General features: G+C 39.2%; 221 protein-coding genes, 2 rRNA genes and 1 other RNA gene (2 of these 224 running past the window's edge). 110 read left to right on the top strand and 114 right to left on the bottom strand.

The window, feature by feature from the left end; genetic code table 11:
- The 4 genes from ACO05G_RS03290 to ACO05G_RS03275 form a co-directional block, all read left to right on the top strand.
- Window positions 1–271: the final stretch of a serine hydrolase domain-containing protein gene (locus ACO05G_RS03290; protein WP_421764672.1), read on the top strand. The gene continues 809 nt to the left of window position 1, outside the view; the window shows 271 of its 1,080 coding nt (coding positions 810–1,080); its start codon lies beyond the left edge, outside the window; the stop codon is at window positions 269–271.
- Between the two features lie 84 nt (window positions 272–355).
- On the top strand, window positions 356–1,408 hold the full coding sequence (locus tag ACO05G_RS03285; protein ID WP_421764671.1) for a DUF4407 domain-containing protein: 1,053 nt from the start codon (window positions 356–358) through the stop codon (window positions 1,406–1,408).
- Window positions 1,409–1,475: 67 nt separating this feature from the next.
- Window positions 1,476–2,360, top strand: coding sequence for a dienelactone hydrolase family protein (locus ACO05G_RS03280; protein ID WP_421764670.1), 885 nt, complete (start codon window positions 1,476–1,478; stop codon window positions 2,358–2,360).
- 93 nt (window positions 2,361–2,453) lie between these two features.
- The gene (locus ACO05G_RS03275) at window positions 2,454–3,119 is read left to right on the top strand and encodes a flavodoxin reductase (RefSeq protein ID WP_421764669.1); all 666 of its coding nucleotides are present in this window, start codon (window positions 2,454–2,456) and stop codon (window positions 3,117–3,119) included.
- A 4-nt stretch (window positions 3,120–3,123) separates the two neighbouring features.
- On the opposite strand, the gene ACO05G_RS03270 is transcribed toward ACO05G_RS03275, so the two are convergent.
- On the bottom strand, window positions 3,124–3,642 hold the full coding sequence (locus ACO05G_RS03270; protein ID WP_421764668.1) for a hypothetical protein: 519 nt from the start codon (window positions 3,640–3,642) through the stop codon (window positions 3,124–3,126).
- A 170-nt stretch (window positions 3,643–3,812) separates the two neighbouring features.
- Between ACO05G_RS03270 and ACO05G_RS03265 the strand changes: the two genes are divergently transcribed.
- Together ACO05G_RS03265 and ACO05G_RS03260 are read left to right on the top strand one after the other, a co-directional pair.
- Window positions 3,813–4,151, top strand: coding sequence for a PadR family transcriptional regulator (locus ACO05G_RS03265; protein ID WP_421764667.1), 339 nt, complete (start codon window positions 3,813–3,815; stop codon window positions 4,149–4,151).
- Window positions 4,152–4,174: 23 nt separating this feature from the next.
- Window positions 4,175–6,787: an ABC transporter permease gene (locus ACO05G_RS03260; RefSeq protein ID WP_421764666.1), complete on the top strand. Its 2,613-nt coding sequence runs from the start codon at window positions 4,175–4,177 to the stop codon at window positions 6,785–6,787.
- Between the two features lie 27 nt (window positions 6,788–6,814).
- Here ACO05G_RS03260 and ACO05G_RS03255 read toward each other — a convergent pair whose 3' ends face one another.
- Window positions 6,815–7,531 carry a hypothetical protein gene (locus ACO05G_RS03255; RefSeq protein WP_421764665.1) on the bottom strand — a complete coding sequence of 239 codons (717 nt, stop codon included), beginning with the start codon at window positions 7,529–7,531 and terminating at the stop codon, window positions 6,815–6,817.
- A gap of 161 nt (window positions 7,532–7,692) precedes the next feature.
- On the opposite strand from ACO05G_RS03255, the gene ACO05G_RS03250 reads away from it, so the two are divergent.
- On the top strand, window positions 7,693–8,304 hold the full coding sequence (locus tag ACO05G_RS03250) for a hypothetical protein (RefSeq protein ID WP_421764664.1): 612 nt from the start codon (window positions 7,693–7,695) through the stop codon (window positions 8,302–8,304).
- Here the strand turns inward: ACO05G_RS03250 and ACO05G_RS03245 are convergent.
- From ACO05G_RS03245 to ACO05G_RS03220, 6 genes are all read right to left on the bottom strand, one after another.
- Window positions 8,279–9,619 carry a sensor histidine kinase gene (locus ACO05G_RS03245; protein ID WP_421764663.1) on the bottom strand — a complete coding sequence of 447 codons (1,341 nt, stop codon included), beginning with the start codon at window positions 9,617–9,619 and terminating at the stop codon, window positions 8,279–8,281. The genes ACO05G_RS03250 and ACO05G_RS03245 overlap by 26 nt on opposite strands.
- Before the next feature lie 26 nt (window positions 9,620–9,645).
- Window positions 9,646–10,323, bottom strand: a complete 678-nt coding sequence (locus ACO05G_RS03240) for a DUF6989 domain-containing protein (RefSeq protein WP_421764662.1) — start codon at window positions 10,321–10,323, stop codon at window positions 9,646–9,648.
- An 11-nt stretch (window positions 10,324–10,334) separates the two neighbouring features.
- Window positions 10,335–11,621, bottom strand: a complete 1,287-nt coding sequence (locus tag ACO05G_RS03235) for an oxygenase MpaB family protein (protein WP_421764661.1) — start codon at window positions 11,619–11,621, stop codon at window positions 10,335–10,337.
- A gap of 105 nt (window positions 11,622–11,726) precedes the next feature.
- Window positions 11,727–12,095, bottom strand: coding sequence for a response regulator (locus ACO05G_RS03230; protein ID WP_348284775.1), 369 nt, complete (start codon window positions 12,093–12,095; stop codon window positions 11,727–11,729).
- 68 nt (window positions 12,096–12,163) lie between these two features.
- Entirely contained in the window at window positions 12,164–12,538 is a 375-nt protein-coding gene (locus ACO05G_RS03225) for a response regulator (RefSeq protein ID WP_421764660.1), read from the bottom strand.
- Window positions 12,531–14,459, bottom strand: coding sequence for a YfiR/HmsC family protein (locus tag ACO05G_RS03220; RefSeq protein WP_421764659.1), 1,929 nt, complete (start codon window positions 14,457–14,459; stop codon window positions 12,531–12,533). Before ACO05G_RS03220 ends, ACO05G_RS03225 begins: the two co-directional genes overlap by 8 nt.
- Before the next feature lie 138 nt (window positions 14,460–14,597).
- Here ACO05G_RS03220 and dinB point away from each other — a divergent pair, with 138 nt between their 5' ends.
- From dinB to ACO05G_RS03200, 4 genes are all read left to right on the top strand, one after another.
- On the top strand, window positions 14,598–15,803 hold the full coding sequence (gene dinB / locus ACO05G_RS03215; protein WP_348284778.1) for a DNA polymerase IV: 1,206 nt from the start codon (window positions 14,598–14,600) through the stop codon (window positions 15,801–15,803).
- On the top strand, window positions 15,745–18,792 hold the full coding sequence (locus ACO05G_RS03210; protein ID WP_421764658.1) for a DNA polymerase III subunit alpha: 3,048 nt from the start codon (window positions 15,745–15,747) through the stop codon (window positions 18,790–18,792). The genes dinB and ACO05G_RS03210 overlap by 59 nt, the downstream gene beginning before the upstream one ends.
- A gap of 207 nt (window positions 18,793–18,999) precedes the next feature.
- Window positions 19,000–19,212 carry a hypothetical protein gene (locus tag ACO05G_RS03205; RefSeq protein ID WP_421764657.1) on the top strand — a complete coding sequence of 71 codons (213 nt, stop codon included), beginning with the start codon at window positions 19,000–19,002 and terminating at the stop codon, window positions 19,210–19,212.
- 41 nt (window positions 19,213–19,253) lie between these two features.
- A complete protein-coding gene (locus tag ACO05G_RS03200; protein ID WP_421764656.1) occupies window positions 19,254–19,403 on the top strand; it encodes a hypothetical protein in 150 nt (49 codons plus the stop codon).
- A gap of 87 nt (window positions 19,404–19,490) precedes the next feature.
- On the opposite strand, the gene ACO05G_RS03195 is transcribed toward ACO05G_RS03200, so the two are convergent.
- From ACO05G_RS03195 to ACO05G_RS03160, 8 genes are all read right to left on the bottom strand, one after another.
- Window positions 19,491–19,700, bottom strand: a complete 210-nt coding sequence (locus ACO05G_RS03195) for a SiaC family regulatory phosphoprotein (protein ID WP_421765703.1) — start codon at window positions 19,698–19,700, stop codon at window positions 19,491–19,493.
- A gap of 13 nt (window positions 19,701–19,713) precedes the next feature.
- Complete coding sequence (locus ACO05G_RS03190; protein ID WP_421764655.1) at window positions 19,714–19,905, bottom strand: hypothetical protein; 192 nt, start codon at window positions 19,903–19,905, stop codon at window positions 19,714–19,716.
- Window positions 19,906–20,297: 392 nt separating this feature from the next.
- Complete coding sequence (locus ACO05G_RS03185) at window positions 20,298–21,512, bottom strand: response regulator (protein ID WP_421764654.1); 1,215 nt, start codon at window positions 21,510–21,512, stop codon at window positions 20,298–20,300.
- Window positions 21,513–21,820: 308 nt separating this feature from the next.
- Window positions 21,821–24,415, bottom strand: a complete 2,595-nt coding sequence (locus ACO05G_RS03180) for a sigma 54-interacting transcriptional regulator (protein ID WP_421764653.1) — start codon at window positions 24,413–24,415, stop codon at window positions 21,821–21,823.
- 60 nt (window positions 24,416–24,475) lie between these two features.
- Window positions 24,476–25,114: a response regulator transcription factor gene (locus ACO05G_RS03175; RefSeq protein WP_348284786.1), complete on the bottom strand. Its 639-nt coding sequence runs from the start codon at window positions 25,112–25,114 to the stop codon at window positions 24,476–24,478.
- 14 nt (window positions 25,115–25,128) lie between these two features.
- Entirely contained in the window at window positions 25,129–26,898 is a 1,770-nt protein-coding gene (locus ACO05G_RS03170) for a PAS domain-containing protein (protein ID WP_421764652.1), read from the bottom strand.
- Between the two features lie 38 nt (window positions 26,899–26,936).
- On the bottom strand, window positions 26,937–27,380 hold the full coding sequence (locus ACO05G_RS03165) for a response regulator (protein ID WP_348284788.1): 444 nt from the start codon (window positions 27,378–27,380) through the stop codon (window positions 26,937–26,939).
- Between the two features lies 1 nt (window position 27,381).
- The gene (locus ACO05G_RS03160) at window positions 27,382–29,427 is read right to left on the bottom strand and encodes an ATP-binding protein (RefSeq protein WP_421764651.1); all 2,046 of its coding nucleotides are present in this window, start codon (window positions 29,425–29,427) and stop codon (window positions 27,382–27,384) included.
- Between the two features lie 195 nt (window positions 29,428–29,622).
- On the opposite strand from ACO05G_RS03160, the gene ACO05G_RS03155 reads away from it, so the two are divergent.
- A complete protein-coding gene (locus ACO05G_RS03155) occupies window positions 29,623–29,823 on the top strand; it encodes a hypothetical protein (RefSeq protein WP_421764650.1) in 201 nt (66 codons plus the stop codon).
- Between the two features lie 12 nt (window positions 29,824–29,835).
- Here the strand turns inward: ACO05G_RS03155 and ACO05G_RS03150 are convergent, their stop codons facing one another.
- The gene (locus tag ACO05G_RS03150; RefSeq protein WP_348284791.1) at window positions 29,836–30,261 is read right to left on the bottom strand and encodes a peptidylprolyl isomerase; all 426 of its coding nucleotides are present in this window, start codon (window positions 30,259–30,261) and stop codon (window positions 29,836–29,838) included.
- Window positions 30,262–30,388: 127 nt separating this feature from the next.
- Here ACO05G_RS03150 and ACO05G_RS03145 point away from each other — a divergent pair, with 127 nt between their 5' ends.
- Complete coding sequence (locus tag ACO05G_RS03145) at window positions 30,389–31,096, top strand: pirin family protein (RefSeq protein ID WP_421764649.1); 708 nt, start codon at window positions 30,389–30,391, stop codon at window positions 31,094–31,096.
- Window positions 31,097–31,098: 2 nt separating this feature from the next.
- On the top strand, window positions 31,099–31,587 hold the full coding sequence (locus ACO05G_RS03140) for a VOC family protein (RefSeq protein WP_421764648.1): 489 nt from the start codon (window positions 31,099–31,101) through the stop codon (window positions 31,585–31,587).
- 46 nt (window positions 31,588–31,633) lie between these two features.
- Here ACO05G_RS03140 and ACO05G_RS03135 read toward each other — a convergent pair whose 3' ends face one another.
- The 5 genes from ACO05G_RS03135 to ACO05G_RS03115 all read right to left on the bottom strand — a co-directional run bounded on the left by ACO05G_RS03135 (window position 31,634) and on the right by ACO05G_RS03115 (window position 38,322).
- The gene (locus ACO05G_RS03135) at window positions 31,634–32,962 is read right to left on the bottom strand and encodes a RagB/SusD family nutrient uptake outer membrane protein (protein WP_421764647.1); all 1,329 of its coding nucleotides are present in this window, start codon (window positions 32,960–32,962) and stop codon (window positions 31,634–31,636) included.
- Between the two features lie 11 nt (window positions 32,963–32,973).
- The gene (locus ACO05G_RS03130) at window positions 32,974–35,856 is read right to left on the bottom strand and encodes a SusC/RagA family TonB-linked outer membrane protein (RefSeq protein ID WP_421764646.1); all 2,883 of its coding nucleotides are present in this window, start codon (window positions 35,854–35,856) and stop codon (window positions 32,974–32,976) included.
- Window positions 35,857–36,005: 149 nt separating this feature from the next.
- Window positions 36,006–36,989, bottom strand: a complete 984-nt coding sequence (locus ACO05G_RS03125; protein WP_421764645.1) for an NADPH:quinone oxidoreductase family protein — start codon at window positions 36,987–36,989, stop codon at window positions 36,006–36,008.
- Complete coding sequence (gene arsC / locus ACO05G_RS03120) at window positions 36,986–37,333, bottom strand: arsenate reductase (glutaredoxin) (RefSeq protein WP_421765702.1); 348 nt, start codon at window positions 37,331–37,333, stop codon at window positions 36,986–36,988. Before arsC ends, ACO05G_RS03125 begins: the two co-directional genes overlap by 4 nt.
- On the bottom strand, window positions 37,324–38,322 hold the full coding sequence (locus ACO05G_RS03115; RefSeq protein WP_421764644.1) for an acetamidase/formamidase family protein: 999 nt from the start codon (window positions 38,320–38,322) through the stop codon (window positions 37,324–37,326). Before ACO05G_RS03115 ends, arsC begins: the two co-directional genes overlap by 10 nt.
- 67 nt (window positions 38,323–38,389) lie before the next feature.
- Between ACO05G_RS03115 and ACO05G_RS03110 the strand changes: the two genes are divergently transcribed.
- Complete coding sequence (locus ACO05G_RS03110) at window positions 38,390–41,284, top strand: WD40/YVTN/BNR-like repeat-containing protein (protein ID WP_421764643.1); 2,895 nt, start codon at window positions 38,390–38,392, stop codon at window positions 41,282–41,284.
- Window positions 41,285–41,386: 102 nt separating this feature from the next.
- Here ACO05G_RS03110 and ACO05G_RS03105 read toward each other — a convergent pair whose 3' ends face one another.
- Both ACO05G_RS03105 and aroQ read right to left on the bottom strand, forming a co-directional pair.
- Window positions 41,387–41,929: an EF-hand domain-containing protein gene (locus ACO05G_RS03105; RefSeq protein WP_421764642.1), complete on the bottom strand. Its 543-nt coding sequence runs from the start codon at window positions 41,927–41,929 to the stop codon at window positions 41,387–41,389.
- A gap of 83 nt (window positions 41,930–42,012) precedes the next feature.
- On the bottom strand, window positions 42,013–42,441 hold the full coding sequence (gene aroQ, locus ACO05G_RS03100) for a type II 3-dehydroquinate dehydratase (protein WP_421764641.1): 429 nt from the start codon (window positions 42,439–42,441) through the stop codon (window positions 42,013–42,015).
- A 120-nt stretch (window positions 42,442–42,561) separates the two neighbouring features.
- Between aroQ and xerD the strand changes: the two genes are divergently transcribed.
- From xerD to ACO05G_RS03035, 13 genes are all read left to right on the top strand, one after another.
- Window positions 42,562–43,461: a site-specific tyrosine recombinase XerD gene (xerD, locus tag ACO05G_RS03095; protein ID WP_421764640.1), complete on the top strand. Its 900-nt coding sequence runs from the start codon at window positions 42,562–42,564 to the stop codon at window positions 43,459–43,461.
- The gene (locus ACO05G_RS03090) at window positions 43,461–44,489 is read left to right on the top strand and encodes a quinone-dependent dihydroorotate dehydrogenase (RefSeq protein ID WP_421764639.1); all 1,029 of its coding nucleotides are present in this window, start codon (window positions 43,461–43,463) and stop codon (window positions 44,487–44,489) included. The genes xerD and ACO05G_RS03090 overlap by 1 nt, the downstream gene beginning before the upstream one ends.
- A 39-nt stretch (window positions 44,490–44,528) precedes the next feature.
- On the top strand, window positions 44,529–47,063 hold the full coding sequence (locus ACO05G_RS03085) for a DNA translocase FtsK 4TM domain-containing protein (protein WP_421764638.1): 2,535 nt from the start codon (window positions 44,529–44,531) through the stop codon (window positions 47,061–47,063).
- A 15-nt stretch (window positions 47,064–47,078) separates the two neighbouring features.
- Window positions 47,079–47,705, top strand: coding sequence for an outer membrane lipoprotein carrier protein LolA (locus ACO05G_RS03080; RefSeq protein WP_348284804.1), 627 nt, complete (start codon window positions 47,079–47,081; stop codon window positions 47,703–47,705).
- A 78-nt stretch (window positions 47,706–47,783) separates the two neighbouring features.
- Window positions 47,784–48,029 (top strand): RNA-binding protein, encoded by a 246-nt coding sequence (locus ACO05G_RS03075; RefSeq protein ID WP_348279054.1) that lies wholly within the window; start codon window positions 47,784–47,786, stop codon window positions 48,027–48,029.
- Window positions 48,030–48,137: 108 nt separating this feature from the next.
- Complete coding sequence (locus ACO05G_RS03070) at window positions 48,138–48,353, top strand: hypothetical protein (RefSeq protein WP_348284805.1); 216 nt, start codon at window positions 48,138–48,140, stop codon at window positions 48,351–48,353.
- A gap of 108 nt (window positions 48,354–48,461) precedes the next feature.
- Window positions 48,462–49,277 (top strand): orotidine-5'-phosphate decarboxylase, encoded by an 816-nt coding sequence (pyrF, locus tag ACO05G_RS03065; protein WP_421764637.1) that lies wholly within the window; start codon window positions 48,462–48,464, stop codon window positions 49,275–49,277.
- A 30-nt stretch (window positions 49,278–49,307) separates the two neighbouring features.
- Complete coding sequence (locus ACO05G_RS03060; RefSeq protein WP_421764636.1) at window positions 49,308–50,576, top strand: DUF2851 family protein; 1,269 nt, start codon at window positions 49,308–49,310, stop codon at window positions 50,574–50,576.
- Between the two features lie 122 nt (window positions 50,577–50,698).
- Complete coding sequence (locus tag ACO05G_RS03055) at window positions 50,699–51,742, top strand: hypothetical protein (protein ID WP_421764635.1); 1,044 nt, start codon at window positions 50,699–50,701, stop codon at window positions 51,740–51,742.
- A gap of 32 nt (window positions 51,743–51,774) precedes the next feature.
- On the top strand, window positions 51,775–52,410 hold the full coding sequence (locus tag ACO05G_RS03050; RefSeq protein ID WP_421764634.1) for an acetyltransferase: 636 nt from the start codon (window positions 51,775–51,777) through the stop codon (window positions 52,408–52,410).
- 16 nt (window positions 52,411–52,426) lie between these two features.
- On the top strand, window positions 52,427–53,044 hold the full coding sequence (locus ACO05G_RS03045) for a hypothetical protein (protein ID WP_421764633.1): 618 nt from the start codon (window positions 52,427–52,429) through the stop codon (window positions 53,042–53,044).
- Between the two features lie 73 nt (window positions 53,045–53,117).
- Window positions 53,118–54,080 carry a rhodanese-related sulfurtransferase gene (locus tag ACO05G_RS03040; protein ID WP_421764632.1) on the top strand — a complete coding sequence of 321 codons (963 nt, stop codon included), beginning with the start codon at window positions 53,118–53,120 and terminating at the stop codon, window positions 54,078–54,080.
- A 79-nt stretch (window positions 54,081–54,159) separates the two neighbouring features.
- The gene (locus ACO05G_RS03035) at window positions 54,160–55,020 is read left to right on the top strand and encodes a nucleoside phosphorylase (RefSeq protein ID WP_348284812.1); all 861 of its coding nucleotides are present in this window, start codon (window positions 54,160–54,162) and stop codon (window positions 55,018–55,020) included.
- Here ACO05G_RS03035 and ACO05G_RS03030 read toward each other — a convergent pair.
- The 7 genes from ACO05G_RS03030 to ACO05G_RS03000 form a co-directional block, all read right to left on the bottom strand.
- Complete coding sequence (locus ACO05G_RS03030; protein WP_348284813.1) at window positions 55,017–55,286, bottom strand: hypothetical protein; 270 nt, start codon at window positions 55,284–55,286, stop codon at window positions 55,017–55,019. The genes ACO05G_RS03035 and ACO05G_RS03030 overlap by 4 nt on opposite strands.
- A gap of 24 nt (window positions 55,287–55,310) precedes the next feature.
- Complete coding sequence (locus tag ACO05G_RS03025) at window positions 55,311–56,321, bottom strand: glycoside hydrolase family 113 (protein WP_348284814.1); 1,011 nt, start codon at window positions 56,319–56,321, stop codon at window positions 55,311–55,313.
- A 48-nt stretch (window positions 56,322–56,369) separates the two neighbouring features.
- On the bottom strand, window positions 56,370–60,404 hold the full coding sequence (locus ACO05G_RS03020) for a hypothetical protein (protein WP_421764631.1): 4,035 nt from the start codon (window positions 60,402–60,404) through the stop codon (window positions 56,370–56,372).
- Window positions 60,405–60,511: 107 nt separating this feature from the next.
- Complete coding sequence (locus ACO05G_RS03015) at window positions 60,512–61,294, bottom strand: queuosine precursor transporter (protein ID WP_421764630.1); 783 nt, start codon at window positions 61,292–61,294, stop codon at window positions 60,512–60,514.
- The gene (locus ACO05G_RS03010; RefSeq protein WP_421764629.1) at window positions 61,284–62,207 is read right to left on the bottom strand and encodes a ribonuclease Z; all 924 of its coding nucleotides are present in this window, start codon (window positions 62,205–62,207) and stop codon (window positions 61,284–61,286) included. Before ACO05G_RS03010 ends, ACO05G_RS03015 begins: the two co-directional genes overlap by 11 nt.
- Before the next feature lie 3 nt (window positions 62,208–62,210).
- Window positions 62,211–62,582 (bottom strand): STAS domain-containing protein, encoded by a 372-nt coding sequence (locus tag ACO05G_RS03005; RefSeq protein WP_348284822.1) that lies wholly within the window; start codon window positions 62,580–62,582, stop codon window positions 62,211–62,213.
- Window positions 62,583–62,588: 6 nt separating this feature from the next.
- On the bottom strand, window positions 62,589–63,527 hold the full coding sequence (locus ACO05G_RS03000; protein WP_421764628.1) for a phosphoribosylaminoimidazolesuccinocarboxamide synthase: 939 nt from the start codon (window positions 63,525–63,527) through the stop codon (window positions 62,589–62,591).
- Between the two features lie 48 nt (window positions 63,528–63,575).
- On the opposite strand from ACO05G_RS03000, the gene ACO05G_RS02995 reads away from it, so the two are divergent.
- Complete coding sequence (locus ACO05G_RS02995) at window positions 63,576–64,394, top strand: alpha/beta fold hydrolase (RefSeq protein ID WP_421764627.1); 819 nt, start codon at window positions 63,576–63,578, stop codon at window positions 64,392–64,394.
- A gap of 354 nt (window positions 64,395–64,748) precedes the next feature.
- Here the strand turns inward: ACO05G_RS02995 and ACO05G_RS02990 are convergent, their stop codons facing one another.
- From ACO05G_RS02990 to ACO05G_RS02980, 3 genes are all read right to left on the bottom strand, one after another.
- On the bottom strand, window positions 64,749–64,907 hold the full coding sequence (locus ACO05G_RS02990) for a hypothetical protein (RefSeq protein ID WP_421764626.1): 159 nt from the start codon (window positions 64,905–64,907) through the stop codon (window positions 64,749–64,751).
- 181 nt (window positions 64,908–65,088) lie between these two features.
- A complete protein-coding gene (locus tag ACO05G_RS02985; RefSeq protein WP_421764625.1) occupies window positions 65,089–66,096 on the bottom strand; it encodes a 3-oxoacyl-ACP synthase III family protein in 1,008 nt (335 codons plus the stop codon).
- 99 nt (window positions 66,097–66,195) lie between these two features.
- A complete protein-coding gene (locus tag ACO05G_RS02980; protein ID WP_421764624.1) occupies window positions 66,196–67,758 on the bottom strand; it encodes a hypothetical protein in 1,563 nt (520 codons plus the stop codon).
- Between the two features lie 267 nt (window positions 67,759–68,025).
- Between ACO05G_RS02980 and ACO05G_RS02975 the strand changes: the two genes are divergently transcribed.
- From ACO05G_RS02975 to ACO05G_RS02965, 3 genes are read left to right on the top strand one after another with little or no spacing between them, the layout of a single operon-like run.
- Window positions 68,026–68,580 carry an RNA polymerase sigma factor gene (locus tag ACO05G_RS02975; protein ID WP_421764623.1) on the top strand — a complete coding sequence of 185 codons (555 nt, stop codon included), beginning with the start codon at window positions 68,026–68,028 and terminating at the stop codon, window positions 68,578–68,580.
- Window positions 68,573–69,088, top strand: a complete 516-nt coding sequence (locus ACO05G_RS02970) for a hypothetical protein (protein WP_421764622.1) — start codon at window positions 68,573–68,575, stop codon at window positions 69,086–69,088. The genes ACO05G_RS02975 and ACO05G_RS02970 overlap by 8 nt, the downstream gene beginning before the upstream one ends.
- The gene (locus tag ACO05G_RS02965) at window positions 69,060–70,121 is read left to right on the top strand and encodes a hypothetical protein (RefSeq protein ID WP_421764621.1); all 1,062 of its coding nucleotides are present in this window, start codon (window positions 69,060–69,062) and stop codon (window positions 70,119–70,121) included. The genes ACO05G_RS02970 and ACO05G_RS02965 overlap by 29 nt, the downstream gene beginning before the upstream one ends.
- Before the next feature lie 46 nt (window positions 70,122–70,167).
- Here the strand turns inward: ACO05G_RS02965 and ACO05G_RS02960 are convergent, their stop codons facing one another.
- Together ACO05G_RS02960 and ACO05G_RS02955 are read right to left on the bottom strand one after the other, a co-directional pair.
- Window positions 70,168–71,232, bottom strand: a complete 1,065-nt coding sequence (locus ACO05G_RS02960) for an NAD(P)H-dependent glycerol-3-phosphate dehydrogenase (RefSeq protein ID WP_421764620.1) — start codon at window positions 71,230–71,232, stop codon at window positions 70,168–70,170.
- Window positions 71,210–72,883, bottom strand: coding sequence for a 1-acyl-sn-glycerol-3-phosphate acyltransferase (locus tag ACO05G_RS02955; protein ID WP_421764619.1), 1,674 nt, complete (start codon window positions 72,881–72,883; stop codon window positions 71,210–71,212). Before ACO05G_RS02955 ends, ACO05G_RS02960 begins: the two co-directional genes overlap by 23 nt.
- A 160-nt stretch (window positions 72,884–73,043) precedes the next feature.
- Here ACO05G_RS02955 and ACO05G_RS02950 point away from each other — a divergent pair, with 160 nt between their 5' ends.
- Window positions 73,044–74,018, top strand: coding sequence for a polyprenyl synthetase family protein (locus tag ACO05G_RS02950; RefSeq protein ID WP_421764618.1), 975 nt, complete (start codon window positions 73,044–73,046; stop codon window positions 74,016–74,018).
- Between the two features lie 2 nt (window positions 74,019–74,020).
- Here the strand turns inward: ACO05G_RS02950 and ACO05G_RS02945 are convergent, their stop codons facing one another.
- Window positions 74,021–74,761 (bottom strand): TspO/MBR family protein, encoded by a 741-nt coding sequence (locus ACO05G_RS02945; protein WP_421764617.1) that lies wholly within the window; start codon window positions 74,759–74,761, stop codon window positions 74,021–74,023.
- Between the two features lie 94 nt (window positions 74,762–74,855).
- On the opposite strand from ACO05G_RS02945, the gene ACO05G_RS02940 reads away from it, so the two are divergent.
- Window positions 74,856–76,043 (top strand): phosphoglycerate kinase, encoded by a 1,188-nt coding sequence (locus tag ACO05G_RS02940; RefSeq protein WP_421764616.1) that lies wholly within the window; start codon window positions 74,856–74,858, stop codon window positions 76,041–76,043.
- Between the two features lie 33 nt (window positions 76,044–76,076).
- On the opposite strand, the gene ACO05G_RS02935 is transcribed toward ACO05G_RS02940, so the two are convergent.
- Together ACO05G_RS02935 and ACO05G_RS02930 are read right to left on the bottom strand one after the other, a co-directional pair.
- Window positions 76,077–77,963, bottom strand: a complete 1,887-nt coding sequence (locus ACO05G_RS02935) for a RecQ family ATP-dependent DNA helicase (RefSeq protein ID WP_421764615.1) — start codon at window positions 77,961–77,963, stop codon at window positions 76,077–76,079.
- Between the two features lie 37 nt (window positions 77,964–78,000).
- Window positions 78,001–79,242, bottom strand: coding sequence for an MFS transporter (locus ACO05G_RS02930; protein ID WP_421764614.1), 1,242 nt, complete (start codon window positions 79,240–79,242; stop codon window positions 78,001–78,003).
- Between the two features lie 124 nt (window positions 79,243–79,366).
- Here ACO05G_RS02930 and ACO05G_RS02925 point away from each other — a divergent pair, with 124 nt between their 5' ends.
- From ACO05G_RS02925 to ACO05G_RS02905, 5 genes are all read left to right on the top strand, one after another.
- The gene (locus ACO05G_RS02925) at window positions 79,367–82,636 is read left to right on the top strand and encodes a S41 family peptidase (protein ID WP_421764613.1); all 3,270 of its coding nucleotides are present in this window, start codon (window positions 79,367–79,369) and stop codon (window positions 82,634–82,636) included.
- Between the two features lie 331 nt (window positions 82,637–82,967).
- Window positions 82,968–83,549 carry a DUF2975 domain-containing protein gene (locus tag ACO05G_RS02920; protein WP_421764612.1) on the top strand — a complete coding sequence of 194 codons (582 nt, stop codon included), beginning with the start codon at window positions 82,968–82,970 and terminating at the stop codon, window positions 83,547–83,549.
- Between the two features lie 3 nt (window positions 83,550–83,552).
- Entirely contained in the window at window positions 83,553–83,759 is a 207-nt protein-coding gene (locus tag ACO05G_RS02915) for a helix-turn-helix domain-containing protein (RefSeq protein WP_421764611.1), read from the top strand.
- Between the two features lie 23 nt (window positions 83,760–83,782).
- Entirely contained in the window at window positions 83,783–84,478 is a 696-nt protein-coding gene (locus ACO05G_RS02910) for a CPBP family intramembrane glutamic endopeptidase (RefSeq protein ID WP_421764610.1), read from the top strand.
- Between the two features lie 87 nt (window positions 84,479–84,565).
- Complete coding sequence (locus tag ACO05G_RS02905; RefSeq protein ID WP_421764609.1) at window positions 84,566–86,053, top strand: OmpA family protein; 1,488 nt, start codon at window positions 84,566–84,568, stop codon at window positions 86,051–86,053.
- 24 nt (window positions 86,054–86,077) lie between these two features.
- Here ACO05G_RS02905 and ACO05G_RS02900 read toward each other — a convergent pair whose 3' ends face one another.
- A complete protein-coding gene (locus tag ACO05G_RS02900) occupies window positions 86,078–89,521 on the bottom strand; it encodes a pyruvate carboxylase (RefSeq protein ID WP_421764608.1) in 3,444 nt (1,147 codons plus the stop codon).
- Between the two features lie 124 nt (window positions 89,522–89,645).
- Here ACO05G_RS02900 and ACO05G_RS02895 point away from each other — a divergent pair, with 124 nt between their 5' ends.
- From ACO05G_RS02895 to ACO05G_RS02860, 8 genes are all read left to right on the top strand, one after another.
- Complete coding sequence (locus ACO05G_RS02895) at window positions 89,646–90,026, top strand: hypothetical protein (protein WP_421764607.1); 381 nt, start codon at window positions 89,646–89,648, stop codon at window positions 90,024–90,026.
- A 65-nt stretch (window positions 90,027–90,091) separates the two neighbouring features.
- The gene (locus tag ACO05G_RS02890; RefSeq protein ID WP_421764606.1) at window positions 90,092–90,577 is read left to right on the top strand and encodes a MarR family winged helix-turn-helix transcriptional regulator; all 486 of its coding nucleotides are present in this window, start codon (window positions 90,092–90,094) and stop codon (window positions 90,575–90,577) included.
- Complete coding sequence (locus ACO05G_RS02885; protein ID WP_421764605.1) at window positions 90,570–92,012, top strand: pyridoxal phosphate-dependent decarboxylase family protein; 1,443 nt, start codon at window positions 90,570–90,572, stop codon at window positions 92,010–92,012. The genes ACO05G_RS02890 and ACO05G_RS02885 overlap by 8 nt, the downstream gene beginning before the upstream one ends.
- Before the next feature lie 9 nt (window positions 92,013–92,021).
- Window positions 92,022–92,540 carry a GNAT family N-acetyltransferase gene (locus tag ACO05G_RS02880; protein ID WP_421764604.1) on the top strand — a complete coding sequence of 173 codons (519 nt, stop codon included), beginning with the start codon at window positions 92,022–92,024 and terminating at the stop codon, window positions 92,538–92,540.
- Window positions 92,540–93,028: a GNAT family N-acetyltransferase gene (locus tag ACO05G_RS02875; RefSeq protein WP_421764603.1), complete on the top strand. Its 489-nt coding sequence runs from the start codon at window positions 92,540–92,542 to the stop codon at window positions 93,026–93,028. Before ACO05G_RS02880 ends, ACO05G_RS02875 begins: the two co-directional genes overlap by 1 nt.
- Window positions 93,029–93,119: 91 nt before the next feature.
- Window positions 93,120–93,593 carry a nuclear transport factor 2 family protein gene (locus ACO05G_RS02870; RefSeq protein WP_421764602.1) on the top strand — a complete coding sequence of 158 codons (474 nt, stop codon included), beginning with the start codon at window positions 93,120–93,122 and terminating at the stop codon, window positions 93,591–93,593.
- Window positions 93,594–94,162: 569 nt separating this feature from the next.
- Window positions 94,163–94,789 carry a DinB family protein gene (locus ACO05G_RS02865; RefSeq protein WP_421764601.1) on the top strand — a complete coding sequence of 209 codons (627 nt, stop codon included), beginning with the start codon at window positions 94,163–94,165 and terminating at the stop codon, window positions 94,787–94,789.
- 92 nt (window positions 94,790–94,881) lie between these two features.
- Complete coding sequence (locus tag ACO05G_RS02860; protein ID WP_421764600.1) at window positions 94,882–95,319, top strand: DUF6326 family protein; 438 nt, start codon at window positions 94,882–94,884, stop codon at window positions 95,317–95,319.
- 461 nt (window positions 95,320–95,780) lie between these two features.
- Here ACO05G_RS02860 and ACO05G_RS02855 read toward each other — a convergent pair whose 3' ends face one another.
- Window positions 95,781–96,371, bottom strand: a complete 591-nt coding sequence (locus ACO05G_RS02855) for a LysE family translocator (protein WP_421764599.1) — start codon at window positions 96,369–96,371, stop codon at window positions 95,781–95,783.
- 247 nt (window positions 96,372–96,618) lie between these two features.
- Here ACO05G_RS02855 and ACO05G_RS02850 point away from each other — a divergent pair, with 247 nt between their 5' ends.
- Window positions 96,619–96,948, top strand: coding sequence for a PadR family transcriptional regulator (locus ACO05G_RS02850; RefSeq protein WP_421764598.1), 330 nt, complete (start codon window positions 96,619–96,621; stop codon window positions 96,946–96,948).
- Window positions 96,945–99,575 carry an ABC transporter permease gene (locus ACO05G_RS02845; RefSeq protein WP_421764597.1) on the top strand — a complete coding sequence of 877 codons (2,631 nt, stop codon included), beginning with the start codon at window positions 96,945–96,947 and terminating at the stop codon, window positions 99,573–99,575. The genes ACO05G_RS02850 and ACO05G_RS02845 overlap by 4 nt, the downstream gene beginning before the upstream one ends.
- 377 nt (window positions 99,576–99,952) lie before the next feature.
- Here the strand turns inward: ACO05G_RS02845 and ACO05G_RS02840 are convergent, their stop codons facing one another.
- On the bottom strand, window positions 99,953–100,330 hold the full coding sequence (locus ACO05G_RS02840) for a DUF2784 domain-containing protein (protein ID WP_421764596.1): 378 nt from the start codon (window positions 100,328–100,330) through the stop codon (window positions 99,953–99,955).
- A 245-nt stretch (window positions 100,331–100,575) separates the two neighbouring features.
- On the opposite strand from ACO05G_RS02840, the gene ACO05G_RS02835 reads away from it, so the two are divergent.
- Window positions 100,576–100,977: a DUF6326 family protein gene (locus tag ACO05G_RS02835; RefSeq protein WP_421764595.1), complete on the top strand. Its 402-nt coding sequence runs from the start codon at window positions 100,576–100,578 to the stop codon at window positions 100,975–100,977.
- Between the two features lie 155 nt (window positions 100,978–101,132).
- On the opposite strand, the gene ACO05G_RS02830 is transcribed toward ACO05G_RS02835, so the two are convergent.
- The 3 genes from ACO05G_RS02830 to ACO05G_RS02820 form a co-directional block, all read right to left on the bottom strand.
- Window positions 101,133–101,711 carry a hypothetical protein gene (locus ACO05G_RS02830; RefSeq protein WP_421764594.1) on the bottom strand — a complete coding sequence of 193 codons (579 nt, stop codon included), beginning with the start codon at window positions 101,709–101,711 and terminating at the stop codon, window positions 101,133–101,135.
- A 75-nt stretch (window positions 101,712–101,786) separates the two neighbouring features.
- Window positions 101,787–102,326 (bottom strand): ATP-dependent protease subunit HslV, encoded by a 540-nt coding sequence (gene hslV / locus ACO05G_RS02825; RefSeq protein WP_421764593.1) that lies wholly within the window; start codon window positions 102,324–102,326, stop codon window positions 101,787–101,789.
- 75 nt (window positions 102,327–102,401) lie between these two features.
- The gene (locus ACO05G_RS02820) at window positions 102,402–104,036 is read right to left on the bottom strand and encodes a pyruvate dehydrogenase complex dihydrolipoamide acetyltransferase (RefSeq protein ID WP_421764592.1); all 1,635 of its coding nucleotides are present in this window, start codon (window positions 104,034–104,036) and stop codon (window positions 102,402–102,404) included.
- Between the two features lie 112 nt (window positions 104,037–104,148).
- Here ACO05G_RS02820 and ACO05G_RS02815 point away from each other — a divergent pair, with 112 nt between their 5' ends.
- The 5 genes from ACO05G_RS02815 (at window position 104,149) to ACO05G_RS02795 (ending at window position 109,967) form a co-directional block, all read left to right on the top strand.
- Window positions 104,149–104,832: an SOS response-associated peptidase gene (locus ACO05G_RS02815; protein ID WP_421764591.1), complete on the top strand. Its 684-nt coding sequence runs from the start codon at window positions 104,149–104,151 to the stop codon at window positions 104,830–104,832.
- Window positions 104,833–104,981: 149 nt separating this feature from the next.
- A complete protein-coding gene (locus ACO05G_RS02810; RefSeq protein WP_348284857.1) occupies window positions 104,982–105,551 on the top strand; it encodes an RNA polymerase sigma-70 factor in 570 nt (189 codons plus the stop codon).
- Window positions 105,552–105,606: 55 nt separating this feature from the next.
- Window positions 105,607–106,491 carry a FecR family protein gene (locus ACO05G_RS02805; protein ID WP_421764590.1) on the top strand — a complete coding sequence of 295 codons (885 nt, stop codon included), beginning with the start codon at window positions 105,607–105,609 and terminating at the stop codon, window positions 106,489–106,491.
- A gap of 27 nt (window positions 106,492–106,518) precedes the next feature.
- The gene (locus ACO05G_RS02800) at window positions 106,519–109,140 is read left to right on the top strand and encodes a TonB-dependent receptor (protein ID WP_421764589.1); all 2,622 of its coding nucleotides are present in this window, start codon (window positions 106,519–106,521) and stop codon (window positions 109,138–109,140) included.
- Window positions 109,137–109,967, top strand: a complete 831-nt coding sequence (locus tag ACO05G_RS02795) for a DUF4249 domain-containing protein (protein ID WP_421764588.1) — start codon at window positions 109,137–109,139, stop codon at window positions 109,965–109,967. Before ACO05G_RS02800 ends, ACO05G_RS02795 begins: the two co-directional genes overlap by 4 nt.
- Window positions 109,968–110,372: 405 nt before the next feature.
- Here the strand turns inward: ACO05G_RS02795 and ACO05G_RS02790 are convergent, their stop codons facing one another.
- From ACO05G_RS02790 to ACO05G_RS02780, 3 genes are read right to left on the bottom strand one after another with little or no spacing between them, the layout of a single operon-like run.
- The gene (locus ACO05G_RS02790; protein ID WP_421764587.1) at window positions 110,373–110,813 is read right to left on the bottom strand and encodes a DinB family protein; all 441 of its coding nucleotides are present in this window, start codon (window positions 110,811–110,813) and stop codon (window positions 110,373–110,375) included.
- Entirely contained in the window at window positions 110,803–111,411 is a 609-nt protein-coding gene (locus ACO05G_RS02785; RefSeq protein WP_421764586.1) for an IMPACT family protein, read from the bottom strand. The genes ACO05G_RS02790 and ACO05G_RS02785 overlap by 11 nt, the downstream gene beginning before the upstream one ends.
- The gene (locus tag ACO05G_RS02780) at window positions 111,408–112,523 is read right to left on the bottom strand and encodes a hypothetical protein (RefSeq protein ID WP_421764585.1); all 1,116 of its coding nucleotides are present in this window, start codon (window positions 112,521–112,523) and stop codon (window positions 111,408–111,410) included. Before ACO05G_RS02780 ends, ACO05G_RS02785 begins: the two co-directional genes overlap by 4 nt.
- Before the next feature lie 97 nt (window positions 112,524–112,620).
- On the opposite strand from ACO05G_RS02780, the gene ACO05G_RS02775 reads away from it, so the two are divergent.
- Window positions 112,621–113,511, top strand: a complete 891-nt coding sequence (locus tag ACO05G_RS02775; RefSeq protein ID WP_421764584.1) for a GNAT family N-acetyltransferase — start codon at window positions 112,621–112,623, stop codon at window positions 113,509–113,511.
- Here ACO05G_RS02775 and ACO05G_RS02770 read toward each other — a convergent pair.
- Window positions 113,495–114,673: a glycosyltransferase gene (locus ACO05G_RS02770; RefSeq protein ID WP_421764583.1), complete on the bottom strand. Its 1,179-nt coding sequence runs from the start codon at window positions 114,671–114,673 to the stop codon at window positions 113,495–113,497. The genes ACO05G_RS02775 and ACO05G_RS02770 overlap by 17 nt on opposite strands.
- Before the next feature lie 9 nt (window positions 114,674–114,682).
- Window positions 114,683–115,753, bottom strand: a complete 1,071-nt coding sequence (locus tag ACO05G_RS02765) for a sulfotransferase domain-containing protein (protein WP_421764582.1) — start codon at window positions 115,751–115,753, stop codon at window positions 114,683–114,685.
- A gap of 39 nt (window positions 115,754–115,792) precedes the next feature.
- On the opposite strand from ACO05G_RS02765, the gene ACO05G_RS02760 reads away from it, so the two are divergent.
- The gene (locus tag ACO05G_RS02760) at window positions 115,793–116,557 is read left to right on the top strand and encodes a glycosyltransferase (protein ID WP_421764581.1); all 765 of its coding nucleotides are present in this window, start codon (window positions 115,793–115,795) and stop codon (window positions 116,555–116,557) included.
- On the opposite strand, the gene ACO05G_RS02755 is transcribed toward ACO05G_RS02760, so the two are convergent.
- From ACO05G_RS02755 to ACO05G_RS02720, 8 genes are all read right to left on the bottom strand, one after another.
- Complete coding sequence (locus ACO05G_RS02755; protein ID WP_421764580.1) at window positions 116,558–119,188, bottom strand: ABC transporter permease; 2,631 nt, start codon at window positions 119,186–119,188, stop codon at window positions 116,558–116,560.
- On the bottom strand, window positions 119,188–121,851 hold the full coding sequence (locus ACO05G_RS02750) for an ABC transporter permease (protein WP_421764579.1): 2,664 nt from the start codon (window positions 121,849–121,851) through the stop codon (window positions 119,188–119,190). Before ACO05G_RS02750 ends, ACO05G_RS02755 begins: the two co-directional genes overlap by 1 nt.
- A gap of 1 nt (window position 121,852) precedes the next feature.
- Window positions 121,853–122,263 (bottom strand): hypothetical protein, encoded by a 411-nt coding sequence (locus ACO05G_RS02745; RefSeq protein ID WP_421764578.1) that lies wholly within the window; start codon window positions 122,261–122,263, stop codon window positions 121,853–121,855.
- 21 nt (window positions 122,264–122,284) lie between these two features.
- A complete protein-coding gene (locus tag ACO05G_RS02740; protein WP_348284871.1) occupies window positions 122,285–122,626 on the bottom strand; it encodes a PadR family transcriptional regulator in 342 nt (113 codons plus the stop codon).
- Between the two features lie 123 nt (window positions 122,627–122,749).
- On the bottom strand, window positions 122,750–123,559 hold the full coding sequence (locus tag ACO05G_RS02735; protein WP_421764577.1) for a DUF4197 domain-containing protein: 810 nt from the start codon (window positions 123,557–123,559) through the stop codon (window positions 122,750–122,752).
- A gap of 168 nt (window positions 123,560–123,727) precedes the next feature.
- Window positions 123,728–124,642, bottom strand: a complete 915-nt coding sequence (gene rsgA, locus ACO05G_RS02730) for a ribosome small subunit-dependent GTPase A (protein WP_421764576.1) — start codon at window positions 124,640–124,642, stop codon at window positions 123,728–123,730.
- Between the two features lie 104 nt (window positions 124,643–124,746).
- Window positions 124,747–125,376, bottom strand: a complete 630-nt coding sequence (locus tag ACO05G_RS02725) for a peroxiredoxin (protein WP_348284874.1) — start codon at window positions 125,374–125,376, stop codon at window positions 124,747–124,749.
- A gap of 30 nt (window positions 125,377–125,406) precedes the next feature.
- On the bottom strand, window positions 125,407–125,850 hold the full coding sequence (locus ACO05G_RS02720; protein ID WP_421764575.1) for a Fur family transcriptional regulator: 444 nt from the start codon (window positions 125,848–125,850) through the stop codon (window positions 125,407–125,409).
- A gap of 166 nt (window positions 125,851–126,016) precedes the next feature.
- Here ACO05G_RS02720 and ACO05G_RS02715 point away from each other — a divergent pair, with 166 nt between their 5' ends.
- The 3 genes from ACO05G_RS02715 to ACO05G_RS02705 all read left to right on the top strand — a co-directional run bounded on the left by ACO05G_RS02715 (window position 126,017) and on the right by ACO05G_RS02705 (window position 128,535).
- Window positions 126,017–127,069 (top strand): DUF6588 family protein, encoded by a 1,053-nt coding sequence (locus ACO05G_RS02715; RefSeq protein WP_421764574.1) that lies wholly within the window; start codon window positions 126,017–126,019, stop codon window positions 127,067–127,069.
- Window positions 127,070–127,207: 138 nt separating this feature from the next.
- Complete coding sequence (locus ACO05G_RS02710) at window positions 127,208–127,678, top strand: low molecular weight protein-tyrosine-phosphatase (protein WP_421764573.1); 471 nt, start codon at window positions 127,208–127,210, stop codon at window positions 127,676–127,678.
- Complete coding sequence (locus tag ACO05G_RS02705; protein WP_421764572.1) at window positions 127,675–128,535, top strand: fructosamine kinase family protein; 861 nt, start codon at window positions 127,675–127,677, stop codon at window positions 128,533–128,535. The genes ACO05G_RS02710 and ACO05G_RS02705 overlap by 4 nt, the downstream gene beginning before the upstream one ends.
- Here the strand turns inward: ACO05G_RS02705 and ACO05G_RS02700 are convergent.
- Window positions 128,532–129,770 carry an aspartate kinase gene (locus ACO05G_RS02700; RefSeq protein WP_421764571.1) on the bottom strand — a complete coding sequence of 413 codons (1,239 nt, stop codon included), beginning with the start codon at window positions 129,768–129,770 and terminating at the stop codon, window positions 128,532–128,534. The two genes, ACO05G_RS02705 and ACO05G_RS02700, sit on opposite strands and share 4 nt — an antisense overlap.
- A 78-nt stretch (window positions 129,771–129,848) precedes the next feature.
- Between ACO05G_RS02700 and fbp the strand changes: the two genes are divergently transcribed.
- A complete protein-coding gene (gene fbp, locus ACO05G_RS02695) occupies window positions 129,849–130,856 on the top strand; it encodes a class 1 fructose-bisphosphatase (RefSeq protein WP_421764570.1) in 1,008 nt (335 codons plus the stop codon).
- Here fbp and ACO05G_RS02690 read toward each other — a convergent pair.
- Window positions 130,831–131,148: a hypothetical protein gene (locus ACO05G_RS02690; protein ID WP_421764569.1), complete on the bottom strand. Its 318-nt coding sequence runs from the start codon at window positions 131,146–131,148 to the stop codon at window positions 130,831–130,833. The genes fbp and ACO05G_RS02690 overlap by 26 nt on opposite strands.
- A 57-nt stretch (window positions 131,149–131,205) precedes the next feature.
- Here ACO05G_RS02690 and ACO05G_RS02685 point away from each other — a divergent pair, with 57 nt between their 5' ends.
- Window positions 131,206–131,679 carry a nuclear transport factor 2 family protein gene (locus tag ACO05G_RS02685; RefSeq protein ID WP_421764568.1) on the top strand — a complete coding sequence of 158 codons (474 nt, stop codon included), beginning with the start codon at window positions 131,206–131,208 and terminating at the stop codon, window positions 131,677–131,679.
- Here ACO05G_RS02685 and ACO05G_RS02680 read toward each other — a convergent pair.
- Genes ACO05G_RS02680 through yihA form a run of 3 tightly spaced genes read right to left on the bottom strand, consistent with a single transcriptional unit; the run spans window position 131,669 to window position 133,209 of the window.
- On the bottom strand, window positions 131,669–132,121 hold the full coding sequence (locus ACO05G_RS02680) for an acyl-CoA thioesterase (protein ID WP_421764567.1): 453 nt from the start codon (window positions 132,119–132,121) through the stop codon (window positions 131,669–131,671). The genes ACO05G_RS02685 and ACO05G_RS02680 overlap by 11 nt on opposite strands.
- Entirely contained in the window at window positions 132,114–132,578 is a 465-nt protein-coding gene (locus ACO05G_RS02675) for a DUF5606 domain-containing protein (RefSeq protein WP_421764566.1), read from the bottom strand. The genes ACO05G_RS02680 and ACO05G_RS02675 overlap by 8 nt, the downstream gene beginning before the upstream one ends.
- A 28-nt stretch (window positions 132,579–132,606) precedes the next feature.
- Window positions 132,607–133,209, bottom strand: coding sequence for a ribosome biogenesis GTP-binding protein YihA/YsxC (gene yihA, locus ACO05G_RS02670; RefSeq protein WP_421764565.1), 603 nt, complete (start codon window positions 133,207–133,209; stop codon window positions 132,607–132,609).
- Window positions 133,210–133,271: 62 nt separating this feature from the next.
- On the opposite strand from yihA, the gene ubiE reads away from it, so the two are divergent.
- The 4 genes from ubiE to ACO05G_RS02650 are packed head-to-tail and all read left to right on the top strand — an operon-like array spanning window position 133,272 to window position 136,920.
- Window positions 133,272–133,994: a bifunctional demethylmenaquinone methyltransferase/2-methoxy-6-polyprenyl-1,4-benzoquinol methylase UbiE gene (gene ubiE / locus ACO05G_RS02665; protein ID WP_421764564.1), complete on the top strand. Its 723-nt coding sequence runs from the start codon at window positions 133,272–133,274 to the stop codon at window positions 133,992–133,994.
- A complete protein-coding gene (locus ACO05G_RS02660) occupies window positions 133,943–134,779 on the top strand; it encodes a porin family protein (protein WP_421764563.1) in 837 nt (278 codons plus the stop codon). Before ubiE ends, ACO05G_RS02660 begins: the two co-directional genes overlap by 52 nt.
- A gap of 3 nt (window positions 134,780–134,782) precedes the next feature.
- A complete protein-coding gene (locus tag ACO05G_RS02655) occupies window positions 134,783–135,535 on the top strand; it encodes an SDR family NAD(P)-dependent oxidoreductase (protein ID WP_421764562.1) in 753 nt (250 codons plus the stop codon).
- Window positions 135,536–135,573: 38 nt separating this feature from the next.
- A complete protein-coding gene (locus ACO05G_RS02650) occupies window positions 135,574–136,920 on the top strand; it encodes a saccharopine dehydrogenase family protein (RefSeq protein WP_421764561.1) in 1,347 nt (448 codons plus the stop codon).
- Here ACO05G_RS02650 and ACO05G_RS02645 read toward each other — a convergent pair whose 3' ends face one another.
- From ACO05G_RS02645 to ACO05G_RS02635, 3 genes are read right to left on the bottom strand one after another with little or no spacing between them, the layout of a single operon-like run.
- Window positions 136,921–137,550, bottom strand: a complete 630-nt coding sequence (locus tag ACO05G_RS02645) for a hypothetical protein (protein ID WP_348284892.1) — start codon at window positions 137,548–137,550, stop codon at window positions 136,921–136,923.
- A gap of 40 nt (window positions 137,551–137,590) precedes the next feature.
- Window positions 137,591–138,046 carry a ribonuclease HI gene (gene rnhA / locus ACO05G_RS02640; RefSeq protein WP_348284893.1) on the bottom strand — a complete coding sequence of 152 codons (456 nt, stop codon included), beginning with the start codon at window positions 138,044–138,046 and terminating at the stop codon, window positions 137,591–137,593.
- Window positions 138,043–138,612, bottom strand: a complete 570-nt coding sequence (locus ACO05G_RS02635; protein WP_348284894.1) for a MarC family protein — start codon at window positions 138,610–138,612, stop codon at window positions 138,043–138,045. Before ACO05G_RS02635 ends, rnhA begins: the two co-directional genes overlap by 4 nt.
- A gap of 177 nt (window positions 138,613–138,789) precedes the next feature.
- Here ACO05G_RS02635 and ACO05G_RS02630 point away from each other — a divergent pair, with 177 nt between their 5' ends.
- Window positions 138,790–140,097 carry a hypothetical protein gene (locus ACO05G_RS02630; RefSeq protein WP_421764560.1) on the top strand — a complete coding sequence of 436 codons (1,308 nt, stop codon included), beginning with the start codon at window positions 138,790–138,792 and terminating at the stop codon, window positions 140,095–140,097.
- 38 nt (window positions 140,098–140,135) lie between these two features.
- Here the strand turns inward: ACO05G_RS02630 and ACO05G_RS02625 are convergent, their stop codons facing one another.
- Entirely contained in the window at window positions 140,136–141,011 is an 876-nt protein-coding gene (locus tag ACO05G_RS02625; protein WP_421764559.1) for a thioredoxin family protein, read from the bottom strand.
- A gap of 97 nt (window positions 141,012–141,108) precedes the next feature.
- Between ACO05G_RS02625 and ACO05G_RS02620 the strand changes: the two genes are divergently transcribed.
- Both ACO05G_RS02620 and ACO05G_RS02615 read left to right on the top strand, forming a co-directional pair.
- Entirely contained in the window at window positions 141,109–142,020 is a 912-nt protein-coding gene (locus ACO05G_RS02620; RefSeq protein ID WP_421764558.1) for an MBL fold metallo-hydrolase, read from the top strand.
- Window positions 142,021–142,063: 43 nt separating this feature from the next.
- Window positions 142,064–142,750: a hypothetical protein gene (locus ACO05G_RS02615; RefSeq protein ID WP_421764557.1), complete on the top strand. Its 687-nt coding sequence runs from the start codon at window positions 142,064–142,066 to the stop codon at window positions 142,748–142,750.
- Here ACO05G_RS02615 and murA read toward each other — a convergent pair.
- The 6 genes from murA to ACO05G_RS02585 form a co-directional block, all read right to left on the bottom strand.
- Entirely contained in the window at window positions 142,747–144,054 is a 1,308-nt protein-coding gene (gene murA, locus ACO05G_RS02610) for a UDP-N-acetylglucosamine 1-carboxyvinyltransferase (RefSeq protein WP_421764556.1), read from the bottom strand. The two genes, ACO05G_RS02615 and murA, sit on opposite strands and share 4 nt — an antisense overlap.
- Window positions 144,055–144,154: 100 nt before the next feature.
- Window positions 144,155–144,841 (bottom strand): DUF4290 domain-containing protein, encoded by a 687-nt coding sequence (locus ACO05G_RS02605; protein ID WP_421764555.1) that lies wholly within the window; start codon window positions 144,839–144,841, stop codon window positions 144,155–144,157.
- A 40-nt stretch (window positions 144,842–144,881) separates the two neighbouring features.
- Window positions 144,882–145,301, bottom strand: coding sequence for a DUF5362 family protein (locus ACO05G_RS02600; protein WP_421764554.1), 420 nt, complete (start codon window positions 145,299–145,301; stop codon window positions 144,882–144,884).
- A 4-nt stretch (window positions 145,302–145,305) separates the two neighbouring features.
- Complete coding sequence (locus ACO05G_RS02595) at window positions 145,306–145,725, bottom strand: RidA family protein (protein WP_421764553.1); 420 nt, start codon at window positions 145,723–145,725, stop codon at window positions 145,306–145,308.
- A gap of 46 nt (window positions 145,726–145,771) precedes the next feature.
- Window positions 145,772–146,140 carry an endonuclease domain-containing protein gene (locus ACO05G_RS02590; protein ID WP_421764552.1) on the bottom strand — a complete coding sequence of 123 codons (369 nt, stop codon included), beginning with the start codon at window positions 146,138–146,140 and terminating at the stop codon, window positions 145,772–145,774.
- Window positions 146,141–146,199: 59 nt separating this feature from the next.
- Entirely contained in the window at window positions 146,200–147,489 is a 1,290-nt protein-coding gene (locus ACO05G_RS02585; protein ID WP_421764551.1) for an aminopeptidase P family protein, read from the bottom strand.
- Between the two features lie 37 nt (window positions 147,490–147,526).
- On the opposite strand from ACO05G_RS02585, the gene ACO05G_RS02580 reads away from it, so the two are divergent.
- The 7 genes from ACO05G_RS02580 (at window position 147,527) to ACO05G_RS02550 (ending at window position 154,928) form a co-directional block, all read left to right on the top strand.
- Window positions 147,527–148,717: a S8 family serine peptidase gene (locus ACO05G_RS02580; protein WP_421764550.1), complete on the top strand. Its 1,191-nt coding sequence runs from the start codon at window positions 147,527–147,529 to the stop codon at window positions 148,715–148,717.
- An 86-nt stretch (window positions 148,718–148,803) separates the two neighbouring features.
- A complete protein-coding gene (locus ACO05G_RS02575; protein ID WP_421764549.1) occupies window positions 148,804–149,139 on the top strand; it encodes a YciI family protein in 336 nt (111 codons plus the stop codon).
- Between the two features lie 99 nt (window positions 149,140–149,238).
- On the top strand, window positions 149,239–150,471 hold the full coding sequence (locus ACO05G_RS02570; RefSeq protein ID WP_421764548.1) for an RNA polymerase sigma factor: 1,233 nt from the start codon (window positions 149,239–149,241) through the stop codon (window positions 150,469–150,471).
- Window positions 150,472–150,645: 174 nt separating this feature from the next.
- Window positions 150,646–151,179, top strand: a complete 534-nt coding sequence (locus ACO05G_RS02565; protein ID WP_421764547.1) for a DUF4136 domain-containing protein — start codon at window positions 150,646–150,648, stop codon at window positions 151,177–151,179.
- Between the two features lie 56 nt (window positions 151,180–151,235).
- The gene (locus ACO05G_RS02560; RefSeq protein WP_348284910.1) at window positions 151,236–152,474 is read left to right on the top strand and encodes a pitrilysin family protein; all 1,239 of its coding nucleotides are present in this window, start codon (window positions 151,236–151,238) and stop codon (window positions 152,472–152,474) included.
- Window positions 152,475–152,490: 16 nt separating this feature from the next.
- Window positions 152,491–153,129 carry an O-methyltransferase gene (locus ACO05G_RS02555; protein WP_421764546.1) on the top strand — a complete coding sequence of 213 codons (639 nt, stop codon included), beginning with the start codon at window positions 152,491–152,493 and terminating at the stop codon, window positions 153,127–153,129.
- A complete protein-coding gene (locus ACO05G_RS02550) occupies window positions 153,126–154,928 on the top strand; it encodes a LysM peptidoglycan-binding domain-containing protein (protein WP_421764545.1) in 1,803 nt (600 codons plus the stop codon). Before ACO05G_RS02555 ends, ACO05G_RS02550 begins: the two co-directional genes overlap by 4 nt.
- Before the next feature lie 10 nt (window positions 154,929–154,938).
- On the opposite strand, the gene ACO05G_RS02545 is transcribed toward ACO05G_RS02550, so the two are convergent.
- The 3 genes from ACO05G_RS02545 to dnaX all read right to left on the bottom strand — a co-directional run bounded on the left by ACO05G_RS02545 (window position 154,939) and on the right by dnaX (window position 157,192).
- Entirely contained in the window at window positions 154,939–155,388 is a 450-nt protein-coding gene (locus ACO05G_RS02545) for a hypothetical protein (RefSeq protein WP_421764544.1), read from the bottom strand.
- 17 nt (window positions 155,389–155,405) lie between these two features.
- Window positions 155,406–155,978: a hypothetical protein gene (locus ACO05G_RS02540; RefSeq protein ID WP_421764543.1), complete on the bottom strand. Its 573-nt coding sequence runs from the start codon at window positions 155,976–155,978 to the stop codon at window positions 155,406–155,408.
- 98 nt (window positions 155,979–156,076) lie between these two features.
- The gene (gene dnaX / locus ACO05G_RS02535) at window positions 156,077–157,192 is read right to left on the bottom strand and encodes a DNA polymerase III subunit gamma/tau (RefSeq protein ID WP_421764542.1); all 1,116 of its coding nucleotides are present in this window, start codon (window positions 157,190–157,192) and stop codon (window positions 156,077–156,079) included.
- Between the two features lie 89 nt (window positions 157,193–157,281).
- On the opposite strand from dnaX, the gene ACO05G_RS02530 reads away from it, so the two are divergent.
- Window positions 157,282–157,794, top strand: a complete 513-nt coding sequence (locus tag ACO05G_RS02530; protein WP_421764541.1) for a hypothetical protein — start codon at window positions 157,282–157,284, stop codon at window positions 157,792–157,794.
- Window positions 157,795–157,869: 75 nt separating this feature from the next.
- Window positions 157,870–158,269: a transfer-messenger RNA gene (gene ssrA, locus ACO05G_RS02525) on the top strand.
- A gap of 236 nt (window positions 158,270–158,505) precedes the next feature.
- On the opposite strand, the gene ACO05G_RS02520 is transcribed toward ssrA, so the two are convergent.
- Window positions 158,506–159,087 carry a hypothetical protein gene (locus ACO05G_RS02520; RefSeq protein ID WP_421764540.1) on the bottom strand — a complete coding sequence of 194 codons (582 nt, stop codon included), beginning with the start codon at window positions 159,085–159,087 and terminating at the stop codon, window positions 158,506–158,508.
- Between the two features lie 160 nt (window positions 159,088–159,247).
- On the opposite strand from ACO05G_RS02520, the gene ACO05G_RS02515 reads away from it, so the two are divergent.
- From ACO05G_RS02515 to ACO05G_RS02505, 3 genes are all read left to right on the top strand, one after another.
- Window positions 159,248–160,957 (top strand): ATP-binding protein, encoded by a 1,710-nt coding sequence (locus ACO05G_RS02515; RefSeq protein WP_421764539.1) that lies wholly within the window; start codon window positions 159,248–159,250, stop codon window positions 160,955–160,957.
- Window positions 160,954–161,583 carry a response regulator gene (locus tag ACO05G_RS02510; protein WP_421764538.1) on the top strand — a complete coding sequence of 210 codons (630 nt, stop codon included), beginning with the start codon at window positions 160,954–160,956 and terminating at the stop codon, window positions 161,581–161,583. Before ACO05G_RS02515 ends, ACO05G_RS02510 begins: the two co-directional genes overlap by 4 nt.
- Window positions 161,584–161,688: 105 nt before the next feature.
- Complete coding sequence (locus ACO05G_RS02505) at window positions 161,689–162,966, top strand: cation:proton antiporter (RefSeq protein WP_421764537.1); 1,278 nt, start codon at window positions 161,689–161,691, stop codon at window positions 162,964–162,966.
- A gap of 132 nt (window positions 162,967–163,098) precedes the next feature.
- On the opposite strand, the gene ACO05G_RS02500 is transcribed toward ACO05G_RS02505, so the two are convergent.
- From ACO05G_RS02500 to ACO05G_RS02475, 6 genes are all read right to left on the bottom strand, one after another.
- On the bottom strand, window positions 163,099–165,339 hold the full coding sequence (locus tag ACO05G_RS02500; RefSeq protein ID WP_421764536.1) for a glycoside hydrolase family 2 protein: 2,241 nt from the start codon (window positions 165,337–165,339) through the stop codon (window positions 163,099–163,101).
- Window positions 165,326–166,069: a copper homeostasis protein CutC gene (locus ACO05G_RS02495; protein ID WP_421764535.1), complete on the bottom strand. Its 744-nt coding sequence runs from the start codon at window positions 166,067–166,069 to the stop codon at window positions 165,326–165,328. The genes ACO05G_RS02500 and ACO05G_RS02495 overlap by 14 nt, the downstream gene beginning before the upstream one ends.
- Window positions 166,066–168,417 (bottom strand): family 20 glycosylhydrolase, encoded by a 2,352-nt coding sequence (locus ACO05G_RS02490; RefSeq protein WP_421764534.1) that lies wholly within the window; start codon window positions 168,415–168,417, stop codon window positions 166,066–166,068. Before ACO05G_RS02490 ends, ACO05G_RS02495 begins: the two co-directional genes overlap by 4 nt.
- Entirely contained in the window at window positions 168,351–169,109 is a 759-nt protein-coding gene (locus ACO05G_RS02485; protein ID WP_421764533.1) for an SDR family NAD(P)-dependent oxidoreductase, read from the bottom strand. Before ACO05G_RS02485 ends, ACO05G_RS02490 begins: the two co-directional genes overlap by 67 nt.
- Window positions 169,110–169,178: 69 nt before the next feature.
- Window positions 169,179–169,895 (bottom strand): hypothetical protein, encoded by a 717-nt coding sequence (locus ACO05G_RS02480; RefSeq protein WP_421764532.1) that lies wholly within the window; start codon window positions 169,893–169,895, stop codon window positions 169,179–169,181.
- Window positions 169,896–169,952: 57 nt separating this feature from the next.
- Window positions 169,953–172,121, bottom strand: coding sequence for a T9SS type A sorting domain-containing protein (locus ACO05G_RS02475; protein ID WP_421764531.1), 2,169 nt, complete (start codon window positions 172,119–172,121; stop codon window positions 169,953–169,955).
- Window positions 172,122–172,233: 112 nt separating this feature from the next.
- Here ACO05G_RS02475 and ACO05G_RS02470 point away from each other — a divergent pair, with 112 nt between their 5' ends.
- From ACO05G_RS02470 to ACO05G_RS02460, 3 genes are all read left to right on the top strand, one after another.
- Complete coding sequence (locus ACO05G_RS02470) at window positions 172,234–174,585, top strand: FG-GAP-like repeat-containing protein (protein ID WP_421764530.1); 2,352 nt, start codon at window positions 172,234–172,236, stop codon at window positions 174,583–174,585.
- Between the two features lie 77 nt (window positions 174,586–174,662).
- Window positions 174,663–175,436 carry an AMP nucleosidase gene (locus tag ACO05G_RS02465; protein ID WP_348281296.1) on the top strand — a complete coding sequence of 258 codons (774 nt, stop codon included), beginning with the start codon at window positions 174,663–174,665 and terminating at the stop codon, window positions 175,434–175,436.
- A 63-nt stretch (window positions 175,437–175,499) separates the two neighbouring features.
- Window positions 175,500–175,886 carry a hypothetical protein gene (locus ACO05G_RS02460; protein WP_421764529.1) on the top strand — a complete coding sequence of 129 codons (387 nt, stop codon included), beginning with the start codon at window positions 175,500–175,502 and terminating at the stop codon, window positions 175,884–175,886.
- Between the two features lie 49 nt (window positions 175,887–175,935).
- Here ACO05G_RS02460 and ACO05G_RS02455 read toward each other — a convergent pair whose 3' ends face one another.
- Together ACO05G_RS02455 and ACO05G_RS02450 are read right to left on the bottom strand one after the other, a co-directional pair.
- A complete protein-coding gene (locus ACO05G_RS02455) occupies window positions 175,936–176,817 on the bottom strand; it encodes a DUF72 domain-containing protein (RefSeq protein ID WP_421764528.1) in 882 nt (293 codons plus the stop codon).
- Between the two features lie 26 nt (window positions 176,818–176,843).
- The gene (locus ACO05G_RS02450; RefSeq protein WP_421764527.1) at window positions 176,844–177,707 is read right to left on the bottom strand and encodes an SDR family oxidoreductase; all 864 of its coding nucleotides are present in this window, start codon (window positions 177,705–177,707) and stop codon (window positions 176,844–176,846) included.
- Window positions 177,708–177,724: 17 nt separating this feature from the next.
- Between ACO05G_RS02450 and ACO05G_RS02445 the strand changes: the two genes are divergently transcribed.
- Window positions 177,725–178,288 carry a nitroreductase family protein gene (locus ACO05G_RS02445; RefSeq protein WP_421764526.1) on the top strand — a complete coding sequence of 188 codons (564 nt, stop codon included), beginning with the start codon at window positions 177,725–177,727 and terminating at the stop codon, window positions 178,286–178,288.
- Window positions 178,285–179,613 (top strand): pyridoxal phosphate-dependent decarboxylase family protein, encoded by a 1,329-nt coding sequence (locus ACO05G_RS02440; RefSeq protein WP_421764525.1) that lies wholly within the window; start codon window positions 178,285–178,287, stop codon window positions 179,611–179,613. Before ACO05G_RS02445 ends, ACO05G_RS02440 begins: the two co-directional genes overlap by 4 nt.
- A 69-nt stretch (window positions 179,614–179,682) precedes the next feature.
- Here the strand turns inward: ACO05G_RS02440 and ACO05G_RS02435 are convergent, their stop codons facing one another.
- From ACO05G_RS02435 to ACO05G_RS02420, 4 genes are read right to left on the bottom strand one after another with little or no spacing between them, the layout of a single operon-like run.
- A complete protein-coding gene (locus ACO05G_RS02435; RefSeq protein ID WP_421764524.1) occupies window positions 179,683–180,228 on the bottom strand; it encodes a DUF2911 domain-containing protein in 546 nt (181 codons plus the stop codon).
- An 11-nt stretch (window positions 180,229–180,239) separates the two neighbouring features.
- The gene (locus ACO05G_RS02430; protein ID WP_421764523.1) at window positions 180,240–180,779 is read right to left on the bottom strand and encodes an HD domain-containing protein; all 540 of its coding nucleotides are present in this window, start codon (window positions 180,777–180,779) and stop codon (window positions 180,240–180,242) included.
- A 16-nt stretch (window positions 180,780–180,795) separates the two neighbouring features.
- The gene (locus tag ACO05G_RS02425; RefSeq protein WP_421764522.1) at window positions 180,796–181,716 is read right to left on the bottom strand and encodes a Brp/Blh family beta-carotene 15,15'-dioxygenase; all 921 of its coding nucleotides are present in this window, start codon (window positions 181,714–181,716) and stop codon (window positions 180,796–180,798) included.
- A gap of 35 nt (window positions 181,717–181,751) precedes the next feature.
- Window positions 181,752–182,480 (bottom strand): bacteriorhodopsin-like, encoded by a 729-nt coding sequence (locus ACO05G_RS02420; protein WP_421764521.1) that lies wholly within the window; start codon window positions 182,478–182,480, stop codon window positions 181,752–181,754.
- 154 nt (window positions 182,481–182,634) lie between these two features.
- On the opposite strand from ACO05G_RS02420, the gene ACO05G_RS02415 reads away from it, so the two are divergent.
- The gene (locus ACO05G_RS02415) at window positions 182,635–183,498 is read left to right on the top strand and encodes a formate/nitrite transporter family protein (RefSeq protein WP_421764520.1); all 864 of its coding nucleotides are present in this window, start codon (window positions 182,635–182,637) and stop codon (window positions 183,496–183,498) included.
- Between the two features lies 1 nt (window position 183,499).
- Here ACO05G_RS02415 and ACO05G_RS02410 read toward each other — a convergent pair whose 3' ends face one another.
- The gene (locus tag ACO05G_RS02410; protein ID WP_421764519.1) at window positions 183,500–186,103 is read right to left on the bottom strand and encodes an ABC transporter permease; all 2,604 of its coding nucleotides are present in this window, start codon (window positions 186,101–186,103) and stop codon (window positions 183,500–183,502) included.
- Window positions 186,104–186,129: 26 nt separating this feature from the next.
- The gene (locus ACO05G_RS02405; protein WP_348281284.1) at window positions 186,130–186,465 is read right to left on the bottom strand and encodes a PadR family transcriptional regulator; all 336 of its coding nucleotides are present in this window, start codon (window positions 186,463–186,465) and stop codon (window positions 186,130–186,132) included.
- 146 nt (window positions 186,466–186,611) lie between these two features.
- Between ACO05G_RS02405 and ACO05G_RS02400 the strand changes: the two genes are divergently transcribed.
- The 7 genes from ACO05G_RS02400 to ACO05G_RS02370 all read left to right on the top strand — a co-directional run bounded on the left by ACO05G_RS02400 (window position 186,612) and on the right by ACO05G_RS02370 (window position 192,780).
- A complete protein-coding gene (locus tag ACO05G_RS02400; RefSeq protein ID WP_421764518.1) occupies window positions 186,612–187,301 on the top strand; it encodes a hypothetical protein in 690 nt (229 codons plus the stop codon).
- Window positions 187,302–187,360: 59 nt separating this feature from the next.
- Window positions 187,361–188,446: a helix-turn-helix domain-containing protein gene (locus ACO05G_RS02395; protein WP_421764517.1), complete on the top strand. Its 1,086-nt coding sequence runs from the start codon at window positions 187,361–187,363 to the stop codon at window positions 188,444–188,446.
- 65 nt (window positions 188,447–188,511) lie between these two features.
- Window positions 188,512–189,027, top strand: coding sequence for a hypothetical protein (locus tag ACO05G_RS02390; RefSeq protein ID WP_421764516.1), 516 nt, complete (start codon window positions 188,512–188,514; stop codon window positions 189,025–189,027).
- The gene (locus ACO05G_RS02385) at window positions 189,027–190,463 is read left to right on the top strand and encodes a S41 family peptidase (protein ID WP_421764515.1); all 1,437 of its coding nucleotides are present in this window, start codon (window positions 189,027–189,029) and stop codon (window positions 190,461–190,463) included. Before ACO05G_RS02390 ends, ACO05G_RS02385 begins: the two co-directional genes overlap by 1 nt.
- A gap of 128 nt (window positions 190,464–190,591) precedes the next feature.
- Window positions 190,592–191,005 carry a hypothetical protein gene (locus tag ACO05G_RS02380; RefSeq protein ID WP_421764514.1) on the top strand — a complete coding sequence of 138 codons (414 nt, stop codon included), beginning with the start codon at window positions 190,592–190,594 and terminating at the stop codon, window positions 191,003–191,005.
- A 9-nt stretch (window positions 191,006–191,014) separates the two neighbouring features.
- Window positions 191,015–192,037 (top strand): sensor histidine kinase, encoded by a 1,023-nt coding sequence (locus ACO05G_RS02375; RefSeq protein ID WP_421764513.1) that lies wholly within the window; start codon window positions 191,015–191,017, stop codon window positions 192,035–192,037.
- A complete protein-coding gene (locus ACO05G_RS02370; protein ID WP_421764512.1) occupies window positions 192,034–192,780 on the top strand; it encodes a LytR/AlgR family response regulator transcription factor in 747 nt (248 codons plus the stop codon). Before ACO05G_RS02375 ends, ACO05G_RS02370 begins: the two co-directional genes overlap by 4 nt.
- 23 nt (window positions 192,781–192,803) lie before the next feature.
- On the opposite strand, the gene ACO05G_RS02365 is transcribed toward ACO05G_RS02370, so the two are convergent.
- From ACO05G_RS02365 to ACO05G_RS02350, 4 genes are all read right to left on the bottom strand, one after another.
- Complete coding sequence (locus tag ACO05G_RS02365) at window positions 192,804–193,202, bottom strand: DUF4174 domain-containing protein (RefSeq protein WP_421764511.1); 399 nt, start codon at window positions 193,200–193,202, stop codon at window positions 192,804–192,806.
- A gap of 110 nt (window positions 193,203–193,312) precedes the next feature.
- On the bottom strand, window positions 193,313–194,047 hold the full coding sequence (locus ACO05G_RS02360; protein ID WP_421764510.1) for a DUF3667 domain-containing protein: 735 nt from the start codon (window positions 194,045–194,047) through the stop codon (window positions 193,313–193,315).
- A 26-nt stretch (window positions 194,048–194,073) separates the two neighbouring features.
- Window positions 194,074–194,835, bottom strand: a complete 762-nt coding sequence (locus ACO05G_RS02355) for a LytR/AlgR family response regulator transcription factor (RefSeq protein WP_421764509.1) — start codon at window positions 194,833–194,835, stop codon at window positions 194,074–194,076.
- 1 nt (window position 194,836) lies between these two features.
- Window positions 194,837–195,874 carry a sensor histidine kinase gene (locus ACO05G_RS02350; RefSeq protein ID WP_421764508.1) on the bottom strand — a complete coding sequence of 346 codons (1,038 nt, stop codon included), beginning with the start codon at window positions 195,872–195,874 and terminating at the stop codon, window positions 194,837–194,839.
- Between the two features lie 246 nt (window positions 195,875–196,120).
- Between ACO05G_RS02350 and ACO05G_RS02345 the strand changes: the two genes are divergently transcribed.
- From ACO05G_RS02345 to ACO05G_RS02335, 3 genes are all read left to right on the top strand, one after another.
- Window positions 196,121–198,520 (top strand): TonB-dependent receptor, encoded by a 2,400-nt coding sequence (locus ACO05G_RS02345; protein ID WP_421764507.1) that lies wholly within the window; start codon window positions 196,121–196,123, stop codon window positions 198,518–198,520.
- Between the two features lie 5 nt (window positions 198,521–198,525).
- Entirely contained in the window at window positions 198,526–198,771 is a 246-nt protein-coding gene (locus tag ACO05G_RS02340; RefSeq protein WP_421764506.1) for a hypothetical protein, read from the top strand.
- 72 nt (window positions 198,772–198,843) lie between these two features.
- Window positions 198,844–199,983 carry a lycopene cyclase family protein gene (locus tag ACO05G_RS02335; protein WP_421764505.1) on the top strand — a complete coding sequence of 380 codons (1,140 nt, stop codon included), beginning with the start codon at window positions 198,844–198,846 and terminating at the stop codon, window positions 199,981–199,983.
- Here the strand turns inward: ACO05G_RS02335 and ACO05G_RS02330 are convergent.
- Window positions 199,980–200,864, bottom strand: a complete 885-nt coding sequence (locus ACO05G_RS02330) for a DUF6268 family outer membrane beta-barrel protein (RefSeq protein WP_421764504.1) — start codon at window positions 200,862–200,864, stop codon at window positions 199,980–199,982. The two genes, ACO05G_RS02335 and ACO05G_RS02330, sit on opposite strands and share 4 nt — an antisense overlap.
- A 122-nt stretch (window positions 200,865–200,986) precedes the next feature.
- Here ACO05G_RS02330 and ACO05G_RS02325 point away from each other — a divergent pair, with 122 nt between their 5' ends.
- Together ACO05G_RS02325 and ACO05G_RS02320 are read left to right on the top strand one after the other, a co-directional pair.
- A complete protein-coding gene (locus ACO05G_RS02325; RefSeq protein ID WP_421764503.1) occupies window positions 200,987–201,355 on the top strand; it encodes a SnoaL-like domain-containing protein in 369 nt (122 codons plus the stop codon).
- Between the two features lie 91 nt (window positions 201,356–201,446).
- Window positions 201,447–201,878, top strand: a complete 432-nt coding sequence (locus ACO05G_RS02320; RefSeq protein ID WP_421764502.1) for a DUF1801 domain-containing protein — start codon at window positions 201,447–201,449, stop codon at window positions 201,876–201,878.
- 22 nt (window positions 201,879–201,900) lie between these two features.
- On the opposite strand, the gene lysS is transcribed toward ACO05G_RS02320, so the two are convergent.
- A complete protein-coding gene (gene lysS, locus ACO05G_RS02315; protein WP_421764501.1) occupies window positions 201,901–203,619 on the bottom strand; it encodes a lysine--tRNA ligase in 1,719 nt (572 codons plus the stop codon).
- 36 nt (window positions 203,620–203,655) lie between these two features.
- Window positions 203,656–204,834, bottom strand: coding sequence for a proline dehydrogenase family protein (locus ACO05G_RS02310; RefSeq protein ID WP_421764500.1), 1,179 nt, complete (start codon window positions 204,832–204,834; stop codon window positions 203,656–203,658).
- 61 nt (window positions 204,835–204,895) lie between these two features.
- Here ACO05G_RS02310 and aroB point away from each other — a divergent pair, with 61 nt between their 5' ends.
- A complete protein-coding gene (gene aroB / locus ACO05G_RS02305) occupies window positions 204,896–205,921 on the top strand; it encodes a 3-dehydroquinate synthase (protein WP_421764499.1) in 1,026 nt (341 codons plus the stop codon).
- Here the strand turns inward: aroB and ACO05G_RS02300 are convergent.
- Window positions 205,910–206,065 carry a hypothetical protein gene (locus ACO05G_RS02300; RefSeq protein ID WP_348281263.1) on the bottom strand — a complete coding sequence of 52 codons (156 nt, stop codon included), beginning with the start codon at window positions 206,063–206,065 and terminating at the stop codon, window positions 205,910–205,912. The genes aroB and ACO05G_RS02300 overlap by 12 nt on opposite strands.
- Window positions 206,066–206,133: 68 nt before the next feature.
- Here ACO05G_RS02300 and aroA point away from each other — a divergent pair, with 68 nt between their 5' ends.
- The gene (gene aroA / locus ACO05G_RS02295; protein WP_421764498.1) at window positions 206,134–207,357 is read left to right on the top strand and encodes a 3-phosphoshikimate 1-carboxyvinyltransferase; all 1,224 of its coding nucleotides are present in this window, start codon (window positions 206,134–206,136) and stop codon (window positions 207,355–207,357) included.
- Here aroA and ACO05G_RS02290 read toward each other — a convergent pair.
- Entirely contained in the window at window positions 207,354–208,010 is a 657-nt protein-coding gene (locus ACO05G_RS02290) for a hypothetical protein (RefSeq protein WP_421764497.1), read from the bottom strand. The two genes, aroA and ACO05G_RS02290, sit on opposite strands and share 4 nt — an antisense overlap.
- Window positions 208,007–209,623: an amidase gene (locus tag ACO05G_RS02285; RefSeq protein WP_421764496.1), complete on the bottom strand. Its 1,617-nt coding sequence runs from the start codon at window positions 209,621–209,623 to the stop codon at window positions 208,007–208,009. The genes ACO05G_RS02290 and ACO05G_RS02285 overlap by 4 nt, the downstream gene beginning before the upstream one ends.
- 94 nt (window positions 209,624–209,717) lie before the next feature.
- Here ACO05G_RS02285 and ACO05G_RS02280 point away from each other — a divergent pair, with 94 nt between their 5' ends.
- From ACO05G_RS02280 to ACO05G_RS02270, 3 genes are all read left to right on the top strand, one after another.
- Complete coding sequence (locus ACO05G_RS02280; RefSeq protein WP_421764495.1) at window positions 209,718–210,566, top strand: TolB family protein; 849 nt, start codon at window positions 209,718–209,720, stop codon at window positions 210,564–210,566.
- Window positions 210,567–210,629: 63 nt separating this feature from the next.
- Entirely contained in the window at window positions 210,630–211,262 is a 633-nt protein-coding gene (trhA, locus tag ACO05G_RS02275; protein ID WP_421764494.1) for a PAQR family membrane homeostasis protein TrhA, read from the top strand.
- 96 nt (window positions 211,263–211,358) lie between these two features.
- Window positions 211,359–214,499, top strand: coding sequence for a two-component regulator propeller domain-containing protein (locus ACO05G_RS02270; protein ID WP_421764493.1), 3,141 nt, complete (start codon window positions 211,359–211,361; stop codon window positions 214,497–214,499).
- Between the two features lies 1 nt (window position 214,500).
- Here the strand turns inward: ACO05G_RS02270 and ACO05G_RS02265 are convergent, their stop codons facing one another.
- The 3 genes from ACO05G_RS02265 to ACO05G_RS02255 form a co-directional block, all read right to left on the bottom strand.
- Window positions 214,501–215,355 (bottom strand): hypothetical protein, encoded by an 855-nt coding sequence (locus ACO05G_RS02265; protein WP_421764492.1) that lies wholly within the window; start codon window positions 215,353–215,355, stop codon window positions 214,501–214,503.
- A 139-nt stretch (window positions 215,356–215,494) separates the two neighbouring features.
- Window positions 215,495–216,286: a M56 family metallopeptidase gene (locus ACO05G_RS02260; RefSeq protein WP_421764491.1), complete on the bottom strand. Its 792-nt coding sequence runs from the start codon at window positions 216,284–216,286 to the stop codon at window positions 215,495–215,497.
- Entirely contained in the window at window positions 216,283–216,639 is a 357-nt protein-coding gene (locus ACO05G_RS02255; RefSeq protein WP_421764490.1) for a BlaI/MecI/CopY family transcriptional regulator, read from the bottom strand. Before ACO05G_RS02255 ends, ACO05G_RS02260 begins: the two co-directional genes overlap by 4 nt.
- An 85-nt stretch (window positions 216,640–216,724) precedes the next feature.
- On the opposite strand from ACO05G_RS02255, the gene ACO05G_RS02250 reads away from it, so the two are divergent.
- The 5 genes from ACO05G_RS02250 (at window position 216,725) to ACO05G_RS02230 (ending at window position 220,317) form a co-directional block, all read left to right on the top strand.
- The gene (locus ACO05G_RS02250) at window positions 216,725–217,240 is read left to right on the top strand and encodes a YdeI/OmpD-associated family protein (RefSeq protein ID WP_421764489.1); all 516 of its coding nucleotides are present in this window, start codon (window positions 216,725–216,727) and stop codon (window positions 217,238–217,240) included.
- A 120-nt stretch (window positions 217,241–217,360) separates the two neighbouring features.
- Complete coding sequence (locus ACO05G_RS02245) at window positions 217,361–218,080, top strand: hypothetical protein (RefSeq protein WP_421764488.1); 720 nt, start codon at window positions 217,361–217,363, stop codon at window positions 218,078–218,080.
- Window positions 218,081–218,099: 19 nt separating this feature from the next.
- A complete protein-coding gene (locus tag ACO05G_RS02240; RefSeq protein WP_421764487.1) occupies window positions 218,100–218,504 on the top strand; it encodes an OsmC family protein in 405 nt (134 codons plus the stop codon).
- A gap of 14 nt (window positions 218,505–218,518) precedes the next feature.
- Complete coding sequence (locus ACO05G_RS02235; RefSeq protein WP_421764486.1) at window positions 218,519–219,460, top strand: carbon-nitrogen hydrolase family protein; 942 nt, start codon at window positions 218,519–218,521, stop codon at window positions 219,458–219,460.
- Entirely contained in the window at window positions 219,457–220,317 is an 861-nt protein-coding gene (locus ACO05G_RS02230; RefSeq protein WP_421764485.1) for a hypothetical protein, read from the top strand. The genes ACO05G_RS02235 and ACO05G_RS02230 overlap by 4 nt, the downstream gene beginning before the upstream one ends.
- On the opposite strand, the gene ACO05G_RS02225 is transcribed toward ACO05G_RS02230, so the two are convergent.
- Window positions 220,318–221,067: a LytR/AlgR family response regulator transcription factor gene (locus ACO05G_RS02225; protein WP_421764484.1), complete on the bottom strand. Its 750-nt coding sequence runs from the start codon at window positions 221,065–221,067 to the stop codon at window positions 220,318–220,320.
- 133 nt (window positions 221,068–221,200) lie between these two features.
- On the opposite strand from ACO05G_RS02225, the gene ACO05G_RS02220 reads away from it, so the two are divergent.
- On the top strand, window positions 221,201–221,533 hold the full coding sequence (locus tag ACO05G_RS02220) for a MotA/TolQ/ExbB proton channel family protein (protein ID WP_421764483.1): 333 nt from the start codon (window positions 221,201–221,203) through the stop codon (window positions 221,531–221,533).
- A 28-nt stretch (window positions 221,534–221,561) separates the two neighbouring features.
- On the opposite strand, the gene ACO05G_RS02215 is transcribed toward ACO05G_RS02220, so the two are convergent.
- The 9 genes from ACO05G_RS02215 to ACO05G_RS02175 all read right to left on the bottom strand — a co-directional run.
- Window positions 221,562–221,969 carry a DUF2721 domain-containing protein gene (locus tag ACO05G_RS02215; protein ID WP_348281247.1) on the bottom strand — a complete coding sequence of 136 codons (408 nt, stop codon included), beginning with the start codon at window positions 221,967–221,969 and terminating at the stop codon, window positions 221,562–221,564.
- A gap of 9 nt (window positions 221,970–221,978) precedes the next feature.
- The gene (locus tag ACO05G_RS02210) at window positions 221,979–222,944 is read right to left on the bottom strand and encodes a glycosyltransferase (protein ID WP_421764482.1); all 966 of its coding nucleotides are present in this window, start codon (window positions 222,942–222,944) and stop codon (window positions 221,979–221,981) included.
- Window positions 222,945–222,958: 14 nt separating this feature from the next.
- Window positions 222,959–223,918: a glycosyltransferase family 2 protein gene (locus ACO05G_RS02205; protein ID WP_421764481.1), complete on the bottom strand. Its 960-nt coding sequence runs from the start codon at window positions 223,916–223,918 to the stop codon at window positions 222,959–222,961.
- Window positions 223,911–224,432: a DUF4199 domain-containing protein gene (locus tag ACO05G_RS02200; protein WP_421764480.1), complete on the bottom strand. Its 522-nt coding sequence runs from the start codon at window positions 224,430–224,432 to the stop codon at window positions 223,911–223,913. Before ACO05G_RS02200 ends, ACO05G_RS02205 begins: the two co-directional genes overlap by 8 nt.
- 3 nt (window positions 224,433–224,435) lie before the next feature.
- On the bottom strand, window positions 224,436–224,945 hold the full coding sequence (locus ACO05G_RS02195; protein ID WP_348281243.1) for a DUF4199 domain-containing protein: 510 nt from the start codon (window positions 224,943–224,945) through the stop codon (window positions 224,436–224,438).
- A 2-nt stretch (window positions 224,946–224,947) separates the two neighbouring features.
- Window positions 224,948–226,198, bottom strand: coding sequence for a dihydroorotase (locus ACO05G_RS02190; RefSeq protein ID WP_421764479.1), 1,251 nt, complete (start codon window positions 226,196–226,198; stop codon window positions 224,948–224,950).
- On the bottom strand, window positions 226,195–228,054 hold the full coding sequence (locus ACO05G_RS02185; RefSeq protein ID WP_421764478.1) for a BatA domain-containing protein: 1,860 nt from the start codon (window positions 228,052–228,054) through the stop codon (window positions 226,195–226,197). The genes ACO05G_RS02190 and ACO05G_RS02185 overlap by 4 nt, the downstream gene beginning before the upstream one ends.
- A gap of 218 nt (window positions 228,055–228,272) precedes the next feature.
- Window positions 228,273–228,384: ribosomal RNA gene (gene rrf, locus ACO05G_RS02180) — 5S ribosomal RNA — on the bottom strand.
- A 93-nt stretch (window positions 228,385–228,477) separates the two neighbouring features.
- Window positions 228,478–230,686: ribosomal RNA gene (locus tag ACO05G_RS02175) — 23S ribosomal RNA — on the bottom strand; it runs 655 nt beyond the window's last position.

Raw genomic sequence — 230,686 nt, 5'->3', positions numbered from 1 at the left:
TGAGTGGATTGATGAAAGCCTAAGTCTGAAAACCACAACAGGTGAGGCCTGGTATTATGACTATGGATATCTATGGTGGATAGATTCAAAAAACAATCAATTTATGGCTAGAGGAAAAAGCGGTCAATACATTGCTCTTATTCCGGATGAAAATATGGTAATTGTATTTCGGGCAGATCCAGGAAGCATTATCAAAAAATGGATGGGTAGCCGAGTTAAGCCTCAACAAAGTTTCATGCTTATTGATGAGGTATTGAGAGCCAAGCAATAATCAATTTTTTATAAAAAATATTTCAGAGTTGGTTTGATTTTAGCTGCTATATAACATTCCTATAGCCTCAGCGTTGAAATTTTTATGAATCGCTTAAAAGAATTTTTCTGGCTATGTGCCGGAGTAAATAAATCTATCCTTCAAAATTGCCCCTCTGAATCCAGTAAATACGTAGGCATTGGTGCAACTATTTTCTTCACAGGAATATTTGCTGCGCTCGCGGGTGGATATGCCTTGTTCACCATCTTCGATAGCTATCTAGCGGCTGCCTTTTTTGGAATTATTTGGGGACTGATGATCTTCAACCTGGACCGTTTTATCGTTTCAAGTATGCGGAAAAATGATGAACCAAGACAGGAATGGCTGAGTGCCCTTCCCCGGATTGTCCTGGCTATCATTATTTCCATAGTCATAGCAAAACCACTTGAGCTAAAAATCTTTGAAAAGGAAGTAGAAGCAGAGATTTCATTGATGATACAAGAAGATTTAGCAGCGCAAGAACAAACAGTAAAGCAAAGATTCAGCGATACAAGAACAAGGCTCAATAAAGAACTACTGGCCCTCAAAGACGAAATAGATAATAAAGCCAAAAAAAGAGATGAACTCCGTAAAATAGCCCAGGAAGAAGCAGATGGAACCGGAGGGTCTAAACAGCGAAATGCAGGTCCCATTTATCAAATAAAAAAGGCCGATGCTGACCGTGTAGAGCAAGAACTTGAAGCAATCGTTGCAACCAATGGAGCACAAATCGCTGCAAAAGAAAATACGCTCGCTCAAATTGAAGCACAGGAAAAGTCAACATTATCAGAACTAAAAGAAAGTCAACTTACCGGTCTGGCCTCACGCATAGAAGCCCTTGATCGATTGACCACTAAAAGTAGTGCCATATGGGCGGCCCATTGGTTCATTATGCTTTTATTTTTGGCAGTAGAAACCGCACCTGTCTTTGTAAAACTTATCTCACAAAGAGGTCCTTATGACTTTGTCTTGAAGAAGGAAGAATACGGATTTGAAGCGGCATATTATGAAGATTTAGCCAAAGTGAATTCAATCATAAAGAAACGCTCTGCGCGTCTGACACAAGATGAAATTGACTATGTCCGAAATCGCCTACAGCTAAGTTTGGAGAAAACTTAGACTCACCAAAAATGGTGGTCTTGCTATGATCGTTTATCTTTAAGAAAGACAAACTAGGCCTCCCAATATGAAAAAGATCGACAACAAGGACATAAATCCGCAGGTATTCAAATTGTATGATGACTATGCCCATAACCGAATGGAGCGTCGTGAATTCATTGAAAAACTTTCACTCTATGCAGTAGGTGGCTTGACGCTTACCTCTCTTATGAGTTCCATTATGCCGGATTATGATGCTATCCAAATAGCTCAGGATAACCCGGAACTCAATACCGAGACTGTTGAATACACTTCTCCAAAAGGTGGTGGTACCATCAAAGCTCAGCTTTCACGTCCAAAAGATGCCAAGGGCAAATTACCTGGAATCGTGATTGTACACGAAAACAGGGGGCTGAACCCACACATAGCCGATGTTGGGAGAAGAGCAGCCATGGCAGGCTTCATTTCAATCTCACCGGATGCCCTATCACCGTTAGGAGGCTATCCAGGAAACGATGATGACGGAAGAACCATGCAACGCAAACGAGATCGGAATGAAATGCTGGAAGATTTTATTGCAGCATTTGATTTCCTGAAAAATCATCCTGAATGTACCGGTAATGTCGGCGTTGTGGGCTTCTGCTTTGGTGGGTGGATTTCTAACATGATGGCGGTGAAAGTACCTGATCTAAAAGCAGCTGTTCCGTTCTATGGTGGACAACCAGATGATGAAATGGTTGCTAATATTCAGGCTCCCCTCCTCCTTCATTTTGGCGAGCTGGACACACGGGTAAATGCCGGATGGCCGGATTATGAGAAAGCCTTAAAAGCAAACGATAAGGCATACACTGCCTATGTATATCCGAATGCCAATCATGGATTTCACAATGATACAACTGGAAGGTTTGACAAGGAAGCGGCTGAGTTGGCCTGGAAAAGGACAATTGATTTTTTTAAGGAACAATTAAAGTAGCATTTATAAAGGTTTGAATAGGTAAAAGGTCGAATACCTCTCAAAACAATTTGGGTCAAAAACGCTTAATTAGGCATATAATCGCTCAAGCCAATGGAATACAAAGTTGAAATTACAGATATATTCTCCCTAACACATGATGTAAAGCGAATCACAACTAAGAAACCTGAAGGGTATTCATTCGAGCCAGGCCAAGCGACTGAGGTTGCGATCAACCTTCCTGGATATACGGACAAAAAACGTCCATTCACCTTCACATCACTTCCAGACGATAATCATCTGGAGTTTATTATAAAGTCCTATAGGGATCATAATGGTGTTACCAATGAGATAGGCTCTTTAGTAACCGGTAATTCTCTGATCATTGGAGATAGCTGGGGAGCAATCTCTTATAAAGGCAAAGGCACTTTTATTGCGGGAGGAGCAGGAGTTACACCTTTCATTTCGATATTTAGAGAGCTTGCGAGTAAAAATGAATTGACAGGAAATAAATTACTTTTTGCTAATAAGACTGGAAAAGACGTGATCCTTGAGTCAGCTTTCCAAGATATGCTTAGAGATAATTTTATCTCTGTATTGTCAAGAGAAAATATAGAAGGTCATGAGTACGGACACATAGACATGGAATTTTTAAAAATACATTTAGAAGGTTATTCGCAACAATTCTATATATGTGGTCCTGACAAAATGGTAAAAAATATCAGCGAGCTTTTACAGAAAATGGGGGCTAATACAGATGCCCTAGTATTCGAGAAATAGATAATCAATCAAAGTTCAGGTGATGAATATGCTCATCAATGATATCTATTCGGTAGGTGATACTATTAATATACTTAACTAATTCTCTTTCAAATTTTTTAATATCCTTCTCATATTTTTTGACGGTTTCTTTATCAAAAGAATCCTGAATAATTTTCAAGGCACCACACTCCGTTGTAATGAATTGTTTGAAATTTTCTGTCGAATATTCTGTTTCTAACTTTTCAATATCTTCCAACGTAGCAGCAGCCTCTTTATCTTGACTGGTGTCAAATTTTTCCTGAACAATAAAATAGAGTGTAGTATCCCAATGATGGATGGCATCTAATAAGTCAATGGTTTTTAGCCTGTAGTTCTCAGTTAAGCAAAACTCCTGAATCCCCTGATAATTTTTCAGCTTTATAGCTGTCTCGTCCCATCTCACCGTCAGGTTATCAATGACTTGAACGATGTTGAATTTTTTCTGGCTAAAGGAGTTCAACATTGACAACATCAAAAATACAAGTAGTAATTTTTTCATCATAAAACTAAGATATAGATTTTTTGCTCGTTGACTTTAGTAACAATTCATTGAATGCTTTACCCACCTGAAAAGAAATTAAAGTAAATAGACAAAGGTGAAAGAAATTCTCTCATTCATGTAACTTTATTTATTATTTTCAGTTTATAGACAAAGGTGAAACTAATATTATTATGAAAGGGACCTACCTGGGAGAATTTGAAGAACTTGTTTTATTGACCGTTGGTATACTAAATGATGATGCACACGCATTGGCCATTCAAAGAGAGCTGAAGAATCAAAGCGGGCGTCAACCGATGATTAGCTCTGTTCACAAAGTCTTGGTTCGATTAGAAGATAAAAGCTACCTCACATCAAAAATGGGTGGAGCAACTGCTGAGCGTGGAGGTCGAAGAAAACGACTGTATGAAATGACTGCTGCCGGTAAAAAAGTGTTAGCCACATCTCGTGAATTACGAAACAAAATGTGGGACAATGTTCCACAGGTCGTTTGGGAAGGAGGTAAACCGTGAGCCAGCCCTATCCCCCAAAGTGGATGATGAAAGTCTTTCATTGGTTCTGCAGGGAAGACCTCTGTGAAGCAATTGAAGGGGATCTACTTGTATCGTACGCTGAAAGAAGAACTCGAATGTCAACGGTACAGGCCAATTTCCTTTATTTCCTGAGTGTACTTACCTTTTTTCAGCCTTTCGCTGTGCGAAAAAATCGACTTAATCCATTTGCAAACTCTACCAATATGTTTATAAATCATTTCAAAATTGGCTTTCGTGTAATGCGAAGGCATCTTACCTACTCTTCAATCAATATCATCGGACTAGCCATCGGGCTGTCAGCGGTTATCCTTATCGCGCTCTTCATTAAAGACGAGTTGTCCTACGATCGCTTTCACACAAAAGGCGAAAACATTGTCAGGGTGTCCTATCAATTAGAAACACCAAATACAACGCGAAGAGCTGCAAAACTGCCATTTCCCATCAAGGATGTTTTACTATCAGAATATCCGGAAGTGATCAATGTTGCTAGATTTTACAACTGGGGTGGAGATACTCCATTGCTCGAATATGGTAGTCATAAATACACGGAAGAGGGAATTTATTTTGCTGAAACCGATGTATTTAAAGTCTTCGATTTTGAATTCGTTTCCGGAAACCCTACTACCGCTCTTAAGGATCCTAGAAGTATTATTCTAACAGAAAAAATAGTTAAAAAGTACTTCGGAACTGAAGATCCAATGGGAAAAGTGATGCGCTATAAAAATGAAGATGACTTGATTGTCACGGCTGTTATGAAGGATATTCCCGACAACTCACATATCGTATTTGACGTGCTTTTACCGATTGAGCTTCAGCGTCAACGCTGGATGGGTTGGGGTAAGGACAGCTATGACCTGGAAAAAGACTGGAACTGGGCTGCTGCCTGGGTGTATGCATACCTTTCGTCGGAAACGAATATTCCCACTTTCGAAAAGAAAATACAAGCAATTGCAGACACATATATAAACACGGAAGATCAACAAGGATTTACACTAGAGGTTCAGCCTTTGTATGACATTCATCTCAAATCAGACAAGTCCTCTGAGGCCAGAGCTAATGGCAACATGGCTCAGATTTATGGATTTGGTGCAGTGGCACTACTCATTCTCTTCATTGCTTGCATCAACTTTATCAATCTCACATCAGCCCAGGCTAACGAACGATTGAAAGAGTTGGGGTTGCGCAAAATCATGGGTGCAGAAAAACATCAACTAATTGCCCAATTCCTAACTGAATCATTTATTCTAATAAGCATTGCTGCTTTAGTTGCCATCATAATTTCCTGGTCAACACTTCCCTTCTTCAATGAGTTTATGAATAAAAAATTAGTGATCAACTTTAGTGACGTGCCATTCATTGCCACATCCATAGGATTGGTTTTGCTAATCGCCATGTTATCTATACTCAAACCTTCTTTGTCAGTCATTCGAATTAATACGGTGCAGAAATTTGATCTGAATAAGTCTAAACAGCGTTTTAACAGAATGATGATTATTGGGCAATTTGTAGTGTGCAATCTTTTGTTCATTGGCATTTTGGTAGTAAGCGATCAGTTGGACTATCTCCGCAACAAAGACCTAGGTTTCGACAAGGAGGAAATGCTTATTTTGAGACATGGTCGTAACCTTTCAAAAGATCAGTTCGAGATTTTTGAAAATAAGTTGGCTGCCATCCCGACAGTGAAAGATATGCACCGTGGCTATATAGCCGGCACATCTGCGTATACCAATACTTTTAAGGTTGTAGGTAGTGAAGATGAAGATACATATTCGCTTGGTATTAAATGGGTTGGAGATGGCTTCACCGATATGTTTAATCTAGAAGTCATTGAAGGAAGAAATCTCGATCGAAACATTTCATCAGACGTAAAATCAAGCGTTTTAATTAACTCATCTGCTGCAAAGGCCCTTGGGTGGACACACAAAGAAAGCATCGGCAAAACGTTGAGTTTTCTACCAGGTGGAGCCGATGAGCCAGAAAAGATTAAGGTAGTGGGTATCCTGGCTGATGCAAACTTTGAAAGCCTTTATGATCCTATATTGCCAAGTGTTTTTCGCATGTCTGAAAACAGCGTTGGCAGTGAGGTGTGTATCAAATTGGCAGGAACAGATAATCTACTGAAAACACTTGGTCAAATTGAATCTGCATGGGATCTTGTCATTCCCGACTGGCCTTTTGAATTCACGTTTCTTGATGATAAAATTCAGGAGCAGTACGTCAAGGAAGAGCGACTGGCAAGTGCCACAAGGTATTTCACCTTGCTCGCAATATTCATTGCATGCTCAGGATTGTTTGGTTTAGCATCATTTGCAGTACAACAACGAACTAAGGAAATCGGTGTTCGGAAAGTGCTTGGTGCATCCATTCAATCAATTTTTCTTTTAATCAGTAAGCGCTTCCTGCTGTTGATCGGCATATCATTCACACTATCCATTCCGGCAGGTTACTTTCTGGCTAACCAATGGCTCCAGGATTTCGCCTATCGAATCAATATCAGCCCAATCATATTCGTAGTGTCCGGCATGGTTTCGCTTGCTATGGTACTGATTGCAGTAGGTAGTCAATCACTAAAAGCTGCAAATTCTGATCCGGTCAGTACATTAAGGTATGAGTAGGATAAGGTAGTTTTTATACTGAATTTTTTAAAATCGTCTTTGCCAGAATTTTAAATAATGGTCTTCATATCTATAGGGATTATTCTCCTTTACTAGTGCATTATATTCCTGCGCTATTCGGATGATATCATCCTCTTCATTTCGATAACCAATTATTTTATCCTTAATTTTTTTAGCAAGCCTTGGATAGTCTTCCACAAGCTTTGAGGCCTTCTTTTCAAATTTTCCCAGATAGAAAGTATCATCCAGCTGACTTTCCTTGTAGATCGCAAATGCGGAGGAAATATTATCTCTGGTAATGGGCGATGTATAGTATTCTCGATAGATACTAATCGGCCCTTCCTCATAAACAAGCATAAAATCACCCTCTACTGCATTTTCCACTTCCGGATTTTTAAATAAATACCCATCAAAAACAATGTAAGCCACATTTGCTTTTTCATATAATTCGAAATCCATATCCTTAAGTGATTCCTTCTTGTTGATTAAACTGGCTAGCCCCGAATATGACCATTGAATTTCTCTTGTACCTCCATCATTGTAAATAAATAATACCGGATAGGCAGTGTAGTACGTATACTTTTCATCCACATCCCAGAAAGTTTCATCATTAATTTCCAGGGCCTTTTCGAGATAGGGTCGCTCAGTAAAAAACTTGATCCACTTTTCTGTTTCCAGTACATCCTGTGAGTAAACATGGATCATTGAAAAGCAACCTGCCAAATAAAAGAAAATGCGTTTCATAAATATTACGCTATGACAAATTTTCAAAATAGACATTGAATAAAAAACGTGAATAAAATAATAAACCCTACCTAGATATCTAAATTACTTCCTCAAATCAGCTGGTTACAACAGTTATCTTAAATGTATTAATCTGTATCAGATAATATTTATATTGTAAGATGATTAATCGACTTCTCACCGCCGCGATAATCCTGACATCCCTCTCATGTTCCTCTGATTTTGATGAAGAATGGAAACGACATCCGTATGAAAAAACACATTTCAACAAGCTTGTGGTTATGGGATTATCACATGATTTATCCACCCGAAAATCCTATGAGGATGAGGCAGTAACCGAGCTTGAAAAAGCTGGATTCCATGCAGTCAAAGGGTTAAATATTTTCCCCCAAGAAGTAACTGAATTAGATCATAATCAAGACAGTATCACCACCCTTATTATTGAGAACAAGGTAGATGCCATATTGGTAATCAAAATATTGCACGAGAACGATGATGATTACATGATGCCTGATGATTATAACAAATTTAAAAAGATGTATTTCAGAAGAAGGTCATTCCATACATACAATTCCAAGTATTACGAGCGACCTGATAAGTATTTCATGATCGCAACTCTCTATGATTTGAAAGAAAAACACGAGGAGAACGAAGAGACCGTCATTTGGCGTGCTTCAAGCACGATTTTGAATCCTTCTCAAAATGTAGTGGTAAAAAAAGAGTTCATCGATGCAGTAGTGGAACACATTACTGATCAACACTATGTTTACTAGAAGGTAATTCTAATACAAATGTTGCCCCTTTTGAAGCATCTCTATCATACCATACTTTTCCTCCGATTTCCTCTGAATATCGTTTAACTAGCGAAAGACCTAACCCTGAAGAGCTCTCTTGCCCCGTGGGGCGCGCACTTAGCTTAGAAAATTTTTCAAAAAGTTGATCTTCCTCTTCGGGTTTTATTCCCGGTCCTTCATCCATCACTTTAATTTGAACCTTATGATCATCGGCAGCAATGCTGATTTCTACCTTGGTAGATTGAGGCGAAAACTTCAGCGCATTAGATATCAGGTTTTCAAGAATTAATAATAAATAGGTCCGATCCGTATTTACCATTGCCACAGGTCCAGTTACGGTGATTTTTATATCCTTTTGCTTTGCCTGTTCAGACATTGTCTCTACAGCTCCTTGAACGACTTTTTTTACATCTAAAACCTCTGGTATTAATCGTATCGCACCCTGATCCATGGTAGCCATGTCCAATACATTATTGACTAAGCCCTGCGCCTGAGCAGAGACTTTTTCAATCATAGCAATAAACTTTCGTTGTTGATCCAATTCTCTTTCCTCTTTTAGGATATTTGAGATTGTCGTAATGTTTGCCAGTGGATTCTTTAAATCATGGGCAAGAATGCGAATAATGTGATCCTTATCGTCTATTAGCTTTTCCAGTTTCTTTGATTGATCAGCAATTGTTTCTTTTTGTTCCTCAAGCTGCTGATTCTTTATGTTTAAATCGTTCAACGCTTTAGTCTGCACAGACTCAAAAACAACAGAAATAACCAGAATAATCAGTAGAAGACCCGGGAGTACAGAAACAAACCACTCGGTCTTCATTTCGGTATTATACTGGGTCGGAAGTTCCACACCCTTAATAGCCAACCAGCCAAACCAAAGCATTACTATGAATGATAAAATCCCCCAAATGATGCCATACATTCGATTCACAACAAGAAGTGCTAAAACCGGTATGGATATGATCCACGGGTACAGCGCTGACCATACTCCACCGGAATAATATGCAAGCAGTATAACAGCTGTTGCCCCCACCAGTACATAAAGATTAGCAATCAATAGAATGGGGATTCTTGTTTTGACCAAAAGCGCCAGGCAGATAAACCCTAGAACATTAAAGATCATGAGATATACTGCAAGCTCAAACTCAAAAAGGACGCTAAACCAAATGTATGAGTTTGAGAAAAGACTGGTCAGTAAAGCTGACCTAACAAATAGTCGTGCCTTTCTCAATTCAAGTGTATCCTTGTGATACGAGGGGTGGATAAAAAAATCTACAAGTTTTGAGAAATTCATAGGGCTATGTTAGTTAAAACTAAGCTTTAATGAGCAATCGTGAAAGCAATATAGGCACTTGCCAAAATCCACACTCCTTCAAGGATTCCTAAGTAGACCGTACGCTGCAGTTTGTGATGTTCTGCATACGAAACGAAAAGAGGTAATGAAAGAGAGATTAAAGCTTCACAAACGATAATATAGACTGGTGCATTAAAAATCATCGTTACGTTTTGATGGTACCACCACCATCCGGCATCTTTTGCCAAATGTTCATACAATGGTATGTACATCCCACCTGCGATACAAAGAATAATGGAAGCAACAAGGAGGCCTTTTTTCTTTGTTAGGAGCACGCCAACAAAACTTAATTGAAGCAAAACATTTGACCATGCAAAAGGCATATACATGGGGCTACTCCAAACCATTAACTCATTTCCCGAATAAACAAGACTATCAATAGTATCGACGAGGTAATGATCAGTCGCTAATTCAAGAATTCCGGCAATCGTGCCAAAAACAAGTAGTCTTTGAATTAGCGGATTTTTGAATTTTAAAGCATAGAACCAATAAAATGCGTATAGTCCATAGGTTATAATGCTCGCTGATATCGGTCCACTTTTCAGTAATGACGAAACTAGTGACCATCCTATCAATACTCCTGAGGAGGCAAGAATTACAATGGTAGTCCGTCGATCTAGGCCGGGAATATCTATATTTTTCATTTTAGGTTAGGTTAGTCATCTGTCTTTTTTTGGATTGCGAGTCTCCTTTTCAGAATCTCCGGAGAAACAAGGGAGTTCTCCCAATTATCCATCAAATTCCAGTCTTTTTGTAGAGATGGCGGTATATAGAATTGCACCCCTTTTCCATGATTAAAATGATGGATAATTCCTTTTAATAGTATCCTATTGAAATAGGATGACACTTTTTGAACAAACTTGTGATCTTCCAGATGGCTGATTTTTCCAATTATAAACCTGGAAATGCTAAGGATAATGCGATCCTTTCGATCACTTCTCTCCGAAATTCCAATGCATTTTGAAAGATCAACACCAGAGGATTCACTAAAGTCTTCCAGGAAAAAATCTATGAAATAGGCCGGTACTTCATTCAATGAGTTTCCAGGGGCTAAATAATTCATGAATTGGATGCATGAATTCGTTAAGGCAATTCCCGCTTCTGATTCAGCAGATTGATGTTTCAATATTTTAGTGGCTAAATCAAAACCCTCAGCATATGTGTTGGGCAACAGTCGATCTTCTATCCCCATTAAATACCCCACCACCTTCCAACAATGCATGTAATGATCAATCTGGTCATCCGTAAGGGATACATTCAACTTCTTCAGACCTGAGATAATGACTGGTCCAAAAGACATTAATGTTCCCGCAAGATCTTCCTGATTAATAGGTTCTCCGAACTTATCCGTATCCCATTCTTTGTTATTGTATTGCTTATGCTTTAAATAGTACCTGATAGAGGCATGAATCAATCGAACTTTCTGAATGGTTACCACCCCTCGCCCACCAGCCGAAAGCCCCCCCTCTGCTAACACATTAACGACCATTTGGGCAGTCTCCATTAGCCTCCTCGCTAGCGGATCAATATCTCCATTATGTGAAAGAAGTCTTCCCGTATCAAATAGCACTTTAGCACCTTTTGCACAGGTATAGCACAAAGGCAAAGAGCTAACATTTAACAACATAAATATCTCTGGTCCATAGAGAGAAAATAATTTTTCTCCTTCTTTGATTTTAGCTGAATCTGCCCATTCTGGCAATTTTGCTGTTTCTTCGATATAGCTGTCGAGGGTCGTGGAAAGGCCTGCTCCAAGAGATGAGAACATTCCTTTTTCGAAGCTCTGATTCTGGAACATGAGCCTCATGACTTGATTTACTTGCTCCTTCTCCCCAGCATTTATGATATTTTGTATTGTACCGTCTGCAACAGGATCTGTTACTTTTCTAAACTGATTCAATAGGTCAGGTGTAATAGTCGCGCTATCAAAAGACGTACTCATTCGTTTGGTAAGGTTGGTTAGATTTTCATGTAATCTAACATCTTTACCGAATTGATAAAAGCGGTATTCATAACACAGTAAGTCATGAATTCGGAAAAAGAAAATTTAGATAGCGCCGATAACTTCTTTTAATCCCTGGTAGGTCCAGGGTTTATCCACAAACCGGTCAATGAGGTTAGTCTGGATCGCTTCACTTACCTCTCCTTCTGCCGCATAACCTGAAATCATTACTTTTTTGGGAGCAGTGGTGATTTCCATGGAGGCCATTTCCTTTAGAAACTCAACCCCCGACATAATCGGCATACGTTGATCCGTAAAAACATACTTGACATTATTATTTTTTACGAATTCGAGTGCTTCTTCCGGGTAGGTGGTGGTAAACACGTCAAAGTCTTTTTTAAACATCTCCTTAAATAAAAGGAGGTTTATTTCTTCATCATCTAAATATATAACTGCTGGCTTGGGGTCGCTCATTTTATTCAACATGATTGAATCACAAATTTAATTTAGTTTGGACAACAATTAAATCCATTTTCGACGAATTACACTTCAGTGCTGAGCAAAAGATTTTTTAAATTCTGATATGACCATGGTTTGCTTACAAAATGATCGATTAATCGAGTAGAAAGTGCTTCATCCACTTCTCCTTCCTGAGTAAACCCTGAAATAATCACCTTCGTGGAATTATTTGAAACGCCCAGTTGCTTAAGCTCTTTCAAGTACTCTACACCTGTCATCGTAGGCATCAATTGATCTGTTAGGATAAAGTCCAAATCATGATTTTTCACATGGGCAATAGCATCATGTGGTGATGTAGTGGTAACTATATCAAAATCTCTTTTAAACATTTCCTTAAAGAGAATAAGGTTAATCTCTTCATCGTCTAAGTAAATTAATGACGGTTTACTTTCATTCATTTTCTGTGCCTAATGGTAATTTAATTGTAAATTCTGCTCCTTCATTTACTTCAGAATTTACAGTGATGGTGCCCCCGTGTCTTTCTACAATCCCATAAGTAATAGCTAGCCCCAGCCCAGTGCCTGCTCCCACTTTTTTGGTTGTATAAAATGGATCAAATATTTTTTGTTGCTCAGCTTCGGACATACCCACACCATTATCTTTAATTTTCACTTCTACGCTTTCTCTATTCATGGAAGTAATGATGTTGATTTCTCCATCACCCCCCTTTTGAGTAACTGAGTCCAGTGAGTTATTAATAATGTTTAAGAAGGCCTGACTAAGCTGTCCTTTAAACCCATCGATTTCAAGATTGGTTTCCGTGAAATGCTTATTTATTTTCACTGCGTCCTTGTGTCTACTATTTAATAGTAATAAAGCCACATCTATGTCGCCATGAATATCAATTTTTGTTTTCTTTTCAGTTTCTGAGCGAGAAAAAATGCGCAAGCCCTTTACGATCTCAGTCGTACGCTCTGCTCCTACCTTAATACTTGATATCATCTGATCAATAACGCCTTGTGCTTCGTCATAACCTATTTCTTCTCGCTCTTTTACGATATTCTGAATTGAACCTTTCAGGTTTTCATCCTCCTCTTTGAGCTCTGTTACATGTGATATGACAGGTCTTATTTCAGTAAATTTATCACTCAGTACATGTATACCCTGGTAAACAAAGTTGATCGCGTTATTGATTTCATGAGCAATGCCAGCGGTAAGCACACCCAGTGAGGCCATCTTCTCAGACTGCACCAGTTGGGATTGTGTTTCCTGAAGCTCCTCGAGGAGACGTCCAAGATCCTCTTTTTGTTCTGCCAATTTTTTTGCTGCTTTTTTTCTAGCTCGATATGCCGTCAAAATTAAAAATGAGAACCCTCCCAGTGCTACCAGAAATAGAATTAAAAACACTAAGGCACTTTGCTGAGAATCAACAACTGTCGACATTTCGTCCAGACGTTCCTCCCGCAGCGCGATTTCTTCATTTTGTTTTGCAATCCTGTCTTGATTTTCTGCCAAAATTTTATTCCCAGCCGCCACATTATCCTTTTGAACTGAAATCTCCTCCGTCAAAACGGCAAGGTCGTTCTCTCTGGAAGTCAAGATGGTGGTCAAATCAATTAACCTCTTTTCTGACGCTGCAAATTCATCTCGAAGACTATCTAATAGACTGTTTTGGTTATCTATTTCTACAATTTTTTGTGCTATCTCACGCTCTCTTGCATCAATGAGTGCCTCTTGCTGTCTGTAAATTCCAAAAGCCGTTGCAAGATTTAAATTCATTGAATCAAACCTCACCTTCAAAGCTTCCGATCTCAACTCCATCGCCCGAACAGAATCTCTGACCTGCTTAAATATTTTAGCTAAGTCCACTTCAGATCCACCGAGTTCATTCATACCAGGCTTTATCTTCAGGCCTTGATTACTCACATTGGCACGGTTAATTTCAAAGGTGAGTTTTGCCACATTTTCATTAAAAAAGTTGATCATCACGTCACGCTGCTTATCATACCTGTCGGTTATTAGTAACACTGGCTGACCACCTATACGATCTAGAACTGTAGGGATCGTTGCGTTATAAGTATTTGTTACAAAAATGACATCTGCTCCCTGCGGGATAATAACATAGCCTGTGAAACTCACCTCCACATTTCTTCCTGCCAGCTTAAGCTCTTGACTTGTGGATCTGAACTCATTCTTTAGTCCGTTATCTGTGGTGATAATATGAATTTTGAATGGAGCGTTCTTGGGTGGCCATTCAATATTCCGAATGAAGGAATACGTATTTGTTACCAGTCGCCTTTGACGATCTGTTTGAGCATCTGCCAAATGGCACACAAAAAGCGTTACAAGTAAAACTATTATTCTTTTTCTAACCTTCATTACAGACTGGTGACAGCTTGAAAGATAGTTATTTTCAGTGGGTTCATACAAGCAATTAGATAAGTCCTGTGCATGATTAGATAAATAACGAATTAACATAGAAATACATTTTACTAAAAATATTAGTAATTTTGATTTATGGAAAATTCTTTCATCCTACACATGGATTTAGATACATTTTTTGTGTCTGTAGAACGCTTACGCGATAGTCGATTGGACAAAAAGCCTATTTTGATTGGCGGATCAAGTGATAGAGGAGTGGTAGCAGCGTGTAGTTATGAAGCCCGCAAGTTTGGAATACACTCAGCCATGCCTATGAAACTGGCAACTCAGCTTTGTCCGGAGGCCATAGTGATAAAGGGAAGTCATGCTGATTACACCAAGTTTTCAATGGATGTGTGTGAAATCATCCAGGAAGAAGTGCCTGTGTTTGAAAAGACATCAATTGATGAATTTTATGCTGATCTGACGGGAATGGATCGTTTTTTTGGATGTTTCAAGCTCGCATCTGAGCTGAGAGAAAGAGTAATAAAGAATACCGGCCTGCCTATTTCATTTGGACTTTCCATTAATAAAACAGTTTCTAAAGTAGCCACAGGAGAGGCCAAACCCAATAATAAGATCTGGATAGAGTCTGGAAAAGAGAAGCCTTTTCTCGCCCCCCTATCCGTGCAAAAAATCCCTATGATAGGTGAAAAAACCTATCAAACACTTCGTGGGCTTGGTGTACGAAAGGTGTACACACTTCAGGAAATGCCAAAAGATATGCTAGTCCAGATTTTTGGAAAAAATGGTGCTGCAATGTGGGAAAAAGCTAATGGGATTGATCATTCACCAGTCATCCCCTATTCCGACAGAAAATCCATCTCTACTGAGCAAACATTTGATAAGGATACGACAGATGTTATAAGACTTAAAACCATCATCCTTGCCATGACTGAACACCTCGCTTACCAGCTCAGGGATGAAAGCAAGCTTACCGCTTGCATAGCAGTCAAGATTAGGTATTCAGATTTCAATACTTACACGCAGCAAATTAGGATTCCATACACTTCAGCAGATCACATTCTGATTCCAAGGGTACTGGAGCTTTTTGAAAAATTGTATGACAGAAGGTTATTAGTACGTCTGGTTGGGGTCCGGTTTAGTAGTCTGGTGCATGGGAATTATCAAATTAACCTATTTGAAGATACCGGGGAAATTATCAATCTCTATCAGGAGATGGATTGGCTGAGAAAAAAGCATGGCGACCGATCTGTGCTCAGAGCCAAATCGCTTGGCGTAAATGCCATACGAACGTTTAATCCTTTCAAAGGAGATTCCAGAGTTTCAAAGGTGGCATGAAATGTACCTCAACACCCACACCTACTATAGTTTTAAATACGGGACACTCTCCGAAAAAGAGCTGTTAGCTACTGCGCAGCAGTCTGGCGTGGGGCAATTAGCATTGACTGATATCAATTCCACTTCCGGGTGTCTGAACTTCGTGAGATTAGCTTCCGAGTATGACATCAAACCTGTTTTAGGAATCGACTTTCGAAATGGTGCAAAACAACAATTTATCGGAATAGCTAAAAACAATCGGGGATTTCAGGAACTCAATGAATATTTATCTCATCACCTTCATGAGAAAAAAGATATCCCGGATAGAGCTCCCCTTTTTAAGGAAGTATTTACCATTTATCCATTCCATTCGTCGTTGAAGTTTAACCTTGAGGAAAATGAATTTCTAGGCATTCGACCTCAGGACATCATCAAACTGCCACGAACCAAGTGGATCAAATACCTGAACAAGCTTGTCATTTTACAAACGGTTTCCTTCCATCGAGGAGAAGATAATAACAAGATTCAGTTCAATATGCATCGACTCTTAAGGGCTATTGATAAGAATACGCTCCTGAGCAAGCTACCCAAAAGTGAAGAAGGAGATCCGGGTGATGTGATGTATCCACTCGGTGAGCTGTTCGAGTTTTATAAAGACTACCCACAGATCATCGTCAACACCAAGAACCTGCTGGAACAATGCTCCATCGATTTTACATTCAATGATCCTATCAATCATCAGAACCTGAAAATGTATGGAAAATCAGCAGAAGAAGACATTGAAAAAATTACTCAGCTCTGCAATGAAGGTTTGCCTTACCGCTACGGGGATAATCCCAAAAAAGAAATTTTAGACAGACTATCAATGGAGCTGGAGCTAATCAAATCTAAAGGCTTTGTTTCTTATTTTCTGGTCAACTGGGACATCCTCCAATATGCTCGAAAGATGGGCTACTACTACGTGGGAAGAGGAAGCGGCGCAAATAGTGTGGTGGCATATCTGCTCCGGATTACCGATGTGGATCCGGTTGACCTTGACCTGTATTTTGAGCGCTTCATCAACCTGTTTCGCCAAAATCCCCCTGATTTCGATATTGACTTTTCCTGGAAAGACCGGGATGATATCACTCGTTACATTTTTGAACGATTCGGAAAACAAGGGCAGGTGGCTCTGCTCGCTACTTACAGCACTTTCCAGCAACGAGCCATCGTTCGGGAGTTAGGTAAAGTGTTTGGATTGCCTCCTCATGAAATTGAAAAAGTATCTCGCAGTGAAGAGAAGGAACTCGACCATATTGGTCAACTCATCCATCGCTACAGTCGACGACTGATAGACTTCCCAAGCCACCTGAGCATACACGCCGGAGGTGTACTCATTGCAGACAAACCCATTAACTACTTTACGGCCACCTCTCTACCTCCAAAAGGCTATCCGGTCACACATTTTGATATGATTATCGCTGAAGATGTTGGCCTGTTCAAATTTGACATCTTGAGTCAGCGTGGATTAGGTAAAATCAGGGATTCACTGGAAGTGATCCGAAAAAACTGTCCAGACGATCCTGAAGTAGACATCCACAATTTCAAATCTTTTAAGGATGATGCAAAACTCAATTACCGACTGCAAAATGCAGACGCAATTGGCTGCTTCTATATTGAGTCACCTGCCATGCGAATGCTCATGAAAAAGCTCCAGGTCAATGAATACCTTGGACTTGTCGCCGCTAGTTCCATTATCCGTCCGGGGGTAGCAAAGTCAGGCATGATGAGAGAATATATTTTACGTTATCGGCACCCGGAACGAAGGAACGACGCACATCCTGTCTTGAGAGACATCATGCCGGATACATACGGGGTGATGGTTTATCAGGAAGATGTAATCAAAGTAGCTCATTTATTTGCCAAGCTTGATTTAGGTGAGGCGGATATGCTGAGACGAGGGATGTCCGGAAAATACCGATCACGTGATGAATTTTTGAAGGTGAAAGACAAATTCTTTCAGAACTGTAAAGACCTGGGACACACTTATGAACTGTCCGCAGATATCTGGCGTCAGATCGAAAGCTTTGCTGGCTATGCATTTGCTAAAGGTCACTCCGCATCCTATGCAGTAGAAAGCTATCAGGCACTTTACCTTAAAACGTACTACCCACTTGAATACATGGTTGCCGTTTTAAATAATGGAGGAGGATTTTACCGAACAGAATTTTATGTGCATGAGGCGCGCATGAGTGGAGCACAGATAGAAGCTCCGTGTGTAAACCATAGCGAGGGTCTTACGGTAATTTATGGAAAGACAATTTACCTCGGATTTGGCATGGTGAAGGAGTTGAATCACACAACTTTTGATGCCATCATCATGGAGCGGGAAAAGAACGGAGAATTTCTGGATCTGGATGATTTCATTAATCGGGTAGGAATATCACTGGAACAGATTAAGTTATTGGTTCGTGTAGGTGCATTACGGTGTTTTGGCTCCAAAAAAGACATCCTTTGGCAGGTTCATTTTACCTTGGGTGCAGGAGTAAGTAAAGTGAAGAATGGGCTTTTTAAAATGCCCATAAAGCAATGGGCGCTTCCTCCTCTACATCACGATAAAAGAGAAGACGCTTTTGATGAAATGGACTTACTCGGCTTTCCACTTTGTAACCCCTTCGACCTAATTGAATTAGATCAAACAGGGATATTAGCAAAAGATCTGGCACGATATGAAAATCAACAAGTAGAGATGTATGGCTACCTGGTCACTATTAAAAATACCGGCACATCAAGTGGGAAACGGATGAATTTCGGAACTTTTATTGATAAAGAAGGACAATTTATTGACACGGTACATTTTCCTCAATCGGCCTCTAAGTATCCGTTTCGTGGTAAAGGTATTTATCGCTTGATTGGCAAGGTGGTGGAAGAGTTTGATTTCTATAGCATGGAAGTCAGTCGAATGGAAAAGGTGAATTTTATCAATCTGGAAGATGAATCGAAGACAATGATTCGGGCAGTATCAAGGTAATTGTTTTGAAAGGTATTCAATACTGAATTACAATCTCAATTACGCATTCAACTCTTTGTAATGAGATTTTTTTTGAAGAGAGAAAAGCAGATATAAACATGATATTTTTTTTGTTCATCGAATAAATATTATCAATTGATAATATTTATTCGATATAAACGAACTTTATTACTTGTATTAAACAAAAATCATTTAATCTTTATTCAAGTGATAAAATCAGAAAGTACTAAATCTATCCTAAGGGAAGAGACCATTGAAATTAAGAACTTTCAAGAAAACAATAAAGACTATTTACATTTCGGATTTCAAAACAAGTTCACTGATTTAGATTCAGTAACAGCCACCGATGTGTGGTCTAAATACTGTGATGAAAATCCTGATAAAAAAAATTTATTCATATTTGGGATTGTCAAGGAATGACCGGATTTGATAATTCGGCAAAAAAAAGGTGGATGGATTGCATGGACAGATATAGTGCGCAAACAGAAAAAATAATCTTAATTTCTGACAACATACTCATTAGAGGAGCAGCGAGATTAATGTCTAAAGTAACTAAACATAAACTCAATGTGTATAAAGCAGTATCTGAGATGATCATTGCTGAGATATAGTAAACATAATCACTATATGAATTCGACTTCTACCGCTTGGAAGTAAGCCATGGAAAAGGTGAATTTTAGTTTTGGTAGTGTCTCTGCTCAGCAAGCATATATTTTGAATGGGAAATCACATAAGCCTGACAGTTCTAAACCTGCATCCATCGTCTCAGCTTCATTCTCCACTTGTGAACTCCAGTAGATCTTCACCTTCTTTCCGTTTGCATACGCTTTATTCAGCCTGTTGATAATTTTTAAAATGTTCTGGCTGAAGACGTGTTGAAAAGTTCCAGTTTGGAATAGACTGTCAATTCATCACTGTGAATCATTTGAGATTCAATGTCAGCCAGTAACTGGTAATATTTAATCCAAGCATCATCTGTAATACTCCATCCAGTTGCTGTGTCAGATTCAAGGTTCGTAAGTATTGTACATTAAAATATTTGAGATCACTTTTTACCAGTTGCAACGGAGACGTTTCGTAGGAGTCGTATGAAGTAGTCATTTGCGCATTCATTCTCTTGTGTGTTTGTTTGATAATTCAAAAGTCAGAAAATGAGGAAGCCTGTGTGAGAGTGATTTTCGGGTTTGAAAAGATTCCGAAAAACGCTTAAACAAGTAAGAGAGGTGCGTATCTTAAATGCACGTATAGCTTTACGCAAATCACGCATAGGAAAAATACGGAGGAGAGATTGCGACCATCCAAATATCAATGAGGTTATTAGGTGGCTGGCACCTAATATGAATACGTATAATAGAAAAAGCCCACTACAGGATGTAGTAGGCTAGCTATCGCTCTTCGCTTAAAGAGCACTTAATTTTCCATATGCTTATTTCTTTGTCTCTTAGTTAACACGCATCTTCACATACTAACAAGTGCCATTTCCTTTCATTTAGCTTTCCAGATTATTATGAAGCTTGTGCGATTTCAATTTTTGATTCTTCCTGATGCGCTATTCTAGAAAGGCTTGCATTTGATTCCTCCGTCACATTCATGATGGTACCATAGAAGGTGCTTCGGGATACATCTTTGTAGTCAGGCCTAAATAGTATTTCAAAAATTCCCTGATACTTTTGATTGAACATATATCGATGCTCCTTTCTATATTCTTTTCTACGCTCTATACTTTCATTCAATCTATCTAAGAGTCTAGATGGATCCTCGAGTTTAATCAGCTTGACTAATCTTCCTAATGAAATTTGACTGGAATGTAACCCAAGCATTCTAACAAGATTTTTAGAACAAATAACCAAATCGAGATCTGCATCATATTCAAAACTTCCTGATAGTGTAAGCTCTTCTGCTTGCTGAAGAATGCTTTGAGATTTTTCCATAATTGAGATGGCGTTCCTTCTCGCAGAAATATTCTTCGCCTGTCCAAGTATACCTGCGATCTCTCCATTTATAAATAAGGGGTTTTTGCTAACCTCCAGCCACACTCGTCTTCCATGCTCATCCACATAATCAAACTCATAATTGGCAGACATCCCTTTTTCCAGAATGTGTTTATCGCCTTGGAATGATTGATCGCTTTGATGTATCCATTCGATTTCATCATCAGACTTACCGATTATCTCTGCCTCATTCTTATCGTACAACTCACAAAAAGCTGCATTGACCCTTAAATATTTTAAATCAGAATTTTTAAGAAATACAGGATTATCAAGTCCTTCAAACAAGGTGTCAAACATTTGTGAGGATTCGTTGACCTTTCGCATACATTCCTCAGAATGGCTCTTTAATTCATATTTATGAATCACATTTTTAAGGACATAGGGAAGTTTCTTGAGAAATGTTTTTTTTATAAAGTCTTCTGCTCCTGCTTCTAGCAGTTCTAATCCTAATTCCTCACTGATTGATCCTGAAATGCAAATTATAGGTATATCTGATCGTGTTCGTATATATCTAATCGCTTTTAAGCCATCAAGACCTGAGATATTATAATCACAAAGCACAATATCAAATTCATCAAATTTTTGGAGTTTTAATTCCTGCTCCTTATCAATCACCTTAAGTGAAAAATCAAAGTTAGATTTCGTGAGTTCGCGTTTGATTAACTGCTCATCATCTGAACTGTCTTCCAACATTAAAATTCTGAGATCTCTATTCGTCACATTTTCCATCCGTTCCAATTGTTAAGCTGATTGTTAATTATTTATACGGCAAGATTCCAAATTCCTTCTCCACTAAACTTGTGCAGTTTATATCCAACCGCGAAATAGATAGTCTAAGGGGCAGTATAAAATTTGGAGTTCAGCACTATTCTTTTATTACCAATGGTTATGCCAGAAATGATAACAAAAATTTAACCCAGTTAACTATCTGTAATTCAGATCATTAATTTCATTTAAGTATTATGCTTAACTAAATTATCCCACGGTTATTCGTGAGTGTAGACCGTTATTAGGTAGATGGCACGGCTATCCGTGGGCTAAGTGTTCGGGCGTTTTATGCCAAACTTTTTCATTTTATCCCGAAGTGTACTTGGTTTAATTTTTAAAGCATTAGAAGCTCCGTTCTTTCCTTCTATCCTCCATCCGCATTTTATCAAGATTTTCCTGATGTGATTCTCCTGAATCACGTTCAGCGAATCATCATGTGACCATTCTTGGATTTGGGAGGGATTATCGTTCAAAATTTCAGGTATGCTCAGGTGTTCAGAGTTGGACAAAATTATTGCCCTTTCAATTGTGTTTTCCAGTTCACGAACATTCCCTGGCCATGCGTAATTTCTCAGGTAATCCATCACGGATTTAGGCACCATATTGACAGGTTTATCATGTTTGGATGAATATTTATTCACAAAATGTTCAACCAAAGCGGGAATATCATTAGGTCTTGATCTTAAAGGTGGAATTTCAATTGGGAAGACCTTCAGTCTAAAAAGTAAGTCTTCTCTAAAAGCTCCTTTCTCAATCAAGGCGTTTAAATCTTTATTCGTAGCGGATATTACTCTTACATCGATTTTTCGGGATTGGGTACTTCCCAACCTTTCCACTTCACCCTCCTGAAGTATACGCAAAATTTTCACCTGTAGCTCTAATGGCATATCCCCTATCTCATCCAGGAATATGGAACCTCCATCTGCCAGTTCAAACTTTCCGGGTTTCTCCTCAATTGCTCCTGTAAATGCTCCTTTCTCATATCCAAACAACTCACTCTCTATTAATTCACGAGGAATTGCGGCTGTGTTCACTTTAATCATTGGCTTTTCAGATCGAGTGCTGACATTATGGATGGCCCGCGCAATTAACTCTTTACCGGTTCCTGTTTCACCTGTGATCAATACCGTGGCATCCGTTTTTGCTACCTGCTCCACTTGTTTGAGTACATGGTTAAACTCCGAGCTCCTAAAGACCATATTTTCAAAATCATTGGCTTGTTTGATTTCTTCTTTGAGATATACATTTTCTTGTTCTATCTGCTCTTTTAGGGTCTTAACCTCTCCTAAAGCCTGTTCCAATCGAAATTTCGACTGTGTGATTTCGGTTATGTCATGAGTCACCGTTAAAATGAATTTAACCTCGTTAGACTCGATGATAGGGGTAGCCGTGGTGTCTGTGGCTAAAAAAGTTCCGTTATACTCAGCCTCCGTAGTATATCTGATTGATTGCTTAGATTTCTTTACTCTATTATAAACTTCAAAATGCTCTTTAATTTGACTCGGAGTATATCGCAGAATATCTTCAAAATATGTCAACATATTCAATCCCGCTAAAGACGCTTCATTAATGTCTATTCCCACATTTTTCATGCCTTCAATCGCTGCTTTATTTACTGATTCAATAAAAAAACCGGCTTTCTCAACACGCATGAGGAGCATAAAATCAGTAACACTATTATAAATTAATGAAAGCTGTTTTTGATTTACTTCGATGGATTGACGTGCTTCTTTCTCACTGGTAATATCAATGGCTTGAACCAAAATATTTATTGCTTTGCCATTTACGTCATTTATTGCTTGGTAGGAAGAATTGGTATATCTAATGTCTTTGTTAACACTAAAAAATCTATCCTCAGTTAAGATTGGGCCTTCAGAAGTTTTAGCCATCAAAACCTGTTGTTTTATTTTCTGCTGCCACTCTCGATTGCCCTCCCACCATGGACCTTTCCAGAGATATTTTCCGATTAAATCTTCTCTTCTTTGATTGTCCATCTTTAGTAGCAAATCATTAATCTGTACAATTTTACCATCCAGATTCAGGACAGTTGAGTATTGGAATTGTTGGTTAAAAACGTTCCTTAAACGTTCTTCACTTTTTTTAAACTTTTCCTCCGACTCTCTTAATGGAGTTATATCCTGAGAAGTACCTAAAAGACGAATTGCCTGACCTTTATCATTTCTAATCACCTTGCTAAATGACTGAATGAATTTGGTCTTCCCATTTACTAAAACCCGATACTCTACTTGACTAGAGTCCGGACCATGATCTTGAAGTGTCGTTTCAAATTCTTGTCCTACACGCTCAATATCATGCGGATGAACGATACTGAATAAATGGGCATTTAAATCAACATCTGTAGACGGGGCTAATTCAAATATCTTATATATTCGTTCATCCCAAAAGACTTTATTTTCCTGAGGATACCAGTCAAATGTACCAATATCAGTTGCCTCAAGCGCTAGTCTTAATCGTTCCTCACTTTCCCTTAATATTGCTTCTTTTGGTTCTTTCTGAGTCATGTCCAAGATAGTTCCTCGAACCAGGTTTTTGGAAAATGGAGGAAAGCGTATGAGGCGTACCTCACATGGTATTTCGTGACCATCTTTATCTATGTGAACCCAGTCAAAAACGGGGTTCCCTCCAGCCAAGGCTTCTTGTATAACTCTTCGAGCATATGCTTGAGCATTATGACCATAAACATTTGCAGGACTAAGATCAGATGGGTTCTTAGATAAAAGCTTTTTCTTACTTAGCTTAAAGAAGCTGGTTGCCTTTTCATTGCAATCAACAAAATTTCCCTGATCTACATCAAGGATTACCACAGGTTCATTAAAACTCTCTATTAAAAGCTGATTGTCCATTTTCAATGCAGCCCATTTAAGCGGGCAACATTTATAAGTTAGAGAAAATAGCAGGTTAAATCAAACTAAATTACGTTCGACCGCATACATCACCAACCCGGCTACATTCTTGCATCCAGTCTTTTCTAGTAGGTTTCGTTTGTGGGTCTCAACAGTCCGAATACTGATGAAAAGTTTGTCAGCAATCTCCTGATTTGAGTATTCATTCGTAATAAGGACGAGAACTTCCTTTTCTCGATCTGACAATTCTGCTTCAAGTGTGAGCCTTTCTTTTGGTTTTCTACCAGCAATATTTCCAATAATCGTTTTGTAAACTTCGTCGGAATAGTGGTCTTGCCCATCAAGCACCTTTTTTATGGCCTCTACCAACTCTGCCTTGTTAGATTTCTTGAGTACATAACCATTCGCTCCCAAGGCAATCATTTTATTTATGTACCCTGCTTCATTATGCATGGATAATACAAGTACCTTTTGGTCTGGATAGCTTTCTCTTAAACTCTTAATGAATTCAATGCCATCCATTTTAGGCATATTGATATCTGTGAGAATGATATCATATTCGTTTTCTCTTAACAAATCAAGAGCAACTAGCCCGTTTTCAGCTTCATCCTTTATTTCAAACTCTATATCCCCTTCGAAATAAAACCTGATACCGTCTCTAATGATTTGATGATCATCTACTAATAACAGTGTACGCATGTGACTTTCGATTTTTAACTAATTGGCATTTTCACTTCTAAGCGTGTTCCTTGACCCTTTTTTGAATCAATGTTTATCAGTCCATTGCTCCTTCGAACTCTATGAGTAATATTTTGCAAGCCATTACCATTGAGTACCTCTTCAACAACAAAACCCTTTCCATTATCTTTAATTAATAAGCTGAGTATACCCCCCTCTTGCTTTAAATGCATACTAACCTCAGTGGCTTCACTATACTTAATCGCGTTATTTAAGGCCTCTTGAATAACACGATATACCTGAGCTTTTACAAAAGGTGATAGGTCTTCCTCATTATATTCATACTTCTTATCCATCGTAAAAGATGCTGGCACATAAGTTAGTAGTTTATCAATAGCGTAATCCAGACTATGCTCTTCTATTTGCTTTACAGAAATATTATTTATAAGATAACCTAAATCATCGATGGTCTCATGAGATAAGTTTTTGACTTTTTCCAAGTCCTTATTTTCAGGCATATCATCGTAAATTTTGCTGATATACATTGAGATTGCATTCATTTTTTGGCCAAGATTATCGTGTAGTTCTCGCGCTAGTTCTTCACGCTCTTGCTCCTGTTTATTCATCAAATAGATCTGATTCTCGTGCTCAGCAGTAACGTCCACCAGTGTACCATAAAACCGAACTCCTTTTTCATCTTTATAATCGGGTCTCAATACCAGTTTAATATATTTGATTTCCAATTTATCTTTTGATTTTATTAGAAACCTATGTTCATTATGATATTCCTCATAATTATCAATGGATTTATTAATACCCTCATCAAATATGTGTCGATCTTCCTCCTTTATCATTTGAGCAAATTTTCTAAAGGAGATCGTATCGCCTTCAATCCTTAATTTCAAGATCTGCTTGAAATTAGAGCTGCAATTAATCAGGTCAAGATCTGCATCATATTCGAAGCTGCCTGATAGTGTAAGTTTTTCGGCCTGACTTAAAATCGATTTAGCCTTAATGGTTTCCTCCAATAGTATTTTCTTTGACGTCACATCCCGGCACGTACCGACAATTCCAGTAACCTTTCCCTCCTCTAATAAGGGGGTTTTTGATATTTCCATCACTAACCGACGGCCTTCATGATTTAATTCTAAATCATACAAAACTGGCTTTCCGGACAGCTTTACAAACTCATCATTTTTAATCGCCTCACTCGCAATTTCATCTGGGAAAAGCTCATATTCCGTCCCACCAATTATTTCCCCCTCATGTAGTTTTAGAAATTCACTAAACGCCCTATTGACTTTTACGTATCTTCCATCTACATCTTTGAGGAAAATCATATCCATGAAACTATCGAAAAGAGTATCGAGAATTAGATTTTTCTCAACCACCTCTCGTTGGAAGCGTTGCTTTTCCCACTTGACAGATGCCTCATGCATTGTTCGCTCAATTGCAATGGCTATTTTCTTCAAGTTTGATTTCAATACAAAATCACTTGCCCCTGCCTTCAGCAAATCAGCAGCCAGTTCTTCCCCGACAGTACCAGAAAGTAAAATGACCGGTTTAATTGGATCGTGTGACCTCACATATTTTATAGCGGTAAGTCCATCGTAATCTTTAAGATTGTAATCACAGATAATAAGATCATACTTGGACAATTCTTCACTCAGGAATTCCTTCTTTGTTAACGCAATTTTTAGCGAGTGCTTCAATTTAGATTTTCCTAAGACGATCTTTAATAGATCAACATCGTCGGGGTTATCTTCTAAATGAAGAATGTTTATATTTTCTTTCCAGGTGGTCATTTTAAGTTGTTTCAAGCAATCATAAGACTTCATTTTAGTTACTCCGGAATTTGATTGATTAGCAACCAATATAAGCTGATCTCTTTTGTCACTTCTACGAATTTGGAAAAGTTAATGGGCTTCACCACATAGCTATTTACTCCTAATTCATAACATTTTTTAAGATCACTGTTCTCCTTTGATGAGGTCATGACAACCACCGGAATTTTATTTAGGTCATCATCCTCCTTTATCTTTTCTAAAACCTGAATGCCACTGAGCTTGGGCAACTTTAAATCTAAAAGAATAAGCCTGGGCTTGATTGAGGTGTCTCGATCTTGATAGCCCTCCTTTCCCTGCAAATAATTAATCGCTTCCTCCCCATCTTTCAGCCAAATAATCTCATTTACAAAATTTGGGCCCTTAAGTGATCTCATCGTGAGCTCAGCATCATCTGCACTATCTTCTACTAAAACGATTTGATTATCCTTTGCTAACCCCATTCTATATTTTCTTAAATCTTAAAAAAAACGTAGCTCCTTTTCCTTGTTCGCTCTCTGCCCAGATTTCTCCATCGTGTGATTTCATGATTTTGGAACAAAGTGCCAGGCCTACACCAGTACCTTCAAATTCAGATTCTGTATGCAGTCGCTGAAATACCTGAAATAATTTGTCGTAATAATCCATATTAAATCCAGCACCATTGTCTTTGACGCTAATCACGACTGAGTCTTTCTCTTCAATGGACGACAAAACAACCTGTGGATTTTCTTCTTTCGAGCTGTACTTAATAGCATTGGAAATGAGATTGGTAAATACTTGTGTGAGCATCATTTGATCTCCTGAAATAGTCGGCAAATCACCGACTTCTAAAATACTTTTTGACTCTGGAAAAATATCATCAACCACTTGATTAATCATCGCCACAAGGTTGAGCTCTTGATGATTTACTTTTTTTCTATTCATTCTGCTAAATTCTAGCAGGTCATCAATCAGCCCTCCCATTTTGGAAGCATTTGCAGCAATTCTATTCAGATATTTGGAAGCTTCATCAGGTATCTCTTTCGAATAATCCTCTATCAATGCCTCAGAAAAACCGTTAATTGCTCGAAGAGGTGCACGTAAATCATGAGACACTGAATATGAAAAGGACTCCAGTTCCTCGTTAGCGGTCTTCAAGTCAATTGTGCGTTGACTAACGATTTCCTCCAATTCCTTTTTGGATTCCTTGACATCTAACTCATATCTTTTTTTAATATCAATGTCCTGAAAAAGCCCTTGGAGCTTTTTGGCTTCTCCATTTTCATAAATAGCACGACCTATGGCTCTCACCCATTTTTCTGTGTCTTTCGCAGTGATGATTTTCAATTCGAGATCCCAAGATTTTTTCGTCGAAATTGCCTCTTCGATTGCATTAGTGATGAGATCCCTATGATCCGGATGATAGTAATTAATTCCATCTTCAAGTCGAATCAATTTTCCGATTTCTTCTTCATGTATTTTATATATTGTCTCACTCCAATAGCACCTAGACTGCTCCAAGTCGACCTCCCATGTCCCAATGTTTGCCATGTTAGATATTTCAGAGAATCGCTCATTCATTTCCTTCAGTTTCTTTTGAATTAACACTTCTTCTGTAATCAACTCCGTGAAAATGATAACGCCTCCAATTTGATCATTCGCATCATACCAGGGTCTCAATTGCCATCGCAAATATTCAGTACCATTTTTGCCTTCATAGGTGTCAAAATCTGCCTTGATCGATTCCCCTTCCAGTACTTTTCTAATATTTTTAACCCACTCCAAATCCTTGGTGCTATCCGGAAAAACATCAAAATAATTTTTATCAAGAATAGACGATTCTTCAAGTGTATAATCCTCTATCCATCCTTCATTCACAATGATGAAATTCAAATCATTGTCCAACATGGCCACAGCACCGGGACTATATTTAACGAATAGCTCAAATTGGTTTTGAATTTTCTTTCTTTCATCAATCTCAGCTTGAAGCACCTCTGGACTCTTATATTCTAATGCCTTAGGTATTACGAAACCAAGAACCGTAGCGGTTGTCAGAGAAACCACTCCGGTCAGGAGTTTGGTGAATCCACTAAACCGATACATGGGCTCCCAAAAAAGAACTACATCAATTAGGTGTGTGAAACCACATAGCAGTATGAATGTGCCAAACAAAGAAATAAGCCACTTTACTTTACCTAATTCAATCTTTCTAATAAACCATAAAAGCATTATCGAAATGGAGAGGTAAGCAAGGAATATGGAAATATCTGAAGAAATGTATAACCAGCCCTCTGTTTGGGACCAATCTCCACACGTCCATCTTGCCGGCCAGTTTTCTGTACTGAAAAGTCCTTTAAAGTAGGATGTGAGTGTAGGATTTGCGATTTGTGCCGACGGAGTTTTACACAGCGTTACCTCATCGATCTCAATAAAATTAGATTTAATACTTAATTTTTCCGAATCATTGCTCGCAACTGATATACCAACAACAAGACATACTACAGCGGAAAGCATGGCTTTTCTTTTCATGGGTGGTAATTTAAAAATGAGGTGAGCAGACCAAACATACTACTATTTCAATTAATACGTTTTACGCTAATCGAATAAATCGACTTGTTAAACAAATAAATTGTTTAAAACGGAGATAGGTTTGCAAAAATACCCAAACATGAATTTCGTAAACCTTGATACCACCTTCCTATTGAATATCTTAACCAAGTGGTCATGAAAAAAGTGAAATTTCTATTTTTTTTTAAACCCAGCTCTGGCATACCGATCACTTCAAAAGTTACCGATGCAAGAATTACTTTACCCTGGAAATCATCTACAGATGTAAGCATCTCTTACACTGAATTTAAGGAAGGGTTTAATGGAAATTTGAAACAAAAAAAGGGAAGCCAGATTAAGCTTCCCTTTAAGTATTGATTCCCTTAAGATTTAGCCAATTTCTACTAATTTAATATCGAATACCAAATCTTTACCCGCTAATTCGTGATTAGCATCTACGGTAATTGCTTCATCAGAAACTGAAGTCACTGATACATATGTTTGGTGTCCCAGATCGTTAGTAGCCACTAGTTTCTGACCAACTTCAGGTTGCATATCGTCCGGTAATTGATCTTTTGGAACTTCCTGAATCAATTCATCTCTTCGCTCTCCGTATGCTTCTGCTGATGGAATTTCTACCGTTTTCTTCTCATCGATCGCCATACCATTCACAGCTTCGTCAAACCCTTTGATCATTTGTCCTCCTCCAACAGTAAATTCTAACGGCTCGCGCCCCTCAGAAGAGTCGAAAACTTCTCCGGAAGTAAGTTTTCCTGTATAATGCACTTTTACCTTGTCGTTCGCTTTAGCTTTCATTTGCTATTCTTTTCTTGTGAAATAATTGTGCAAAGGTATAAAAAAATAAGAGGCTAAATCATTTTATATGTAACTACATTAAATGTAATTACGTATATTTATTGCAATTAAAAAGAAAGGATATTTAATGAAAACCTTAGTTCATCGAGCCAATTCACGTGGGAACGCAGATTTTGGGTGGCTTAAAAGCAAGCACAGTTTCAGTTTTGGTCAATACTATAATCCGGAACGAATACATTTTGGGATGTTGCGTGTGCTTAATGATGATATTGTAGCTGGTGGTGCTGGATTTCCAACGCATCCACATGATAATATGGAAATAGTGTCTATTCCCTTGAAGGGTGCTTTGGCGCATAGGGATAGTACGGGAACAGAAAAAATCATTCAGACAGGCGAAGTACAGATAATGAGTGCCGGAAGCGGACTTACCCATTCAGAGTATAATGCAAGCAAGGATGAAGAAGTAAATTTTCTACAAGTCTGGGTATTTCCGAAAGAAAAAGATATTACTCCTCGGTATGATCAAAAACAATTTGATTCTCAGAATAGACAGAATGCGTTTCAAACGGTAGTTGCGTCAGATGATCCGCATGCCGTTTGGATTAATCAGGATGCCTGGTTTTCTTTAGCAAATTTAGCAAGCGGTAATACCATTGAATACACCATTAAGCAGCATGGAAATGGAGTGTATATTTTCGTTATAAATGGACAAATTGAGGTGGCAGACAATTGGCTGAGTATGCGAGATGCAATAGGAATTTCAAACGCTGAATTGGTTTCAATTGCTGCCTCGGAGGATACTGAATTGTTAGTGATAGAAGTCCCAATGAACTAAATATGGATAGCTTTAAAATTCCGGCAGAAACCCGCATTGGTCATGTACATTTTAAAGTGTCCGACATTCGGCAATCATTGGATTTCTACTGTGGACTTTTGGGGTTTGAACTGATAACTACCTATGGTGATGATGCTGCTTTTATTTCTGCAGGTGGTTATCATCATCACATAGGGCTGAACACATGGATGAGTAAAAATGGAAGCCCTCCGCCCCGCAATACTACAGGTCTTTTTCATACAGCCATTTTACTTCCCACCAGAAAAGATCTGGCGATTTTATTGCACCGACTGAGAGATGTAAATTATCCGCTAACCGGTGCAGCTGATCATGGTGTTTCAGAAGCGATTTACTTAAATGATCCTGATCAAAACGGGGTAGAACTTTATTGGGACAAGCCCAAAGCGGAGTGGCCGACAAAGGCAGACGGTTCTCTGGATATGTACACCAGACCTTTGGATTTTAATGATCTTCAAAATGAATTAGCATAAAAAAACCCACTCAAATGAGTGGGTTTTTTTATTTGATTTGATTTGTCTAATTACCAACTTCATCCAATGGAACAGGAAACTGATTGAATATTTCCTGTGTTGCAGGAATTACGTTTCCATCTTCATCAGTTGTGGTGACTGGATCTAGTGTAATATAAGTTTCAGTAAGATTTCCAGTTCTTCTCAGGTCAACCATTCGGTGTGCTTCTCCCCAAAGAGAATACCTGCGCTCTACTAAAACATCCTGAACCGTTACCGTTCCTACTAAATCTGGAAGTCCTGCTGCACTTCGAACCGCGTTAATCCCTGCAAGTGCCTCAGTATTATTAGTTCCGATGTTTGCCTCAGCATATATTAACATCAATTCCTCATTGCGTATAATATCTATCGGGCTTGTGGAAGTCGTATACAGGTTAGTCTCATAATTAACCATTATACCTGATTTGGTAAATGGTGCAGCGCGCTGAGTAACCTTATTTTGAACCCTCAAATCACCTGCTTGAGCTTCACTAACCCAAGTATCAGAGGCAAAAATTTGATTTCCGTTTTGTCCAGGAGTTTTAAATAGATCGTTCAATAAATCACCCCCAGTTGTACTAAAAATCATTTTAGGACCGATGCTTAAATCGCCAGATATGTCAAAAAATGAGTCATTGAGATGTGTCAAAGCCGAAGCATTATCACCAGCATACAAAGCTGCGCGAGCAGCTAATGCTCTATTAAACTGAGCAAACGTTGATGGAGTATCAAAACCTGCAAACCCACTGGTAAAAACCATTGAGAATTCAGCTCCATTCAATTCTGTATTTGCTTCGTCCAAAAGATCTCGAACAAATTGAAGCACTTGACCTTCATTGGTAACAAGAGGACCAAAATTATCAGGATCCTCTACATCAAGGCGAATTCCACTATCGAAATAAGCTCCCCAAAGAATCAAGAATTGATGCGCTATCATCGTTTTTGCAAATCCACTATATCCATTCTTTTCTGCTGCTGATACTGATTCAGCTGCAGCCGGTAAAGACTCCAAAAGAATATTACAATTCTTAATCGTCCTATACCTGTTAATCCAGTTAGCGGTTGTATAGAATGAATCATTATCCAAAGAACCTTCTGTACCAATTAAATCGGTAGTATTTCTTGGATCCGCATCAAACAAATAAAGCTCTCTTGTAATAGTGCCTGTTGCCGTGGCATAAATTGAATAGCTATTTCGCATTCGAGCCAGAACACCTGTAACCAGGTTATTCAAATCTGTTTCTGTTGCGCCTTCTGCTATATTCTCAACTGCCGGAGCATTTGGATTGATTTGTTCATCAATTTCACAACCAAATGTTAATACTCCGCATAATATTATATATGATAATTTTTTCATTGTGCTAATCATTAAAAGTTAACCTTGAGATGAAAGAAAATCTGTCGATTATTCGGGTATGGTCCTACATCCAATCCACTTCCTAAAGCATTCGTTCCATTTGTTGAAACTTCGGGATCATAACCTAAGTAATCTGTTTTGGTCCATAGGTTTCTTCCTGATGAACCTATTTTAATGCTCTGAATTGCACCGTTAAATACACCTAAAGCTGACTTTGGTATCGTATAATACAAAGCCACTTCTCTTAACCTCCAATATCCTGCAGGTTGAATCCAGGTACTCGCATATTGCGACCCCCTTTCATCAATAATAGGGTTAGTTCCACCATCATCAAAAAGCAAATCTGATAAATTCAAATTCTGACTTCCCTTTTTCCAGTGAAGTAGGAATGAGAAATCAAAATTGCTTAAGAAATTAACCGTATTATAAAATGACATCTGAAAATCTGGTTGTGTATTACCCACTTCTGTTGGTGAACCATCTACATTCTGATAAATACCAGTAACTGACCCACCTTCTTGGATGTAGAAGGTTCCTAAACCTAGGCCAAAACCATTTCCTGGCGCGGTGAATGGAGGTACTCCTAATCTCGTGTAATTGGCTTCATTTTTCCACCAATTGATGGTTGAATTCCAAGTAACATTCTCATTGCTAACTGGACGTGCATTTAAGGCTATCTCTATACCCTTATTCTCCAGATCTGCATCATTAAGCACCTGAGTACTGAATCCGATTGAAGGAGGAAGGCTTCTATCAAATAGAAGATTCTTAACTTTCCTGTTGTACGCTGTAAACTCTAATCCAACGATTCCATCAAATAAACCTAAATCAAATCCAAATTCAATCTCTTGTGATGTCTCCGGCTCGAGTCCTGGTGTACCTCTCTGAGTATCAATAACGCTACCACCCTGGCCTCCAATATTTGTCGGGTCGAATGTGGTAAATAATGAACCATATGTTGCACTGGATCCTGTTTCACCGTAAGCTACTCGTACTTTAAATTGATTAATTTGATCTACGCTCCAAAAATCAAAATTATGAATATTAGCAGCTAATGATGCTTTCATAAAACTGTAATATTTATTAGGATCACCATTCAAACTGGATTTATCCATACGAATACCAACCGTACCGATTAGTTGATCATTGTAGTTTGCTTGCTCTTGGAATATAAATCCAAATTCCTCTTCATTCTGGAGATCTTGTATGATATCCTTTGCTCCACTTTGAGTGAGGTTTGTTTGGCCAGGAATCAATTGCGTTGCTTCATTGTACAAAAATTCTCTTTTGAAATTTAGGTATGAAATACCTGCACTCGTAGTTAGTGCTAAGTCACCTAAGAAAATATCATGCACCAAGAAAGCCGTGTAATTGAGATTGGTAAATACATTTTTACCAGCACCGATATATCCATTTTGATTTCCTACCTGTGCCTGATGAAATTCAGGTACATAAACAAAAGTCTCATCTACAAAGAAATCTAGACCCCCTTGCCATTTGAATGTTAATTGTTGATCATCTTTTTGAATTAGATCAGCTTCAAAAGCCAAAGATTGTAAAGTTCTATTAACCTTATCTTCATTTCTTGCTTTATCTCTTACTAAAAGCATATTACCTGATGAAGCTGGATTATCAGGGTAATTACCCTCAGCATCCGGGAATAAATTATACCAAGGTCGAGTATATGCTAAATTATAAATTACAGCAAGACCACCTTCGTTTTCATTCCCTGTGAATCCTCTTGAGGTTTCCGAGCGAATAAAGGAAGATGAAGAGCTAATTTTTACACGATCACTTATCTTGTGATCGATATTTGCTCGAATATTGTATCTTTTAAATCCAGTATTCTTCATAATTCCTTCCTCATCTCTAACAGATCCCCCAAGGAAAAAAGTAGTCTTATCACTTCCCCCTCTTGCTGAAAAATTTGTGTTAGTAATCAATCCAGTTTCGCCGAATAATTCTTTTTCATAATCAACAACATTTCCTGCATTAAATGCTGCCACTTCTCCATCACCAAAAGTTGACGCCACATTTGTTGCGTTCCAATCCCTAAGGCCTTTCAGTCGTACTGCCTTACTAAAGCCAACATCTTGCGATAGACTGAATTGCGTTCTTCCTTGACCACCTCTTTTAGTTGTTATTAAAATCACACCAGCATTTGCTCGTGTTCCATAAATAGCAGCTGCAGAAGCTCCTTTAAGTACCTCAATATTTTGAATATCATTAGGATCAAGATCAGCTAGTCTATTAGCTGCTTGTTCCTCATTTGGACGGTTTGCTCCAGAAGCAAATCTTAATCCTGAGGGTACTTCAGCATTACTCATATAGATTCCATCTATTATGACAAGAGGCTGATTATTTCCTTTAATGGAAGAAATGCCTCTCAATCTCATAGCAATTCCTCCCCCTGGAGCACCTGAAATTGAAGTTAGGTTTACACCAGTGAGCTTTCCATAAAGAGCCCCATCTACAGTTCCTTGATTTGTCATTCCTGTAAGTTGCTCTGAGGAAACTGTACTTACAGAGTTTGCCAGGTTCGATCTCTTTACAGAGGTAGCAAGTCCTGTTACGACAACCTCATCTAGGTTTGTCACATCTGTTCGCATGGCTACATCACCAGCGTCAGATGCGGCTATTTCCTGACTGGAATATCCAATTGATGAGAATACCAACGTTGACCCTGAAGGCACTGAAAGTTCGTATTCTCCATTAATCCCTGTAATAGTTCCGTTTGTAGTCCCCTTAACTAATACAGTAACACCGGGTAACGGTTCACCATTCGAGGCATCCGTGACCGTTCCGCTGACTCCTACATTTTGAGCCATCAAAAAACTAATGGGTAGCAAAAAGGCTACAATCATTAGTTTTCTTTTTAAGTAGTTTTTCATCATAGTAGAGTTTTTAACTTAAAAATTGATTTAACATACCGATAAAACTCACCAAATAATCGACAAATACCAAGAAAACAACGGTTAAAAAGATTGTTAGAACAACAAAAGATCGTGATGTTTTAGCTTTTAAATATGCTATTTGCTAAATCCTAATTATCCCTACAATTGATAATTATCTTTCCTAGAACAGCGCGATTTTGAATTTTTATTAGTGCTTTAGCAGCATCTTTTAAACTGAACTCCTGATCTATTTGAGGTTTGATTTGCCCGGATGCAACCAGCCTTAAAAGCTCTTGAATATTGGCTTTATTTTCTTGTGGGAAATTTCGAAAGAAGTTTCCCCAAAAGACACCTGTCAACGACGCGCTTTTTAATAATGGCAGGTTCAAAGGTATTGATGGGACATGACCAGAAGCAAAGCCCACTGCCAAATATCGACCCATGGGGGCAATAGCTCTAAATGCCTGCTCCGTATAATCCCCTCCTACGGCATCAAAAATTACATCTGCTCCTTTGCCTCCGGTCAAATCTTTTAAAGCGGACTTGATATTGTCAGATGTGTATTTGTGTAGAACATCAGCTCCTAGCTTTCTACAAAAATCCAGCTTGCTATCAGTAGAAGCGCATGCGATAATTCGCGCTCCCATAATTTTCCCGAGTTGTATTGCTGCGGTTCCAACTCCTCCTGAAGCGCCTAGTACCGCTAATGTCTCATTAGGCTTGAGCTTTGCCCGATCTTTAAGCGCGTGGATCACTGTCCCATGCGTCATCAAAACTGCAGCTGCATCTTTGAATGATACCTCATCCGGGAGATGATGTGTATTAAATGCAAAACCCTGGACCTCTTCTGCAAATCCTCCCCAAGAAGTGCCTGAAACCACACGATCACCGGGTTTAAAATCGGTTACATCAGGACCTACTTCTTTGATAGTTCCGGCGACTTCACCTCCTGGTGAAAAAGGTAGCTCAGGCTGGAACTGGTATTTTCCCTGAATAATTAAGGTGTCCGGAAAATTTACACCTGCATAGTGAACATCTATTATAACCCTACCGGGTCTGGGAGGACCTAGTTGATGATCTGCATATATAAGTTTCTCTGGCCCGCCAAGTTCCCTTACCAGTATGGCCTTCATAAAAGTTGAAGTACATTTTCAGGTGGGCGGCCCAAAACTGCTTTATCTCCATCTAGAACAATCGGACGTTCTATCAGTTTAGGATAAGCAATCATAGCATCAATCCATTCATCATCAGAGAGATTTTTGCCCTTAAAGTTCTCTTTGAAATCCGACTCTCCTTTCCGCAACAATTGTTCCGGCTTAATTCCAAGCAATTCAATTACACCCTTTAGTTCTTCTTTGGTTGGAGGGGTCTTCAAATACTCTTTCACAACAAAATCGTGACCTCTTTCCTCGATCAAACCTAGCGTTTGTCTGCTTTTGCTACACCTGGGGTTATGATAAATGGTAATCATTTGGATAATACTTCTTTATTTATGGACATTGTCACCAGCATATGTGGTACATCTACTACTTCAGCGATTTTAAGATCTCCGGCCAGCGAGCACAGCATGTATGCATCGTTTCTGCTAAGCTGATAATTTTCCACTAAATAGTCAATCATATATCTGGTTGCCTTCTTAGCTGCTTCATCAATGGTTGTTGCAAAAGCGGTAACTGCGTAAACCTCATCATTTTCATACTGAGGTTCTTGAATGGAGGAGCCCTTTAGAAGCTTAATCTCGACCAAAAACTTCATTGGCGCTTCTATTGCAGTGCCGCAAACTTCTCCAAGTCCCTGAGCAGCATGTGCATCCCCTATGGAGAACAATGCACCCTCAACAAATACAGGAAGATAAATAGTGGTCCCCTCCACCATATTTGGATCGTCCATATTCCCCCCGTTGGCTCTGGGTGGAATTGTCGAAAGCAATGAGTCCGTATTTGGAGCTACACCTAAAACACCAGGGAAAGGTTTTAGAGGAATATTTATTCCGTCAGCGAATCTGACATTATTCTTGCCGGCCAATTCAAAAGTCTTTAGGTGTGGCTCAGTAAACTCATCAGCCAAAAATCCAAAACCTGGCAATATTGCGGTCCATCCCCATTCACCTATTTCGATACTGTGAAGTGTGACTGCAATCACATCTCCCGGCTGAGCATCATTGATATAAATAGGACCTGTCAGCGGGTGAATGGGATCAAAACTTAGGTTCATTAAGTCCGATGTATCCGAATCGATGGTAAGTTGACCATCAGTTGCCTCTTCTGTACTAATCTCCACGACCTCTCCTGAATTGATAGTCAAAATCGGTGAGATAGACCTGCTCCATTTATTATGTGTTTGAGTTGAATTTAGTGTGTAATTCGCTTCAGGTAGTTTTCTTTCATCGACAGGCTCATTATCTACTTTCACCGCAGTTGTACATCCAATCGTTATTACCATTAAAATCCAGATATGCTTGTTCATATAGCTAAGGTTGGTTTCACAGAATTAAAAGTTTTATACTTACTAACTTATTAAAAAATCTAACCTCATGAGAACCATTTACCTACTTCTCTTTTTGAGCGTCTCAATTATTTTGCCCGCTCAGCGAAAGAAAAAAACCAATGATGTACCTCCTGCTACCCCCGCTAGCGAACGCTGGCAAGGATATCAACAACGCCTTAAGCTTGAAGAAAACTCTCTCGTAAAGAATGTTGAATTTAGGAATGTAGGCCCTACTGTAATGAGTGGAAGGGTGGTAGACCTTGCCGTCGATCCCGATGACCCGTCTCACTTTTATGTAGCATATGCATCCGGTTCCTTATGGGAAACAAAAAATAGTGGAACCTCTTTTGAGCCAATTTTTGACAATCAAATTGTCATGACGATTGGAGATGTGGAAGTCGATTGGGTAAATGGTATCATCTATGTGGGTTCTGGAGAGAATAATTCCAGTCGGTCTTCTTATTCCGGATATGGCATGTTCAAATCGATGGATAATGGAGAGAATTGGGAAAATATTGGGTTGGTTGAAACGCACCACATAAGTAGAATCCTCATCCATCCATCAGATCCCAATACTATTTGGGTAGCGGCATTGGGTCATCTTTACTCAGAAAATTCAGAAAGAGGTGTTTATAAATCCACAGACGGAGGTTCAACGTGGAGTAAAACGCTGTTTATTAATAACCGGACTGGAATTGTGGATCTAATCGTTCACCCAGACAATCCAGGCACACTTGTGGCTGCTGCATGGGAAAAAGATCGAAAAGCCTGGAATTTTGAGGAAGCAGGTCCTGGTACTGCCCTATACCGATCTGAAGATGGTGGCGACACATGGACAGAGATTCCGGATGATTCGGGTTTTCCAGACACGGATGGTACGGGAAGAATCGGTCTTTCGTTTGCTCCCTCTAATCCAGAAATCATCTATGCTATTCTGGATAACCAGGATCGCAGAGAAAAAGAGGGGGATACCTCTGAAGGGATCACCAAAGATCAACTCCGAAATATGAGTAATCAGCAGTTTCTCGCATTGGAAAATGGAGATATCAATGACTTTCTTGACAATAATGGATTCCCAAGAGAGTACAATGCGGTTGACATTAAAAAAGATGTTGAGGCTGGTAATGTAAAGCCACTTGACTTGGTGATTTACACAGAGGATGCAAACTCACTTCTTTTTGATACCCCGGTTAAAGGAGGCGAAATGTATCGCTCCAATGATGCTGGAAAAACCTGGACGAAAACACATGAAGATTACATCGAAAGTATGATTTATTCGTACGGTTACTACTTTGGTCAAGTACGTGTCGATGCTCAAGATCCCAACGTGATTTACACAATGGGAGTGCCTATTGTTCGATCAGAAGACGGTGGAAAGACGTTCAAGAGCATTAACGAACGCAATGTCCATGTAGATCATCATGCCTTATGGATAAACCCGAAAGATCCCAGACATCTCATTCTCGGAAATGACGGAGGTGTTTATGTCAGCTATGACACAGGCGCCACCTGGATCAACTGCAATTCTCCTTCAGTCGGACAATTTTATTCCATCGCTGTGGATATGGCTAAACCTTACAATGTTTATGGCGGACTTCAAGACAATGGCGTATGGAAAGGTCCAAGCACGTATGAATATTCGAGAGGATGGTACCAGAGTGGCAGATATCCATATGAGCGGTTGATGGGAGGTGATGGAATGCAAGTTGCTGTAGACACCAGAGACAATTCTACTGTATACACAGGCTATCAATTCGGAAACTATTTCAGAATCAATACGGAAACAGGGGATCGTAAATACATCACACCTCGTCATAAGCTAGGCGATACACCTTATAGATGGAACTGGGAGGCACCAATTACACTTTCCTCTCATAATCAGGATATTGTTTATTTCGGTAGCAACCGCTTTCACCGATCGATGGATAAGGGGGAGAATTTTGAAACACTTAGTGGAGACCTAACCAATGGAGGTAAAAAAGGAGATGTTAGTTATGGCACCCTTACCACCATTTCCGAATCTCCAATAAGATTTGGATTGATCTATGTTGGAAGTGACGATGGTCTAATTCACAGATCGCAGGATGTAGGTGATACATGGCAAAACATTTCAGCAGGACTACCCGCTAATTTTTGGGTGAGTACTGTCGTGGCTTCAAAACATAAGGAGGGTAGAGTTTATGCTTCGCTGAATGGGTATCGATGGGACAATTTTATGCCTATGGTTTATGTAAGTGAAAACTACGGAAATACCTGGAAGAACATCTCTGGGAATTTACCACAAGAGCCTGTAAACGTTGTTAAAGAAGACCCTGAAAATGAAAATATCATTTATGTAGGCACAGATCATGGAGTTTATGTCTCTATCGATAGAGGAAATAGCTACAAAGCATTTGCTAAAGGTCTTCCAAATACTCCTGTACATGATTTGGTCGTACATCCAAGGGAGAAAGACCTTGTGCTTGGAACACATGGTAGAGGTATTTACATCGGTGATATCTCCCTGGTACAGCAACTTACAAGTGAGATCATTGCTAAAACCTTGCACGCATTTCCAACGAATGAAATAACCTTCAGTACTCGTTGGGGAAGTAAGTTTGGGACTTGGGGAGAGGTGTATGAACCCCAAACTACGGTTTCATTTTATTCCAATGGTTCTGGTAGTGGAAAAATAGAAATCATTTACAATGAGCAGGTAGTTTCTTCCACGGATATAAATGCAGAAGAAGGTTTAAATATCATCGAGCTAAGCCTGGAAACAGACGAATCATTTAAAGACCTTTTATCGGATAGTCAAAAAGAAGATTATGAAGCTGCGGAAAATGGGGATTTCCATTTGGCAGTAGGGGAATATACGGTCCGCATAACTGTCGGCGATACAAACGTTGAAACTCCTATGACGATTAAAGCACCAAGAGAAAGGCCCGGAAGAAAGGAATAAGAATACGTTAACGCTAACATCAAAGCTGCCGCATGGCAGCTTTTTTTATTCCTGGAAATTTAGGTTAAAAGAATCCCTCGTTATGAAAGGGTTTAATTAAAATTAGCTATTTCTCCAGTCTCCAAAAATCCAATTACCAGGGGCTTTTTCATCTGCCGATAAGAAGAAGTCTTCAAAGGCCTTCACAAGTTCTCCCCCACTGATTCGGCCATCTCCATTAATATCAAGTAAATCAAATGCTTTCTTAGCCACGGACATGTAAAGACCGTATGCTTTAAACATATCCAGGTATTCTCTTTCATCTATGTGACCGTCCATATCCTGATCAAATAAAGAGAAAAGATAAGTTGCAGATTGATTGATGTAATCATTAGGCTTGGCTAATACAATCTCATCAAAAAACTGTATCCACTCATCTAGCGTCAGTTCAGCTTCATTCTTTTCAACATCTTTCAAGATTTGAACAAAAAGTCGATGAGCTCTAATTTTCAGCTCCAGTCTTACGACAGAGTTTTCCTTTAATCCTATAATGTCGCTCATGGTTTCGCCCACTAACTCAAAGTCATCCTGTTCAAGGATTCCATTTCCGTTGTTATCTAGCACGTTAAAAAAATGAGTGATTTTTTGTTTTTGGACGTCCGTCATGCCACTATATTTCGGGGAAAGTTAGCATTTGCTTTCAATATCCCAGCTTGGTTTCGATCAATCGATGACTTTATCAAATGAAATCACTTGGCTGATAGCTTGGTCAATTCCTCAAGCGCCACTGCGTATCCTTCTAAGCCCATTCCATTAATAGACCCTATACATACATCCTTGACGTAACTAACCTGTCTAAAATCTTCTCTAGTAGCAAGGTTTGAAATATGAACTTCAAAAACGGAGGTGTTTATCCCGGAAATAGCATCTCTTAGCGCAATACTGGTGTGAGTATATGCACCTGGATTAAATACTATCCCATCATAACTAAAACCTACCTCATGCAATTTATCGATCAATGCTCCCTCGTGATTGGATTGAAAATAAACCAGCTGATGTTCTGAAAAACGTTTTTGTAATTCCTCAAAGAAATCTTCAAAAGACCTATTCCCATAAATTTCTGGTTCTCGTCTTCCCAGCAGGTTGAGATTTGGTCCGTTTAATATGAGTATTTTCAATTTTGAAATGAATTTTGAATGTAATTTTGAAAATTAGGTTGTTTTACTGAATCTGCCATGTTGTATCTAATGAAACGTGTGTAGACATTACTCAATCTATCATCTATATAAATCTATCATTTGTCCTGGCATACCTACACAAAGCAATATAAAACCTACCTCAAGCTAGAGCGATCTCTAGCTGAAAATTCTGTGGAAGCCTATCTAGCCGATGTAACAAAATTTCAACAATTTCTAGCCATCAAAGAGCGAAACATCACTCCAATTCAGGTCTCTCAGCAGGATTTAATTGATTTCCTCGAGTTTATCAATGAGCTTGGAATGTCCGCATTTACTCAAGCCAGGATGATTTCCGGTCTCAAGTCCTTTTTCAGATTCCTGGTTTATGAGGAAGTACTTACCAAGGACCCTTCAGAATTATTGGAGGCACCAAAGCTTGGTCGGAAACTACCTGACACGCTTGACCTCCCGGAAATTGAACAACTGTTTGATTCCATAGATATGTCTACTCCCGAGGGTCAAAGAAATCGTGCCATGCTTGAAACACTGTATAGCTCCGGACTCAGGGTATCGGAGCTTATAAATCTTAAAATCAGTAATATTCATTATGACATTGGCTTTTTAAGGGTGATCGGAAAAGGCAGTAAGGAGCGCTTAGTTCCTATTGGTCGCTCAGCACTTAAGCATATCAAAATTTTCAGGGATCAGGTACGGATACATATAGACGTAAAACTGGGTTTTGAAGATCATTTATTTATAACCAAAAGGGGAAAAGCAATTAGCCGGGTAATGGTGTTCATGATCATTAAGGATTTAGCTGAAAAAATTGGATTGAAGAAAAACATTAGCCCTCACACTTTTCGTCATAGTTTTGCAACACACCTGATTGAAGGGGGTGCAGACTTGAGAGCTGTGCAGGAGATGCTTGGTCATGAGTCCATCACCACCACAGAAATTTATACGCACCTGGATCGGGATTATTTAAAGCAGATTATAACTCAATTTCATCCAAGAAGCTGATGTACAAACTTTTGAAGCCTCTTCTTTTTTTGTTTTCACCTGAAAAAGCTCACAAAATCACGACTGGCTTACTTCATTTTGTTTTAAAAATGCCTTTTGGTAAATCCATTATCAATGGAATGTTCAATTTCGAGGATCAACGACTTGAGAGAGAAGTATTTGGAATCAAATTCAAAAACCCCGTTGGGCTGGCAGCAGGTTTTGACAAAAACGCAGAGCTTATTGACGACTTTTCTAATTTGGGGTTCGGATTCATTGAAGTAGGAACGCTGACACCCAAAGGCCAACCAGGAAATCCTCAACCCCGATTATTTCGATTACCAAAAGATCAGGCACTAATCAACCGGATGGGATTTAATAATGATGGTGTCGATGATGCGGTAGAACGGTTAAAATCCAGAAAATCCAACATCATCATAGGTGGAAATATTGGCAAGAACAAAGTGACCCCTAACGAGAAAGCATTGGACGACTATCTTGTTTGTTTCCAACACTTATTCGCTTATGTAGATTACTTCGTGGTAAACGTTAGCTCTCCAAATACCCCCGGTTTGCGAGAGTTACAAGAAAAAGAGCCACTGATGAAGCTGTTGAAAGCACTGCAGGAAGAAAACAATCAAAAGGAAACTCCCAAACCGCTTTTACTGAAAATTGCTCCCGATTTGTCTGAGGCACAACTTGACGACATCATCAGCATTACTAAAGAACTCAACCTCGATGGACTGATTATATCCAACACCACGATTGATCGTTCAGGATTAGATACAGCAAAGAAAACTGTGGAAACTATCGGAGCAGGAGGCCTCAGCGGTAAACCGGTTTTTAATAAATCAAATGAGGTATTGCAATATATCAGAAGGCATCTGCCGCTCGTTCATATTATTGCGGTTGGAGGCATTCATTCAGCACAAGATGCGATTGAAAAAATTAATGCTGGAGCAAATCTGGTACAGATTTATACCGGCCTTGTTTATGAAGGTCCAGGATTAATTAAAAGAATCAATAAGGAACTACTAAAGGTTGTTTGATCACCGCTGAAAACTCCATTATTTTTGGACGCATAACCTATGGCACAAAATACCTACAAGAAGAAGAGTGAGAAGAAGGAAAAAAAGAGCCTGAAATTCAACTTTATTAGTGATCGGAAATTCCATCTGTTTGTTGGGTTTTCCCTTTTACTCATATCTATTTTCCTGATCGTTTCCTTCATATCCTATTTTAGCGCTGGTCAGGCAGATCAGAGTGTAGTTGAGGCGTACACTAACACGGATATAAAAGAATCCGGGACGGAAGTTCAGAATGCATTTGGATTGATTGGGGCAATCGCCGCACACTACTTCATATTCTTATGGTTTGGAGTAGCTGCTATTCTTATTCCTCCTTTTCTGTTCATAGTAGCTTACAAAATTATCTGGAATAGGACTTTGCTACCGGTAACACAATCTTTCAATTTTGTCGTTTTTTATCTGATATGGGTATCGATGGTCATGGGCTATTTCCTACTTTCACAAGAAGAGGTGACGGCACTTGGCTACTTAAGTGGGGGTATCGGTTACGAATTGGCCATGATTGCCCAGAGTCTAATGGGCTGGGGAGCAATACTTTTCATGCTATTTCTATTTGTAGTATTTAACATGTTCTTTTTTGATATTACAAGACTCCCAGCTTTAAGAGGTATCTCGATTTCGTTTGAAAATTTATTCAAACAGCTAAAGACTTTGATACCGGAGAAAAAGCCAAAAGTCAAAGAAGCTGATATTTCTTCTGTTTTGGATCAAATCAAAAAAGAGGTAGAAAATGAGGATGCAAATAAAGATGAAAGTGAAACGTGGGTAGTTAAAAAAATCCCTTCTAAGCCTACCGCGAAAAATGAAAAGCCGGATCTGGAATTTACGGTTGATCTTCCTGAATTCAAAAGTGAGGAAGAGCCTCTTCCAAAGGATGTAGAGGAAAAAGTATTTGCTCCGAAAGTAGATCCAGGGCCTCAAGATGAAAAAGAAGAAGAGAATGTTAAGAACGAGGATTTGGAGGACCTTACCTTTGAAGTGGAACAAAAAGAATTTCAGGAAGAAGTAAAGGAAGAATCTGTTAACTATGATCCAACCCTCGATCTTCCCAGGTATAAATTCCCTACCCCTTCTTTACTAAATGTGTATCCGGACAAAGAATTAACGGTTACGAAAGATGAGCTTGAGGCCAATAAGGATCGAATCATTGAGACGCTCGTTAACTTTAAGATTGGTATTTCAAGTATTAAGGCAACCATTGGTCCTACAGTTACACTTTATGAAATAGTACCGGAGGCGGGCGTTAAGATTTCCAAGATCAAAAACCTGGAAGATGACATTGCCCTTAGTCTTGCCGCCCTGGGAATAAGGATCATTGCACCTATTCCTGGAAAAGGAACGATCGGAATTGAGGTACCAAACAAGAATCGGGAAATGGTAGACGCCCGTTCTGTCATCACAACAAGTAAATTCATGGACAGCAAAATGGATTTGCCTGTCGTCCTGGGTAAAACCATTTCCAATGAAGTATTTGTAACAGATCTTGCTAAAATGCCTCACTTGCTCATGGCCGGTGCTACTGGTCAGGGTAAATCAGTAGGATTGAACATTATTCTAACTTCCTTACTTTATAAAAAGCATCCTTCTCAGCTCAAATTGGTTCTGGTAGATCCAAAAAAAGTAGAACTAACACTTTTCAACAAAGTTGAAAAACACTTTTTAGCAAAACTTCCTGATAGTGATGAGCCCATTATAACAGACACATCCAAAGTGGTGAATACACTTAACTCCTTGTGTATAGAAATGGATAATCGATACGATCTGCTTAAAAGTGCAGCCTGCAGAAATCTGAAAGAATACAATAAGAAATTCACTGAGCGAAAGCTGAATCCTAACAAAGGACATAGATTCTTACCATATATCGTGCTCGTGATTGATGAGTTGGCTGATTTAATGATGACCGCTGGCAAGGAAGTAGAAACACCGATTGCAAGATTAGCCCAGCTGGCTCGTGCCATCGGTATCCATTTGATTGTGGCAACACAACGTCCATCTGTTAATGTGATTACTGGTATCATAAAAGCAAACTTCCCAGCCAGGCTTTCCTTCAGGGTTACCTCAAAAATTGATTCCCGAACAATCCTTGATGCAGGGGGTGCAGACCAACTTATTGGTATGGGAGATATGCTTTTATCTATGGGATCTGATATGACTCGATTGCAATGTGCTTTTGTAGACACTCCTGAAGTTGAAAAGATTTGTGAATACATTGGTGAACAAAGAGGCTATGATGATGCCTATTTATTACCAGAATATGTTGGAGAGGCAGAAGCCGGAATTGGTGAAGTAGATTTATCTGATCGCGATGCACTCTTTGCAGATGCGGCACGTTTAATTGTTATGCACCAACAAGGATCTACCTCGTTGATTCAACGAAAAATGAAACTCGGATATAATAGAGCCGGTAGATTAATTGACCAACTCGAGGCTGCAGGAATCGTGGGTCCTTTTGAGGGTAGCAAGGCTCGAGAAGTACTTATTCCAGATGAACATAGTTTGGAACAGTTATTGTCTGAAATAGAAATTAAATATTAAGAACAAGAAATTAAGATGAAAAAGATATTTATCGCATCACTGACACTATTAGTTCTCTTTCAAGCTCAATCTCAATACGATCCTGAAGCATTGGCTGTATTGGATGCTATGAGCAATAAATACAAGGGAATAGATGCTTTTAAGGCTTCATTCTCTCAAAAGCTTACCAATGAAAGTGCAGGACTGGATGAGACCATATCCGGAGATATTTCGGTAAAAGGAGATATGTACGTTTTGGAAGTAGCAGGTCAGAAAATCTTCAATGATGGAACCGACATATACACATTCAATGAAGAGATCAATGAAGTGACTATCAGCTCGTACGACCCTGAAGAATCAGAAATTACCTTGAGCAATGTCTACGATTTATACAAGGACGGATTTAAATACGTTTTAGCTGAAACAAAACCCGATGGAGACCGATTAATTGAGTTGGATCCTGAAAGTAGGGAAAAAAGTTATTTCAAGATCAGAATGACAATTAATGCGAAAGATGAGTTAAAATCATTTACGGTATTTGAACGAACAGGCAATAAATATGTGTACTCAATTAATTCTTTTAAAGCAGCGGATTTGAAAGACAATTTCTTCAAGTTTGATACTTCAAAATACCCTAATGTTGAGGTCATAGATTTTCGATAATACAGAATCCCAATAAAAAGCATACCTTTGTGGCGTTCAGAACAAGTCTGGACACTTTTTAATTATTTATTTTTTTTAATGAACATTTTCGTAGCTAAGCTTAACTATGCAACTTCAGAAGACGCATTGAGACAAGCATTTGAAGAATTCGGAACAGTAGATTCCGCTAAAGTTATCATGGACAGAGACACTCAGAGATCAAAAGGTTTCGGTTTTGTTGAAATGCCAAATGATGACGAAGGTAACCAAGCTATTTCTAGCTTGAATGAAACAGAATTAGATGGTAGAACCATCGTTGTAAAAAAAGCGAATCCAAGAGGATAAGCACTAGAAACAGATTCTAAGTTTTTGATTTTATATAATTGCTCGTGCGGAAACTTTTCTGCACGAGCATTGTTTTATATGATTACGTACACATAAAATTTTATTGATTTGGCTAGACCTGCAACTACTCCGGTAAAACTTAAAGACGGATATTACATAGAACTCCGACACAAGGGTGAAAGAAAAGGAATAAAACTGAGAAGTGAAACGATTCCAGAATTGCACCAGTCCATCAAAAAGTACGAAAAGCTTTACGAAATTCACTTCTATGGTGAAGTGAAGAAAGGTAAAGTCATAAACGATAAGCTTCCAGAGCTTAAATAAATCATAACACCTTTTAGGTAAATCCTTTACTCCAATTTATGGAGGTGGAAGAGGTATGTCTCGTTGTTATTTATCCTTAAATTAGCCCTGAATTTCAGTAACTCACCAATGACACGTCAACAGCTTTTTGAACAAATAAAAGAAAAAGAGTCTTTCTTGTGTGTTGGATTGGATACTGACCTAAAAAAGATTCCCACTCATCTTCGGGCTGAAGAAGATCCGGTCTTTGAATTCAACAAGCAAATTATTGATGCCACTCATAAATATGCGGTAGCCTACAAGCCAAATACAGCCTTTTATGAAGCCAACGGATCAAAAGGCTGGGAATCGCTTCAAAAAACCCTCGAATACATCCCAAAAGATATTTTCACGATTGCTGATGCGAAACGAGCAGATATTGGAAATACCTCTGCCATGTATGCCCGCGCTTTTTTTGAAAACATGGATTTTGACTCTGTTACTGTAGCTCCATATATGGGTTCAGACTCAGTTATGCCTTTTCTTGGGTTCAACAGAAAATGGGTCATCTTATTGGCCGCTACCAGTAATCCCGGTGGTCTGGATTTTCAGGACGTTATTGTGGGTGATGACGGTGAGAAATTGTACGAAAGAGTTATTCGTAAAAGTACCGAATGGGGAAACGCTAATAATATCATGTATGTGGTGGGTGCAACCCGACCAGATGCTTTGATGGGGATTAGGAGAATGGTCCCAGATCATTTTTTACTTATCCCGGGAGTTGGAGCACAAGGAGGAGACTTAAAGTCTGTATGCAAATATGGAATGAATAAGCAATGTGGGTTGCTCATAAATAGCTCCAGAGGTATAATATACTCGGATTCTTCTGAGCAATTTGCCGAAGCTGCGGGCAAGTCTGCGCGTAAAATTCAAATGGAAATGGCTGAAATACTTCAGCGATTATAGCACAAACCGTATATTCGGAAACCAATCGCCATGGACGAGCAGTTTCTACACTATATCTGGAAATACCAAAAATTTGATTACCAATCACTTACCCTAACAAGTGGCCAATCCCTTCGTGTGTTTTATCAGGGCAATTACAATGAGGATTCTGGGCCGGATTTTGAAGAGGGTCGAATTAAAATCGATACTATTGAATGGGCAGGACAAATAGAAATCCACATTAATTCGTCGGATTGGGCCAATCATAATCATCAAAATGATCCTGCCTATCAAAATGTGATTCTCCATGTCGTATGGAATCACGATAAGGAAGTGCTACTGGATGATGTGCCCATCCCAACACTGGAGCTTAAAAATATTGTAGCCCCTACCTTACTTGAGAAGTATAGAAAATACATTAATGCTCCTTCAGACATCCCATGTACGGGTTTGCTGAAAAACATTTCGCCTTTTACGATGACGACTATGTTGAACCGAACCCTGGTAGAGAGGTTAGAAAATAAGGGTCATCGAATTCTTCAAAGTTTACAGCGTAACAATAATGATTGGGAGGAAACCACTTATCAGGCAATAGCTTCCAATTTTGGGTTTGCTACAAATAAAGAATCGTTCATCAGACTGACGGAAATTCTACCTTTTTCCAAGCTTAAAAAAGTGTTGCATGATTCGAAACAAACTGAGGCATTACTCTTTGGACTAGCTGGATTTCTTGAGCCCAATGAAGAAGAATATCAGCAATTACTTGGTGCTGAATTTAAGTATTTAAGAAAGAAGTTTGAGCTTAATGATCCAATGGTAACTGCACAATGGAAATTTGGGAAATTGAGGCCGGGTAATTTTCCCACTGTTCGATTATCGCAGCTATCTAGCCTATTACATCATCACCCAAAGTTATTTACACTTTTGATTGAAACAGAAGACATTAAGCAGTTAAAGAAAGAATTGTTAACGTCAGTTTCTGCATATTGGAGAAGACATTATGATTTCGGGAAAGTGAAAAAAAAAGCCGGCAACTCAATCGGCATCAATTCTTTTGAAAATCTATTAATCAATACAGTAGCGCCTTTAATGGCTGCATATGCTAAACATTCAGCTCAGCAAAAATATATGGATAGAGCTATAGAATTGCTCGAGTCTCTACCTCCAGAAAGTAATAGAATCATTGCGAAGTGGAACCATTTGAATTTGAACTTCAAAAATACATTTGACTCGCAAGCAGCCATTGAGTTGTATAAATCATATTGTCAAAAAAGAAGATGCCTGCACTGCAATGTTGGTGTAGAGCTACTGAATAAATGATAACATATTTCGCTCATATCGCAATATTAGTTTCGTTATCCTATTTGGCTTTTAGATTAATAAAGTCTGACCTACAACCCATTATTTTCTGGTCAGCCCTAATTTTAAAACTAGTCGCGGGAATGGTTCTAGGCTACATATTCTACGAGTATTACGGATTAGGTGACTCTATCACATTCTTTGAAAGTGCCAGACTCTCAAAATCTGTTGAAAATCAACCACGAACTCAGTTTTTCATCAAAATTCTCACTCCTCTTGTTGCACTTACCAAAGGATCCTATTGGCTCACCTCATTATGGCTTTCTTTCATCAGTTTTTTAGGTTCATGGTTTGCGACAGTTACTTTTATCCGGTTATTCCCAAAGCAGAAATCTATCGTTATAGCTAGCTTCCTATTTATCCCCTCAATTATTTTTTGGTCGTCTGGAATTATGAAAGATACGCTTGCCTATGGAGCTTTAATGATTCTGATTTCATTAATTGTGAAGCTATATGAGCAATATAAATTAAGACCGCTGGAGGTTATTTTAGTTTTAATTATGTCATTTACTCTTATTCAAATCAAGCATTATTTATTTATCATGACATTACTCTTCGGAGGAATTCTTGTTTCTATCCTTATTTTCAAAAAACTATCTGGGGGATTCAGATGGGTCTCCGCGATAGTTATCTTTATTGCATCCCTCCTTGCCACACAGTTCATTCACCCCTACCTTGTATTAGATCGACTACCTCAGACACTTTATGAAAATAATCAGGCAATACTGGAAAAATCAGAACCAAATAAACAATTGGATATTGTAATCGAAGATGACTCATGGCTTGCTGTAATAAAAGAAGTGCCAAAAGCACTGCACGCAGGATTGCTAAGACCGAACATAATCGATGAAACGCCAATATGGGGCTGGATTCACCGAGTAGAAAATTTAGTGGTCAGTCTCCTGATGATTATGTCCATTTTATTATGCTTTAAACTAAAACCATCAGTGGACAAGCCACTACTAATAGCTGCTCTTATTTGTATTTTGATATTGGCCGTTATGCTTCCGCTTGCCACACCTAACTTTGGCACCTTAGTTCGTTACAAAAATCCATATATGCCGTATCTCTTTTTAATAAGCAGTATACTGCCCTTTCAATACTTCACTTCAAGAACGAGTGATTAATCGCTACTTTTGCGCCTCGAAACAAAAAGGACATGGAAAAACCGGTAATCATATTCGGCTCAACAGGGCTCGCCAAAGCTGCATTAGAAATTTTCAACTCAAACAACATAGTTGTGTATGGATTTCTTGATGACGATGAAAAAACACATAATACGGAAATCAATACCGTTTCTGTCTTAGGTGCTACAGATGATCATGGTTTTACTAAACTGATCGGACAAAAGTGCGAGGCATTTGTGGCTACTGATGACAATTCACTTCGAAAAGACTATGTTGATTACTTAATTGAGACAAGAAAGGTGATGCCGATGAATGCCGTTCATCAGTCAGCATCAATTTCAGAATCGTTTAGCATTGGTCATGGAAACTTTGTCAATGCGGGTTCCGTGCTGTCAAATGACTCTAAGATGGGCAACCACAACGTGATTAATTCAAAGGCGATTATAGAACAGGACGTTGAAATTGGTGATTTTGTTCAAATTGGAGCAGGATCTATTATCAATACAAAGGTGAAAATCGAAGATGAAGTCTTTATAGGTTCAGGTGTAACCGTAGTTGCAGGAGTAAAAATAGAAAAAGGAGCTAGAATCGGTGCTGGTTCTGTCGTAGTGGGAGATGTGAAAAAAGGACAAACGCTTTTTGGTAATCCGGCAGTGGAAGTGAAGTAATGCCTATCTTCCAGCAATGAAGTCCAACCTCTGGCTGCTGCTTTTCATTTTCTTGCTTAATAGTTGTGTTCTGGAAGGCTTAATGCGTACGTGGAGTACCACGGAAGAATACAATAAAAAATTCAACAGCATCCTTGTGATGGGTCTCATAAATAATGTAAATCTCAGGAATGAGGTAGAGAATGATGTGGTATATACTGGAGGAAAAGCTGGCCTCAGGTGTGTAAATGGGATGTCGATGTTTCCACCAGAACTTGGCAAACCTTTTGAAGATGTGGAGCGTGCAAAGGAACGGATGAGAAACAATGGATTTGATGGTATTATCACAGTAGCCCTGGTGGATGTGAATGCAGAAAGGTACGTTCCCGCTCAGGTAGGTTATGAACCACTGGTTTATTATAACCGCTTCGGCAATTACTTCTTTCGTACGTACGATCTGGTCTATCGTCCCGGTTATTTCGCTCAGAATACACGTTATTTTATAGAAACTAACTTCTACGAATTGAAAGTTGGTAAACTGGTCTGGTCTGGAAGATCAACTACTTTTTCACCCACTGAATTAAACTCCTACTTACCACAATACTCGAAAGGCCTTTTCAAAGAGCTTAAGATTCAAGGTATTATTCAAAATTGAGTTAAATATTTCTTCTTAAAACTTTAATTTTGCTACAGATTTTAACACCCTGCTGAAACAGGGCCTGGTTATTATGGAAAAACACTACGTATTACTTTACTACTGCTACAGCAAAATTGAGAACCCTGAAGAATTTAGGGAACAACATCACAAACTTTGTCTAGACCTTGATCTTAGAGGTCGAATTATCGTAGCTTCAGAAGGGTTGAACGGGACCGTTTCGGGAACACAAGAATCCTGTGAAAAATACATGGATGCAGTAACCGGCGACCCGCGCTTTGCTCACACTGAGTTCAAAGTAGATACCAACGATCAACCGGCATTTGAAAAGCTTCATGTCAGGGTAAAACCGGAGATTGTACATAGCTCACTTAAACATGTAGATCCTACAAAAAAGACCGGTGATTACGTAGAGCCGGAAGAGTTCAGAAAGATTCTGAAAGAGGAACCCGAAGACACGATCATATTGGATGTCCGCTCCAACTATGAACATATGATTGGAAAATTCAAAAATGCCATCACGTTAGATATTGACAATTTCAGGGATTTTCCAGAGCAAATCGAAGAGCTAAAAAAATACAAAGACAAAAAGATTGTTACGTATTGCACCGGTGGCATTAAATGTGAAAAAGCCAGTGCATACTTGCTTGAGCAAGGATTCGAAAATGTTCATCAACTTCATGGTGGCATCATTAAATATGGGCTGGAAGCGGATGGAGAAGATTTTGAAGGTAAATGCTATGTGTTTGACAACCGTATTGTAAAAGAAGTTAATCAGGTAAACCCTACAGTAGTCTCAAGATGCTATGTAACTGATGAACCTTGTGACAGAATGGTTAATTGTGCCAATCCACATTGTAACATCCATATACCTATGAGTGAGAAGGGGGCTGAAATATATAAAGGATGCTGCTCTGAAGCATGCATGAACAATCCGGATACTCGACCTTACGATGGGACCGGATTCTACCAAAAAAGAATGAACGGATACAATCCATATAAAGGATTGAAACGATCTCCAGCGAGCCAGAATTAAGATTATCTTTTAGTAAATTGAGTGGCGCAAAGAAGTTTCCTGATTAGTTTTAGGAAGCCTTAGAAATTATGACCAAGCTATGTCCCACACATTTTCGGAGACTGACTTAATTCTCAACCCCGACGGGAGTGTATACCACCTAAGCCTAAGACCGAAAGACGTCTCAGATAAAATCATTGTGGTTGGTGATCCTGGAAGAGTGCACCGTGTTTCGCGTCATTTCGATTCTGTTGATTTTGAGATGAACAAGCGAGAGTTTATCACGCACACAGGAAAATACAAAGGCAAAAGATTGACGGTGATAAGCTCAGGTATGGGAACCGACAATGTTGAGATCCTGATGCAGGAATTAGATGCACTTTTCAATATAGACCTGGTGCACCGTGAGCCAAAACAGCGAAGAAGAAAGCTTCAAATTATCCGAATAGGGACTTCTGGTACAATACGAGATGAAATAAAGGTTGGTAGCCATTTGGCTACTGAATATGCAATCGGAATGGACCCGTTGATTCATTTTTACGACTTTAAACACAAGGGCAAAGAACGAAGAATTGTTGAAAAATTTCAGGAAGAAATTGGCATCCCCTATTTGCCTTATTGTTTTAAAGGATCAACTACTCTTTTTGAAAAATTTAAAGATTGTACCATCCCAGGTAACACGGTAACCTGTCCAGGGTTTTATGCACCGCAAGGACGGCAATTACGAATCCCAATTCGATTTAAAGAGATCATCGAAAAGATGCAGTATTTCCATGAAGAAGATGTATGGCTGACAAATCTTGAAATGGAAACTGCCGGATACTATGCTTTCGGCAAATTATTGGGACACGAAATGTTGAGCCTTAACGCGATTATGGCAAACCGGGTGAAAACAGAATTCGCCAAAGACCCTAACAAAGTAATTGACGGACTAATTAAAAAGGTCTTAGATCGAATCTAAGACTTAAAGAAAACACCAAGTGCTTTGTTTATTGCAGCTGCAGCATCATTCATGTGCTCTTTTGCCTCCGTCCATTTTTCGCCAGACTTTGCTGATCTATCATTGATCTGATCTTCCAATTTTTTCTTTTGGGTTTTGAGCTTAGCTATTTGCTCCTCCATATCATCAGAAACCTTACTGCCAGCCTGCTTGGTTTCTGCCACTAAATGATCAATCTTCTTTCCTAACTCAGCAAGAATATCTTCGACTTTTCGCTTATCACTCATAATCTTTCAGTTGAGAAAGGAAATTTAATTGATTTTACCATACCAATGAGCAATCACTCGCTCTGCTGGCTTATTTTGTGGTGTCCATTCGGTCCCTCGCCAATTACCATATCTCGCATTGAAGTGCCATTTCCAAAGAAAGCCACCGGCAAACCACTGCTCTTCCATTAATGCCCGATAGGTCGCTTCGTAAGCATCTGCTTGCAACTGAGGGTTTGCATTCTCCTCAGATTTATCCAGCTCCCAATGTCTCCCTGCTGCACCATTGGCGCTCTGAAAACCGTATTCTGTAAATAAGATGGGTTTATTCCATTTTTGAGAGAGCACCTGCATCTTATTTTTTATTGGGCTCCAGCCCCTTTCTATCTCTTCAATAGCGGGATGGTCTCCTTCAGCTAATGGGAAATAAGCATCTATACCGATGTAGTCCACTGCATCCCACCAATCTATGTTTTCATAATTATCCCAATTTGCGGCATAAGTAATCTTACCATTATATACACTTCTAACTTCTTTAATTAATCCCTTCCAAAAAGCAGGGCGTTCACGAGCCGGAATTCGGTACTCCGTTCCAATGCATAAGATCTCTACGTCAAGAGAGTCAGCCACCCGTGCATGGTTCATTATATAAGTCGAGAATTCATTCTCCCATTTTTTCCAATCCTGCTCAGATGATAATTTATAGTCTCCGGTCCACCCTTCCCCACTAACCCACACATGGGGTTTAAGCATAACTTTTAATTGATGAGATTTAGCATACTGAATCAATACCGAGGTTCCGTTGGTATGCTCTCCCCACCATTGTCGCGAGTGATCGAAAGAAACCTCCGGTGAGCCCGACTTTGAAAACCCATAAGGGATAACAGCCACCCAATCTGCATTTATCCGCTTCACCTCTCCCATTTTATCAGGGCCTATTTCTCTTGGAGGATTTACTAAGCTCACTCCGTTGATCATAGGTTCCCTTTCGATTGGCAGAAAGACCATCGTAATGAGTCCTAAAATCACAAAAAGTATGAGAACGTACAGACGCATTGTAGAAAGATACGTGAAGTAATATTATTGGGATAAAGGAGAAATTATTTAATCGATCTTACGCTCAAATTTCTTTTCAGCCTTATCGGATTTATGAACTCCAATACTACTAACGGCCCCACTTAAAAGTGATTTACCCCAATAGTTGAAAATTGCTCTAGAGGTATCCCGTTTTTCAAAGATTGTCCCTTTGCGAAGGAATAGCAAGTAGCTTGGGTTTTTGTTTTTGACTACAAAAGTGTTTGCGAAAAAAGTTTTAATGCCCTGACCAAAGCCCTGCGTGTCATGCGTTTTTACATTTAAAATCTGAATTTTTAAATCGTTATATCTAAAGCGCATATCACCACGTGAAAGCGTGTCATTCGCACTAAAGTTGAAATATAAATCCTTTGCATACCCACTTTTAATATTCACATTAGCGACGGGTCCTAACATTCGATTCATTGAGTCCAGTGGAAATTCTTTCACCCTCCCATTTAATGAAAATGGCTCATCTTTAGCTTTCATATTGAATGCACCTTTTACCTCAAACCCTCCAGCACCCATCAGTTTTCCGCGTGCTTCCAAAAGCATCAATTCACTTTTGACAATACTTCTATTCCCAACATTAACTAGTTGAGCTTGCATGTCATCGAATGAAATTTCACCATAAGTGGAATAATTCTCAGGTTTTTCCCTGTAGCGAACGGATCCATTTAGACTTATAGTATCTATTTGAAATTTGGTTGAAATATTTCGTATGGTCCGCTGAGGTAAGTGTCTTACCTGATCTTCGGGAAATGTTACCCCTTTATCTCTATATATCAACGCGTCTACTCCTTGTAGAACTACATTTTCGATTGCATATTCGCTGGTTGACAACAAAGCACCCATGTCTATTTGCTCAAAAGAAATATCTTTCACTTTCACATCAAACCAATCGTTTTGCTCTTCCAACCTTTCCGAATACTCCTCAGCAGAAAAATCAGAAATCAATTGTACATTTTTCAAATTCAGGTCGCTTGTTGGAAAGTCAAATCGATATTTCTCAACAGAAAGTGTGTAGCTATCGGGAAGAGGTACTTTAAATGGTCCCGCATCAAAGGATAGATTACTCATCCGATTCAAAATATTTTTAGCTGTCAAAGTATCTGTTGAGTGAAAATTCTCTACCAACAGGTTACCATTATTTAAATGCAAATCTTCATTGGTTGAATCCTTATACACCCAGGATATATTATCCAGAGATAGGTAATCTATTGATAGTGGAGTCGTAAATGGTTTTTTACCAGTATCACTCTCTACCAGCCTGTTAGTGCCTGACGGATTACTTATGATCAATGAATCTACTTTGAACGCTCCTTTTTCGTAAAAGGATTGTACATCCAAATTCCTAACATTCAGAGAGGGAATGTCTACCTTGAGACTGTTGTCGATTGTAACAAAATGAATGGAATCAATAAGCAAGTCTTCCTCGGTACTCGAATAATCAATATTCCTGAAATTCAATGTATCCCCAGAACTCATATAAGGAGTTAATTCTTCAGCGAAAAAATTTAAGGAACTGGAATAAAAAGTGCCATTCTCAAAAACATTATCACTTGGAAAATCTATATCGAATATGGATGTGTTTATCCCCGCTATCGAAAGAGAGTCCAGGTTAGTATTACCCAATAGGTGAACAATAATCCTCCCTGTATCAAGCCTTAGCTCCTGGATGGCCATTGTAAATGCGCGGTTTTTTTTGGTGCTTGAATCTCTTCTGATTTTGGGGATTTTTAATTTAAGTTGGGGGTTGGCGATGTGTACCAAACTGGCAAATAAATGCTTCTCATCAAAGAATTTTGCCTGCTCAAAAGCTGTTAGTCTTAAGAATGGAATAAAACCTTCCAATTGAAGAATTCCAGTATCCAACCTATCAATTGGTGTAATATGAACACTATCAAAAGCCATTTCATTTTCCAAAGTATCATATTCCCATCGCGCTATTTCCACTTTATGATTGAGTTCTTTTGAGCGTATATTTATTTGCTCAATAGCCACGCGTCTAAAGGCTGTTGAATCACCTGCAAAAACATCAGCATCCAGCCCATTCATACTTACTTCCAGCGAATCAATTGTTCCACGAAGTTTACCGTTTGAAATTACCAATTCCTTTTCAATACCGACATTAAGCTCACCACCACTACCTTTTGATTTGATATTGAATTCAATATCAGGATTTATCAGGATTGCACGCGTAAGCTGAGTATAATTCCCTCCTATCAAGCTATCTAAAACAACTCCGGTGAGTCGCAACGTATCAAATTGTCCCTTTACTTGTAGATCATTTTGATCTATTTCAATCTGCCATTCCAACAGTTGTAGAGTGGTCATTTGATCATCAACTAAAAGTTTATTGCCAGCAATTAATATGCTGTCTTGATCGAATGAGAGACCAAATACCTCAAGTTTTGAATCATCGAATAATTTTTGAAAACTTTTTGACGCGGCGTTTAAATGAACTCCTCTCATTGATAAATTGATCTCTTCAAGTCCTATTCCATTCGGCAAGATGAGTTCCATATCTGAAAGCTGAAGTTGGTCTACAGATATCTCCCTAAAAATTGGCGAAAGTGACTTGTAAAGGGCACTAACAGAGGCCTTCTTCTTTTCCATTTTACTTCCAGAATTTTTTACTCCCAGGAATCCGTACGGTATTTCAAATGTGCCGACATTCAATACCTTGTCTGCAATCGCGCGCTGAAAATCAACGTTTTTCAGACGAAATACTGGCACATCCATGTCTATTAATACCTTCGATTCATTGCCAGCTCGTTCATGGCTAATAACCATGTTTTCAAAAAGCACCTCTGAATCAAAAGAATTGACCTTTAAAAGCTTAAAATAAGCTGTATGAACACTGTCTGGGAGCAGGTATGTATAGTTGTGAATATCCAACTCTATGTCTTCAAAATATTTGAATCGATGATCAAACCTATAGTTACTGGTGTCCAGATGTATGTTATGAAAGACAATATTGGACTTCTCTACTTTGAAACGCTGGTACTTTTCATCCCCATCAATCTTTAGATCTACATGGGCATTTTGGATATTAAGCTTTCTCACATCTAGCGATCCAAATACTTTAAATATTAATGTGAGCAATGAGTTGTCAATGTCCTTTTTGGTACTGGCAGCATGAGATTCATCATCCACAAAAACGATGGGTTCTTCCAGAATAAGTTCCTCTATTATCAAGTGATTTTCTTGATATGCGGCTACATAATCTACTCCCTTCAAACTCAGCTTAGGAACATGAATATCATATACATTGATATCGTTTTGTCCCTTGAAAGTGATGCCGGAGGTAGCTGTAGGCTTAATCCGTAAGTTTTCGAATGACAATATCGAATCCGATGTAGACAACACAAACTTGTCGAAGGTGATTTCATGAATGCTATCTGGTAGATGGAAGAGTTGATTTCGAATTTCCAACGATATTTCTTCCGAATAAAAGACCTGATTTTCTCGAGAGATAGAATCCATGACCAGGTTCTTCACTAGAAAATCAATGCTTCCGAGTGTAAATTCATTACCATCATATTGCAGTTCCCCATCCTGAATTCGGAAATAGTCAATTTTCAAGACCCGGAGGTAATCAGAAATGGCTTGATACATATTGCCTGCTTCTAAGCTGAATTTGGTCTTTTTAGCAGATTCTAAGCTTACCATGTCAATATTTGGATCTACCACCCGTACACTTTTGATGATGAGCTCCTTTTCAAAATAGAGGGCATATACAGATTCCAGGTCGATGATCAGTTCATCTAATTGAATCTCGTAGATGTTTTTGAGACCCAGCCTACTAAAATCTGCACTGGAGTCTGCATTCAAAGTCAACCTATTCACTTTAATCCGGCTCTCCAACAAATCCAATTCAATTGATTCAAAATCTAACCGGTAAAATCCATTTGTTTCTCGCTTGATTACTTCATTAAGAATAAGGCCAGCTGAGTTTTTTCCAATAAAGAATATAGCAGAACCTATCCCTAATAGAAGAATTAGGATGCCAGCACTCCAAAGGACAAATCGTCTGGAAAATAGTTTAGCAGATTTAGCCATATTTCAATACCGTCGTGACGGCAATCTAAAATACGCAAAGTATGGGAGAACACAGGTTTTACTTATTAGACTGAGAAAACTCTAGAAGCCACTTGCTCAGTCTACACTTAAAAGCTACTGGCACTTGCTTCTTCCTTCATTTTGTCCGCATCTTCTTTTCCCAGGTACCGATCGATGAGAAAGTGCCCGAGGTAAATTAAAGGTGTGAGGGCAATCGCAATGATAAACTTATAAATATAATTCAGAGAGCCTACCGACAGTACTTGAGAAAAGTCCCACCTACTCTCAGAAGGAGCGAGAATGTAAAAAGCGATTGCCAGGACTACAAAACTGTCTATCAACTGTGAAATAAGTGTTGATCCTGTAGCTCTTAGCCAAATCATTTTTTCACCTGTGATTTTTCTTAACCGTTGAAACACGATGACATCTAAAATCTGACCAATCAAGAAGGCAATGATGGAGCCCACAATAATCCCTAGTCCCTGTGTATAGATTTTATTGAAAGCAAAGTTCATATTGAAGTAATTGCCTTCTGTATCAGTATCATTCACTTCCAACCAAAACTCAGCCGGGCTTAGCTTGGTTACCAGCCAGATCATTAAAAAGGCATAAGAAATACAGCCTACTGCGATAAAGCTGATCTTTCTAACTCCGGCCTTACCAAAATATTCGTTGATGATATCAGTGGTAATAAAAACCACAGGCCAAATCATCACCCCTGCAGTTAAGTTAAAGTCGAGTGTGTACCCAAGGATATCCAGACTTGCTGGCTCCCAGCCCAGGGTTTGTTCCAGCGAAAAGATTTTTACTCCTATAAGCTCTGCCAGGATTGCATTGGTAAGAAAAATCGCTCCCAGAATAATGAAGAGGTTTTGTCTTTTATTTCCCATCCACCACAAATTTGGTTCCTTCAATTGCCAAATAGGAATTTTCAAATACTGCTTTTGCTTCCTTTAGGATCGGATCCAGTTCTTTATATCGAGCAGAAAAATGACCCAATATTAACTTTCCAACTTCCGCTTCTTTTGCGTATTTAGCGGCCTGTTCCGCAGTAGTATGATAGGTTTGGACGGCTCTTTCGGCCATGTCGTTAGCAAACGTCGCTTCATGATAAAGTAGGTCAACCCCTTTAATTATGTCTTGTAACTGTGGTCGTAACTTAGTATCGGAGAAAAATGCATAACTGAAACTTGGATTGGGATCCAGTGTCAATAACTTATTTTCATATTTCACTGATCCATCAGCATTTAAAACATCCTCTCCTTCTTTTAGTCGCATGATGTCCAGATTGGATAGTTGTACATCCTGAAGCTTGTTTCTGTTGATTCGACGTTTCTTCGGTTTTTCTTTAAAGAGATATCCAGAGCAAGGGACCCGATGGTCCATAGGAAGTGAGGTAACTGTAAATTTTGGATGATCCATCACCATCTCAGATTCCCCCGGGGTAAATTCTACAAAACGGATGTGAAAGTTAAGTGAGGTCTCTGAATGCCTGAGTTGCAATTGCAAAATTTCCTTGAGACCTGGAGGGCCTACCAGCAACAATTCTTTTTTTCTCCCAAACAGATGCATGGTGGACAATAGTCCAATCAAACCGAAGTAATGATCTCCATGCAGATGGGAGATGAATATGTGATCTATGCGTGAAAGCTTTACTTTATTCCGCTTCATGAGCAGCTGAGTACCTTCCCCACAATCAATTAAGAAATGCTGTTCCTGAAGCTTGAATACTTGTGCAGTATGGTGCCGACGATGTGCAAACGCCGCAGAGTTAGATCCTAATATCAGTAATTCAAGGCTCAAGGTTTACTCCGCTGCGCCCTGTCCTTTGTTGATTTCTGTCATCAATACCACATCAGCGGCCTCTTCTTGTCCAGATACGATATTCATCACTTTATCCAGCTGGCTAATTGAAATTAACTTCATCACGTGATCAGTTACATTGTAAAGTACAAATGCCCCAGACTCGCCAAATGATCGATTACCAACCAAAAGCGCACTCAAACCACTGGAATCTACATATTTCACGTTGGACATATCCACAATCAAGCTTTTTACGCCATCCTGGGCAAGGTCCATAAATTCTGTCTTAAGTTCTGGCGCCACTGTCGAATCAACCTTTTCCTGGCTGATTTTCGCCATTGAATAATTTTCGTATTTGTCTACTGTAAATTCCATAATTCTTTATTCTACTATTTGAGCAATTTCCTCTTTAATTTGAGCTAATTTATTGGAGTATTCGTCCTTAACAAACTTTTCACCAGAGATGTTCTCATAAAGTTCAATGTATCTATCCGAGATCATCTTAATTCGATCTTCCGGCATTTCCGGTATCTGCTGACCTTCTTTCCCCTGAAACCCTTCTGAAATTAGCCATTGTCTTACAAATTCTTTTGACAGCTGTTTCTGAGGTTCATTTTTTTCTAATAAAGGCAGGTAAGGCTCAGCATAAAAATACCTGGATGAATCCGGTGTATGTACTTCATCTATGAGGTAGATTTCTCCTTGATATTTTCCAAATTCATACTTGGTATCTACCAGAATTAATCCTCTTTCTTCAGCTATTTCTGTACCTCTTTGAAAAAGCTTTCGAGTATAATCCTCTAGTTGGAGATAATCTGCTTCTTCCACTATCCCTTGCTTCAAAATTTCTTCGCGGGAAATATCTTCATCGTGCCCTTCATCAGCTTTGGTAGTAGGTGTAATGATTGGTCGAGAGAATTTTTCATTCTCCCTCATTCCATCCGGCATAGGCATACCACAAAGTGATCGCTTTCCATCTCTATACTCACGCCAGGCATGGCCCGTAAGGTATCCTCTGATGACCATTTCTACCTTGAAAGGTTCACATCGTTTACCAAAAGTAACGTTCGGGTGAGGGGTACACTCCACCCAGTTTGGCACAATATCTTTAGTTGCTGCCAAAAAATTAGCTGCCAGCTGGTTCAAAACCTGACCTTTAAAAGGAATGGGCTTAGGAAGTACTACATCAAAAGCGGAGATTCGGTCCGTTGCTATCATGGCTAGTTTGTCGCCAAATTCGTATACTTCACGAACCTTTCCGGTGTATTTGCCGGTTTGTCCTTTAAATTGAAAATCGGTAGAAATGATGCCTTGTGACATAGACGGCAAATATAGCTTTATGCGTACGATTGCATGGGCACTATTTTGATGAAAAAAATACTCGCAATACTATTGATTTTGTCCGCATGCGAATTTCGCATGGACGATAAGAAAGCAAGAGAGACACTAGAATCTGATGTAAACATTCAATTTGGTGACTTAATGGTCATAGGTCGTAATATGCATTACGCCTATGTGGATCAGAAGCAGGGGTTAATGCTTGTATTTGTCCATGGTTCGCCAGGCTCTTGGAATGCTTTCATTGATTTCTTCAAAGTCGATTCTTTACTTTCAAAATATGATATGCTGGCAGTAGATCGTCCTGGATTTGGGAGTTCAGGTTTTGGGGTTGCTGAACCTTCATTGAAAGTACAGGCATATCAAATCAATGAAGTTTTAAAACAATTTCCAGATAAGAAGAAAATACTGATTGGACATTCATTGGGAGGTCCCATCATCGCACGAATGGCGATGGACAATCCCAAAAGATATGAAGGACTTATTATGGTGGCACCATCAATAGATCCCGAAATGGAAGAAGATGAGTGGTACCGAAGTATAATAAATACTGAGGTTGGCGCATATATTACACCCAAAGAGTTTGAGGTGAGCAATGATGAAATTTTACCCTTAAAAGACGAATTAGCATATATGCTTCCTTTATGGTCAAAAATTGCCACCCCAACTATTGTGATTCAAGGCACTGATGATTCGTTGGTTCCAAAGGAAAATGCCGATTTTGCAAAGAAAATGCTCGCTGATTCAATTTTGGAGGTAGTTATGCTGGAGGGAGTCAATCACTTTATTCCCTGGTCACACCCCGAAGAGATAGCAAAGGCGATCCGCCTGTTGGCGGATCGTCAATGATCTATCTTCCATAGCTAGACGCTTAACGTCTGTTTCATAAAAGTTTCACACTTTTCCCTGCTGCCAATATATAGGATGCTGAAACCACGCTTCACCATCCAGTCACCTGTTTGGGATTTTGTTAATCGGATTTTATTGTCGTCTTTTTTTGCGAATAACCTAAAAAGATTCATGGTGAGATATTTTAAGTCAAAAATTGTATCATTCAAATATTAAACATAAATATAATAATTTTTTTTTTATTAAAATACAATTTTTTATATGAATCATTATATTTTATCGATTGATAGGAATAAAAAAGGGCCATACATAACTAAATGCATCGCCCCATTGGTGAGATATTCAGTAATTGAATTACATCGCGTGACTCATATACGTCTCGCACTTATCTTTTGAACCGATATATAAAACGGTTGCTCCCTTTCGCACGACCCATTCTCCACCTGACTCTTTTTTTAGTTTAAGCTGATTTTCGTTTGTAGACTTTCCGAGTAGTGTTTTTACAAATTTCATTGCGCTTTTATGATTTCGGTTGATTTATACTTTGTTGAGAACAAATTTAACTATTCTAAGTGAATAATTAAAATAATTAAATAACTTCTTTATAAAATGCAATTGTAAGATGTGCGATACTAATTTTATCGATGAAAACGTACGTTTTGTCCAATTCGGAATTAGTGGATAGTGTGCAGACCTACCATTTTATAAGAGCAGAAGCCCAGGTAAATCCACTACCAAAGGCAGCCAAACAAACAAGGTTTCCCGGTTTAATTTTTCCTTCCTGAAACGCTTCACTCATAGCGATGGGGATGGAGGCAGCAGTGGTATTTCCATATCTCATGATGTTGTTATAAACCTGATCATCAGAAAGGCCCATTTTCTTTTGCACAAACTGACTAATACGAAGGTTCGCTTGATGAGGAACCAATAAGTCAATATCCTCCGGCCTGCAACTATTGGTCGCTAAAGCTTCACCTATTACCTCCATGAAGCGAGTAACCGCATGCTTAAAGACAAAGTTTCCATTCATATATGGATAGTAAGTTGAATCTTCCGGGTCATTGTCTTTGATGATTTCAGGAACCCACCTTCCTGTACTTGGACCAATCAAGGCAAGCTCCTCTGCATGTTTTCCTTCTGAATGTAAATGTGTGGAAAGTATTCCTCGTGTTGTATCTTCTGAACGCTGAACAACTGCTGCACCTGCACCGTCTCCAAAAATGACTGTGACTCCTCTACCTCTGGTGGACCTCTCCAGACCTCCTGAGTGATTTTCTGAACCTATGACCAACACATTTTTATACATACCTGTTTTGACAAACTGGTCCGCAATAGATAAGCTATAAACAAAGCCACTGCATTGATTTCTTACATCTAAAGCGCCTATTTCTTTTATTCCAAGTTGCTCCTGTACCATGACTCCTGGTCCTGGGAAGTAGTAATCGGGGCTTAGTGTAGCGAAAATGATAAAATCAATGTCATCGGGAGTTAGCCCTGCATTTTTAATTGCTATTCGGGCGGCCTTTGTTCCCATTGTTGAAGGACTATCACCGGTCTTTGGGTCTATCCACCTGCGCTCCTTAATGCCTGTTCGTTCAACAATCCATTCGTCGTTCGTGTCCATTATTTTGGACAAATCTTCATTGGTCACAACATTATCGGGTACATAATGTCCAAGACCTGCAATAATAGAGGTATACATGCTGTTTTTATTTCAATATAAAAAAAAGGTCACTATAAGACCTCTTGATTTGAAAGAACTTGCACAAACGGAAAACAAGAAAACTATCCAGTATTTAACCTACTGATCTAATTCTTGCTCTTCTTTTCGTGTAACAGTGAAGTCTTTGATATAGGTCGTGTTAACACCTCCGGTAGCATGAATCTCGAAATCTTCCAAATGGAGTAATTCATTTGAACCATCTATTTTAATCTCTACTTCATAAACATCATCTGCATTAATCACCATTTCATAACTCCCGTCACTGCTAATGGCAGAGAAAAAATACATGTCTGTATATTCAACCGGGCGGAAGAAAATTCTTGCATTGGTAATTGGCTTTTCAGTTTCATCAAATATCCGACCCTTGATTTTGACGGTATGTATTTCCCAAAAAAAGAAAATATCATAATCACCTAACGTATGAAGTCTGTTGGATGTAAAATATCCCGACATCTGATCGTGATTAAGTTTGAAATGAATTTCATCATCCGGTGTATTTACCGGGAATCCAAGGTTTTCAGGTTCGGACCATGAAAATGTTGCTGAATCATACTCTGATTTAAAAATGTCATACCCGCCCATTGTTTCATGACCATCTGAAGCGAAATAGATTGTTTTTTCATCTGGACTTAAATAAGGACTATCCTCATTGTATTCGCTATTAATGGTGGTGGCAAACAATCCTGGTTTACTCCATTCTCCAGTAGATGGATCTTTGAATGACTCAAATAAATCTAGATTCGGATCCTTTTTTGTGCCAACATTCTTTGCGAAAATTATTCTATCCTCATGTTCATTGATAAAGAAATGAGAACTTAAATGAGTTGATGAAATTTTACTGTCAAATTCTCTCGGCACTGACCATCCGGTTTTGCTCTCTGTTGGTTCACTGTAAAATAAATCACCTCCCTTATCGGTTCTGAATTGAAATAGTCGTCCATCATCATCAACAACTTCAATATTTGCGTTATCTCTATTAAACACACCTACGTTATAAATAACCGTAGGATCGGTCCATGTTCTATCACCCTTGTGCTTCGAGTGATAAATCTGAAATTGGTCGGGTCTTGATTCATCTCTATTAGAAAGGAATAACAATTCTTCGTTTTCTGAGAAATACACAGGACTAAGCTCCGCGTACTTTGAATTAATCCCTTTTTCAAGCAGATGTATTTCATAGTATTTTGGGTTATCCATAAACCTTTTTGCATTAATACCCCAGTTTATCCATCTACGTGCTTCTTCTAAAATGATGTCACTTTTTTTAGCTGGGAGTTCTATAAACTTCCGAAGTGATTCTACAGCCTCCTCAAACTCATACTCCTTCATTTGAATTCTACCTTTCCAATAAAAATAGAATTTATCTCTATTTGCCATTACCTCTTCATAGTCATTGAAAGGCTCCATATTTTCATATTGAGTAATGGAAAGAAGCTTACAGATTTCAATTTTATACTTAATATCTTCATAAGCAGAATCGATTTCCTCAATCGCCTGATATTGGATAAGTGCCTCCGCGAAATCCTCCTCATAAAATGTTTCTTCAGCTTCTGCATACATCTTAAATATTTGTTGAGCCTGAAGATCGGAAAAAACAAATAACGTAAGAGAGATACAAAAAACGCGAAAAGCTCTTGTCATATTTCCAAATTATAATTCTTGTACAAGTTTAATTAAATAAGCCTAAATCACTATGAATAAATGAGTTAAACAATTTCAAAATTCTTAAATTAAGTACTCATTGAATAAATAACAACTAATGGGTAAGAAGGATTTTTTTATACACTAAATACGAAAATGCTAAATTCTGTAACCACTCTGCTTTTTCACAGCAATATTGATAAATTTTATAGCTGATATGCAACTCCTGAAATATTGTCAAGTCTTTACTATGAACTAACCTGAAAATTGGAAGCTAACACGATAAATATCCATGCCGACCTGATTACCAGGTGCAGAAATGAAGATCGCTCTGCTCAGTTTGAGATATATAAACTGTACAACAAAGCAATGTTTAATACTGCCTTGCGAATCATGGGGGATAAAGATGATGCCGAGGATGTTTTGCAGGAAGCATTTGTAAGTGCATTTCAAAAACTGGATAGTTATCGGGAGGATGCCTCATTTGGCGCCTGGTTAAAACGTATTGTAATTAATAAAGCGCTGAATCAGGTACAGCGAATAAAAAAAGACCTAATGCTGGCTGAGGATATAAAAGAAGATGTCAGCGAATATGAACCGGATAATGCTGAACCAAACTATACGGTGGATCAGATTAAAAGTGCAATAAATGAATTGCCAACCGGATTCAGAACGGTACTATCCCTTTATTTATTTGAAGGGTATGACCACAAGGAGATAAGTGAAATATTGGGAATTACTGAATCAACTTCAAAATCTCAGTATAAGCGAGCAAAAGACAAATTAAAAATGATTGTAAGACAGGAGGTAAACTATGGGTGATCAATTTGAAAAATTCATAATAGATAACAGAGAAGCATTTGATGATGCTACTCCTTCAGAAAACGCTTGGAATGCCATTGATCAAAAGCTAGGAAAAAAACGATCAATTTGGCCAAATATGTGGAAGGTAGCTGCGGTTCTTTTCATGGTTTCGACTGTATATCTGATGGTTGAAAAAGCAACCACTAATGATGAAGAACCTCTTTTAAGTGAAGAATTCACACAGGCTGAAGACTACTATGTTGGCCTGATTAGTCTTCGCCGAAAAGAAATAAAAGCTCAGCTCACACCAGAAGAACATGAACAATTTCTAGTAGAAATCGACCAATTGGATTCCATGTATGAGGAGTTAAAGAGAACCTACCAAACGAATGCTTCTAATGACCGGGTAATGGATGCAATGATTAGCAACCTGCAGCTAAGACTTGAAATCCTAAATAAACAACTGGACATTTTACAAAACATCAAAAACCAAAACAATGAAAACGACATATCCATTGAAATATAAATTAGTAACACTTTCTCTATTGCTGGTTTTCACTGCATTCGCAGGTGGTCAGGAAGAAAAGAAAAAATACGTAGAGAAAAACTACAAGGTAAGCGCTACTACCAAATTGAAAATAGAAAACAAATTTGGTAAGGTTGAATTCAATTCCTGGACCAAGAGTGAATTTGATATTAAAGTAGAAATTATCGGTAAAGGGCGCAATGATGATCGTGCTCAAAAAATTCTGGATGCTATTGAAATCGATATAACGGAAGGGAGCGCAGAAATCGTTTTTGAAACAGAAATTGATAATGTTAATAATAAGAAAGAAGAAGGCTTTGAGGTTAACTATACCGTCTATATGCCAGATAGTAATCCACTTGAAGTAAAAAATAGTTTTGGAGACGTAACCATGGGTAACAGAGGGAATGATCTGACTATTAACGTGTCCTATGGTTCAATGAGGGTTGGGGATGTTGCAGGGGAAACGGAGCTAAAACTCTCCTTTGGAAGCGGTAGCATTGGGCGAATAAAGGATGGTGAAGCAACGATCAAATATTCAGATTTTGAATTTGACGGTGCGGACCTTTTAGACCTTACTCAGGGATTCTCTGATGTTGAAATAGGAGAAGTAACTGATCTTGAGTTGGAAAGTAAATATGGAAGTATTGAAATTGAGAAAGCCGGCAAAATTGATGCTGATGCTCATTTCTCCGGATTTGATATTGAAGAGCTGACAGGAAGTTTAGAATTAAAATGCAGCTATCTGGGCGACTTTAAGATTGATAAACTCGCTAAGACTTTTACCTTGGTTGATATAGACGGGAAATTCGGTTCGTATGATATCAGCTTGGAAAGAGGTATGAATGCAAACATTGATGCCGAGTTCTCTTTTTCTGATTTAAAGTACGCTTCTGATGTAGATGCAACCTTTAATTATCGAGTGAAGGAATCCAATAACAGCACATATAGAGGAAAAATTGGTGCGGGTGATCCAAATAAAATTATCCGAATAGATTCCAGTTATGGAAATCTTAGATTAAAAATGGACTAACAAGCATGATTCCGTTAGAGCTGTGAATTTTAATTCACAGCTTTTTTTATCCCTCAATAAAATCTATTTCAGCTCGGAAAGGGAAACTCATTAAATAAACATGAGCCTCCTGAATGGTCATTTTATCATGAATGATCTTGTATAGGGTTTCCGTAATAGGACATCTCACCCGATATGATTCGGCTAACTGATTCACAATATTGATTGTTTTCACGCCCTCAGCAACCTCATCCATGGATTCAATGATCTCATCGAGTGTTTCTCCTTTAGCTAACCGGTACCCCACGGTATAGTTTCTACTAAGATTGGAGGTGCACGTCGCAATCAGATCTCCAACACCAGCTAGTCCAAGAAAAGCCTGAGCATTGCCTCCGAGTGCTTTTCCTATGTATACCATTTCAACCAGTCCCCTACTGATAAATAAAGACTTGGCGTTTTCTCCCAGGTCCATTCCTGCAATAGTTCCGGCTCCTACTGCTATAATGTTTTTTAGAACCCCGCACAGTTCAATGCCAATCAAATCTCTACTACCGTAGATCATAAATCGATCATTTTTCAAAAGTCGCTGACCAATTTTCACTACTTCGTCAAAGTGTGATGCCACCACTGATGCAGCAGGTTTTCGTTGATCCAACTCCCTGGCTAGATTTGGTCCAGCCAGGCATCCCACACGTAGCACTGAGGTTTCCTCTTTGATAACCTCAGAAATCGTTCTGACATGTTCTCGTGTTAATGGGTTATTACGATTGATTTTTTGTTTTTCAGGCACATAGAGATCAAACCCTTTAGTCCCGTGAATGAGCACATGATAAGGCCTCAGATGAGGAGCCAATTTGATGATCATATCCCTAAAATTGGCTGATGGGACCATCGGAAAAATGACCTCACATTGTTCTGGTACCTCTTCCAGCGTATTAGTTACCTCAATATTCTCATGCAGTATTTGTCCGGAGCTAACACGCTCCTTTGCAATCTTCTTGGTTTTCTCAGGATCGCGAATGTACAAAATAACTTTCGCCTCATTCTCTGCCAGGATGTTGGCAACAGCAGTACCAAAACTACCGGCTCCTATTACCCCAACAACTTCCTTAGATGTACTTTTCGAGTCCATATCCATTCATTCTGTTGTGATAGTAATAGAGCGTATTTGTATCCTGCACGATGATCTTATCTCCCCTTTTGATCAGTGGTCGTTGGTCATGATATAAGCCTACATTTTGTAATCCGTGTTCAATTGCTTCGGTGGCTGATTTTTTCATGTGATCGGCCATGTCAACCTGGCCTTTTTCATGAATGTTGTTGAGACGCGTTCGAAGCTTTTTAAAATTTTTCTTAAACTCCTCATAATCCAGCACCAAATCTTCGTCAGGTAAACGAAGCACATGATAGATATCTAGCTTTGGATTCTTTCTTTCAAGCATTTTGAATGCAGTAAATGCTACCAGGTGACTGGCAAATACCCGATTATATTTATGGAATTCTTCCACAATTCGTTTTGCAAGGACCCTCACGTACTCTTTCTCACGCTGTGCATCAAACGTAATTTTCTTCTCTCTCAGGAAATAATCTCTTACATTGATAGGGTTTCCATTCTTATCAAAACTATTCCCATCGTTATCTACATAGTTTCCCAGAATATCCATTCCTCTTCCAACATTCACCGATATATCGGATCCCTTGGTGAAAAATTTAAACATGAACGTACCCAGCTTATAGGAGGTAGAAAACTCATCCGCTTCTACGTAATACCTCTCTCTTCCAGTTCTTTTCAGATGATCACGAATAAGTGAGGGTGCTTCCAGCGTAAAGTGGTAGTTAATAACCACTGGAATAATGAATACTTTCTTAACCTCATCACCTTCTTTGGCATTTAAATAAAGTTCACGCTGAGCCTCAATTGAAGTCCCCAACAGACCCATTCTAAGGTTTGTCTCAATCTCACCCGATCTTGACCTGGTACCTCCTGGAAAAAATAAAGAATGGCAACCCCTCTTAATCGCATTTCTTGAATACGTTTTGAGTGTTTCGAGGTAAATCGGATTTTTCTTTCTTCGGTCTACTTTGTACGCTCCGAGGCTATTCATGAAGTACGCGAGGATTTTGATATTAAAGAGGTTTAATCCTGCTCCATAAATGAATGGCGGTAACCCCAAATATTGAATAGCCCATCCAATCAAAATCGAATCCAGGTTACTAAAATGAGTAGGGACCATCACAACCGTTCCTTTCTTTGCCAACGAGCGAATGTGCTCAGTTTCTCCAATCACGTGTATTTTATCATCGAGATCAAGTCGACGGCTGAATAGGGACAATAGACCTTTTACACGAGCTGCGTTTAATAGTCTTGCGAAACCAAAAGTCACAAAACTTTGGGCAAATTGATAAGCTGAATTTTTAAAGTTTCCTGCGATTTCCTGTGTGTATCGCTTGATAATTTCACTTAACAGCTCCTTCTCTAGTTCTTTGGCCTTGTCTTTCTCGTCTGGATTAATGTCAAGCAACCTGGCTTGAATGTTTTTCCAATACACCTTTTCATCAGGCGGGTCAACCCTCCAAGGGTTGGCTTTCATTCGTAATTTCTCCCGATGAATTGTCATTTCTATCTCCTCCCTCAACGATCCGTTCTTAGTGCCTACCAATTGATCGTAGGTTTCAGCTGTTACTTCATCAATGAACTCCTTGCGCTCCCTGGATAATTTTATAATCGGCCATTCGCTTTTATTTGGAATAATTTCTGAATACCTGACTTTCTTTCTCCGCATTTGCTTTTTTAGAAATTGGCGGAAAGATAGTTCTAACCCCAATAATTTAAATATTGAATGTCGAAAAGGTTAAAATTCAAACATTAAAGCACCTAATTGATTAAAAGGCAATGCATTTATAAGTGAGCTAATCTCTATCCTCTGTATTATTGCAATCGAAATGTCACTAAGCTTAAAAGACATACAAAAGCCTGTCACAAATGAGATGAACGAATTTGAAAAAAAATTCCGTTCATCCATGAAAAGCAAGGTGATGCTCCTTGATAAAATCACCGGGTACATCGTAAGGAGAAAAGGCAAGCAAATGCGTCCCTTATTTGTCTTTCTAAGTGCCGGTGCAACCGGAAATATTTCAGAAGCTACCTACCGAGGAGCATCTTTAATAGAGTTGCTACACACCGCCTCCCTGGTTCATGACGATGTAGTGGATGACTCCAACATGCGTCGAGGGTTTTTCTCCATCAACGCGCTCTGGAAAAATAAGATTGCCGTCCTAGTTGGTGACTTTTTATTAGCCAAAGGCATGCTCCTATCGATGGAAAATGATGACATTGATCTTCTTCGAATAACCACTGAACCAGTAAAGGAGATGAGTGAGGGTGAGTTACTTCAGATGGCAAAATCCAAGACACTAGATATCACCGAAGACGTATATTATCAGGTTATTCGCCAAAAGACCGCCAGTTTAATTAAATCATGCTGTAAGGTTGGAGCTTCCTCCGCAGGAGCTGATGACGAAACAATTGAAAAAATGGGTGAATTTGGCCTTGCGGTGGGCATGGCCTTTCAAATCAAGGATGACTTGTTTGATTATGGGACTTTTGAAATTGGGAAACCACGGGGAATAGATATCAAGGAGAAGAAAATAACACTTCCTTTAATCCATGCGCTGAGTAATGCCTCTAAACTAGAGCGCAGACGCATAAAAAAATTAATAAAAAGGGCTGATAAAAAGCCAAAACTGGTTCATGATGTAATAGACTTTGTGCAAGCATCAGGCGGAATTGAATATGCGATTTCCGTAATGGAAGATTATCATCAAAAGGCGAAAGACCTATTGAATACGCTTCCCGAGTCTAATTACAGATCATCACTTGAGGATTTAGTCCAATTCACTATAGAGCGAACTAAGTAGCTTTATCTGTAAATCACACTTCGTATTCCCTCTATAATCAGTATAACTAAAACGAGTATCATAACCGCAGCTGCAGCACCGGCCACTTCTGGATAGGAAGTTTGTTTCTCTGTTATACCGTAAGCGGCCCATGCGACGACAGCTCCAAATATTGGATCCCTGTAGCGAATGATCATCACTGTTGCAATAGCTCCTGCCAGAGCTAGTTCTACAAAGACCCAAACGGTATTCGTAAGCAACCAGTCATCCATGCCTATTACCACCTGCTCAATACTGATATTAGCAAGAGTGGCCACCGTAATCCAGCCTAAATACAAACTGAACGGAGTTTTTATAAATAACCGATCCCGAAATCCCTGAACCTTACCCGGTAAAATATGCCTGTAAATTCCGATAAGCGAACTCAAAATCACAATCATTAAAACCAAAGCCAGTGTGATCAATTCGTAATGCCAGGCAAATATCCAAAGCGTGTTAGCGGCACAGTTGACCACAAAATGTCGATTGATCCGATCGAAGATTTTTCGATCGGCATTTCTTGAAAGAAACTGATAGACCACATAAGCAATTAGGAACAAGTATATAACTCCCCATATCGAAAAGGTGAAGCCTGCTGGAGTAAATAAAGTCGGATACGCATCCGATACATCTCCTGTCGTTCGTCCTCCAATTGGTAAGTAGTTTGCCAGGAAATTAACTAGTAGAACTACACCTAAAGAGAAAATCGGAATTACTCGTGACATAAAATCTTTTCGTTTCAACCGTAAGCTAATGAGATTGTTCAATCCATAAATTGCCTAACCCTTCTTATGTTTGCGGTCTCTAACGAATAACCGCATGAAGACCATCCACGATTACGATTTTAAAGGAAAGAAAGCTTTGATCAGAGTAGACTTTAATGTGCCTCTCAATGAGCACATGGAAGTGACTGATGAGACACGAATTAATGCCGCAATCCCCACGCTAAAAAAAATTCTTTCGGACGGAGGTTCATGCATCATTATGTCTCACCTGGGACGTCCAAAAAATGGTCCGGAGGATAAATTCTCACTCCGTCATATTGTGAAAAATCTGAGTGACAAACTTGGTGTGGATGTCAAGTTTGGCGATGACTGCATTGGTGAATCTGCCAGGGAGCTCTCCGACAAGCTTAAGGAGGGCGAAGTACTCTTGCTTGACAATGTTCGCTTCTATAAAGAGGAAACTGCCGGTGATGAAGCCTTTGCAAAAGCACTGGCTTCTCATGGAGATATTTACGTAAACGATGCTTTTGGAACAGCTCATAGAGCACACGCTTCTACAACTGTAGTTGCTAAGTTTTTTGATGAGAAATGCTGCGGTAATGTGATGCATGCTGAACTTGAAAACGCGCAAAAAGTTCTTGAAAAAGCAGAACGTCCATTTACAGCTATAATGGGTGGTGCCAAGATCTCAGACAAAATAATGATTATAGAGCAGCTACTGGATAAAGTAGATCACTTGATTATTGGCGGAGGTATGAGCTACACCTTTTTCAAAGCAATGGGAGGTCAAATAGGGAATTCGCTTGTTGAGGAAGATAAACTATCACTCGCCAAAGAACTCATCTCAAAAGCAAAAGAAAAGGGGGTAGACCTTCAATTACCGAAAGATTCAATCATCGCTGATGATTTCAACAACAATGCGAACAAGCAAACCGCAGACAACTATGCTATCCCTGATGGATGGATGGGGCTTGATGTAGGACCAGAATCTCGAAAAGTATTCTCAGACATCATTGAAAAATCAAAAACCGTTTTATGGAACGGGCCAATGGGGGTGTTCGAAATGAGCAACTTTGCTGAAGGAACCAACACGATTGCTCAGGCAGTAGTTAAAGCAACTGAGCACGGAGGATTTTCTCTTATCGGAGGTGGTGATTCTGCCGCGGCAGTCAATAACCTTGGCTATGGTGACAAGGTATCATACGTCTCAACTGGTGGTGGGGCATTGCTGGAGTACATGGAAGGAAAGGTATTGCCTGGAGTAGCGGCGCTGGAAGATTGAGATTCAGCAAAGTAAATGAGTGTCCTAGAAGGGCTAGAGCAAACTAAACTTCCCCTCGCTCTCAATGACTTTCTTATCCTCAATTAGGATTCTTAAGGCTTCCATTATCTGATCTTGGGTGAAACCGGACATTAATGCCCGTAGTTCGGTTATGTTTCGTGGGGCATCCAGAGTCTCTTCGACTTTCTCAACTGGTATTTCACTTGCTTTTAAGCGTTTCTTAGTCTCCAGATCATTGTCACAAATTCCGCAGGTAAGAGATGTTTCTTCATCAAAATACCGTTGGAAAATCTGCGTACGACATTCGGTGGAGTTCATGTAGTCAATAACTGCCTGGGCTTTCTCACGGGCAAGTGTTCTTCGCCATTCAATTTGCTTGCTATCAATCGGAAGCTTTTCAGGATCTAGTCGTGGAGTCAAAAATGTGATAGTTGCTGAATCCATAGCCGATTGATAATCTATCACTTCACTATCATTCAGAAATTTTAGCCATTTACGTACTTGTACCTTATCTGACTTTAACAAGGACCCAATATCCTTTTCTTTGATCTTTGCATATCCGGCAAACACCTCCCCCCCATACAGTCTTAGCAAAGTCTTTATAACTGGGTCCAGCTTAGGGTTCGCAATTTGAAACTTATACGTCTCCCCCTTATCTAAGAGAAACGTAATCTTTGACTGCTCATAAAAGCCATCGGTCATTTGAATGAGGCCTTCATCTCCTAATTTCTTTAAAGCAGCATAAGTTTCAACTACAGGAAGATTGTAGGTATTAATAAACTGCTCGTAATTAAATGGAAAGCTGGTATATGCATGACTTCCAATTGCCATTTTATAGAAATTGGCCAGTGCCTGATAGGTGCGTTTTATTTCCGCTAAGGAAACGATCGTTCGATCCGTTCGATCTTTTAGCTCATCAATGTCCTGAACATGGAATAGGGCAACTGCATACGCCTTTTTGCCATCACGCCCTGCTCTGCCAGCCTCCTGATAGTACGCTTCAAGTGAATCAGGTAGATCCATATGGATGACCGTCCGAACATCTGATTTATCAATTCCCATTCCGAAGGCATTAGTAGCAACAATCACCCTAACCTGATTATTTATCCATGCGCTCTGCTTCTCCGAGCGTTGTTGTCCAAGGAGTCCGGCATGGTAATAATCTGCTGAAATCTGCTGCCTATTTAGCATGTCGGCAATCTCCTTAGTTCGCTTTCTGCTTCTTACATACACCACAGATGTCCCGGGTACATTTGTAAGGATTTCCAGCATCTTTCCTTCCTTATTCTCCAGCTTGAAAGCTGAATACGAAAGATTAGCCCGAGCGAAGCTTTTTTGAAAGACTTTAGCGTCTTTCATCTCCAGCTTTTCAATGATATCGGCCTTTACTTCTTTGGTAGCTGTGGCGGTCAGGGCAATGAGTCTGCCTATTCCGAGCTCATTTTTAAAGGCTGCTATCTCCAGGTATGGAGGTCTGAAATCGTACCCCCATTGAGAAATACAATGCGCTTCATCGATCGCAAGCAAACATATGTTCATTTGCCGCGCACGCTCAATGAATATTTCTGTCTTCAGTCTTTCCGGGGAGACATATAAAAACTTAAAATTTCCATAGATGCAATTGTCCAGCGTGATGTCTATCTCCCTCCTACTCATTCCTGAATAGATAGCAGCAGCTTTTATGCCTTTATTTTGGAGTTGCTCTACCTGATCTTTCATCAACGAAATAAGAGGTGAAACAACAATGCAAATACCCTCCATAGCCAGCGTAGGAACCTGAAAACAAACTGATTTACCTCCTCCTGTAGGTAGCAAGGCCAGTGTATCATTGTCATCTAAAATAGATTGAATGATCTCCTCTTGCTTTGAGCGAAATGTGGTGTAACCCCAGTATTTTAAAAGGATCTCCGATGGATTCATTGGACGAAGTTATCGGGCTTTTTGATAGCTTCAAACATTATCGGCAACTGATGCGATGATACCTCCAGGCAGCCCAGCAACCAACTACAGAAAAGGCTGCCAACACTAAAAAAACGTATTGATGTCCTGACTGTCCAGGATAAGCGTCAAGGATGGTGCCAACCATTACTCCGGCAAATACATCCGGTGTAAAGCCGATGAATGAAGCTAGACCTACTGCAGTGCCGGTAAGGTGTAATGGAATCTTACCTTTTTCCAGCACAGCAAAATAAAGTGCTCGCGCAGCGTACACTCCACCTGCCAGAGTGAAAATTGAAACCAGGAAAAGAGGGAGAAAAGCATGCCCCAATCCACTTGCAAACCACAACGAACCCATAACTGTAATGACAAAACTGATAATCAACCATCGGGTGATGTTATATCGATCAGCAATAAAACCAACTGCTACGCCGGCGATGGGTCTTATAAACAAAAGAAAGGTTCCAATTTGTGCGGATGCGATTTCTTCATAACTCAAAACATCTCTGGCGTATAAAGAAATAATATCTGTCGTTTTGTAACCTACATAGGCTGTCAAGATGATCACCATCAAAAGCCATACAACTGGCAGTTTCGCAACCTCCTTCACCAGCTTGAAAGAAATCTGATCAACTTTTTGATCATCCTCACTCGCAGTTTTTAGATAGAACCAAACCAGAACACCAATGATGATAATAAGCAAGCAAGATCCATATATAGCCATTTTAAATGCTGCTCTGGTTTCTTCCAGCAACGCATCTACATTGCCCGCTAAAGAGTTTGCGAAAAGAGCTACAGTAAATACTCCAAATAGCGCTCCAACAAGTCCTCTTCCTCCGTCTAAAATCCCAAAAGTCTTCCCTTGATCTTTTGCTCCTCCCCATATACGAGCAGCTTTAATCATCGGAGACCAGAAGAGAAAAATGGTGCTAAATCCCCAAAAACCATACAATACCTGTAGGACATAAAACCCTGGGAAACTGGCATAAACTATACCTCCTAAAGCTGTAAACCATAAAGAACATGCAATTAGTTTGCGCGGCTCAAAGCGATCCGCTATCGGACCCCCGAAGAGATAAGAAACCATGGCCACTAATCCATATGCAGTAAAACAAAGTCCAAGTTCGGTGTTGTTGATTTGAAAAACATCAAGGACAGTAGCACGGAATACTCGCTGGAGTACAAATGGAAGAATAAAAACTGCCTCCCCGGCCAGAATGAGAAGCATGATGTAAATCCAATTGGTTTTTGACTTTTGCACAATGAAATTTATCGAAATTCTTTAAAGGTGACCGCTCATCACTTGTGATTTCCTAAAGAGTGTTAAAAATTAAAATGTAATCCTAAAGAGAATTAGTTTTAATAGTACAACAATACCTAAAACTATGTTTTCCAAATCGTTACGTTTTATTGGAGCACTATTTTGCGTGCTTTTGCTTTCATTGACAACTGTCAAGAGTCAGGGCTTTGAGGGTTATTACCAAAATCCGGATGTCCATAATAATCAAATAATATTTTGTGCTGAAGGAGATCTTTGGTCTGTCCCCCTTTCAGGAGGCCTGGCACAACGGCTGACAACTCACCCCGAAGAAGAACTATTACCAATCATCTCTCCAGATGGAAGCACCATCCTTTTTTCGGCGAGTTATGAGGGCCCTACTGAAATTTATACCATGCCAATCAATGGTGGAATAACTACGCGCTGGACGTATGAAAGCGAGCCGTCTACAGCCACGGCCTGGACGCCAGATGGTAAGATCGTTTATGCCACCTGGGCCTACAATAAAAAACCGGATGATCGATTGGTCACAATTAATACAGAAACAAAAGTGAAAACGGTCATTCCTCTTGATCAGGCAAGTGAAGCTTCGTTTAGTTCTGACGGACAAACGGTGTACTTCGTAAGACCTGCTGATCATAACAATGTGACTAAACGATATAAAGGGGGCACTGCTCGTCAAATCTGGAAATTCACCTTTGGCTCAGATGAAGCCATCAAACTCACCCCTGACTATGATGGAGAAAGTCACCACCCAATGTGGCATAATGGTAGAATTTATTTTCTATCTGACAGAGATGGAATTATGAATGTTTGGTCCATGGATGAAAATGGAGCTGATAAAAAGCAACATACTACTCATGCTGATTTTGATGTTCGCTCTGCGAATGTTTCCAATGGTGTTATTGTGTATCAATTAGGCGCTGATCTTTGGAAGTATACCATCGCATCAAGCGCCTCAGAAAAAATAACAATAACACTTGCTTCTGACCTGGATCAGCTGAGAGAAAAATGGGAAGACAACCCCTCACAATACATCACTTCGGTGAATCCCAATAAGGATGGATCCAAAATTGCGATTACGGCAAGAGGTCGTGTTTTCGTTGTACCTACAAAAGCAGGAAGAACCGTCTCCTTTACTGAAAAAGATGGAGTTAGGTATCGCGATGCAACGTTCTCATCGGATGGTAATTCCGTAATCGCTCTATCCGACGAAACCGGAGAGTTTGAATTTGTAAAAATGCCTGCTGATGGGTTAGGAAAAGAAACTGCCATCACCAATGACGGTAACTTACTGAGATATGGTGGAGCCCCATCACCAGATGATAAATGGATTGCTTATGATGATTTGGAAAGCAACATGTACGTACTCAATGCATCTACTGGAGTAAGTGCTAAAATCTCAACGAATCAGGAAGGTATCTGGGATTTCTCCTGGTCACCTGACAGCCAATGGCTGGCTTATGTGCAGGCTGCAAAAAACAGTATGGCACAAATTTGGGTATACAATGTAAATACCAAGCAGCAATTTGCCCTTACTACAGATCGGGCCAATAGCTTTAACCCCAGATGGAGCCCGGATGGCAAGTTTATTTATTTCATCTCTGATCGAAATTTTACCACACTTGTAGGTAGTCCGTGGGGAACAAGACAACCTGAACCTTATTTTGATGTAAGCGAAAAAATCTATCACATTCCACTTCAGAAAGGTAATCGATCACCATTTAGGCCGGCAGATGAGCTTTATTCAGGTGATGATGAGAAGAAAGACGATGGGGAGAAAAAGAAAAAAGGTGAGGAAGAAGATACAGGTGTCAATGTTGCAATCGATCAGGATGGTATCCAGGAACGCCTTCTGGAAGTACCAGTCAAGCCAGGCAACTATTTTGGATTAGAAGTAAATGATAAGGCCCTGTATGTGACATCACAAGAAACAGGTGTTGGAGCAAAAAGTCATCTCGCGGTAGTCAAAATCACCAACGAAGATCCTGAAGTGAAAACCATGGTCAGTGACGTTAATCAATTTGACATGACTGCAGACGGTAAGAAGTTAATGGTTTCAAAACAGCGAAATTTCTATGTTGTAGATGCAGGAACTGGGCCAGTCAGTGACTTGAGTGATGGAAAAGTGGATTTGAGTGGCTGGAAATTTCCAATTGACCCACGAAAAGAATGGAAGCAGTTGTTTACGGATGCCTGGAGAATGGAAAGAGACTACTTCTATGATAAAAACATGCACGGTGTTGATTGGGATGCGATGCATGCCAAATATTTACCATTGGTTGATCGGGTAACCACTCGAAATGAGCTTTCGGATCTGATCGGACGATTTGTTGGTGAATTGGCAGCTCTTCACACAAGCGTGCGAGGTGGTGATACGAGAAGTGATGAAAAGAACATACCTGTTGCCAATCTGGGTGGGGTATTTACCCGGGATGAAGCTGCTGGAGGATTCCGCATCGATTACATCTACAAGGTAGATCCCGATTATCCGGACGAGAAATCACCATTAGATGATCCGTATCTTGATGTAAAAGAAGGCGATATCATTACAAGTGTTAATGGTAAAGCCTCGCTCTCCTCGAATGATATAGGTGATCTGATTCGAAATCAGGTGGGTAAGCAGGTCAGATTGGCGATCAAACGTGGTTCAAGTGTTCGGGACATCATCGTAAAACCAATTGGTAGTGCCTTTAACCTCAGGTATCGTGATTGGGAATACAGCAATCGTAAATACGTAGATCAGCAATCTGATGAGACCATTGGATACCTACACCTCCGAGCGATGGGTAGCCGAGATATCAATCAGTTTTATCGAGAATTCTATCCGGTATTTAATCGTCAGGGATTGATCGTTGACGTGCGATACAACTGGGGTGGAAACATTGATAGTTTCATTTTAGAAAAGCTATTGCGAAAAGCCTGGATGTACTGGCAGGCACGCTCAGGGGAACCATACTGGAATATGCCGTACGCTTTCAGAGGACATATTGCTGTGTTGGTAAATGAAAACACCTATTCTGATGGTGAGGCCTTCGCTGATGGCTTTACCGAATTAGGGCTGGGTACCACTATAGGAACGAGAACCTGGGGTGGTGAAATATGGCTGCATAGCGGCAATCGACTCAGTGATGGTGGTCTTGCACGTGCTCCTATGTTTGGTGTGTATGCGGACGGTGAGTGGCGCATTGAAGGAAGAGGATTTGAACCTGATATCGAGATTGACAACCTGCCTCATGCCACTTTTAATGGAAAGGATGCCCAGTTGGATAAAGCAATCGAACACTTGAAACAAAAGATTCAAGAAGATCCACGACCAGTTCCACCGCCTCCTCCATACCCGGACAAGTCGTTTAAAAACAACAAGAAAAATTAATATGAAGAAGCTGTCTCAAAAGTGTGCCGTCATTGCGAACAAAGTGAAGCAATCTCTTTAAAAGCATCGTAAATGATGCTAAGATCGCCGACAGGCGGCCCTGTTCGTTTCCTCGCGATGACGAGCTTTGATGCTTTTGAGACACCCTCTTCTCTGATCAAGCTATTCGGGATTTGAAATCCTGAACTAATGGTTTCCGAATTTCAAATTCGGAAGAGCAAACGATAAATATGAAGCCTCACAACGATGTGAGGCTTTTTTATTGTTAATAATTATTAAATTATTGTTTTTCAATAATTATTTATATAATTGCAAAAATTAATTAGCAATTATGAATAATAATATCTTAAAAGTCGCAGCGCTCGCCGCACGGTTTATCCTAGGATTGGATATCCTTTTAGGTGCATTGCTCGTGTTTTTCATGATCGCCTGGCCGTTGGAACTTTCGTTTCTTGAGAAAATTCATATCGTGCAAGACTCATCCATTTTTAAATTTGAGACTAGCCCCTCATTTGAGACAATCCCCGGGGGAGGCGTTCCGCTAAGCCCGCCATTAAGTGAATTTGGAACATTCTACTTTTACTTCACTTGCGTTAGAAGCTTGACTATGGTCGCGATTCTTTTTAAGATTATCCAATTGTCAATACGCATCATCAAATCCATTTCGAGTTTAGAGACATTTCGATTTGAAAATGTCTTTTCATTCCGAAAAATGGGACAACTATTTCTTATATGGTTTGCTGTAGCAATTCCCTCAATAAAACCTTTAACTGAATTCGGTGAAACCTTCGGTGTAACCATGACTACTGCGCTAAACTTTAAGTATGCACTATTCGCCCTGGTATGTTTTGTCTTAGCGGAAATCTTTAAAGAGGGCAACAAATTGATGGAAGAGAATAAATTAACCATCTGAGCCATGCCTATTATTGTAAATCTTGATGTCGTAATGGCACAGCGGAAGATCCGATCAAAAGATCTGGCCCACCAGCTTGGAATAACTGAAGCTAATTTGTCTATCTTGAAAACCGGTAAAGCAAAAGCGATGCGTTTTACCACGCTTGAAGCTCTTTGTGAGGCCCTTGATTGTCAGCCAGGCGATTTGTTGGCATACACCAAGTCCTAATCAAACCTAAATTTTAAAACGAGTTGAATAACCAAAAAAAGAATACCTTGGTTAATCCTGCAAGCCAGGGGAAACCAATTCATGCCTTAATAGACCTTTCCATATTTCTCTCCGTGATGTTTCTCATCAGAGAAGTCCACATCGAACAAATTGGATTTTGGGGGAATGGTTTGCTAAGATCCATATCTACTGTGGGAGTAGCAACCTTCCTGCTTTATTATCGAAAGCAATCCTGGAGAGATATAGGTCTCATTAAACCAGACAATATCTGGAGGATGCTGGGTATTGCTGGTATTACATTTATTTCAACAATAGTATGTATCATCCTTTACGAAATCATTTCTTCGGGACCTGAAGAGACTAGTGGTGTAGTAGAAGAGATAACTAGAGTCGTTGAGAAAAGTCTTGCCTTCCAAATCTTTATCGTGATTATTATATGGACGGAATCCCTCCTTGAAGAATTGCAGGATCGTGGCTTTTCACTAAATCGATTCGAATCCTTATTTGGAAATAAACTCATTTCCACGATTTTGGCCGTATTTATTCAAGCAGTCATTTTTGGATTTAGACACAGTTATGATCTGTCTGATCGCTCCATTACAACCGGTATGATTGGCTTGGTATTTGGGATCGTTTATGTAGTATCCGGAAGAAACTTATGGCCACTCATCATTGCGCATGTCATTTTGAATAGTATGTCCATTCAGAATCATCTTTAAGGAAGGCCTTATTTAGTACTATTTCTGTAAGAATAGCATTGGACTGCTGAGTTACTTGAGCTTTTGTTTGCGATCGTTTTATTTTACATGATGAAGCTAGCTATTGGAATTATTTGCCTTCTGTTTGCATATTTATTAGAAGGTCAATCGATTGAACAGGTAAAATTTACAGGAAGAGCTGAGCTCATGCTAGAGCTGACTCACCGCTATAAATCAAATTATTTAACGATCAGCCATCATCAATTTAGAATGGCATTTACAGAATTACATCCCTATCAAAGTGATTTGGATGAAATTGTCACTGAAAAACACAGTTTCCATGGACACACATGGATGATTGATATCTTACCTGATTATGGAGACGACCAGGGATTAGTGACTCCTATTGGTTTTGACTACTATGGCGGGCTCTATTACAGCAAAGTACTTTCTAACGACCAAGGAGGGCACACATCGATGATCAATTACTTGAGTGCTGAAAATGAGCTATATGCAGACATCATTCCCGGACTTGTAAATCACTCAGGTCTGCAAAGCGGCGCACTCTCCAAAAACGAACGATACATGATACTGAGTACTCAGGGAGCATATACACATGGTAAAGAAGACCTCTATGTCATCGAGTATTTAGGAAGCAGTTGGGGACATATGACCAACCTTGGTTCCATTGTTAACACAAAAGACCAGGAAATTACCCCCTACCTGGCCACTGATAACAAAACCCTCTTCTTTTCCTCAGACCGTACTGGTGGTAAAGGCGGATATGATATTTATATGACGGAGCGGCTGGATGATACATGGCAAAATTGGACGAGACCGATCAATGTTTCTGAAGTTAATTCAATTCAGTCGGAGACTTCATTTTGTTTTGTTGAAACAGATCCATTCGCCTATTTTATTAGGTCGGACAAACTCGATGTGTATGGAGATATCATGGAAATACCTATTGAACAAAGCATCGTAGAAGATTCCTCTTTTACAGAAATAGTAGACGTAATTGAAAAGGCTTATTTCAAAGTAGTAGATGGAGTTACAGAACGAGCAATTGCTTCAGAACTTGTTATTGTGGAAGATTATGACCAGCGGCAAAATGAATCTGGAATTTTCGAAGCTGAAGAGCTGGTTGGTAAGACACTTATTTTTAAATCATCAGGATATTTCTCATCAAAACTGAAGGTTGGTGAAAGTGTACCCAAAGGCGAGAATATTATTTTTCTTCAACCTCTAACAACCGGATCAAGTATTACACTTGAAAACGTCTTGTTTAAGCGTGCTACCGCCAATATATTGACCAGTTCTTATGAACAACTAGATCTTTTGGTAGAGGTCATGAATGAAAACCCTGATCTTAACATTCGACTAAAAGGGCATACCGACAATAAAGGAAATCCGGTGAGTAATCTTGAACTCTCTCAAAACAGAGTGGATGCAGTCGCTGACTATTTAAGAAATAAAGGAATTAACAGAAGAAGAATATCAGGTATAGGCTATGGTGGTAAATATCCCATAGCCAGTAATGAAACTGAGGAGACACGGCAACTTAATCGGCGGGTGGAGTTTGAGATAATGGAATAAATCCGTTTTATATAGAACACGGGACTACTTCATCTCCACCACTAAATCATCTTGCTCTACCAGCTCCCCTGATTGTAAATGGATTTTCTTGACTGTTCCTGAAACTGAAGAAGAAACAGTTGTTTCCATCTTCATAGCCTCAATCACAAACAACACATCATCCTTCTTCACCTTAACTCCTTCTTTCACTTTCACTTCGGCAATCTTGCCCTGAAGAGGTGAGCCAATTTCATTATCAGTTTCTGCTTTTCTGTTAGATACTTTTTGAACAGCCACCTTTTTATCCCTGATATCAATTTTTCTGGTTTGACCATTCAGCTTGAATGAAACCGTACGCATCCCCTCATCATCCGGCTCAGTTATGTATCCCATCTCGATGATGATGTTCTTACCTTTGGCAATCTCCACAATCACCTCTTCCCCACGCTTCATACCATAGAAGAAAACAGGAGTTGGGAGATTCGTTACCTCGTCATAATCCTGAACATGCTGATAGTATTCTTTGAAAACTTTTGGATAGAGCTTGTATGAAAGGAAATCATCGAAATCCGTCAATGGAAACTCTTTCTGAAACGCTGCAAATTCCTTTTCAAAATTCACAGGTTCCATATTGTCATTCGCTCGTCCATTCAATGGTTTCTGATTTTTCAAAATCAGCTTGCTGATCTCCGTAGGGAATCCGCCCGGCGGCTGACCCAAATCACCCTTAAAGAACCCGATCACCGATTCTGGAAATGATAAAGAGGCTCCTTTCTCAAAAATATCATCTGCCGACAGGTCATTGGCAGTCATAAACATAGCCATGTCCCCCACTACCTTGGATGAAGGAGTTACCTTCACAATATCACCAAAGAGATCGTTGACGATTTCATAGTTTTTCTTAATAGTCTCAAACTTGTGCTCTAATCCAAGCGCTATGGCCTGAGGTCGTAGGTTTGAATACTGACCACCAGGAATTTCGTGATCATATACCTCAGCAGTTCCCGCTTTTAAGCCAGACTCAAATGGGTAATAGAACTCCCTCACATCTTCAAAATACGTAGAATGCTCGTTCAGTGATTTGAGATTCATCTCTCTTCCACGTTCATGATATTCAAGTGTGGCGACTAGTGAGTTGAAGTTAGGCTGAGAGGTCAATCCTGACATGGATGCCAGCGATACATCAATGATATCTACACCCGCCTCGATTGCTTTCAGATACATTGCCGCCTGCATGGATGAGGTATCATGTGTATGCAGATGAATCGGTAAATCAACCGCCTTTTTCAACTCAGACACTAATAACTGCGCACTGTATGGCTTCAATAGTCCGGCCATGTCTTTGATGGCCAACAGGTGAGCTCCTTCATCCTCGAGCTGACGCGCCATGTCCAGGTAATACTGAAGGGTGTATTTCTTTTGATCATCATCCTGCAATTCTCCGGTGTAGCAAATGCAAGCTTCGGCCAAAGATTCCGTTCGTTCACGGACTGCTTTTATGCTCACCTTCATATTTTCGATCCAGTTGAGCGAATCGAAAATTCTAAAGATGTCCATCCCATTTTCGGCCGTTCGCTCGATGAATCGTTCGATCAGGTTATCAGGGTAGGCCGTATATCCCACTCCATTCGAGCCACGAAGCAACATCTGAAATAAGATGTTTGGTGCTGCCTCGCGCATGAGTTGCAACCGCTTCCATGGACTCTCTTTGAGAAATCGCATAGACACATCGAAGGTGGCTCCTCCCCACATTTCCATGGAGAACACTTCCGGGTTTTGCTGGGCATAACTTCTGGTCACCTTCAGCATATCCTCTGTTCGGAAGCGTGTAGCCAGCAGTGATTGGTGTGCATCTCGCCAGGTAGTGTCGGTGAAATGTACTTTCGGGTCATCCTTTATCGACTGGACAAATTTTTCTCTACCTAGTTTTTTCAGCAAATCTCGAGAACCTTGTGGAACAGCTGCTCCTCTTTGATGACTTGGAGTCTTAGGTGTTCTGAACACTTTATTTGGATCGAATGATTTTACATTCGGGTTTCCATTGACCGAAATTTCTCCAACGTAATTGAGTGTTTTGGTACCTCTGTCGAAACTCTTCTTGATTTTGAACAAGTCTGGATGACTGTCAATGAATCCAACGGTGGCCTTTCCATTGAAAAAATCCTCGGTATAGATCACATTCTCTAGAAAACCAATGTTGGTCTTCACACCTCGAACCCTAAATTCCCGTAACGCACGGTGCAATCGTTGTGCAGCTCCTTTGAGTGTTCTTCCCTTTGCAGTTACTTTAACCAATAGCGAATCAAAAAATGGTGAAATTTTCACTCCGTTGTACACATTTCCTGCATCCAGTCGAATACCAAACCCACCGGCACTTCGGTAAGCGATGATGGTGCCATAGTCTGGTTTGAAGCCATTTTCCGGGTCTTCTGTTGTGACACGACACTGAACAGCAAAGCCCCGAACCTGAATATCATCCTGTGACTGAATGAAAATCTGCGGATGCGAGAGCTTACACCCTGCTGCGATCAATATCTGCGTTCGAACAATGTCTATACCTGTCACCTCCTCGGTTATGGTGTGCTCCACCTGCACCCTTGGGTTTACTTCAATGAAATAGATGTTCTCATCCGGGTCTACCAGAAATTCTACTGTTCCAGCGTTGTTGTAGTTTACCTGTTTGGCAATTCGCAAAGCATATTCATAAAGCTTTTCGCGAGTTTCATCTTTTAACCCAACACTTGGAGCTACCTCCACTACCTTTTGGAATCGTCGCTGGACTGAACAATCCCGTTCATACAAATGCACAATGTTACCTGCCCCATCCGCCAGGATCTGCACTTCAATATGTTTAGGGTTCTCAACATATTTTTCCAGGAAAATCGTGTCATCTCCAAATGCCTTTCCGGCTTCCGATTTCGCTTCATTGAATGATTTGATGAGGGTCTGCTCATCCCTTACCACGCGCATCCCTCTTCCACCTCCTCCGGCAGAAGCTTTTAAGATCACAGGATAGCCAATACGCTTTGCTTCGCTTTTGGCTATTGCATCATTTTCTAAAGTCTTTTGGTTGTCCTCTATGACCGGAACCTTTGCAGCTCTCGCTACTTTCTTAGCCATCACCTTGTCTCCCAATTGAGACATCACATCGGGTTCAGGTCCAATGAATGCGATTCCTTCTTCCTTGCACCGTGTAGCGAATGTTACGTTCTCGGATAGGAACCCATAGCCCGGATGGATCGCATCCACTTCGTTTTGTTTGGCAACTGAAATAATTTCCTCAATGTCCAGATAGGGTTTTAACGGCTCATCATCAGGGCCAATTTGATATCCCTCATCAGCTTTATAGCGGTGCAGCGAATAGCGATCCTCAAAAGTGTAAACCGCTACTGATCGAATGTGCAATTCAGATATCGCACGTAAAACACGAATGGCTATCTCCCCCCGATTGGCGACCATGATCTTTTTGAAGAACTTCTGATTTTCCATACTCGATGGAAATTAATAAATAGTTGAAAATAGTTGACTATTTCCAGTAAAAACCCCTGCTAAATTTTCTTGCTTTTAGCTGTCTTTTCTGATAGATTATCATCAGAAATGTTATAATCAAGTCGTGAATATTAGGCTTTTAATCCTTCTGGTAATACTATCCTCACTATTCGGATATCTGGAATGGGGTGGAGGTAATCATTCATTTCTTTTTGAAATCGAATATCAAATTATTGTAAGCCTATTGAGTCAACCAAAATCCGTCGCTCATCCTTTTGTAATAATTCCCCTGTTAGGGCAACTGATACTTTTAGTTGCTTTATTTCAAAAAAAACCAAGCAGAATATTGATCTATTTAGGTATTTTAAGCCTGACGCTATTACTCGGGATCATGTTTGCAATAGGGATCATGAGCGAAAATTTTAAAATTCTTATTTCTACTATCCCCTTCATAATTACCTCCATCCTCTCTTTACGAACCATTAGAAAGCGTAAGAAAAGCTAGAGTATCCAAATTTATGTAGATCACTACATATATTTAATTATATTTACGTAGTTGACTACATGAATATGAAATACGATTTTGTAAATGAACTGGGGTATCTGGGGCTTGCTGTCAGATTGAAACGGCTAAGTGACGCTATGGTCCATAGCGGCAGGCAGATGTACAAGGAGTTGGGGTTGGATATTGAGCCCAATTGGTTCCTGATATTCAGGCTTTTAAAAAAGTATAATCAGCTTTCAGTAACAGAAATGGCATCCAAACTTCATTTCTCTCACCCTTCCATCATCACCATGGTTGGAAAAATGGAGAAGGCTGGTTACCTCAATTCCACTATAGATAAATCCGACTCTCGAAAAAAGCATTTTTTCTTATCTGCGAAAGCTGAAGAAAACCTACCGCGTTTTGAAGAAATATGGGATGCAGGAACCGAAGGAGTGAAAAAGCTCTTTTCGGAGGATAGCAATTTCCTGAACCTGCTGGAAGCCCTGGAGGTGCAGTACAGCCAAAAAGATTTTAAAGACAGAACCCTAACCGAATTAGGCAATGAATAACACATTAGACTTTTCTCCCGAGCAATTTGAACAGCTCCTCAATAAAACCTCTGATTTAGTTATAAATCAACTTTCTGACCTTGAAGAAAAGAAAGCCTACCATTACCATCCTCAAAAAGAGGTCGAAAGCTGGTTTGATGAGCCCCTGCCTAAAGAAGGAATGAATCCTGAAGAAGTGATTGACTTGTTCAAAGAACTGGTCATGGATACGGCCACCAACAATGTGGGACCATACATGTATGCCTATGTGATGGCTGGTGGTTCGCAGATGTCACTGCTTGCTGAAAAACTGACAGCTACCATCAATCAGAACGTTGGGAAATGGCACTTGGGGCCGGCGGCCAGTGAAATTGAAAAGCGTGTCGTGCAGTGGGCAGGTGAGCTAACCACCTTTGGAAAAGACTGTGGGGGTGTGATGGTCAGTGGTGGTTCTGCTGCCAACCTGGCCGGCCTGACAGTAGCCCGAAACATCTTCTTTGAGAAAGAAAACATCCGGGAAAAGGGCCTTTTCGGCATGAAGCCTTTTACCGTTTATGCCTCAACCGAAGTGCATGGATGCGTGGACAAAAGTCTGATGGAGCTGGGTATTGGTACCAATCAGCTTCGAAAGATTGTTGTCAATGAGGATTTTACGATCAATATAGACGCACTTAATGCAGCGATAGAGGAGGATAAAGCAGCCGACTTCACTCCTTTTTGTGTGGTTGGTACAGCCGGAACAGTGAATACCGGAGCAATCGATGACCTGACTGCTTTGGCTTCCATCGCGAAAGAACATGACATGTGGTTCCACATTGATGGAGCTTATGGAGGATTGCCTGCGTGTTTAAAAAGTATCCAGAAAGAATACAAAGGCATAGAGCTTGCCGATTCGCTGGCATTGGACTTTCACAAGTGGATGTACCAGACGTTTGAGGCTGGTTGTTTGCTGGTAAATGACTTCAGTATTCTGCAACGAACGTACTTCAAACAAGCTTCCTACCTGGACACCACACTGGAAGAGCAGGGACGCACCAATTTCAACGAACATTATTTTCAGTTGACGCGAAATGCGAAAGCCATCAAGGTGTGGATGAGTCTGAAAACCTACGGCATGAAAAAGCTGAAGGCGATGATTCAGAAAGACATAGATCTGGCTCACTACCTCGGAGAACAGATTGAAAAGACGGATGACTTTGAATTGAAAAGCACTTCTCATCTGGCGGTTACCAGCTTCCGATATACGAACGGACTGACTGATGAAAAAACCATTGACGAACTGAACAGAAAGCTAATCCCTGCCTTGGAAAAAGATGGACGTGTGTTTATCACGGGCACTACCCTGCACAATCAATTTGTGATTCGTGCCTGTCTGATCAATCATCGGATGCATGAGGGAACTGTTGATTACCTGCTGAAGGTTATTAGAGAGGTTGCAACGAACCTAAACTCATAATCCATTCATATGGGGGTAACTGTAGAAATTGTCAGCAAAGATCAACTTGCACCTCTGCAAGCATTATGCATAGAGACGTTTACAGAGACCTATGGATCTCAGAATACCAAAAGTGATCTCGAAAATTACCTGGAGACAAACTTCAATTCAGCTCAATTAAAGAAAGAGCTTGAAAACCCTCAGTCCGAGTACTACTTTGTGAAAGTCGATGGAGCCATAGCGGGTTATCTGAAAGTGAACGTGGGAAACGCACAAACAGAGATTAAGGAACAAAACGGTCTTGAGATTGAGCGTATTTATGTTGCCCAAGCCTATCAGGGAAAGAAACTGGGACAGGCGTTGTTTGAAAAGGCAATGGAACGAGCAAGGTTTCATAAAACAGCATTTCTGTGGCTAGGAGTGTGGGATCAGAATACCAATGCCATTGATTTTTATGAGCGAAATGGATTCAAAACCTTCGACACGCATGTGTTTCAGCTGGGGGATGACATGCAAATGGATTTGATGATGAAACTGGATCTCGCATAATGGAAATCAGAAAAGCCACTGAGAAAGACTATGATGGCGTTTGGGAGATTTTCTCCGAGGTTGTCAAGAAAGGAGACACCTATGTCTTTCCGGATGATACTCCAAGGGCTGATTTGGCCAAGTATTGGTTTGCATCCGAGATGGAGACTTATGTCGCTGAAAGTGAAAATGGAGAAACTGTAGGCACCTACTTTCTAAAACCCAATTATCCCGGTCGAGGCAATCACATTGCGAATGCCGGATATATGGTAAAGCCGTCTCGCCAGGGAAAAGGCATTGGTAAGCAACTTTGTGAGCACTCGATACAAATTGCTAAAGAAGCCGGCTATCAAGCCATGCAATTCAACATTGTCGTCTCAACGAATACGACAGCCGTCCGGCTTTGGCAACAGTTCGGTTTTCAGATTATCGGCACTACGCCCAAAGGATTTCAGCACAAGGAATTGGGATTGGTGGATACATATGTGATGTGGAGGGGGTTGAAATAGGTCGAATATTTAGTATTCCGCTATATTTGAAAGGAAATAAACGCGATCTACCGTTAATAACGCTGTGGCATTTTACAAAAAGAATAATACTATGGCATTCAAACAATTTTGCTTTTTCATCTACTTATCTCTTATTGCATGTGAACAACCTGAGATGGATTCAGAAAACGACATCAAGAAGGAAATTCAAGAAATGTATTTGCATCATGTCTCTGATTTGAAAAACCTAGATCATGAGAATTTGATGAGGCACTATGCTGATATAAATGATCATATTCTCTTTGGAGATGGAGAATATTGGGGAGATTATAAGACAGTAAACAATATATGGAAATCTTTTATAGATAATACTCAGCAAATCTTAAAATGGGAACTATCCAATGAGAAAATTCATATTCTTTCCAATGAATCTGCATCTTACCTGATGGAATATTACAATGAAAGAATAAATAGTAAAGGAGATACATCCAAAGTCAAAGGCAGTGCAGTCTACGCTCTAAAAAAGATTAACAACGATTGGAAAATTGTAACAACAAATGTTACTCATCAGATATTAGAGGATTAAGTGTACCAATGCCCCCTAATTAGCGCAAGCGTATCGCTTGTGCTTACCTGAAGATGCCGGATCAAGTCCGGCATGACACTAGTCTTCCTTAGAAAATCCCCTGCCTCGGTTCGTGTCCTCACGAACTGAAAGCTAAGGTTTGTGAAGACACAAACCATGGCGATAGATTCGTATATCCTACACAAAACACTCGTGTGTGTCCCCCTGAGCCCGTCGAAGGGTATGGGTGAAGGGCGGGTTGATTAATTGGGATTGTCTCCTTCGATAAACTCAGGATGACAATGGTTAACTTATCTTTCCTCGAAATGTGTCTTCATGAAAAAAGAAAGAATCATATACTATTCAAAGGCGAACCAAACATATTAATCAGGTCGATAGGTAACCAAGTTAAAAGAGATCCAAAATCTCCGCCTCGGTTCGTGTCCTCACGAACTGAAAATCCCTCCTCTCCTTCATGCTCCTTCATCAAATGGGGAATTCATCATTCAATTAGTTAATTCGAGTTAAAAGGGCCTCCTAACTATCAACTCATCAATTTGCTAACTAACTTGAAGATCAAACTCGGAACTATGAGATTATTGTTTCTAACACTTTTATTCTGTATCGGACTTGTAAGCATAACTAACGGACAAGTTAGCGGAAATCAAAAATCAGGTATTCCTACTTGGACTGAAGAAGACAGAGAATACCTGTTGGACAATCTAACAAGGTCAAAAGAAGAGCTAACCAAAGAAGTCCAAAATCTAACCGAAGAACAATGGAACTTTAAAGAGAATCCAGATCGCTGGAGCATTAACCAGATTGTTGAACATTTAGCTATTTATGAATTGATATTCATGAATCAAATTTCAGTTGCTTTACAAATGGGTGAATTTCCACAAATAAAGAAATATCCCGCCGACAGTCTTTTTCTTGGTAGTGATCCTAACAAGAACAGTACGACAGATTTTACAAAGCCATTCTCCTATTCTGTACCATTTGGCAACAACGATGGGATTGACAACTTGACCTGGTTGACTACCATGAGGAATGACTCAATTAAATTCATAAGAACGGACGAAAGAAATCTACGGCTTTATTACGTCAACTTTGGACCAAATATTCATCAAAAATGCATGCAAATTTTCAGTCATACAGATAGACACTTGAAGCAAATTAAGAGTGTAAAATCGCATCCCGATTACCCGAAATCCTAGAATTAGGTTAAGTCAAACAATAGTTCCCCATCTCGGCTCTGTCCTAACTGTAACAAAATCGAGCATGGACCGTCATTTAAAAAACTAAAAGTATGAACGCTGAAGAAGTAATTAACGATAGAAGAGTCATTTTATCCACGCTATGGATCTTCGTTACCTTAAACTACCTGTATTGTGATGTTTTGTCACTGATGTCAGCCGAAATGTTAAGTGCATTACTTACCGGTACAATCGCCGGCATTAACATGAATGAAACGACCTTATTAGCAGCTGGTGTCATCATGGAAATTTCAATCGCCATGGTTCTGCTGTCAAGGGTTTTGAAGTATAAATTCAATCGCCTGGCAAATATTATTGCAGGTTTTATCAAAACGTTGATAATGCTTGGGACACTTTTAATGGGAGGAGCTAGTTATCATTATATGTTTTTTGCGACTATTGAGATTGCAACAACAATCTTCATTGTCTGGTATGCCTGGACATGGATCCAACCTGAAACGCAGAAGGAAGTCGTGCAATCAGCAAATTGAGTAGTCCTGCCGGTTGGTGTCGTCACGAACTTACCGATTTGGTTTAAAAACCAAAACAATAAAAAAGCAGCTAGTTCAATGTAAATGTCATCTCGACCAAAGGGGCAGATATTTACATAGGAGGTAAAGATTTCTCACATGCTTTCGAAATGACAAATAGTTTAATTCTCCTACAATGGTTCATGTGCTAACGAATTGAATGCTGATTGTGGTATGTGGAGACACAAACCATGGCGATAGATTCGTATATCCTACACAAAACACACGTGTGTGTCACCCTGAGCCCGTCGAAGGGTATGGGTGAAGGGCGGGTTGATTAATTGGGATTGTCTCCTTCGATAAACTCAGGATGACAATGGTTAACTTATCTTTCCTCAGAATGTGTCTTCATGAAAAAAGAAAGAATCATATACTATTCAAAGGCGAACCAAACATATTAATCAGGTCGATAGGTAACCAAGTTAAAAGAGATCCAAAATCTGTAACGCTGTATAAACAAGTCCTAGTGAAAGAGTAATGTTGATCGCTTTTTTCAACATCCTGTTCTGCATGTACTTTTGAATAAAATTGCCAAACAAGGTCCATACTGAAACTGAGCTAAAGCACACCACAGCTAAAAAAAATATCCATGGCGCATGTGAAAGTATTTGCTTATCTGGGTTATAGAGAAAGGTGGTGAAAATGGTCATGCCATAAAAGATGCCTTTGGGGTTAACCATTTGCAGCAAAAACCCTCTGCTAAACTTTGCCAACTCCTTTATTTCTGAAGATGAAGTATAGCTGGCTTTCAGCGTATGATAGGCCAGCCATGAAATGTAAGCCGCCCCAATATATTTCAGATAGGTGTTGATGAATGGTGCTACTTCTAAAAGTACCGAGGACAGTAAAACACAGATCCACAGAACGGTAAAGAAACCTGCCACTATTCCCATTAAAAACTTAAATGTTTGTTTATAGCCAAGATGCATTCCAAATGATGCACAAGTAATATTGTTAGGACCCGGTGTATAGGTGGTAATAAAAATGAAAGATAGAAATGCGACCAGGTTCATAGCGGTGCTTTTAGCATCAAGATTACACAAATTTTCAGTCTATTCCATTCTCTTGCTTGTGCTTACCTGAAGTTGCCGGATCAAGTCCGGCATGACACTAATATTTCTTAGAAAATCGCGTTTGGTGATTTATGTACGCCGCACTCAAAACACTGAGTATTGCACGAGTGAATGTTGGCCTGCTGATTTTTTTTCATAACCTTTTCAATCTTCCAATCGTATTTCTTTTACAAATGGGTAAATAACTATGAAGCTACACTTAGGTGAATTTGAAGAGATTGTATTGCTATTAGTAGCTGCTCATGACAATGATGCCTACGGACTCTCCATTGCCAATGCCATTGAAAAGGATCTGGATAGGAAAGTAACTCTTAGTAGTGTGCATACCGCACTTTATCGAATGGAGGAAAAAGGATATCTGGAATCTGAAGTTGGAGGTGCTACTAACGAGAGAGGTGGTAGAAGTAAACGTATTTTCAAGATTACTTCATTGGGGAGGCAAGCGTTGGAATCATCCCGCCAGACACGCAATATGTTGTGGGATAAGATTCAGAAACCGTCATACAATGACCTATGAAAAAGAATCCACCTCGTTTGGCTCAACACTTTTTCCGTTTCTACTGTAGAAATCACTTACGTGATTCCATTTTGGGAGATCTTGAAGAAAAATTTTATCAGCATCAACAATCACATGGTACTTTCAGGGCCAGGCTATTTTACTGGCTAAATGTCCTTCGGTTCATAAACCGATTTACACTGAAAAGGAATCGCAATTCTATTTCTTACAATTACTATTCATCAAGTATGTTCAAGACCAACCTGATCAGCTCCTTCCGTTTCTTCTCTAGAAACAAATCATTTGCCTTTATCAATATTTTTGGATTAGCCTTCAGCTTAAGCAGCTTCCTGTTGATTCTCTTCTTTGTAAATCATGAGCTCTCATATGACGAATTCCACGAGAATAAGGAACAGGTTTATCGCATCAATTTCTCGTATGCAGACAATTCAGGCAATGTGACCACATTGGTCAATTCGCCTCCTGCTCTTGCTGAAGGGATTTCGGGAAAATTTCCTGAGCTGGAAAAAATCTCCCGCATGCGATACACCATGAATTGCTTACTATCTGCCGGAGAAGTTAATTTCTATGAAGACGGGGGCTACTATGCCGATTCATTGTTTTTGGAAATACTGAAGTTTGATTTGACTGCTGGTGATCCTGAATCTGCTTTGGATCAACCAAACTCCATTGTGATTACCGAAGAAATGGCGCTTAAGTATTTCAATTCTCCCAGCCCCATAGGAGCTACCTTGATGTTCAATAATTCCACCCCTTTGAAGGTCACAGGTATACTCTCAGAAGTGCCTGCCAATTCTCACCTTGACTTTGATTTTTTGATTTCCTTTTCATCTTACACCATTCCTGAAGGCTATGCATCAGACTTAACAAGCTGGAGTTGGTTAGGATTTCTGACTTACGTGGAGCTTAAACCAGCATCTGATCCCGAGCAATTCGAACAAAAACTAACGCAGCACTTCAAAGATTTAAATCCGGCTGATCCCAATCCAATGATGCCAATTGTGCAAAATCTATCTGACATCTACTTAGGATCCGGTAGAATGGTTGATGACACAGGCAGTCACATTCGCTCCGGTAATAAATTCAGTATCAATGCCTTAATGATGATTGCCGCGTTAATTTTAGTGGTTGCCGGATTTAATTTTTCCATTCTTACCAATGCCTTATCTATTAACAGAAGCAAGTCCACGGGTATAAAGAAGGTACTTGGGGCAAGTAAGAAAAGTATTATCACTCAACTGGTGACAGAATCCATGATTCTTGTCACTTTTTGCATGTTGCTATCATGTGTAATCGTGCTTTTAGTTTTCCCTGCAATTTCATCCTTCATTGGTTGGGAATTCACCCCGGGATTTAGGGATGTATGGAAAGCTGCGCCCATTGTGATACTAGCGGTGATAATCATAGGAACTTTTTCAGGGTTATATCCAGCAACAGTTCTCGCCAGCTTTGACATCATCAAATCCCTAAAGGGTTCTCTTAAGGTGGGATCAAGAAATCCTTTTCAAATGAAAAATGCGCTTGTGATGCTACAGTTTGCAGTGTCCATAGGTCTCATTGCCTCCACAATCATCATGACAAGGCAAATCAACTATCTGAGAAATAAGGATACGGGCTACAGCACTAAGAATGTCATGATGATCAAAATGTTACCAGAGGACTTGTCCAGGTACTATGAGCTGTATAAAGAGCAGATGACGCAAAATCCTTCGGTAATCAATGTGAGTAGAAGCGACCGTCCTGTTGGTGAGCCCTGGCCATGGAGTGTGATTCAAAGAGCTGATCAAGGACCGGAAATGAGTAAACGGGTATTTTTCAACCTTGCTGATTACGGATACTTTGAAACAATGGACATCCCACTAATTGAAGGTCGTGATTTATCGAGGGAATACGTAAATGATCCTTCTCATTCCATTATCGTCAACCAGAAAGCTGCAGAATACCTTGGTCTGGAAGACCCAGTCGGTAAAAAAGTATATTTTTTTGGCTCAGAACATCCCCGAACCATCGTAGGTGTAGCCAAGGATTTTAATTATACGTCTTTGCATGAGGAAATCGGGCCAGCAGTGATGATCTTGCCATTCATTGATTTGGAGTATATGTATGTCCGATTTGCTGCTGGTGAGTTAAATCGTCATATCGACATTTTAGAAGACACCTGGAATGAGATTTCTGAAAGTGCACCGATGGAATGGCGTTTTTTAGATGATAAACTTGAACAGTTGTATAGATCAGAGGAGAAACTATCAGCCATGATCCAATTTTTTGCAGTACTTGCCGTTTTGCTGGCATGCCTGGGTCTTTATGGAATAATTACGTTTATGGTCAACAATCGAATCAAGGAAGTGGGTGTCAGAAAAGTCTTAGGAGCCAGTGTTCAATCCATTTACACCCTATTCATTCAAAAATACCTATACCAAGTGCTTTTGGCAATGATTATCATCGCACCACTGATTCATTACTTACTTCAAGGCTGGTTACAAGATTTTGCATACCATATTCATATCAATTGGATGATCTATCCACTATCAGGTTTGCTATTAATTCTGATGATTTTGATAACGGTAACCTATCAAATAGTAAAGGCTGCTATGGTTAACCCAGCTACGCTGCTTAGGAGTGAATGAATATTAGTTTTATTGTGTCCTCACGAGCTGAAAACTGATTTTGGTTTGTGAAGAAAACAAACGCTAGAACTAATTACATCCCCCTCCTCTCCACATGCTCGCACTCCCCCGAAACGTTGGACCGCCTCAAAGATGGAATACCCCGCCAAATGTCATCTCGACCAAAGAGAGAGATATTTACTTTGATGGTAGAGATTTCTCACATGCGTTCGAAATGACATCTAGTTATATTCTCTAACACCGGTTCGTGTTCACACCAACTGAATACGCAAGCTGGTTTGCGGAAACACGAACCAAGGGAGCATATTTACATCCCCGTCCTACGCTTAACCTAACAAACGTTAAATTGAAGATGCCGGATCAAGTCTGGCATGACACTAATTTTTCTTAGAAAACCTCGAACTAAGATTCACATACCCGGCGCACAAAACACTCAGGATCAATCCAACTGCAGTTCCAATATCAACAAGTTTTCGGTTGAGGTCAAGACCAGTAATTTTCTCTAACATGTATTCAATAAATGAACTTGGAATGTTTCGTTCACCAAGTTCTCGCTTAATGTCCCAGTGCCAGTCTGTGAGTGGGCAATAACCGATCACACCTTTGTACCAACCAATTCCTAACCAGGCGACCAGGATGAGTCCAATAGCTATGATGTGTACCTTGCGGGTTGATTTGAACATCCATCCAGTCAAGACGAAAAGCACAAAAGCGCTATGGAAAAGCGTTAAAAAGTAGTCTAAGAAAACGTTCACGATTTACAACATACTAAGATGGTGCCAGAAATTAATCAATGCGCCTCTCAGTAGTGTCACCCTGAGCCTGTCGAAGGGTATGGGCGAGCGGCGTGTAGATTGATCGGTAATTGTCTCCTTCGATAAACTCAGGATGACATTTCGATTACTCAGGATGACAAGTGACTATGAATTGTAATTTCTTCCATGCAACCATTTCACTCATACCAGCATCAACCTGAAAGTAATCTAAATGACCTACCCAAATGCTAGACAATCCGAAAATAAATATCAAAATCAAACTATCTGCCTTGTGGACCTCATTGATATTCTGTTTCCTGTATGGAGATTATTTTGAATTATATACTCCGGGGAAGGTAGATAGCTTACTGACTGGAGAGAACGTCTTAGACAGCCCAATGAAACTACTCATTGCATCTATCATCTTAGTTATTCCGTCATTGATGGTGGCACTGTCTGTTTTACTCAACGCCAAACTGAACAGGATACTCAATATCTCTTTCGGCATGCTATTTACACTGATGATGCTGTTAATTGGGATCAACTCAATGACTCCCTGGTATGAATTTTATGTGTTTCTTGCCTTTCTGGAAAGTCTGATAACCATTTATATCATATATCTGGCCTGGAAGTGGCCAAGAGTTTGATATGATGGAGTATTACTAATCACCCCCTTTTTTATCCATGAGAACTGAAATCCCTAAACTGCTATGTGGAGACACAAACTTGGGTGATTGGTATCACATCCCCCTCCTCCCTCATACTCTCTCACACCCCCCTTCAAAGGGGGAATAAAAAAATTCTAGCTCCTTCGCTCGCTTAGCTGATTCACCGCTGTTTGCAGTTCTCGCTTCAGTTTTACCTGAGTTTCTCTGGATTTGGATTTGTGTTCTTCATATTCTGCCTGAAGGGTCTCAAACTCACGTCTGGTCTTAGTGGTCACACTGTTGCTTCGAATGAACATGAAGTAGGCCATGATGCCTAAGACAGCTAAAATTGCAATTATTGCCCATACCAGGATGTGATAGCCTATTTTGGAAAAGGGAATACCAAAGAAATAAATGGTGTCATTTAGCTCCAGGCTTTCATCGAGTTTTGCCTGCACACTAACAAGCTCTGCACGTGATTGCTGAGCATTCGCCTTCGCATCTTGTGTTTCAGATTGAAGCTGCTGAATTTTTTGTTGCTTTTGGTTCAATGTATCTGTTACCTCCGACCAAAAAGCATTTAAGTCTGTGCGGGGGATTACTTTGTATCGCTCATATGTTTCGGTGTTCTCCAGCATGTTATCAAACTTTTGCTGAAGCGTTTCCTGAGCAGAAGCGGATAGGCTGTAGGTAATAGAGAGTATAGTAAAAATGGTGAGTTTTAGGTTTTTCATTTTGTAATTAAGGATAAATAAAGAATCGCATTGCGGTCTTAACCGTAACGAGCACATTGAGTAGAAATTATTGAATTACTCTACAACTTCAACCACCAAATTATGGTTAGTGTAGATGCAAATATCAGCTGCAATGGTCAGCCCTTCCCGGACCATTTCCTCTGCTGTTAGGTTTGACGCATGTTTTTTCAACGCTAAAGCTGCTGCTCTTGCATACATACTGCCCGAGCCAATGGCTGCAACTTCTTCGTCTGGCTCTATTACATCACCAGTTCCAGATACTATGAGAACTTCTCCTTTGTCAGCCACAATCATCATGGCTTCCAATTTTCGCAGGTATCTATCCGTCCTCCAGTCCTTGGCAAGCTCTACTGCCGCTCTTTTGAGGTTTCCTGAGTAGTTGCTCAACTTCTCATCAAAACGATCTAATAAGGTGAATGCATCAGCTGTAGACCCTGCAAAACCGGTAACGATCTTACCATCACCCAGTTTGCGAATCTTTTTCACATTGGATTTAGCTACCGTATTTCCGAGAGTCGCCTGTCCATCAGCACCGATGGCTACTTTGCCATTGTGCTTGATTGCCAGGACGGTTGTTGATTTTATTTTTTCCATAGAATGATAGTCTGCTTAATTAAAGGAAAAGATGCTACACTTCGTTCAGCATGACTCGTAAAAAATGAGATTTTATTAAATCAGGATTCTAACCGGATCTTCTAATAGTTCTTTAAATGTTTTAAGGAAAGCAGAACCAACCGCACCATCAACAGCCCTGTGATCACATGAGAGTGTAACTTTCATTACGTTACCCGGCTTCATCTCGCCATTTTTCACTACAACAGTTTCTTTAATTCCCCCTACAGCCATAATGCATGCATCTGGTGGATTAATAATTGCAGTGAATTCGTCAATTCCGAACATTCCCAAATTGGAAATGGTAAAAGTATTCCCTGAAAATTCTTCTGGTTGTAGTTTTTTGTCTTTGGCCTTTTGAGCTAACTCCCTAACCTCAGCAGAAATATGCGATAAGGATTTATTATCCGCAAACCTTACTACCGGGACAATCAATCCGTCCGGAATGGCTACTGCGATTCCCATGTGCACGTGTGAATGCTTCATCATGTGATCTCCCATCCAGCTTACATTCACATCCGGATGCTGACGTAATGCAGCAGCGGCTGCTTTTACCACCATGTCATTAAAGCTAATCTTAACCGGAGCAACTTCATTCATGGACTTTCGGGCTTCAATCGCCTTGTCCATATTTATCTCCATCGTGAGGTAGAAATGAGGTGCTGAGAATTTGCTATCGCTCAATCGTTTGGCGATCACCTTACGCATCTGTGAAAGTTCTACCTTCTCAGATCGCTCCTCTCCCACAACTTGAGGGATATTAATGGCTGGTTTATCACCAGCTTTTTCAGCTCCCTGTTGCGGTTGTGTCGAAGGAGTGAATTCTTCTACGTCCTTCTTAACAATTCTTCCTTCCGTTCCAGATCCATTTACCTGAGATAGATCAATTCCTTTTTCAGAAGCTATTTTTTTAGCTAATGGCGATGCTTTGATTCTTCCATTACTGGAAGAGGAAGTAGTGGTTTGTTGTGGTGCTGAAGACTGAGTGGGTGCCGACGCACTTTGAGACACTTCTTTCTTCTCTTCTACTTGTTCTTCTTCGGCATTGTCATCACCCTGCTCCTCTGCTTTCAACAAAGCTTCGTAATCTGCACCTTCTTCCCCAATAATCGCAATGACACCATCCACCGGAACACCACTTCCGGCCTCTACGGCAGTATATAGAAGCGTGCCGTCTTCATAGGCCTCTAGTTCCATCGTCGCTTTATCAGTTTCTACTTCTGCCAGGATGTCGCCAGACTCGACTTTGTCTCCTTTGTTCTTAATCCATGAGGCGATTACTCCTTCCTCCATCGTATCACTCATTTTAGGCATGCGAATGACGGAGGCTTTTATGTTGCTTGTATCTATTTTTTCAGAAGATTTCTTTTCTGACTTCTCTTCCCTGGCCTCTTCCTCACCTTCATCAGATTGACCATTACTTGATTCTTCTAGCAGGTGCTTATAATCTTCTCCTTTTTCTCCAATCACAGCCAAAATACCATCTACCGGAACCGATTCTTTTTCTTTCACTCCAATATGAAGCAATACCCCATCCTGATAAGACTCCAACTCCATGGTTGCCTTATCTGTCTCAACTTCTGCCAATACATCACCTGAGCTTACCTCATCACCCTCTTTTTTCAACCATGAGGCGATTACGCCTTCTTCCATGGTATCACTCATTTTGGGCATTCTTATTACTTCCGCCATTTAGATCGTCTTTAATTCTTAGTCAAAATTAACCCATCCGTGAAAATAAAAATTTGGTTTGAGCACAAAATGAAAATTGAGTAACCCATGTTCTAGTATTAAATTGCCAAAAATGCTGGATAGATATACCATAACCCTTCAACCAGACGAGTTGGCACTTGTTTTAGGAGCAGAAGTTCCCGATACGTATCAACCGCAGTTTAATGCTGCACCTACAAAGGTTTTACCGACCATTGTCAGCAGCGATGCGGATAAAATATCTTTCCTTAATTGGGGTTTAATGGCAATGTGGTCCAATAATAAGGCGATGAGCCCCAAGTTCTTCAACTTACCACTGGACTCGGTGTTGAATAAATCCAGCTATCGAAAAAAATTGTTAACCAACAGATGTGTAATTCCAATGGATGGTTTTTACCTCTGGAAACAGGTCGCCAAGAAGCAGCAGGTGCCTCACTATTTTTTTTATCCCGATAAAAAAATTTTTTCTGTGGCCGGATTATGGGAAGAAGGTGATGATGGAAGTCATTCCTTTATCATGATCACCCGACCTGCAAATAAGCAAATAGCTGATTTTCAAGACGATATGCCGGCTATACTGGATGCAGCATCCACCAGAAGCTGGCTCCAGTCAGAAAATGAGGAAGAGTTGCAAGAACTACTAAACAAGGAATCCTTGGAGGAATTTATATCGCACACAGTATCTCCTAAAATCAAAGATATTGATGGCAATGATGCTTTATTCATTAAACCAGCTCCAGCATCAGATCAGCACGGAAATTATACCCTATTCACGTAGTTAATTCCATTTATTTAAGTTGAGGAGCCAACTCTTAAGAAGCGAAATGTGTCAGGAATTCATTGGATTGTTTCTAATTTCGCATTAAACAATGCTATTTGATCTTCAAATGACAAACAGCTTTTTCGCAAAGTGTTTCAATAACCAATATGAGTAGCGACAATGATCTTTTGCTTTTCCAGCAAGTGAAGAGTGATGACTTCTCCGCTTATGAGGTCATATTTAAAAGATATTACAAGGAATTGTATCGATTTGCCTTTACTTATGTACGAGATGCCACCATTGCAGAGGAAATGGCTCAGGAAGTCTTCCTGTATATTTGGGAGAAGCGAGGAAACATTGAAATTCAAACGACTCTTAAGACCTATTTATACTCTGCGGTTAAGAACAAATGTCTTAACTACATCAAGCTTGAACTACCCAAACAGCAGTCAATGGCCGATGTTAGCGAAGTTTTGCTAAGTGTAAGCATGCCTAAAAAGGATGAGGGAGAGAATGAACGGTTGAAGAAATACATTCAAACAGCTGTTGATGCGCTACCAAAAAAATGCAGACGCATTTTCGTCCTTAGCAGAAATGCAGGGATGACCTATGAAGAGATTGCCGAAGAGCTGGATTTATCCAAGAAAACAGTAGAAAATCAAATGGGAATTGCGCTGAAAAAATTACGAGAATCACTCGATCATGTATATAAGCACTATAAGGAAAATATGAATTGAAAATAAAGTGAAAAAAATTAGGGGTTCATCCCCTGATTATTGACTGATATTTGAGATGGCGAACGACCTGAGAGCATATAACCACCTGAACAACAACGAAAAGCCTTCCGATAAGGGGGATGGTTTCGTTGAATTCTTATTTCAGCATTCAGAATTGAGTGCACCTGAAATAAATGAATCCAAAGCATGGGATGCTTTGAATCATAAAATTCATAATCCAAATAAAGCTTTTGCGTGGATGAAAATTGCTGCTGCTGTAGCGATTTTGGCACTACTTTCAGCAACCGTTTACCTATACGAACCGACAACTTCTCAAATTCATGTTGCATCAGCTTCTGAAAAAATGAGCATTACTTTTCCAGATGGTTCAACAGGCATTTTAAATGCTAACTCTACATTCACATATCCTGAAGAGTTTGGTGAGGAAAGAAATGTAGCATTCTCTGGAGAAGCTTATTTTGATATTAAAAAGAGCGATAAACCATTCATTATTGATGTAAATGGAGTCGACGTGACCGTTTTAGGCACTGCATTCAACCTCATAACCACAGATACGGAGGTTAAACTCTATGTGGACAGAGGACTTGTTGCATTCGAAAAAGAAGGCAAACAAACGAGGGTCCCGGCAGGCAATGAAGCTATCTTCAATAGAAAAAACGCTAGTGTGGAGTTAAAAGAAATTGCAGCAGCTAATATTATGAGCTGGAGAAATGGTGTATTTAATTTTAATAATACTCCGCTAAATCAAGCTTTGGAAGAACTCTCAGAATACTATGACGTAGAGTTTGAACTCGGTAATGAGAAGTTGAAAACATGTAAGATCTCAGTTACATTCAATAAACAGCCTCTGAAGGATGTCTTAACAACATTGAGCTCTATGCTTAATGTGAAAACTTCAACCTCTAACAAAACTGTAAAAATTTCGGGGCAAGGCTGTTAATTTCAGCCTAATTGATTCATTACTTTTGTGGGCGTGTTTCTCGCCCTCAAATCCAATATCAAAAAGATACTAATCGTATCAGCTGTATGCTGTGCGTTCCTTAGCACAGCACAGCAAAGTGCTCTGGATAGCAATCTGATTTTTCATGGTGAGCTTTTATTATTTGAATCACTTGACTCATTAAGATCCATTGGGATTCCCATCGCATACAGTAAAGACAAATTAACAAATCAGTCTCTCTCGATTAAGAAAGGACTAACGGTAAAAGAATTTCTGGATTTCATTCAAAATGAACTAATAGCTGACATTCAGTATGGTTCATCCCAAATAGTTGTTACACCTCATATTTCAAGAAATTATACCATTCATGGAGTGCTTAGAAATGCGGAATCCGGAGAACATATTATTGGAGCCTCAGTTCAGGTAACTGGTACAAGTTTTGGCGCTATCACAAATGGATATGGATATTACAGTATCACATTGAAAGAGGGCGAATACAATTTACAGTTTTCTCATATCAATTTTCAACAGAAGAAATCGGAGATTTCACTTTATCGAAATACCTTTTTAGAGGTAACCGTACTTCCTAAAATTACAGAGCTGGAAGAAGTAGAAGTATTATCTCTATCAGATGACATTAATTTAATTGAGAATATCCCCTCTATTAACCGAATATCAATCTCGGGTTCGGATGGGAATATCCCCTATTTACTTGGAGAAGTTGACGTAATCCAAAACGCTCTTCTTAAGCCTGGTATAAGAGCTATTGGTGAAGACGCTAGTGGTATACATGTGCGCGGTGGTGGCGTAGATCAAAACCTCACATTACTTGATGAGGCTATCATTTACAATCCCAGTCATTTCTATGGCTTCATTTCTGTTTTTAATCCTGAAGCTGTCAACAATGTCCGCATTATGAAAGGGTATATACCGCCCTCTTACGGGGGCCGAACATCATCCGTCATAGAGGTCAGGCAAAAAGAAGGAAACGCAAATAAAACGCGTTTTTCGGGAGGAATAGGAGTTGTTTCAGCACGAGCACTGCTCGAGGGGCCCATCACCAATGGGAAGAGTTCTTACCTTATTTCAGGACGGCAAAGTCTACTTAACCTTTCCACAGACGATTTTGCAAGTAATTCGGTTCTAAGAAATAGAATTCAATTTCAAGACCTGAATGTAAAACTTAATTTCAAGTACAGTAAATCGAGCACCTATTACTTGTCAGGATACCTTGGCAATGATCGAAATTTAGTGGGCCTAAACTCCACCAGAAATTGGGGTAATCGCATGTTGAATTTCAGGTGGAACTACCTTTTCACACCAAGGCTATTTTCAAACATTTCTGCTTTCGTTTCGGAATATAATTACAGGATAGAGAGTACCGAAGCTCCAGGTGCATTCGTAGGTAGGTCCAAAATTGCTGATTACAGCACAAAAATTAGCATGACATATGCCATAGACCCAAACAATGAGCTCACGTTTGGAATTAGTAACATTTATCATCGGTTACTTCCTGGAACACGTGAGCCTTTAGATCAAAATTCCAGTACGAATAGGGTGAAGCTAGAAAATGAGCAAGGCATGGAATCTGCAGCTCACATTGGTCATGAAACCAACATTGGCAAATTTTCTTTGCATTATGGTTTTCGTGCCAGTTCTTTATTGAAACTAGGCCCGGGAACCGTTTTTAAGTATGAGAATAATACTCCAACCGCTGATTCAACGATTATAGATACATTGAAATTCAATCAATATCAAATTGTAAATACAGATATAAATTTTGAACCCAGAGCATCGGTAAATTATCGACTTAATGACAAGACTTCAATAAAGGCATCCTTTTCTAGGACGGCCCAATATTTACATCTTATTTCAAATACCATCTCACCAGCACCCACAGATATTTGGAAGCTCAGCAATGAATATATTCCTCCTACTACAACCAATCAATATACATTAGGCCTTTATAAGAATCTGAAGGAAAATACGTGGGAGCTTTCTTCTGAGATTTATTACAAAGACATTGATAATAGCATCCAGTATAAAAATGGGGCAGATTTGGTGTTTAATGAAAATATTGAAACCGAACTCATCATTTCCGATGCAAGAGCATATGGGCTGGAATTGTACGCCAAAAAAAAATATGGGAAACTAAAAGGATGGATAAGTTATACTTTATCCCGTGCTGAAAGTAGAATATCAGAATTTGGTGATAACAGGTATATTGTTGAAAATCACGATAAGACACATGATTTCTCTACCTCCTGGAGTATGAACCTTGGCAAAAGGTGGAGTACATCCGCAAACTTTGTTTACAATTCCGGAATCCCGGTGACCTTGCCTACAGACAAATATGAGTTTGAGGGAAATCTTGTTCCTCATTTTCAGTTTAGGAATAACGCGAGGTTACCAGATTATCACAGACTTGATTTATCCCTCAAATGGGAAGGGACAGAGTTTAGGAAAAATGGGAATCGCAGAAAGAACAATGATTATTGGATCCTGACGATCTATAACGTTTATGCTCGAAAAAATGCGTATTCCTATTTCTTTAGGGAATCTCCTACAGATCCAGGAGTGGCACAGATAGTGAAATATTCCATTTTCGGTGCAATCATTCCATCTCTCACGTATAATTTTAGATTTTGAGGGCCCTACTTTTTATATCGTTAATCATTTTACTCGGTTGCGAGGAAGTAGTCATTGTTGATCTTCCTCAATCGCAGAACCTTATCGTCATTGAAGGCTGGGTTACTGATACTCTAGGTAACCATCCTATTCGAATTACACGTTCCAGACCATTTTCAGATCAAGAACAGATTGCACCAATTGATGATGCACAAGTCATTGTTCAATCACGTTCTGGACAAGTCTTTGCTTATTCTTATACCCCGAATGGGGTTTATGTTTCGGACTTTGAATATCAAGGAATTGCAAATTCTGAATATAGAATTATCGCACTGATAGATAGTTTAGAAATTAGGTCTGAATGGGATGAATTACCCGAGAAAGTTGAAGTAGGAAACATAAGGGTTGAGTCATTTGAAGAGAATGATCCGGATAATCCAAATCAACAAATCACTATTTACTATCCAAAACTAAACGCCATAGATCCTGAAGGTATCGCTAATTATTACAGATGGCTTTTCTTTAAAAATGATGAGGTATTTAATGAACCGGAACCAATCACCATTCAAAATGACAGACTTTTTGATGGGAATGTGATTCCAAACAATTTCCAATCATTTGGCTATGATGTTGGTGATGAAATGACGGTACAATTAATGACCATTTCTCGGGATGCTCACAACTACTTATCTCTACTTAAATCGCAAATAACAACGTTAGGCACTTCAGGAGGAACAACTCCGGCGATAGTAAATGGAAATTTGTTTTATGTTAATGATAATTCAACTCTGGTTCTTGGGTATTTCGGGACAGCTGCAATTAGCAAAAATTCCCTCATTGTAGAGTAAATACGTGTGAGTTTTTAGGGGTGGTCTAAACCTAATTTTACATAGTAGCATGAAAAAGAAAGTAGGCCTCATTTTAGCAACCTTGTTAATTACCATTTTAGGAGTCAAAGTCACTCAAAAAGCTCGTAAAGCTTCGTAGTACATTTTTTTAGGAAGAAAGTGAGAAATGGAAGGGACTAAAAAAAGCAAACGGAGCGCCCTCACCAAAGCAACTCCGTTCTAATTCAACCAGCTATGGATTGTCTTTGAATTTCTTTACTTCAAGGTTAGCTAAGTTTTTCCTAATAATTGTGGCTGATTCGTTCATACAAGCCAAATATTAGATAAACGTATCCTTATTACCGATTAACGATTTTTGATAGGAATATTCAATGATTTACCTGTCGAAACGAAGAATTTGGTGATCTATGATAGTATTCTTCTATGATAGTTTATCTGCCCCAGATGATAATTTAAATGCCCTAGAAGATGGTTAAGGAAGTATCGAACCGTCATGGAATAGCCAAATGGTTGTAAAGGGTATTCAAGCTCAAATGCACTATCCTCTACTGATTCAAAGTAATCATTAATCACAGTTTTAGTATCTGAGATTCGGTTCCTGAGATCTTCCACGGAAACCTTTCCTGCGAATTCAAACTCTCGATCTCTTTCGTATCCTGTTCCTCCAAGTTGAGCACCTATAAAGTGTTGAAGATTTCCGCATAAGTGCAAAAAAAGATTTCCTGCGGAGTTATTAATACCTTCAGGAGCTTGCCATAGCAGGTCTTCATTTGAATAATTTTCCAGCTCCTTTTCGAGCTTCTCCAGCTCTCTTAGAAACAACTTTTTAAATTCATCATTCATCATCACCTTCAATTTGAAATTGCATATTATAAAGGTCCTTAATTTTCTCCTGGAAAAAAGAAATTTGATCATTTCTTATTTCTGAAACTATTAAACAGGAGCTTTTAAAATCTCTTTTTTTGACCTGCAGCTCAAACTCAGTGATCAAACGTTCAGCCTGACTCATCATGTCATAATCAAACTTCATTATTAACTCACTGGTTTCAAAAATTTCGACTTTCCTGGCCTTAGAAAGTGCATCATCCGTTGCTGCTTTATACGCTTGAATTAAGCCCCCTACTCCAAGCTTTGTACCTCCAAAGTATCTAACAACCACGACCAATGTATTTGTAAGTTCAAAGGATCTGATTTGTCCAAGGATTGGATCGCCAGCCGAATGAGCCGGTTCACCGTCATCATTTGCTCTCCAATTCTGATTATCCATGCCTATCACCCAGGCAAAGCAATGATGTCTGGCATCATAATATTCTTTTCTTAGGTTATCTTGAATTTCCTTCACCTGTTCTTCAGATTCCACAGGAAAAGCAAAAGAGAGAAACTTACTCCCTTTCTCCTTAAATAATCCTTCTTTAGCTTCCTTGATAGTGTAATAAGTACTCAAAGTTTTGATAAAAGATTCTTTGCTTCTTCCTCAACCTGTTCGGTTTCTGCATAATTGAGAGCCAGGTCTAAAAACTCTTCAGCTTCTTCACCTCTTCCGGTTGTCACTAATATTCTTCCCAATCCCAAGTATCCAAAACTCTTGAAAAACTCGCCGTGACTAGGTAATTCCTGACCATATTTCAACCCCAATCGATAAGCATATTCTGCTTTCTCAGCATTTTTTACAATTTTCTCTTCGAAGTAACCGAGAAAGACGTATCCTGCAAGTTTGTAATAAGGACTTTCGTGAGTGATCAGCGAATAAATCACATCGATCGGGACAGATTTAAAATCTTCAGGGTTTGCCAAAGACTCTAAATATTTGGCTTTAGCGTAGTAGTTATTTGGATACATTTTACATAACGCTGAGAGGTATTGTTGTGCTAATTTCGGATTATACTCATATCTCAAATAGATATAACTCAGATATACATGGGCTTCTACTTTTGTTAGAAAAGATTCCTCACAAGCTCTTTTCAATTGTTCTAAACCTAATACCATATCTCCACTTCTAAAAAACCACAAAAATGGTTTATACACTGGATGCTTCTCTGGATATTTTTCTCTGAAGTAGTTGTAAAGCCCGGTTGTCAGCAAGAATTCAGGATACTCATCTACTATTTCAAATCCTTTTTTCATCAAACCATATGCTCTATTGGCCTCACCAACCGCTTTCATCATATAATCCTGATCAGCATAATACTCTGCAAGCAAACCATAAGAGGCCATTGCGAAGAATATCATTTCGGGATTTTCAAAATCCGGATCTTGCATACGAGCTAGTTCTACTGCCGAATCTAGTTGTAATTCCATGTTAAGAAATAATTCTTCCGGTATTATGGGGATATTTGCCCATAGGATAGTCATTGCGCGCATTAGCGGAATGACCGGATGATCCGGAATATATTTTTCTGCTTTTGAAATGTAGAATTCTGCAGAATCTGCTGCCGCATTGTATATGTGATCAGTTCCCTTCTTGACCAGATCCTGCACATGACTCTCCTCAAATACCTGCGAACTTATCGGTAATGAGAAAAGAAAAATTAAGATTATAAGTAGCGATTTTTTCAAAGTGAAATAATTAAGATTTTATTGTAAAAATCTAAGATGCAAGATAAGGTTCGATTATAGCTTTCAAAAGATGCTTTCGGTTTTAATTTTGTCATACATGTTATTAAATATCCATAACACATTTGAAGAGGTCCCGGACAATCTTTCTTTAGCCTATTTCCAAAAAGGCTATTTTCGATCACAATCATACTCCACATTTAAAAGTTATTGTTCCGAAGATTTTTTCATTCCTTTTGATATAACTCCGGAAAAGGCAATTAGTATACCAAGGAGTCCCTTTGGCTCTTTTTTTTGTCGAAGTAACGAAATAAAAGACGCCCAATATTTTATTGAAAGGGTGAAAGATGATTTAATAAAACATGGAGTAAATAACATTGAAATTATTCACCCGTCTTCGATTTACCACTCATTTATTTCCGGGGAAATCATTCAATCTACTGGTTTTAATATTGAATTTGAAGATATAAATCAACACATTGATTTAAGTGAGGACTGGGAAGAGTCAATCCATACCATGCAAAAACGTAAACTCGACGCATTGCAATCCGAAGGATTTGAGTTTCGAAAAATGGAAAAAAATGAATTCGAGACTGCTCACAAATTCCTATCCGTATGTAGGCAAGCACAGGGACTACAAATAAATATTAGTTGGGAACACCTGAATAATCTTATTATGGAGTTGCCAGATGCATACGAATGCTTTGGCGTATTTAGGGAAGATAAGATATCTGCACTTTGCATTACTGTAAATGTTACTACTGATATAGCCTACTATTACCTGCCAGCCACCAGTCCTATGTTCCGGGATAAAAGCCCAATGGTACTTTTGATTTCTGGCCTGGTCAGTTATTACAGAAGTAAGGGTTTTAAGCAACTTGACATGGGGGTGTCTTCTTTTCAGGGTAAACCTCAGGAAACATTGAGAATTTTTAAAGAAAGGATGGGTGCAAAAGAAACCGTCAAACCTACTTTTAAACTAGTCCTCTAAATAAAGCTTCGATTTGAGTAAGCCAGGCAGTCTGTCCAAATTTAGATTTTGCGTGAGTTCTGATTTTTTCAGGAGAAAAAGACTTATGGTTTTTTATCATTAGCTCAATTTTTTCCCTTAAATCCTCAACATCTAAATTTTCACACAGGTAACCAGTCTCATTGGTTACTATATCTTCAGGTCCTCCACATTTTGTTGCTACCACTGGTTTACCGCAAAGCATTGCCTCAACCTGAACCAAACCAAAAGTCTCATGCCTGCTAGAGAGCACAAAAAAATCACAATTTTGCATTTCCTGGAGCGTCTGATTTTTATCAAGTAATCCAAGCCAAACTACTTTATCGGTCAACTTTAATTGCTTGGAGAGTGCCTGATATTTCGTCTTCATATCTCCATCTCCCCCAATTCGTAATTCAAATGGTGTTTCAATTTTTGAGACTGCTTTCAATAACAAATCGAAACCTTTTTGTTCCACAACTCTACCTAGGGCAAGCATTTGCACTTTTTTAGCATCTACTGTTTGGCCTGGCACAAAAAAATCAGCATCCACAGGGAGCGGAACAACCGCTGTGTTGCTAAACCCAAATTCAAATAGCCTCTTTTCTAAGGCACTGCAAGAGCAAAGCAGCAAATCCGCTTGTTTTAATGGCTCTTCAACAATCTTCTTTATGCTTCCATTTCGCGACAAAAACTCATCAAAAGGAAATGGACTCATATAAATTGTAACTGTATACGGAATAGAAAATTTCTTAGAAATTCTTTTAGCTACTATGGATGCTGGATATGAGGCGTGCGCACAGATAATGTCTGGCTTACCAAATTTTTGTATGTGCTTCTCCAAGTTGTTTAGATTCGCCTCGATTATACCTTCGATATTTCCTTTTCTAAACCTTCTGGTCCAGGTGAAAGCCGGAGAGAAATATTCAGCCAAATTTGGTTGTAGCATGTTCACCTTTTCTGAATGAGTGTCAAAGAGTTTTACTAACGATGCAGGCGATAACGCTGGCAGCATTAAATCATCCACCCCTTGCCCCCAAAGGCTCACTCCTACCTGAAATTCAGGTTTTTCTCTGGCTATCAGACGTGCCTGTTCCTGAGTAAATATGCCGTATATCGGATTGGATTCAGAAGGATACCAGGATGGAATAATGAAAATATTCATTGAGCTAGCTTAAGTCGTAATTGATAGATCTGAATAGTCATCAATTTTAAATTTCGTAAGTATTCTGCCGATTCTTTTGATCTGATCAGGATTTAGTTCTTTTTTCCACGATAAAAGCTGCTCTTTATTCTGAAAATCAGATTTATCAGTACTTACTGAGGGTTGATGAAAACGATCCCAAATGGTTGAAGGAATGGGGTTATTGACATAACTAAATATTCTCTTAATTTCAACATCAGGATTTCTAACCAGATCTTCATAAGAAATAATCAACCAGTTTTTCTTGCTCGATTTACCGGAGACTGCCAGGTAATTAATGCACCAAATAGCTGCTAGAATTTCTTCCGGATGTTTGATTTGGTCAAGATCTATAACCTCTGTTAGGTATTCAGAATACCTAAACTTGGGTATTTCAAAGCTTTTCTGATTAAGTATTCGCTCGAAAGAATGGTGCCTCATCTGTGAGGCTACAACAGCATATGGATTACGTACCAATACTATGGGTAGAAAGTCAAATCTTTTTACAAGCCAGGGGAGAAGGAGATTGCCATAACAAAATTTAAAAAGTACATTTTTGGAAGTAGGAATACTCCTCAAATCGGTCTCTTCAAATAAATAAGGATTGGTGATTTTTAAGCTGAAAAGGTTTCTGAAAAAATCGTGCGCCTCTTCAAATTCCTCATTAGGCGGTATGGGTTGATAATAATAAAATTCAAGCTTGTCAAGCTGTTTAATTTTCCCATGTCCTGTCGCAGGCATCTTCCCATCCAATGCTAAAAAACCTCTATACAATGGTTCATCCACTTTTATGGTATTGGGAATTTCACAAATCAGTTCTGATAGCCATGTTGACCCTGATCTGGGAAGTGAGAATATAGCGATTGTATTGCTCTTTTGAGGATAATGCTTGCCTTTCACTTTTAAGACTATCCATAGTCTTATTTTTCGGATCAAATACAAACAATAGCTTTTCAATGCATTCAAAATTTCAAACACGAATTTATTGGTAAAAAGCTTCTGAGATATGATATTGCCCGAATGAATCAATTGCCATTGGTTTCTGTCATTTGTTTGAGCCACAACCAACTTGCATATATAAAGCAGGCAATCGCGTCAGTGATGAAGCAGTCTTACCCAAACATTGAACTGATACTGGTAGATGATGGAAGTTCTGACGGCAGTAAGGACTGGATTCACTCATTTATCAATAATAAAAATATTCAGTACATCGATATCCCTCAACCCATTGGAAATTGTTCTGCCTTTAACAAAGGATTTAGAAAGTCGGCAGGCAAATACATCATCGACCTGGCTGCTGATGACATATTACTCCCGGAGCGCATTCTAAAAGGTATAAATTCATTCCTCAAATCATCAGAAGCCGGAGTAACATACTGTGATGTAATGAACATTGATGAGAATGGAGTAGAATTAGGAACGCATTTTAATAGAAATCACAGAGGGGATTTAGCTAAAAAAGTACCAGAGGGTGATGTATACGCCGAACTTATAAAACACTACTTCATTTCGCCTCCGAGTATGATGATTAAACGTGAAGTTTTAGTCGAACTCGAAGGGTATGATGAGTCACTTAGTTATGAAGATTTTGATTTTTGGATCCGGTCTTCCAGAAATTGGAATTATGCTTTTACTGATGAGGTTTTAGTGAAAAAAAGAAAAGTAGCTGGTTCTTTATCAGAAGCGCAGTTTACCTATCGATCAATGCACCAGGCCTCTACATTGAAGGTCTGTCAAAAAATTAAAGAGCTGAATCGCACCCGTGAGGAAAACTCAGCTCTTCGAAAAAGATGTTTTTATGAGATCAAGCAATGCATAAAACAAGGTAATTGGAGCTTAATTACTGGTTTCTTAAAACTCATTTAGCTATTCATACTTTAGTGTTTTTGCAGGATTCATCGCAGCTACTTTTAACACTCGAGCACTTACCGTGATTAGTGAGCAGATCACAACCACAGCTAATGAAATAACAATAACAAACCACGGGAAATCTATTCGATAGGCGTAATTATCCAACCAACTGCTCATTCCAAAAAAGACGATCGGCACTCCAATAATAGTTGCGATCCCAATCAACAATAAAAACTCACGATAAAATAATCCTACTATGTGTGGTGCTGAAGCTCCGAGCACTTTTCTTACACCTACCTCTTTGGTTCGCTGTGATGCTATGAAAGAAATCAGGCCAAATAATCCCAGTACGGCTACCAGCAAGGCAAAACCTGAAAACACGCTAAAAACAGCTCCGAACCGTCGATCTTCCCTGTACAAATGATCAAAGCGATCGTCAATAAAGGAGTACTCCAAAGTTGCTGTAGGAAACATCTCACCCCATACTTCATCAATCCTCTCTAAACCTGTAGCAACATTTTTTGGAGACAGTTTAACAAGGGAATTAATTTGCACTCTATCGAAAAAATAACAAGTAGGTTCTGTTGACTTTTTCAAGGTTGTCCTATTCGCATCCTTTATGACACCAATAATAGTATACTTATCACCTTCAGGATCACGACCGAACTGGATTTTTTCGTTCAATACATTTTGATCCGCAAGGTTAAATCGATCCAGGAATGCTTGATTTACAATTACGGCGGTGGTATCATCCAGCAAGTTGTCTTTGATAAAGTTTCTTCCATCAATAAATGAGATATCAAGCAATTCAAAATATTGATCATCAACAATTTGAATATAGGTGGTTGCCTCTAAGCGATCTGTCAACCCGATAATTTTCACCCCACCACTAGTAGACCAAATCTCATCACTTTCTCCACCGGGAATGATGCTTGATGAAGCAACACTTATAATACTGGATTCTTGTAGCAGTCGATCCTTAAATACACCCATCGTTTCTTCATACTTATCATCATCTCCTGGCATTGTTTCAGGGTTACTAAAAGCAACCACTTGCTCCGTATTCATTCCTTTGTCCATGCTTTTCATGTAACCAACCTGACTAATTACGATGAGTGTACATGCGATCAACACAATGGATGTAGCAAACTGCAAAACAACCAGGCCCTTACGTAAACCAACACCACCTTTAGAGTTTCTGAACTTGCCTTTTAATACGGAGATAATTTTAAAGTTTGAGAGAAAAATAGCTGGATAAAAGCCCGAAATTACCGTTCCAACAATGGTAAATAATCCTAGTAACTTTAAGAACGTGAGCTCTTTCCATACCCCTATCAAAATCGGTGTATCAACAAGCGAATTAAATGCTGGTGCTACTACCTGAGCAATGATTAGTGCTACGAATGCACCTATCACATTTATCAGGAAAGCCTCAACCAAAAACTGTATTCTTAGTTGCTTTTTACCAGCACCAATAACTTTTCTCAACCCAACTTCTTTTGCCCTGTCTACCGCCTTTGCAGTGGAAAGGTTTACATAATTCACCCATGCGATCACGAGTATAAAAATGGAGATGATCTCCAAAAAATTAATCGCATCCCTACTTCCTGATTCTTCAATTTCAAATGTCATACTTGAATTAAGATGTATTTCCTGTACTGGCTGGAGATTGAAAAACAATGAACTTTCCTCGTTTAAATATTTATTTTTTATTGGGATCAGTTTTTCTTCCAGCATCGCGATATCTGTACCTTCATCGATTCTTAGATACGTGTAGTAATTAAAAGAATTCCAACTCTCACGCTCCAAAACGTCTTTTATTGAAGCAATAGAGATAAGTATGTCGAATTTAAAATGAGTATTTAGTGGAATATCTCTGATCACCCCTGTAACTTTAAAATCTTCATCAAAACTTGAATAAAGATGAAGTGTCTTTCCCACTGGTTCCTCATTTCCAAAATAAAATCGTGCCTTGGATTCAGTTAAAACAATAGAATTAGGTTCTTCCAGCATGGTTTTCGGATCGCCAGAGATGACATTATATCCAAAAAAGTCAATAAAATATTCATCAGTCATTTTAACAGACTCTTCGTTAATCAATGACTCATCTTTCCTGATAGTTTGACTTCCAATGTTATAAGTTAGTGTGTGTGCATTAACCTCAGGAATCTCCTCGGTGATAATTTTACCCGAAGGGTTAAAAGACATAGCATCACGTGTGCCTAATTGTCCGTCAACTATCTGATCTGTAGTAAGCCGGAAGATATTCTCAGGATTTCTGTGAAATGAATCATAACTGCGTTCAAATCGAATATATTGATTGATCAATAAGAATGCAGCTAAACCTACCGCTACTCCAATCACATTGATAACTGTGTAGCCTTTGTGTTTCATTAGGTTTCGGAAGCTGATTTTGAAGTAATTCCTAAACATATCTAAGTCCTTTATAATTGAGTTTTTGAGTATTGGTCTGAGCAGAGAAATGCGAAATAGAAGCATCACATCCAATAGATATCTTAGCTGTACAAACCGAGATCCATTTTCTCGATGATCTTGATATAGTTCCTCAAGATCTCCCTTGATGTCTGGATAAAAATCCGGATGACAAAACCATTTAAATAATTGATCTGCGGCTCGCTTTATCATTATTCGTATTTGAGCGTTTTAGCCGGGTCAAGTTTGGCGACTTTCAATGTCTGATACCCTACTGTGATAAGGGAAAAGACAAGAACAATGAGCAAGGATATTCCTAGCAAAATCCACGGAAAGCTAATTCGGTAGGCGTAGTTATCTAGCCATCCATTCATCAGGAAATAAACTACGGGAAATCCAATCAAGGAAGAAAGTGCTACTAACGTAAAAAAGTCCTTGTAAAACAGAAAAATAATTTGGCCTTCGGATGCTCCCAACACCTTTCGGACACCTATCTCCTTTGACTTTTGTATCGACATAAATGATGCGAGTCCATACAAGCCTAAAACAGCAATAAAAACAGCCAGTATTGCAAATATCATAAAGGTATCACCAAAGCTTCTGTCTTGTTTATAAAGCATAGCAAATCGATCATCGAGAAACGAATAATTCAATGGTGCATCAGCATAGAACTCTTCCCATGTTGACTTAATATTATCTAGTCCAGCTTGGTAATCACTAGAACTTAACTCAATAACCAGATCGTCTGCATTGAACCATGGGAAATAAAGACTAGGCTCTACCTGCTCCTTTAGGGTAGTTCTATTGAAGTCCTTTACCACTCCAATTAGGGTATATTTTGTATTTGTATCCCTTGTTCCAAACTGGAGTTTTTCACCAATTACTGATTCAAAATCAGGAATATTAAGTCTCCTTAGAAATGCTTCATTGGCCATCACAGCAAGTGTGTCAGACTTCATTTCCTCATTAAAATTTCTACCTGCGACAAGCTCCATATCTACAGCGTCCAGAAATCCCTCATCATTGTATTGGACGTAGGTGGTTCCTTCCGTAGGTTCAGTATCACCAGCGAACCTTACCACAGTTGTTGTTGAATTAATGTCCGCTACATCACCGCCCGGTAAGTTTGAAGCTCCACCCACTGATTCGATCGAAGAATGATTGGCTAATGCTTCCTTAAAAGCTCTTAGTTTATTTTGGTCTGCTTCATATTCTTCCTCGGTCTCCGCGTCTGATTCAGGAACCGTGACATTAACAACATGATCCACAGAAATACCAATATCCTTGCCTTGCATGTAGTTCACTTGCTGGTAAATGGTAAACGTAGAAGCTATTAATATAAGTGAGGCTGCAAACTGAGTGATTACAAGTCCCTTTCTAAGTGCAACTCCCTTTTTAGAATTTTGAAATTTACCTTTCAAAATACTGATATGTTTGAAGTTAGAAAGCACCAGTGCAGGGTAAAAACCAGAAGCAAATGTTCCAATAAATACGAACGCTGCTATAGACAGCAAGAAAGGCATTTGATTCCATACACTATCCAACACCTCCCTACCGACAAGTTGATTGAAATACGGTAAAGCCATCTCTGAAAGACCCAATGCAATTAATGCGCTTATCAGATTTACAATAAATGCCTCGCACAGAAATTGAATAATCAACTGTTTTCTGATAGCTCCAATTACTTTTCGTAATCCAACTTCCTTGGCCCTTTCCACGGCCCTTGCGGTAGATAAATTGATGTAATTCACCCAGGCTATTACCAAAATAAAGAGCGAAATAACAATCAAAAAATCAACTGCTTTTTCACTTCCATGGATTTGTGGCTCATAGGTAAAATCAGATTTTAAATGAATTTCTCTAACCGGATGCACATCAATTCGTGTTCCATTGGTTTCCCAGCTTTCATCATTATCCAGATTATTTATATCCCCATTTACCACATCATTGGCCTTGGCTTCCAGTAAATCGAGGTTTACAGCTTGATCAGACTTGATATATACGTAGTAGTTGTTCCAGTCCCAATTATTGTAGTCATGACCATCTGTCAATGTCTTATCCGAAATCAGCATCTCAAAAGAGTAGTGTGTATTGTCCGGTATGTCCTGAAGAATGCCCGTAACTTTCAATGATGCTTTGTATGGAGAAACAACCTCTAGCGTTTTACCCATCGCATCAGCATCTCCAAAGTACGCGCGTGCTCTACTTTGCGTCAATACAACTGAAAGAGGTTCTGATAACATACTTTCAATATCTCCCTCCAAGGCTGGATAATTAAACATTTTCAGGAAGTTCGGATCGGCTGAAATTACCAGGCGCTCTTTGAAAGATTTATCGCCATTTTTAACCAAAAGGAAATCAAACTTTTTTGAAACCGTATGCTGAACAATCTCCGGCAGAGATTCTTCAAGTTTTTTTCCAATCGGATAGGCAGACATGGCATCTTTGTCAGTATCCATCCCATTCTGAACTTGTACATATGAGACCCGATAGATATTGTCCGAATCTGGGTGAAAAGCATCATAGCTTTTCTCAAATTTTATGTATTCATACATTAACAGGAAACTCGCAAGTCCTATAGCTAATCCTATCACATTGATTGTTGTGAACATCTTGTGTCTTGCAAGATTTCTAACACTGACTTTAAAATAATTCCTAAACATACCTGTGTCCTTTATGATTGAGTCTTTGAGTATTGGTCTGAGCAGAGAAATGCGAAAAAGAAGCATAACGTCCAGAAAATATCTTAGCTGAGGAAATCGATTGCTGCCTTCCAATTGATCGCTATACAGTTCTTCCAAGTCGCCCTTGATATCTGGATAGAAGTCCGGGTGGCAATACCACTTAAAAAGTCGATCAGCTAGCCTCTTTACCATTTTACCGTATTGAGACTTTTAGCTCGTTGAGACTCATTTTTCCTTGAATTTTCCCACTAAATGAATCATCAAAAAAGTCGCCTATGGCAGTACAATGACGTGTTATGTAAACGACTCTGTACGAGCCTCTTTGTATATTGAATGTAGCAGCCAGATTTCCATATTTTTTATGAAGTTCTACGTCCAGGGCCTTTTCGTTTAAAAGCGTCATTTCTGAGCGAAGTGCAAGATGAATATCTTCCTTCTTTCCTTTTATCAATCCATCATCGAGTAATTGATTGACAAATGTTTTTCTTAGTTTCTTAAGATCAACGTTTTCAAAATCTTTGGTGTCAGTTTCTTGTGCATTCAACCCATTTGTCATCAGAATAATGAAGACAAGTACGATGATTGATTTTATTCTGTTATTCATAATTAGTCGATTTTATAGTCCTTATAAACTTATTTTCAAATCAAGTGCAACCTCAGGAATGGCATTCCAAAGCTGAATTCTTACATCCTGTGAATACTTCAAAGCTTCTTTACCGTAAGCAGTAATAGTAAAGAATCGCTTAGGCTTACCTCCTCTTTTTTGATTGGCTTCACCTTGCCTGCTATCGAGATATCCCTTCTTTTCCATTCTTCTCAAGGCAGACTGCAAGGCTCCTACACTCACTTTACGCTTGAGTCTTTTTTCAATTTCTTCTTTGATAGCTACGCCATATGCTTCGTTAAAAAGTACACCCACGGTCAGCAGTACTATTTCTTCAAATTCTCCTAGTTGATATTTTTTCATAAGGTCAATTTCCTAAATGTAGTATTCGTAAAGTAAAGCAAAAAGTTTCACAAATCTCCTAAATGTAGTATTGATATAAATAATAAAAGCCGGAAACCGGCTTTTCAATGACTTTAGGGTAATTTATTTACTCCCAAATACCCGCTCGATAATTGCACTCCCCCAGGCAAAAGGATCGTCTCGAATCTTTTTTTCTTCTTCACCCACCAAATGAAAAAGCCCGTCAATTGCTTTGTTTGTAGCGTATTCATCGATGCTATTGGGGAGGTTAATGTTAAGCACGTCGTTTGGACTCACTGTAGATAATCCAAGTCCAGTAGGATCATATTCAAAATTTAAAAAACCTACCACATCCGTATAAATCTGAATGGCCCCAGTACCGTCAAGCGCTGTTTTTACATCGGGGTTAAATGCGTTGAAGAGCGCAACATTAGTTTCATCATAAAAATAATCTGTTGCGGCAGTATTATTTCCATCAAGGATGCCTCTGGCATCATCAAAGCTCATATTGGTAATTGCATTTCCAAAAATAGGTAGGGCTTTGTCTGCAGCATTTTCAGCCCCTCTATTCATGGCAGTTGTTAGTTCATCAAACAAATCATTTCCATTATTTTCTAATGCTATGTAAGCATCATATACGACAGAAAGTGGAACAATCCCTCCAATACTCTCGGTTTGTATTTTACTCTGCAGATCCTTTACTTCATCCGGTAGTAAAATCTTAATTATTTCGTTTTGTAAATAGCCGCCTTGGTCAGACGCATTGTCTACAGAGGTATTCAGGCCTATGCTAAGCGCCTCTTTCAATCCCTGAATAATCTCAGCCTCTGTTAGAGGTAAGGTACCCACCGCGTCATCTAAGAGGTCACAAGAGGCTAAAGTTGCTGTAGCTGCCAATGCTACTAATAAGATTATGTTTTTTATTCTTTTCATATTAATCATATAGCTAATTCAATAAAAGTTACCTCAAAAGCAAATCAACAAGAAAGTTAAGGATTTTACCCAACCATTCAGATCAAACGCTTGTTATATCATTGACTACTTGCAGAAGTAGTATAAGGTTGGTTGTGTGATGGGTCGCTCATTTTTGAGCGACCCTTTTTATTTTCTCTCGTCTTGATTTTTTAGAATAGAAAGGTAGCTTTGATACCTAAGCTCCGAAATATCTTTACCAATAGCATCTCTAACAACACATCCAGGCTCATTCGTATGCAAACAATTGTGAAATTTGCATTGACCCAGATAGTTTCTCATCTCTGGAAAATAATGCGACAATTCATCTTCTTCAATATCAGACAAGCCCAATTCCTTAATACCCGGTGTATCAATAATTGCTGACTTGTCATCCAGGTAAAAAAGCTCTGCGAATGTCGTCGTATGAACGCCTTTATTTGCAAAATCAGAGACTTCATTTACCTCCTGACTTGCTTCAGGTATCAGCTGATTAATTAGCGTTGACTTTCCAGCACCGCTATGGCCAGACAATAAGCTGGTTTTATTTTCAAATAAAGAACGGACATTCTCAGATACTCCTTCTTCAAAATGGCATAACGCAACTGTATATCCTATTTTTTGATATACACCTTTGAGTTCATCAAATTTATTGAGTTCTTTAGTTGAATAGATATCTTCTTTATTAAAGAGAATCACGCCTGGAATCCGGAAACTTTCCAGGGCTATTAGAAAGCGGTCCACAAACCCCATGGAAGTTCTTGGACGCTTTAGGGTTACAATTAAAACACCTTGATCAATATTGCTTGCTATTAGGTGATCGTGTCCTTTTTTGCGGGTACTCGTCCTGACGACATAATTATCACGATCATAAATTTTGGTGATGACCCATTCATTATTGACCTGCTCATTGGGAGTAACTTCAACCCAATCACCTACGGCTAGAGGGTTGGTTAACTTTTTGTCATCAAGCTTAAACTTTCCCCTAAGCCTGGCAACCAATCGCTTTTGGTTAGCCATCACTTCATACCACAGGCCAGTTGATTTTATTACTAAAGCTCTCAAGTTATCTTGATTTTTTAATCGCTGTAAAGTACGAATTTGTCACTTATATCAACAAAAAAAGGCTGACCATAAATGATCAGCCTTATTGTTAAATTATTTAATCTTCAATTAGCAGAAAGGTATTCTGCTACTCCTTCTCTTGTAGCGTTCATCGCTGTTTTTCCTTCCTCCCAATTTGCAGGACAAACTTCTCCATGCTTTTCAACATGCTGCCAAGCATCAACAATTCGTAACATTTCATCTATGTTTCTTCCCAATGGAAGATCGTTGATTGTTTCATGTCTTACAACACCATCTTTATCAATAAAGAAAGTACCTCTGAATGCAACTGGTGCACCGTCAAATTCAAGGTTTCCTTCTTCGTCATACGACCAATCACCTGCTAATACTCCAAAATTAGAAGCCACTGTTTTAGATGGATCTGCTATCAAAGGGTATGTCACACCGGAAATCCCACCTTTATCTTTATCTGTCATCAACCATGCAAGGTGTGTTTCTTCAGTATCACAAGATGCACCTACTACGGCCACTCCTCTTTTCTCAAATTCTTCAAGCTTTTCTTGAAATGCATGAATCTCAGTTGGGCATACGAAGGTGAAATCTTTCGGGTAGAAGAAGAACATTACTTCTTTCTTTCCGATATACTGATCAAGAGAGAAATTCTCTACAATCTCTTCACCATTTATAACTGCTGGTGCATTTACAATAGGGGCTTTTTTTCCTACTAACGACATTTTTTACGTTTTTTTTTAAGTGTTAAAAGTTTAAATTATTACTACATCTGAATCAGGATCAATTCGTTCACCGTTTACCTGAAGCTTTATTTCATTTATCTTGAAATTCCTTATTCTTTTCTTTCGGAAGAACTCATTTATCAATCCATATAGCTCTTCGTCATAAAAATCCTGAATTCTATTAGTCTTTACGCAATAGATATGACCATGAGGACTCATGTTTGCATCATATCTTTTCGATCCGGAGCGAACTGAGACTCTTTGGATGAGTCCGGCATCAACCAATACATCCAACACACGATACACGCTTCCTAAAGAGATGGAAGGGTTATTTTCCTTTACCGTCTCGTGGATATGCTCAGCAGTTGGATGATTGTCAGATACCATTAGCTCTTTAAGCACAACAATCCGAGGATGTGTGGCTTTAAGACCAACCTCGCTCAACCGCTCTTTTATTTGACTAATTACTTCCATTTAGGAATTTTTACTAATTGCGAAGTTAGGTCAATTAGATGATTACGCAAAGGATTTCGACCAAATACTCAAAATACCCTTATCTACGGATAAGAATTGTGATAAAATCTTGGTTAATTGCAGTATAAACGAATGATTTACCTTATTTAAATCAAACTCAACAACTATGAAAAACCTTATAACTAAGATTTTGACCCTAACCCTGGTTGGTTTTTTTGCAATCAACCACAATGCTAATTCACAAGAATTTGGCGAAATATTTAAAGGCGGACCAGAGGATGCTAATACCTATCTTCAGAATTATACTAAACCAATTATGCTGTCTTTCAATAATGGACTAGGTAGTGGTTGGTATAATACAGCTAAACCTCACAAACTCTTTGGTTTCGACCTTACGGCAACAGTAAACATTGCAAATATCCCTCAGAGTGAAAGAAAATTCACATTTAATCCAAGTGAGTATCAAAATTTAAGGATTGAATCTGGATCAGACATTTTACCTACTGCAGTTGGAGGGGATTCAGAAACTCAGTTAGTAATACCAGCAAGTACTTCAATTGGCGGTGGAGTTACTTATGAAAATGATGTTCGGTTTCAAGCCCCTCCAGGATTTGATGCTGAAGGTTTACCAATTGTAGGCTTTCCAGTACCTGCAGTTCAGCTAGGAATTGGCCTGCCTAAGAATACAGAATTAAAAATCAGATATGCAAGTGATTTTGGGGCACTAGAAGATGACGGAAGTTTTAATCTTCTCGGTTTTGGTGTGATGCATGATTTAAAGCAATGGGTTCCTGGATTGAAGCAAATGCCAATTGATGTTTCTGGTTTCATGGGATATTCAAGCTTAAAAGCCGAATTTCCAATTGCAGAAGGAAATGCTGCCTCCGAATTTGAGGCCGACGGCCTTGCAGAATTGAAAGCTTCATCATTAACTATCCAAGGTGTTATTTCTAAGAAAATTGCAATCATCACACCATATCTAGGAATTGGATATAATATTGCCAGCAGCTCACTAAAGGTTAATGGTGATTTTACATACCGTGACTCTGGTGGAGAAGTTACGTTTACAGATCCTGTTGATGCTAAATTCACAGGAGGTAGCTCCCCAAGAATTAATGCAGGTTTGAGACTTAAGTTATTAATCCTTACTATCCACGCCGAGTATGCCATTCAGAAATACAACACCTTCACAGCCGGTGTTGGACTTAGCATTCGATAGCCTTTCAGAACCGTATAAAAAAAGAAAAGTCCCGTCAAAAACGGGACTTTCTTTTTTACTTGTCAAACAGGTGTATGAATAAATTTGTGTTATGCATTAGGTATATACTACCCAGTGCAAAAAAGTAACCCCCCTATTATGATAAAAGTTTTATTTGTTTGCTTAGGTAACATTTGTAGATCGCCACTTGCAGAAGCTATTTTTAAGAAAAAGCTTGAAATTGAGCAATTAGGGGAGAAAATATCATGTGACTCTGCCGGAACGGCCAACTATCATGTTGGGGAAAATCCTGATCCTCGAACGGTAGAAATAGCAGAAAAACATGGGATACCCGTAAACCATAAAGGACAACAATTCAAAAAACACCACTCAGAAGAATTTGATTACCTATTTGCTATGGATGGCTCGAACTATAAAAATATGGTATCGGAAATTGGCAATAACCCTGACAAGCTTATCTTAATGAGAAATTTTGATCCTTTTGGAAAAGGTGAAGATGTTCCTGATCCCTGGTATGGAGGGATAAACGGGTTTGAAAATGTCTATCAAATACTGGATCGATCGTTAGACAAATTTCTTGAACATTTGAAAGAAAAGCATGATTTATGAATGACTTTATCCCAAAAGTCATTGAAAAACATCTTTCACCTGCATTAGTAACTTCATTTAAATCCATTGCTGGTGGATGCATTAATGATACCCTTAAAGTATCAACCACAGAAGGACCATATTTTCTAAAATGGAATAGATCGTCGCTCTATGAAATGTTTAGGACTGAAAGTACAGGCTTAAATCTACTTGATGAGCTATCGCCGATTTCATCTCCACACGTCTTTGGCTTAGGCAAAATCGATGATAAATCTTATCTCCTCACAAATTGGATTGAAAAAGGGACTCCAGAAAGTGGTTTTTGGGAGAATTTTGGAAAGTCTCTCGCCATTCAACACAAAGAATCTGCTCGTTTATTTGGTTTGGATCATAATAACTTCATTGGAAGTCTGAAGCAATGCAACAGACAACACACTAAATGGACTGATTTTTTTATAAATGAGAGACTGGCCCCTCAAATAAATCTTGCCAGATCTTCCAATCTAATCGAGAGTAGCATTCAGTCTAAGTTTGACAAGCTGTTTCAAAAACTCGAAAATCTCATCCCAACTGAAAAACCCTCATTTCTACATGGAGACCTTTGGAGCGGGAATTTCATGATCTCCGATACAGGTAAAGCTGCTATTTATGATCCAGCGGTACATTATGGTCATCGGGAAACAGAACTGGCTTTCACTCATCTATTTGGAGGGTTTTCTCCCGATTTTTATAAATACTATAACGAAGAGTATCCAATAGAGCCGGGGTTTGATGATAGAATTGAAATACACAACTTATACCCGCTTCTCGTTCACGTAAACTTATTTGGCAACTCTTATTTAACGGGGGTTATTCAGACACTTAATCGTTTTACCTAGCGATAGAGCACCTGATAATTATTTGAAGTCTTCTGTTCCATTATGACGGTCCTGTTCCAGGGAAGCTTATTAAATGAGTCTGGTGTATAGTTCTTTATGGTCGCCAAATTCAATGGGCTCTCGAATGAGAGGATAAAATCTCTATTAAGCAACTCTTTGATTCGTTTGGACTTAAACTCCTTATTATCAATACAAAACGAGAAGGTCAAAGCAGAATTTTGCATCAGGTTGATTTTAATATTCAATAAATCCAGAACCTGAAGTATTAGCCCTAATTTTTTCTCATCCATAAAACTGTGATCTTTAACCTGAGCCGTTACCAGCAATTGATTGCCCTTAAAAACAAAGCAAGGGATCATTTTAGTTGTATTATCAGTAGCTATCGTAGTTCCGATCCTGTTCCTATCTAAAAAGGATCTGACAATTAATGGAATACTCTTTTGGGCAATAGGTTTGAGTGTTTTGGGGTGGATAACTTGAGCTCCATAATAGGTCATCTCTGTTACTTCTCGATAACTCAATTGCTCATATTGCTCCGCCTCCGCTAATATCCTTGGATCTGCATTTAATATACCGGGTACATCCTTCCAAACTGTAAAGCCATCCGCGTTTAGGCAATATGCCAGTATCGCTCCAGTATAATCAGACCCTTCTCTCCCAAGTGTTGTGGAATTCCCTTCTACATCAGATCCAATAAAGCCCTGAGTAACCACAATTGATGCTTCAACAACCGGTTTCAAAATAGTATTCACCTGCTTTTCTGTCACCACCCAGTCTACATTTGCTTCTGTGAAATATTGATCCGTCCGAATAACGGAACGGGCATCAAACCATTGACATGTAGTTTTTTTAGCTAAATATGCTTCAATTATGGATGTGGACATTAGCTCCCCGAAAGGCACTACCTTATCGTATGCCAGCATATCGTCACATTCATTGAGCCCTACCAGTGTAGTTTGAAGCTGTTCTTCAAACTTCATATACTTTTCGGGCAATTCACCAAGAAGATCCCTCGCAATTTTGTGATGATATTGTTTTAGTTCGCTTAAGGTCTCATTGTAATCTTCACCTTTATGCGCTTGTTTAACTAATTCTTCAAGTTTGTTAGTCGTTTTACCCATAGCAGAGACAATCACCACTAATTTTTGCGACCCAAAGCCCGTTACAATCTCCGCAAGGTTTTTTACTCCTGTGGCATCTTTTACAGAAGCACCACCAAACTTGAAAATCTGCATTATGCAAACGTTTTAAATTATGAATGAATTAATTTCGTGGTTTGAAATTCAAACTAAATTCTGAATTAGCTACCCCTTATGAACAAAAGTAAGCTTGGCCTACCCATAGGAACAACCTTAGACCGCTTTATTAAGCAAAAAGAGGATGAATTTTCATCTGCCACTGGTGAGCTTTCGCAGCTTTTGAGAGACATTGCTTTGGCAGGCAAAATCATCAATAAAGAGGTGAACAAGTCAGGCTTGTTGGATATTACAGGAGGTTTTGGCGAAAAAAACGTTCAGGGAGAAGACCAGCAGAAATTGGATGTAGTCGCTGATATTAGATTTACCAGAGCCCTTAAAAATGGAGGAATGACTTGTGCAGTTGTTTCAGAAGAAGAGCAAGAAATCATCCATTTAAACCCCAACTGCCGGTATGTAGTGGCTATCGACCCCTTAGACGGGAGTTCGAATATTGATGTAAATGTTTCGATAGGAACCATATTTTCTATTTACAAACGTATTTCTCCAGTTGGAGGACCTGTGCAGGAAGAAGATGTTTTGCAAAAAGGAACTGAACAGGTAGCTGCCGGATATATCTTGTATGGCTCTTCAACCATGTTAGTCTACACTACCGGAAGAGGCGTACATGCATTCACACTAGAACCAAGTTTAGGTGAGTTTGTGCTTTCTCAAGATCACATGAAGTGTCCAAAGGATGGTAAAATTTACTCAATCAATGAGGGCAATTATTATGCATTTGATGAGTGGGTAAGGCAGTATGTGGATGATTGTAAGAAAAAAGCAATGACTGCCAGATACATTGGCTCTCTGGTGGCTGACTTTCATAGAAATATGCTAAAAGGTGGAATCTACCTGTATCCGAATACTGACAAAGCTCCAGATGGTAAACTCCGTTTGCTTTACGAATGCAATGCGTTGGCGTTCATAGCAGAGCAATCAGGCGGTGTTGCTACCAATGGCAAAGAAAGAATACTAGACATCCAACCGACTGCTTTTCACCAGCGATCTCCCCTTTACCTCGGATCTGCAAAAATGGTAGAGCATGCCATGTCTTTTATCAAGGCTGATACTGTTGCCGGGTAATGACTTTTTGTCTTTCCCGTTTGATAATCGCTAGTGCCAAGTTACGAGCAATCTCTCCTTGAGCAGATTTCTGAAGCAATGCTTTCACCTTATTTTCAGGGATATCTATCCGATATAGGATATTGAGCAATCGATTGAAATCATGATCTAAAAGGTAATTGACCTGTTTAGTTAAGAAATCTTCTAACCGATCAGCTTCATTTTCTCCCTCCTTAAAATCTAAATGCTCCTCTAATCCTAAATCTTTTCGGATCAGCTGATAACTGCTTCTTACTAATGTAACTTCATCCATGAATAAAGGCTGGTTAAGCAATTATCAGTGATTTTTAATCTACTTAAAAACTTTGTTATGAAAAAACTCATCGTCGTGCTCTTCTGTTGCTTTTACCTGACCTCTTTCAGTCAGGAAAATGACAAGAACGATATTATGCAGGTCATTAACAATGTTTTTGAAGCAATGAGAACGAGTGATAGCACGCTACTAAAAAGCAGCTTTGTTGAAGAGCCGAATACTTTTACCGCTTTTATCAATCAAGAGGGTAAGTCCACGCTTGTAAATGGTGATTTTCAACGATTTATTAATGCGGTAGGACAACCGAAGGATCAGGTTTGGAATGAGCCTATTTGGAATGAGAAAGTTGAGGTGGATGGAAATTTAGCTTCTGTTTGGGTTGATTACGCTTTCTATGTAGATGATCAATTCTCACACTGCGGTGTTGATGCCTTTCATTTAATCAAGCGAGAAGATGGCTGGAAAATATTTCATTTGGTTGATACGAGACGAAAGTCGGACTGTGTCATCCCAGATGAAATTAAGCCTTGACTTTATCCCGAATCCATTCGAAATCCTCAGATTTAATCGAATCTACAAGGATATCACTGAGCTCCTTTGGGGGAATTGTGGTTCTTCTCTTTACAGTATCAAGCCACGCTCCGTCTACATCGATTTTTGCTGATAGATCTCCGTCTTTCGTATAAATATTATGCCTGAACGACCACTTGGAGCCATCCTTTCTTAGCCTGGAAATTGTAAATCCAACTTCAAACTCTTCATTCATCCGAATTTCCTTAAAGAAACGTGTGTCTTCTCTAAATAAAATTGGACCAATATTCATGCTCAGCAGCTTTTGAAATGGCATGCTGATCTCCTCAAAATACATCAGACGTGCCTGAGCACAATAATCATTATAGGCCGTATGGCGCATATGTCCATTGGGATCCAGATCAGCCCAGCGTACACGAAATTTAAATTTTATTTCACTCACTGTTCTTTTCCTCCTCTTTCTCGGCTTTCTTTTTTGGAGTTTTTTTCTTCTCTTCTTTCTTTTCCTCAAGCACTTCCGGAGCTTGTTTTACCAGTTGATCATACCAACTTACTACCTTTTTTATGTCTGAAACATATACTCTAGACTCGTCATAATCTGGTAGAATGAATTTCAAAAAAGCTTTCAATTCTTCCGGACTGCTATTCTTATCCAGATCGGTATCGCCGGCGAATTCTGCATGAATTTTCTTCATGACGTCTTCCAATGGAACAGCCCCTTCAGCATCCGTGGTATAGATCGAAATCTCTGACAGAATGCTTACCTTATTATGCATGGTGGCTACCATCTTCTTTTTATGCTCATCCAATGTCTCCAGAATCACTCCTGTACGTGTAGGTTGAACAATATTGAATAGTGTTCCCTTTCCGGAAACTGCTGCTATATCACTAAACTCCATAATTAAATTTTGAAATCGCAAAAATATCCTATCCGGCTATCTCTGCATTAATTCGATCAATAAATTCTAAAATTTCTTTACCGCCCATACGCTCAGACGATGAGGTAATAAAAGTTGGAGGAAGCTCTTCCCATGTTTTCTTCATCTCCTTTTTATAGCCCGCCACGTTTGACTGGATCTGCGTTTTACCCAGCTTATCAGCCTTTGTAAAAACAATTGAGAAAGGAATCCCCTCTGTCCCCAACCACTCCATGAACTCCAAATCAACCTTTTGGGGCTCGTGCCTAATGTCAACTAAGACAAACACGCAAGCTAAATTTTGACGCTCTTGTAAGTATGAATTGATCATTTTCTTCCAGGCAGCTTTATTAACTTTACTTGTTTGCGCCCATCCGTACCCTGGTAAATCAACCAAATACCAAGTATCATTGATTATGAAGTGATTGATTAGCTGAGTCTTGCCAGGCGTAGATGAAGTCTTTGCTAACTTTTTTCGATTAGTCAAATGATTTATCAAACTCGACTTCCCCACATTGGATCTACCTATAAAGGCGTACTCAGGAATAGAGGACTCGGGACAATCAGTCACATTTGGACTGCTTATAACAAATTCGGCTGATTTTATCTGCATAAGGAAGAAACTGATAACATTTGAACCGTACACGGGTTTAATCCACTAATATTGCGGCAATTATGACGGTACTTCCATACAAAGATAAGTCGGATGCAAAGAAGAAGCAGGTAGCTGAAATGTTCGATAGCATTTCTGGGAAATACGACTTTCTTAATCATTTCTTAAGCTTGGGCATTGATATCAGATGGCGAAAGAAAGCAATCAAGATGTTGAGTGACCTAAAACCAAAAAAAATCCTTGATATAGCAACAGGAACGGGTGATTTTGCTATTGAGTCATTAAGACTTGATCCGGAAAAAGTGATAGGTGTTGATATTTCTGAAGGAATGTTGAATGTAGGCCGTAAAAAAATGAAAAAAAGAGGGTACTCGGATATCATTGATATGCAATCGGGAGACTCTGAAAACATTCATTTTGAAGACAATACATTTGATGCGGTGATCGTTGCATTTGGGGTGAGAAACTTTGAGAATCTGGAAAAGGGGTTATCTGAAATGAATCGAGTTTTAAGACCAGGAGGTCGCGCGGTGATTTTAGAATTTTCAAAACCTACAATATTTCCGTTCAAACAATTATATAATTTTTATTTTCGTTGGATATTACCGAAGATTGGAAAGGTGGTTTCGAAAGACAATGCTGCCTATACTTACTTGCCAGAATCAGTAAATGAATTTCCATTTGGGGATGATTTTTTGGAGATTCTGAAAAAAACAGGATATAAAAACACTAAATGCAAACCATTAACCCTAGGCATCAGCTCAATCTACGTGGGAGAAAAGTAGTCCTTGCATTCATAGTGCTTTTTGGGATGGGCTATTCATCAACAGCTCAGAATAACCCATCTGACAACCTCATTAATTATGAAGATCAATGGATCCACTATGGATTCCTTATTAGCGTTCACTCCTCCAAATACATGATTCGCTACTCAGAGGAATTCACATCTCCTGCTATGGATACCGTGCATTCAATCATTCCCGGCAATCTGGGAGGATTTAAGCTCGGTTTCGTCATTAACATGAAGCTTGCTGAATATTTAGATTTTCGCTTATTGCCAACCGTAGGTTTCTATGAAAATGATCTTAGTTATCGCTTTACCAATGGCACCACTCAGCGAGAACTAAAAGACGCTACCATGGTAGAATTACCGATGCTTTTAAAATACAAATCTGCTCGTAGAGGGAATATCGCTATGTATTTGGTGGCAGGGATAAATCCTTCACTGGAAGCTTCTGGTAAAGGAGATGAACAGGATATTGGACAAAAACTTGAGCTTAGAAACTGGAATCTGGCTATCGATGTAGGCGTAGGATTAGATATTTTTTACCCATTCTTCAAATTCTCGCCAGAAATCAGGTACTCGTATGGGTTGAGAAACATGTTAACAGATGATCCAAATGATTTTAGCATCGGTTTAGAAAAACTGACTACTCAAAACCTGGGGATCTTCATCACATTTGAGGGGGGACCTAGCACTAAACGTAAACTTGGAAAGCAAACCAAAGGTGCAGGCCAAATAAAAGCCCGACAGAAAAAGCGATTAAAAGGTGGAAAAGGAAGGGGCTAAATAATGAGTCAACCAATAGCATTAATAACAGGAGCAACAAGTGGGATTGGAGAAGCAACAGCAAGGCTTCTCACCAAGCAATATCGATTGATTATTTGTGGGAGAAGGAAAGATCGGTTGGAATCACTTCAAGCAGAGCTAGCTGGTGAATCACAAATTCTTTCGTTTGACGTGCGAGATAAAGACACTGTTTTCAAAGCTATCAACTCATTGCCAGAAGAATGGCAAAAGGTAGACATCCTCATCAACAATGCTGGAAATGCACATGGACTGGATTTAATCCATGATGGCAATACAGATGATTGGGATGCCATGATTGATATTAATGTAAAAGGTCTTCTTTATGTAAGCAAAGCTGTTTTATCAGGTATGGTAGCACGGAAGAAGGGCCACATCATTAACATAAGTTCGATCGCAGGTTTAGAGGTTTATCCAAAAGGAAATGTGTATTGTGCTTCCAAACACGCCGTAGATGCACTCACAAAGGGAATGAGGATGGATTTGAATGAACATGGAATCAAAGTCACCTCTATTGACCCTGGTCTTGTCGAGACAGAATTTAGCGAGGTACGATTTAAAGGAAATTCTGAGAAAGCCGAGCAGGTTTACAAGAACTACACACCTCTCACCGCGCATGATGTAGCCGAAACCATCGAATTTGTACTTAGTCGACCTGCTCATGTCATGATTGGTGACTTGCTAATCTTACCGACTGATCAAGCCAGTAGTACAATTGTGAATAAAAAAAGTCAATAGTCTTTTTGAAAGATTTACGATAAACACATATTTGCCGGATGCAAAATATCCTCATCATTGGGGCGGGCAAATCATCAACCGCACTTATCAATTATCTACTGGATCATGCCAGCACTGAAGAGTGGAATCTAACCATTGCTGAAAAAGACCTAACTCTTGCTGAGGCAAAAATAAATGGGCATGAGAATGCTAAAGCGGTTCCTTTTGATGTATTTGATGCAGAATATCTATCTCAGCTTGTGCAGGATCACGATTTGATTATTTCAATGCTTCCAGCTTCACTCCACATTCACGTAGCTAGAAAGTGTGCGGAGCTACAAAAACATTTCTTAACTGCCTCTTATCTAACCGAGGAGATTAAGGCTTTACATGGACAGTTTGAAAGTGCAGGTAAGCTTATGATCATGGAAATGGGTCTGGATCCAGGAATAGATCATATGTCCGCCATGAAAGTATTGGATGATTTACGAGAAAAGGGCTATAAGCTAACAGGTTTTGAAACCTTCACAGGGGGTTTGGTTGCTGAAGAGTCAGTCGGTGATAACCCATGGAAGTATAAGTTTACCTGGAATCCAAGAAATGTGGTCCTAGCGGGTCAGGGAACCTGCAAATTCATTCAGGAAGGAAGATACAAATACATCCCATACCAAAAGCTTTTTAGGCGTACGGAGGCCATTTACATACCGGATCATGGATATTTCGAAGGCTATGCAAACAGAGATTCCCTAGCATATTTGGATGTTTATAATCTAAGAGGAATCAAAACACTCTACCGAGGCACTTTAAGAAGACCCGGATACTGTGCAGCCTGGGATGTTTTTGTTCAATTGGGAGCAACAGATGACACGTATGAAATGGAAAATGTTTCTGAAATGACCCACAGGCAATTCATCAACTCATTTCTAACCTATAATCCAAATGATTCCATAGAGCTAAAATTGGCTCACTACTTGAATCTCGATCTGGATAATGGAATCATGTTTAAGCTCAGATGGCTTGGAATGTTTGAAGAGGAGCTGATAGGCTTAGATAAAGGTACACCTGCTCAGGTTCTTGAGCATATTTTGAAAAAGAAATGGACGTTGGATCCGGAGGATAAAGACATGATTGTCATGTGGCATAAGTTCAATTTTATTGCAGATGGTACTCCAAAGCAGATTGAATCCAGCATGGTCGCACTAGGTGATGATGAGGTGAACACGGCTATGTCAAAAACTGTAGGGTTGCCATTAGCAATTGCTGCTAAATTGATTTTGAAAGGTAAAATCAATTTGAGCGGGGTTCATGTACCCATCAAAAAGGAGATTTACGAGCCTGTGTTAGAAGAGCTTATAAATACCGGCTTAAAATTCAATGAGCGAGAAGTAGAGCCTACTTTCTACTGATTACTTGATGACATGAGCTTTAACAACTGAGTCAATTTCAGCCATCACGTAATCAATCTCTGAAACGTCATTCTCTAAATGGTTATCAATTAGATTTTGAAGATGGGCAGCAATTTTTATCTCATTTTCCTTTTGGTCACCTCTTGCAAAGCGAATCGAGTTCTGCAAGTGGTCCATAGCATGATTGATCGTAACTCGTGCCTCCTCTTTCTTCCCCTCTCTAATAAATTGTTCGGAAATTCGAAGGGAAGCAAAGGCTAAAGAATTCATTGCATCAGCAAAGGCTTCATACATTAAATCTTCGTTGATATCCTCTGCTTTGATGTGCATCTCTACCACCTGAAGATCCTTAATGGCCAATTCAATCGCTCCGGTACTGACACTGTCACCATCTTTCTCCAACAGCTTCATCATTTTAATGGCGTCTTCCAAAAAGTTAATTGCTGTGGCTGATTTTTTATCTTGTAATGTCCGGTCTGCAATATTCATCAATAAATCAGGCTCTGTAGCCAAATCAGTCAAATTTGGATTTTCCAACTTCATGTCACGTTGGATCTTGAAGTAGATCACCAAAGATCCAATCACGATTGCCGCAAAAAGAAAATAAAAAATGCCTCTATTAATATTCATATCGGTAACCCTCTTAAATAATCTCTACTAAAATAGTCTATCATTCCCTACTGGCTTCAAAAGCCGTATCAACTTTTAAATTTTTTCGTTCAGCAGCCTCTACAGCCAGTTGATCACATCTTTCATTCTCCGGATGACCTGCATGCCCTTTCACCCATTGGAATCTAACGTCATGTGGTGCCGAGGCTTTCAAATACCGTTCCCAAAGATCTCGATTCTTTTTCCCTTTAAAGTCTTTGACTACCCAGCCTTTAAGCCATCCTTTAGTGACGGCATCCACGACGTACTTACTATCAGACACCACCAAGACTTTCCAACCCGGCTTCTTAATAGCTTCTAAACCTGCAATAACGGCCAATAGCTCCATTCGGTTATTGGTTGTCATCCTAAAACCATCAGAAAGCTCCTTCTCATTTTTACCATGACGAAGAATGGTTCCATAGCCACCAGGACCCGGATTGCCCTTGGCAGCACCATCTGTAAACATTTGTATCATGCCAATAAGTGGTTTTTGAATATTTTAATCGCTATCGCAAGTAGCACGATACCAAATACTTTTCTTAAAATATTAAAGCCAGCCTTTCCAATCTTTCTTTCCAACCAACCGCTTGTTTTGAGCACCACGTATACAAATACAAGATTTACAGCTATTCCAACAAGAATATTTGCTGTGGAGAACTCTGCTTTTAAAGAAACTAATGTGGTCATGGTTCCTGCACCTGCTATCAATGGAAAGGCAATTGGCACAATAGAAGCACTTTTTGCTTCATCGGGATCTGACCGAAAAAACTGTCGACCCAGAATCATTTCCATTCCTAAAAGAAACATAATTATCGCCCCAGCAATAGCAAACGAGTTGATGTCAATTCCAAAAAGGTTTAAAATACTTTCACCAACAAAAAGAAAAATAACCATGATCACTCCTGAGACAATAGTTGCCTTCTCGGACTGTACGTGTCCAAATTTTTTCCGTAGATCTATGATGATGGGAATACTTCCCAAAATGTCTATTACTGAAAATAGAATAAGGGAAACACTAATAATTTCTTTAAAATTGAGCATTAGATTGATTTATTAGATGATATTTAACACAAAACTAATGTGATTCATAGCCGTATTAGCATAAAAAATTATTCATTTTGCAAATCAATTTAATGACAAAATCAAAAGGTCACATTGGCATTATTTTAGCCTGAATAATTTTAAAAAGGCAGAATCTGGAATAGAACTCAAAAGGACATGATAAAACAGACATTATTTGTACTAATGGTACTAGCAACTTCTTTGTCAATAGCCCAAAATGGGTGGAATTGGCCGGAAGACCCTGATATGAAAACACAAGCCATGGAAAAGCAAGCTTATTATAAGCTTCTTATCGCTCAAAGTAAATATGAGGAAGCTATGGTACCTCTTAACTGGTTGTATGAAAATAACCCGAACCTAAATCCATCCATTTATATTCAAGGAGTAGACTGCATTGAAGATATCCTTAAAAAGACGAAGGATAAGGCACGGAAAGAACGCCTGCAGGATTCTTTGCTATGGATGTATGATCAGCGGATAGCACATTTTGATAATGCGGCATCTACGCTGGACCGAAAAGCGTATGAAGCATTCAAGCTTTACTATAAAACACCTTCAAAATACCCTATGCTAGCAGATTTATATGCTGAAGCTTACGAAATGAATGGGCCGGAGATTTCAACCTTCAACCTAAATACCTACATGCTTTTAGCGAAGAATTTCCATCAAATCAATGCCGACAAGATGCCTGCAGAGAAGGTTTTGGATATTCATACATTGATTTCTGATATCATTGATCAAAAAAGGAAGAATGGAGAAAACAACGAAAAACTAAGCAAAGAACAATCAAAAACTGATGCTTGGCTAAGCTCAATCCCAGGAATACTCACATGTGAGTTTATTGAAGAAAAGTTAGTTCCCAAATTCAGAGCTAATCCAACGGATTTAAATACTGCAAAGAAGATTTTCAAATACTCGGTTGAGGCAAAATGCACGGATAAACCATTCTTTATGGAGGCCAGCGAGCCGGTGTTTAAAGAACAGCCATCTTATGCTCTGGCGAGTACCATTGGTAATAAGTACTTAGCTAGCGGTGAAATAAATAAAGGATTGAAATACCACGAAGAGGCATTGAAGCTGGCTTCTAACGCGGATGAAAAATTTGAATCATTGATGGGTCAAGCAGTCGCAAATAGCAAACTTGGCAATAAGTCGAGATCAAGGACACTTGCCTATGAAGCGCTGAGTTCAAAACCGGCCAGTAAGGAGGCTTATAACCTCATTGGTAACTTATATTTTACCAGCTATGATGACTGCAGAGGTGATAAGAGCAAAGTAATGGACCGAGGCGTTTTCCTGGCAGCCTATAAAATGTACGAGAAAGCGGGCAATGAGATGCAAATGCAAGCTTCAAAAGAACAATTTCCATCAATCGAAGAAATTTTCAATGAAGGAATGGAAGAAGGTCAATCCATTACAGTAGGATGCTGGATCAATGAATCCGTGACATTGCAAAGAAGGTAAACAATTAAAAAGTCCTGCTAGAAGCAGGGCTTTTACTACTACTCCTTTGTAAGTAATTGTGCCCTCATCTCCAGGAGTTTTTCATTTTCAGGCTCGATCTTGAGTCCTCTTTGCACTGAAGCGAGTGCCACTTTATTTTCCCCAAGTGAATTCATAAACCTCGCAAGTGTTTGGTGGACCATAGGCTCATCAGGAAACAGTGAAGCATTTAATTCGAAAACGAACTGTGCTTCAGGAATTTGGAATGAGGTCCAGAGCACATATCCATAGGTATTCAGTTCATAGAAATTTTCCCCTGCTTTAAACTCATTCACCAGCTTTGATTTCATCTTACGAAGATCCTTCATGGAATATTGATCCAAGTACTTGATGAGTTGTTGGGCTATTGGATAGGCTGTTGAGTATTCTTGGCCGCTAAGAACTGTATGGATATCCTTTTCTAGTGATACCACTGGTTCCTCTACAATTCTTCCAATCTCCCCTCCCTCCTGATTATGAAAGATGAATGTCGGCACGCGATGAATGTTCATACCCTGTTCTTCACGCTCAGGTGCCTGTTTATAGTTTTGAAAGCCGGTATTCAGGCAAAGTATTTTAAGCTTTGACAAATCGTAATTTGAAGCCTCCAGGATTTTCACGAAACGTGGCACTTCCCTTCTACTATCTCCACACCATGTTCCCATAAAAATGGTAATAGAATCCGCTTTTTCTAAGTCCATGGACGCTTCATTTACCTGATATTCATCGTGATTCTTCTTGTACCATTCGCCGAAAGGTTCTTCGTTTAGCCGCTCAATACTAGCCTCACCAAGAAGTGTAATTCTTCCATTAGCACTTTCAAATGTGCGATTGAGGGGTTGTGAGAAAGAGATCGATGTTGTTAGAAGTAGTAATACTAGTGATAAGGTCTTCATTTGTTTTTTTCCTCAAAGAATACCGCCAGAAACCAAATCACCTGTTAATGGAATCATAATATTTCTTAATGAGATGTTAAGCCCTTAGTTTTATATCATGAGATTAAAAATCACCCTATTTCTTCTTCTCTTCGCACAGCTAGCTTTTGCTCAAACCATTATAGTATTAGGAATTGCACAGGATGGTGGGTTCCCACACATTGGATGTCAAAATGAATGCTTAAAGGCTCACAAGAATCCTAATCTATCAAAGTATGTGTCGTCGCTTGCTTTGATTGACGAAGAAAATAAACAGTGGTGGTTATTTGATGCAACCCCGAACATGGATAAGCAACTTCAACTTTTCAGAGATATTACTGATGAACAGTATCCATATCTGCCTGATGGAATATTTCTGACACATGCTCATATTGGTCATTACACAGGCCTCATGTTTCTAGGACGGGAGGCACTGGGTGTAAAAGAAATGAAAGTTTATGCACTTCCGAAAATGATAGACTTCTTAAAAACCAATGGCCCATGGAGCCAATTGGTTGACTTGGATAATATTGATCTATTTACTTTATCCGAAAATTCAGCAATTCAAATCAGCGATAATCTTGAGGTTGAAGCGTTTACAGTCCCACATAGAGACGAGTTTTCTGAAACAGCAGGGTTCAGAATCAATCAAAAGGATAAAAGCACGCTATTTATTCCCGACATAGATAAATGGAGTAAATGGGATCAAAGTATAGTAGAACTATTGAGAGATCCTTCCATAAATCATGCATTTCTGGATGCTTCTTTTTACAAGGAGGGTGAACTACCGAACCGTGCCATGAGTGAAGTCCCACATCCATTCGTAACGGAGACTATAGCCTTATTTGAAAATGAACCTCGTTCTATTAAGAATAAAATTGTTTTTATCCATTTTAATCATACAAACCCATTGCTATTTGATCAGCGAACGAAAATCCAGCTACTAAAGAAAGGATACAGCATAGCCGAGCAGGGCAAGACATACAAATAATTATCATGATCCATTTTCGTTTATAGTCTAAGCCATTGTAATCATGAAATCCAGCGTTCTCCTTCTCCTTCTTTTTCACTTACTATTTTCCTCTTATGGACAATATGAAGTTCTGGAGGCAAAAAAAGTAAGCCAGCTATCGGGCAAGAAAATCAAAAAAGGTCACTTTCTGTCAAAAGAAGATGAGATTACAATTTCAGAAAAAGGCTATCTAACACTGGATGTGGAGTCCGCCATGCACATGAAGTTGGCTCCAGGAAAGCACTTAGTAGGTGAGGAGAGTAATAGACACAACAAATGGTACAATACCCATCTTGCACTGACAAAAGAGCTAAAACAAAAGGGTATGATCATGTGTAATTTCAATTACAAGACCCTGGTGGTCCCGGGAAGTAGCAGACACTATGAAATCGACAGGATTGAGCTGGATCAAAAAGGGCTGGTAAAAATAAAAAGTGACACCTCGGCACTAACGGTAAGTTGGGTTAACCCGGATTACACATACAAAAAAGGATACCATTTAATCTTAAGGGATTTTTACAATCAAGGCTTTATCGATGTTATTGAGATAGAGGCCGGCAGCAAGTCGGTAACCTTTTATCCTGGACAGTATGGTCACAAACATATGTATTACAGCATCATTGCTAATGATTGCAGGGCGAGTTTGCGTTACAAAATACAAGTAGATACTAAAAATGCAATGACCAACAAGGCCACTACTTTCAATTAGTTTATACGCTCAATTCTAGCTCCCAAAGCATTTAGCCGTTGGTCTATAAATTGATATCCACGATCTATTTGATCAATGTTATGTATGGTGCTAACCCCTTTAGCAGACATTGCTGCGATCAAAAGCGATACACCGGCACGAATATCCGGAGATGTCATTGTAATCCCTCTTAATGGATATGCTTTATCCAACCCGATAACTGTAGCTCTATGTGGATCACAAAGAATGATCTGGGCTCCCATATCAATTAGCTTATCCACGAAGAATAGCCTGCTCTCAAACATCTTTTGATGAATAAGTACCGTTCCTCTGGCTTGTGCAGCTGTAACTAAGATCACACTCAATAAATCGGGAGTTAGTCCCGGCCATATTGCATCAGCAATGGTCATAATTGAGCCATCAATGTAAGATTCTATTTCATAATGCTCTTGAGCAGGGATATGAATGTCGTCTCCATCAAAATCCATTTTTATACCCAGTCGCTTAAAGGTTTCCGGTATTATTCCCAGCTCTCTGATCTGCACATTTTTGATTCTAATATCCGAACCAGTCATGGCCGCCATCCCAATGAAGCTACCCACTTCGATCATGTCCGGGAGCATGGTATGCGCTGTACCATTCAGCACATTGACTCCCTCAATTCTAAGAAGATTCGAGCCAACACCTTCAATATTAGCGCCCATGCGGTTGAGCATCTTACATAGCTGCTGAATGTACGGCTCACAAGCTGCATTATAAATAGTGGTAAGTCCTTCTGCCATAACAGCCGCCATGATGATATTGGCTGTTCCGGTTACGGAAGCTTCATCCAAAAGCATATAAGCTCCCTTTAGATTTCTTCCGTCAACGGTATAAAAGGAAGTTTGTGGATCATAGTTAAATTTTGCTCCGAGCTTTTGAAACCCGACAAAATGCGTGTCCAGTCTTCTTCTGCCAATTTTATCGCCCCCAGGTTTTGGCATTTTACCAATACCAAATCGGGCTAAGAGTGGGCCAAGGATCATAATTGAACCCCTTAATGAAGAAGCCTTTTCTTTAAAATCTTCGGTATCCAGGAAATCTAAATTGACATTAGCGGCTTTAAAACTGTAAGACTCATCACCGAGCTTTGAAACTTCCACTCCTAAATCGGCCAATAAATCAATTAGCTTGAGTACATCCCTGATCTGAGGGATTTTATTGATGACTACTTCCTGATCGGTGAGTAATACCGCAGAAATGATCTGTAGCGCTTCGTTTTTAGCTCCCTGTGGGGTGATTTCACCATTTAGCTGGTGACCGCCTTCTACCCGAAAAGATGACATTATCTATAAAAGATTTGATGATTTTAGAATTTATTCGATTGGGCAACTAAGCTATCGAAACGATCTTCAAATCAAAAAATCTTGTACGCTAAAAATCGAATTAATTTCTTCTTCTATTATTCGATCTTCCTCCCTGATTGCTTGGTCGGCGGCCTTTTCCTCCTTGATTAGTATTTCGACGGCCCTTGTTGTTGCTGTTGCTTCGTCTACTGAATTGCTTCTTCTCGGAATCAAATAATCCTAGTTCCTTCACAGTTTCAATATCAATATCAAGTTTATTATCGGAAAGGCGCTTAATATTCTTGAGAATTTGCTCGTCTTCGATACTCTCTTTATTCCATGTCTGGAAAAACCCTTTCATCAATCGTCCAATAGCAACTACAGCTCCCTCTTTTTCTTTAGGGTCCTCCATTGCAATGGCTTGGTCGATAAGCAACTCTACACCTCGTCCGTAATGACGGTATTTTATCTCGTTAGAGTAATATTTCAGTCTCTCAGGCTTTCGAGTCAAAACAGAAGCGTCCGGCTTAGGATATGGACCTTCGATCTCAAGTTCAAAATTAGAAATGATGTGTAGGTCATCCCATACTTTCTGATCGCTCTCACTGTCATTACCAAGATCCGGGTTGATCAACTTCATCAGCTCTACCAGTGTAGCAGCTTTTTTATCTCTATCTTCTTTGTCAGTGACTGTCTTAAGATGTGCAACCAGGTTTTGCACGTTTCTTCCATACTCTCGCAATTTTAAATGTACGCGCTGAGTATTGTATTCCAATGATTTATTCATAATAATATTAAGCCTCAAAAATAGCTAATTCAACAATAGGTCAAAGCATACCTCCCATTAATCCTCCCATAAGTGCAAATAGGATGATCAATACATACAACGAAAGTGTTACAATCATGAGTACACCCATGAATAAAAATAATCTCCTTAAATTATTATATGCTTCGGAGCATAGCTGCTGGTCGTCGTTGTGTATACCAGATTTGATTTGTGTACTGAAACGATATAAATAGAGCGATGGAAAGACATATATCAATGCAAAAAGCACGTAAAAAACACCAATTCCACCACCTAGTCCCGGATATAAGTCACTAAAAGCGCCTCCTGCAAACGTCAGACCTCCTAAAACAATAAAGCCACTCATGATAAAGCCTACAATGGAGAGAAACTTTCCCCACTTGGCTGTTTCCAAAAAATTGGTTTTATCTGAGCCTGTTAATTTCAAATCACTTTCTTCCATAATTTTATTTGATTGCTGCTATGCATTTCAACTCAATTGCGATTGGTGTAGGTAAAGAACTAATCTCTACAGTCGTTCGACACGGCTGATTGTCTTTGAAGTACTCAGCATAAATTTTATTGTAGGTTTTAAAGTCGTCTTTCATATTGGTTAGGAAGACGGTTACATCCACCAGATCATCCCAGCTAGCCCCTGAAGCTTCTAGTATTAATCTCACATTTTTAAAAACAGAGTGACATTGCTCAGCTATATCATAACTAACAATATCTCCATTATCATCTAGTTCAACGCCGGGAATCTTCTTGGTTCCGCGCTCCCTTGGTCCCACGCCTGATAAAAAAAGTAAATCACCTACTTGCCTGGCATGTGGATATAAACCAACTGGTTCTGGTGCTTTATCTGAATCGAATTTTTGTGACGACATAAATTTGTATTTTGTTTCCACCCCTGTGGTCCCCTCAAGGGGACAATTATCTTGCAGCTTCTTGCAAGTATTCAACAATTTGATTTAAAACCCAATTGATGTCTCTTTTTACATCCAAATCGTCAAAAACTAAAGTACTTACACCAGCAGCCTTTAATCTTTTTGCTCTTAGTTTATCATATTCTACTTTCCATTCATGACTCGATCCATTAATCCCGATAGCTAGTTTAATCTCATGACAATAGAAATCAACGATATAGTCGAGGACGGGTACTTGGCGATGAAATTGCACACCTAGCTGTCTTTTCCGTATTTCCTGCCATAAAAGTATCTCGGATAAAGTACTGTCTTTTCTCAGTTGACGTGCCTTTTCTTTTAAGTCTTTTCGATATGGAATTATCCCACTTTTAGCCACAACATTATACACTAGCCGTTAACAATTCCTCCCTTGAGGGAGGTTAGGAGGGTGTGTTTTTAACTCTTCATTAACTCTTCAATCTCCTCTGCTTCTATTGGGATGTTTTTCATCAGGTTAATATGTCCATCTTTAGTAATGACAATATCATCTTCTAATCGAATCCCAATATTTTCCTCTGGGATGTAAATACCCGGCTCAACAGTAAAAACCATTCCCTCTTCGAACTCTTTGTAGATAGATGCCACGTCATGCACATCTAAACCAATATGGTGTGAGGTTCCATGCATAAAATACTTTTTATATGCAGGCCACTCCGGATTTTCATTTTTGATATCAGTTTTATCAATCAATCCTAAATCCAGCAATTCTTTCTCCATCAACTTGCCGACTTCCGCATGATATTCCGGAATTCTGTTACCAGGTTTCAGCATTTCAGTCGCTGCATTCTTTACTCGCAACACCGCATCATAGACCTTGCGCTGGCGTTCTGTAAATTTGCCGTTTACTGGAATCGTCCGCGTCATATCTGAATTGTAATTTCCATATTCGGCCCCTACATCCATCAACAAAATATCTCCATCCTTGAGTTGTTCTTTATTCTCCAGGTAGTGCAGGACACACGAGTTTCCTCCCCCGCCAATAATCGGCTCATAAGCAAATCCTTTTGATCTGTTTCGCACAAATTCATGAAGGTATTCAGCTTCTACTTCGTATTCCATAACGCCTGGTCGTGTGAAAGCTAAAACCCTCCTGAAACCCTGCTCCGTAATGTCACAAGCACGCTGCATGACATCTATTTCAATTTGAGACTTAATACATCTCAGATCTTGAAGAATAGGGAACAATCGTTCGTATTCATAAAGCGGGTATTTGGCCTTACACTCTTTAATAAAACGTGAGTTTCTTGTCTCCACCTCACTCGCATTTCGGATATGTTCATTGCTGTCTAAGTAGATGTGATCACATTCTGCCAGAATGGTATAAAAAAGCTTTTCAAAATCAGAAGTCCACTTAATGTTTTGAATACCTGAAGTTTCCGTCCCCTCCTCTTTCGTCAGTTTATGACCTTCCCAAACTGCGATTTCAGCATTTGTTTCCCTTAGAAATAAAATTTCGCGCATTTTTTCATCAGGAAAGTCGGGAGCTATCAGTACGATCGACTCTTCCTGATCCACTCCGGTAAGCCAAAACAGGTTACTGTTTTGCATGAATTTCATCGTACCATCCGCATTAGTTGGCATGATATCATTAGCATGAACAATAGCCACAGAACGAGGCTTCATTCGTTTTGCAAGGTTTGCTCGATTTTGAATGAATAGCTGATTATCAATTGGATCGTATCGCATGGGTTATCTTAGTTCTGAATTTATGGAACTTCTCTCTATGAGGTGGATAAAATTAGCATTTCTTTTTCTCTCTCTTCCGCTATTTGGCCAGCAATTAGGCTTTGCTCTTGAGCAGATCAACGGTCAGGCGATAATTGATGCTGGACTGACAGGAAAGGGTGTTAAAATAGGTATCATTGATGGAGGCTTTCTGAGAGCAGATAAAAGCGAATCTCTCAAAAGTCTATTTGAAAATAACCAGGTGGCTGGCTATAAAGATTACCTTGATCCTGAAGCTAGATCATTTGCAGGAAGTGCAGCATTTGATGATGTTCACGGAACAGAGGTGTGGGAACTAGTTGGAGGTTTTAATACCGAAAGAAACGTGCAATATGGACTTGCAACAGGCGCTACCTACTACCTCGCACGAACAGACCATGGCGGATACGAGCGAAGACAGGAAGAAGAATTTGCTATTGAAGCGATGGAGTGGATGGCCAAAGAAGGAGTTCAAATCATTAACATTTCATTGGGCTACAATTTTGGATTTAACAACAAAAGGGAAAATTACCAGCAAGAGCAAATCGATGGTAAGAGCACCATTCTGACTCAGGCGATTGATCGTATCTCAGCTAATTATGGAATTTTATTCATTGTAGCTGCCGGTAACGATGGAAGCAATAAATGGGAAATTTTGGGATCACCGGGAGACGCAAAAAGTGCCTTAACGGTTGGGGCCACTAAAATCAAAGTGTGGGATGGGATGAAATACAGCTCCAAAGGGCCCGAGTGGCTGGATTATGTAAAACCGGAGATTTCATGCTATTCTTCGCTAGGCACCTCTTTCTCGGCTCCCGTTATTACCGGTCTGGCTGCATGTCTTTTGGAAATGGATCCCTCATTGACACCAGCAGAACTTAAAAACTTGATCATTCAATCCGGCAGTTTGCCCATACCAAATAATTACATTGGGTATGGCGTGCCTAACGCTAAAATAGCCATGAAGCTCCTGCAAGGGGTAGAACTAGAATTACCGACCGTTACACACACGCAAAAAAAAAGTTTAGCTATTTCTTTCAACGAGCCTTCTATATACGTGACTGTATATCACAAAATGAGTTGGCGAGTGATTCGAAAGGAAGTGATCCGAACGGATAGGACCCATATTAAAATCAAACGTAGAGAGGAAGCTGAATCGAGCACAGTGATTTGGGAAGGTGGAAATACGGAGATTGTGTGGGAAGATTAATTAAGTTTTTCACTAAGGGTGTCCATTTTCAATTAGTCGACTCGTCTAATAGGAAATAATTATCTTAACTAAAACACTACAGAAAGATGAAAAAGTATTTGTACGTATTTCGTGGCGGAGATGAAGGCTATGCGGATCAATCACCAGAGCAGATGCAGGCCCACATGCAACGATGGGGAGAATGGATGCAGAAAGTAAAAGCAGAAGGCTACCCACTTCAGCAAGAAGGAAAGGTGGTTGGACCTGGTGGTAAAATTGTAACCGATGGACCATTTACAGAAGGAAAAGAAATTGTCGGCGGTTATGTTCATCTGGACGCCAAAGATTTGGATCATGCAGTAGAGCTCTCTAAAGACTGTCCCATCTTTGAATTTGGTGGAACCACAGAGGTCAGAGAGATCATCACTGAGATGGGGATGTAAAATCATCATTAGTGTCATCCTGAACATAATGAAGGAGCTAACGCTTATTTGAAGAAGATCCTTCGTTGCATTCAGGATGACATTTTAATTGTGCCCTTAATGAAAACGCCTCAATTAGTTGACCATTTTTTTAGAACTGAGTACGGTAAAGCCGTATCACATCTTACCAGCAGGTTTGGTGCATCTCATCTGGAGCTGGCAGAGGATAGTGTGCAAGAAGCACTAATAAAGGCAATGCAAACCTGGCCCTATTCACAAATTCCCGACAATCCTACCGGATGGATATTAAGAGTGGCTAGAAATAAAATGATTGATCAGCTGAGAAGGGATCAAAAAACAAACAAACAGGAGGTTCCTGAAGGTGCAGAGGAAATGAGAGCAGATTTATCACTGGAATCCATCAATGACGACATGGTACGGATGATGTTTGCATGTTGTCATCCCTCATTAAGTCAGGAATATCAAATCATTCTGACTTTAAAGATATTAGGAGGTCTATCGATTCGTGAGATATCCAGTTCCTTGTTGAAAAAGGAAGAAACAGTAGCGAAGACTTACACCCGCGCCAAAAAGAAATTTAAAAAGGACGAAATAAAACTGCTCCTCCCTCCTGCCCATGAGATTGAAAAAAGACTGGATATGGTGCTGAAAATTATCTATCTACTCTTCAACGAAGGATACAAATCTGCGGAGGGAGAAACACTCATCAGAAAAGAGCTCTGCGAAGATGCCATGCGATTAAACAAGGTCCTCATTGACAGTGAAATCTGCAATACACCTTCTGCAAATGCCCTGATGGCCCTCATGCATTTTCATGCATCACGTTTCGAAGCGCGAACGGATTCCGATGGAAATGTCATTTCATTGGAAGATCAGGATCGCTCAAAGTGGGACAGTCGATTAATCGATCTTGGGCTCAACTATTTAGACGCTGCTTCCGCTGAAAATGAGTTAAATGAATACTTGATTCAAGCTGCCATCAGTGCCGCTCATTGCAGAGCTGCTACTTTTGAAGGTACTGATTGGAACAATATCCTTTCACTTTATGACCTACAACTCCAATTAACTCCTAATCCCATTGTGGAATTAAACAGGGTCGTAGCGCTTGAAAAAGTCCACGGACCTTTATTAGGCCTAAGAGAAATTGAGCGACTGGAGGCTACTCAGTTCTTTGATGAGTATTACCTTTTTTATGCAATAAAAAGCGAAATACAACAACGGATGGGAAATAACGATGAGGCTATTCAATCGATAAAAAGGGCAATTGAACTAACCAAGAACGAAAAAGAAAAACTATTCCTGATCAAAAAACTCGACAGGATAAGTCGCTAAGGCTATATCCTTAGCTATTTCATAGGGTTTAGCATTGACTCATGAAAAGATTAACCACCTTTTATTCACCTAGCTAATTACATTCGACTATTCTTGACAAAATTCAGCTTAGCATCTGATCTCAATCAGAGCAAATACAAGCCTAAATGAGGACCTTTCAAGAAAATTTAAAGGATGAAAAATCTCATTACTCTTCTTACGCTTTCGATGCTGTCTGCCTGTGCCGTCTCGGTGAAAACCTATCAAAAACCAGATCAGTCTTTTGAGAATTATGAAACTTGGTGCTGGCTGGAAGGGTGTGAAGTGACTTACCAGGGACCGGACTATCTCTATGACCAACGAGTAGTAGATGAAATTGCGAATGCAGTTGCTTTTAACATGTATCAAAAGGGTTATCAGCAAGGTGATGATTCATCCAATCTGGTAGTAAATTTCTTTATGATTTTAGAAGAAGATTCTGCTGAGGTAAATAATTTGTATAGCGGAACTTACCAGGGTGAAAGAGAATGGTTAACCATGATGTATCCGGAATACCAGAAGTTTTTAAAAGGCAGTTTGGTTATAGATGTATTGGACAGACAAAAGTCGGAGTTGGTTTGGCGATCTACAGCTGTCAAGTACCTGGAGATGAACCCCATTTACAACAAAGATGAAATCTGGAAAGGGGTTGAGAAAGCAATGAAAGAACTTCCTGGCAAGAGTGACTAAATGGAGGTTTAGTTCTACTTCCAATCAATTACTTGTTGCTGTACCTTTGCGCTCCCATGAGCAAGAAGGAATATGAGTTGATCGAACTACCCAATGGCATTCGGGTCATTCACAAAGAAGTAAATCACACTAAAATCGCCCATGTAGGCATCATGCTGGACATTGGCAGCCGAGATGAGTCTTTGGAAGAGCAAGGACTTGCTCACTTTCTTGAGCACATGGTTTTTAAGGGGACAAACAAACGAAGTTCATACCACATCATCAATAGACTGGAATCTTTAGGTGGAGAACTCAATGCATATACGACAAAGGAAAAAATATGCTTTTACGCTTCTTTGCTGGATATACACCTTGATAAAGCAGTAGAGTTGTTATGCGATATCACCTTCAATTCCATCTTCCCCGAAAAGCAAATTGAAAAGGAGCGAACAGTCATACTGGAAGAAATGAGCATGTATCGGGATACACCTGAAGATTCTATTCAGGATGACTTTGATGAGCAGCTCTTTCCAAATCACTCGTTAGGACGAAATATTTTAGGAACCGAAAAGACGGTTGCTTCTTTTCAAAAAGGAGATTTCAGGGCTTTTCTTGATCGAAATCTGAACACAGAGAAAATCATCCTGTCAAGTGTCGGAAATTACTCCGCCAAGAAGATCCAACGACTGGCAACCAAATACCTGAAGGACATCCCACATAAAAATCATACACCGGAAAGAGTTTGGTTTTCAGGCTATAGCCCTTCCAGAAAAGAACAGAAAAAATCCATCACCCAAGCCCACTTTGCAATGGGGATGCCCTCCCTGAGCATCAAGGACAAAAATCGAATTCCATTTTTCTTTCTCGTCAACCTTTTAGGTGGACCAAGTATGAGTTCACGATTGAATTTGAGTTTGCGAGAAAAACATGGTCTGGTATATGGTGTAGATGCCAGCTACGCTCCTTATCTGGAGACTGGTCAGTTTGCTGTCTATTTTGCTACTGACCCTAAAAATCTAAAGAAAAGCCAACGCATTATTCTAAAGGAAATAGAGGCGTTGAAGAATAAGCCATTAGGCAATATGCAATTGCATAAGGCCAAAAATCAGATCAAAGGTCAAATGGCACTTTCAGAAGAAAATAAAAATGCCATTATGCTAATGATGGCAAAAAGCCAGCTCGACCTCAATAAAGTGCCGGATATTAATAGCGTATTTGATAAGATTGATGGCATTACCGCTAATCATATCCAAGAGTTAGCAAAACAATATTTACCTACAGACCAGATGAGTGCCTTGACTTATCTGCCGGAATAATTCTATCTTTACCTACATGGAATTTCTACCTGAAGATCTTCAGAAATATGTGGAAGATCACTCCGAGCCTGAATCTGATTTGCTTCAGCAGATCAACAGGGAAACTCACCTCCATGTTTTAAAACCACGGATGCTTTCAGGTCACCTTCAGGGCAGGGTACTATCCATGCTCTCCCATATGATCAGGCCGAAGAATATCCTGGAAATTGGAACCTATACAGGATATGCTGCTCTTTGCATGGCTGAAGGAATGCAACCAGATGGTCGGCTGATTACGATTGATAATAATGAGGAGCTTTCGCTGAGAACGAAAGAATACTTTACTCAGTCAGATTATGCAGATCAAATTGATCTGCGCATCGGTAACGGGCTGGATATCATCCCAACTTTAAAGGAAAAGTGGGATTTAGTCTTCATAGACGCAGATAAAGAAAATTATGCAAACTATTTCGATCAGGTGATAGGCCAGGTAAATAAAGGGGGATTCATCATTGCTGATAATGTACTCTGGAGTGGTAAAGTTTTTGATACTTCAAAAAAAGACAAGGACACGGAAGCCATTAGAGCCTTCAATCAAAAGATGCATACTGATCCAGGAGTGCAAAACGTTTTATTCCCGATTCGCGACGGATTAATGATATTGAGAAAATTATGAAGCGATTAGCTACAAGCTTTAAGTTACAAGTAACAAGTCTCCTCTTGTTTTTACTCACCACAACCAGTCTATTAGCTCAGACCGTTCCCAATGAGATGATGTTAGGTGATTTACGCTTAACCATCAATGAGTCTACAAGAAGACAAATTCAAAAAGATGTAGACCGTCTTACCCAAAGTCAAACCTATTTCAACATACTTGTGGACCGGATGAACCTGTATTTTCCCATTATAGAACGGGAACACGGTGAAGCGGGCATTCCGGATGAAATCAAATTTTTAGCTATTCAGGAAAGTGCACTGATATCAGATGCAGTCTCCTCAGCAAATGCCGTAGGTTTTTGGCAGTTTAAAGACTTCACTGCCCGGGAAGTGGGACTGAGGGTGGACAGAAATGTAGACGAGCGCTTGAATATCGTTTCTGCCTCAAAAGGATCAGCCAAGTATCTCAACAGCCACAATTACTTTTTGAAAAATTGGGTCTATTCGGTAATGGCTTATAACACAGGAAGAGGTGGAGCTCAGAAATATGTGGACCAATCCAATCTCAACGCGAAGCGAATGACCATAAACAGCAAGACTCATTGGTATGTGAAAAAATTTATTGCTCATATCGTCGCGTTTACTCCTGCGGTTGGTCTTCCAAATTCTGAAGGCATCTGGCTCGATGAGATTACAGATGCCGGAGGTAAAAGCCTTGAACAAATAGCACGGGAACAAAATGTAGACGTAGAAGAACTGAAAAAGTATAATAAATGGTTAAAGCGTGGGGACGTCCCAAAAGATAAAGCGTATGCTGTTTTAATTCCTCGTCAGGGAACTCCTCCGAAAAAAGCTATAGCTCAAAACAACGCCAGACGTAGCAAAATCTCCGAGCCTCAAAAAAAGATTTATCCTACTGAACTAAAACCCGGTCTTACAGAAGCTAATAAATCGACAATCATTCCATTGAATGGAATTCCTTCGATTTTAGCGCGAGACGCTGATGATGTTCATACTTTGTCTGCACGCGCAGGTATTTCAGAAAAGAGATTCAGAAAGTATAACGACATGGGAGCTGCTGATAAGATTATCCCAAATGAGTTTTATTACATCAAAAAGAAGAAGGGGAAAGCAAAAATTGGATTTCATGTAGCGAAACGAAATGAAAACTTATGGGAGATTTCGCAGCAGTATGGCATTCGACTAGCTAAGCTGGCACAACGAAACCGAATGAGCATCATTGATGCTTTAAAACCTGGAAGGGTACTTTGGATGGACAAAACCCGCCCATCAGATGAACCAATTGCTTATCACGAATTGAGCAAACCTGTAATTACAAAGCCTGTTGCAAAAGTGACTGCCTCTACCCATAACGTAGATGATGCAGTTATTTCAGATGAATCATTTGAGGAGCCTATCGAGGAAGAAATCATTGAAGAAGAAGTACCCGACATAATTGTTCCTGTTGTTGATACCAAAGAAGAACGCCTTAAGAAAGTGAAAATTCATACTGTAGCAGCTGGAGAGTCACTATGGAGCATTTCTCAGTTATATGAGGTGGAGCTCGATGAACTTTTAAGATGGAATGAGTTACCCGATCCAGACGCCATTAGCATTGGTCAAAACATACAGGTAAAAGCTCCAATAGAAGAAGCTTCTGAGGGGAAAAACATCATCAGTCATACTGTTCAGCCCGGAGAGACCGTGTATGCAATTTCTCGAAAGTATGGCATGACTGTAGATGAAGTGATGGACCTAAATGGCCTATTAGGTTTCGATTTGAATGTTGGGCAAGATCTGAAGGTTTACAACGAATAAGGATTTAGCATTATTCATAATTCTGCTCAAAAGGAACCCTTAAATCGCTCGCTATTTGCTTAAGTGTTTTCATATCGCGCTGATCATTCCTATTGCAAGAAATCAGAATGCAGTTCTCTCCATCCTGAATGTAAGCCTTATAAAAATACATTTTCACATGACTTGAGCTTACTCTTGAGTTAACCGTCTGCGAAAGCTTTACCTCATTTATGAAAACCATAGTAGGATTCTTTAATTGATGGATGCTCTTCCCAGACTTGACAAGTTTATTTTTCGTATCTACAATGATTCTTTTACCTCTCAATTGAAGCCAAATAAGACCTGCACCAAGTAGAATCAAAATTATCGCTCCTGGAACAGGACCAACAAATAAAGCGATAACTCCAACGATAACTAAAATCCAGCCCAGCGATGCAACGATTTGCAGGTTGTTTTCAAAGTGGCGTAATCGATAAATCATAAGAGTAGAATTAGCAACTAATAATCAAAGTCCAGCCCTAATCGATCTTTTAGATCTTTCAGGTCCGGGTTTTGCTTCACCATGTAATCAAAAATATCAGTACTGGTGTAGAGCTTTTTTTCGTCCTTAATTTCTGCTATTTCCGTTCGAATGACGATGTGATCATTTTGAAGCTCAGCCCTAAAGTATTGAACCAGTTCGGCATCAAACTTCTCCAAAAAAGAAACCTCCAACTGACTCCCCAACATGATAACCACACTGTGATTTTCTCCTTTTTTTACCGATTTGCTAAGCACCAATCTTTCTGTATCCCCAGCATCCGTTTTTTGCTCAGCAAATGCCTTCCAAACACGCTGGAGATCATCCTCCGAATACACTGTTTCTTTTTTGTCTATTACAGGTGAAGCTTCCCCAGTTTCTTCTTTGGATTTCTTTTTCCCAAAAATGCTAGGAGTCTCTTTTGGCTTATCTGAAGTAGAGGGCTTTAGAACCGGACTTGGTTTTGGTTTTAATGGCTCTGATTGAATACTCCCCTCATTTGAGCTTAGCAGCGGCTCTTCCGTAGGTGGATGAGGCGCATCATCCTGCACAGGAATTGGCTCTTCTACTTTCTCTTCTTTAGCTGATTCGGCTTTTGGAATTTGACCAGGTGTTTCCTTAGGTTTTCCTTGATCCCCTTTATCTTCTGTTAGGTCACTATGTGGTCTTTTTTTTTTGCTCCATTTTCAGTGGAGCTAAGCGTTAGCGCGTTGGATAGATGAGCGAGCTTCATCAGGCACAACTCCACATGCAGTCGCTGATTTTTACTTTGTTTAAAGCTCAACTCAAATTGATTGGAAATATTTAATGCGGATAGCAGAAATGAAGGGCTACATTTTGCTGCCTGCTCCCCGTATTTTGATTTCAGATTATCCGTAACCTCCAACAAGGTGATGGTCTTATCATCTTTAGAAATTAGTAGATTTCTGAGGTGCTGCTGAAAACCATTCAGGAAGTTATTCCCATCAAATCCATTTCTTAAAACTTCATCAAAAAGCATCAAAGCCCCGGCCATATTCTGCGCCAGGAGATCATCTACCAGTTTGAAATAGTAATCATAGTCCAGAATATGGAGATTCTTGATGGTATCCTGATAGGTGATCTTCCCTTCTGAAGAAAAGGTCGTGATCAAATCGAAGATCGAGAGTGCATCCCGCAAGGCACCATCTGCTTTCTGTGCAATCAGGTGAAGGGCTTCTTTCTCTGCATCCACCTTTTCGCTTGTTGCAATTTTCTCCAGCTGCTTGACGATATCATTGACCTCAATCCGATTGAAATCATAAATCTGACACCTGGAAAGGATGGTAGGAATCACCTTGTGTTTCTCTGTTGTAGCCAGAATAAAAATGGCATACTCGGGAGGTTCCTCCAGCGTCTTTAAAAAAGCATTAAATGCCTGAGTGGAAAGCATGTGAACCTCATCTATGATGTACACTTTATACTTCCCTGTCTGCGGTGGATACCGCACCTGATCGATCAGGTTTCTAATATCCTCTACTGAGTTGTTGGATGCAGCATCCAACTCGAAAATGTTGAAATTATTGGTGCCCTCACCTGAATCACTCTCAAAGTCATTGATGGTTTTCGCCAGGATACGCGCGCATGTGGTTTTACCCACTCCTCTAGGCCCACAAAAGAGCAATGCCTGCCCCAGGTGATTAGATTTAATGGCATTTTCCAACGTGGTGGTAATATGCTCCTGCCCCACTACCTCTTCAAATCCAAGAGGTCTGTACTTACGTGCCGATACCACAAAATTTTCCATTCGGGTGGCAAGATACAGACATGATCAATTATGGGGAAATCTTCGTAAGGGTTTTTGAAATCGATCGGGTTTATCTTCAAAAAAAGAGAATGAAGAGAAGTACGTACCTAATCTTGACGGCTATTTTAACTAGCCTTTCCATAAATGCTCAATCGTTAAAAAAGGAAGATTTATATGGAAGTTACACCCTTAAAGAAATTAACTATATCTACACGGATACCACTATACAAGTAAGTCCTTCACAGGATGGCTTTTTCATTTTATCTCCACGGAGGTATGCCATTGCTTATAATCCAGGGCTGAATCCACGAAAACCGTTTGGGAATCTTTCCTCTCCTTCTGAAGAAGAGATACTTGCAGGTTTTAGGTCTTTCGCTTTTAATAGCGGCTCTTACCGCTTTGAGGATGGAGTATTTACTGCTTCTCCGGACTTTGCTAAAGTACCTGGATTTGAAGGAGGTGAACAAGTTTATGCAACAGAAGTGGAAGGAGCAATGCTCCACCTCTCTATGTATGATGAGACCTATCCAAGTGGGGAAAAACCGGCCTGGTTCAAGAAGCTGGTAATTAAACTTTCTTTTCAAAAAGAAGTCGCACCTTAGAACCATTTCTTATCATCGATTGTCTTAATGTCTCGCTGGGTAATGACTACCTTTGCATTAGTTCTTTTACATAATGGGGTCGACCGGAATCGACAGGAAGTGCAAAGCATATGCTAGCATGCCGGGTGGCGAGCGTACATCCGCAATAAATGCGTTCAAAATTGTAATTGGCGAGTCTAACTACGCTATGGCAGCATAATCTCAAATTAAAGTAGAGTTTATTTAGGGTTGAGCCACATAGGTTCCCCCTGTCACATCCTACCACACCTTTATCCTTAGGGTGAGGAATTGGGGTGTCGAACATAAGGGTTAGCTCAAGGCAGTGTTGTGAGTCATGAGTGAAATAAAGCAACTGGTTTTTCAGGTGGGTAGTTATTCGCCAGCCTGAGATTCGAGATTAAAAGAATAACTAAGCATGTAGAGGGTCTATGGTTTCCTTTGCTGGACGAGGGTTCGAATCCCTCCGACTCCACAAAATCAGAAAAGCTGGCCAAAGGTCGGCTTTTTTTGATTTTAATGATTTGGGATTTGAATCCGGTAAAAGAGGGTTCGAAATGTAGCGCAAGCGGAATTCACGAGGGGTTTAGCGCATGCCTGTGTGTACGAGTAATCCCTTGTCGGAGCTCCCCCTACAACCTGTCTCCTTACTAAATCGATTCACAGGATCGATTTTCACACTCAGTTCTCTCCATAAGCCAATTAGCCTCTTGATCAATCATTGAATGTCACACTGGTCAGTTGAAGTCCAATCCTATCCGGATGGATCATGTGCATGTGCTTTTCTATCGCCAGGATACGTTTGTCAATGTGCTTCAGGTACTTCGACAGTCCGCTTTCTAAAACGAGCACTTGACCATCAAATGAATTCATGCCGATATCTTTTTTTAATTCTTCTTTATTCTTCTCCAGATCATTTCGTGTAATGCAACTCTCTCGTAAAAAATCCAGAAACGCCTGATTGCTATATTTTACTTCAAAGTTATTGATGTCTTTCAGGGTCTTTTGGTATTCCTTTTTTCCAATGAGTAGCTCAGTGGTAGGTTCATGTAGAAAATCAATCATAACGGAATCAAAATGATGTAAATCCCTCAGTATCGTGATTGAGTATTCTCGGAATTCAGGATTTTGGCAAAACTGGGATAGGCCATCATAATTTTTTAGCGCTAATGACACCTCTAGCCACTTATTGGTTAATTCTTCGTATTGATCTTCAACATTTTGTGCTTTAAGGCTGGTTAGTGATCCTAAACTCAAGGCTGCCAGTACTGAAACTTGGTAGATAACTTTTGTCATGATTTCAATTAATTATGATAATCAAAACTAAAATGACCAACGGTTCAGTCAACTATGGAAAATTCGGTAAATGTGAGGGCAGAAATTACGGAACATTGTATCCGTATAAATACCGACCCTGAGTCGTGACTTTTAAAGATATATTTACAAAATGCGAGGTTTGAGTAAAATTGGCAACAAGCTGGCTTTAATAATGATTGGCCTTGCCATGATAGTGACTACATTCTTAGCTACACTCTTTTACTATCAGTTTGATCAGGCGCTCAAGGAACGGGTACTCCTTCAACTATCATCAGTCAAGCAACTCAAACTAGTCAAAATCAAAGCTGAAATATCAGATAGAATAGCGCTCTTTGGCACTCTCAAAAATGAGCTTTCTCCTTCTGTTAAAACAGCTGGCTTTTTTGCTTTTACAAAATCTGAAACCCAACCAACGAAAATTGGTGAATATCGATTGCCTGATGATGTGATTTGGTCAGACGAAACATACCTAATTGATTTTACCGAGCAGCACCCATCCAGAAAAATCATCATCGGGTTTGCTAGACGAACAGCCAATTATTATATCCTGGCCGTCGCTCAAATAACTGAGATTCAGGAAATACTACTTGAACGTACCGGACTTGGAGCAACTGGTGAATCCTACCTTGTAGGTAATGATTACCAATTAAAATCAAGGTCAAGATTTGACTTACCATTCGGAAAAGGAACAACTGTAAAGACAAATGGTGTGCTTAATGCACTTTCGGGTAAAGCTGGTGAGGATAGCTTTTTGGACTATCGGGGTGTACATGTTTTTAGTTCATATGATAAAATTCAATTTAATGGACTGACATGGGTGATGCTAAGTGAGATAAACTATGATGAAGCAATGGAGCCAATAGTCCGGTTAAGAAAAAACTTGTTAGCTATAGTTGCCATTATAATGGCCTTTATATTGATCGCATCGTACTACGTTTCCAATATGCTGGTAAGTCCAATCATTAGTATGGAGAAAAAGTTAATTCGGATGTCCGAGGGAGTTCTGGACGATGATTTTGTTGGTAAAAAGCGTGAAGATGAAATCGGGCACATGTTCCGGGCATTAAATAAACTTATCCATGCACTTGGAGAAACTATCAGATTCGCAGACGAAATAGGTTCGGGGAATTTTACCGCTGAATTCAAGCCCCTGGGACCACATGATAAACTCGGATCTTCTTTAGTTGAGATGAAAGAAAAACTTCAGCAATATCACGAAAATGAACTTTTGCATCAGAAAGAAAATCAGCGTTCAATATTGAGCGGTGAGGAAAAAGAAAGGTCCAGACTGGCACAGGAACTTCATGATGGGCTGGGCCCGATATTAACAACCTTACGACTGGATATCCAATCAACTTCCATCAATCAAAAACTCAAGCAACAACTTCTGAAAAAATTGGATTATACCATTCAGGAGGTAAGAAATATGTCCAATAACCTGATGCCCAGTGTACTTAAAGATTTTGGTGTCGGCGAGGCGATTACTAATATGGTAAAAGAAATTGATGGTAGCTCGGCCGTCTCAATTCGCTTTAAGCATGACATTCCATTGGATGCCGTACTTGAAGATCAAATTCAAATTTCAATCTATCGTATTGTCCAGGAAGCCATAAACAATTCATTAAAACATTCTAATGCGACAGATATCAAGCTATCGTTGACTTATTTCGAAGATCACCTAGATTTGTTTATTTCAGACAATGGACAGGGATTTGATGTGAATGAATTGGGAAATGGTAATGGGATTAGGAATATGAAAGAACGAGTGAAGCTTTTATCGGGAAGTATCAGTATCCAGAGTAGTTCCAGAGGGACTACAATTGAAATCGAAATACCTAATAATTCATGAGCCGTATAAAAATAGCTATCGTAGACGATCACCAACTATTTCGTGAGGGCATGATTTCACTACTTGAAAGAATTGAGAATATCGAGGTAGTTGGCAATGCATCCTCTGTTGATCGACTCTTTGAACTTTTGGCAAAAACGGATGTCGAAATCGTATTAATCGACATTTCCATGCCTGGTGGAGATGGACTTCAGGCAATTGAAAAAGCGCGTGATGAATTCCCGAAAGTTAAGTTTATTGTACTGACCATGCATGCAGAGGGACAGTATGTGGTAAAAGCAGTAAGAAACGGAGCTTACGGTTATTTAATTAAGAATGCTGACGAAGCAGAATTGCACGAAGCAATAAAACAGGTCTCTTTAGGTAACAAATATTTCAATAAAGAAATATCTCACCTTATGATAGGCAATATGGCTGTCGAAGGAGAATCTCATAAGAAACTTTCAGAACGTGAAATGGAGGTTTTACAACTTGTCTCAGATGGCAAAACAACAAAAGAAATTGCTGAAGAACTTTTTGTAAGTACACGAACGGTCGAAACTCACAGGGTGAATATGATGAAAAAATTGAACGTTCAAAATACGGCAGAGTTGATTAAGAAAGCAGCACATCTGCAACTCATTTAACCAAACCCTCCGTATTTCTACTGACTAATTTTTACAGATAAATTGCCAGTTCGGCACTTTGATATCTACCCTAATTTAGTATCTGGTAATCAAACGTTTAACTAAATGAAGATATTCGACATCATCAGTCTATTGATTTTTTGCTCCGGGCTTTTCATTTTCATCAATACCTTTTTTCTAAAACTACCTTCATCTATTGGATTAATGGTTTTGGCTCTCATTCTTTCGCTTGGAGTACTGACTTTTAGCATATTATTTCCAGAATATCATCTGGCTCAGCATGTTAAGCAATATGACTTCACAGATGTGATGTATCGGTTTGTTTTAAGTGTAATGCTTTTTGCTACTGCATTAAAAATAGATTTTCGTAAGCTTGGCAATCAACTTATCCCCGTGTTGATGCTTTCCTTCTTTGGCGTTTTAATATCCACCTTTGTCATTGGTACGATCATGTTCTTTTTGCTGGATTTTACCGGAAATGGCATAAGCTTCATCAGCTGCCTGGTGTTTGGAGCATTGATTTCTTCTACTGATCCTATTGCCATTACAAAGACCATTAGACAATATGATCTTTCAAAAAAGCTAGAGACCAAGATTTCAGGGGAATCCCTATTGAATGGTGGAATAGCTATTGTACTCGCCTATTCACTGGTAAACGTACAGCAAGAAGCTATATCACAAGGCTTGTTCACCACATGGGATGTGTCATTTATTTTTCTGCGAGATATCATAGGGGGATTAGTTGTTGGAGTTCTATTTGGATGGCTAGGGTTTAAACTTTTAAAACTGATTGATAACGATGTGGTAGAAGCAGAAGTCTTAATTACACTGGCATTAGTCATGATGGGATCTTATCTAGGCGATTCTCTTTCTGTCTCCTCCATGATGGTTGCCATACTCACCGGCCTCATCATAGGAAATTATGGTAGAAGTGAAACCGGAGAGAGTGCAGTAGGTGAATATGTTTACAAATTTTGGAGATTAATTGAAGAAACCCTGGCTGCTATGTTGTTTGTCCTTATTGGATTTGAAATGCTGGTTATACCGTTGAGGCTTGATTATTTCGCTATAGGCTTTTTCGCAGTTGTAGTTGTCATATTCGCACGATGGCTAAGTGTCTTCATACCAATAAAATTAATGTCGAAAAAACGAACATTCGATCAAGGCACCATCTCTGTTCTCTCGTGGGGAGCCATAAGAGGTGGACTACCAGTTGCATTTACACTCTCACTGGCACATGGGTTTGAAGGAAAGGAAATTATAGTGACTTTGACGTATGTGGTAGTCGTTTGTTCAATTCTCTATCAAGGACTTAGTACGACCACCTTGATGAAGCAGTACGAATCAAATAATTCAAGAAAAAGTAAGTTGTCCTCAGCATAAAAGCGGTTTTATTAGTTGAGTTGAGTTAAAACCCCATCAAGACGGTGGGGTTTATTTTTTGACCAAAAAATGGAAGACTTCTTTGGTCTACTGTGTCACACATAAAACTCGACCTAGTTTGCTCTCTGAAAACTACTTTAGTTCTTCTCTTCGCTCAAATAACACGCTTCCATCCTGAATCAGAATAAAATCAATTGTTTTTAAACCTGCAGTTCGAATAGTAGACAATTGCAAAGCGTCATTCCCAGGCACAAAAAAATCAATTTCTTCAGTGACAGTTTCACCTACTTCCGAATGTAGCAACAGTTGAAGTACGCCTTCTACTTCTTCCAATGTGTCGTTGATGATCGTTAGTTGAATCTGATTATCAACAACCTTTGGGATAACTGCGACTGGCGCAAACAAAGTTTTTAACTCCTCATAAAAGATCTTCTTGTTACCAAATACATCTATGGCACTCCAACTTGCGCCTGGCCAGCAATCATTGAGTTGCCAGAAAAGACTTCCCCAGCAATGCCCTTTTTTCAATCGATGAGCATCAATTGCCAGTTTCATGGCTTTCGACTGGGTAAGCTGACTTTTCAGAAGAAAATCGTTAAAATCTTTTGGCTCTCCAAAATATTTGGAGGCCTGCTTTGAAATAAGTCCGTTACCCACATAGCTTTTCTGGTGATGTTTCATTACATCTGAATTCAAATCCCAATCAGACGAATCAGCATAATAGGCGACCGTCTGTTTTTTTGGAAATGATTGAAATCCGTACTCACTCATGAATCTGCCAACATTTTTCTCATAAGCCTCAAACTCATCATCGCCGTGCCAAACGCCCCAATAATGCATGCTGCCGAAGTTGAAGTTCGCCGGTGTTCCCCAATTGCTCAATGGAGAGGTCGTGGTATAACTACGATCATCTAATTGCGCCAGCCAACCGGGAAGCTGTTCATGAAAAAGATGCAGATAATCTTTCCACAACTGAGAGGAATCTGCTTTAGAATACCCAAACTGACTCTGCCACCCCCAATTTTTCCAGGCAACCTCTATCTCGTTGTTTCCATTCCAATGAATGATTGAGGGATGATTTCTCAATCGCTTCACATTATCCACAACCTCAGATTCCACATTCCTGATGAAACTTTCATCCCCGGGATACATCGTGTTTGCAAACATGAAATCCTGCCAGACCAAAATGCCGTTTTTATCACACAAATCATAGAAAATATCATTCTCATAGATTCCTCCTCCCCAGACCCGAAGCATATTCATGTTGGCTTCTTTTACTGCTCCAATAAGCGTATGATAATCCTCTTTCCGGACAGATGGTAGAAAGTGACTTTGAGGAATATAATTTGCGCCTCTGGCGAAGAGTGGCTCACCATTTACTTTGAAATAAAAAGACTTACCTATTGAGTCTGCATCCTGGATCAGCTCTACGGTCCTTAATCCAATACGTTCTTCTCGCTCATCGATCACTATCCCATCTCTTTTCATAGTTACAGGGATCTTGTACAAATGAGGTTCACCCCAGCCATTAGGCCACCATCGTTTGGGATTGTCGATATGGATGGACATATCAATTTCATTCATACCTTCAACCAAGGAAACAATTGAGTCTTTTTTCATGGTTGAGAGTTTTACTTCGAAGTTTGACGTTGACGTTATCTGCAGAACTATTTGAAGTTCAGCTCGCTCTTTGGTCAGGGATTGCTGAATTACCTGAACATCCACCATTTTAGCATCATCCCAACTTTGAAGGTAGACTGATCGCCATATCCCGGCAGTAACCAGGCGTGGACCCCAGTCCCATCCGAAATGATAAGGTGCTTTCCGGACATACGGACTCACTTTGATTGGGGCATTTTCATTACTAGCCGGTAACTCATAGCCCATTGACTCTACCCTGGTCTTGTTGAACTCAATTGGTGACTTAAACCGAATCAATAGGTGATTCCTCTTCGCTTTCAATATTTCGCCAACATCTACGTTCCAGGTTCTGAACATATTATCAGCTTCCAAAACCAGAGAGTCATTCAGGTAAACATCTGCGTAGGTATCCAGCCCTTCAAATACCAGATTATGTTGCTTTTTAGCTAGTATATCGGTTGACAGATTAAAAGTAGTTTGATACTCCCAGTTTTCGTTTTCCACCCACTGGACGTCCAGCTCGTTTGTACCTTTCCATGGATTCGGTATGAGCTCATTTGCCAGCAGGTCAGTATGCACTACTCCCGGGACAGTAGCCGGGAACCACTCTTTCGTGCCCTCCTGCCTGAAAGTCCAACCTCCAGAAAGGTCAGTTTTGATATTGGTGGTAGATGGTTGCGAACAGGACAGAGTAACCAGAATCAAAATCGACAGAAGGTTAAGCTTTCTCATCCAGTGTGCTTCTTAACTGCCTAATCTTTTCAATACTGGAAACTGTAAGCTTCTCTTCCGGAATATCTGCAGAACCATTCATGGGTACCTTGATAGGATAAATGGAATTTCTTTGAACGTATTCTTTTGCTGAGAGATGAAATTCTGTGCAACCCACTTTAACTAATGATTCGATATTATCAATATTAATGCCGCCTCCGGGCAAAATTATGAGTTGGTCCTGTGCGAATTTTATCAAGTCTCCAATCAATGCTTTTCCTTTTGCTGCAGTGCATTCCTGACCGGAGGTAAGTACGCGATCCACATCCAATTCGATCAGGTCATCTAACGCCGATATTGGATCTGGAACCTGATCAAATGCCCGATGAAAAGTAAATGGCAATCCCTCAGACTGTTCCATCAATATCTTGGTTCTCACTTTATCGATAGCACCATCTGGCAACAAAACACCTGAAACTATGCCACCAACTCCCAGTTGCTTACAGTGTTCAATTTCTCGTTTCATGAGATCAAACTCCAAGTCAGTATAGGTGAAATCTCCGCCTCTAGGTCGAATTAAAACGAAAACAGGTATGCTCAGTTGCTCAATAGCCTTTTCGATGGACGCATGACTCGGAGTAGTTCCTCCTTCCCACAAATTATCGCATAATTCTATTCTATGTGCCCCACCCCTCTCGGCATTGATTGCCGAATGAATTGTAGTAGCACATATCTCTAGTTGGAATTTCATAAACTTACACTGAATTCGTCGATGAAAAGCCAGGCTTTGCTTCCTGCTGCATCATGCCATTCCGGGCATTCACCTATGTTATTGGCAATTAGCTTGACGTAACGAGTTTCAACAACATCTTTCAACCTTAGGGTATATGATTGAGTTGCCTCCTTTTTATCTTCCGGGTATTTCTGATTCTTAATCACTCCAAGTTCTTCAAAAATCTCTCCATCTAATGAAACTTTATAGGTCACATCTGTTGGATAAAAAATCCATGCGTTGTTGTATTGCAAGTAGCCGGAAGAAAGCTCTTGAATCTTTGTTGGAGCCCCCAGATCAATAGTAACTTCTATATCATTTCCCCAGAACCCCTGCCAATTACCATCACGAAATTGATGACTACCACGCTGACCATCGGTAAGTGCAGTCTCTCCCCCCGCTGGATAATTAGCATTCCACTTATAGGCATATTCCGGTATCAATCCATTGGCAAGATGAGGATGAAAAGCTTGCATAATCGTGTCTCTAAAAGAAGTTCCGCCTCGTTCAAAAGTTATCGACCATTTTTGAGGTTCTTCGATCATCACAGGTTCGTAGTATGTCTGTTGCTCATCATTTACTGAATAGTGTATTTTGAACGTTGGATCATAGGATTCCAGAACAGCAAACAATTTCCTATTCCGAATTTGTGTAGATGTCTGAACCGGAATCTTTTCAAATCCATAATTAACACCAAGCTGATCCAACAAAGTGTAATGGTCAGCCACCCTTGACCTAAACTCGGAGTAGTTTTTAGAGGTACCCCATAGCACCTCAGCCATAGCTAGCATGCGTGGAAAAACTTTAGAATCAATCTTAGGCTGTGGTGCCCGCTCTGACCACATATTGCATTCACCACCTAGGATTAACTGAGCCTCTTCCTGCGAAATTTCAGGAGGAATGGGATCAAAATTATAGACCTTTTCCATGTCAATATCATTCAATCCATAATCAAAGTACGCATGAGATGTTGGAGACATAATTGCATGATGGCCCTGATTTACAGCCGCTTTGGCACCATCAAAACCTCTCCAGCTTTGAACAATAGCACCATCAGGTAGACCTCCCTCTAAGATTTCATCCCAGCCTATCATTTTTTTTCCTTTCGTCTCCAAGAAAGCACCAACCCTTCCAATGAAATAGCTTTGAAGTTCATGCTCATCATGCAGGTTTTGTTCTTTTACCCTACGCTGACATTTCTCACAGTGCTCCCACCTGAACTTGGGGACTTCATCCCCCCCTATGTGAATATATTCAGAAGGGAACAGTTCAATCACTTCTGTTAGGACATCCTCCAGAAAGATGAACGTAGAATCATTACCTGCACAGTAAATTTCTTTAAAGACTCCCCACTCTGTTTCTACCTCAAAAGGACCTCCTGTGCATGAAAGATTTGGATATGAAGCAAGAGCAGCTTGTGAATGTCCGGGCAGCTCAATCTCCGGTACCACCGTCACCCCACGTTCTTCCGCATAAGCCACCACTTCTCGAATGTTTTCTTTGGTATAGTAGCCTCCATATTTTCCACCTTTTCCATCATCTCGCCAGGCTCCAATACTTGTAAGTTTGGGGTACTTGTCAATTTCAATTCGCCATCCCTGATCCTCTGTTAAGTGCCAATGCAATACATTCATTTTGTACAATGCCAGTAGGTCAATGTATCTCTTGACAAAATCAACTTCCATGAAATGCCTCGAACAATCCAGTAGTAATCCCCGCCATTCAAAGCGGGGACCATCTACGATCGTTAAAGCTGGAATTTGGTGATTCTGATTCTGAAGCAATAATTGACGAAGCGTCTGCATTCCATAAAGAAGCGCCTGGCAACTCCCTCCTGAGACTGTAATTTGCTTAGGATCAACTGAAAGCAAATATTCATTTTTGCCACGTTCATCCAACTGAAAGACAATAGCATTGTCGCTCGGGTTTGTCGTCTCATTTATCGAGTAGCCTGTCAATTCAATTAAATAGTCACTAACAATCTTAAGGTTACAGGATTCTGGTAAGATCAACGAAGTGTTTTCATTGATTTCAAACACTCCATTTTGTATGTTCAGCTCAACCGGGGCAGGGATGATGGATGGCTCCTTGGATGATTTTGATTTGTTACAACTGGTAATAAGTAGTACCGATACCAGTATTTTACAAATTAACATTGAGCGCCCCATTGAAGCTAAAGTAAATAAAGTAATAGGTAATTGCGCGTCTCCACAATGGCAAAAGATTTGTCGCTTTCGTAAAACCGACTTGGTGTCCTCAGTTACAACGAAATACCACCATCTATCGTCAATGCCTGACCAGTGATAAATGATGTCTGATCCGAGCATAACCAATAAATAGATTCTGCAATTTCATCTACTTTGGCATAGCGTTTCATGGGTGTAGCTCTTAGTAAGCGTTCCTTCAATTCCGGCTTGGTGGCATGTAATTGATCAAAATGGGTAGTATCCGTATAACCGGGACAAACGGCATTGACCCGGATATTTTGACGACCATACTCCAACGCAACGGTCTTTGTCATACTCAAAACAGCTGCTTTGCTTGCCGCATATGAGACGTGGTTAGGGGCAGCTATTTGGCCTGCCAGAGAAGATACATTTACAATAATCCCATGTCCTTGCTCCACCATATACGGAATGGCATATTTCATCCCGTAATACACGCCACTCTGATTTACCGAAACAACACGATCCCAATCTTCAATCGAAGAATCTGCAGTTTTAGCAATCTTAGATTGACTTATTCCGGCATTGTTGATCAGCACATCCAGGCTACCAAAGCGATCATATGCTGCTTTCATAAGCTGTGAAACATGCTTCGGATCCGATACATCAGTAGTAAATGCAATAGAAGATTTGGGACGAATTGTATTAAGTTGATGCATCAGAGCATCCACTCCTTCTTTATCCCGGTCTGATAAAACAACGTTCATCGACCCATGCAGGCTCATTAATCTGGCGGTAGCGGCACCAATTCCATGAGCTGCGCCGGTGATTACGCACACTCTGTTTGATTCCATAGGATTAATTTAGCTCATAAATATGTGATTTGGTAATAATCACACAAGCTTCCCTCATGAAATGTAATCCTAACCCTGAGTTTGGCCTATCTGACCAGAATTATAATATTCTACGATCTTTTTAAGATCACTCTCATTATTAAACCTGAGATTTGATTGCTTTACAAATTTGGTTAATGATTTAGAGTTGAATATTTCGAGATTTTTTTTCTTCCCACTACTGACTTCAATTGCCTTACCATCAAAGACTAAAAAGAATTCCTCAATCGCCTGAATGTCTGAATCAGTATCATTGACTAATGTTGGTGATGTGGCTGCTTTTGGTGCTATCATCCTTTTACACTTCAACAGTCTTACTACACCCTCCTCTAGAAGTTGAAGAAATCCGGTCACATCTCTGCTATTCTCAAACTGAATACTTTGTTTAGAAATGAACACTTCAGGTCTCAATCGATCCACACTAAACCACTCAAATGACTCAATAAAACTTCCATTTATGGCTTTTATGTTATTCCCTAGTATGACTTCAAGCTGATTTTTAATGAGGTCATATCGCATGTAATAGGCGATCAGTGAGTCCCCGTTTTTTAGATGAATATTTCCAGCATTCCAGCTTTGATCAAAATGATACCTACCAATAGCAGTTAAATCGACAGTCGGGACTTTGGTTTCCACATGCTTATCTCCAAAGAAAAATGGATTGTATGTTGGTATCTGACTCTGGCAGGTATTATACCCTAAGAAAAGAAACACCAAAAGCAGCGACCTGGAAATAAAAACATTCATAATTGTTGTTAACGAAAATCTGCCTAAAAGTTCGATTTAATTAACTGATCGTTTTTATTATTCCTTGAAAATTCTTTTTGTGAATACTCCTTCTCTATTTGTGATGTTCACAATGTAGATGCCACTCTTCAATGTTGATAAATTGATTTTCTCCGTCATATTCCATTCATCAAATGATAGCACCAGCTTTCCATCAAGGTCCAATATTTCCACTTTATCCCCTTGTAAAACTCCTCTTATGGACACATAATCATCTACAGGGTTGGGAAAGATTTCTACGCCATCAACTGATTTAGATGCTACAGATGTGACAGTGCCGTCGAATATAGCTTTTGCAAATTGAAAAGCTTCTATTCCTATGCTTTCACCAATAATTCGACCGGGAATGTCATCAAACGCAGGGTGAATACCTCCCCATATTCTTGATAATGAACATTGATCGGAAGCATCTCTGTAAGTAGCCCACTGAAGAATCACATCTTCACTTGGCCCTTCTTCAAATACAAGAAATTCATTTTGCCTGGCAACAAACTCACCTACTCCTCCGGGAAAATATTCACTTCCGGTCAGCATTGTTAGAACTTCTGCCGCAGCACGCGAGTAGGTACTGTGGCCAGAAACATAGCCTGCAAATGGAGGAGTTACAAAGGTGGGTCGCTGATAAGGCCACCAGTTCTCAGCAAGAATCCAATCCACGCCTGCATAATCTGTTTCCGGATTATTTATATAATCGGGTCCCCTCCATGCTTTCAATTTGATTTTATTTAAATGCTCATTTTGACTTCCAACTAGCGGGTCGTTCTCATCAACCAGTTCAATAAGCCCATCGACAAGAGGAATACCATTGACATCAAAGTTTGGTAAGTTCTCATCAGATGACTGACCCAGGTCAGCCATGTATCTAATTGCTGAAATGGGTCTTACATAATCATAGTACCCCTTCAAGCCCCATGCAGATATTGCCACATCATGCATGGTTCCTCCCAACATAAAATACGCTTTGACGTCCCATTCTAAGTCGCTCAAAACTTCACCTTCCCCTTCGAACTTTTTCTCAAAATCAGGATGGTCATTTACATAATTAAGAATAGTAAACCAATGCCCGGGAGGGGTTTCGGAATCCGGTCCATCGGCCCAAAATTCAGCCAAAACTCGTGCGTAATCACCAAGCTTAACTACTTGCTCAGTGTAGGGCATGCCGGTTATTGGATTTGTCTCTCTGCCAGTTGAAACATCTCCTCCATTAACATAATCATAAAAAGAGCCATATGCGTCAAATGAAGTTGGCATTTCTTCGATAGCTATATTTCCTAAACTTTTCGGTGAAATATCAAGGCTTACATCAATTGCCGGGTCTAAGTGACTGGACCATACCGCTACCATGGAAAACCCCCACTGATACAAGGAGTCCAAATTATTTTCTTCTCCCAGCAAAGGTGGCATCCCAGGATCATGGAAAATCCTGTAATTATCACCTTCTTTCTCCAATATTTGAGATGCTGAAGTATTGAGGGAAAATGGATTTACATTACCCCATTCAGGACTTAAAAATTCCGGTACTGCACCAGGAATCTCATTACCGCTTTGATCTATAAAGACTTCAAAACCTAAAGGTTGCCAGCGGTTTGGGTCAGTCATGTTTGGATTTCCGGGAGAATCAGGACTTAGAAACTCGTTAATAGGAACATAGTATTCGTTCTCATAATCGTTTGCTTCATTGGCTCCATCCTGAAATCCATATTTTATGTACTCATCGGCAATGAAATTGCCAAACGCTGCAGCAGATCCCGTTGAATAATCAATGGAGGTAAAAGATGGATCATACCCTAAACTGGTAAACAAGGAGTCTACTAAGGATTCAGTTTCACCCCAATCAGGTGAATTTTGAAATCGATGCTTGATCAGGCGATATGCTGCGTAACTAATACTCTTATTTTTAAGCTCATTTACATCTTGAGCACCAGGATTAAACCCGTCAAATTCTGAAATAAACCCATGAACAGTATTACCAATCAAATATGGGGTTTCTCCTTCCAAGAGCGACCATGCATCATAGGTTGCTGCTGACACTTGAAACAAATTTCTTGCATGTACAGTAGGTCTTGCAAAATCATTTCTTATCGCCTCAAGTAAGGCTTCATTCCAAATCCTTGCAGTAGATTTTTCCTGAGAAAACCCTGCTACACTAATGAATACGAGTATCAAACTCATGAATCTCCTCTCCATATCCTGTAAATAGTATTTTTTAATTGCAAAAAGGGATAATATTGTAAAATTCGATTTACTGACAAATATTCAATTTAGTATTGACATAAGCACAATTTTTTATCTCGTCAAAGTGGATTTCAGGCATATTTGTATTTTATTATTTATTTTTTCGATAACGGTAGATGCTCAGGTATTTGCAGACCATACCGGAGAGGTTGGAATTCATCCTACCAGAGTTGAAATACAATATGGTAGCGGCTCTAACCTTGTCGATGTTGACAAAAATGGATTTATTGATATTTTCTCTCTTGCAGGAAGTGGTTATGACAATAAGCTCTATTTAAATAATGGCACATATTGGAGCGAACCTGTATCTATTGGTGATCCTGATTTGAATTCAAGAGCAGCTGTTTGGTTCGATTATGACGGAGATCACCTTCTGGATGTTTTTATTCTTTCAGATTGTGCAAACACTTCATCATGTTTTGATTTTGAATCTTTTGCTCTTTACAGAAACAATGGAAATGGCACATTTACAGATGTAAGTTTAGATTCAAAAATCACCAATGGGCTTGCAATTAAATCTGAAATATCAAACGCTAATTACTCCGGAGGAATCGCAGCTGGAGACCTAAATCTCGATGGCTATTTGGACCTGATAATTACAAAATGGGGAGGTGAATTGTACCTATTTGAAAATCAGGGTGATGGGACATTTAATAATGCTTCTGACAAACTCAATCGAACAGAATTATTGTTCTACTGGCAGCCATTAATATTTAATCTGGACGATGATATCTGGCCTGAAATTTATGTTGCTGTAGATGCAAATGATGAAAACGCTTACCTGGACAAAATACATGGGAGTTTTATTTATGAAGACAGAGCGTCCGAATTGAACCTTCATCACAAGTTTAATGATATGGGTATTACGCTAGGTGACTTTGATCAGGATCTTGATTTCGACATTTACATCTCAAACATTGAAAGATTTAGAGATGATTCACGAAACGTACTATTTGTCAATGAAAATGGTACCTATAACGATGAAGCCCTTGCATTTGGAGTTGATAAAGCTGGCTGGTCTTGGGGAGTGACATTTTGCGACATCAATAATGATGGACGCTTGGATATTGGAACAACCAATGGATGGGAGGCCCATAATTTGTATCGGAACGATCAATCGAAAATGTGGCTTGGAAGTGCCGGTTCTCAAAGCTTTATTGATGTCTCTGACCAAGTCAACTTTAAGGATACCTTAAATGCCTCTTCGCTAACTGCTGCAGATATTGACCGGGATGGCGATCTGGATTTAGTTCAGGGACTAAAGGATAATTCCGAAGCTATTAATTTACGATACCATAAAAACGATCTCCAGGAAAGTGCCTGTAGCGATTGCAACTACGTAATCGTACAACCAAGGATGATGGGGCAAAATCATTGGGCAATCGGGAGCACCGTTGGCATTAAGACAGCATCCGGACCTCAAATACGACCGATTACATCAGGCATCAGTTTTTATGGTCAGGAACCGGCGGAAGCATTCTTTGGGATCGGTGAAGAGATGAATATTGAAGAGATCATTATTAAGTGGCCAAGTGGTGACTCAACTGTGGTTCACGATTTCTCAGCGAACCAGATCATTACAGTCTATGATAGTGCATCTATCCATAATGTCGGGTTGGTCCAAATCGAATCGATTAACAACAGCGCTATTCAACTTGACTGGGGGCATATGAGCACTTCGGAAACACATTATATTATTCAAAGATCAGAGGAGGAAGGTTTTTCTCAAGTAGCAGAAATCCAGGTAAATAGTAACAATAAAATGTACCTTGATGAAGGTCTGACTCCTTTTACAGATTACTATTACAGAATCAAGGCTGTTGGAGATTCTGGTGAATCTGAATGGAGTGAAAGTTACTTTGCAACAACCAGAGAAGAGGCTCCTGCTCCTATTGATTTTAGAGGAGAGCTAACAGAAAATAACTACATCGAGCTGACGTGGAATGACACAAGTAACTTGGATATTGAATATGAAATCCTACGTTCCCTGGATGCTACATTCGAAAATTATTTATCCCTTAGTATTGATAATTCTCAATCTTCATTGACTGATCAAAATGTTGAACCAGGATTTAAATACTACTACAAAATAAGGCAGAATACAGATGTCTACCTAACTCCTTTTAGTGATGTGATCAGCATTGAAGTTCCAAAAATTCCCGATTTTGTTTTAACTGTTGATGCAACAAAAGAGATCAAACCCGTGGTTTATCCTAATCCAACAAGTGATATCGTTTCTTTCATGGGAATTGAAAAAATTGATAGTATTGAGATTTACGATTTGGGCGGAAGGTTGGTTCATGAATCTGAAGCAACTAACCAGCTTGAATTGAATTTAGTTGAAGGGCTTTACACCATCTATTTAATCAAAGAGTTTAAAAAAATAAATTCTCAAACCCTCATTATTCAACACTAGTACTTGTTGAAAATTCATTTAATTTCTATCACGACTAAGAATCCAATCCAATCTTTAGATAACTACCTTTGCGTCCTATGAAGACAAAAGACGAAATAGTAGACGATTGGCTACCCAGGTATACAGGTACAGAATTAGATGAATTTGGCAAATACATTCTCCTTACGAACTTTCAGAATTATGTAGATCTATTCGCTCAAAAATTTGATGTGAAAATCAAAGGTAAAAAACGTGCGATGCAGACTGCAACCCACGATGACATAACCATCATCAACTTTGGAATGGGTAGTGCGATGGCAGCTACTGCCATGGATCTCTTGTCTGCCATTATGCCTAAAGCAGTGCTTTTTTTAGGCAAGTGTGGGGGCTTAAAGTCAGAGAATAAACTAGGGGATCTTATTTTACCTATTGCAGCGATACGTGGCGAAGGTGCATCGGATGATTATATGCCTCCCGAGATACCGGCACTACCTTCATTCCGCTTGCAAAGATCGGTTTCGCACGTCATCAAGGCAAAAGGATTTGATTACTGGACAGGATCAGTTTTCACAACCAATAGAAGGGTTTGGGAACATGATGCTGATTTTAAGAACTACCTGAAAGAAATCAGAGCCTCTGCCATAGATATGGAAACTGCAACGCTTTTCACGGTAGGGTTTGCCAATAAAATTCCTCGAGGTGCGCTACTACTCGTATCCGACAATCCAATGACACCAGAAGGAGTAAAGACTTCTAAGAGTGATCAAAAAGTAACTTCTCAATTTGTGGAGAATCACCTGGATATTGGTATTGACTCATTAATGGAACTTAGGGATTCAGGCGAATCTGTAAAACATCTTCGTTTCGAATAATTTTTTCACTCATTTAAACCTTTCGGTTTTTAAGTCATCTAAGAGAAAAGAAAACTTTAGAAGATGAAAAAACTGACATTAATCTTAGGAATACTAGTAGCAGCAAACATCCTTTATGCTCAGGGAAAAAGGGAAGCTATCAGAGAGAAGGCCGAACTGAGGATCGAAGAGTTCAAGGAAAGGCTCAATTTGAATGAAGATCAGGTGAAAGAGCTAAAGGCCTTGAAAGAATCAATGAAGCCAGAGTTGGACGCAATTCGCGATGACGAAGCGAAGGCACGAAGCGAAAAAATGCGGGCACGAGCAGATTTGATGGAAAAGAGAGAAACAGAGGTGGCACGCATTTTAAATGAGGATCAGATGGCTGAATTGGAAGTAATCAAGAAAGAAATGAAAGAAAAGATGGAGACAAGGAGAAATGAAAGAAAAAAGAAACGAGGTGGTCGTTAAGCATTAATTATTTAGACACATAGGCCCTCAATTTGAGGGCTTTTTTTTCTTAAAAAAGGCTTTTCTGATCCTGTCCTACAGGAACTGTCAACGCAAGACCAAACTCTTTGTTTAGCTTCTGGATAAAGTAAGCAGACAAAACGGGAGACTCTTTTTCCAGGTTTTGATGAACAAAGAAATAGAGGTTTTCCATTCCCTGGTCTACCCATTGTTTAACTCGCTCCAGCCAAACATCCAGTCTAGTGTAGTCGCTTTCGTGATTTGCTCCCACATATCGAACAAAAACAGAAGGTGTGGTCAATCGCATGTGTAGCAAATCCCTTCTACCCGCAGTATCTGTTACAATATTGCTAATCCCATATTTTTCAAATAAAGCATACACCTCATTAGCTACTTCGGCATCATTGAACCACTCCGTATTCCTAAGCTCTATGGCTAAAGGAATGTCTTTCGGCCAAAATTCTACCGCAGTAACCAGCCGCTCCATATTAGCAGGCTTGAAATTATCGTGAAGCTGCAAAAAGCACATACCCAGCTTGTCTCCAAATGCTCGTATATTGGTTGTATATCGTTCAATAGGCTCCTCCACATTATTCAGACGCTTTATGTGACTAACCATTTGGTGGACTTTGGGAAAGAACTTGAAATCTTCCGGAGTTTTCTCCACCCATTTTTCTATTTGCTCAATACGAAAATGGTTGTAAAATGTCGCATTCAATTCAATGGAATTGAATTGCGTAGAATAATATTCCAGTTCATCTTTTGTACCTCTTGGATAGAATTGTTTCAAATCCTGTTTATTCCATTTGGCACATCCTACAAACACGCTTTGGAGTCCTTTACCTTGTTTCAACACCCGCTCAGTATCGTGATGATCATCAGGTAAGCTAAAATCTATGTCTTGGGGATTTTCTACACTTCCGAATTTCATAGGATAAAACTAATGGCTTTTGGTAATTATTTTAATAGACCTACCGCCTTGCCGAGGAATTTATCCACCGTTCTAGTTGGTAATAGTCTTGGCAAGATCCAGTTTTTAAACTTTCCAGGTACAATCAGGTACCTAACTTTAGGGTTCTTACTTTCAAACGCATTAAATATGATTTTAGCAGCTTTTTCTGAGGTCCAGGCATCCTTTACAGCTTTTGCGACAAATTTGTTCTGAAACTTTAGCAAAGCAGGGTAGAATACCGAATGCTTAAATTTCTCCTCCACCATTTCTGAGGCCCCTTTATTCCAAATGGGTGTTTTAATAGGACCCGGCTCAATCAAAATGACATCTATTCCAAATAATAAAAGTTCTTTTCGTAAACTTTCTGTAATACCTTCCAACGCATGTTTTGAGCCTGAATATGGCCCCATAAATGGCATTCCATGCCTTCCGGCTACAGATGATATCTGAATAATTCTGCCTGGCTCGCTTGGATGATTGTCTCGTGCCCCTAGCAGTGGTAAAAATGCCTGTGTGACTTTGATCAAACCAAAAACGTTCACATCAAACTGGTGTCTGAATTCATCTACACTCAAATCCATAAACGGCCCTCCTACTGCAATTCCTGCATTATTGATAAGCAACCCTAACCCTTCCTCACCAATTTCTTTCTGCATGGATTCAGCAGCCTGATCCACTGCATCGTAATCTGTCACGTCAAACAGGAGTGCTTTGAAATTTTCACCCATCTCTTTTTGGAGGCGATCTGCATCTTGTTGTTTTCTGACACTCCCAAATACGGTATAACCATTTGCAACAAATATCTTTACCAGATCATAGCCTATGCCTGTTGAAGCACCGGTTATTAAAACGTTTTTAGATTTAGCCATTTTATAAAATTTCTATAGTGAGTAAAATAAATGATTCTATTCGCAACCGCCGCTCAGTCTACCCTGCGCAATATATCAATAAGCCTATCCCCAGAGAAATCCTCATGGAGTTACTTACCAATGCCAATCATGCGCCTACACATAAACTTACGGAACCCTGGAGGTTTAAGGTTTTTACAGGAATTGGAAAGAAAGATCTTGGTGAATTTTTAGCTGAAAAATATCGCGAAATAACACCGGAATTCTCTTCTGCTAAATTTGAAAAAATAAGAACTAACCCAGAAAAAGCAGGAGCGATACTTGCGATCATCATGCATAGAGATCCTGCTGAGCGAATTCCCGAATGGGAAGAAGTGGCATCAGTAGCCTGTGCTGTTCAAAACATCTGGATCGCACTAGAGCAATATGATTTAGGTGGATATTGGAGCAGTCCTGCTTTATGTAAATTTCTTGGTGAACATGTACAATTAAAGGAGAATGAAAAATGTATCGGCTTTTTCTATCTTGGATATTGCGAAGCAAGTGATCGAATTATTAAAAAGAAACCCATTGAGGATAAAGTAGATTGGATAGCAGAATGAAACTAGAAAGAGAATCGATTGAACTACTGTTAAAAGCACTTGAGAAACTTGAAGATGGGTTTGATCTCCCCGAGGTTCGGCATGATTTTGACCATAAAAAAATGGAAGAGGTTATTATAGCGGCTGCTGAACGCATGCAAAACAACTATCCGTACTTCCATCCGCTATTTGCAGGCCAGATGCTTAAACCTCCACATCCAATAGCCAAAGCAGCTTATATGATGGCCATGTGGATAAACCCGAACAATCATGCCATGGATGGCAGTAAAGCAAGCTCGCCCATGGAAAAAGAGGTGGTCTCGGATCTGGCAAAGATGTTTGGATGGAGTCAACATTTGGGCCATTTGACTGGAGGTGGAACCATGGCTAATCTGGAAGCACTGTGGGTCGCCGGAAATATTCATCCCGACAAAACAATTGTCGCGTCGGATCAGGCTCATTACACACATGAGCGCATATCAGAGGTGCTAAAATTAAAATTTAGTAAAGTAGCAACAGATGAGAGCGGTAGAATTGAAATCAGTGCGCTGGAAGAAAAATTGAAAGGTGGAAACGTTGGAACGGTGGTATGTACAATGGGGACAACCGGGCTTGGTTCGGTGGATCCGCTGAAAGAGGTTTTGGAGCTCCAGGAAAAATACTCCTTTCGAATTCATGCTGATGCTGCGTATGGAGGCTATTTTCGATTATTGGACAACCTGGAGCCAGAAACCATCGAGAAGTACGCACATCTGGATAGCGTAGACAGCATTGTTATTGACCCTCACAAACAGGGCTTACAACCGTATGGGTGTGGATGTATTCTTTTTAAAAATCCGGAGGTTGCCCAATGTTATATCCACGATTCTCCTTACACATACTTCACATCTGATGACCTACATCTGGGTGAAATTAGTCTGGAATGTTCTCGTGCGGGGGCTTCTGCTGTGGGGCTCTGGGCTACACATCAATTGATGCCACCCATTAAAAATGGAACATTTGCCAAGGACCTTGCTAAATCAAGAAATGCAGCCTTGAAATTCTTCAATAAGCTTTATTATAGCGATCATTTTTTCCCACTACTAAAACCAGAAACGGATATAGTTGTCTGGGGCATTGAAGGAAAAAAAACGAGTGAAATGAGTGATCAAGCAACTGCGTTTTTTAAAAAGGCAGAAAAAAATAAGCTCTATCTGTCCCTTTACAAGTATCCTACCAGCAAGATTAAAAATTCCAAATTTGCAATTGATTCGGAATATTTGACTTGTTTGAGATCTTCACTCATGAAGCCGGAACATGATAATTGGCTTGAGGAAATTTGGACCCGGATGCTTGCAAGCATTTAAGTTCCGAGAATGCGCAAACTAAAATTTGTAGTCTAAAAAAATAAAGGCCATCTGAGATGGCCTTTATCATTATTGCCTTATAATCGGTAATTCCCAGAGATAATTACCCCAGGTAAAAACCAATTTCGCATCTTTTCCAGTCTCCTTAGCTTCTATCGTAAATTGCTCTGTATGACTATTTTGACTTATTGGAACTACAACAGTAGCTAAATCCATACTGTAATCTGGTTCTGTATACCCCCAGAAACGTAAATCAGAATTGAGTCTTATTTCCATTTCTCCCTTCCGTGGGAAAGCATAAATAACATATTTACCTGCATCAATCCTCTCTTCGCCAAATATGAAATCCTCACTAACCTCAATAAAGGTTGGTTCGTTTGCACCAAGTCTCCAGTAATAGCCATATGGTTGAAGAGCTCCCTCTTCTTTTTCTCCGAAAATCATTCGATCACGTACCGAAGGTCTGGAATATGCAACAGATACGGTCATCCGGCTAGTCTCCACAGCTGTTTCGCCCGGAGGGCTAAGTGTTCTGTTTCTATTATTTAAATAAAACATTGCAGCCACAATCAACACAACCAGTATTCCGAATCCAATCAGTAATTTCTTTTTCATAATTGTTGGGTTTAAATCCTAAGCTCTGTTTTATGTACTTTCAGAACCTCAATAATAAAGGTAATGTGTTCTGTCAAGTCTACTCCCATCAATTCCACTCCTTTTTCAATTTCATCTCTCTCCACTTTCGCTGCAAAACTCTTTTGCTTCAGTTTCTTTTTTACTGATTTAGCTGTTAATGTCTCTATGCCTTCAGGTCTAATCTGACTACACGCAACAATAAATCCGGTCAGCTCATCACATGCAAGAAGGGCCTTGTCCAGTAATGTATCATAAGATACATTCCACTTCGTGTAGTGTGCGGAGATCGCATGCGCAATTTTCTCTTCTCCCAGATCACGTAGCATACTTACAATCCTATTGGGATGTTCATCCGGATACTTTTCATAGTCTGCATCATGAAGCATACCTGTGACCGCCCATTCTTGAGGATCTTCATCTAGCTTTTCAGCATAAGCTTCCATTACCAATTCAACAGTTCGTGCGTGCCTCAATAGGCTCTCACCGTCGGTCATGGAAAGTAAAATCTCTCTTGCTTCATCCTTATTCATCCATGAAAAATAGAAACTATTTCGAAGATTCGGTAATTGCCTTACCTATTTTCAGTGTATTCCTAAATCTGTAAAATTGATCCAGGGTAATTGCATGGGGCAATGTGATGAGTGAGGTTAAAATAAAGAAATAAGTAACTAGTGTAGCTTGAGATTCAGGTTTTAGAATCCATATCAGACCTAAAATACCAAGAATTGCAAGCAGACTAAAACCAAGAAGATCGATAATAAATTTTCCGAAGTGATAATTGTCTTTTTTCTCTTTGAGCCAGGAAAACTGATGTTTGAATGCATTAGTTGAGTGGAAAAGAATGAAATAAATGGTGAAGGCAGGTATGAATGGTAACAGTATATGACTGAGAATAATTACGCAAAGGAATAACCCTATTTGATAAATTCTTCCTGCTGTTAATTTTTGACGTCTAAGCCAGAAAACACTTCCAATAGCTAGCAATATCGAAATAATAGGAATAGTATATTTTGTCATTGGACCAATCTCATCAGGCAGATTAGGAATAATGATTTGCAGATAAACAGCTATTTCCTGATAACTGAATATCATAGGTCCTACAAGGATGACCGATCCCCAAATCAAATTGAGGATGACATTCTGCCCTTTGATTCGCATATCTGCTATAAACTCTTGCCCAAAATGATAGGCGGAAAGAATAATAAATATGAACAACGCTTTAGACGGATCGATAAGCCACCATAGAATGTATCCACCCGCTATGAGGAGATACTTTACAATATACTTGAGAACGTTTGTATCTGGTGTAGTAGACGCATGAATAAGATGGTCTACACCTCCATGTGGTATTCCGAATAGAAGAATTAGGACAAGACATATGGAATTGATCAATTCCGTAGAAAGATTGAATGCCAGAAAAATGACACCAGTCATACAAGCCAATCCATATTGTACTATTTTGAACATAATATAAAGGGGGTGAATCACCCCCCTTTAAATTGTTAAGCTTTAGCTGGACTAGCAGTTTTGCTTACTGCCAAACTATAAATAACCAAACCAAAACCAATTTTATTGATCGCATCACCAATGTTGTAGATGATATCCAAAGAACTAGGACTAAGAACACCACTAAGAATTCCGTCTGTCTCTATCGCCATGTAACCAATTGGATAAATAGCCCATCCAACGAGTATAAACCAAGCTAATGTATTAAATGCTCTTTGTAAGATTGGATCGTTAGAATTTTTTGATAGCTGTTTAGCTGAACCAAACCATACCTCGTAAAAAATTCCTAAATAACCCAAAGTCGATATAGCTCCCCAAATAGCACTGCTATCTCTAAAAACTGTTTCTCCCAGATAGCCCGTTACAAGCATCCATAAAGAATATGCTATCATTTTCCACAGAAGTCCTATTTTGGCTCCAAATGCTTTCAGTATTAAGTAAAACTCAACACACATTAATGGAACAGTCAAAATCCAATCTATGTACCTGAATTCTGTCGGTGAAGTACCGTTTTGAATCCAGTAATCTCGCATGTAGTAATAATGCACTGCTGCGATAAACGTAATAAGCCCAGATACAAGAAGTGATGTTCTCCACTTCTCGTCAACACTCTTCATTTCTAAAAAGAAGAAAACGGTTGCTGCCAACATGGCCATACTGCCAATAAAAAATGTGAACCCTACATAATCACCTGATTGAAGGGTTGCGGCTAATAATGCTTTCATATTATTAATGTTTTTATTTATTAATGGTTAAGCAACTGCCTGTTCTGTTTTTTTGTTTAACTTTTATTTATTAAATGTTAAACAAAATGATTTTAAATCTCTAAATTCTCACAAAAACCCTTGCTTATTGTTTATTAGAGGCAATCGCTTTGTCATGAAAAAAACCTTAGAAAAAATTCGAGCCGTTCTTTATAAGCCAAAAGAGGTAAGGGATGTGAGTAATGAGCCAAAAACTGTAGATGAAATACTAGATGAGCAAATAAAAACGGGGCTTGGTGAGTATGAAAGATCTAATCGTAACCTCTTTTTTTCAGCCTTAGCAGCTGGTTTGGAAATTGGTTTTAGTTTGTACGTTTTGGCAATCATCTATACCTATCTCGGCGATGGAGACCCCATATCACTTCATTTTGCCCTTGCCATTGGCTACCCCATTGGCTTTGTTTTCGTCGTATTGGGAAGATCTGAACTCTTCACAGAGCAAACTACCCTTGCTGTGTTACCCGTATTAAATGGAAATAAAACCATCCTCAATTTGCTCAAGCTATTCGGCATTATTTATTTCGGAAATTTACTAGGCGGATACATCATTGGCGGACTTCTTGTTTTTCTTACACCACCTCTTGAGGTTGTAGATATTGAAGCATTCTATCATTTAGCGCACAAGATGATCAAGTTTGACGCTTGGATTATTTTCGGTAGCGCACTGCTTGCCGGATGGTTGATGGGTTTGCTTTCTTGGCTGGTTACTTCTGCTCAGGATACGATGAGTCGAATTTTCATTGTAATCATGATCACATTCGTAATCGGTTTGGGAAGTCTACACCATTCCATTGTTGGGTCAATAGAAGTATTTGCTGGCCTAATAACTTCACCTAAAATCACCTGGACCGACTATTTCCATTTTCAATTCTACACTACCATCGGAAATATTGTAGGTGGAGTATTATTCGTATCAATCATTAAGTACGCTTCAATTGACAGTAAAAAATCTATCGCTAACTCTGAAGACAGAAGGTAACCTATTCAGTTCTTAGCATCTCAGCAGGATTAGTTCTTGCGGCCTTGCCCGTTTGCCAACTGATCGTAAGCAGCCCAATAGCAAAAACAATAAATACACCAGACAATAATTCAAGAGGTCCAATACTAATTCGGTTGACAAAATCCTCCATGACCATTTCTGTAAAAAACAGGTAACTCAATGGCATTGCGATGAGCGCGGAAATAAGCATCATGACAATGAAGCTTTTCGACAGGATGTACATCAATTGTTGCTTGTTGGCTCCAAGAACTTTTCGAACACTAATTTCTTTTTGACGCGTTTCTGTGGTGAAAACAGCCATCCCTAATAACCCCATCGAAGCGATAGAAATCGCAAGAAATGCCAGGAAGCCAAATATTTTAAACATAACCGCCTGATCTTCATAAGCTTCCTGGATAAGCTCATCATAAAACTGAGCTTCAAACGGGTGAACTTTATCTATATCGGTCCAAATGGATTCCAACTTTGCCATCAACCCGATCATATCGTCTGACTGCACGACCAAATTTAAAAACTGATAATCTTCAGGCGTACCTTGTATAATTGCAACCGGCTCTGACTCACTGTGAATTTTCGTGTATTGAAATTCCTTAACCACCCCTACTATTTCAACTTTCAAATCTTCAATTCTTCGGTCAAGCGTCAATACTTCGCCAATAGCACTTTCAGCACTCTCAAAGTTGAACCGCTTAAGAAGAAGTTCATCGATTACAACAAACTTCGCATCTCCATCCTCTTGATCATAGGGAAATGAACCTCCGGCAATAAAGGAAAATTCATGAGTAGAGAAATAATTCTTGTCAACAAAATTCACAAAAACATCTGCCGAGTCAAGCGGGTCTTTGTATTTAACTTCTTCTCCCCAAACTTCTCCAGTATTTGGTATCATGCCAGATCTGGAAATCTTTCTTACTTCCGGTAATTTTTCGATCTCCGGTATTAAGAGTTTCGCGTCATTACCACTCAAGGAAACATTCAACACATTATCCGTAGTGAATCCCATATCAAAATTGAGGGCAAATTTGTACTGTCGATAGGCTATTGTGGAACCAATGATCAGAAAGATCGACATAGTGAATTGAATAACTATCAGCACTTTTCGCAAATTCACGCCCTTGATAAGTTTTACAGACGAAGCATCTCTGAAAATAGAAATAGCTTTCAGTTTTGATAAAACTGCGGATGGCAACACCCCAGCAATCAATCCAATTAAAAATGCAAAGCTGAGAAAATATAAAACATGTATCCATTGAAAATCCATAGTTACCATATTTCGATTGTCTAAGACGATCTCCATAAAGAATGGCTTGATAAATAAAAACAGTCCATAGGACAGGACTAATGAAATCAGTGCAACTACGATCGCTTCAAAAACAAACTGAGTGAAAATCTGTCTTCTACCTGCTCCCACCACTTTTCGAACGCCTACTTCCTTTGCTCTCCTCAAAGACCTGGCAATGGATAGGTTAGTATAATTGAAGCAGGCAGAGACAATGACAAAAAGTGTGAGTAAGACCAACTGATAAATACCCTTCCAAGCAAAACTTGGTCCTATATGATTTGAAAGCTCTTCACCAGGAACAATGTTCGCAAGACTTTCCAGCTTATGGGTAATAGCATATCGATCTGTCTTTGCATTCTCCTCTACTGCTATGTCGACTAAAAACTGATCAACGAAAGTAGGATTATGATTTTTCGGTAAAAGCACATAAACATAGTTCATCCAAATGCTTCTCCAGTCAAAAAAGGTTGTATTATCTCTGCCTGAAAATTCATTTTCAAGCGTGATAAATGAGGCTAGCGCCTCAAACTGTATGTGCGAGTTGTTGAGTATATTTTCCATGACCCCCGTAACCGTATAAGTGTCTTCTCCAGAAGTCACAATCTGACCGACTGCTTCTTTATCTTTGAATAACTTATCAGCAGTCTTTTGGGTGAGGATAATTGAATAAGGCTCCACAAGTGCAGTCGCAGGATTTCCAGCCTTTAGTTTAAAGGAAAAAACATCAAAAAACTCTTCAGAAGCGTAATGGCCTCTAACGGCAATCGTATTCTCATCTTTATTTAAATCAGCTCTGAAATTTCGGCGCATAAGTAATACCTTCTCAAAGGCTGGATACTCCTCTTTCAATTTTTTTCCTATGAATACGGAAGACGAGGCAAGTCCGAATGGATCATCTCCTGAGATATCCTGATAGGTTGAGTGAACCCTATAAATCCGATCTCTTTTCTCATGGAAAGTATCGAAGCTGAGAAGTTCACTGATGTAGGTGATCATCAGAATTCCAATAGACATGGAGATGGCCAGTCCAATAATGTTGATAGAAGAAAAGAGTTTATTTCTTGCAAGACTCCTTGCCGATGTTTTGAAATAATTGCTTATCAAATTGAAGAAATTCATTTGTCCGAGTATTTTGGGTTTTCGAATAGTGTATGGTCTGCAGAACTTGAGCACATCGAGTAAGAATATGAGATTAGCCCTTTGCCTACTCTTTTCAAGGTTTCGGAAATAGTATTCATGGAGGTCTCCCTGAAGGTCTTCTAGTAGATCCTTTCTGCAATAGAATTCTATGATTCTATCCATCCACTTGGGAGGCCCCTGATGCCTTCTCATCTTATTCCTTGAAATACGAGTTCCGGAATATTGCTCCAAAGCTTGTCACGTTGCTCTTTAGCTTTCATTAGTGATACTTTACCAGCATGAGAAATGGAGAAAAAACGCTTCCGCCTACCCCCTCTTTCTTTTGTGGGTTCTCCTAGTTCAGAAGTAATTAGTCCTTTGTCTTCTAAGCGCTTGAGAACAGCATGTACAACTCCAAGTTTGGTTTTTCTACCCGTCACAGCAGCTATCTCATCAACAATATTGACGCTGTATGCCTCACTCATTAATGAAGCAATGGTGAGTAAAACAACCTCCTCAAATTCGCCAAGGTTAGTTCCTTTCATAGTTACAGTTATTGATTAATTCACTAAATGTATGAAAAATGAATACGAGTAAAAAACAGAATGGTTTTTATTTATTCACATTTTGTATAAAAAATACACATAAACGATGCGGAAATTATGTCATATCTTGGTGAAAATTTATCGACATGAAACATCTCTTAATAGTATTAATGATCTCATTGGCAACAATTGTACAGGCCCAAAATGGATACCTTGTAACTCTGGAAGCTGACTCCATCTTTGGTGAGATAAGTATTTTAAGGGCTACAAATTTTGATGAGGTAAAAATTAAGCACGCTAATGGGAAACAGGAATTCAAGGCTTTCAAAATAAAAATGGTCGTAAAAGATGGAGAAACGTTCGAGCCAATAAACTATGCCAATAGAAAGACCATTGCAAAAGTATTAGCAAAGGGCACGTTGAGCTACTATGCAGTTCGTCCTGAAAATAAGGTGCAGTACACTGAACGAGTTCTTTATAAAGATGATCAATCACTTCCAATCAGCAGTATTGGCTTTCGAGCAAATGCAATTGAATTTTTAAGTGATTGTCAAACGGTAGCATTCAAGTTGGAAGAAAAAGAGCTTGGCTTCACGAATATTGAGGACATAGTACGTATCTATAACAGTAGCTGTGGCTCGGATAAAGAAACCTCAACAATTGCAAATCATTATAAAGAATTGATAAACTTTTCTCAACTGCTATTTGATATCACCTCTAAAATTGAAAATGGAGAGAGAGTACCTAAATATATGACTGAGGCACTGGAAAAATATTCAGACATATCCGTTGACGAAAAGGTAAAAGGCTTGCTTTCCGCTTTGAAAGAAGACTAACATCCATCGGGCTTTGAGGGTTTATTAATATATCCTTGTGATAATTAAAATGCACTTAAATGAAGATTCAGCTGATTGATCTGATCATTATTTTTCTTGCCGGTGCGGGATTATTAATATGTTTTACAGTAGGCGTATCTCTTCTTTTCAGAAAACGAGGAATTAATCTTACCAATAAACTTTTGGGACTTCTTTTAGTCCTTTATACTTCTACCACACTGAATGGACTGATGGCAGTAACTGGAGTTTTGAATCAGAATCAACAGCTCTACTTTCTTCCCATTATTTTTAGCCTAAGTATAGGCCCTCTTTATTACTTCTTTGTACGATCCAAAATTGAACCCTCATTTAAGTTTTCAGGAACTGATTATTTCCATTTCATTATTCCGATTATCCAAGTTGGATTATATTTAGCCATCGGGTTTAGGAGCGTTGAGGAAAAGAGTCTCATCTGGCAAAATATCGTCAGGCCTTATGTTCAATATATAGAAGAAGGACTTCTCATTGTTTTAGGCCTATTCTATTTATTCAAGTCTTTACATCTTCTACGTAGAAAAATACCAAAAACCCTCTGGCAAAAGCCGGTTTATAAATGGTTAAATTCATTTACCATTTCATTCCTGATACTCCTATTTATTCATTCCGGCTATGAGATAGCAAGCTGGATCTTTTATTACTATCACGAACTCAATATTTATAACTCACCCTGGATGGATTTACCACTAAAACTTGCCGATGTAGGTGTCAGTTTTGTAATCGGAATAAATGCGTACATCTATCAAAATCAGTCCTTAATCATACCCAAACAAAATAAACCTAACCCTTCTCTTGATATTGCATTGCGTAGACTATTTGATGAAGAAAAGATTTATCAAAATCCTGAACTGAACATGGACTATCTGGCAAAAGAAATTGGGCTCCCAAAAAACACCATTTCAAAATCACTGGCAGAAAGGGGTACAACTTTTAGAGGGCTGATTAACTCATATCGTGTTGAAGAATTTATTCAAAAAGCACAAAACAAAAAGTATGAGCATTTATCCTTATTGGGTATTGCGTTTGAGAGCGGGTTCAATTCCAAGGCTTCTTTTAACCGGATTTTCAAAGAGATAAAAGGAAAAACCCCGTCTCAGTATTTTCAATAGGTCTCATTTTACATTTTGAGACGATGCGTATTACAACCATATTCATCTTAGCATCAAAAAACAAAATGAAAAAGTTAATATTCAAGTTATTCCTTTATTCAGCCATAGTTGCACCAATTTTCATCAACCCATGCTTTGGTCAGAATATCTCCAATCAAGACCTTTCCATGATCAACGGTTCATGGGAAGGCCAACTAACTTATGTCGATTATGGAGATGATCAAACCCAATATTCACTAGATACGAAACTTTTTGTCACCTGGAAAAACGGCAAAGGAAAGTTGAAATTTGAGTTTAAAGAACCAAATGGTAAGCTTGTCTACTCCACTGAGAACATGAAACTTTTAAACGAATCTGAATTTGAATTTGATTCGAAGTGGCAAATTGCTGACTTTGAGAAAAGTTCATATGGCTGGACACTCCTACTCGAAATGGAAAGCACTGATAACAATAGGCCGTCAACTTTGAGGCAAGAAATTAAATTCGAAAACTCGAAACTTAGGATTACTAAAATGGTCCTTTATAAGGGCACCAAGTCTTTTTTCCTGAGAAATCAGTTCAAATTGAAAAGAACCAGTTAATGATGAAAAGCTTAATTCTCGTCCTAACATTAAACTTCGTTGGGATTACGTTGTATGCTCAATTTCCGATCTCTTCAGAAGAGATGCGTGAAGATTTTGACATATTCAAAAACTCAATAAAAGAGATCCATCCCGGTCTTTATTGGTATGCAGACTCTGCGGAAATCAAACGTCGGTTTAATAAAGTGGAGAGCTCAATCAATCATGAACTAGAACTTAAAGATTTCTACGGAATACTTCAGAAATTTTATGCAGGAATTAGATGTGGTCACTCATGGATGTCAATGCCTTGGAAATGGCGATCATACATTGATAATGGCCCTTATCGTATCCCGATCAACTTTTACTTAGAAAAAGATCGAATTATCGTCATGCATAACTTATCGAACGACAGTTCTTTTGCAGCGGGTTTGGAAGTTCTCTCCATTAATGGGATTAAATCGAAGGAAATACTTGACTCACTTATCCAATATACCCCGACCGATGGTTATGCTAAAAATCGTCAAATTCGAATTTTAGCAGGTAATTTCTCCAGATACTACCAAGTTCAATATGGAATGGATAGCATTTTTAATCTTCAATTGAAGCAAGAGGGCAAAATAAAGGAGGTAGAATTAAAAGGCTTACCCAATGATGAAGCGAATCAACGTTCCATAGACAGGTACCCACGAAAAGACCGGTCAAAAGAGCCTTTTCTCTACTTTTCTGAGCTAGATAATGAGATCGCATACCTTAAAATCAAATCATTTGATAAAGAGGATATTAAAGAGCACAATCAGAAATATAAAAAGTTCTTGAAGCGAGCGTTTAAGAAAATCGATGAGAAAAATCTGGAGAGGTTGATTATTGACCTAAGAGGCAATAGTGGTGGTGAGGATAACTATGGAGCTACATTGGCTAGCCACCTAATTAAACAACCTTTTGATTATTACTTAAGAATGGAAGCTACCACTAAAAAATTCCGATATAATCAATATTCCCGGCAGAGGGGGTTCAACACGATGGGCAAGCTTCTAAAAAAAGACAAGAATAAGCCCGGGACTTATACGTATAGTTTTAGTAAACAAGTAAAGAAGCAAAAGCCAATTAAAAATGTATTTGAAGGTGATGTTGTAGTACTTACAGACGGAGGGACATTTTCAGCAGCATCGGAAGTAGCAAGTATCCTCCACGCAAACAATCGAGCTACTTTCATAGGAGAAGAAACAGGAGGTGGATACTATGGAAATAATAGTGCCATGATGTATGGAATACAGCTCCCAAATTCCAGAATCAACTACTACTTACCTGTAATTAGATACTACGTAGCAGTAGACCATCCTCCTTTTATTGGCAGAGGGCTGATACCAGACATTCAGATACCCCTATCCTATAAATACTATACCTCTGATAAGGATGAGATACTTGAAACAGCAATTAAATCCTTCTCCAAATAGTTTTTTCAAGCCATACAATTCAATAAGATAAAACTACAGTTCAAGTATTTCATCATACTCTTCAATGCAAATCACTATCTAAAGACAATTAGTATCGTGTCATTTGTATAAATGAAATTGATACTACTATGAAAAAGCACATTGCATTTCTTTCCCTTCTTTTACTAGGCACACTAGCAGTGGGCCAGGATTTCGAAGCTCCTAAAAAGGGAGCCAAAATTTACGCTAAAGAATACACCATTACACTTGAAGAGGGTGATGATAAAACATTTGATTTATGGATTGTTAGATCAAGATTAGCTAAAAGAACCAAATTTTCAGCTCCTAAGTTATTGAGTAGTTCGGGTCTTACTTTTGATGTAACTACTGATATGGAAAATGCGGATCACTTTACAGTAAAAGTAAATGCAGAAAGTGTAGTTCCGGGAGCGTATACAGTCACTGTTTCATCCAGGAGCAATAGCTCTCACCAGGTGACAGGTACGACACTATCTTTCAATGTTATGCCTGCAAAAGCTGTGGCATCCGAAGATGGAGAGTAACTTTATTGAATGAAATACGGATATAGATTAACAATTGCAGTCTTTGTCTTCTTTTTTTTCAAGCTGACAAGAGAAGCTACGTGGGATAAATTCCTTCATTGGGATACCAATACTGCGATATCCTTTTTTTATACAATTGTTGTCATTTTAGCACTATGGGAAATAGTAGCTCGTTTTATCACCTCAGCTAAAGATAAAGCGGGCTTTATTTCTAATAGAGGCCTGTATGCCATCTCCACTAAGGCAACACTCCTTGCAATCCCTTTGGTCCTTCTTTTTACGTATGTATATGAACACATATTAGCCAGTGTGGGATGTTGCTCTGAACCTCAACATGGTGGTACTTTTCTTCTTAATAGTGCACAGGGATTTGTTATTTCGCTTTTAGTCATAGCTTATGAAATCATTATCCTGTATGTCCGTTCCGCTATTAAAAGTGCACGCGAAAAAGAACAAATTCAAAAAGAACTAGCTGCGGCAAAACTTGAGAGTCTAAAAAATCAGGTAAATCCGCATTTCTTATTTAATAGTTTCAGTGTGCTATCCTCACTCGTAGAAGACGATTCAAAAACAGCTATTAAATTCATTTCCAAGCTATCTGACATGTACCGATATATTTTGGAAAATGATGAAAAAACACTGGTCACACTCGAAGAAGAGCTTACATTCATTGATAGCTATATCTTCTTATTATCCATGAGACATAGATCAGCGATCAATATTCACAAGCATTTGCATTTGCCTTCCAAGAAAATCCTAATCCCTCCCATGTCTATTCAGGTATTGATTGAAAATGCTGTTAAGCACAATTCCTTTTCTATGGAAGAACCATTAAATATTATTATCAAAAATGATGGGGAACAAGCTATTGTAGTGGAAAATGAAAAGCGAAAGAAAGAGCATTTGACAGAAAGTACCAGAATCGGCTTACAAAACTTATCTAAAAGGCTCTTACTTTCTGCTGGCAGGGCGTTAGAAATTTTGGATAATGAGCAGATTTTTCAAGTACGATTACCATTAAAGCACATATGAAGGCTATTATCATAGAAGATGAAGAGCTATCTGCCCATCGCTTGCAGAAAATGGTTGAGCAGCACACAGCAGTAGAGATTAAATCCATCTTTTACTCGGTGAATTCCGCCTTGAAATGGCTCAAAGAGAATGAGTGTCCCGATCTTTTTTTTCTGGATATTCAACTTGGCGATGGAACAGGATTTGATCTACTTGATTCACTTGAATCGTATCCACAAGTCATTTTTACTACTGCGTTCGATAAATATGTGCTTGAGGTTTTTAAATACAACAGTGTCGATTACCTCCTAAAACCTATTAAATCTGATGAGTTAGTTCAGGCGATAGAAAAAATAAAAAAGGTTAGAGGTCACAACGATTTGGATAGCATGATTGGCTCCTTGAAATCAAGTTTTAAATCTCCGTTTAAGAAAAAATTTCTTGTCAAAATCGGGTTGAAGTATCAATCAATCCCGGTAGACGAAATTGCCTATTTCTACAGTGAATCAAGTACCACATTTATCAAAACACGTTCAGGAGAATCGACGATCGCCGATCATTCGCTGGATGAAATACAGAAAATGGTTGATCCTGATCAATTTTTCAGAATCAATCGACACATGATTGTTTGTGATGAGCAAATTACATCAATAGACTCCTATTTTAATAATCGATTGATTCTCTCTCTTAATCCAACTTACTCTGAGTATGTGATTGTCAGTAGAGAGAAGGTTCGAGGATTTAAAGATTGGCTGGATCGATAGTCATTAACCTTAAATATTTTACATTATAGTTTGCCCTTCTTATCAGTTGAATGATTGGAATTCATTTCTTGCTTTCGCATAGGCATGCTATCAATTAAACCGAAGATTTCACGAGGCGATACGATATCATCTTTTTGCAATTTTATTGTTCCATCTTTTCCAATAAGTGTAACAGTAAACGTTCCCTCTGGGATATCATATGCTTTGCGAATGGCGTCAGCCTCCTTTTTCGAAATCTTTTTATTTTTTGGACCCAGCCAGTGCTCATCGTACAATTTATATATGATTAAGTCTCGCTCTTTCATCCCCTTTTTTCCTTTTGACAGCATCTGTTCTTGTCGTTTATAACCAACATTGGTAGGCGATGATGATGAAAAGATTAATACTCTTTTTTCCCACTTATGCGATTCAATCGGATTCATACTGGTTTGTATTAAAGATATGATGAGTAATAGAATTGACACATCTATATAACTGCCAACCAGCTATTTTGATTGAAGGATATTCCGATTCTTTTCAAGAAATACTCAACCTATCCTTTGGCGGCTGCCATTTCATACCCAACAAAGATTCCAAGTATGAAAAACAGAACTAAGAAGTAAAAAAAATTACTTACAAAAAACAGTAAAACAGTTTTCATAATAGCTCCAAATTTCTTCGTCTCAAACACCTTTATAGTGAAGTAGAAAAAATAAATTAAAGAAAGAAAAAATGCTGAGTAGAACATAGGGTCTTGACCCATAATATGATGCAGCGGAAAAATGACAATCGCTATTACATTTAAACCACATATGTAGAAGCTTTGGATAACCAGATGCTCCGCATAATTATATTGTTTGATTTTAAAAATCAAGTATGCGAATATTCCATAAATGGGAATAGCTATCCATAGGAAAAGATTGTATTGATCAAAGAATATTTTCTGCATCAAACCTCCAATATATTCAGAATCTCCCTGCTGGGTGTCTCTAAATCCTTCATTAAATCCTTTTTCAAATTCCAATAGAAAATCATCTACACCTGATAGATACATGACAAAAACGCTCAAGGCAGTTGAAAGAATGAGCAATCTGAATGCATTCACTATTTTGTAGCGTCCCTCTGCCAAGTATAGCCTGACGATTTTACCAGGGTGTACAAACAATAACTTTAGCGTATAAATAAGACCTCTTTCAACATTGAATGCATTGAGCAAATCCAGAAAAGATTGCTTAAGTGTAATCCTGTTGATCGTGCGCTTCTCATTTACCTCTATTGGATACTTCATACGCCGTGAATATAGTAGTACAAATGCTATTGATCAAGCCATTGTTTAAGCGAAGTTGCTTTTTCACTACTTACCAGAATTTGCTCATCAGAAAAGTGAATCAGTTCGATCAGGAGCTTGCCTTTGAAATGTTTGTGAATAGTGGAGATATAATCAGCATTAACAATAAATTGGCGATTTGCGCGGTAAAAAAGGCGAGGGTCAAGTTGATTTATCAGGTCATCCAATGTGAAGTCTGATAAGTATGTTTTTTCATTCTTGGTATTGATGTGAACGACTCCATGCTTGCTTTGAAAACAAACAATATCATCAGTCCTAATAGCAAGCATTTTATCCCCCTGTTTAACCAGGAAGCGAGATTTGTACTTTGTGTCTGTAAAACTAATCTGACTTAATAGTGCAGACATGTCTATTCCATTTTGACTAAAATTTACTCGCAGGTTCCGATACTTTTCTAATGCCCCTTCCAAATCCTCCTTTTTTATCGGCTTTAGTAAATAATCGATGCTATTTACTTTAAAAGCTTTAAGTAGATATTCATCAAATGCCGTTGTGAAAATGACCGGGCACTTAATTTCAACCTGATCAAAAATCTGGAAACTGATACCATCACTAATTTGAATGTCAAATAAAGCAAGATCTGGTTGCTCGTGGTTTTTTACCCATTTTACAGTATCCTCCACACTATCAAGCACTTCCAAGATTTCTATCGACTGGTCGATTTCCAAGAGAATTTTCTCTAATCTTCTAAACGCCGGCGCTTCATCCTCTACAATCAGTACTTTCATTTCAGGTAAATTTTAGGTCCCTCTCTTCCAACAAATCAATGAGAGGAACCGCAACTATAAAATTACTAGCACTGGTAATTACATCAATTTCCTTTTGTCCTAGAATACGATATCGTTTTCGGATGTTTTCAAGACCTGTTTTAGTCGACCTGTCAAGAGAATTCTTTTTTTGCAAGTTATTCCTTACCACAACTGACCTTCCATTTTCAATGTAGATGTCAATATGCAATGGTTTAGCCTTGGAAACCACATTATGCTTAATTGCATTCTCTGCAAGCATTTGTAATGTAAGTGGCGGTATTGTCAAACCGAGGTACCTATCATCGATCTTAAAATCAACTGTTAAATTATCAGGATACCGCATCCGCAAAAGAAAAAGGTAGGATTTCACAAAATCAATCTCCTCTTTCAAACTGACTAGCTCCCGATCTTTATTTTGCAGGATGTATCGGTAAACTTCGGAAAGCCGCTCAGTAAATGATATAGCCACATCGGCATTTTCAGGGATAATTGTTGTAAGTGTATTAAGGCTATTAAATAGAAAATGAGGACTCATCTGGTTTTGCAAAACCTCATATTGAGTACGGATTTGTTGATTTTTCAGCTGTTGGTTTAAGGTGAATTGTTCCTTCCATTTTTCAAAGAAGTAAAAAGCTTCATAGGAAAGTGATACAACTGAAGCCACAATGAAGTTGAATGGCAAATAGCGAACATGTTCAGTTAATGATAACAAATCCTTTACCTCAACAAAGTTGAAAATAATCTTTAGAGGTATCCCGCCGACTGTCATCCAAACAATGATAAAAGCTGCCGATAAAAGTACTCTTCTCTTCGTTCTATCAATTTCAGGAAATTTTTTCCTAAGAAAAAAAATAATTGAGCAAGCTCCATTCCAATAGACCGCTGTGAAGCATAACGACACAAAATAATGAAACCATATAGGCTTATCAGACATATGACCCTCTCCATCATTGATCATCGCCAGGGCAGATACTATTAGAATACCTACCCACCGAATATGTAGCTCTCCTATTTTCATAATTTCATTAAATATAAGACAAGGCATTCCAGATATTTTGATCCTTTACGAATGAACACCAGAAATAAAGCGATGAAACCGGAAAATGGAATACCGAAATCTAAAAGCGTGCTCAATGACCTAATATGCAATTTCAACCTGTAAAAATTACGTTTCAGATCAATTACGAGTTGACTGAATGTGATTTACGTTTCATACCATTGGCCTCTCCAATAGGTTAGCCTCGAAAATCAATACTTAGATACAATGAAAAATTCGAAAGCTATCATTATCATCCTGGGAATACTGGTCTCACTTGCAAGTATGGCGCAGGATCAGACGGTAAAAGGAATCATTTTAGACGCTCAGGTAGAATATCCATTAATTGGCGCCACCATCCAGCTGGTTGGATCAGATCCAATCAAAGGGGCGATTGCGGATGTAAATGGTGAATTCAGAATCGAAAATGTCCCAGTCGGACGACAGACCTTTGCTGTAACCTACATTGGCTATAAGAGCATTTCCTTACCCAATGTATTGGTGACTTCCGGGAAAGAAGTAATTCTTAGGATACTTCTGGAAGAGTCCGTAGAAAAATTACAGGAAGTTGTAGTTACAGCTGATTCAGACAAGGATCTACCAATTAATGATCTTGCTAAGGTGAGCGCAAGAACGTTCAGTCTAGAAGAAGTGACTCGCTTCTCTGGTGGAAGGAACGATGTGGCCAAACTCGCCACCTCGTTTGCCGGGGTAAATGCTACGAATGATGCCCGCAACGATATTGTAGTCAGGGGAAACTCACCTATTGGGCTGCTATGGAGGATTGAAGGAATTCCGATAGCAACTACCAATCACTTCGCTACACAAGGGACAACTGGGGGGCCCGTAAATGCACTCAATACAAACCTATTGCGAACATCCGATTTTCTAACGGGAGCTTTTCCAGCGGAATATGGCAATGCAAACGCTGCAGTTTTTGATGTGTTCTTTAGAAACGGCAATACAGATAAGTATGAATTTACAGGCCAAATGTCCGCCTTCAGCGGATTAGAATTTATGGCAGAAGGACCTATTAGCAAAAAAAACAATTCGTCCTTTGTGACCTCTTATCGTTACGGTATAGCAAGTCTGGCTGCCACCGGCACATCAGCGATTCCATTCTATCAGGACGTCTCCTTCAAGGCAAATTTGGGTGATAGTAAAATCGGCAGGCTTGAAATCTTTGGCTTAGGGGGTAAAAGTAGTATTGACTTTTTAGGGGAAAATATTGATGAAACAGACCTTTTTGCAGATCCGGAACAAGACGCTTTTGTACAAAACGAACTCGGATTAATCGGGCTGACTCACACTATCAGGATGGGGCAAAACACCTATCTCAAAACCTCTTTTGGTGCTTCAACTAATTTCAACGAATACCTCCAAGACAATAGAATGCTTGATGAAAATGGTCAATTCATTGGGAAATACAGAGCCATAAACGTACGAAATAGAGAAAACCGTTATACAGTTACCTCTACACTGAATACTAAGTTCAATGCCAGGTGGAGTTTAAGGACTGGGTTCTTAAACGAAACCTATGACCTCAACCTATTTGTTGAGGACCGTGATGATCGCGCATCAATTCCGGATAACGATAATGACGGAATTCCAGACTATTTTCTGACAAATACCAATGTGAATGAGAAGTACAACCTATTGCAAGTGTACGGTCAAGCGGAATACAAGCTAACAGATGAACTCTCTACCACATTCGGTTTGCATAGCCAATATCATGAATTCATGGATGAGTTTATTTTAGAGCCTCGTGCAGCGATTAGTTGGCAACAAACACCAGTCCAACGCTGGAGTCTGGCATATGGTTTACATGGACAAGCAATTCCTTCGCCTGTGCTATTTTTTCAGGAAGAAGTATCACCAGGAAATACCATGCGAACAAATCAAGGTTTGGAATTTATCAGGGCCCATCACCTTGTTTTGGGAATGGATAGAAATTTAGGAACCGACTGGCGTCTGAAAACAGAGGTTTATTATCAAAGCATTTATGACGTTCCTGTGGAGCGTAATCCTTCAAGTTATTCAGTTCTGAACGAAGGAAATGATTTCATCTTTGAAGAAAAGGGATCATTAGTAAGCGATGGAACCGGCTTTAACTATGGTACAGAAATTACGCTGGAAAAATTCTTTAGCCGGAACTATTATGTGCTCCTGACGACCTCCTTATTTGAATCTCAATATGAGGGAAGTGATGAGATTCAACGAAATACTGTATTTAACAACAACTATGTGCTCAACATACTTTTTGGAAAGGAGTGGAAGTTTGGATCAAATGGCCAAAATGCGTGGACTTTTGACACCAAGATGACAACCTCAGGTGGGCGTCCTTTTACCCCACTTGACTTAGATGCTACGCGCGCTAACCTGGGCAGGGAGGTACGGCAAGAAAGTATTGCATATAGCGAAAGATACGGTCAGTATTTTCGATGGGATGCAAAGTTTGGCGTGAGGCTAAACAGAAAAAAGGTATCGCATCAGTTTTTCGTAGATTTTCAAAATCTCACCAATAGAAAAAATGAATTTGTTAGAAGATACAATGACGTAACAGACCAGATAAATGTGGTTGAGCAGATCGGATTCTTTCCAGACGTTATGTATCGAATTCAATTTTAAATAAAATGAAAACACTCACCAGACCAAAGCAAGAGCTAAATGTGCTTATTCTAAAAAGTAATATCAGAACTACATCCGATGTTGAAAAAATTGACCAGGCATTCAGTCAACTAAAGTGTATCCAACGATGGACAGTGGATCTAGATGACTGGGAGCACGTCCTAAAAATAGAATCATACATGCTTTCCTGTCAAAACATTGCAGTCATTTTAGAAAAGATCGGCTATGAGTGCTCAGAATTAAATCATTAGCCAAAACTTAGGTCAATGAATTTGGGTGGTAGTAGCCTCGCTTTCGCAGGGCTACTTATATTTAGGGCAGGGATGGATCAAACCAAATATGACTATGCAATTGTGGGTGTTGGAGCCGCGGGACTTCAGCTTGTTTTGAAAATGATCAAAGATGATTTTTTCAATGAGAAGCGTATTCTACTTATTGATAAAGACAAAAAAACAGCCAATGATCGAACGTGGTGTTTTTGGGAAAAAGGTGAAACAATTTGGGATCAGTTGGCAACTCAAACATGGCAAACAGGCCTTTTTCATAATAAGACTGAAACCATTTCATTCGACCTGGAGCCCTATAGGTATAAGATGGTTCGATCTGCAGATTTTTATGCTTATGCGAAAGCTGAAATCGCCAAGTCAAAGGATATTGACTGGGTTGAGGATGAAATATTAGACCTAAATGATCAGCAGATTATTGGCTCAGGTGGAACCTATTCAGCCAATCACATTTTTGACAGTCGCATTTCTGGTGAATTTCAGGAAAAGAAAGACAGGTATCACTCATTGATCCAACATTTCAAAGGTTGGTTTATACGAACTGAAACTGCCGCTTTTAATCCTGACGTCTTTACCATGATGGATTACCGTTTAAAATGGAAAGACAGTACCAGCTTTACTTATGTATTACCCATTTCGTCCAACACTGCACTGGTTGAGTTCACATTGTTCAACGATCGACTATTGCCAGATGTAGAATATGATATGTACCTAAGGGAATACATAGACTCGTATTTGCAAGTCAAGAACTATACAATTGAAGAAGTAGAGCAAGGTATGATACCCATGTCGGATTATCCTTTTCACAAGCACCACTCCAAGTATGCTACGAAGATTGGTACTGCTGGTGGATGGGTGCGTCCCTCGTCTGGTTACTCATTTAAAAATGCTGATCGATATTCTACCATGACTGTGGAAAACATCAAAAATGGTAAACGACCAGAAAAAGGCATAGCTAACTCAAGGTTTCGCAGTTACGATTCAATATTTCTAAATGTCTTAAGTAAGAGAAATGATTTAGGTGAAGATATTTTCACAAAACTCTACACAAAACCGGAGATTCAATCAGTTTTTCGATTCCTGGATGAAGAAAGTAGCATTTTTGAGGATTTCAGAGTGATGTTCTCGTTGAACAGACCTCAATTTTGGAAAGCATTTCTGACCACTTTCTGGCGTTAAATTTTACATCTTACACCAATTCTGTAAAGCATCACATCATCCAGTTTGGGAACAAACACATCTTCCCTTCCATCCCTTAGCTGAACATCAGAGAATACGGACCTGGTAACGATAAGATAAGACTCCACATGCTTGGCAATATTATATTCGTATCTAAATCCGATGAGAATCAAAAACATACGCAATCGATTTGCCATAAGATTATCATTTATCACTACTCCGTTCTGCAAACTAGTATTGAATCCATCTCCTTCCGCATAGGCTTTGAATCGATGCTTCTCGCTCAGATGATATTGTAAATTTGAATACGGGGCACCTATGGTATACGACCATTTGGGATGAAACTTTCGATAGTAACTTATGAAAGGAATGGGTGCCGGAAATCTTGAATTGGTATTGTAATACAATCCCGTGATAATTCTAAATGGCTTTCTTACCTTCTCTGAATTTTTCTTATCCTTAACAAACACGATTATTCCTGAAACCAAAAAATCCTCATTTTGCAATCCGTCTGCCAGATTGCTGGTAAAAGCTGGTGCTATTTGAGCCCCAAAAATCCAATCTTCGTTTAATTGTTGGGTATAAGTAAGTGGCAAATCAAGGGACTTAAAACGTTCGGCATCCGATTTATCGTAGGAGTCCTGATCTTCTTTATACTTGAACTGTATACTGCTGTAATCAAGTCCTACAAAAAAGTACGATTTCTCCTTTAGCTTAATGGGTATGTTAAATAAGGCCCTTTGACGCTGATACTCAAAATTTGAATTATTTCCAGGGACGTAGGTATACTCTAGCTTAGCGATATCCAGGTATTGGCAAAAGCAGCAACTGAACGCCAAAAAAGTAAAAATATAAATCAGCACACGCATTGAATTCGCCAAGATCGACAAATTTCCTACACTGGATGTGAACATTTTTTTTATTTCGACTAAACGCAGTGACATAGGGTTGACACTCTAACTAATTTCTTTGTCTCATGTTCTAACAATAAATTCGAGCAAACATGACAACACAACAAGTAGCAGATCAACTAGTAAAACTTTGTAGAGAAGGAAAATTCGAACAGGTTTATCAAGAACTTTTCTCAAATGAAATAGAGAGTAAAGAACCAAGGCCTGACGGTTGGGAGACCTCAAAAGGAATGGATGGGTTAGCTGAGAAAGCAAAAAAATGGGAAGAAATGGTAGAGATATTTGAAGGTGGAGAAATCTCTGATCCAATTGTAGCTGGAGATCACTTTGCATGCTCCATGAAATCTAAAGTACAGTTTAAGGGTAGTCCAAATAAAATAGACATGGATGAGGTTGCCGTCTATAAAGTCAAAGATGGAAAGGTAGTTTTAGAACAATTTTTCTATACACCTATGTCATAGGTTAAATAATTACACGAATAGAATCCTAAGATCAAAGCCGCCAGAGAAGGCGGTTTTTTTATTTTTATGCAAACGTATATTTGGTAACACAATGGGCTCAACAGAACGTTTAATTAATCCTGAGGTACAAAAAGTTTTTTACAACTATCCCACTCAGGTAAGAGATAAAATTTCAAACCTTAGAAAGCTTATTCTTGAAACAGCTCTGGAGATCGGCATTACCGATCTTGAAGAAACGCTGAAATGGGGAGAGCCTAGCTATCTCACCAAACACGGCAGCACTATTCGTATTGACTGGAAAGAGAAAAAACCCGATCAGTACGCGATGTATTTTAAATGCACGAGTAAACTGGTACCTTCTTTTCAACTCGCCTATGGTGACTTGTTTAATTACGAGACAACCCGTGCCATTGCATTCAAATTGGATGATGAGGTACCTGTAAAGGAATTGAAGCAATGCATCAAAGCCGCCTTGACTTATCATACGGTAAAGCATTTACCCCTTTTAGGAATTGGTAAATGAGCCTTTCAGCATTGAGAGAAAGTTAACTTGTCTCCACAAACAACCCTTCATCCGTTTTTTCAACCTTAGCAAAACCACCTTGAGTAAGCTTTTTCATGGCTTTATCCCACTTTTTATTTGACAACCCTGACTGCTCTTTTAGTCTATTCAAGTCCATCTTCCCTTCTTTCTCCAGCATTTCGAATACAGCCTTTTCATCACCTTCAAGCTCTACAGCTTTCGATTTCACTTCTGGTCGCATCTGCGGGAAGAACAATACATCCTGAATGGAATTCGAGTTGGTCATGATCATAGACAATCGATCAATTCCCAAACCAACCCCTGCCGTTGGTGGCATACCAAATTCCAGCGCACGAAGGAAATCTTCATCAAGTGTCATGGCTTCATCATCTCCTCGTTTACCTAGCTCTATCTGCTCTTCAAATCGCTCACGCTGATCTACCGGGTCATTCAACTCGGAATATGAGTTCATGATCTCTTTTCCATTACAGATCGCTTCAAAGCGTTCTACCAGCCCTTCTTTGGATCGGTGTTTCTTGGTTAATGGAGACATCTCAACCGGGTAATCAGTGATGAAGGTTGGTTGAATTAATAGGGGCTCACACTTCTCTCCAAAAATTTCATCAATGATTTTACCTTTAGCCATAGTGTCGTCCAAAGGCACTTCTAACTTCTTGGCTGTAGCTCTCAATTCCTCCTCATTCATTTCGGAGATATCAATACTAGTGAAGTGCTCAATGGCTTCAAACATGGTGAAACGTTTCCATGGACGTTGAAAGTCAATTACGTTTTCTCCCACTTGCACTTTGGTATCACCGTGAAGATCCATAGCCACCTTTTCTATCATCTCCTCCATCGTATCCATCATCCAGTTGTAATCTTTGTAGGCTACATAAAGTTCTACTTGCGTAAACTCTGGATTATGAAAACGGCTCATCCCTTCATTTCGAAAATCCTTGGCAAACTCAAAAACTCCATCATATCCTCCTACGATGAGGCGTTTTAGATAAAGCTCATTGGCGATACGCAAATAAAGTGTCATATCGAGCGTATTATGATGCGTCTTGAATGGACGTGCAGCAGCCCCGCCATACAATGGCTGGAGGATAGGCGTTTCTACCTCCAGATATCCCTTTCCTGCCAGATACTCCCTAATTGAATTTACCAGTTTTGTTCGCTGAACAAACGTATCTCTGATCTCAGGATTAACGATCAAATCAAGGTAACGCTGACGATACCGCTGTTCAGGATCTTTGAAAGCATCGTAGGTTTTCTTGTTTCCATCATCATCAGTCGTCTCTTTCACTATTGGAAGGGGGCGAAGTGATTTTGTAAGCATTTTTAGACCTGTCACATGGATGGAAATCTCCCCTACCTCTGTTTTAAACACATACCCTTTAATGCCAATGATATCTCCAATATCCATCTTCTTTTTAAAGACTTCATTGTAGAGTGTCTTATCTTCTCCTTCACAGATATCGTCTCTTCGGATATAGATCTGAATTCTTCCACTGGAATCCTGGATTTCTGCGAAAGATGCAGATCCCATGATTCGTCTGCTCATAAGCCTCCCTGCAATAGAAATGTTTGTATAGTCACCAGGTCTTTTATCAAAATTTTTCTTGATGTGTTTAGCAGTCACACTGACATCAAAGGATTCGGCTGGATATGGATCTATCCCCATAGCCATCAATTCTTCACGAGATTTTCTTCTTTGGATTTCTTGTTCGCTTAACTGCATTTTCTTGCTCGTATTCTTCTTTTTTAAAATGTTTTCTTATGCCGACTTTCTACGCCTTAATTCTCTTTTTACCAATGTATATTCTCTTCCACTTTGACCTGCAATCGAAGTATTTTCTTCAGCTCTCCTAAAGAGGTATGGAAGCACTTTTTCAACTGGCCCATAAGGAACATACTTAGCTACATTATAACCCATATCCGCCAGTTTGAATGAAATATTGTCGCTCATGCCTAATAACTGTGCGAAAAAGATTCGATTATCCTTATTGGATATTTCCTGATCAGCCATTAGTTGTGCGAGCAGATTGCTTGATTTTTCATTATGGGTTCCTGCACAAATTCCCATCCTGTCAATATGCTTCATGCAGAACTTCAATGACTCATCATAATCTTTGTCAACGACCTCTTTAGTTTCATGTATAGGGGAAGCATATCCCATCTCCTCTGCTCGATCACGCTCTTTCTCCATATATGCCCCTCGAACCAACTTTGCTCCCAAATAATAACCATCGACCTCAGCCTGAATCTGTGCTCGCTTTAGACGATCCAGCATATCATGACGATACATCTGATAGGTATTATATACCACAGGTCGCTCTCGATTATACTTTTCCATCATCCGATAGGCTACCCCATCAATAAAGCTTTGAAACCAGGACTCCTCAGCATCAATCATTACCATAAGTCCTTTACTGCTGGCTTTTTTTACAATTTCATCCACTCGTTGTTCCGCATAATACAGCTTTGTCTTCTCTATTTCTGTAAGTTTTTCCTTGGATTGTGCTTTGGTCATTAGATCTGTGGATCCCAAACCTGAAAGTTTCAATACACAAAATGGAATGTGATCATTGGTGGCTGCAAATTCAACAACTCTTAGTGCCTCCTCCTTTGTGTTATTATAGCCATCTTCATTCTTCAACCCTTCCACAGAATAGTCAAGGATAGTCTGCACATTGTGATCTCCTAATAGTTTGATGGTTTTGGAACAATCCTTAATTGACTCCCCACCACAGAATTGGTTAAATAGGGTTTTTTTGATGATTCCTTTTACCGGCAATTTTATTTTCAATGCCAGATTTGTCATCACAGTACCTACCTTCACCATCCAGGGTTTACTCATTGTTGAAAACACAAAATGAGAATTTTTGAGTTCTCCTGAAGTACGGTGTGCAAACGCCGTAGCAGTATCATCAAAATTGATTGGCTCTGATTGCATATTTTTGAAAATCGGTGTGCAAAGATAGCTAACAGATTCACACCATTATCTGTTTAAATAAATGTCTGAAAATCTACCCACTTACCTTTCCATTTCTACCAATATTTCCAGCGACCTAATTGCGACGATTAAGCGCATTAATCCTGATAAAATTGGAATTTTGGTCGATGAGAATACCCGCAAACATTGCCTACATTTAATAGATATCAATTATGATGCGATTATAGAAATAGGAAGTGGGGAAGTCAATAAGACACTGGAAACTTGTTCACATATTTGGGATGAGCTTACAACTGCTGGATTTACCCGACAAAGTGTACTTCTAAATCTGGGAGGCGGGGTTATTGGAGATATGGGCGGATTCGTTGCTGCTACTTTCAAAAGAGGAATGGCCTTTATTAATATTCCTACAACGCTTCTATCTCAGGTAGATGCCAGCATTGGGGGTAAATTAGGAATTGACTTTAAGGGCCTCAAAAATCACATTGGTTTGTTTCAGGAACCAGACAAGGTATTGGTGGATCCTACTTTTCTTAATACACTTCCGCAAAGGGAGTTAAAATCAGGATTTGCAGAAATCATTAAACACGCCCTAATTCAAGATCCACTTCAGTGGGAATATCTTCTAAGCAAAGAATTTAAAACTCTTGACTGGAATGAAATCATTCCAAAATCAATTGCAATAAAAAATAAAGTGGTTCAGGAAGACCCTAAGGAAAAAGGCAAAAGAAAAATACTTAACTATGGCCATACCATCGGTCATGCCTTAGAAACCTATTTTCTGACAACTTCTAATCCATTGTTGCATGGAGAAGCAGTAGCGCTGGGGATGATTTTGGAAAACCAAATTGCTGTTGAAATGGAGATTCTAAAGCCTGAAATAAACAAAGTGGTGGAAGAATATATTAGAAAAATATATGATTTACCATCAGAATGGCCAGCTTACAAATTGATTGAAAAATTTCTAACGCAGGATAAAAAGAACGACAAAGAAGGTTTTAGACTCTCACTGCTATCTAAAATAGGGTCCTGCACATATGACGTGCTAATTTCAGATACTATCTTGAAGAAAGTCTTAGATAAATAAATCTTCTTTATCGCTACTTGGATCGTCTTGTGCTGTTTGCTGTTCTTTCTTTTTCACCACTTTTTTTGGTGTACTTAGAAAAAAGGTAAGAGCTCCCAAGGCGATAGAGGCGAAGATTGTTCCTATAGTTTTTGATCTTGACATATTATAATTTATTGACATCTTAGCAACGCGAATAGTTGGAATATGTTTGTCAAAAAACCTGCCAAAAATTGAAATATCGATTAAAAAGATATAATTCTAGATTAAAAGGGACTGTAGCACTCGAATCTTCTAAAAGTGAAAGTAACAGAGCGCTTATAATCAATGCGCTAGCGGGCGGGAAACCTTCCAATATTCAGAATCTCTCAAAAGCCAGAGATACACAAACGATGCTAAAGCTATTGGGTGAACGACATCAAGTGTATGACGTTAAAGATGCAGGAACGACAATGCGCTTTCTAACTGCCTATCTGGCAATCAAAGGAGAGGAGGCCACCATTACTGGAACCGATCGAATGAAAAAGCGACCTATTGGTCCATTGGTAGATTCATTAAGGGAGATTGGTGCTACAGTAGATTATTTAGAAAATGACGGATATCCTCCACTTAAGATTAGTGTAGTCAAAAATCAATTAAAAGATCATATCGCTATTCCAGGAAATATTAGCAGCCAGTATATAAGTGCATTGCTTATGATCGCTCCATGCCTGGAAAATGGATTGACCATTGAACTTACCACTGAAATTTATAGTCGTCCATATATCCAGATGACGCTGGACTTAATGCAAGCTTTTGATGTAGAAACAACCTTTGAAGGTAAAATCATTACCGTGAAAAGTCAGAAATACCTACCAACTAGTTATGCCATTGAGGGTGATTGGTCTGGAGCGAGTTATTGGTATAGTTTCCTTTCGCTATCTGAAAAAAAAGGGCATTTAAATTTGCCCGGGATACGAAATTATTCAACTCAGGGTGACCAGGAGATTTCTCATATCATGTATCAAATGGGGATTGCCTCTCATTTTGAATCCGGAAAAGTGAAATTATTAAAACGAAATGAAATTAAGAGAAGCCTTAGCCTCAACTTTAGAAATTGCCCGGACCTGGCACAAACGGTTATGGTTACAGCTGCTGCAAAAGGCATTACCCTTGAAATGACAGGACTTGAAAGTCTCAAAATAAAAGAAACGGATCGGATTTCTGCCATGCGGAACGAATTGAAAAAGATTGGATCTACACTTGAAGAAAACAATGACCAATGGACTTTAACACCAACTGCTGAACTCCCGAAATCAGTGGAAATTGAAACCTATGAAGATCATCGAATGGCCATGGCATTTGCTCCACTAAGCATGTTAATGGATGTGACCATCAATGATCCGATGGTAGTTGAAAAATCATATCCTGGGTTTTGGGAGGAAGTAAAGAAAATTGGCGTAACGATTACAGGTTAGTAGCTCACCTCCAAGCCGGTTATCTCTAAATCAATAATCATGCTTGGATGAAAAACAGAAAACCATACACCTTCTTTTTCTACCCAGCCTCCCCAACCAATTTTAAGTCCGCCTAGCGGCACATTAGATGTCCAAAGTTTCCAGGCCTTTGGGAAGCCACTCTCATCAATAATCCACAGGTAACTATCTCCCGGAGTGACCCCACCTGTCGTATAAGTAACCAATAGACCTCTGCCGCCATCAACCTTTACGGTCGATCGAACTACTCCATTATCTCGAACCTTGAATGGAGCAATCAGCCAGAAAGAATCGTTGATAAAATATTCATAGGCCTCATATTGCAAAGAACTAAATTCTTCGATGGGTTCATTTAGATTAAGAAACACGTCACTTTCTCCCCACGCAACCTGAACGGTATTTTCTTCTTTATTCCAAACATAATTATGACCTCCCGGATAGGTAAACTTGATAGTAGATAAACTATCGAATCCTTGTTTATTTAATGCTTTAAGCATTTCATCAGCTAACTCCTCAGCCCCTTGCCCTCGGGTGCCATTTGGCACAGACTCGTCTACAAATAGATATACCAGAACACCTATTATTAATAATGTAACTAAGCCTATTCCCAGAAACTTCAATATTGCCTTTATCATACCAGATTCAAAGTTGGTAATAATTTTGGTGCTTTTCTCACCATTGTTGCTTGCTCAAACGCATACGCAATACTAATAAGTTTAGGTTCTTGATATTTTCCTGAGAAAATAGACATTCCCACAGGGAGTCCGTGGACGTAACCTGCCGGAACTGTAATATTGGGGTAGCCGGAACGGGCAGCTGGAGTAGAGCTCCCAGTACCAAAATGGTCGCCATTGATAACATCTATAGGCCAGGCAGGTCCTCCTGTTACTCCGATAATTGCATCTAAATTATTTTCTTCAAGAGCCTTATCAATTCCATTTCTAGAAACCTCAGTAACCACTTTCAGGTGCTCCTTGTATTCGTTATCGCTTAGAGGGCCTTTTATTTCTGCTCTTTCTAAAATTCCCTGTGGGAAGTACGGCATCTCCACATCGGCATTGTCCTTATTGAATTGTATGACATCTGCCAGATTTTTAACTCTTGCATCCGGCCGTGAGGCGAGATACTTATTTAAGCCATCCTTAAATTCATAAAGCAATAATTCCAATCCTGAGTTGCCATATGCGCCATTTTCGCTAACGCGAATGTCTTTAATCAAAGTCGCCCCTTGCGCCTCCATCGCTTCAAATGCTCGCTCCATGATCTCATCAACTGCTTCGTGATAACCTATCACACCATCTAACACCCCAATTCTTTTCCCTTTTAGTCCATCTACGTCTAAAAATTTGGTGTAGTCCGTTTGAAAATTTCCTTCACTTTCATAAGTCACTCTATCGGCCTCATCAAGCCCCACGCAAGCCCCTAATAAGGCAGCTGCATCCGCTACTGTCCTTCCCATTGGCCCTGCGGTATCCTGCGTCTCTGATATGGGAATTATTCCGTTCCGACTCCATAAACCAACCGTAGGTTTTATACCCACCACACCGTTTGCCGAGGATGGACAAACAATTGACCCGTTTGTCTCAGTGCCTATAGTGAGTGCACACATATTACCCGAAACGGCAGCTCCAGAACCTGCACTGGATCCGCAGGGGTTACGGTCAAGTGCGTAGGGATTCCTGGTTTGTCTTCCTCTTCCACTCCAGCCGCTCGATGATCGAAAAGATCTGAAATTGGCCCACTCACTTAGATTTGTTTTACCCAAAAGTACTGCCCCGGCTTCCCTGAGTTTCTTGATAATAAATGCATCGTCTGGTGCTGTTGATCCTGCTAACGCCATGGAACCAGCTGTGGTCATCATTTTATCCCCGGTATCAATATTATCTTTGATCATAACAGGGATGCCATGTAATGGACCTCTGACACTCCCCTCACCTCGCTCTCTATCCAGATCATCAGCTATCTGTAATGCATCCGGGTTTACCTCTATTACACTATTAAGGCCTCCATCTGACTGATCCTTTGCCGCTATTCTAGCCAGATATAATTCACAAATTTGGCGAGAGGTGTATGTGCGAGATTCCATCGCTTCTTGCAGCTGTGATGCAGTCCACTCTTCCAACTCAAAGGCTTGTTCCTCATCGTTATTATTGTTTGTCTCATTTGACGGAGTAGCACAAGCTTTTAAACCTAAAAAAGGAATTGCACCCGTAATTGCACTGAGTTGAATGAAATTTCTTCGTTTCATATTAAATTTATTAAGGGAGGTTAGTCTTTAGTTGAAGAACTAAATTTAACCTTTGAAGGATCAGAATCAAACCAGCTAAACGTAAAACCTTGTCATGAAAGAATTAACCTTAACATTAATAGCCATTTTAACTTGCCATTTTTCTAATGCTCAACCAGATACTGACATCTATGTTATGAACCTCAGAAGGTCAGCAGAGGGGTTGCTCATTGAAAAGACTGAAAATATTTCAAATAACGAAGGGTATGACAATCAACCCTCATTTTGGGTTGATGGAGAATCTATGATCTATGCCAGAACTATCAATGGCCAAACCGATATTGCACGATACTATTTTGATTCCAGAAATACATTAGTTATTACTGACACTAAGCAAGGAAGTGAGTATTCCCCTACTCCAATGCCTGATGGGCGTATATCAAGTATTCGACTTGATACAACAGGCTTACAATTATTATATGCGTATAAATTTGACGGGGACAATGAAGTACTCGTCAAAGATTTGAAAATCGGGTATCATGCTTGGATCAATTCAAATGAATTAGTAGCATTTGTGCTTGGCGATCCGGCAACACTGCAAATCATTAATGTGAATACTCAAAAAGCGCGCATTCTAGGTAACAACATTGGAAGATCATTGCATAAAATCCCTGGAACATCATCATTTAGCTTTGTAGATAAAACTTCGTCACCATGGGTCATAAAATCTATGGATCCACATTCAGAAAAGTCAGAGACATTGACTGCTGTTTTAGAGGGTTCTGAGGATTATTGCTGGACACCTAATGGAGAAATATTAATGGCATCAGGAAATGAACTATTTGTCTGGAAAGAAGGATCTGAATGGCAAAAATTTGCTGCTCTGAGTAGGCTTGGCATCTCCTCTATCACAAGGTTAAGTGTCTCTCCAGACGGTAAAAAACTTGCAATTGCAGCAGAGTAGTCATGTCGTGTTATTTAATCGCCAGCTACCAGGCTACACAAACATCTTTTAAAAACAAATTAAATGAGTGAAGCTCACTACCTACCTAAAGAGGAAAGATTAAATGTTTTAACGCATGGGGTAGGTATAATCCTTGGGCTAATTGGATTAATTTTTTTAGCACTAAAAGCAAATGGATTTATTGAGATCTTGTCTGCTACGATTTTTGGAATAAGTCTAATTCTATTATACACAGCTTCGACGTTATACCACGTTTCAAAAGATCCACAGTTAAGATCAAAACTTAGAATATTCGATCATGCAGCCATTTATATTTTAATTGCCGGAACCTATACTCCTGTGTGCCTAATCACGCTTGGACAAAACATCGGACACATGCTATTGGTTATTATATGGGGGATTGGGATATGTGGTGTTATTCTTAAACTATTTTTCACTGGTAAGTATGATAGATTATCTACTATAATGTACATAGCTATGGGTTGGACCGCAATTTTTGCAATTAAGCCACTGCTAAATACAATGAGTACTGAGGGGTTAACTTGGTTACTTATAGGTGGTATTTTTTACACAATGGGTGCTGTTTTATATAGTATCCGATCTCTCCCATTCAACCATGCTATTTTTCATCTTTTTGTTCTTGGAGGAAGTGCAAGTCATTTCATAATGATATATGAATACATACTTGACTGCTGATTGCTCACGTTTTTTAGATGAATGTGGCTAAAAACCTGATTTATAGAACTAATTATCCGAACTGGTTTTCCTATATTGATCTGTTCATATTACCGCATGATTTACCTTTTAAATAGCTCGGAAAAACATTTCAAATTTACTATCTCAATTATTGGGCTATTTTTTATTGGACTTGGTAGTATATCCGCTCAGAGTAATCTTGACGAAAATAAGCGATTAAGTCAATTTGTCCTGAGAAGTTGGAATACTGATGATGGGCTAACATCCGAATCTGCAAGCGAGATGGTTCAAACTGGTGACGGATACATATGGATATCAACTTATACCGGATTACATCGATTTGATGGCAAGAACTTTACGGTATTTAATAGTCAAAATAGCAACATACCCTCATCGAATGTACTACGGATAGAGATAGGTAAAAACAATGAATTATGGGCGGGTACTCTTAATGGAATAGTGAAGTATGATAATGGTGAGTTTACCACTCCTAATATTTTTGAAGGAGCCCCCAACTTCAATGTTGAAGACCTCATGATTACAAAGAGTGGTGATATGTGGTTTAGTACAAAATCCAATAAACTCTTTTTATATGACCATCAAAAGCTACAGGAGTTCACAACTGAATTTGGGGTTAATAACAGTACCATTCTTTCAATAGTAGAAGGAAATGATGGCAATATCTATTTTGGCACTGACGACTCTCAATTAATCGTATATTCTGATTCTGGTATAAGAAAAATCGATCTTGGATCAGACGCTAATGGAATCAACACCCTTTATGCAGATACTCAAAAAATTTATTTAGGTACCGGAAGGGGTCTTTACATACTGGATAATGAAGAGATTGAAAAAAGTCCGTTATTGTCAAGCACAACAATTAATACGCTTATTAAAGACGATCAAACCCTTTGGATTGGTACCATGCGGGGATTGTTTAGGTATCAGCAAGCAACTTCCACCCTCGACTCACTTACAGAGGAAAATGGGATGCCCAATAATATTGTTAAAGACCTTTTATTTGATCAACAAGGCAACTTGTGGGTAGGTACTTACAGAAGTGGCATTTTCTTCCTTTCGGATGGATCAATCACAAGTTTTACTGAAAACGATGGATTATCCACAAATATCATCAGCAGCGTGACTGAAATAGAAAAAGATGTATTTCTACTAGGTAACGAAAACGGTGAAATCAATCAATTGAAGGGGATGGATATTACTAGCTATAAAACACCCATTCCGATACCCTCAGAGCGCCTAAAAAACCTATTCACTGATAATAGAGGTAGAGTTTGGATCAGCACGTACGGTGGCCTGGTGGTATTGGATGGTCCAAATAGCAAACATTTCACTACTCGGAATGGGTTTCCCGACAATTTCACTCGACTGACTTTTCAAGATAGCAATGGCACGATTTGGGTAGGAACCAAAAATGCTGGACTCATATTGTTTGACAGATCCCTTGAAGATTGGGAGCAAATTTCCATCAGTGACGGACTTAGTTCAAACTATATTTTATCGATCGAGGAAGATAAAAATGGGAATATCATTGTGGGCACAATAAGTGGGTTAAACATCCTTGAAGATAGAAAGGTGAAAAAAACAGTGACCGTAGAAGATGGACTACCCTCGAACTTTATGTTCTCTACTTTATCGACAGATGAATTCATTTGGATTGCCTCAAATGATGGCTTAACCGGGTATAGTGATAGTCAGATTGTAAATTTTAATACAGAAAATGGAATGCCGTCCAACATTGTCTATGATGTATTGGAAGATGAAAATGGTCATATTTGGATGCCCTCAGAAAATGCCATTCTCTGTGTGAGAAAGGAAGACTTATTGCAGGCAGTAAATAGTCCGGAGAAACGAATTAAAGTCAGACAATTTGATAAAAGTTATGGCATGAAAAACAGCCATTGTCTTGGCGCGGTATTATCTCACACAGACTCACAAGGTAGATTTTGGATTCCTACTATTGGAGGAATCGTATGCCTCAACCCTGATGAAGTTCAAACACCGAACTTTAATCCAAAAACAATAATAGAGAATATTTATGCTGATAATAATAGAATCAATCTGGAGGACAAGGTGATTATTCCTGCCCGAACAAATAGACTTTTAATAGATTTCACCGGAATTAGCTATACGCAAACAGACCTCCTACAATTTAGATACAAACTGGAACCGTTTGATGATCATTGGGTAATTGCATCTGATGATAGGAATGGCTTATATACCAACCTGGCTCCAGGCAAGTATGAATTCCAACTACAGACGGGATTGGATGATAGCTTTACGACTCCAATAACCTATCAAACAATCATAATTGAAGCTTCCTGGTATCAAACGATTTGGGCTAAAGTATTAATGGCGCTGGCCATTATTGTCATAGCACTGTTTATTTATTGGATGAGAACCAGGAGTTTAACCGCGAATAATCTTAAACTAGAATCGATTGTAGCACAACGAACAAAAGCACTTGAGGAACAAAAACGTGAATTAAAGGGAGCGATTAAACAATTAAAAAGTGCGCAAGAGCAGATGATCCAATCAGATAAAATGGCCTCTTTAGGTATACTGGCTGCTGGAGTTGCTCATGAAATTAATAACCCACTAAACTTTATCCAGGGCGGTGTTGAAGGATTGGAGCAGACACTTAAACGAAGTAAAAAAATAAAGAAAGAAGAGTACTTTGAGTTAATGCGTGCTATCAAGGAAGGAATATCCAGAGCTTCAACTATAGTCTTAAGCCTTAATGAATTCAGTCACTCTTCCGATAAAAAACTTGAACCGTGTGATATATATCATTTGATTGAAAATTGTCTTACAATGATAAGATATCGATTGAAGAATGGTATTGAGCTCATCAAAGACTTCACAGATGGCAAAGTGATAGTCAAGGGGAACAATGGAAAGTTACATCAGGCATTACTCAACATCATTACCAATTCAATTCAGGCCATTGATAAAAAAGGAACCATCACGATCAGAACTACAATCGAAAACAAATTCGTTTCAATAGAATTCATTGACTCGGGACATGGTATTAAACCAGAAAACCTAAAAAAGATCACTGAACCATTCTTCAGTACAAAAGAACCAGGTAAAGGAACTGGATTGGGGCTATCTATAACCTATGCTATTATCAATGAACACGGTGGTTCCCTGGAATACAGCTCTGAATGGGGTAAGGGAACAACAGCAAAAGTCACTCTGCCACTTTTAAAGAAATAACCTACCAGAACTCGTATTCATAAGAAATGGTATACTCAGGCTCATTGTATCTATTAAATATCTCTGTTCTGTCTTTTAGACTATTCTTATAGTAGTGAAGGCGAGTGTTGATAATCTCTCCCGATTTAATATATTCCGACTTTATCAAAAGGTTGTGCTCGTAATAAAATCTTCTTTCTGTTTCGCCCCAAATAATATTCATTAAAAGGTCGCCATCATAGATATATTCAGATACCAGTCCCTTTTTACCTGAATTAGCTCTTACACGATTTAGGACTTCCTTCATTTCTTTGCTTAGATTCTTATTGACAACCTCTCGCAATTTTTTCTGGGTATCATTCAAATCATTTATTTCAGGGTAATCTGATTTAGAAAATACACGAACTACTTTTTCATCTTCATACTCATAATAATTAGTTATATCATGCATTCCAAAATCAATGAAATGATCATCATTATATTCACGAGTAACTTGAATTTCTTCCGGTAAATTTTCATTATCAACCGAAACAACTTCTCGCCACGGGAGATCAATTGACTGAGTTTTTGCATAGAGATGTTTATAATATGCACTTGGCCAATCGTGCCCATATAGGAAGCTCTTCTCAGCACCCCCAAGAGATAATCCATCCATTACAAAGGGTATTCCAGTTCTTTCAGGGGCTTCCCAAAATGTCTTTTTTACTTCGAATTCTCGATCATAAGGATAAGTCGTTTGCTCTACTAATTCTTCAAGGTTTCCATCGGGAGAAAAACTTGCTATAGCTACTATTTTTCCCGTCTTCTGCTGCGTATCCGACTGATGACTTGTGAATCTCGTAGTAATGGTTTTCACTTCATCCATTCGTGTTTTCATTACTTCTGGTGAATTAACGTGTTCACAGCTAATCAAAAAAAACAAAGCCACGATAGTAACCACTGTGTATATAGACACCCAGTGCTTATGCTTAAATGTCTTGGTTAGAGCAACAATTCGAGATTTCAAATGAAACGTGCTAAAATGATTCATTAGCCTTGCACCTGCAGAACCGTGAGCTAAAGAGAGTAGTGTATGGGCGTATAACCCTGTTTTCTGATTGTAGAATATGAAGATCTGCTTCTAGCTCCGTATTTAATCCAATTTCCCTCTTCAAAACCCAGCTCAACGGATTAATCCAAAAGAGACAACAATAGATATGACTTAAAAGAATATCTAAGCTATGCCAAAGCTTCGCATGTATTCCCTCATGAGAGATGATGATCTCCCTTTCCTGTTGGGCTGACTCACCAATGAAAATCCATCCAAAAAAGGATGCTCCTTTAAATTTGGGGTTGTTGACTTGATAGATGATCAACCCATTTTCTTTTACCGGTTTTGAATCAGATTTTAGCATCACAATTTGAAATAGACCAATTATCATTCTTACCATGAAAAAGCCGGCAACAATTAAGTAGCCTGTTTGAAGGATCATAATCCAATCGATTTCGTTTTTTGCATCATTCGCTACTGCTGCAGCATTTTGATTTACTGATAAATCAGGAGATGATTCAGAAGATTGGGATTCTTTCAATACCAAATTAGGCTGTGGTCGGTTAGACGCTTCGATCACAATCTGATTAATACTCACACTTGGATACTGATCTGACTGAATAGAAATAAGTGGAAATGATACTGAAAATACCAGCCAGGCAACCAAATAGAAACGTTTAAAGGTTGGAGTCGTATGATTCTTTATGATTAAAAACCCCAGGTAAAATAGAGAGGATGAAATCAACAGCTCAATAAAAAAAGTCATTAGTTCTCTCATAGCTCACTGTTGATTAATTTTTTCAGTTCACTCACCTCTTTCTCCGAAACCTCCTCGTCTTCTAAAATCTGTGATAAAAGTCCCTTGTAGGACCCATCGAAATAATCCGTAATCATATTTTTTAGCATGTGCTTCCGATATTCGCTTCTTCTAATAACGGGAAAATACTGATGAGTACGCCCGAAAGCCCTATGTCCAACCATACCTTTATTTTCCAAAATTCTAACAAGAGATGAAACAGTATTATAGGGTGTTTCCTCAGCTAGTTCTTCCACTATTTCCTTAACGAAAACATCTCCTTTATCCCATATAATTTTCATGATAGGCTCTTCTGCCCTGGTAAGTCGTTCCATAAAGTGAATATATAACTAATTTTTCAGTTATAAAACTAATAAATCAGTTATAAAACTAAATAATCCGTTTTAGTAGTCTTATGTCATGATTGAAAAGTTCACAGGACCGATATTAAAATTTGAGTACGATATGTGGAGTTATTATCTGGCTGTTCCAAAATCAATTGGAGATAAATTCATTGTTGGTGATGACAGGCGAATAATATGTACGATTAATAATCAAACACCTATTCATAGTGCCTTAATGCCAAAGGGAGACATCTACTCCATCTATGTGAAAAAAGAATTCATGAAAAAAAATGGACTTAGTGAGGGTGATGAGGTCAGTGTAAAATTAGAAAAGGATCAGTCGGAATACGGGATACCGATACCAGAATCCTTCCAGGTTTTATTAGATCAAGATTCTGAAGGGAGTTCCTTATTTCATCACCTTACCAAAGGAAAACAGAGGAGCCTCATACATATAGTCGGAAAGGTTAAGAATGTAGATAGCCAATTGTCGAAGGGTTTGGCTATCATGCATCATTTAAAAGAAGCAAAAGGTGAATTGGATTTTAAGAGATTGAATGTGTTGATAAAAGAGTATAACAACCGAAGATAATTCGCGCGCTTAACGAAATTTAAGCGTTGGTTAGAAATTATCTGAATTCGCCGCAAGAACCATTCGATTAAATACTTTTACAATATATCAGATTCGTATTGGTTTCAAAATCACAACACCATGAAAAAAATCTTAGGTTTAATTACCATTATAATTTCACTTACAGCTTCAGGCCAAGACCAATTATATAAGGTTTCCTTAATTAGGGCCAAGCCAGGAGAACTATTAAATCTAATTGATCAATTAAATGAAGACATAGCTAATTATGAATCTTACCTGGAACATAAACCTTACCTTTTACGTCACAGCCAGGGTGATCATTGGGATTTAATGGTCATCCACCCGATAGAGTCTTTAGCTGACTATTTTTCGGAAGAGGAGAGAGACCAAAGAGCTGATTCTAAAACATTTGAAAAAAACTATGGCGATCCCTTTTTTGATATCGTCTCCTTTCAAGAAGAAGCAATAGTTAATGGTCCACCAGTAAATGACTTTATTGCAGCATTCAAAAAATATGACCTGTTTCATATTGAAATATTCACTGCAATCGCCGGTAAGCAAACTGAGTTATTAGATCAACGCTTAGCGGAAAACCATTTTTATGCAGGGATTGACCATCGTCCAAATTTTATTTTCACTCGCATATTCGGACCAAGTTGGGATAATTTTACCATAGGATTTTATGAAGATCTACATGATTTCGCAGGCCCGGAGGTTCCGTTTGAGAAAGAGGATCAGGCGGCAAAAGAAGCAGGTTTCGAAGGTGTGAACTTTATTGGAAGCTACCTGCGTTCGCTGATTGCTGAACATCATGATACACTAGCCTGGAAAATAGACTAACAACCAAAAAAAGACTTAGATGAAAATAGATCTAAAATATAAAGGAGATGAAGAGTTTACCTCAACCAATGAAAATGGTAACAATGCTGAGGTAGATATGCGTCCTGCAGACCAAAAAAAGCATCAATCACCAACCGAGCTATTATTGTCTGCAGTTGGAGCTTGCGCTGCAGTTGAAATAGTATCTATGGTCAAAAAGAGAAGAAAAACTTTCAGGAATTTAAAAGCAGAAATCAGTGGTGAGAGACGAGACGAGCACCCAAGGGGTTTTACTAGAATACATTTAAAGTACATCATCTTTTCCCCGGACTTAACAGAGGAAGAGGCGGAAAGAATTGTAGACCTGGCGACAACCAAATATTGCTCGGTTGCCGGCTCATTAAGCGCGGAACAAACACATTCTTTTGAGATAGTGCGAGACTAGCATATTCAATCATTATGGAAAATATTTTGAAAATTGGTTTGGCACAAATAGCACCAATTTGGTTAAATAGAGAATTGACCATTAAAAAAATAGGTGATTACATAAATGATGCTGCTAATCAAGATACGGATTTGGTGATTTTCGGCGAAGCACTTCTTCCGGGGTATCCATTCTGGTTAGATAAAATGAATGGTTCTTCATTTGACTCGAAAATCCAAAAAGAAATTCATGCACATTACATGAACCAATCGGTTTGCATCGAGGAAGGCCATTTGAATGATCTATGTGATTTAGCGAAAGAAAGAGAAATCGCTATTTATCTAGGCACAGTAGAACGACCAATGGATCGCGGGGGTCATAGCCTTTATTGCTCGATGATTTACATTAATAAGACTGGCGAAATAAAATCAGTACATCGAAAATTAATGCCAACATACGAAGAGAGACTCTCCTGGAGTCCAGGAGATGGCAATGGTTTAACAACACATAAGCTACCTCCTTTCACTGTAGGTGGTTTAAACTGTTGGGAAAACTGGATGCCCCTAGCCAGAGCAGCTATGTATGCACAGGGTGAAGACCTGCACGTTTCCATTTGGCCCGGAAACAGGAGAAACACAGAGAAATTAATTCCGGTTATTGCTCAAGAATCCCGTTCTTATGTTGTAGGTGTTTCTGGGCTTTTCAGAAGTACTGATATCCCGGATGATTTTCCTTATGCTGAAGAAATGCGGAAAGAAACTAACAATTCGCTGGCTAATGGAGGATCATGTGTGGCAGCTCCGGATGGCACCTGGCTTATTGAGCCGATTGTGGACAGGGAAGAACTTATTATTACGGAAATAGATCACCAAAAAGTAAGAGAAGAAAGACAAAATTTTGATCCATCGGGACACTATTCCAGACCTGATGTGTTAAGCCTCAACGTTAATAAAGAACGACAATCAGTCTTGAGATGAGGTTACTAGTTATTTTAATAACCTCTATTACCTTCTTACCCGTAAAATCTCAAAACCTTGAAGATGACGAAGTAAGGTTTAAATCCGCAATTGATTGGCTAGATACCAAGCTCAATTATATCTACTATGATGATGTGGGGGAGAAGTGGTGGACCAATACATTCTATGTTAATGAAAATAAAGAAGTTACCCTAAAACACATTGCTTCTAAAAATCCCAACACAGCCAACATTAGGAATAAAACTTATACAATTAGAACCTTTCAAATTCAGAATATTAACCCCGAAAGCCTTAAAATCTCAGATGTAAAAAAAACGAAGGGAAGGATCGTGAAAGGTAAAATGCTTGAATTAAGAACTTTCGGATTTCAAAACTTAATTCATAAAACCATCAATGGGAAACGGGCAAGCAGTACCTCCTTTTTATACCTATCCTTCCCAAGAGTATTAGAGGATAGTATCTCTAATTATGCAGAAATCGTAAAAGAGAAATTCCAAGAAGCAATTATATCTAGTACTCAAATTTATCCTTTTGGAGATAGCCGTGATATAGCAACAATATTTTCATGCCTTCAAGGAAACTTCATTTCTGTAAACGGAGAACCAATGACTATTACAGAAAAGATACAGGGTGTTTACAAAATCAAAAATGCAGCGGACCATATTCAATATTTTGGATTTAACAACGAAAGAGAGCAGTTCTATTTATTGAAAATCAACTCAAATGGAACTGAGACCATGTTCTTTGATCTGGATAGAAACACCCAACTTAGCCTTCAACTAGATGGCCTAGAGGTATTCTCTTTTCATACGTTAAATTCCTTCTCATTCAATGGTCTCAAATTCTACAGGAAGTAGCTAAGCCGTAAAAGCTTGCTCAACAGTTTTTTTATACTTTCTACCGATTGGGATTGTAGTTTCTGCAATTCGAACTTGTTCCTTATTGAATGAATTAATCTTTGGCCTGTTTACGATGAAAGAACGGTGGATTCGTATAAAGGAAGATGGTAGCCGATCTTCAAAACTGCTGATTTTCTCTTTTGTAACGAAAGCCTCACTATCCGTGTATATTCGAACATAATCGGAAAGACTTTCAATAAACTGAATCTCATCCAATCTTATTAGTACATTTTGTCTGTCTACACGAATCATTAATTCTTGTTCCTTTTCCCTCAACAGTTCTTGCTCCACTAAAGAGATGCGTTTTGCACTCTCACGAAGATTGTACACAGATAAAATCAAGCCTTCTATTAATACAATCAAGTAAAGGATAACTGTCAGCAAATAAATATCTCCGGCGATCTTACCCAGATTTTCGACCTGATAATCTGCCAATATTACAAATGCAAGGATCATAACCAGCAACTCCAGGTAAATGGAGACCACAAGCATATAGAATAAATACAATCCGAATTTGAGCTTATCGCCCTTCATTAGGTACCTCGGCAATAGATATCTATTAAAAAATAGAGATGTAGAAACTATTACCGGCATCAGGAAGGTCACGAAGAAAAAAGAGATCATTAAACTACCTAATGAAGTGCTTAAAAAGATGGTCAGTAGGATCCATATGACTATCCAGAATACAAATGGTCTTTTCAAATTCATAAGTCCAAATTCAGCTATTTTGCTTAAATCAAATAGAAAAGTAGATAAACTACAGGTTTAAGCATGGATATGACCTTTCTAAATCAACCTTATCAAAGTTGCTTTGCTGCATGTTAAACAAAAACAAAATATCATGATCGAATTATTTCAAATGGGTGGGATGCTTTTCATGAGCATACTTACCATAGAGCTTAGCTTAGTAATCTATTTCGGGGTAAAGGGATTTTTAAACAAAAACAAAAAAAGCAGCAGTATTAAATCTGTAGGACTCTTAGCGGTCATTACTGGAATTCTAGGGCAATTAATTGGTCTTTTTTCTGCATTTGAAGCAATCCAGCAAATTGGTTCAGTTTCTCCTGCAATGCTGGCTGGCGGACTCAAAGTTTCAATGATTACAACCATTTATGGAGTAATTATCTACATCATAGCAATCATCCTTAGCATGATAGTTAGAGCTCGGAAATAATGAAATAATAGCCGGAGTAATCCGGCTATTAAAATTTAAGCTTACTCCCCAATTCCATATCACTAAGTTCAATATCCAATGCTTTTGTAGATAGCTGAATTTCCCTGACCGAAATGATTAGGGAGATAATAAGAAGGACTAGAGAAATCCCAAAAATAACACTACCCCACCCTCCGACTTGTAGATAAATGAAAAACATGGCAAGCACACAAAGCAATAGGCTTATCACACCAAATAATTGCATGGCGCGGATAAGTAATAGTCTTTGTCTAAGATTCTTTAACTGACCTTCCAATACGCTTTTAGGATTTGCCAGGTAGCTTTTATGTAACTGTCGAATCAATGTTGCTATTGCCAAAAATCGATTGGTGTAAGCAAGAAGCAAAAGAGATATTGCTGGAAATAGTAAGGCGGGTGTTGTCAGTGTAATTTGCATGGATTTTGGTTATCCTTTTCTAATGTATAAAAGTGCTTCTTTTAAAAATCCCATTCCATAGGCAGTCAGCAGAATATAAGAAGCAATGACCGATAAAACAGCGATCCGAATACTTTTAGTTTTAATACCTGCGTCGATTAATATCAGTAGAAAATACAAAGTATAAAAGCCAAGAATTATTCCTCCCAATATTGGAAATAAAATGGCTAGAAACAACCCAGTGGCAATACCTAACAAAAATATACTAGGAAAGAAATGAAACAGCTTGAGTTCACTTTTAAAATGCCTGAATACATTTATTCTTGCTGTCCCAAAAAAATGTAACTGCTTGAAAAATTGACTGAAGTTTGTTCTTCGTTTATGATAAACGAACGCGTCTTCGATTAAGGCAGTTTTAAATCCATTTTCAATAATCCGAATACTAAACTCTAAATCTTCACCCTTTCTAGGCAAGATATATCCACCTGTTTTCTCAAAGACGCTTTTATGTATGCCCATATTAAAACTTCTCGGATGAAAAACTCCAATATGGTTTTTATCACCCCTTATTCCTCCGGTCGTAAAAAGAGAAGTCATTGAATAAGAAATAGCTTTTTGTACGGATGTAAAAGTTTCATGAGCACGATCAGGCCCTCCAAATGCATCAATTTTGTGTCTTTTTATATAATCATCGACAATAGCCAGGTAGTCACCCGGGATTAAGCAATCTGAATCAAAAACAATTAACCACTCTCCGTAAGCTCTTTCAAAACCATAATTTCTTGTGAACCCTTGTCCAGAGTTTTCTTTAAAATAATATGATATGTTAAGTTTAGATTTGTAATTATCAACAACAGAATCACACCTATTATTTGATCCGTCTTCAATAACCAAAACCTCGAAATCTGTGAAAGTTTGCTTAACTAGACTTCTCAGTAATTCATCAACTTCATCTGGTCTATTGTAGACTGGAATTATTATCGAGTATTTGACCATGGTGGATCCCCAATCTAATCAGTTGTTTTCTCCGAAATGAGATAATCTCCCTTCTTTTGATTTAGTTGGATCATCATTTCGGCAATAAAACCTGCTAAAAATAACTGCATCCCAACAATCAAAGCCACTAGCGCTAGAAAAAATAAAGGTTGATCAACAACATCTCGTCTATCAAGTTGGTGGTATTGCCTATAAAGCTTCTCTCCTATGACCCAAAGCGTAATAAAGAATCCACCAATGAAAGATAGACTACCAAAAACTCCGAAGAAGTGCATTGGGTTTTTCTTGAATCTTGAGACAAAGGTTACGGATATCAAATCTAGAAACCCCGTGATAAAGCGCTTCATTCCATATTTAGTATTGCCATACTTTCTAGCACGATGCTCCACAACCTTTTCACTAATCTTATCATAGCCATTCCACTTGGCAATCAATGGAATATATCGATGCATCTCACCATATACATGAATATGCTTAACAACATCCCTGGAATATGCCTTTAAACCACAATTAAAATCATGCAAAGCTATTCCTGAAACCTTTCTTGTTACCCAGTTAAAAAACTTCGAAGGTATCGTCTTGCTGAGGGGATCATGTCTTTTCTTTTTCCATCCTGATACAATATCAAGGTCGTATTCCTCGATCATTTTGACCAATTCCGGAATTTCATCCGGACTGTCTTGCATATCAGCATCCATTGTGATAATCACCCCTCCATTCGCTTCATCAAACCCTGTTTGAATGGCCGCAGATTTTCCATAATTCCTATTAAACTTCACCCCGATCAACCGAGACTCCTTTTTAGCCCATTCAGAGATTATAGACCAGGACCTGTCACGACTTCCATCATCTATCATCAACACTTCAGCTACAAGACCATGCTTGTCTACAACACGAAAAATCCATTCCAAAAGCTCTGGAATGGATTCTTCCTCATTGTATACCGGGATTACTATCGATAAATCTTTATTCAAGTTCTGGCTCTTTCTTTTTAATTATTGCTCCTGTTATTAAAGACAATATTGCATAAATAATCAATCCCCACAAAAATCCAACAAGAGAACCTGTGACAGTAAATCGATCTAACGTGTCAGTCCTTGTTTTTTCAAGAGCTTCATCCATTTGATCTTCAGGCATACCAAAATTTCTCATCATAGACTCTGCATTTTCAACGGACTGATCAGCTAATAATTCAGGTAATTCAGGATCAATAACGTTATAAAGCAGAATATTAAACACTGTTGCTAATAATCCAGCTGCTATAAACACTTGCATCGAATAGGCCCATGCTTTCCCAAACGAAATGTAGCCACCGATGGAGTTTCTATGCTGAATGCCGAAATAACATACCAGAAAAATAAAGACAACAAAAAATAAAAGCATCCACATGGAAGCAAGTAGAGCAGCATTAACTATGTAAAGAAATAGTGTTAATACAATTCCAATTACACCTACTATAATTCCAGATTTGATCGCGTGATTGTTCATAAGCTATTTAGGTTTTTTTCTTAAAATTATGGCAACTACAGGCGTAATCAAAAAAGCCGAGAAGAGTTTATTCCGAAAGGTCATTTGAACGAGCTGAGCGGGTGTTATTTCTAAAATCGCCTTATACCGTTCATTTAATGCCTCCTCTCCAAGTTCCTCCAAATAAAAAGCTTCATTGCTCTTAATAAGTGCTTCAGCACCTTTTTGATACGCCTTAAGCATATCTGAATTCATTTCCATAGTCATATAGAGCGCAACTTCAAAAATGATTATTGCAGGCAAGAAAACAATAAAACCGATACTTATGCCTTGCCAAAAATGAAGGATACCATCATTTCTAAAATCTTTAAACTCTTTACCGGCGAAGAATATAAATAAGAAGTATACACCTAAATCAAACCAAAAATGCTTGCTGTCCAATAATGGATTACTTCCAAAATTGATGGAAATAAAGAATAATCCTACAAGGAATATTCCGCAAAGAATGGAATATTTTAATGAGTGCTTTATCACATTTAATGGATTACGAGTTTTCCTTTATTGATGGTTCCATGAACATACCCTTCAAGTTCCTTTTCCCAAAAAGGAGAATTTCTTGATTTTGATTGGTTAGTTACAGAATTAAAAATCCATTTCTTAGTAGGGTCTAGGATTGTCAATTTTGCGTTTTGTCCTTTATCAATGCTAATTGGATCAATGTTTAAAACCTTTCTAGGCCCATTCACCACCTTTTCAATTAAAAGCTCAAATGGTACTTGGTCCTTAATTTTCAATAAGCTGGAATAAAAGGTTTGTAACGCAATACTCCCAGGATCCGCAAGATCAAATTCCAATTGCTTACTTTCTGAATCTTGTGGCCTATGATTAGAGCAAATTGCATCAATTGTCCCATCAATCACTCCCTTGATAAGTGCTTTCCTGTCTTGCTCAGTTCTATAAGGGGGTAAATTCTTGAAATTAGTATCAAAAACACCAATTGAATTATCTGTGAAAATCAGGTTAAAGATTCCAACATCACAAGTAACATGAAGTCCCTGTTTCTTTGCTTCCCTTATCATTTTTACACTCTTCCCACTAGAAATCTTTGAGAAATGAATAGACCCTCCGGTGTATCTTAATATCTCAATATCTCTTTGAATAGATAGTTCTTCAGAAATAGAAGGTTCTGCTCTTAATCCCAAGCCCGTACTTACCAGGCCCTCATGCATATGAGAATTTGCGCTAATATTAATATCTCTTGAATTTTGAAGAATAGGAGTGCCTATTGACTCGGTGTACTGTAAGGCTTTCATTAAAAGTTCAGAATTCCAAATTGGCTGATCTCCTGATGAAAATGCACTAGCGCCAGCATGATATAAATCTAATATTTCAGTCAGATTTTCTCCCTTATTTCCCTCGCTAACTGACGCAATTACATGCAAGTCAACAGCATCTATTGCTTTACGTTTAAGATAATTTACGTCAGCTTTTGACTCTATTGGAGGGCTAGTATCAGGAATTATACACACATCTGTAAATCCTCCCGCGCTAGCTGCATGAGATCCGCTCTCAACATCTTCTTTGTGCTCATTACCTGGATCATTAAAATTCGAATTGAGATCGAACCAGCCCGGAGTAATAGTCAGATTGCTGAAGTCAAGCTCTTTGGAGCCACTTTTTGCATTAAGTGAGGAAATAATTCCTTTTTCAATAAGGATATTGGCTTTTTTATTGTGAGATGGAGAATTCGCATCTAAAACCAATACGTTCTTTAGCAATAAGCTCATTTGAGATATCTATGGAGCATAGTTTCTGAAAAAATAAACATCAGCACCAAAATTAATGCATATTTCCATAAGCTAACCTCAGTACTTGATGACAGCAGAAATTCATTAATATCCGAATTAACACTATGTATTTGAACATTCCTATAATCAGCAAAGATTGAATTCAATTCATCAATAGTAGGTGAGTGCATAATGGATTCCGACTTAGGAACATTGATAGCAATATCGTTCAAAATACTATCACCCTGCAGCAACTGATAGATACCTGGTTCTATATTCGCTGGTATCTCAATAATTATTTCTTCTGAATTTATATTGAATTCTGGAATCAGCTCAGAATTATCATTTGCAATTTTTATTGGACTTTCCGAGTACTTCAGCTCAAGACTTACCCTGTCGCTGGGAAAGAAGTAAGAATTTTCAAAGCCATGGCTTGATGAGAATGCGATCTGGTAAAGCAAAGGAAGAAATAAAGCATTTGACTGAAATGTGTTTTCTTCTATGAGTGCACTATTGAAAAAAAACTTATTGTTTGTCTTGAGCAAAAAAGGATTGCCATTTCTAAATCGAATGATAGGTTCAAAACTACCTTTGACAGTAAAGACCTGCGGCAAGGAAGGCATCAATCCCTTTCCAATCTTTGCATTGAAAATGCCTCTAAGCAATGGGTTCTGCTCCTCTAATGCGATCTCATATTTTTCTCCCTCAATCAATATCAATCTCAACTTCAAAAATTCTTGATAGTTTTCTGAATTAGAATTGATTGATGGAAATATTAAATAATTAGTTTCAGGAAATTGCTTCATCAAAGAAGTAGGCAATTTCTCCAAACCATTAAAAACAATTAAGTCTGCATCTTTCAAAAGCTCATAGTCAACACTATTGAGACTTTGCAAATGCATATCGAAGAGTTCATCATTCTTATAAGCGGTACCTATATAATCTTTATCCTCATTAGTATTGAAAATTACAATATTAGGCTTCTTTCGTTCTCCAACCGTGAAATGAAATATGTTATCATAGGCAACCTCATCACCTTCAAAAACTACTTGATAATTACCGAAACCATCGATAGGAATATCGAAATTAACTTCATCCAAATCTGAAACATTTTTTGCCAATGAGCTAAGTTGCCTGTTCCCTTGAAACAGCTTAACTACTATACTTCCGGATTCCATGTTGAATACACTAAAACGGATACTGATAGAAAGTCGTGATAAATCACTTGGATTAGGGCTTATCAGTAAACTATCCACACTCACGTTAGAAGAAGAATTTAAATAATCTAACAGATAAAAATTGAACGTGTTGGCAGTATCTGCAACTAGGCTAAGTGCTTGATCAATATCTAATTGCTGAAGGTCTGATATGATGAAATATTCTTTAGCAGTTATATCACCTCGCTCAAGGTTGGATAAATTCATCGAATTAGCCGTAGTACCGATGTGCAATAAATCTAAAATAAACTCATCAGATAAAGCTACCCGTTCATTGTTACTAAAGAAATAGCCATTTGATCCTTTTTGAGCGACTTCGGTGAGAATTCTTTTAACAATTTCAACGCCATCTCCAATTTCACTACTAAATGAATTGTCATAATAAATTGCTAAAGGATGATTAGTATTCGAATCTCGTGTAGTAAAAGTGAGAATGCTCGCAATAATCGTTACAAATAAAAGTACTCTATTTGTCAGGATTAAGAAATATTTAAGTCGAGATTGGTTTTTCGACTTTGTGCTAAGGCTAGAAATATATTTTATAGAAGAGAAGTAAAACTTCTTAGCCTTTCTAAAATCAAATAAATGAATAAGAAAAGGAACAAGTATAAAAAGCGAGAATAACCAAAAAATGTTCACAGCAAGTATTTAAGGAAGGACTAACGATTTTTAACAACACAAGTTCCCAAAAGCAATTATGTTCAAACTGAAATATACAAATGAAAAAGGGGATATTGATCAACCAATATCCCCTTTTAATATTTTAGCAATTTCGGAGAATAATACCGTGAATTATTAGCTAATAATGTATAATCAAAAAAAAAGGATACTGATAATCAGTATCCTAATTGTAAATAAACTGGCAACGACTTACTCTCCCACCTGTTACGGCAGTACCATCAGCGCTGACGGGCTTAACTTCTCTGTTCGGAATGGGAAGAGGTGGACTCCGTCGCTATAATCACCATAAAATTTGCCTATATCCTTATTCAGGACAGGACTTAATGTCTTGACATTAAAAATGAAAGATTCACATGAAAAACGCGAGTTTATCGAAACGCTTCAAAAAAGTTTACGGGTAATTAGTACTACTCAGCTTTGACATTACTGCCTTTACACCTGTAGCCTATCTACGTCCTAATCTAGAACATCCCTTAAAAGAAATCTCATCTTGTAGTGGGTTTCGCACTTAGATGCTTTCAGTGCTTATCCCTTCCCAACGTAGCTACCCAGCAGTGCTCCTGGCGGAACAACTGGTACACCAGCGGTTAGTCCAACTCGGTCCTCTCGTACTAAAGTCAGATCTACTCAAATTTCTTACGCCCACAACAGATAGGGACCGAACTGTCTCACGACGTTCTGAACCCAGCTCGCGTGCCACTTTAATGGGCGAACAGCCCAACCCTTGGGACCTTCTCCAGCCCCAGGATGTGACGAGCCGACATCGAGGTGCCAAACCTCCCCGTCGATATGAGCTCTTGGGGGAGATCAGCCTGTTATCCCCGGAGTACCTTTTATCCTTTGAGCGACGGCCCTTCCATACAGAACCGCCGGATCACTATATCCTAGTTTCCTACCTGCTCGGCTTGTAGGCCTCACAGTCAAGCACCCTTATGCTATTGCACTCTGCGCACGGTTACCAAGCGTGCTGAGGGTACCTTTGAAAGCCTCCGTTACTCTTTTGGAGGCGACCACCCCAGTCAAACTACCCACCACACACTGTCTCCCTTTCGGGGTTAGGCATCAGATAAATAAAGGCTGGTATTTCACCAATGACTCCACCATGCCTGACGACACAGCTTCAGAGTCTCCCAGCTATCCTACACATCATTTACCCAATACCAATGTGAAGCTATAGTAAAGGTTCACGGGGTCTTTCCGTCCCGTTGCGGGTATCCGGCATCTTCACCGGAACTACAATTTCACCGAGCTCATGGTTGAGACAGTACCCAGATCGTTGCACCATTCGTGCAGGTCGGAACTTACCCGACAAGGAATTTCGCTACCTTAGGACCGTTATAGTTACGGCCGCCGTTTACTGGGGCTTCAGTTCAATGCTTCTCCGAAGATAACATCCCCCCTTAACCTTCCAGCACCGGGCAGGTGTCAGGCCGTATACATCCTCTTTCAAGTTCGCACAGCCATGTGTTTTTGATAAACAGTCGCCTGGGTCTTTTCACTGCGTCCTACCGAAGTAGGAGCCCCTTCTCCCGAAGTTACAGGGCTATTTTGCCTAGTTCCTTAACCATGAATCACTCGAGCACCTCAGGATTCTCTCCTTGACTACCTGTGTCGGTTTACGGTACGGGCACCTTTATCCTAACCTTAGAGGTTTTTCTTGGAAGTCTGCTTAGGCACACTATCCACGCATCCGAAGATTTGTGGTACTATCAGGTTCAGCAAGATCTGCGGATTTACCTACAGTTCTTATACCTACACCCTTCAACGTACTATTCCGTCAGTACGCGGTGCTTTCACTACTCCGTCACCCCATCGAAAATAAAGGTGGTACTGGAATATTAACCAGTTGTCCATCGACTACCCCTTTCGGGTTCGCCTTAGGTCCCGACTAACCCCCGGCTGATTAGCATTGCCGGGGAATCCTTAGTCTATCGGTGTGCGGGTTTCTCGCCCGCATTATCGTTACTTATGCCTACATTTGCTCTTCTCTAGTCTCCAGCATGACTCACGTCACACCTTCATTGTTTAGAGAATGCTCCCCTACCATCATAAATGATCCTAAGCTTCGGTATTGTACTTGATGCCCGATTATTATCGATGCTCTGCCGCTCGACCAGTGAGCTGTTACGCACTCTTTAAATGAATGGCTGCTTCCAAGCCAACATCCTGGCTGTCTAAGCAGCTGAACCTCCTTAGTTCAACTTAGTACAAATTTAGGGACCTTAGCTGTAGGTCTGGGTTCTTTCCCTCTCGGACTCGGACCTTAGCACCCAAGCCCTCACTGCGGAATATATTTATCAGCATTCGGAGTTCGTCTGGATTTGGTAGGATTTGACTCCCCCTAGTCCAATCGGTAGCTCTACCTCTGATAAACTAACTTCCACGCTGCTCCTAAAAGCATTTCGGGGAGTACGAGCTATCTCTCAGTTTGATTGGCCTTTCACCCCTACCCACAACTCATCCAAAGACTTTTCAACGTCAACTGGTTCGGGCCTCCATGTAGTGTTACCTACACTTCACCCTGGTCATGGGTAGATCACAAAGTTTCGCGTCTAGTACTGCTGACTGATCGCCCTGTTAAGACTCGCTT

Origin of the sequence: Ekhidna sp., from assembly GCF_965227465.1 — a bacterium.
Lineage (GTDB): Bacteria > Bacteroidota > Bacteroidia > Cytophagales > Cyclobacteriaceae > Ekhidna.
Note: the sequence above shows the minus strand (reverse complement) of the source record. Positions and strands in the feature narration are given on the sequence as shown.

Excerpts from the sequence above, each read along its gene's own strand:
- ACO05G_RS02965 (WP_421764621.1), top strand. The coding sequence starts at position 69,060 with ATGAAAACGACATATCCATTGAAATATAAATTAGTAACACTTTCTCTA.
- ACO05G_RS02520 (WP_421764540.1), bottom strand. The coding sequence starts at position 159,087 with ATGACAAAAGTTATCTACCAAGTTTCAGTACTGGCAGCCTTGAGTTTA.
- ACO05G_RS02615 (WP_421764557.1), top strand. The coding sequence starts at position 142,064 with ATGAAATCCAGCGTTCTCCTTCTCCTTCTTTTTCACTTACTATTTTCC.
- ACO05G_RS02285 (WP_421764496.1), bottom strand. The coding sequence starts at position 209,623 with ATGAAACGAAGAAATTTCATTCAACTCAGTGCAATTACGGGTGCAATT.
- ACO05G_RS02750 (WP_421764579.1), bottom strand. The coding sequence starts at position 121,851 with ATGGTAAAGAGGCTAGCTGATCGACTTTTTAAGTGGTATTGCCACCCG.
- ACO05G_RS02310 (WP_421764500.1), bottom strand. The coding sequence starts at position 204,834 with ATGCAATCAGAGCCAATCAATTTTGATGATACTGCTACGGCGTTTGCA.
- ACO05G_RS02245 (WP_421764488.1), top strand. The coding sequence starts at position 217,361 with ATGAAAAAAATCTTAGGTTTAATTACCATTATAATTTCACTTACAGCT.
- ACO05G_RS03075 (WP_348279054.1), top strand. The coding sequence starts at position 47,784 with ATGAACATTTTCGTAGCTAAGCTTAACTATGCAACTTCAGAAGACGCA.
- ACO05G_RS03235 (WP_421764661.1), bottom strand. The coding sequence starts at position 11,621 with ATGAGTACGTCTTTTGATAGCGCGACTATTACACCTGACCTATTGAAT.
- ACO05G_RS02675 (WP_421764566.1), bottom strand. The coding sequence starts at position 132,578 with ATGGAGTTTAGTGATATAGCAGCAGTTTCCGGAAAGGGAACACTATTC.
- ACO05G_RS02215 (WP_348281247.1), bottom strand. The coding sequence starts at position 221,969 with ATGCAAATTACACTGACAACACCCGCCTTACTATTTCCAGCAATATCT.
- ACO05G_RS03170 (WP_421764652.1), bottom strand. The coding sequence starts at position 26,898 with ATGACCACCTGGAAAGAAAATATAAACATTCTTCATTTAGAAGATAAC.
- ACO05G_RS03165 (WP_348284788.1), bottom strand. The coding sequence starts at position 27,380 with ATGGGGTTAGCAAAGGATAATCAAATCGTTTTAGTAGAAGATAGTGCA.
- ACO05G_RS02810 (WP_348284857.1), top strand. The coding sequence starts at position 104,982 with ATGAGTAGCGACAATGATCTTTTGCTTTTCCAGCAAGTGAAGAGTGAT.
- ACO05G_RS02760 (WP_421764581.1), top strand. The coding sequence starts at position 115,793 with ATGAAGCAGTCTTACCCAAACATTGAACTGATACTGGTAGATGATGGA.
- ACO05G_RS02940 (WP_421764616.1), top strand. The coding sequence starts at position 74,856 with ATGAAGACCATCCACGATTACGATTTTAAAGGAAAGAAAGCTTTGATC.
- murA (WP_421764556.1), bottom strand. The coding sequence starts at position 144,054 with ATGTCATCTTTTCGGGTAGAAGGCGGTCACCAGCTAAATGGTGAAATC.
- ACO05G_RS02935 (WP_421764615.1), bottom strand. The coding sequence starts at position 77,963 with ATGAATCCATCGGAGATCCTTTTAAAATACTGGGGTTACACCACATTT.
- ACO05G_RS03225 (WP_421764660.1), bottom strand. The coding sequence starts at position 12,538 with ATGAATGAAAGTAAACCGTCATTAATTTACTTAGACGATGAAGAGATT.
- ACO05G_RS02600 (WP_421764554.1), bottom strand. The coding sequence starts at position 145,301 with ATGGAAGAAAGTGATTTGAAATTAACAGGCTCAGATAAAACCAATTTT.
- ACO05G_RS02790 (WP_421764587.1), bottom strand. The coding sequence starts at position 110,813 with ATGATGAATGATGAATTTAAAAAGTTGTTTCTAAGAGAGCTGGAGAAG.
- ACO05G_RS02505 (WP_421764537.1), top strand. The coding sequence starts at position 161,689 with ATGAAGATATTCGACATCATCAGTCTATTGATTTTTTGCTCCGGGCTT.
- ACO05G_RS02835 (WP_421764595.1), top strand. The coding sequence starts at position 100,576 with ATGCTAGACAATCCGAAAATAAATATCAAAATCAAACTATCTGCCTTG.
- ACO05G_RS03115 (WP_421764644.1), bottom strand. The coding sequence starts at position 38,322 with ATGAACAAGCATATCTGGATTTTAATGGTAATAACGATTGGATGTACA.
- ACO05G_RS02425 (WP_421764522.1), bottom strand. The coding sequence starts at position 181,716 with ATGTTCAAAATAGTACAATATGGATTGGCTTGTATGACTGGTGTCATT.
- ACO05G_RS03180 (WP_421764653.1), bottom strand. The coding sequence starts at position 24,415 with ATGGACAATCAGCTTTTAATAGAGAGTTTTAATGAACCTGTGGTAATC.
- ACO05G_RS02950 (WP_421764618.1), top strand. The coding sequence starts at position 73,044 with ATGTCACTAAGCTTAAAAGACATACAAAAGCCTGTCACAAATGAGATG.
- ACO05G_RS02370 (WP_421764512.1), top strand. The coding sequence starts at position 192,034 with ATGAAGGCTATTATCATAGAAGATGAAGAGCTATCTGCCCATCGCTTG.
- ACO05G_RS03085 (WP_421764638.1), top strand. The coding sequence starts at position 44,529 with ATGGCACAAAATACCTACAAGAAGAAGAGTGAGAAGAAGGAAAAAAAG.
- ACO05G_RS02890 (WP_421764606.1), top strand. The coding sequence starts at position 90,092 with ATGAAATACGATTTTGTAAATGAACTGGGGTATCTGGGGCTTGCTGTC.
- ACO05G_RS02560 (WP_348284910.1), top strand. The coding sequence starts at position 151,236 with ATGAGCAAGAAGGAATATGAGTTGATCGAACTACCCAATGGCATTCGG.
- ACO05G_RS02550 (WP_421764545.1), top strand. The coding sequence starts at position 153,126 with ATGAAGCGATTAGCTACAAGCTTTAAGTTACAAGTAACAAGTCTCCTC.
- ACO05G_RS02435 (WP_421764524.1), bottom strand. The coding sequence starts at position 180,228 with ATGAAAAAGAAATTACTGATTGGATTCGGAATACTGGTTGTGTTGATT.
- ACO05G_RS03040 (WP_421764632.1), top strand. The coding sequence starts at position 53,118 with ATGGAAAAACACTACGTATTACTTTACTACTGCTACAGCAAAATTGAG.
- ACO05G_RS03265 (WP_421764667.1), top strand. The coding sequence starts at position 3,813 with ATGAAAGGGACCTACCTGGGAGAATTTGAAGAACTTGTTTTATTGACC.
- ACO05G_RS02690 (WP_421764569.1), bottom strand. The coding sequence starts at position 131,148 with ATGGATGAAGTTACATTAGTAAGAAGCAGTTATCAGCTGATCCGAAAA.
- ACO05G_RS03060 (WP_421764636.1), top strand. The coding sequence starts at position 49,308 with ATGGACGAGCAGTTTCTACACTATATCTGGAAATACCAAAAATTTGAT.
- ubiE (WP_421764564.1), top strand. The coding sequence starts at position 133,272 with ATGACGGTACTTCCATACAAAGATAAGTCGGATGCAAAGAAGAAGCAG.
- ACO05G_RS02775 (WP_421764584.1), top strand. The coding sequence starts at position 112,621 with ATGTTATTAAATATCCATAACACATTTGAAGAGGTCCCGGACAATCTT.
- ACO05G_RS03090 (WP_421764639.1), top strand. The coding sequence starts at position 43,461 with ATGTACAAACTTTTGAAGCCTCTTCTTTTTTTGTTTTCACCTGAAAAA.
- ACO05G_RS02980 (WP_421764624.1), bottom strand. The coding sequence starts at position 67,758 with ATGACAAGAGCTTTTCGCGTTTTTTGTATCTCTCTTACGTTATTTGTT.
- ACO05G_RS02225 (WP_421764484.1), bottom strand. The coding sequence starts at position 221,067 with ATGAATTTGAAAAGACCATTTGTATTCTGGATAGTCATATGGATCCTA.
- ACO05G_RS03030 (WP_348284813.1), bottom strand. The coding sequence starts at position 55,286 with ATGAGTGATAAGCGAAAAGTCGAAGATATTCTTGCTGAGTTAGGAAAG.
- ACO05G_RS02280 (WP_421764495.1), top strand. The coding sequence starts at position 209,718 with ATGAAAGAATTAACCTTAACATTAATAGCCATTTTAACTTGCCATTTT.
- dnaX (WP_421764542.1), bottom strand. The coding sequence starts at position 157,192 with ATGGAAAATTTTGTGGTATCGGCACGTAAGTACAGACCTCTTGGATTT.
- ACO05G_RS02885 (WP_421764605.1), top strand. The coding sequence starts at position 90,570 with ATGAATAACACATTAGACTTTTCTCCCGAGCAATTTGAACAGCTCCTC.
- ACO05G_RS02400 (WP_421764518.1), top strand. The coding sequence starts at position 186,612 with ATGAAACATCTCTTAATAGTATTAATGATCTCATTGGCAACAATTGTA.
- ACO05G_RS02390 (WP_421764516.1), top strand. The coding sequence starts at position 188,512 with ATGAAAAAGTTAATATTCAAGTTATTCCTTTATTCAGCCATAGTTGCA.
- ACO05G_RS03045 (WP_421764633.1), top strand. The coding sequence starts at position 52,427 with ATGAAGTCCAACCTCTGGCTGCTGCTTTTCATTTTCTTGCTTAATAGT.
- ACO05G_RS02845 (WP_421764597.1), top strand. The coding sequence starts at position 96,945 with ATGAAAAAGAATCCACCTCGTTTGGCTCAACACTTTTTCCGTTTCTAC.
- dinB (WP_348284778.1), top strand. The coding sequence starts at position 14,598 with ATGGAAAATTCTTTCATCCTACACATGGATTTAGATACATTTTTTGTG.
- ACO05G_RS02705 (WP_421764572.1), top strand. The coding sequence starts at position 127,675 with ATGAATGACTTTATCCCAAAAGTCATTGAAAAACATCTTTCACCTGCA.
- ACO05G_RS02635 (WP_348284894.1), bottom strand. The coding sequence starts at position 138,612 with ATGCTCAATTTTAAAGAAATTATTAGTGTTTCCCTTATTCTATTTTCA.
- ACO05G_RS02580 (WP_421764550.1), top strand. The coding sequence starts at position 147,527 with ATGAGGTGGATAAAATTAGCATTTCTTTTTCTCTCTCTTCCGCTATTT.
- ACO05G_RS03145 (WP_421764649.1), top strand. The coding sequence starts at position 30,389 with ATGAAAACCTTAGTTCATCGAGCCAATTCACGTGGGAACGCAGATTTT.
- ACO05G_RS03150 (WP_348284791.1), bottom strand. The coding sequence starts at position 30,261 with ATGAAAGCTAAAGCGAACGACAAGGTAAAAGTGCATTATACAGGAAAA.
- ACO05G_RS02365 (WP_421764511.1), bottom strand. The coding sequence starts at position 193,202 with ATGAATCCGATTGAATCGCATAAGTGGGAAAAAAGAGTATTAATCTTT.
- ACO05G_RS02440 (WP_421764525.1), top strand. The coding sequence starts at position 178,285 with ATGAAACTAGAAAGAGAATCGATTGAACTACTGTTAAAAGCACTTGAG.
- ACO05G_RS02210 (WP_421764482.1), bottom strand. The coding sequence starts at position 222,944 with ATGGTCAAATACTCGATAATAATTCCAGTCTACAATAGACCAGATGAA.
- ACO05G_RS03140 (WP_421764648.1), top strand. The coding sequence starts at position 31,099 with ATGGATAGCTTTAAAATTCCGGCAGAAACCCGCATTGGTCATGTACAT.
- ACO05G_RS02745 (WP_421764578.1), bottom strand. The coding sequence starts at position 122,263 with ATGAATAACAGAATAAAATCAATCATCGTACTTGTCTTCATTATTCTG.
- ACO05G_RS02960 (WP_421764620.1), bottom strand. The coding sequence starts at position 71,232 with ATGGACTCGAAAAGTACATCTAAGGAAGTTGTTGGGGTAATAGGAGCC.
- ACO05G_RS02270 (WP_421764493.1), top strand. The coding sequence starts at position 211,359 with ATGATTTACCTTTTAAATAGCTCGGAAAAACATTTCAAATTTACTATC.
- ACO05G_RS02955 (WP_421764619.1), bottom strand. The coding sequence starts at position 72,883 with ATGCGGAGAAAGAAAGTCAGGTATTCAGAAATTATTCCAAATAAAAGC.
- ACO05G_RS02485 (WP_421764533.1), bottom strand. The coding sequence starts at position 169,109 with ATGGAATCAAACAGAGTGTGCGTAATCACCGGCGCAGCTCATGGAATT.
- ACO05G_RS03025 (WP_348284814.1), bottom strand. The coding sequence starts at position 56,321 with ATGCGTCTGTACGTTCTCATACTTTTTGTGATTTTAGGACTCATTACG.
- ACO05G_RS02465 (WP_348281296.1), top strand. The coding sequence starts at position 174,663 with ATGAAGACAAAAGACGAAATAGTAGACGATTGGCTACCCAGGTATACA.
- ACO05G_RS03105 (WP_421764642.1), bottom strand. The coding sequence starts at position 41,929 with ATGACGGACGTCCAAAAACAAAAAATCACTCATTTTTTTAACGTGCTA.
- ACO05G_RS02405 (WP_348281284.1), bottom strand. The coding sequence starts at position 186,465 with ATGAAAGGAACTAACCTTGGCGAATTTGAGGAGGTTGTTTTACTCACC.
- ACO05G_RS02340 (WP_421764506.1), top strand. The coding sequence starts at position 198,526 with ATGAAAACACTCACCAGACCAAAGCAAGAGCTAAATGTGCTTATTCTA.
- ACO05G_RS02385 (WP_421764515.1), top strand. The coding sequence starts at position 189,027 with ATGATGAAAAGCTTAATTCTCGTCCTAACATTAAACTTCGTTGGGATT.
- ACO05G_RS02570 (WP_421764548.1), top strand. The coding sequence starts at position 149,239 with ATGAAAACGCCTCAATTAGTTGACCATTTTTTTAGAACTGAGTACGGT.
- ACO05G_RS02415 (WP_421764520.1), top strand. The coding sequence starts at position 182,635 with ATGAAAAAAACCTTAGAAAAAATTCGAGCCGTTCTTTATAAGCCAAAA.
- ACO05G_RS02905 (WP_421764609.1), top strand. The coding sequence starts at position 84,566 with ATGATGAAGCTAGCTATTGGAATTATTTGCCTTCTGTTTGCATATTTA.
- pyrF (WP_421764637.1), top strand. The coding sequence starts at position 48,462 with ATGACACGTCAACAGCTTTTTGAACAAATAAAAGAAAAAGAGTCTTTC.
- ACO05G_RS03125 (WP_421764645.1), bottom strand. The coding sequence starts at position 36,989 with ATGAAGGCCATACTGGTAAGGGAACTTGGCGGGCCAGAGAAACTTATA.
- ACO05G_RS02300 (WP_348281263.1), bottom strand. The coding sequence starts at position 206,065 with ATGTCAAGATCAAAAACTATAGGAACAATCTTCGCCTCTATCGCCTTG.
- ACO05G_RS02715 (WP_421764574.1), top strand. The coding sequence starts at position 126,017 with ATGAAAAACCTTATAACTAAGATTTTGACCCTAACCCTGGTTGGTTTT.
- ACO05G_RS02420 (WP_421764521.1), bottom strand. The coding sequence starts at position 182,480 with ATGAAAGCATTATTAGCCGCAACCCTTCAATCAGGTGATTATGTAGGG.
- ACO05G_RS03255 (WP_421764665.1), bottom strand. The coding sequence starts at position 7,531 with ATGAAACGCATTTTCTTTTATTTGGCAGGTTGCTTTTCAATGATCCAT.
- ACO05G_RS03020 (WP_421764631.1), bottom strand. The coding sequence starts at position 60,404 with ATGGCTAAATCTGCTAAACTATTTTCCAGACGATTTGTCCTTTGGAGT.
- ACO05G_RS03250 (WP_421764664.1), top strand. The coding sequence starts at position 7,693 with ATGATTAATCGACTTCTCACCGCCGCGATAATCCTGACATCCCTCTCA.
- ACO05G_RS02630 (WP_421764560.1), top strand. The coding sequence starts at position 138,790 with ATGATAAAACAGACATTATTTGTACTAATGGTACTAGCAACTTCTTTG.
- ACO05G_RS02655 (WP_421764562.1), top strand. The coding sequence starts at position 134,783 with ATGAGTCAACCAATAGCATTAATAACAGGAGCAACAAGTGGGATTGGA.
- ACO05G_RS02325 (WP_421764503.1), top strand. The coding sequence starts at position 200,987 with ATGACAACACAACAAGTAGCAGATCAACTAGTAAAACTTTGTAGAGAA.
- ACO05G_RS03160 (WP_421764651.1), bottom strand. The coding sequence starts at position 29,427 with ATGAAAAGAAAAGCCATGCTTTCCGCTGTAGTATGTCTTGTTGTTGGT.
- ACO05G_RS02475 (WP_421764531.1), bottom strand. The coding sequence starts at position 172,121 with ATGGAGAGGAGATTCATGAGTTTGATACTCGTATTCATTAGTGTAGCA.
- ACO05G_RS02650 (WP_421764561.1), top strand. The coding sequence starts at position 135,574 with ATGCAAAATATCCTCATCATTGGGGCGGGCAAATCATCAACCGCACTT.
- ACO05G_RS03130 (WP_421764646.1), bottom strand. The coding sequence starts at position 35,856 with ATGATGAAAAACTACTTAAAAAGAAAACTAATGATTGTAGCCTTTTTG.
- ACO05G_RS02865 (WP_421764601.1), top strand. The coding sequence starts at position 94,163 with ATGAGATTATTGTTTCTAACACTTTTATTCTGTATCGGACTTGTAAGC.
- ACO05G_RS02700 (WP_421764571.1), bottom strand. The coding sequence starts at position 129,770 with ATGCAGATTTTCAAGTTTGGTGGTGCTTCTGTAAAAGATGCCACAGGA.
- ACO05G_RS02240 (WP_421764487.1), top strand. The coding sequence starts at position 218,100 with ATGAAAATAGATCTAAAATATAAAGGAGATGAAGAGTTTACCTCAACC.
- ACO05G_RS03050 (WP_421764634.1), top strand. The coding sequence starts at position 51,775 with ATGGAAAAACCGGTAATCATATTCGGCTCAACAGGGCTCGCCAAAGCT.
- ACO05G_RS02375 (WP_421764513.1), top strand. The coding sequence starts at position 191,015 with ATGAAATACGGATATAGATTAACAATTGCAGTCTTTGTCTTCTTTTTT.
- ACO05G_RS03005 (WP_348284822.1), bottom strand. The coding sequence starts at position 62,582 with ATGGAATTTACAGTAGACAAATACGAAAATTATTCAATGGCGAAAATC.
- ACO05G_RS03080 (WP_348284804.1), top strand. The coding sequence starts at position 47,079 with ATGAAAAAGATATTTATCGCATCACTGACACTATTAGTTCTCTTTCAA.
- ACO05G_RS02350 (WP_421764508.1), bottom strand. The coding sequence starts at position 195,874 with ATGAAAATAGGAGAGCTACATATTCGGTGGGTAGGTATTCTAATAGTA.
- ACO05G_RS02710 (WP_421764573.1), top strand. The coding sequence starts at position 127,208 with ATGATAAAAGTTTTATTTGTTTGCTTAGGTAACATTTGTAGATCGCCA.
- ACO05G_RS03280 (WP_421764670.1), top strand. The coding sequence starts at position 1,476 with ATGAAAAAGATCGACAACAAGGACATAAATCCGCAGGTATTCAAATTG.
- ACO05G_RS02990 (WP_421764626.1), bottom strand. The coding sequence starts at position 64,907 with ATGAAATTTGTAAAAACACTACTCGGAAAGTCTACAAACGAAAATCAG.
- ACO05G_RS02290 (WP_421764497.1), bottom strand. The coding sequence starts at position 208,010 with ATGATAAAGGCAATATTGAAGTTTCTGGGAATAGGCTTAGTTACATTA.
- ACO05G_RS03270 (WP_421764668.1), bottom strand. The coding sequence starts at position 3,642 with ATGATGAAAAAATTACTACTTGTATTTTTGATGTTGTCAATGTTGAAC.
- ACO05G_RS02495 (WP_421764535.1), bottom strand. The coding sequence starts at position 166,069 with ATGAAATTCCAACTAGAGATATGTGCTACTACAATTCATTCGGCAATC.
- ACO05G_RS02345 (WP_421764507.1), top strand. The coding sequence starts at position 196,121 with ATGAAAAATTCGAAAGCTATCATTATCATCCTGGGAATACTGGTCTCA.
- ACO05G_RS02490 (WP_421764534.1), bottom strand. The coding sequence starts at position 168,417 with ATGCTCGGATCAGACATCATTTATCACTGGTCAGGCATTGACGATAGA.
- ACO05G_RS02920 (WP_421764612.1), top strand. The coding sequence starts at position 82,968 with ATGAATAATAATATCTTAAAAGTCGCAGCGCTCGCCGCACGGTTTATC.
- ACO05G_RS02645 (WP_348284892.1), bottom strand. The coding sequence starts at position 137,550 with ATGAATATTAATAGAGGCATTTTTTATTTTCTTTTTGCGGCAATCGTG.
- ACO05G_RS03210 (WP_421764658.1), top strand. The coding sequence starts at position 15,745 with ATGCCATACGAACGTTTAATCCTTTCAAAGGAGATTCCAGAGTTTCAA.
- ACO05G_RS03035 (WP_348284812.1), top strand. The coding sequence starts at position 54,160 with ATGTCCCACACATTTTCGGAGACTGACTTAATTCTCAACCCCGACGGG.
- rnhA (WP_348284893.1), bottom strand. The coding sequence starts at position 138,046 with ATGATACAAATGTTTACAGATGGTGCTGCCAAGGGCAATCCGGGTCCT.
- ACO05G_RS03200 (WP_421764656.1), top strand. The coding sequence starts at position 19,254 with ATGGACAGATATAGTGCGCAAACAGAAAAAATAATCTTAATTTCTGAC.
- yihA (WP_421764565.1), bottom strand. The coding sequence starts at position 133,209 with ATGCAGATAAAATCAGCCGAATTTGTTATAAGCAGTCCAAATGTGACT.
- ACO05G_RS02595 (WP_421764553.1), bottom strand. The coding sequence starts at position 145,725 with ATGTCGTCACAAAAATTCGATTCAGATAAAGCACCAGAACCAGTTGGT.
- ACO05G_RS02480 (WP_421764532.1), bottom strand. The coding sequence starts at position 169,895 with ATGAATGTTTTTATTTCCAGGTCGCTGCTTTTGGTGTTTCTTTTCTTA.
- ACO05G_RS02380 (WP_421764514.1), top strand. The coding sequence starts at position 190,592 with ATGAAAAAGCACATTGCATTTCTTTCCCTTCTTTTACTAGGCACACTA.
- ACO05G_RS02660 (WP_421764563.1), top strand. The coding sequence starts at position 133,943 with ATGCAAACCATTAACCCTAGGCATCAGCTCAATCTACGTGGGAGAAAA.
- ACO05G_RS02720 (WP_421764575.1), bottom strand. The coding sequence starts at position 125,850 with ATGGAAGTAATTAGTCAAATAAAAGAGCGGTTGAGCGAGGTTGGTCTT.
- lysS (WP_421764501.1), bottom strand. The coding sequence starts at position 203,619 with ATGCAGTTAAGCGAACAAGAAATCCAAAGAAGAAAATCTCGTGAAGAA.
- ACO05G_RS03015 (WP_421764630.1), bottom strand. The coding sequence starts at position 61,294 with ATGGGAAATAAAAGACAAAACCTCTTCATTATTCTGGGAGCGATTTTT.
- ACO05G_RS02820 (WP_421764592.1), bottom strand. The coding sequence starts at position 104,036 with ATGGCGGAAGTAATAAGAATGCCCAAAATGAGTGATACCATGGAAGAA.
- ACO05G_RS02455 (WP_421764528.1), bottom strand. The coding sequence starts at position 176,817 with ATGAAATTCGGAAGTGTAGAAAATCCCCAAGACATAGATTTTAGCTTA.
- ACO05G_RS02850 (WP_421764598.1), top strand. The coding sequence starts at position 96,619 with ATGAAGCTACACTTAGGTGAATTTGAAGAGATTGTATTGCTATTAGTA.
- ACO05G_RS02685 (WP_421764568.1), top strand. The coding sequence starts at position 131,206 with ATGAAAAAACTCATCGTCGTGCTCTTCTGTTGCTTTTACCTGACCTCT.
- ACO05G_RS02545 (WP_421764544.1), bottom strand. The coding sequence starts at position 155,388 with ATGATTTATCGATTACGCCACTTTGAAAACAACCTGCAAATCGTTGCA.
- ACO05G_RS03285 (WP_421764671.1), top strand. The coding sequence starts at position 356 with ATGAATCGCTTAAAAGAATTTTTCTGGCTATGTGCCGGAGTAAATAAA.
- ACO05G_RS02260 (WP_421764491.1), bottom strand. The coding sequence starts at position 216,286 with ATGAGAGAACTAATGACTTTTTTTATTGAGCTGTTGATTTCATCCTCT.
- ACO05G_RS03245 (WP_421764663.1), bottom strand. The coding sequence starts at position 9,619 with ATGAATTTCTCAAAACTTGTAGATTTTTTTATCCACCCCTCGTATCAC.
- trhA (WP_421764494.1), top strand. The coding sequence starts at position 210,630 with ATGAGTGAAGCTCACTACCTACCTAAAGAGGAAAGATTAAATGTTTTA.
- ACO05G_RS02815 (WP_421764591.1), top strand. The coding sequence starts at position 104,149 with ATGCTGGATAGATATACCATAACCCTTCAACCAGACGAGTTGGCACTT.
- ACO05G_RS02925 (WP_421764613.1), top strand. The coding sequence starts at position 79,367 with ATGTTTTCCAAATCGTTACGTTTTATTGGAGCACTATTTTGCGTGCTT.
- ACO05G_RS02430 (WP_421764523.1), bottom strand. The coding sequence starts at position 180,779 with ATGAATAAGGATGAAGCAAGAGAGATTTTACTTTCCATGACCGACGGT.
- ACO05G_RS02985 (WP_421764625.1), bottom strand. The coding sequence starts at position 66,096 with ATGTATACCTCTATTATTGCAGGTCTTGGACATTATGTACCCGATAAT.
- ACO05G_RS02995 (WP_421764627.1), top strand. The coding sequence starts at position 63,576 with ATGAAAAAAATACTCGCAATACTATTGATTTTGTCCGCATGCGAATTT.
- ACO05G_RS02605 (WP_421764555.1), bottom strand. The coding sequence starts at position 144,841 with ATGAATAAATCATTGGAATACAATACTCAGCGCGTACATTTAAAATTG.
- ACO05G_RS02320 (WP_421764502.1), top strand. The coding sequence starts at position 201,447 with ATGGGCTCAACAGAACGTTTAATTAATCCTGAGGTACAAAAAGTTTTT.
- ACO05G_RS02945 (WP_421764617.1), bottom strand. The coding sequence starts at position 74,761 with ATGTCACGAGTAATTCCGATTTTCTCTTTAGGTGTAGTTCTACTAGTT.
- ACO05G_RS02585 (WP_421764551.1), bottom strand. The coding sequence starts at position 147,489 with ATGCGATACGATCCAATTGATAATCAGCTATTCATTCAAAATCGAGCA.
- ACO05G_RS02880 (WP_421764604.1), top strand. The coding sequence starts at position 92,022 with ATGGGGGTAACTGTAGAAATTGTCAGCAAAGATCAACTTGCACCTCTG.
- ACO05G_RS03055 (WP_421764635.1), top strand. The coding sequence starts at position 50,699 with ATGGTTCTAGGCTACATATTCTACGAGTATTACGGATTAGGTGACTCT.
- ACO05G_RS02970 (WP_421764622.1), top strand. The coding sequence starts at position 68,573 with ATGGGTGATCAATTTGAAAAATTCATAATAGATAACAGAGAAGCATTT.
- ACO05G_RS02255 (WP_421764490.1), bottom strand. The coding sequence starts at position 216,639 with ATGGAACGACTTACCAGGGCAGAAGAGCCTATCATGAAAATTATATGG.
- ACO05G_RS02265 (WP_421764492.1), bottom strand. The coding sequence starts at position 215,355 with ATGAAAACACGAATGGATGAAGTGAAAACCATTACTACGAGATTCACA.
- ACO05G_RS02875 (WP_421764603.1), top strand. The coding sequence starts at position 92,540 with ATGGAAATCAGAAAAGCCACTGAGAAAGACTATGATGGCGTTTGGGAG.
- ACO05G_RS02755 (WP_421764580.1), bottom strand. The coding sequence starts at position 119,188 with ATGATAAAGCGAGCCGCAGATCAATTATTTAAATGGTTTTGTCATCCG.
- ACO05G_RS02620 (WP_421764558.1), top strand. The coding sequence starts at position 141,109 with ATGAGATTAAAAATCACCCTATTTCTTCTTCTCTTCGCACAGCTAGCT.
- ACO05G_RS03155 (WP_421764650.1), top strand. The coding sequence starts at position 29,623 with ATGAAAAAAGTGAAATTTCTATTTTTTTTTAAACCCAGCTCTGGCATA.
- ACO05G_RS03190 (WP_421764655.1), bottom strand. The coding sequence starts at position 19,905 with ATGAATGCGCAAATGACTACTTCATACGACTCCTACGAAACGTCTCCG.
- ACO05G_RS02235 (WP_421764486.1), top strand. The coding sequence starts at position 218,519 with ATGGAAAATATTTTGAAAATTGGTTTGGCACAAATAGCACCAATTTGG.
- ACO05G_RS02725 (WP_348284874.1), bottom strand. The coding sequence starts at position 125,376 with ATGTCGTTAGTAGGAAAAAAAGCCCCTATTGTAAATGCACCAGCAGTT.
- ACO05G_RS03275 (WP_421764669.1), top strand. The coding sequence starts at position 2,454 with ATGGAATACAAAGTTGAAATTACAGATATATTCTCCCTAACACATGAT.
- ACO05G_RS02335 (WP_421764505.1), top strand. The coding sequence starts at position 198,844 with ATGGATCAAACCAAATATGACTATGCAATTGTGGGTGTTGGAGCCGCG.
- ACO05G_RS03175 (WP_348284786.1), bottom strand. The coding sequence starts at position 25,114 with ATGCGTACACTGTTATTAGTAGATGATCATCAAATCATTAGAGACGGT.
- ACO05G_RS02460 (WP_421764529.1), top strand. The coding sequence starts at position 175,500 with ATGAAAAAACTGACATTAATCTTAGGAATACTAGTAGCAGCAAACATC.
- aroB (WP_421764499.1), top strand. The coding sequence starts at position 204,896 with ATGTCTGAAAATCTACCCACTTACCTTTCCATTTCTACCAATATTTCC.
- ACO05G_RS02230 (WP_421764485.1), top strand. The coding sequence starts at position 219,457 with ATGAGGTTACTAGTTATTTTAATAACCTCTATTACCTTCTTACCCGTA.
- ACO05G_RS02740 (WP_348284871.1), bottom strand. The coding sequence starts at position 122,626 with ATGAAAAAATATCAACTAGGAGAATTTGAAGAAATAGTACTGCTGACC.
- ACO05G_RS02200 (WP_421764480.1), bottom strand. The coding sequence starts at position 224,432 with ATGAACAATCACGCGATCAAATCTGGAATTATAGTAGGTGTAATTGGA.
- ACO05G_RS02735 (WP_421764577.1), bottom strand. The coding sequence starts at position 123,559 with ATGAAAAGAATAAAAAACATAATCTTATTAGTAGCATTGGCAGCTACA.
- ACO05G_RS03185 (WP_421764654.1), bottom strand. The coding sequence starts at position 21,512 with ATGGAAAATGTGACGAATAGAGATCTCAGAATTTTAATGTTGGAAGAC.
- ACO05G_RS02805 (WP_421764590.1), top strand. The coding sequence starts at position 105,607 with ATGGCGAACGACCTGAGAGCATATAACCACCTGAACAACAACGAAAAG.
- ACO05G_RS02860 (WP_421764600.1), top strand. The coding sequence starts at position 94,882 with ATGAACGCTGAAGAAGTAATTAACGATAGAAGAGTCATTTTATCCACG.
- ACO05G_RS03000 (WP_421764628.1), bottom strand. The coding sequence starts at position 63,527 with ATGTCACAAGGCATCATTTCTACCGATTTTCAATTTAAAGGACAAACC.
- fbp (WP_421764570.1), top strand. The coding sequence starts at position 129,849 with ATGAACAAAAGTAAGCTTGGCCTACCCATAGGAACAACCTTAGACCGC.
- ACO05G_RS02855 (WP_421764599.1), bottom strand. The coding sequence starts at position 96,371 with ATGAACCTGGTCGCATTTCTATCTTTCATTTTTATTACCACCTATACA.
- ACO05G_RS02220 (WP_421764483.1), top strand. The coding sequence starts at position 221,201 with ATGATCGAATTATTTCAAATGGGTGGGATGCTTTTCATGAGCATACTT.
- ACO05G_RS03230 (WP_348284775.1), bottom strand. The coding sequence starts at position 12,095 with ATGAGCGACCCCAAGCCAGCAGTTATATATTTAGATGATGAAGAAATA.
- ACO05G_RS03135 (WP_421764647.1), bottom strand. The coding sequence starts at position 32,962 with ATGAAAAAATTATCATATATAATATTATGCGGAGTATTAACATTTGGT.
- ACO05G_RS02500 (WP_421764536.1), bottom strand. The coding sequence starts at position 165,339 with ATGAGAAAGCTTAACCTTCTGTCGATTTTGATTCTGGTTACTCTGTCC.
- ACO05G_RS02770 (WP_421764583.1), bottom strand. The coding sequence starts at position 114,673 with ATGAATATTTTCATTATTCCATCCTGGTATCCTTCTGAATCCAATCCG.
- ACO05G_RS02915 (WP_421764611.1), top strand. The coding sequence starts at position 83,553 with ATGCCTATTATTGTAAATCTTGATGTCGTAATGGCACAGCGGAAGATC.
- ACO05G_RS02870 (WP_421764602.1), top strand. The coding sequence starts at position 93,120 with ATGGCATTCAAACAATTTTGCTTTTTCATCTACTTATCTCTTATTGCA.
- ACO05G_RS02555 (WP_421764546.1), top strand. The coding sequence starts at position 152,491 with ATGGAATTTCTACCTGAAGATCTTCAGAAATATGTGGAAGATCACTCC.
- ACO05G_RS02450 (WP_421764527.1), bottom strand. The coding sequence starts at position 177,707 with ATGGCTAAATCTAAAAACGTTTTAATAACCGGTGCTTCAACAGGCATA.
- ACO05G_RS02510 (WP_421764538.1), top strand. The coding sequence starts at position 160,954 with ATGAGCCGTATAAAAATAGCTATCGTAGACGATCACCAACTATTTCGT.
- ACO05G_RS02250 (WP_421764489.1), top strand. The coding sequence starts at position 216,725 with ATGATTGAAAAGTTCACAGGACCGATATTAAAATTTGAGTACGATATG.
- ACO05G_RS02830 (WP_421764594.1), bottom strand. The coding sequence starts at position 101,711 with ATGAAAAACCTAAAACTCACCATTTTTACTATACTCTCTATTACCTAC.
- ACO05G_RS02625 (WP_421764559.1), bottom strand. The coding sequence starts at position 141,011 with ATGAAGACCTTATCACTAGTATTACTACTTCTAACAACATCGATCTCT.
- ACO05G_RS02355 (WP_421764509.1), bottom strand. The coding sequence starts at position 194,835 with ATGAAAGTACTGATTGTAGAGGATGAAGCGCCGGCGTTTAGAAGATTA.
- ACO05G_RS02900 (WP_421764608.1), bottom strand. The coding sequence starts at position 89,521 with ATGGAAAATCAGAAGTTCTTCAAAAAGATCATGGTCGCCAATCGGGGG.
- ACO05G_RS02395 (WP_421764517.1), top strand. The coding sequence starts at position 187,361 with ATGAAGATTCAGCTGATTGATCTGATCATTATTTTTCTTGCCGGTGCG.
- ACO05G_RS02190 (WP_421764479.1), bottom strand. The coding sequence starts at position 226,198 with ATGAGCTTATTGCTAAAGAACGTATTGGTTTTAGATGCGAATTCTCCA.
- ACO05G_RS02530 (WP_421764541.1), top strand. The coding sequence starts at position 157,282 with ATGAAGAGAAGTACGTACCTAATCTTGACGGCTATTTTAACTAGCCTT.
- ACO05G_RS03260 (WP_421764666.1), top strand. The coding sequence starts at position 4,175 with ATGATGAAAGTCTTTCATTGGTTCTGCAGGGAAGACCTCTGTGAAGCA.
- hslV (WP_421764593.1), bottom strand. The coding sequence starts at position 102,326 with ATGGAAAAAATAAAATCAACAACCGTCCTGGCAATCAAGCACAATGGC.
- ACO05G_RS02360 (WP_421764510.1), bottom strand. The coding sequence starts at position 194,047 with ATGAAGTATCCAATAGAGGTAAATGAGAAGCGCACGATCAACAGGATT.
- ACO05G_RS02410 (WP_421764519.1), bottom strand. The coding sequence starts at position 186,103 with ATGGATAGAATCATAGAATTCTATTGCAGAAAGGATCTACTAGAAGAC.
- ACO05G_RS03240 (WP_421764662.1), bottom strand. The coding sequence starts at position 10,323 with ATGAAAAATATAGATATTCCCGGCCTAGATCGACGGACTACCATTGTA.
- ACO05G_RS03110 (WP_421764643.1), top strand. The coding sequence starts at position 38,390 with ATGAGAACCATTTACCTACTTCTCTTTTTGAGCGTCTCAATTATTTTG.
- ACO05G_RS02565 (WP_421764547.1), top strand. The coding sequence starts at position 150,646 with ATGAAAAATCTCATTACTCTTCTTACGCTTTCGATGCTGTCTGCCTGT.
- ACO05G_RS03220 (WP_421764659.1), bottom strand. The coding sequence starts at position 14,459 with ATGAAGGTTAGAAAAAGAATAATAGTTTTACTTGTAACGCTTTTTGTG.
- ACO05G_RS02575 (WP_421764549.1), top strand. The coding sequence starts at position 148,804 with ATGAAAAAGTATTTGTACGTATTTCGTGGCGGAGATGAAGGCTATGCG.